Origin of the sequence: Pseudomonas sp. SC11 (assembly GCF_047039205.1) — a bacterium.
Taxonomy (GTDB): Bacteria; Pseudomonadota; Gammaproteobacteria; order Pseudomonadales; family Pseudomonadaceae; genus Aquipseudomonas; species Aquipseudomonas boreofloridensis.
Genome location: NZ_CP178183.1, coordinates 1811497 through 2042182 on the forward strand (window position 1 = coordinate 1811497; position 230686 = coordinate 2042182).

The 230686-nt window shown below is 63.1% G+C and carries 193 protein-coding genes and 5 tRNA genes (1 of these 198 cut by a window edge); 128 read left to right on the forward strand and 70 right to left on the reverse strand.

Annotated elements, in window-relative coordinates; genetic code table 11:
- Nucleotides 1-2: 2 nt before the first annotated feature.
- Together rluB and ACK2SD_RS08470 are read left to right on the forward strand one after the other, a co-directional pair.
- The gene (gene rluB, locus ACK2SD_RS08465; RefSeq protein WP_039579097.1) at nucleotides 3-1085 is read left to right on the forward strand and encodes a 23S rRNA pseudouridine(2605) synthase RluB; all 1083 of its coding nucleotides are present in this window, start codon (nucleotides 3-5) and stop codon (nucleotides 1083-1085) included.
- 652 nt (nucleotides 1086-1737) lie between these two features.
- Nucleotides 1738-3159, forward strand: a complete 1422-nt coding sequence (locus ACK2SD_RS08470; RefSeq protein WP_412461879.1) for an amino acid permease — start codon at nucleotides 1738-1740, stop codon at nucleotides 3157-3159.
- A 69-nt stretch (nucleotides 3160-3228) separates the two neighbouring features.
- Here the strand turns inward: ACK2SD_RS08470 and ACK2SD_RS08475 are convergent, their stop codons facing one another.
- A complete protein-coding gene (locus ACK2SD_RS08475) occupies nucleotides 3229-4113 on the reverse strand; it encodes a LysR substrate-binding domain-containing protein (protein WP_039579092.1) in 885 nt (294 codons plus the stop codon).
- A gap of 162 nt (nucleotides 4114-4275) precedes the next feature.
- On the opposite strand from ACK2SD_RS08475, the gene ACK2SD_RS08480 reads away from it, so the two are divergent.
- Complete coding sequence (locus ACK2SD_RS08480) at nucleotides 4276-7296, forward strand: FAD-binding and (Fe-S)-binding domain-containing protein (RefSeq protein ID WP_412461880.1); 3021 nt, start codon at nucleotides 4276-4278, stop codon at nucleotides 7294-7296.
- A gap of 34 nt (nucleotides 7297-7330) precedes the next feature.
- On the opposite strand, the gene ACK2SD_RS08485 is transcribed toward ACK2SD_RS08480, so the two are convergent.
- The 4 genes from ACK2SD_RS08485 to phhA all read right to left on the reverse strand — a co-directional run bounded on the left by ACK2SD_RS08485 (nucleotide 7331) and on the right by phhA (nucleotide 10205).
- Entirely contained in the window at nucleotides 7331-8518 is a 1188-nt protein-coding gene (locus ACK2SD_RS08485; protein WP_116888685.1) for an MFS transporter, read from the reverse strand.
- A 94-nt stretch (nucleotides 8519-8612) separates the two neighbouring features.
- A complete protein-coding gene (locus tag ACK2SD_RS08490; protein WP_275898054.1) occupies nucleotides 8613-8741 on the reverse strand; it encodes a hypothetical protein in 129 nt (42 codons plus the stop codon).
- 282 nt (nucleotides 8742-9023) lie between these two features.
- Nucleotides 9024-9380, reverse strand: a complete 357-nt coding sequence (locus tag ACK2SD_RS08495; RefSeq protein WP_304483275.1) for a 4a-hydroxytetrahydrobiopterin dehydratase — start codon at nucleotides 9378-9380, stop codon at nucleotides 9024-9026.
- Between the two features lie 39 nt (nucleotides 9381-9419).
- Nucleotides 9420-10205 carry a phenylalanine 4-monooxygenase gene (phhA, locus tag ACK2SD_RS08500; RefSeq protein WP_412461881.1) on the reverse strand — a complete coding sequence of 262 codons (786 nt, stop codon included), beginning with the start codon at nucleotides 10203-10205 and terminating at the stop codon, nucleotides 9420-9422.
- Nucleotides 10206-10457: 252 nt separating this feature from the next.
- Here phhA and ACK2SD_RS08505 point away from each other — a divergent pair, with 252 nt between their 5' ends.
- A complete protein-coding gene (locus ACK2SD_RS08505; protein ID WP_295482481.1) occupies nucleotides 10458-12020 on the forward strand; it encodes a sigma-54-dependent transcriptional regulator in 1563 nt (520 codons plus the stop codon).
- Between the two features lie 61 nt (nucleotides 12021-12081).
- On the opposite strand, the gene ACK2SD_RS08510 is transcribed toward ACK2SD_RS08505, so the two are convergent.
- Nucleotides 12082-12339: a DUF2790 domain-containing protein gene (locus tag ACK2SD_RS08510; RefSeq protein ID WP_029614282.1), complete on the reverse strand. Its 258-nt coding sequence runs from the start codon at nucleotides 12337-12339 to the stop codon at nucleotides 12082-12084.
- A 402-nt stretch (nucleotides 12340-12741) separates the two neighbouring features.
- On the opposite strand from ACK2SD_RS08510, the gene acs reads away from it, so the two are divergent.
- From acs to astE, 13 genes are all read left to right on the forward strand, one after another.
- On the forward strand, nucleotides 12742-14703 hold the full coding sequence (acs, locus tag ACK2SD_RS08515; protein WP_039579080.1) for an acetate--CoA ligase: 1962 nt from the start codon (nucleotides 12742-12744) through the stop codon (nucleotides 14701-14703).
- A 510-nt stretch (nucleotides 14704-15213) separates the two neighbouring features.
- On the forward strand, nucleotides 15214-15999 hold the full coding sequence (locus ACK2SD_RS08520) for an ABC transporter substrate-binding protein (RefSeq protein ID WP_412461882.1): 786 nt from the start codon (nucleotides 15214-15216) through the stop codon (nucleotides 15997-15999).
- Between the two features lie 91 nt (nucleotides 16000-16090).
- Complete coding sequence (locus ACK2SD_RS08525) at nucleotides 16091-16780, forward strand: ABC transporter permease (protein ID WP_029614280.1); 690 nt, start codon at nucleotides 16091-16093, stop codon at nucleotides 16778-16780.
- Nucleotides 16777-17475: an ABC transporter permease gene (locus tag ACK2SD_RS08530; protein ID WP_039579076.1), complete on the forward strand. Its 699-nt coding sequence runs from the start codon at nucleotides 16777-16779 to the stop codon at nucleotides 17473-17475. The genes ACK2SD_RS08525 and ACK2SD_RS08530 overlap by 4 nt, the downstream gene beginning before the upstream one ends.
- Nucleotides 17476-17497: 22 nt before the next feature.
- On the forward strand, nucleotides 17498-18262 hold the full coding sequence (locus ACK2SD_RS08535; RefSeq protein WP_039579073.1) for an ABC transporter ATP-binding protein: 765 nt from the start codon (nucleotides 17498-17500) through the stop codon (nucleotides 18260-18262).
- Between the two features lie 93 nt (nucleotides 18263-18355).
- A complete protein-coding gene (gene argR, locus ACK2SD_RS08540; RefSeq protein WP_412461883.1) occupies nucleotides 18356-19336 on the forward strand; it encodes a transcriptional regulator ArgR in 981 nt (326 codons plus the stop codon).
- Nucleotides 19337-19541: 205 nt separating this feature from the next.
- Nucleotides 19542-20762 carry an aspartate aminotransferase family protein gene (locus ACK2SD_RS08545; RefSeq protein ID WP_412461884.1) on the forward strand — a complete coding sequence of 407 codons (1221 nt, stop codon included), beginning with the start codon at nucleotides 19542-19544 and terminating at the stop codon, nucleotides 20760-20762.
- A gap of 140 nt (nucleotides 20763-20902) precedes the next feature.
- The gene (gene aruF, locus ACK2SD_RS08550) at nucleotides 20903-21922 is read left to right on the forward strand and encodes an arginine/ornithine succinyltransferase subunit alpha (RefSeq protein ID WP_116888677.1); all 1020 of its coding nucleotides are present in this window, start codon (nucleotides 20903-20905) and stop codon (nucleotides 21920-21922) included.
- A gap of 62 nt (nucleotides 21923-21984) precedes the next feature.
- Nucleotides 21985-23016: an arginine N-succinyltransferase gene (gene astA / locus ACK2SD_RS08555; RefSeq protein WP_295482459.1), complete on the forward strand. Its 1032-nt coding sequence runs from the start codon at nucleotides 21985-21987 to the stop codon at nucleotides 23014-23016.
- Complete coding sequence (gene astD / locus ACK2SD_RS08560; RefSeq protein ID WP_412461885.1) at nucleotides 23013-24476, forward strand: succinylglutamate-semialdehyde dehydrogenase; 1464 nt, start codon at nucleotides 23013-23015, stop codon at nucleotides 24474-24476. Before astA ends, astD begins: the two co-directional genes overlap by 4 nt.
- A 23-nt stretch (nucleotides 24477-24499) precedes the next feature.
- Nucleotides 24500-25849: an N-succinylarginine dihydrolase gene (astB, locus tag ACK2SD_RS08565; RefSeq protein ID WP_412461886.1), complete on the forward strand. Its 1350-nt coding sequence runs from the start codon at nucleotides 24500-24502 to the stop codon at nucleotides 25847-25849.
- Nucleotides 25850-25865: 16 nt separating this feature from the next.
- On the forward strand, nucleotides 25866-26156 hold the full coding sequence (locus tag ACK2SD_RS08570; RefSeq protein WP_412461887.1) for a topoisomerase II: 291 nt from the start codon (nucleotides 25866-25868) through the stop codon (nucleotides 26154-26156).
- Between the two features lie 11 nt (nucleotides 26157-26167).
- Nucleotides 26168-27175: a succinylglutamate desuccinylase gene (gene astE, locus ACK2SD_RS08575; protein ID WP_342651013.1), complete on the forward strand. Its 1008-nt coding sequence runs from the start codon at nucleotides 26168-26170 to the stop codon at nucleotides 27173-27175.
- A 4-nt stretch (nucleotides 27176-27179) separates the two neighbouring features.
- Here the strand turns inward: astE and ACK2SD_RS08580 are convergent, their stop codons facing one another.
- Nucleotides 27180-28370, reverse strand: coding sequence for a M91 family zinc metallopeptidase (locus ACK2SD_RS08580; RefSeq protein WP_412461888.1), 1191 nt, complete (start codon nucleotides 28368-28370; stop codon nucleotides 27180-27182).
- A gap of 358 nt (nucleotides 28371-28728) precedes the next feature.
- On the opposite strand from ACK2SD_RS08580, the gene alaS reads away from it, so the two are divergent.
- From alaS to mgtE, 8 genes are all read left to right on the forward strand, one after another.
- Nucleotides 28729-31353 carry an alanine--tRNA ligase gene (alaS, locus tag ACK2SD_RS08585; protein WP_412461889.1) on the forward strand — a complete coding sequence of 875 codons (2625 nt, stop codon included), beginning with the start codon at nucleotides 28729-28731 and terminating at the stop codon, nucleotides 31351-31353.
- Nucleotides 31354-31440: 87 nt separating this feature from the next.
- The gene (locus tag ACK2SD_RS08590; RefSeq protein ID WP_116888672.1) at nucleotides 31441-32676 is read left to right on the forward strand and encodes an aspartate kinase; all 1236 of its coding nucleotides are present in this window, start codon (nucleotides 31441-31443) and stop codon (nucleotides 32674-32676) included.
- 170 nt (nucleotides 32677-32846) lie between these two features.
- Complete coding sequence (gene csrA / locus ACK2SD_RS08595) at nucleotides 32847-33035, forward strand: carbon storage regulator CsrA (protein WP_003254503.1); 189 nt, start codon at nucleotides 32847-32849, stop codon at nucleotides 33033-33035.
- 72 nt (nucleotides 33036-33107) lie between these two features.
- A tRNA-Ser gene (locus tag ACK2SD_RS08600) sits at nucleotides 33108-33198 on the forward strand.
- Nucleotides 33199-33304: 106 nt separating this feature from the next.
- Nucleotides 33305-33381 (forward strand) — tRNA-Arg (locus tag ACK2SD_RS08605).
- A 72-nt stretch (nucleotides 33382-33453) separates the two neighbouring features.
- Nucleotides 33454-33530, forward strand: a tRNA-Arg gene (locus ACK2SD_RS08610).
- Nucleotides 33531-33618: 88 nt separating this feature from the next.
- A tRNA-Arg gene (locus ACK2SD_RS08615) sits at nucleotides 33619-33695 on the forward strand.
- A gap of 343 nt (nucleotides 33696-34038) precedes the next feature.
- Nucleotides 34039-35481 (forward strand): magnesium transporter, encoded by a 1443-nt coding sequence (gene mgtE, locus ACK2SD_RS08620; protein WP_039579015.1) that lies wholly within the window; start codon nucleotides 34039-34041, stop codon nucleotides 35479-35481.
- A 63-nt stretch (nucleotides 35482-35544) separates the two neighbouring features.
- On the opposite strand, the gene ACK2SD_RS08625 is transcribed toward mgtE, so the two are convergent.
- Nucleotides 35545-35871 carry an Arc family DNA-binding protein gene (locus tag ACK2SD_RS08625; RefSeq protein ID WP_029613963.1) on the reverse strand — a complete coding sequence of 109 codons (327 nt, stop codon included), beginning with the start codon at nucleotides 35869-35871 and terminating at the stop codon, nucleotides 35545-35547.
- Between the two features lie 622 nt (nucleotides 35872-36493).
- Between ACK2SD_RS08625 and ACK2SD_RS08630 the strand changes: the two genes are divergently transcribed.
- Nucleotides 36494-36565 (forward strand) — tRNA-Arg (locus ACK2SD_RS08630).
- 77 nt (nucleotides 36566-36642) lie between these two features.
- On the opposite strand, the gene lpdA is transcribed toward ACK2SD_RS08630, so the two are convergent.
- The 4 genes from lpdA to ACK2SD_RS08650 are packed head-to-tail and all read right to left on the reverse strand — an operon-like array spanning nucleotide 36643 to nucleotide 41595.
- The gene (lpdA, locus tag ACK2SD_RS08635) at nucleotides 36643-38022 is read right to left on the reverse strand and encodes a dihydrolipoyl dehydrogenase (RefSeq protein ID WP_412461890.1); all 1380 of its coding nucleotides are present in this window, start codon (nucleotides 38020-38022) and stop codon (nucleotides 36643-36645) included.
- A gap of 2 nt (nucleotides 38023-38024) precedes the next feature.
- Nucleotides 38025-39305: a dihydrolipoamide acetyltransferase family protein gene (locus ACK2SD_RS08640; protein WP_412461891.1), complete on the reverse strand. Its 1281-nt coding sequence runs from the start codon at nucleotides 39303-39305 to the stop codon at nucleotides 38025-38027.
- Entirely contained in the window at nucleotides 39306-40361 is a 1056-nt protein-coding gene (locus tag ACK2SD_RS08645; RefSeq protein ID WP_412461892.1) for an alpha-ketoacid dehydrogenase subunit beta, read from the reverse strand.
- A 1-nt stretch (nucleotide 40362) separates the two neighbouring features.
- Nucleotides 40363-41595: a 3-methyl-2-oxobutanoate dehydrogenase (2-methylpropanoyl-transferring) subunit alpha gene (locus ACK2SD_RS08650; RefSeq protein WP_039579006.1), complete on the reverse strand. Its 1233-nt coding sequence runs from the start codon at nucleotides 41593-41595 to the stop codon at nucleotides 40363-40365.
- Nucleotides 41596-41792: 197 nt separating this feature from the next.
- Between ACK2SD_RS08650 and bkdR the strand changes: the two genes are divergently transcribed.
- The 3 genes from bkdR (at nucleotide 41793) to ACK2SD_RS08665 (ending at nucleotide 45208) form a co-directional block, all read left to right on the forward strand.
- Nucleotides 41793-42278 carry a Bkd operon transcriptional regulator BkdR gene (bkdR, locus tag ACK2SD_RS08655; protein WP_039579003.1) on the forward strand — a complete coding sequence of 162 codons (486 nt, stop codon included), beginning with the start codon at nucleotides 41793-41795 and terminating at the stop codon, nucleotides 42276-42278.
- A 207-nt stretch (nucleotides 42279-42485) separates the two neighbouring features.
- Nucleotides 42486-43727 (forward strand): glutamine synthetase family protein, encoded by a 1242-nt coding sequence (locus ACK2SD_RS08660; protein ID WP_412462289.1) that lies wholly within the window; start codon nucleotides 42486-42488, stop codon nucleotides 43725-43727.
- A gap of 125 nt (nucleotides 43728-43852) precedes the next feature.
- Entirely contained in the window at nucleotides 43853-45208 is a 1356-nt protein-coding gene (locus ACK2SD_RS08665) for an MFS transporter (protein WP_412461893.1), read from the forward strand.
- 62 nt (nucleotides 45209-45270) lie between these two features.
- Here the strand turns inward: ACK2SD_RS08665 and ACK2SD_RS08670 are convergent, their stop codons facing one another.
- The 4 genes from ACK2SD_RS08670 to flgA all read right to left on the reverse strand — a co-directional run bounded on the left by ACK2SD_RS08670 (nucleotide 45271) and on the right by flgA (nucleotide 47835).
- Complete coding sequence (locus ACK2SD_RS08670; protein ID WP_342651019.1) at nucleotides 45271-46014, reverse strand: flagellar brake protein; 744 nt, start codon at nucleotides 46012-46014, stop codon at nucleotides 45271-45273.
- Nucleotides 46015-46094: 80 nt separating this feature from the next.
- Entirely contained in the window at nucleotides 46095-46562 is a 468-nt protein-coding gene (locus ACK2SD_RS08675) for a flagella synthesis protein FlgN (RefSeq protein ID WP_304483253.1), read from the reverse strand.
- A 46-nt stretch (nucleotides 46563-46608) separates the two neighbouring features.
- Nucleotides 46609-46923, reverse strand: a complete 315-nt coding sequence (gene flgM / locus ACK2SD_RS08680) for a flagellar biosynthesis anti-sigma factor FlgM (protein WP_039578995.1) — start codon at nucleotides 46921-46923, stop codon at nucleotides 46609-46611.
- A gap of 159 nt (nucleotides 46924-47082) precedes the next feature.
- Entirely contained in the window at nucleotides 47083-47835 is a 753-nt protein-coding gene (flgA, locus tag ACK2SD_RS08685; RefSeq protein ID WP_412461894.1) for a flagellar basal body P-ring formation chaperone FlgA, read from the reverse strand.
- A 67-nt stretch (nucleotides 47836-47902) separates the two neighbouring features.
- Between flgA and ACK2SD_RS08690 the strand changes: the two genes are divergently transcribed.
- The 16 genes from ACK2SD_RS08690 to ACK2SD_RS08765 all read left to right on the forward strand — a co-directional run bounded on the left by ACK2SD_RS08690 (nucleotide 47903) and on the right by ACK2SD_RS08765 (nucleotide 68108).
- Nucleotides 47903-48832, forward strand: a complete 930-nt coding sequence (locus ACK2SD_RS08690) for a chemotaxis protein CheV (protein WP_029612440.1) — start codon at nucleotides 47903-47905, stop codon at nucleotides 48830-48832.
- Between the two features lie 51 nt (nucleotides 48833-48883).
- Complete coding sequence (gene cheR, locus ACK2SD_RS08695; RefSeq protein WP_029612439.1) at nucleotides 48884-49711, forward strand: protein-glutamate O-methyltransferase CheR; 828 nt, start codon at nucleotides 48884-48886, stop codon at nucleotides 49709-49711.
- A gap of 253 nt (nucleotides 49712-49964) precedes the next feature.
- Nucleotides 49965-50372, forward strand: coding sequence for a flagellar basal body rod protein FlgB (gene flgB / locus ACK2SD_RS08700; protein WP_029612438.1), 408 nt, complete (start codon nucleotides 49965-49967; stop codon nucleotides 50370-50372).
- A 2-nt stretch (nucleotides 50373-50374) separates the two neighbouring features.
- Complete coding sequence (flgC, locus tag ACK2SD_RS08705) at nucleotides 50375-50818, forward strand: flagellar basal body rod protein FlgC (RefSeq protein WP_029612437.1); 444 nt, start codon at nucleotides 50375-50377, stop codon at nucleotides 50816-50818.
- Between the two features lie 16 nt (nucleotides 50819-50834).
- On the forward strand, nucleotides 50835-51527 hold the full coding sequence (flgD, locus tag ACK2SD_RS08710) for a flagellar hook assembly protein FlgD (protein WP_295482391.1): 693 nt from the start codon (nucleotides 50835-50837) through the stop codon (nucleotides 51525-51527).
- A gap of 30 nt (nucleotides 51528-51557) precedes the next feature.
- The gene (flgE, locus tag ACK2SD_RS08715; RefSeq protein ID WP_412461895.1) at nucleotides 51558-52916 is read left to right on the forward strand and encodes a flagellar hook protein FlgE; all 1359 of its coding nucleotides are present in this window, start codon (nucleotides 51558-51560) and stop codon (nucleotides 52914-52916) included.
- Nucleotides 52917-52988: 72 nt separating this feature from the next.
- Nucleotides 52989-53174, forward strand: a complete 186-nt coding sequence (locus tag ACK2SD_RS08720) for a hypothetical protein (protein ID WP_039578985.1) — start codon at nucleotides 52989-52991, stop codon at nucleotides 53172-53174.
- A gap of 213 nt (nucleotides 53175-53387) precedes the next feature.
- Complete coding sequence (locus tag ACK2SD_RS08725) at nucleotides 53388-54128, forward strand: flagellar basal body rod protein FlgF (protein WP_039578983.1); 741 nt, start codon at nucleotides 53388-53390, stop codon at nucleotides 54126-54128.
- 48 nt (nucleotides 54129-54176) lie between these two features.
- Nucleotides 54177-54962 (forward strand): flagellar basal-body rod protein FlgG, encoded by a 786-nt coding sequence (flgG, locus tag ACK2SD_RS08730; RefSeq protein ID WP_029612435.1) that lies wholly within the window; start codon nucleotides 54177-54179, stop codon nucleotides 54960-54962.
- A gap of 60 nt (nucleotides 54963-55022) precedes the next feature.
- Entirely contained in the window at nucleotides 55023-55718 is a 696-nt protein-coding gene (gene flgH, locus ACK2SD_RS08735) for a flagellar basal body L-ring protein FlgH (RefSeq protein ID WP_039578982.1), read from the forward strand.
- 12 nt (nucleotides 55719-55730) lie between these two features.
- A complete protein-coding gene (locus ACK2SD_RS08740) occupies nucleotides 55731-56840 on the forward strand; it encodes a flagellar basal body P-ring protein FlgI (protein ID WP_039583238.1) in 1110 nt (369 codons plus the stop codon).
- An 11-nt stretch (nucleotides 56841-56851) separates the two neighbouring features.
- A complete protein-coding gene (flgJ, locus tag ACK2SD_RS08745; protein WP_412461896.1) occupies nucleotides 56852-58048 on the forward strand; it encodes a flagellar assembly peptidoglycan hydrolase FlgJ in 1197 nt (398 codons plus the stop codon).
- A 12-nt stretch (nucleotides 58049-58060) separates the two neighbouring features.
- Complete coding sequence (gene flgK / locus ACK2SD_RS08750) at nucleotides 58061-60106, forward strand: flagellar hook-associated protein FlgK (RefSeq protein WP_412461897.1); 2046 nt, start codon at nucleotides 58061-58063, stop codon at nucleotides 60104-60106.
- A gap of 14 nt (nucleotides 60107-60120) precedes the next feature.
- Nucleotides 60121-61689 (forward strand): flagellar hook-associated protein 3, encoded by a 1569-nt coding sequence (locus ACK2SD_RS08755; protein WP_412461898.1) that lies wholly within the window; start codon nucleotides 60121-60123, stop codon nucleotides 61687-61689.
- A gap of 73 nt (nucleotides 61690-61762) precedes the next feature.
- On the forward strand, nucleotides 61763-65332 hold the full coding sequence (locus ACK2SD_RS08760; RefSeq protein ID WP_412461899.1) for a glycosyltransferase: 3570 nt from the start codon (nucleotides 61763-61765) through the stop codon (nucleotides 65330-65332).
- Between the two features lie 52 nt (nucleotides 65333-65384).
- Nucleotides 65385-68108 (forward strand): glycosyltransferase family 2 protein, encoded by a 2724-nt coding sequence (locus ACK2SD_RS08765; RefSeq protein WP_412461900.1) that lies wholly within the window; start codon nucleotides 65385-65387, stop codon nucleotides 68106-68108.
- Between the two features lie 53 nt (nucleotides 68109-68161).
- On the opposite strand, the gene ACK2SD_RS08770 is transcribed toward ACK2SD_RS08765, so the two are convergent.
- The 6 genes from ACK2SD_RS08770 to vioA all read right to left on the reverse strand — a co-directional run bounded on the left by ACK2SD_RS08770 (nucleotide 68162) and on the right by vioA (nucleotide 76561).
- Entirely contained in the window at nucleotides 68162-71551 is a 3390-nt protein-coding gene (locus tag ACK2SD_RS08770) for a glycosyltransferase (RefSeq protein WP_412461901.1), read from the reverse strand.
- A 146-nt stretch (nucleotides 71552-71697) separates the two neighbouring features.
- Nucleotides 71698-72681, reverse strand: a complete 984-nt coding sequence (locus ACK2SD_RS08775; protein WP_412461902.1) for a hypothetical protein — start codon at nucleotides 72679-72681, stop codon at nucleotides 71698-71700.
- Nucleotides 72674-73399 carry a WbqC family protein gene (locus ACK2SD_RS08780; RefSeq protein WP_205419286.1) on the reverse strand — a complete coding sequence of 242 codons (726 nt, stop codon included), beginning with the start codon at nucleotides 73397-73399 and terminating at the stop codon, nucleotides 72674-72676. Before ACK2SD_RS08780 ends, ACK2SD_RS08775 begins: the two co-directional genes overlap by 8 nt.
- A complete protein-coding gene (locus ACK2SD_RS08785) occupies nucleotides 73393-74097 on the reverse strand; it encodes a class I SAM-dependent methyltransferase (protein WP_295482362.1) in 705 nt (234 codons plus the stop codon). Before ACK2SD_RS08785 ends, ACK2SD_RS08780 begins: the two co-directional genes overlap by 7 nt.
- A 72-nt stretch (nucleotides 74098-74169) precedes the next feature.
- A complete protein-coding gene (locus ACK2SD_RS08790; RefSeq protein ID WP_412461903.1) occupies nucleotides 74170-75438 on the reverse strand; it encodes an ATP-grasp domain-containing protein in 1269 nt (422 codons plus the stop codon).
- Between the two features lie 4 nt (nucleotides 75439-75442).
- Nucleotides 75443-76561, reverse strand: a complete 1119-nt coding sequence (vioA, locus tag ACK2SD_RS08795; protein ID WP_412461904.1) for a dTDP-4-amino-4,6-dideoxy-D-glucose aminotransferase VioA — start codon at nucleotides 76559-76561, stop codon at nucleotides 75443-75445.
- A 302-nt stretch (nucleotides 76562-76863) separates the two neighbouring features.
- Here vioA and ACK2SD_RS08800 point away from each other — a divergent pair, with 302 nt between their 5' ends.
- From ACK2SD_RS08800 to ACK2SD_RS09005, 42 genes are all read left to right on the forward strand, one after another.
- Nucleotides 76864-77799, forward strand: a complete 936-nt coding sequence (locus ACK2SD_RS08800) for a ketoacyl-ACP synthase III (RefSeq protein WP_039578961.1) — start codon at nucleotides 76864-76866, stop codon at nucleotides 77797-77799.
- Nucleotides 77800-78205: 406 nt separating this feature from the next.
- Nucleotides 78206-78634 carry a hypothetical protein gene (locus ACK2SD_RS08805; protein ID WP_412461905.1) on the forward strand — a complete coding sequence of 143 codons (429 nt, stop codon included), beginning with the start codon at nucleotides 78206-78208 and terminating at the stop codon, nucleotides 78632-78634.
- 668 nt (nucleotides 78635-79302) lie between these two features.
- Nucleotides 79303-80151, forward strand: a complete 849-nt coding sequence (locus tag ACK2SD_RS08810; RefSeq protein WP_317872331.1) for a flagellin domain-containing protein — start codon at nucleotides 79303-79305, stop codon at nucleotides 80149-80151.
- Between the two features lie 71 nt (nucleotides 80152-80222).
- Nucleotides 80223-80582 (forward strand): flagellar protein FlaG, encoded by a 360-nt coding sequence (locus ACK2SD_RS08815; protein WP_029612424.1) that lies wholly within the window; start codon nucleotides 80223-80225, stop codon nucleotides 80580-80582.
- Nucleotides 80583-80665: 83 nt separating this feature from the next.
- Nucleotides 80666-82090 carry a flagellar filament capping protein FliD gene (fliD, locus tag ACK2SD_RS08820; protein WP_412461906.1) on the forward strand — a complete coding sequence of 475 codons (1425 nt, stop codon included), beginning with the start codon at nucleotides 80666-80668 and terminating at the stop codon, nucleotides 82088-82090.
- A 134-nt stretch (nucleotides 82091-82224) separates the two neighbouring features.
- Nucleotides 82225-82620, forward strand: coding sequence for a flagellar export chaperone FliS (gene fliS, locus ACK2SD_RS08825; RefSeq protein ID WP_029612422.1), 396 nt, complete (start codon nucleotides 82225-82227; stop codon nucleotides 82618-82620).
- A 15-nt stretch (nucleotides 82621-82635) separates the two neighbouring features.
- The gene (locus tag ACK2SD_RS08830) at nucleotides 82636-82932 is read left to right on the forward strand and encodes a flagellar protein FliT (RefSeq protein WP_029612421.1); all 297 of its coding nucleotides are present in this window, start codon (nucleotides 82636-82638) and stop codon (nucleotides 82930-82932) included.
- 167 nt (nucleotides 82933-83099) lie between these two features.
- Complete coding sequence (fleQ, locus tag ACK2SD_RS08835) at nucleotides 83100-84575, forward strand: transcriptional regulator FleQ (RefSeq protein ID WP_039578953.1); 1476 nt, start codon at nucleotides 83100-83102, stop codon at nucleotides 84573-84575.
- A 208-nt stretch (nucleotides 84576-84783) separates the two neighbouring features.
- Complete coding sequence (locus tag ACK2SD_RS08840; RefSeq protein ID WP_412461907.1) at nucleotides 84784-86004, forward strand: sensor histidine kinase; 1221 nt, start codon at nucleotides 84784-84786, stop codon at nucleotides 86002-86004.
- The gene (locus tag ACK2SD_RS08845) at nucleotides 86001-87371 is read left to right on the forward strand and encodes a sigma-54-dependent transcriptional regulator (protein ID WP_412461908.1); all 1371 of its coding nucleotides are present in this window, start codon (nucleotides 86001-86003) and stop codon (nucleotides 87369-87371) included. The genes ACK2SD_RS08840 and ACK2SD_RS08845 overlap by 4 nt, the downstream gene beginning before the upstream one ends.
- Before the next feature lie 106 nt (nucleotides 87372-87477).
- Entirely contained in the window at nucleotides 87478-87810 is a 333-nt protein-coding gene (gene fliE, locus ACK2SD_RS08850; RefSeq protein WP_029612419.1) for a flagellar hook-basal body complex protein FliE, read from the forward strand.
- Nucleotides 87811-87824: 14 nt separating this feature from the next.
- Nucleotides 87825-89615: a flagellar basal-body MS-ring/collar protein FliF gene (fliF, locus tag ACK2SD_RS08855; RefSeq protein WP_039578948.1), complete on the forward strand. Its 1791-nt coding sequence runs from the start codon at nucleotides 87825-87827 to the stop codon at nucleotides 89613-89615.
- A complete protein-coding gene (gene fliG / locus ACK2SD_RS08860) occupies nucleotides 89608-90627 on the forward strand; it encodes a flagellar motor switch protein FliG (protein ID WP_029612418.1) in 1020 nt (339 codons plus the stop codon). The genes fliF and fliG overlap by 8 nt, the downstream gene beginning before the upstream one ends.
- A gap of 78 nt (nucleotides 90628-90705) precedes the next feature.
- Entirely contained in the window at nucleotides 90706-91470 is a 765-nt protein-coding gene (gene fliH, locus ACK2SD_RS08865) for a flagellar assembly protein FliH (RefSeq protein WP_412461909.1), read from the forward strand.
- The gene (gene fliI, locus ACK2SD_RS08870) at nucleotides 91460-92818 is read left to right on the forward strand and encodes a flagellar protein export ATPase FliI (protein WP_039578946.1); all 1359 of its coding nucleotides are present in this window, start codon (nucleotides 91460-91462) and stop codon (nucleotides 92816-92818) included. The genes fliH and fliI overlap by 11 nt, the downstream gene beginning before the upstream one ends.
- 5 nt (nucleotides 92819-92823) lie before the next feature.
- Entirely contained in the window at nucleotides 92824-93276 is a 453-nt protein-coding gene (gene fliJ / locus ACK2SD_RS08875; RefSeq protein ID WP_039578945.1) for a flagellar export protein FliJ, read from the forward strand.
- Nucleotides 93277-93508: 232 nt separating this feature from the next.
- Nucleotides 93509-93808 carry an STAS domain-containing protein gene (locus ACK2SD_RS08880; protein WP_412461910.1) on the forward strand — a complete coding sequence of 100 codons (300 nt, stop codon included), beginning with the start codon at nucleotides 93509-93511 and terminating at the stop codon, nucleotides 93806-93808.
- An 8-nt stretch (nucleotides 93809-93816) separates the two neighbouring features.
- Nucleotides 93817-95508 carry a SpoIIE family protein phosphatase gene (locus ACK2SD_RS08885; RefSeq protein WP_412461911.1) on the forward strand — a complete coding sequence of 564 codons (1692 nt, stop codon included), beginning with the start codon at nucleotides 93817-93819 and terminating at the stop codon, nucleotides 95506-95508.
- Between the two features lie 50 nt (nucleotides 95509-95558).
- Nucleotides 95559-95906 carry an Hpt domain-containing protein gene (locus tag ACK2SD_RS08890; RefSeq protein ID WP_295482319.1) on the forward strand — a complete coding sequence of 116 codons (348 nt, stop codon included), beginning with the start codon at nucleotides 95559-95561 and terminating at the stop codon, nucleotides 95904-95906.
- Nucleotides 95907-95979: 73 nt separating this feature from the next.
- The gene (locus ACK2SD_RS08895) at nucleotides 95980-97383 is read left to right on the forward strand and encodes a flagellar hook-length control protein FliK (RefSeq protein ID WP_412461912.1); all 1404 of its coding nucleotides are present in this window, start codon (nucleotides 95980-95982) and stop codon (nucleotides 97381-97383) included.
- A gap of 116 nt (nucleotides 97384-97499) precedes the next feature.
- Nucleotides 97500-97997 (forward strand): flagellar basal body-associated protein FliL, encoded by a 498-nt coding sequence (gene fliL, locus ACK2SD_RS08900; RefSeq protein ID WP_029612409.1) that lies wholly within the window; start codon nucleotides 97500-97502, stop codon nucleotides 97995-97997.
- 10 nt (nucleotides 97998-98007) lie between these two features.
- Nucleotides 98008-98976 carry a flagellar motor switch protein FliM gene (gene fliM, locus ACK2SD_RS08905; protein ID WP_029612408.1) on the forward strand — a complete coding sequence of 323 codons (969 nt, stop codon included), beginning with the start codon at nucleotides 98008-98010 and terminating at the stop codon, nucleotides 98974-98976.
- A gap of 45 nt (nucleotides 98977-99021) precedes the next feature.
- Nucleotides 99022-99489, forward strand: a complete 468-nt coding sequence (fliN, locus tag ACK2SD_RS08910) for a flagellar motor switch protein FliN (RefSeq protein ID WP_039578932.1) — start codon at nucleotides 99022-99024, stop codon at nucleotides 99487-99489.
- Nucleotides 99490-99954 carry a flagellar biosynthetic protein FliO gene (gene fliO, locus ACK2SD_RS08915; RefSeq protein ID WP_412461913.1) on the forward strand — a complete coding sequence of 155 codons (465 nt, stop codon included), beginning with the start codon at nucleotides 99490-99492 and terminating at the stop codon, nucleotides 99952-99954.
- Nucleotides 99951-100706, forward strand: a complete 756-nt coding sequence (gene fliP, locus ACK2SD_RS08920; protein WP_039578927.1) for a flagellar type III secretion system pore protein FliP — start codon at nucleotides 99951-99953, stop codon at nucleotides 100704-100706. The genes fliO and fliP overlap by 4 nt, the downstream gene beginning before the upstream one ends.
- Before the next feature lie 21 nt (nucleotides 100707-100727).
- On the forward strand, nucleotides 100728-100997 hold the full coding sequence (fliQ, locus tag ACK2SD_RS08925; RefSeq protein ID WP_029612405.1) for a flagellar biosynthesis protein FliQ: 270 nt from the start codon (nucleotides 100728-100730) through the stop codon (nucleotides 100995-100997).
- 7 nt (nucleotides 100998-101004) lie between these two features.
- Nucleotides 101005-101781, forward strand: a complete 777-nt coding sequence (fliR, locus tag ACK2SD_RS08930; RefSeq protein WP_039578925.1) for a flagellar biosynthetic protein FliR — start codon at nucleotides 101005-101007, stop codon at nucleotides 101779-101781.
- 2 nt (nucleotides 101782-101783) lie between these two features.
- On the forward strand, nucleotides 101784-102926 hold the full coding sequence (gene flhB, locus ACK2SD_RS08935) for a flagellar biosynthesis protein FlhB (protein ID WP_039578922.1): 1143 nt from the start codon (nucleotides 101784-101786) through the stop codon (nucleotides 102924-102926).
- A 166-nt stretch (nucleotides 102927-103092) separates the two neighbouring features.
- A complete protein-coding gene (gene flhA, locus ACK2SD_RS08940; protein ID WP_039578921.1) occupies nucleotides 103093-105222 on the forward strand; it encodes a flagellar biosynthesis protein FlhA in 2130 nt (709 codons plus the stop codon).
- 11 nt (nucleotides 105223-105233) lie between these two features.
- Nucleotides 105234-106544, forward strand: a complete 1311-nt coding sequence (gene flhF / locus ACK2SD_RS08945; protein ID WP_039578918.1) for a flagellar biosynthesis protein FlhF — start codon at nucleotides 105234-105236, stop codon at nucleotides 106542-106544.
- A gap of 67 nt (nucleotides 106545-106611) precedes the next feature.
- Complete coding sequence (gene fleN / locus ACK2SD_RS08950; RefSeq protein WP_205419329.1) at nucleotides 106612-107454, forward strand: MinD/ParA family protein; 843 nt, start codon at nucleotides 106612-106614, stop codon at nucleotides 107452-107454.
- Nucleotides 107451-108191: an RNA polymerase sigma factor FliA gene (gene fliA / locus ACK2SD_RS08955; protein ID WP_029614958.1), complete on the forward strand. Its 741-nt coding sequence runs from the start codon at nucleotides 107451-107453 to the stop codon at nucleotides 108189-108191. Before fleN ends, fliA begins: the two co-directional genes overlap by 4 nt.
- Nucleotides 108192-108295: 104 nt before the next feature.
- Nucleotides 108296-108670 carry a chemotaxis response regulator CheY gene (locus ACK2SD_RS08960; RefSeq protein WP_162889548.1) on the forward strand — a complete coding sequence of 125 codons (375 nt, stop codon included), beginning with the start codon at nucleotides 108296-108298 and terminating at the stop codon, nucleotides 108668-108670.
- 18 nt (nucleotides 108671-108688) lie between these two features.
- The gene (locus tag ACK2SD_RS08965) at nucleotides 108689-109477 is read left to right on the forward strand and encodes a protein phosphatase CheZ (protein ID WP_029614960.1); all 789 of its coding nucleotides are present in this window, start codon (nucleotides 108689-108691) and stop codon (nucleotides 109475-109477) included.
- Between the two features lie 12 nt (nucleotides 109478-109489).
- Complete coding sequence (locus ACK2SD_RS08970) at nucleotides 109490-111718, forward strand: chemotaxis protein CheA (protein ID WP_317872344.1); 2229 nt, start codon at nucleotides 109490-109492, stop codon at nucleotides 111716-111718.
- 45 nt (nucleotides 111719-111763) lie between these two features.
- Nucleotides 111764-112891 (forward strand): protein-glutamate methylesterase/protein-glutamine glutaminase, encoded by a 1128-nt coding sequence (locus ACK2SD_RS08975; RefSeq protein WP_412461914.1) that lies wholly within the window; start codon nucleotides 111764-111766, stop codon nucleotides 112889-112891.
- Nucleotides 112891-113631, forward strand: coding sequence for a flagellar motor protein (locus ACK2SD_RS08980; RefSeq protein WP_039578908.1), 741 nt, complete (start codon nucleotides 112891-112893; stop codon nucleotides 113629-113631). Before ACK2SD_RS08975 ends, ACK2SD_RS08980 begins: the two co-directional genes overlap by 1 nt.
- A 3-nt stretch (nucleotides 113632-113634) precedes the next feature.
- A complete protein-coding gene (gene motD / locus ACK2SD_RS08985) occupies nucleotides 113635-114522 on the forward strand; it encodes a flagellar motor protein MotD (RefSeq protein ID WP_295482283.1) in 888 nt (295 codons plus the stop codon).
- Nucleotides 114523-114570: 48 nt separating this feature from the next.
- Complete coding sequence (locus ACK2SD_RS08990; protein WP_412461915.1) at nucleotides 114571-115359, forward strand: ParA family protein; 789 nt, start codon at nucleotides 114571-114573, stop codon at nucleotides 115357-115359.
- On the forward strand, nucleotides 115359-116240 hold the full coding sequence (locus ACK2SD_RS08995; protein ID WP_317872346.1) for a CheW domain-containing protein: 882 nt from the start codon (nucleotides 115359-115361) through the stop codon (nucleotides 116238-116240). Before ACK2SD_RS08990 ends, ACK2SD_RS08995 begins: the two co-directional genes overlap by 1 nt.
- Nucleotides 116241-116307: 67 nt before the next feature.
- On the forward strand, nucleotides 116308-116787 hold the full coding sequence (locus ACK2SD_RS09000; protein ID WP_029614967.1) for a chemotaxis protein CheW: 480 nt from the start codon (nucleotides 116308-116310) through the stop codon (nucleotides 116785-116787).
- A gap of 1 nt (nucleotide 116788) precedes the next feature.
- Nucleotides 116789-117181, forward strand: a complete 393-nt coding sequence (locus ACK2SD_RS09005; protein WP_039578900.1) for a DUF2802 domain-containing protein — start codon at nucleotides 116789-116791, stop codon at nucleotides 117179-117181.
- A gap of 63 nt (nucleotides 117182-117244) precedes the next feature.
- On the opposite strand, the gene ACK2SD_RS09010 is transcribed toward ACK2SD_RS09005, so the two are convergent.
- The 4 genes from ACK2SD_RS09010 to ACK2SD_RS09025 form a co-directional block, all read right to left on the reverse strand.
- Complete coding sequence (locus ACK2SD_RS09010) at nucleotides 117245-119983, reverse strand: dermonecrotic toxin domain-containing protein (RefSeq protein WP_412461916.1); 2739 nt, start codon at nucleotides 119981-119983, stop codon at nucleotides 117245-117247.
- A 50-nt stretch (nucleotides 119984-120033) separates the two neighbouring features.
- Nucleotides 120034-122754 (reverse strand): dermonecrotic toxin domain-containing protein, encoded by a 2721-nt coding sequence (locus tag ACK2SD_RS09015; protein WP_412461917.1) that lies wholly within the window; start codon nucleotides 122752-122754, stop codon nucleotides 120034-120036.
- Nucleotides 122755-122815: 61 nt separating this feature from the next.
- Nucleotides 122816-123160 (reverse strand): EscU/YscU/HrcU family type III secretion system export apparatus switch protein, encoded by a 345-nt coding sequence (locus ACK2SD_RS09020; RefSeq protein ID WP_412461918.1) that lies wholly within the window; start codon nucleotides 123158-123160, stop codon nucleotides 122816-122818.
- The gene (locus ACK2SD_RS09025) at nucleotides 123157-124713 is read right to left on the reverse strand and encodes a flagellar hook-length control protein FliK (protein WP_412461919.1); all 1557 of its coding nucleotides are present in this window, start codon (nucleotides 124711-124713) and stop codon (nucleotides 123157-123159) included. Before ACK2SD_RS09025 ends, ACK2SD_RS09020 begins: the two co-directional genes overlap by 4 nt.
- Nucleotides 124714-124932: 219 nt before the next feature.
- On the opposite strand from ACK2SD_RS09025, the gene ccmA reads away from it, so the two are divergent.
- The 17 genes from ccmA (at nucleotide 124933) to ACK2SD_RS09110 (ending at nucleotide 136634) form a co-directional block, all read left to right on the forward strand.
- Nucleotides 124933-125565, forward strand: coding sequence for a cytochrome c biogenesis heme-transporting ATPase CcmA (gene ccmA, locus ACK2SD_RS09030; RefSeq protein WP_412461920.1), 633 nt, complete (start codon nucleotides 124933-124935; stop codon nucleotides 125563-125565).
- On the forward strand, nucleotides 125562-126230 hold the full coding sequence (gene ccmB / locus ACK2SD_RS09035) for a heme exporter protein CcmB (RefSeq protein WP_412461921.1): 669 nt from the start codon (nucleotides 125562-125564) through the stop codon (nucleotides 126228-126230). The genes ccmA and ccmB overlap by 4 nt, the downstream gene beginning before the upstream one ends.
- Nucleotides 126231-126276: 46 nt before the next feature.
- Nucleotides 126277-127044, forward strand: a complete 768-nt coding sequence (locus ACK2SD_RS09040) for a heme ABC transporter permease (protein WP_039578886.1) — start codon at nucleotides 126277-126279, stop codon at nucleotides 127042-127044.
- Nucleotides 127041-127217 carry a heme exporter protein CcmD gene (gene ccmD, locus ACK2SD_RS09045; protein ID WP_412461922.1) on the forward strand — a complete coding sequence of 59 codons (177 nt, stop codon included), beginning with the start codon at nucleotides 127041-127043 and terminating at the stop codon, nucleotides 127215-127217. Before ACK2SD_RS09040 ends, ccmD begins: the two co-directional genes overlap by 4 nt.
- A complete protein-coding gene (ccmE, locus tag ACK2SD_RS09050; RefSeq protein WP_412461923.1) occupies nucleotides 127214-127669 on the forward strand; it encodes a cytochrome c maturation protein CcmE in 456 nt (151 codons plus the stop codon). Before ccmD ends, ccmE begins: the two co-directional genes overlap by 4 nt.
- A gap of 11 nt (nucleotides 127670-127680) precedes the next feature.
- Nucleotides 127681-129654: a heme lyase CcmF/NrfE family subunit gene (locus ACK2SD_RS09055; protein WP_412462290.1), complete on the forward strand. Its 1974-nt coding sequence runs from the start codon at nucleotides 127681-127683 to the stop codon at nucleotides 129652-129654.
- Nucleotides 129651-130187 carry a DsbE family thiol:disulfide interchange protein gene (locus ACK2SD_RS09060; protein ID WP_029614974.1) on the forward strand — a complete coding sequence of 179 codons (537 nt, stop codon included), beginning with the start codon at nucleotides 129651-129653 and terminating at the stop codon, nucleotides 130185-130187. The genes ACK2SD_RS09055 and ACK2SD_RS09060 overlap by 4 nt, the downstream gene beginning before the upstream one ends.
- Entirely contained in the window at nucleotides 130184-130660 is a 477-nt protein-coding gene (locus ACK2SD_RS09065) for a cytochrome c-type biogenesis protein (RefSeq protein ID WP_039578880.1), read from the forward strand. The genes ACK2SD_RS09060 and ACK2SD_RS09065 overlap by 4 nt, the downstream gene beginning before the upstream one ends.
- Nucleotides 130653-131840, forward strand: coding sequence for a c-type cytochrome biogenesis protein CcmI (gene ccmI, locus ACK2SD_RS09070; protein WP_412461924.1), 1188 nt, complete (start codon nucleotides 130653-130655; stop codon nucleotides 131838-131840). The genes ACK2SD_RS09065 and ccmI overlap by 8 nt, the downstream gene beginning before the upstream one ends.
- A gap of 11 nt (nucleotides 131841-131851) precedes the next feature.
- Nucleotides 131852-132268 carry a hypothetical protein gene (locus tag ACK2SD_RS09075; RefSeq protein WP_412461925.1) on the forward strand — a complete coding sequence of 139 codons (417 nt, stop codon included), beginning with the start codon at nucleotides 131852-131854 and terminating at the stop codon, nucleotides 132266-132268.
- A 98-nt stretch (nucleotides 132269-132366) separates the two neighbouring features.
- Nucleotides 132367-133305: a 2-hydroxyacid dehydrogenase gene (locus ACK2SD_RS09080; protein WP_039578872.1), complete on the forward strand. Its 939-nt coding sequence runs from the start codon at nucleotides 132367-132369 to the stop codon at nucleotides 133303-133305.
- A gap of 51 nt (nucleotides 133306-133356) precedes the next feature.
- Nucleotides 133357-134145, forward strand: a complete 789-nt coding sequence (locus ACK2SD_RS09085) for a PhzF family phenazine biosynthesis protein (RefSeq protein WP_412461926.1) — start codon at nucleotides 133357-133359, stop codon at nucleotides 134143-134145.
- Nucleotides 134146-134248: 103 nt separating this feature from the next.
- The gene (locus tag ACK2SD_RS09090) at nucleotides 134249-134656 is read left to right on the forward strand and encodes a GFA family protein (protein WP_412461927.1); all 408 of its coding nucleotides are present in this window, start codon (nucleotides 134249-134251) and stop codon (nucleotides 134654-134656) included.
- A 65-nt stretch (nucleotides 134657-134721) separates the two neighbouring features.
- The gene (locus tag ACK2SD_RS09095) at nucleotides 134722-135060 is read left to right on the forward strand and encodes an FKBP-type peptidyl-prolyl cis-trans isomerase (RefSeq protein WP_295482234.1); all 339 of its coding nucleotides are present in this window, start codon (nucleotides 134722-134724) and stop codon (nucleotides 135058-135060) included.
- Between the two features lie 171 nt (nucleotides 135061-135231).
- Nucleotides 135232-135891 carry a hypothetical protein gene (locus ACK2SD_RS09100; protein WP_039578861.1) on the forward strand — a complete coding sequence of 220 codons (660 nt, stop codon included), beginning with the start codon at nucleotides 135232-135234 and terminating at the stop codon, nucleotides 135889-135891.
- A 244-nt stretch (nucleotides 135892-136135) separates the two neighbouring features.
- Entirely contained in the window at nucleotides 136136-136405 is a 270-nt protein-coding gene (locus ACK2SD_RS09105; RefSeq protein WP_412461928.1) for a hypothetical protein, read from the forward strand.
- Nucleotides 136392-136634 (forward strand): hypothetical protein, encoded by a 243-nt coding sequence (locus ACK2SD_RS09110; RefSeq protein ID WP_039578855.1) that lies wholly within the window; start codon nucleotides 136392-136394, stop codon nucleotides 136632-136634. The genes ACK2SD_RS09105 and ACK2SD_RS09110 overlap by 14 nt, the downstream gene beginning before the upstream one ends.
- 63 nt (nucleotides 136635-136697) lie before the next feature.
- Here the strand turns inward: ACK2SD_RS09110 and ACK2SD_RS09115 are convergent, their stop codons facing one another.
- Together ACK2SD_RS09115 and ACK2SD_RS09120 are read right to left on the reverse strand one after the other, a co-directional pair.
- Nucleotides 136698-137426, reverse strand: a complete 729-nt coding sequence (locus ACK2SD_RS09115; protein ID WP_029614983.1) for an aspartate/glutamate racemase family protein — start codon at nucleotides 137424-137426, stop codon at nucleotides 136698-136700.
- A gap of 16 nt (nucleotides 137427-137442) precedes the next feature.
- Nucleotides 137443-138978 (reverse strand): NCS1 family nucleobase:cation symporter-1, encoded by a 1536-nt coding sequence (locus tag ACK2SD_RS09120; protein WP_412461929.1) that lies wholly within the window; start codon nucleotides 138976-138978, stop codon nucleotides 137443-137445.
- A gap of 533 nt (nucleotides 138979-139511) precedes the next feature.
- Here ACK2SD_RS09120 and ACK2SD_RS09125 point away from each other — a divergent pair.
- Nucleotides 139512-140441 carry a class I SAM-dependent methyltransferase gene (locus ACK2SD_RS09125; RefSeq protein WP_412461930.1) on the forward strand — a complete coding sequence of 310 codons (930 nt, stop codon included), beginning with the start codon at nucleotides 139512-139514 and terminating at the stop codon, nucleotides 140439-140441.
- Nucleotides 140442-140453: 12 nt separating this feature from the next.
- Here the strand turns inward: ACK2SD_RS09125 and ACK2SD_RS09130 are convergent, their stop codons facing one another.
- From ACK2SD_RS09130 to ccoN (ACK2SD_RS09220), 19 genes are all read right to left on the reverse strand, one after another.
- Nucleotides 140454-141002 (reverse strand): adenine phosphoribosyltransferase, encoded by a 549-nt coding sequence (locus ACK2SD_RS09130; protein WP_029614985.1) that lies wholly within the window; start codon nucleotides 141000-141002, stop codon nucleotides 140454-140456.
- Nucleotides 141003-141052: 50 nt separating this feature from the next.
- Nucleotides 141053-141787 carry a Crp/Fnr family transcriptional regulator FnrA gene (gene fnrA, locus ACK2SD_RS09135; protein WP_029614986.1) on the reverse strand — a complete coding sequence of 245 codons (735 nt, stop codon included), beginning with the start codon at nucleotides 141785-141787 and terminating at the stop codon, nucleotides 141053-141055.
- 198 nt (nucleotides 141788-141985) lie between these two features.
- Nucleotides 141986-143368, reverse strand: a complete 1383-nt coding sequence (hemN, locus tag ACK2SD_RS09140; protein WP_342651087.1) for an oxygen-independent coproporphyrinogen III oxidase — start codon at nucleotides 143366-143368, stop codon at nucleotides 141986-141988.
- A 152-nt stretch (nucleotides 143369-143520) separates the two neighbouring features.
- Nucleotides 143521-143958: a GNAT family N-acetyltransferase gene (locus ACK2SD_RS09145; protein ID WP_412461931.1), complete on the reverse strand. Its 438-nt coding sequence runs from the start codon at nucleotides 143956-143958 to the stop codon at nucleotides 143521-143523.
- A 133-nt stretch (nucleotides 143959-144091) separates the two neighbouring features.
- The gene (locus tag ACK2SD_RS09150; protein ID WP_412461932.1) at nucleotides 144092-144775 is read right to left on the reverse strand and encodes a sulfite exporter TauE/SafE family protein; all 684 of its coding nucleotides are present in this window, start codon (nucleotides 144773-144775) and stop codon (nucleotides 144092-144094) included.
- Nucleotides 144768-144986 carry a cbb3-type cytochrome oxidase assembly protein CcoS gene (gene ccoS / locus ACK2SD_RS09155; RefSeq protein WP_317872362.1) on the reverse strand — a complete coding sequence of 73 codons (219 nt, stop codon included), beginning with the start codon at nucleotides 144984-144986 and terminating at the stop codon, nucleotides 144768-144770. The genes ACK2SD_RS09150 and ccoS overlap by 8 nt, the downstream gene beginning before the upstream one ends.
- 33 nt (nucleotides 144987-145019) lie before the next feature.
- Nucleotides 145020-147476, reverse strand: a complete 2457-nt coding sequence (locus ACK2SD_RS09160; RefSeq protein ID WP_412461933.1) for a heavy metal translocating P-type ATPase — start codon at nucleotides 147474-147476, stop codon at nucleotides 145020-145022.
- Nucleotides 147477-147501: 25 nt separating this feature from the next.
- Nucleotides 147502-148029, reverse strand: coding sequence for a FixH family protein (locus tag ACK2SD_RS09165; protein WP_412461934.1), 528 nt, complete (start codon nucleotides 148027-148029; stop codon nucleotides 147502-147504).
- Nucleotides 148030-148046: 17 nt separating this feature from the next.
- Entirely contained in the window at nucleotides 148047-149459 is a 1413-nt protein-coding gene (ccoG, locus tag ACK2SD_RS09170) for a cytochrome c oxidase accessory protein CcoG (RefSeq protein WP_029615020.1), read from the reverse strand.
- 222 nt (nucleotides 149460-149681) lie between these two features.
- Complete coding sequence (gene ccoP, locus ACK2SD_RS09175; protein WP_039578839.1) at nucleotides 149682-150668, reverse strand: cytochrome-c oxidase, cbb3-type subunit III; 987 nt, start codon at nucleotides 150666-150668, stop codon at nucleotides 149682-149684.
- Nucleotides 150665-150862: a cbb3-type cytochrome oxidase subunit 3 gene (locus ACK2SD_RS09180; RefSeq protein ID WP_029615021.1), complete on the reverse strand. Its 198-nt coding sequence runs from the start codon at nucleotides 150860-150862 to the stop codon at nucleotides 150665-150667. Before ACK2SD_RS09180 ends, ccoP (ACK2SD_RS09175) begins: the two co-directional genes overlap by 4 nt.
- Before the next feature lie 5 nt (nucleotides 150863-150867).
- Nucleotides 150868-151476, reverse strand: coding sequence for a cytochrome-c oxidase, cbb3-type subunit II (gene ccoO, locus ACK2SD_RS09185; protein WP_039578836.1), 609 nt, complete (start codon nucleotides 151474-151476; stop codon nucleotides 150868-150870).
- Nucleotides 151476-152918, reverse strand: coding sequence for a cytochrome-c oxidase, cbb3-type subunit I (ccoN, locus tag ACK2SD_RS09190; protein WP_412461935.1), 1443 nt, complete (start codon nucleotides 152916-152918; stop codon nucleotides 151476-151478). Before ccoN (ACK2SD_RS09190) ends, ccoO (ACK2SD_RS09185) begins: the two co-directional genes overlap by 1 nt.
- A 429-nt stretch (nucleotides 152919-153347) precedes the next feature.
- A complete protein-coding gene (locus ACK2SD_RS09195; RefSeq protein WP_412461936.1) occupies nucleotides 153348-157799 on the reverse strand; it encodes an RHS repeat-associated core domain-containing protein in 4452 nt (1483 codons plus the stop codon).
- Nucleotides 157796-161251 carry a hypothetical protein gene (locus ACK2SD_RS09200; RefSeq protein WP_412461937.1) on the reverse strand — a complete coding sequence of 1152 codons (3456 nt, stop codon included), beginning with the start codon at nucleotides 161249-161251 and terminating at the stop codon, nucleotides 157796-157798. Before ACK2SD_RS09200 ends, ACK2SD_RS09195 begins: the two co-directional genes overlap by 4 nt.
- Before the next feature lie 415 nt (nucleotides 161252-161666).
- Nucleotides 161667-162602: a cytochrome-c oxidase, cbb3-type subunit III gene (ccoP, locus tag ACK2SD_RS09205; protein ID WP_412461938.1), complete on the reverse strand. Its 936-nt coding sequence runs from the start codon at nucleotides 162600-162602 to the stop codon at nucleotides 161667-161669.
- The gene (locus tag ACK2SD_RS09210; RefSeq protein WP_029614905.1) at nucleotides 162599-162817 is read right to left on the reverse strand and encodes a cbb3-type cytochrome oxidase subunit 3; all 219 of its coding nucleotides are present in this window, start codon (nucleotides 162815-162817) and stop codon (nucleotides 162599-162601) included. The genes ccoP (ACK2SD_RS09205) and ACK2SD_RS09210 overlap by 4 nt, the downstream gene beginning before the upstream one ends.
- 5 nt (nucleotides 162818-162822) lie before the next feature.
- Nucleotides 162823-163431, reverse strand: a complete 609-nt coding sequence (ccoO, locus tag ACK2SD_RS09215) for a cytochrome-c oxidase, cbb3-type subunit II (protein ID WP_039578822.1) — start codon at nucleotides 163429-163431, stop codon at nucleotides 162823-162825.
- Between the two features lie 13 nt (nucleotides 163432-163444).
- Nucleotides 163445-164869, reverse strand: coding sequence for a cytochrome-c oxidase, cbb3-type subunit I (gene ccoN, locus ACK2SD_RS09220; RefSeq protein WP_295482198.1), 1425 nt, complete (start codon nucleotides 164867-164869; stop codon nucleotides 163445-163447).
- Nucleotides 164870-164918: 49 nt separating this feature from the next.
- On the opposite strand from ccoN (ACK2SD_RS09220), the gene ACK2SD_RS09225 reads away from it, so the two are divergent.
- On the forward strand, nucleotides 164919-165638 hold the full coding sequence (locus ACK2SD_RS09225; RefSeq protein ID WP_412461939.1) for an alpha/beta family hydrolase: 720 nt from the start codon (nucleotides 164919-164921) through the stop codon (nucleotides 165636-165638).
- Between the two features lie 20 nt (nucleotides 165639-165658).
- On the opposite strand, the gene ACK2SD_RS09230 is transcribed toward ACK2SD_RS09225, so the two are convergent.
- Both ACK2SD_RS09230 and ACK2SD_RS09235 read right to left on the reverse strand, forming a co-directional pair.
- A complete protein-coding gene (locus ACK2SD_RS09230; protein ID WP_029615045.1) occupies nucleotides 165659-165943 on the reverse strand; it encodes a pyrimidine/purine nucleoside phosphorylase in 285 nt (94 codons plus the stop codon).
- A 72-nt stretch (nucleotides 165944-166015) separates the two neighbouring features.
- Nucleotides 166016-166567, reverse strand: coding sequence for an exonuclease domain-containing protein (locus tag ACK2SD_RS09235; protein ID WP_317872372.1), 552 nt, complete (start codon nucleotides 166565-166567; stop codon nucleotides 166016-166018).
- Between the two features lie 206 nt (nucleotides 166568-166773).
- On the opposite strand from ACK2SD_RS09235, the gene ACK2SD_RS09240 reads away from it, so the two are divergent.
- Nucleotides 166774-167574 (forward strand): substrate-binding periplasmic protein, encoded by an 801-nt coding sequence (locus ACK2SD_RS09240; RefSeq protein WP_295482188.1) that lies wholly within the window; start codon nucleotides 166774-166776, stop codon nucleotides 167572-167574.
- Between the two features lie 3 nt (nucleotides 167575-167577).
- Here ACK2SD_RS09240 and ACK2SD_RS09245 read toward each other — a convergent pair whose 3' ends face one another.
- Nucleotides 167578-168105 carry an RNA polymerase factor sigma-70 gene (locus tag ACK2SD_RS09245; protein WP_029615047.1) on the reverse strand — a complete coding sequence of 176 codons (528 nt, stop codon included), beginning with the start codon at nucleotides 168103-168105 and terminating at the stop codon, nucleotides 167578-167580.
- A gap of 317 nt (nucleotides 168106-168422) precedes the next feature.
- On the opposite strand from ACK2SD_RS09245, the gene ACK2SD_RS09250 reads away from it, so the two are divergent.
- Nucleotides 168423-181376 (forward strand): non-ribosomal peptide synthetase, encoded by a 12954-nt coding sequence (locus ACK2SD_RS09250; RefSeq protein ID WP_412461940.1) that lies wholly within the window; start codon nucleotides 168423-168425, stop codon nucleotides 181374-181376.
- A 56-nt stretch (nucleotides 181377-181432) separates the two neighbouring features.
- On the opposite strand, the gene ACK2SD_RS09255 is transcribed toward ACK2SD_RS09250, so the two are convergent.
- The 5 genes from ACK2SD_RS09255 to ACK2SD_RS09275 all read right to left on the reverse strand — a co-directional run bounded on the left by ACK2SD_RS09255 (nucleotide 181433) and on the right by ACK2SD_RS09275 (nucleotide 189747).
- A complete protein-coding gene (locus ACK2SD_RS09255; protein ID WP_412461941.1) occupies nucleotides 181433-184255 on the reverse strand; it encodes an RHS repeat-associated core domain-containing protein in 2823 nt (940 codons plus the stop codon).
- A 111-nt stretch (nucleotides 184256-184366) separates the two neighbouring features.
- Nucleotides 184367-185125, reverse strand: coding sequence for a thiol:disulfide interchange protein DsbG (dsbG, locus tag ACK2SD_RS09260; RefSeq protein ID WP_412461942.1), 759 nt, complete (start codon nucleotides 185123-185125; stop codon nucleotides 184367-184369).
- Between the two features lies 1 nt (nucleotide 185126).
- Nucleotides 185127-185966: a prolipoprotein diacylglyceryl transferase family protein gene (locus ACK2SD_RS09265; protein ID WP_412462291.1), complete on the reverse strand. Its 840-nt coding sequence runs from the start codon at nucleotides 185964-185966 to the stop codon at nucleotides 185127-185129.
- Complete coding sequence (gene dsbD / locus ACK2SD_RS09270) at nucleotides 185966-187696, reverse strand: protein-disulfide reductase DsbD (protein WP_412461943.1); 1731 nt, start codon at nucleotides 187694-187696, stop codon at nucleotides 185966-185968. The genes ACK2SD_RS09265 and dsbD overlap by 1 nt, the downstream gene beginning before the upstream one ends.
- A gap of 122 nt (nucleotides 187697-187818) precedes the next feature.
- Nucleotides 187819-189747 (reverse strand): transglycosylase SLT domain-containing protein, encoded by a 1929-nt coding sequence (locus ACK2SD_RS09275; RefSeq protein ID WP_039578800.1) that lies wholly within the window; start codon nucleotides 189745-189747, stop codon nucleotides 187819-187821.
- Nucleotides 189748-189982: 235 nt separating this feature from the next.
- Between ACK2SD_RS09275 and ACK2SD_RS09280 the strand changes: the two genes are divergently transcribed.
- The gene (locus ACK2SD_RS09280; protein WP_412461944.1) at nucleotides 189983-191914 is read left to right on the forward strand and encodes an ATP-binding cassette domain-containing protein; all 1932 of its coding nucleotides are present in this window, start codon (nucleotides 189983-189985) and stop codon (nucleotides 191912-191914) included.
- Between the two features lie 57 nt (nucleotides 191915-191971).
- On the opposite strand, the gene ACK2SD_RS09285 is transcribed toward ACK2SD_RS09280, so the two are convergent.
- Nucleotides 191972-192412 (reverse strand): universal stress protein, encoded by a 441-nt coding sequence (locus tag ACK2SD_RS09285; protein WP_029613037.1) that lies wholly within the window; start codon nucleotides 192410-192412, stop codon nucleotides 191972-191974.
- Between the two features lie 107 nt (nucleotides 192413-192519).
- Between ACK2SD_RS09285 and ACK2SD_RS09290 the strand changes: the two genes are divergently transcribed.
- From ACK2SD_RS09290 to ACK2SD_RS09320, 7 genes are all read left to right on the forward strand, one after another.
- The gene (locus ACK2SD_RS09290; protein ID WP_039578796.1) at nucleotides 192520-192957 is read left to right on the forward strand and encodes a hypothetical protein; all 438 of its coding nucleotides are present in this window, start codon (nucleotides 192520-192522) and stop codon (nucleotides 192955-192957) included.
- 466 nt (nucleotides 192958-193423) lie between these two features.
- The gene (fadB, locus tag ACK2SD_RS09295) at nucleotides 193424-195571 is read left to right on the forward strand and encodes a fatty acid oxidation complex subunit alpha FadB (protein WP_412461945.1); all 2148 of its coding nucleotides are present in this window, start codon (nucleotides 193424-193426) and stop codon (nucleotides 195569-195571) included.
- Between the two features lie 31 nt (nucleotides 195572-195602).
- Nucleotides 195603-196778, forward strand: coding sequence for an acetyl-CoA C-acyltransferase FadA (fadA, locus tag ACK2SD_RS09300; RefSeq protein ID WP_039578792.1), 1176 nt, complete (start codon nucleotides 195603-195605; stop codon nucleotides 196776-196778).
- 77 nt (nucleotides 196779-196855) lie between these two features.
- On the forward strand, nucleotides 196856-197107 hold the full coding sequence (locus ACK2SD_RS09305; protein WP_412461946.1) for a DUF1653 domain-containing protein: 252 nt from the start codon (nucleotides 196856-196858) through the stop codon (nucleotides 197105-197107).
- Nucleotides 197108-197207: 100 nt separating this feature from the next.
- Nucleotides 197208-199817 (forward strand): type I DNA topoisomerase, encoded by a 2610-nt coding sequence (gene topA, locus ACK2SD_RS09310; protein ID WP_412461947.1) that lies wholly within the window; start codon nucleotides 197208-197210, stop codon nucleotides 199815-199817.
- A gap of 121 nt (nucleotides 199818-199938) precedes the next feature.
- The gene (locus ACK2SD_RS09315; RefSeq protein WP_304482769.1) at nucleotides 199939-200460 is read left to right on the forward strand and encodes a DUF6586 family protein; all 522 of its coding nucleotides are present in this window, start codon (nucleotides 199939-199941) and stop codon (nucleotides 200458-200460) included.
- Between the two features lie 51 nt (nucleotides 200461-200511).
- Entirely contained in the window at nucleotides 200512-200745 is a 234-nt protein-coding gene (locus tag ACK2SD_RS09320) for a hypothetical protein (protein WP_029613032.1), read from the forward strand.
- Between the two features lie 48 nt (nucleotides 200746-200793).
- Here the strand turns inward: ACK2SD_RS09320 and sulA are convergent, their stop codons facing one another.
- Together sulA and lexA are read right to left on the reverse strand one after the other, a co-directional pair.
- Nucleotides 200794-201270: an SOS-induced cell division inhibitor SulA gene (sulA, locus tag ACK2SD_RS09325; RefSeq protein WP_412461948.1), complete on the reverse strand. Its 477-nt coding sequence runs from the start codon at nucleotides 201268-201270 to the stop codon at nucleotides 200794-200796.
- A 13-nt stretch (nucleotides 201271-201283) separates the two neighbouring features.
- Nucleotides 201284-201892, reverse strand: a complete 609-nt coding sequence (lexA, locus tag ACK2SD_RS09330; protein ID WP_039578783.1) for a transcriptional repressor LexA — start codon at nucleotides 201890-201892, stop codon at nucleotides 201284-201286.
- Nucleotides 201893-202133: 241 nt separating this feature from the next.
- Between lexA and ACK2SD_RS09335 the strand changes: the two genes are divergently transcribed.
- Together ACK2SD_RS09335 and nagZ are read left to right on the forward strand one after the other, a co-directional pair.
- Nucleotides 202134-202847, forward strand: coding sequence for a TetR/AcrR family transcriptional regulator (locus tag ACK2SD_RS09335; RefSeq protein WP_039578781.1), 714 nt, complete (start codon nucleotides 202134-202136; stop codon nucleotides 202845-202847).
- 185 nt (nucleotides 202848-203032) lie between these two features.
- Complete coding sequence (gene nagZ / locus ACK2SD_RS09340) at nucleotides 203033-204031, forward strand: beta-N-acetylhexosaminidase (protein ID WP_412462292.1); 999 nt, start codon at nucleotides 203033-203035, stop codon at nucleotides 204029-204031.
- A gap of 39 nt (nucleotides 204032-204070) precedes the next feature.
- Here nagZ and ACK2SD_RS09345 read toward each other — a convergent pair whose 3' ends face one another.
- Genes ACK2SD_RS09345 through mfd form a run of 3 tightly spaced genes read right to left on the reverse strand, consistent with a single transcriptional unit; the run spans nucleotide 204071 to nucleotide 211415 of the window.
- Nucleotides 204071-207376: an SNF2-related protein gene (locus tag ACK2SD_RS09345; RefSeq protein WP_412461949.1), complete on the reverse strand. Its 3306-nt coding sequence runs from the start codon at nucleotides 207374-207376 to the stop codon at nucleotides 204071-204073.
- Between the two features lie 4 nt (nucleotides 207377-207380).
- Nucleotides 207381-207956, reverse strand: a complete 576-nt coding sequence (locus ACK2SD_RS09350) for a CsiV family protein (RefSeq protein WP_029613026.1) — start codon at nucleotides 207954-207956, stop codon at nucleotides 207381-207383.
- A gap of 9 nt (nucleotides 207957-207965) precedes the next feature.
- On the reverse strand, nucleotides 207966-211415 hold the full coding sequence (gene mfd / locus ACK2SD_RS09355) for a transcription-repair coupling factor (RefSeq protein WP_412461950.1): 3450 nt from the start codon (nucleotides 211413-211415) through the stop codon (nucleotides 207966-207968).
- Nucleotides 211416-211581: 166 nt separating this feature from the next.
- Here mfd and ACK2SD_RS09360 point away from each other — a divergent pair, with 166 nt between their 5' ends.
- On the forward strand, nucleotides 211582-213045 hold the full coding sequence (locus ACK2SD_RS09360) for a glyceraldehyde-3-phosphate dehydrogenase (RefSeq protein WP_295482145.1): 1464 nt from the start codon (nucleotides 211582-211584) through the stop codon (nucleotides 213043-213045).
- A 252-nt stretch (nucleotides 213046-213297) separates the two neighbouring features.
- On the forward strand, nucleotides 213298-214692 hold the full coding sequence (gene sthA / locus ACK2SD_RS09365; RefSeq protein ID WP_029613024.1) for a Si-specific NAD(P)(+) transhydrogenase: 1395 nt from the start codon (nucleotides 213298-213300) through the stop codon (nucleotides 214690-214692).
- 48 nt (nucleotides 214693-214740) lie between these two features.
- On the opposite strand, the gene ACK2SD_RS09370 is transcribed toward sthA, so the two are convergent.
- The gene (locus ACK2SD_RS09370) at nucleotides 214741-215457 is read right to left on the reverse strand and encodes a glycerophosphodiester phosphodiesterase (RefSeq protein WP_317872392.1); all 717 of its coding nucleotides are present in this window, start codon (nucleotides 215455-215457) and stop codon (nucleotides 214741-214743) included.
- 32 nt (nucleotides 215458-215489) lie between these two features.
- Entirely contained in the window at nucleotides 215490-216074 is a 585-nt protein-coding gene (locus ACK2SD_RS09375; protein WP_412461951.1) for a PilZ domain-containing protein, read from the reverse strand.
- A gap of 93 nt (nucleotides 216075-216167) precedes the next feature.
- Here ACK2SD_RS09375 and ACK2SD_RS09380 point away from each other — a divergent pair, with 93 nt between their 5' ends.
- The 3 genes from ACK2SD_RS09380 to ACK2SD_RS09390 are packed head-to-tail and all read left to right on the forward strand — an operon-like array spanning nucleotide 216168 to nucleotide 219409.
- Nucleotides 216168-217418, forward strand: a complete 1251-nt coding sequence (locus ACK2SD_RS09380; RefSeq protein WP_039578767.1) for a lipoprotein-releasing ABC transporter permease subunit — start codon at nucleotides 216168-216170, stop codon at nucleotides 217416-217418.
- 7 nt (nucleotides 217419-217425) lie between these two features.
- Nucleotides 217426-218109, forward strand: coding sequence for a lipoprotein-releasing ABC transporter ATP-binding protein LolD (gene lolD / locus ACK2SD_RS09385; RefSeq protein ID WP_205419285.1), 684 nt, complete (start codon nucleotides 217426-217428; stop codon nucleotides 218107-218109).
- A 55-nt stretch (nucleotides 218110-218164) separates the two neighbouring features.
- Nucleotides 218165-219409, forward strand: coding sequence for a lipoprotein-releasing ABC transporter permease subunit (locus tag ACK2SD_RS09390; protein WP_412461952.1), 1245 nt, complete (start codon nucleotides 218165-218167; stop codon nucleotides 219407-219409).
- A 19-nt stretch (nucleotides 219410-219428) separates the two neighbouring features.
- Here the strand turns inward: ACK2SD_RS09390 and ACK2SD_RS09395 are convergent, their stop codons facing one another.
- Together ACK2SD_RS09395 and ACK2SD_RS09400 are read right to left on the reverse strand one after the other, a co-directional pair.
- Nucleotides 219429-220766, reverse strand: a complete 1338-nt coding sequence (locus ACK2SD_RS09395) for a heavy metal sensor histidine kinase (protein WP_412462293.1) — start codon at nucleotides 220764-220766, stop codon at nucleotides 219429-219431.
- A complete protein-coding gene (locus tag ACK2SD_RS09400) occupies nucleotides 220763-221443 on the reverse strand; it encodes a heavy metal response regulator transcription factor (RefSeq protein WP_029613018.1) in 681 nt (226 codons plus the stop codon). Before ACK2SD_RS09400 ends, ACK2SD_RS09395 begins: the two co-directional genes overlap by 4 nt.
- 192 nt (nucleotides 221444-221635) lie before the next feature.
- Between ACK2SD_RS09400 and ACK2SD_RS09405 the strand changes: the two genes are divergently transcribed.
- Nucleotides 221636-222106: a plastocyanin/azurin family copper-binding protein gene (locus ACK2SD_RS09405; RefSeq protein WP_412461953.1), complete on the forward strand. Its 471-nt coding sequence runs from the start codon at nucleotides 221636-221638 to the stop codon at nucleotides 222104-222106.
- Between the two features lie 68 nt (nucleotides 222107-222174).
- On the forward strand, nucleotides 222175-223005 hold the full coding sequence (gene queF / locus ACK2SD_RS09410; protein ID WP_412461954.1) for an NADPH-dependent 7-cyano-7-deazaguanine reductase QueF: 831 nt from the start codon (nucleotides 222175-222177) through the stop codon (nucleotides 223003-223005).
- Between the two features lie 40 nt (nucleotides 223006-223045).
- On the opposite strand, the gene ACK2SD_RS09415 is transcribed toward queF, so the two are convergent.
- On the reverse strand, nucleotides 223046-223309 hold the full coding sequence (locus ACK2SD_RS09415) for a DUF4404 family protein (protein WP_029613015.1): 264 nt from the start codon (nucleotides 223307-223309) through the stop codon (nucleotides 223046-223048).
- A 122-nt stretch (nucleotides 223310-223431) separates the two neighbouring features.
- Complete coding sequence (locus ACK2SD_RS09420; RefSeq protein ID WP_295482129.1) at nucleotides 223432-223995, reverse strand: phosphonoacetaldehyde phosphonohydrolase-related protein; 564 nt, start codon at nucleotides 223993-223995, stop codon at nucleotides 223432-223434.
- Between the two features lie 199 nt (nucleotides 223996-224194).
- On the opposite strand from ACK2SD_RS09420, the gene ACK2SD_RS09425 reads away from it, so the two are divergent.
- The 3 genes from ACK2SD_RS09425 (at nucleotide 224195) to rssC (ending at nucleotide 226914) form a co-directional block, all read left to right on the forward strand.
- Nucleotides 224195-224902, forward strand: coding sequence for a VacJ family lipoprotein (locus tag ACK2SD_RS09425; RefSeq protein ID WP_039578752.1), 708 nt, complete (start codon nucleotides 224195-224197; stop codon nucleotides 224900-224902).
- Between the two features lie 348 nt (nucleotides 224903-225250).
- Nucleotides 225251-226435 (forward strand): two-component system response regulator RssB, encoded by a 1185-nt coding sequence (rssB, locus tag ACK2SD_RS09430; protein ID WP_412461955.1) that lies wholly within the window; start codon nucleotides 225251-225253, stop codon nucleotides 226433-226435.
- Nucleotides 226432-226914 (forward strand): anti-sigma factor antagonist RssC, encoded by a 483-nt coding sequence (rssC, locus tag ACK2SD_RS09435; protein WP_029613011.1) that lies wholly within the window; start codon nucleotides 226432-226434, stop codon nucleotides 226912-226914. The genes rssB and rssC overlap by 4 nt, the downstream gene beginning before the upstream one ends.
- 10 nt (nucleotides 226915-226924) lie before the next feature.
- Here rssC and ACK2SD_RS09440 read toward each other — a convergent pair whose 3' ends face one another.
- The 3 genes from ACK2SD_RS09440 to dusA all read right to left on the reverse strand — a co-directional run.
- On the reverse strand, nucleotides 226925-228817 hold the full coding sequence (locus ACK2SD_RS09440; protein WP_412461956.1) for an alkaline phosphatase family protein: 1893 nt from the start codon (nucleotides 228815-228817) through the stop codon (nucleotides 226925-226927).
- 70 nt (nucleotides 228818-228887) lie between these two features.
- Entirely contained in the window at nucleotides 228888-229814 is a 927-nt protein-coding gene (tal, locus tag ACK2SD_RS09445) for a transaldolase (protein ID WP_029613010.1), read from the reverse strand.
- 138 nt (nucleotides 229815-229952) lie between these two features.
- Nucleotides 229953-230686, reverse strand: the 3' portion of a protein-coding gene (gene dusA / locus ACK2SD_RS09450) for a tRNA dihydrouridine(20/20a) synthase DusA (protein WP_412461957.1). Its footprint extends 271 nt past the window's final position; the window shows 734 of its 1005 coding nt (coding positions 272-1005); the start codon falls outside the window, past its right edge — the gene reads right to left on this strand; its stop codon occupies nucleotides 229953-229955.

A 230686-nucleotide genomic window follows, 5' to 3' on the forward strand; every position in this document is an offset into this window, starting at 1 on the left:
AGATGAGCGACAAAGACCTGCAAGAAACCCAACCCACCCCGCCGTCCGGCGAAAAGCTGCAAAAGGTGCTGGCGCGCATTGGCGTGGGTTCGCGCCGTGACGTCGAAGCCTGGATCAGCCAGGGCCGCATCAAGGTCAACGGCGTCGCTGCCACGCTTGGTCAGCGCGTCGACCTGCACGATGCCATCGCCGTCGATGGCAAGCTGATCAAGCGCGAGGAAGCCGCCGAGGCGACCCGCCGCGTCATCATGTACAACAAGCCCGACGGCGAGATCTGCACCCGTGACGACCCCGAAGGTCGCCCCACCGTGTTCGATCGCCTGCCGCGTCCCAAGGAAGGCCGTTGGATCAACATCGGTCGCCTGGACATCAACACCACCGGCTTGCTGCTGTTCACCACTGATGGCGAGTTGGCCAACCGCCTCATGCACCCCTCCTACGAGATGGACCGCGAATACGCGGTGCGCGTGCGGGGCGAGGTCGATGACGAGATGATCGACCGCCTCAAGGCCGGTGTGATGCTCGAAGACGGCCCGGCCAAATTCACCGACATCCAGAAGGCGCCCGGTGGCGAAGGTTTCAACCACTGGTATCACTGCGTGGTGATGGAAGGTCGCAACCGTGAAGTGCGCCGGTTGTGGGAATCCCAGGGCATGGTGGTCAGCCGCCTCAAGCGTGTGCGCTTCGGCCCGGTATTCCTCAACTCAGACCTGCCGATGGGCCGCTGGCGTGAAATGAGCCAGGGCGAAATCGATATCCTGGCAGCCGAAGTCGGGCTGCAGCCGGTGGCGCTGCCGACCCTCAACCTCAAGGCCAAGGACAAGCTCGAGCGTCTGCAGCGCAAGTCCACCCGTCCGCTGGGCCGTGGCGAGCGCGTGCGCAACCTGCGTCCTGCCCAGGAGGCGGGCGAGCGCCAGCCGCGCGAGGCGGCTGAGCGTCCGGCACGTCCAGTACGCGAAGAGGCCCCGCGCAAGGGCAATCGCGGCAGTGCCGTCGCCGAGCGTCCAAGCGAGATGCGTAAGCGTGCGACCAAGCCCGGCGCTGACAAGCCGGCCGGCCGTGGACGCGGCAAGCCACGCGGCTGATCGGTTTGCGCAGTGCATGAGCCAGCCCTCGGGCTGGCTTTTTTGCACCTGCGCAAAGAGCTGGAAGGCTATTACAAGTCCTTGAGCAAAAAGTCTTTTTCCAGCCTGTGGAAGATCTGGTTTCCACCTTGTAAAGAAAAGTGTACGAACGCTTCGCACAGGCCTTGAAGCAAACGCCGCAACGGCGCCACCTGTAAAGCCAGCGTTCCGTATCGGGGTGCGTTGGCACGTTTCTGTCTGCACCACGGGCCTTGTCGGACGCGTGCGTTCTCACCGATAGTCCAGCCATTGCCCCGTGCACCGCGCAGCCACGATGCTGCGCCCGACAACAATAAATGGAGGCGCCATGTACGCCGATCATCCCGCCCCAGTCGGCCTCTCCCTCAGGACCGCTGCGTTTTGCCCCGAGCAAACCACGCAACGCGTTGATGCCTGCGCGCTCGCAGGGGTATACAATGCGCCGCGTTTTACCTGTGACCCCCTCGCGTACCACGCATTCTCGCCGACACCCGGCTGATCTGCCCCAGGCCCAGCGCCCGGCGCGGCGCCAGGGTCCGAGAACCCAAGGTAACCACCTTGCTTCATTCCGCTGTGCCACGAGCGCTGCGGGTCCGATTCCGTCACAGATAAAAACAAGCAGGTGACTTCGTTCATGAGTGGACAACATTCGCAGCCGTCAGGCGAACTCAAGCGCGGCCTGAAGAACCGCCACATCCAGTTGATCGCCCTGGGCGGTGCCATCGGCACCGGGTTGTTCCTGGGCTCGGCCGGGGTGATGAAATCCGCCGGCCCGTCGATGATTCTCGGTTATGCCATCTGCGGCTTCATCGCCTTCATGATCATGCGCCAACTCGGCGAGATGATCGTCGAGGAGCCGGTGGCAGGCTCATTCAGCCATTTCGCCCACAAATACTGGGGCGGTTTCGCCGGCTTTCTGTCGGGCTGGAACTGCTGGGTGCTGTATATCCTGGTGGGTATGTCGGAACTGTCGGCGGTCGGCAAGTATGTCCACTACTGGTGGCCGGAGATCCCCACCTGGGTCACGGCGGCGGGTTTCTTCGTGCTGATCAACGCCATCAACCTGATGAACGTCAAGGTGTTCGGCGAGGCTGAGTTCTGGTTCGCGATCATCAAGGTGGTGGCCATCGTGGGCATGATCGCTTTGGGCGCCTACCTGCTCACCAGCGGCAGCGGCGGTCCGGAGGCTTCGGTGAGCAACCTGTGGAGCCACGGCGGTTTCTTCCCCAATGGCGTCAGCGGATTGGTGATGGCATTGGCGATCATCATGTTCTCCTTCGGCGGCCTGGAAATGCTCGGTTTCACCGCTGCCGAAGCCGACAAGCCGAAGACGGTGATTCCCAAGGCGATCAACCAGGTCATCTACCGCATCCTGATCTTCTACATCGGCGCGCTGGTGATCCTGCTGTCGCTGACACCGTGGAACAGCCTGGTGGCGAGCATCGACGCGTCCGGCGGCAGTTATGGCAGCAGTCCGTTCGTGCAGGTGTTCTCCCTGCTGGGCAGCGACGTGGCGGCGCACCTGCTCAACTTCGTGGTGCTCACTGCCGCATTGTCGGTCTACAACAGTGGCACCTACTGCAATGCGCGCATGCTCTACGGCATGGCCGAGCAGGGCGACGCGCCGGCGGCCCTGGCGAAAATCGACCGTCGTGGCGTTCCCGTCCGGGCGATCCTGGCTTCGGCGGCCTTTACCCTGATTGCCGTGCTGCTCAACTATTTCATGCCGCAACAGGCCCTGGAGTTGCTGATGTCGCTGGTCGTGGCGGCGCTGGTGATCAACTGGGCGATGATCAGCTACTCGCACCTCAAGTTCCGTCAGCACCTGGACCGCACGGGCCAGGAACCGCTGTTCAAGGCGCTGTGGTATCCGTATGGCAACTACCTGTGCCTGGCCTTCGTGGTGCTGATCCTGGGCATCATGCTGCAGATTCCGGGGATCCAGATTTCGGTCTACGCGATTCCGGTGTGGTTGCTGGTGATGTACGTTTTCCATGTGATCAAGAGCAAGCGCATGGCGCAGGCGGGCGAGGCTACGCGCAGCGTGGTCGAGTGAAGCGCGGTTGATGCCATCAAACCCGGTGCCAGGTAACGGGTACCGGGTTTTTCGTTGTCTGGGCGAAAGCTAGATCTGCTCCAGCAACCATCCGCGAAAGGCCCGCAACGACGGCAGCCCTTCATTGCGGGGTGGATAGATCAGGTAGTAGCTGCGCTGGCTGGCGAATGCCCCTGCGGGACTGAACAGCTCGCCCTTGGCCAATTCCTCGGCCACCAGGATCCTGGGCACCAGGCCGATGCCGATACCCGCACGGACCGCCTGGATCAAATGCGAGGTCAGCTCGAAGCTTGGCCCCAGGCGCATCGAGCGATGCGCCAGTCCATGGTGGGAGAACCATTCGCCCCAGGCGTGCGGATTGTTGGCGACGTTGAGCAGCAGCTCTTCGCTGATCCGCCGCGGCGTCCAGCCATCGGCTGCAAGTGCCGCTTGCGGCGGCAGGATCACCACCAACTCTTCGGCATGCAGCCGATGACAGATCAAGCCAGGTAGGTCGTGGCTGGCCACGCCGATGGCGGCATCGATTTCGCTGGTGTCGAAGTCGATGGCTTCGATACGTGAATGAATGTGTACCAGCATGCCTGGGTGCGCCTGATAGAACGCGTGCAAGCGGGGCAACAGCCATTTCGAGCCGAAAGTCGGCAAGGTCGCCAGGCGCAAGGTGCCGACCCCGGATTGGTAGGCCAGGGCCTGCAGGGTGGCGCTGCGAATTCGACCCAGGGCTTCGCTCAGTTCGCGCTGGTACAAGCGGCCCACATCGGTCAATTGCACCTGGCGCCCCTCGCGGCGGAACAGCGTCAGCCCCAATTGCTGCTCCAGCGCCTGGACCTGGCGACTGACCGCGCTCTGCGTTAGCGACAGCTCGACGGCAGCGCGGGTGTAGCTTTCATGGCGCGCAGCCGCCTCGAAGGCCAGCAGCAGCGACATCGAGGGCGTCAAGTGGCGGTAATTCATTCATGAAACTCATCGATAGCGGCAGGATTATCCGTTTGCCCTCGAGCGGAAACTACAGGAACATGGGCGCATCCGTCATCTGGCCTGTCGGCATTCATGCGTGCTGCGCAGGTGTCAGTAACGTCCACACCGTGATCAGACCTATCAAGAGGCCATCCTTCGATGATCGCCCAGTTGCCTGTCCGTGCGCCTGCCGCCGGTTACCCCGAATTCCTCGACGCTCTGCGTGCCAGCGGTTTCCGCGGCCAGATCAGCGCCGACTACGGCACCCGCACGGTGCTGGCCACCGATAACTCGATCTACCAGCGCTTGCCCCAGGCGGCGGTGTTCCCGCTGGACGCCGACGATGTGGTGCGGGTCGCCACGCTGATGGACGAGCCGCGCTTCACCCAGATCAAGCTGACCCCGCGCGGCGGCGGCACCGGCACCAACGGCCAGTCGCTCACCGATGGCATCGTCGTCGACCTGTCGCGGCACATGAATGCCATTCTCGAGATCGACGTCGAACAGCGCTGGGTGCGGGTGCAGGCCGGTGTGGTCAAGGACCAGCTCAATGCCGCGCTCAAGCCCCACGGGTTGTTCTTCGCCCCTGAGCTGTCCACCTCAAACCGCGCCACCCTTGGCGGCATGATCAACACCGATGCCAGCGGCCAGGGCAGTTGCACCTACGGCAAGACGCGCGATCACGTACTCGAATTGCACAGCGTGCTGCTCGGTGGTCAGCGCCTGCACAGCCTGCCGCTGGACGACGCAGCCCTGGAACAGGCCTGCGCCGCACCCGGACGGGTGGGCGAGGTGTATCGCACGGCGCGCGACATCCAGCAGACCCAGGCCGAACTGATCGAGGCGACCTTTCCCAAGCTCAACCGCTGCCTGACCGGCTACGACCTGGCGCACCTGCGCGACACGCAAGGTCGCTTCAACCTCAACAGCGTACTGTGCGGCGCCGAGGGCTCATTGGGCTATGTGGTCGAGGCCAAGCTCAATGTGCTGCCGATTCCCAAGTATGCGGTGCTGGTCAACGTGCGCTATGCCAGCTTCATGGACGCGCTGCGCGATGCCAATGCGCTGATGGCGCTCAAGCCGCTGTCGATCGAGACGGTCGACTCCAAGGTGCTGATGCTGGCGATGCAGGACATCGTCTGGCACAGCGTGGCCGAATACTTCCCCGCCGATACGCAGCGTCCAACCCTGGGCATCAACCTGGTCGAGTTCTGCGGCGATGAGCCGGAGGCGGTCAATGCGCGGGTGGCGGCGTTCGTCGAGCACCTGCGCAGCGATACCAGCGTCGAGCGCCTGGGCCATACCTTGGCCGAGGGCGCCGAGGCGGTGACGCGGGTGTACGCCATGCGCAAGCGGTCGGTGGGGCTGCTGGGCAACGTCGAGGGCGAGGTGCGGCCGCAGCCCTTCGTGGAGGACACCGCCGTGCCGCCGGAGCGCCTGGCCGACTACATCGCCGAGTTCCGCGCGCTGCTCGACGGCCACGGCCTGGCCTACGGCATGTTCGGTCATGTCGATGCCGGTGTGCTGCATGTTCGGCCGGCGCTGGACATGAAGGATCCGGCCCAGGCCGCGCTGGTCAAGCCGATCTCCGATGCGGTGGCGGCGCTGACCAAACGCTACGGTGGCCTGCTCTGGGGCGAGCATGGCAAAGGCCTGCGTTCGGAGTACGTACCCGAATATTTCGGCGAACTGTACCCGGCCCTGCAGCGCCTCAAAGGTGCCTTCGACCCGCGCAATCAACTCAACCCTGGCAAGATCTGCACCCCGTTGCACAGCGCCGAGGGCCTGACGGCGGTCGATGGCGTGACCCTGCGCGGCGACCTCGACCGTCACATCGACGAGCGCGTCTGGCAGAGTTTTGCCAGCGCGGTGCACTGCAATGGCAACGGCGCCTGCTACAACTACGACCCCAACGACGCCATGTGCCCGTCGTGGAAAGCCACCCGCGAGCGCCGCCACTCGCCCAAGGGCCGCGCCTCGCTGATCCGCGAGTGGCTGCGCCTGCAGGGCGAGGCCGATATCGACGTACTGGCCTCGGCGCAGCGCAAGGCACCGTGGTTCAAGGGCCTGCCCAAGCGCTTGGCCAACCGGCGCGCGCAGCGCCAGGGGCAGGCCGACTTCTCCCACGAAGTCTACGACGCCATGGCCGGTTGCCTGGCGTGCAAGTCCTGCGCCGGGCAGTGCCCGATCAAAGTCAACGTGCCGGACTTCCGTTCGCGTTTCCTCGAGCTCTATCACGGGCGCTACCAGCGCCCGTTGCGTGATTACCTGATCGGCTCGCTGGAATTCACCATTCCTTACCTGGCCCGCGCGCCGGGCCTGTACAACGCCGTGATGGGGTCGAAGTGGGTGAGCCGCCTGCTGGCCGATCAGGTGGGCATGGTCGACAGCCCGCTGATCAGCCGCTTCAACCTGCAGGCCACGCTGACCCGCTGCCGGGTGAAGATGGCCAGCGTACCCACCCTGCGCGAACTGACGCCGATGCAGCGCGAGCGTAGCCTGGTGCTGGTGCAGGATGCCTTCACCCGCTATTTCGAAACGCCGCTGCTGGCCGTGCTCATCGAGCTGGCGACCCGCCTTGGCTATCAGGTGTTTCTCGCCCCCTACAGTGCCAATGGCAAGCCGCTGCACGTACAAGGTTTCCTCGGTGCGTTCGCCAAGGCGGCGATTCGCAATGGTCGTCAACTCAAGGCCCTGGCCGACTGCGGGATACCCTTGGTCGGGCTGGATCCGGCGATGACCTTGGTTTATCGCCAGGAATACCAGAAAGTCGATGGGCTCGAAGGCTGCCCCAAGGTGCTGCTGCCTCAGGAGTGGTTGGTTGATGAGCTGCCACGCCAGGCTGCAGGGCAGGGCGGCAGCTACCGTCTGCTGGCCCACTGCACGGAGAAGACCAATGCGCCGGCCAGCACGCGTCAGTGGGAACAGGTGTTCGAGCGGTTGGGGCTCAAGCTGGTGACCGAAGCCACCGGTTGCTGCGGCATGTCTGGCACCTACGGCCATGAGGCGCGCAACCAGCAGGCGTCGAAGGCCATCTTCGAGCAGTCCTGGGCGGGCAAGCTGGACAAGGCAGGCGAGGCCTTGGCGACGGGTTATTCATGCCGTAGCCAGGTCAAGCGCATGACCGACAAGCCGTTGCGACATCCGTTGGAGGTCGTGCTGCAACATCTGCTGCGCTGATCCTGATGGTCACCCCGCGCCTTCACAGGCGCGGCTACCCGCGATCGTATCGGCGCGTCTGCCGGTACAGATACACACTCAACACCAGCCCGCACACCGCAGCCCCAGCGGCGAACAGGAAGATCGAGCGGAATCCGAACCCTGCGGCCACCGCGCCCACCAGTGGCCCGGTGATCCCCAGCGACAGGTCGATGAACAACGAGTACGCCCCCACCGCTGCGCCGCGGTTGGCGGCCGACACCTGATTGACCGCCTCCACGCCCAGTGCCGGGAAGACCAGGGAGAAACCGAATCCGCTCAAAGCCGCGCCGAGCAGCGCAAGCTCCGCGCTCGGTGCCAGCCACAGCATCAACAGCCCGAGGGTTTCCACCGACAGGCAGGCGATGGCCACGCGAAAGCCGCCCAGGCGGTTGATCAGGTTGCCGAACACCAGGCGCGCGCAGATGAAGCTGGCGCCGAACACGCTCAGCGTCAGTGCGGCGCTCGGCCAGCCGCGACTGGCGTAGTAGAGGGTGATGAAGGTCGCGATGGTGCCGAAGCCGATCGAGCCCAGAGCCAGTCCCGCGCCGTGGGGAAACACCTTGCCCAGCACTTGCAGAAATGGCAGGCGCTTGCCGGCCACGATCGGCGCCGCCGGCTTCGACCACGCCAGGGCCAGACCGATCAGGCCCAGCGCAATGATGCTGGCGCCCATGCTCCACAGCCCCAGGCGGTTGACCATCAGCACCCCGAGCGGAGCGCCGATGGCCAGGGCGCCGTAACTGGCGATGCCGTTCCAGGAAATGACTTTGGCCGTGTGTTCGGCGCCCACGCGACCAATGCCCCAGCCTATCGAACCCGAGCCCACCAGGCTTTCCGCGCTGCCTAGGACCAGGCGTCCCACCAGCAGGCAGGCCAGGCTCACCCACGGCAGGTGGCCGAGGAAGCTGCACGCCAGCATGAACACGCCGCTCAGGCCGCAGCCGGCCAAGCCCCACATCACCGCCTTCTTGCTGCCCAGATTGTCGATGATGCGGCTGGCGGTGGGGCGGCTGAGCAGGGTGGCCAGGTACTGCACGCTGATCACCAGGCCGGCGAGTACGGCGCTCAAGCCCAGGTCGTTATGCACGTAGCCGGGTAGCACGGCCAGCGGGATGCCGATGTTCAGGTAGCCGATGAAGGTGAACAGCACGATGGAGACGATTTGCAGCGTGATCGCCAGGCGGCGCGGTGATTCGGGCATTGGGGGATTCGCGGGAGAGGGTCTGGACAGTGTGAAAGCGCGCTGACGGGGCGAGCCCGCAGGTCAGCCGTTTTCACACGGTCGGGGTGCGCGATTAGTCCTGATCGGCGCTGGAGGGGTCGTCACCTTCGTGCCCAGCGGGTGCCGGCTCGGCGGCATGGGCGGTAACGGTCTGCTCTTCGGGGTTCAGGCTTGGGAAGGGAAGATTCGGGATTTCGTGCATCTCGTCGTTCCTCGCAAGTGTGAGTGAAAAGGCTGCGCCAGGCGCATTCTGAAGCGTTTGCAACGCCGAGGCAGGATACAGGAGTCTGGATGACAGTTTGAAAAAAATCCCGCGCGCACTTCGGATTTGTGGGCGGATAGCGGACGGTCAACGCGCTGGGCGAGCGCGAGAAACCTTGAGCAGTGGGAGGTGGCAGCGATCATGGGCGCTGCTCGCGCCAGGTGCAGAGGCGCGGGCATCGCGGGTGAATCGCAGCGGCAAACCGCTGCGAATGTGCAGCGCTTACTTACGCCCTTCAGCCGTTTGCGCCACTTGGTCGGTACGCGCGCACATGATGAAGTCGTTGCGGTGCAGGCCCTTGATGGAGTGGCTCCACCAGGTGACGGTGACCTTGCCCCATTCGGTCAGCAGGCCTGGGTGATGCCCTTCGGCCTCGGCGATTTCACCGACCGCGTTGGTGAAGGCCAGCGCATGCTTGAAGTTCTTGAACAGGAACACCCGCTCCAGTTCCATGTGACCGTCGCGCACTTCCACGCTCCAGTCGGGTATTTCGCGGATGAGCTCGGCCAGCTCTTGGTCGCTGACCTTCGGTGCATCGGCACGGCACGCTTCACAGTGGGCTTGGTTCAAGGCATTCATCGAGGGTTTCCACTATCAGTTTGTTGTCGACAAGGTGGCTCAGGCCGCCTTGGGTGGGAATTTCGGCGCATGCAAGCCCAACTGCGTGGCTCGCTGGACCATGCCCATGATGTCTTCGTGGGCCAGGTCGAACAGGCGCTTCATGTTCGGCAGCACGAAATACACCGGCTGCAGAATGTCGATGCGATACGGCGTGCGCATGGCTTCGATGGCGTCGAAGGCCTGGTGCTCGGGCTCGTTGGAAAGGCTATACAGGGTTTCCTTGGGCGAGGAGAGAATACCGCCACCGTAGATCTTGCGGCCGTGAGCAGTCTCCATCAGGCCGAACTCGATGGTCATCCAGTACAGTCGCGCCAGGTACACGCGCTGCTCCTTGGTCGCGGCCAGGCCGAGCTTGCCGTAGGTATGGGTGAACTCGGCGAACCAGGGATTGGTGAGCAAGGGGCAGTGACCGAAGATCTCGTGGAAGATGTCCGGTTCCTGCAGGTAGTCGAGTTCTTCCGCGCTGCGAATGAAGGTGGCGACAGGGAAGCGCTTGCTGGCCAGCAATTCGAAGAACGTCTGGAAGGGGATCAGCGCCGGGACCCGGGCGACTTGCCAGCCGGTGGTAGCGCCCAGCACCTTGTTGACTTCACCCAGTTGCGGGATGCGGTGGTGGGGCAGGGCGAGCTGCTCGATGCCGTCCAGGTATTCCTGGCAGGCGCGGCCCTCGATCACCTTCAACTGACGGGTGATCAAGGTGTTCCACACCGCATGCTCATGCTGCGGGTAGTCGATAAAACCTTGCGCGTCGGGCTCACGGGCCACGTACTGCGTTTGTTTCATGTCGCTCTCCTGCTGAGGGCTTTGTTGTTATGACCGCAATGGCATTAGAAATAGCCCTTGGTTTGGGCGATTGCATCCGGTGATCAGGTCAGGCGAGCAGTATCTGCAAAGGATTTCTGTAAGGTAAATTTTACAAAGAGCTTGTATTGACCGAAGATCCGCCTTCCTAAGGCCTTAAGGCTGATTGATTTGTCAGCTTATCTTTACGAATTTCTGCGCTGAACATGAAAAAGACGGCGTGACGGAGCTTCCATGCGCATCAAAGTCCATTGTCAAAACCGCATCGGCATCCTGCGCGACATTCTCAATCTTCTGGTGGAGTACGGCATCAACGTGCTGCGCGGGGAGGTCGGCGGCGATCAGGGCAATGCGATCTATCTGCACTGCCCCAACCTCATCAATCTGCAATTTCAGGCCCTGCGTCCCAAGTTCGAGGCCATCGCCGGCGTGTTTGGTGTCAAGCGCGTCGGCTTGATGCCCAGCGAGCGCCGACATATGGAACTCAACGCCCTGCTCGGTGCGTTGGAATTTCCCGTGCTGTCGGTGGACATGGGCGGCAGCATCGTCGCGGCCAACCGCGCGGCGGCGCAGTTGTTGGGCGTGCGCGTCGACGAAGTGCCTGGGCTACCGCTGGCGCGCTACGTCGAGGATTTCGACCTGCCGGAACTGGTGCGGGCCAATCAGTCGCGCATCAACGGCCTGCGGGTCAAGGTCAAAGGCGATGTATTCCTGGCCGACATCGCCCCGCTGCAGTCCGAGCACGATGACAGCGAAGCGCTCGCCGGCGCCGTGCTCACGCTGCACCGCGCCGACCGCATCGGCGAGCGCATCTACAACGTACGCAAACAGGAGTTGCGCGGTTTCGACAGCATCTTCCAGAGCTCTCGGGTCATGGCCGCAGTGGTGCGTGAGGCGCGGCGCATGGCGCCGTTGGATGCGCCGTTGTTGATCGAGGGCGAGACCGGCACCGGCAAGGAGCTGCTGGCCCGCGCCTGTCACCTGGCCAGTCCGCGCGGCCAGGCGCCGCTGATGGCGCTCAACTGCGCCGGGTTACCGGAATCGATGGCCGAGACCGAGCTGTTCGGTTACGGTCCTGGCGCCTTCGAAGGCGCCCGCGCCGAAGGCAAGCTCGGCCTGCTGGAACTGACGGCAGGCGGTACGCTGTTTCTCGATGGCGTGGCCGAGATGAGCCCGCGGCTGCAGGTCAAGTTGCTGCGCTTCCTGCAGGACGGTTGTTTTCGTCGTGTCGGCAGCGACGAGGAGGTGCATCTGGACGTGCGGGTGATCTGCGCGACCCAGGTGGACCTGTCGGAGTTGTGCGCACGCGGCGAATTTCGTCAGGATCTGTATCACCGCCTCAATGTGCTGTCATTGCATATTCCGCCACTGCGTGAATGCATGGACGGTCTCGAAGGATTGGTTCGTCATTTCCTCGACCAGGCCAGTCGACAGATTGGCTGCGCCTTGCCGACATTGGCACCGGCGGCATTCAACAAGTTGAGTCTTTATCAATGGCCGGGCAATGTGCGGCAACTGGAGAACGTGGTATTCCAAGCCGTCTCGTTATGCGAGGGCGGGGTGGTGAAAGTTGAACATATTCGCCTGCCGGATTACGGCGCGCGTCAACCGCTGGGTAACTTTTCGTTGGAAGGGGAACTGTCGGATATTATCGGTCGCTTTGAAAAAGCGGTGCTTGAAAGTTTGAAGGCAGACTTTCCAAGTAGTCGAGCGCTGGGGAAACGATTGGGCGTCTCGCACACGACGATTGCCAACAAGTTACGCGATTATTCCCTGGGCAAGATGACCGATCGATAGTGGGCCCGTGGGGTGTCCGTCGAGGCGGCGAAAGGGGCCCGCAGGGCCCCCGTGTCGCGACTCAACCGTTGGAGCAGCCATTGCCCATCACGCGGTACTCGAGGACGTGTCGGTGGCCTTGGGAGTCCTCGTAGGTCATGCGCGCCGGCACCACTGCGCAGACATCGGCGACCGGGCTCATGGACAGCACCTTGGCGATATCCAGGTGCTGGGAGTAATTGTAGTGTTCGACCGGAATCTGCTCGGCGGGCGGCGTCAGGTCATCGGCCATCGCCGCGCTGCAGACACTGCCCAGTAGCAATACCAGTAAAGCTTTCATGTTCGAGTTACCTGTCTAAGGTCGTGAAGGGACGCGCGGCACGCAGGGCGCCGCGAAAACGTACAACGTTGAAAGTTGAGTTCGGGAGAGGATCAACAAAGCCGCGTGGGGGCTGGACTGGAAGTTGATCGGTTTGCCGTTGTTGGCGAGGGCCATGTTAGGCCTGCGTGGCAAGTTGAAAAAGACACTGTTTTGATACAGTTTTTGCTGGATTCGGTAACAATCTTTTCCTGCGCCACCGCTTTTTTCTGGACATCAGCGATTACGCCGGTTGCAGCGCTGTCGTGAAAGCGCTGACGCGCCAGTCGGGTTTTGGTACTACCAACGTCGAATGGTCACGCGCGCTCTGGTACAGTTAAAACCTTCGTATACAAAAACAACTATTACACCGAGGTAAAACAGATGAGTGCGGCTCCCCTGTATCCCGTTCGTCCCGAGGTCGCGGCAAACACCCTGACCGACGAGGCCACCTACAAGGCCATGTACCAGCAATCGGTGATCAACCCGGACGGCTTCTGGCGCGAGCAGGCCCAGCGCCTGGACTGGATCAAGCCTTTCACCAAGGTCAAGCAGACCTCTTTCGATGACCACCACGTGGACATCAAATGGTTCGCCGACGGCACTCTGAACGTCTCCTACAACTGCCTGGATCGTCACCTCGAAGAGCGGGGCGATCAGTTGGCCATCATCTGGGAGGGTGACGACCCCTCCGAGCACCGCAACATCACCTACCGCGAGCTGCACGAACAGGTGTGCAAATTCGCCAACGCGCTGCGTGGGCAGGACGTGCACCGTGGCGATGTGGTGACCATCTACATGCCGATGATTCCCGAAGCGGTGGTGGCGATGCTCGCCTGTGCACGCATCGGCGCCATTCATTCGGTGGTGTTCGGCGGCTTCTCGCCTGAAGCGCTGGCCGGACGCATCATCGACTGCAAGTCCAAGGTGGTGATCACCGCCGACGAGGGCCTGCGCGGCGGCCGACGCACGCCGCTCAAGGCCAACGTCGACCTGGCCCTGACCAATCCTGAAACCAGCAGCGTGCAGAAGATCATCGTGTGCAAGCGCACCGGTGGCGATATTGCCTGGCACCAGCACCGCGACATCTGGTACGAGGACCTGATGAAGGTGGCCTCCAACCACTGCGCGCCCAAGGAAATGGGCGCCGAGGAAGCGCTGTTCATCCTCTATACCTCGGGTTCGACCGGCAAGCCCAAAGGCGTGCTGCACACCACCGGCGGTTACCTGGTGTACGCCGCGCTCACCCATGAGCGGGTCTTCGACTACCGTCCGGGCGAGGTCTACTGGTGCACCGCCGACGTAGGTTGGGTCACCGGGCACAGCTATATCGTCTATGGTCCGCTGGCCAACGGCGCCACCACGCTGCTGTTCGAAGGCGTGCCGAATTACCCCGACATCACCCGTGTGTCGAAGATCGTCGACAAGCACAAGGTCAACATCCTCTACACCGCCCCGACCGCCATCCGCGCGATGATGGCCGAAGGCGAGGCGGCAGTGGCCGGCGCCGACGGTTCGAGCCTGCGCCTGCTTGGCTCGGTCGGCGAGCCGATCAACCCGGAAGCCTGGAACTGGTACTACAAGACGGTCGGCAAGGAGCGTTGCCCGATCGTCGACACCTGGTGGCAGACCGAAACCGGCGGCATCCTCATCAGCCCGTTGCCAGGTGCCATCGGCCTCAAGCCAGGCTCGGCGACCCGGCCGTTCTTCGGCGTGGTGCCGGCACTGGTGGATAACCTGGGCAACCTGATCGAGGGCGCGGCCGAGGGCAACCTGGTGATCCTCGACTCCTGGCCGGGGCAGTCACGTTCGCTGTATGGCGACCACGACCGTTTCGTCGACACCTACTTCAAGACCTTCCGTGGCATGTACTTCACCGGTGACGGCGCGCGTCGCGACGAAGATGGCTACTTCTGGATCACCGGGCGGGTCGACGACGTGCTCAACGTCTCGGGCCACCGCATGGGCACCGCCGAGATCGAGAGCGCCATGGTGGCGCACGCCAAGGTCGCCGAAGCGGCGGTGGTGGGCGTGCCGCACGACATCAAGGGGCAGGGCATCTATGTCTACGTCACCCTCAACGCCGGCGAGGAGCCCAGCGAGCAGTTGCGCCAGGAGTTGAAGAACTGGGTGCGCAAGGAGATCGGCCCGATTGCCTCGCCGGATGTCATCCAGTGGGCACCAGGCCTGCCCAAGACCCGCTCGGGCAAGATCATGCGCCGTATCCTGCGCAAGATCGCCACGGCCGAGTACGATGCGCTGGGTGATATTTCCACCCTGGCCGATCCGGGTGTGGTGCAACACCTGATCGACACCCACAAGGCCATGAGCCGGGCGTCGGCGTAATTGCATGACAGGGGCTGCGATGCAGCCCCTTTTCATTCTCGCGGCAGCTGCCCCCTGACGGGATTGCTGCTCGATTTTGCCGAGTGTTACCCGATATTCATCGGTAACCCGTCGCGCTGATCCATTGCACCGAATCGGGGCCAGAGGAAACAGTCCTGCAGCCCTCCGGTGCATTTCCTATCCCATCGTCACCCCCACGCACCCCGCACTTGCCGGAATTCAAGGCTTTGCCAATAATAGGCGCGCTTATTGCTTCGTCTAAAGGTTGTATTCCTTTTGCGCTTGCATGTTTCGCAAGAGCTGTCAATATCGCCGCCCGCAGGTTTATGCGCTTCTATACGTAGTTGTCGCTTTGAAGAAATATCGACCACCGGGCTGCCGTTAGAATGCCACTCACTCGCTCGTGGTCTGCGACCCTGGTCGAACCCTGCGCGGCTCGCGTTGTACTCATTCGCCTCTCGGGCAGTCGTTTCCCTGCCTGCTAGTGCCCCGTACCGATGGAGTTACCTGATGAAGAAGCTCGCACTGCTTGGCGCCCTGGCGCTGTCCGTGTTTTCCCTGGTCTCGCAGGCCGACGAAAAGCCGTTGAAGATCGGTATCGAAGCGGCCTATCCACCCTTTGCCTTCAAGCAGCCCGATGGCAGCATTGCCGGCTTCGACTACGACATCGGTAACGCTCTGTGCGAAGAGATGAAAGCCAAGTGCGAGTGGGTCGAGCAAGAATTCGACGGCCTGATCCCGGCACTGAAAGTGAAAAAGATCGACGCCATCCTGTCCTCCATGTCGATCACCGATGATCGCAAGAAGTCGGTTGACTTCACCAACCGCTATTACCTGACTCCGGCGCGCCTGGTGATGAAGGACGGCACCACCGTGAGCGACAGCCTCGACGAGCTCAAGGGCAAGAAAATCGGCGTGCAGCGTGGTTCGATCCATGACCGCTTCGCCAAGGAAGTGCTGGCACCGAAGGGCGTCACCGTCGTGCCCTATGGCACGCAGAACGAAGTCTACCTGGACGTCGCGGCCGGTCGCCTGGACGGTACCGTGGCCGATGCCACCCTGCTCGAAGACGGCTTCCTCAAGACCGACGCTGGCAAAGGCTTCGCCTTCGTCGGGCCTGCGTTCACCGACGTGAAGTACTTTGGCGACGGTGTGGGTATCGCCGTGCGCAAGGGTGATGACGCCAACCGCGAGCGCATCAACAAGGCCATCGACGCCATCCGTGCCAACGGCACGTACAAGCAGATCGAGGCTAAGTACTTCAACTTTGATATCTACGGTCCAGACGCGAAATAAGCGTCCGGCAATCACCTGAGCAATGGTGCAAACAGCAGGAGCGCTGAGGTTTGCACCATTTTTCGTTCCCAAGTCCTGAGGAATTCGAAACATGTTGAAAGGCTACGGGGCAGTCATCCTCGAGGGGGCGTGGCTGACGTTGCAGCTCGCCCTGTCGTCGATGGCCCTGGCCATCGTTCTCGGCCTGATCGGCGTAGCCTTGCGGTTGTCGCCGGTGCGCTGGCTGGCCTGGCTGGGCGACCTCTATTCCACGGTCATCCGTGGCATCCCGGACCTGGTGCTGATCCTGCTGATCTTCTACGGCGGTCAGGACATCATCAACCGGGTCGCGCCGCTGGTCGGCTACGACGACTACATCGACGTGAATCCGCTGGTCGCTGGCATCTTCACCCTGGGCTTCATCTTCGGTGCCTATCTGTCGGAAACCTTCCGTGGCGCGTTTCTCGGGATTCCCCGTGGGCAGGCCGAAGCCGGGGCGGCTTATGGCATGAGCTCGCGGCAGGTGTTCTTCCGCATCATGGTGCCGCAGATGATCCGTCTGGCGATTCCGGGCTTTACCAACAACTGGTTGGTGTTGACCAAGGCCACTGCGCTGGTGTCGGTGGTGGGCCTGCAGGACATGATGTTCAAGGCCAAGCAGGCAGCCGACGCTACCCGCGAACCTTTTACCTTCTTCCTGGCGGTAGCCGCGTTGTACCTGGTGTTGACCAGCGTCTCGCTGCTGGCGCTCAAGTACCTGGAAAAACGCTACTCGGTCGGCGTGAGGGCCGCTGAACTATGATCTTCGACTACAACGTCGTCTGGGAAGCCATGCCGCTGTACCTCGGTGGCCTGCTCACCACGCTCAAGTTGCTGGCGCTGTCGCTGTTCTTCGGCTTGCTGGCGGCGATCCCGCTGGGTTTGATGCGCGTCTCGCGCCAACCGCTGGTGAACATGACCGCCTGGCTCTACACCTACGTGATTCGTGGCACGCCGATGCTGGTCCAGTTGTTCCTGATCTACTACGGCCTGGCCCAGTTCGAGACCGTGCGCGAGAGCTTCCTGTGGCCGTGGCTGTCCAGTGCGACCTTCTGCGCCTGCCTGGCCTTCGCCATCAACACCAGTGCCTACACCGCCGAAATCATCGCCGGCAGTCTCAAGGCCACGCCCCATGGCGAGATCGAAGCGGCCAAGGCCATGGGCATGTCGCGCCTGAAGATGTACCGCCGCATCCTGCTGCCTTCGGCGCTGCGCCGCGCGCTGCCGCAGTACAGCAACGAGGTGATCATGATGCTGCAGACCACCAGTCTGGCGTCGATCGTGACCCTGATCGACATCACCGGCGCCGCGCGCACGGTCAGTGCCCAGTACTACCTGCCTTTCGAGGCCTTCATTACCGCGGGCGTGTTCTACCTGTGCCTGACCTTCATCCTCGTGCGCCTGTTCAAGATGGCCGAACGCCGCTGGCTCAGCTACCTGGCGCCGCGCAAGCACTGACCGCTCTGTGAGAATCGACAGCATGTACAAACTCCAAGTCCAAGACCTGCACAAGCGCTACGGCAGCCATGAGGTCCTCAAGGGCGTGTCCCTGGAAGCCAAGGCGGGCGATGTCATCAGCATCATCGGCTCCAGCGGTTCCGGCAAGTCCACCTTCCTGCGCTGCATCAACCTGCTCGAGCAGCCCCACGCGGGCAGGATCGTGCTCAACAACGAAGCGCTCAAGCTGGTGGCCGACAAGGACGGGGCGCTGCGCGCCGCCGACAGCAAGCAACTGCAACGCCTGCGCTCGCGCCTGTCGATGGTGTTCCAGCACTTCAACCTGTGGTCGCACATGACTGCGCTTGAGAACGTCATCGAAGCGCCGGTGCACGTGCTGGGCGTCAATCGCAAGGAAGCGCTGGAAAAGGCCGAGCACTACCTGGCCAAAGTCGGTGTAGCGCACCGCAAGGACGCCTTCCCCGGACACATGTCCGGCGGCGAGCAGCAGCGTGTGGCGATCGCCCGTGCGCTGGCCATGGAACCTGAGGTCATGCTGTTCGACGAACCGACCTCGGCGCTTGATCCGGAGCTGGTGGGCGATGTGCTCAAGGTCATGCAGGCGCTGGCCCAGGAAGGTCGGACGATGGTGGTGGTCACCCACGAGATGGGCTTTGCCCGCGAGGTGTCCAACCAGTTGGTCTTCCTGCACAAGGGGCTGGTCGAGGAGCGCGGCAATCCACGCGAAGTGCTGGTCAATCCGCAGTCCGAGCGTCTGCGCCAGTTTCTCTCCGGCAGCCTCAAGTAAAGGCTGCACTCGCGCACCAGAATAGGGCATGCTGCGCTACGGGCGCGGCAGCGCCTGCCGCCTCATTCGACCCCAGGTTTCGGACCGTCACCTATGACCACCCAGCGAATCGGCTTTCTCATCTGGCCCGGCACTCGGCCGCTGACCCTGGCTCTGGCCGAGGAAGTGCTGCAGCTTGCCCAGCGGGTGCACCCGGAGGTGATCTACGACCTGAGCTACCTGCAGGCCGAGCCCGCCGAAGAGGGCGCCTGGCGTCTGCCGGGCGAGCCTTGGAATGGTCGTCTCGAAGGCCTGCACAAACTGCTGCTGTTGGCGGATGAACCCACCTTGGCCCTGGGTGCGCCGCTGACGACGGCGCTCAAGCAGGTGGCGCGCAGCGGCTGCATGGTCGGTGGCCTTTCTGCTGGCGTGTACCCGCTGGCCTTGCTGGGTTTGCTCGATGGCTACCGGGCCGCGGTGCACTGGCGCTGGCAGGACGACTTCGCCGAGCGCTTTCCCAAGGTTATCGCCACTAGCCATCTGTTCGACTGGGACCGTGACCGCCTGACCGCTTGCGGCGGCATGGCGGTCACCGACCTGCTACTGGCGGTATTGGCCCGTGACCATGGCGCTGAACTGGCGGGAGCGGTGTCCGAGGAACTGGTGGTCGAGCGCATTCGCGAGGGCGGCGAGCGCCAGCGCATTCCGTTGCAGAACCGCCTGGGCTCCAGCCATCCCAAGCTGACCCAGGCGGTGCTGTTGATGGAGGCCAATATCGAAGAGCCGTTGACCACCGACGAAATCGCCCAGCATGTCTGTGTGTCACGCCGGCAACTGGAGCGGATTTTCAAGCAGTACCTCAATCGCGTGCCCAGCCAGTACTACCTGGAACTGCGTCTGAACAAAGCCCGGCAGATGCTGATGCAGACCAGCAAGTCGATCATCCAGATCGGCCTGTCCTGCGGGTTTTCCTCCGGGCCGCATTTCTCCAGTGCCTACCGCAACTTCTTCGGCGCCACACCCCGTGAAGATCGCAACCAGCGGCGCAGCAGCAGTCCGTTCGAGCTGAGTTCGACGCCCGCGGAGAAAGGCTGAGGCGTGCAGCGTTCACCCAATGCCATGCTGCCGGTACACTGCGCGAATGCGACCGTGTTTGTCGCATTGCCGAAAGCCTTGGCAAAACCGGGTTTGACCCTGTAACAAGTTGTCGCCTGGCAGCAAGGACAGGCGTCGATCAGTCCTTACAATCCCCCCATCGCTGGTGACTCCACAGGCCAGCGTTCCTCTTCAGGAGACTCAGATGTCCGTTGAGCAAGCCCCAGTGCAACGTGCCGATTTCGACCAGGTCATGGTGCCCAACTATTCCCCGGCGGCCTTCATTCCCGTCCGAGGCGAGGGTTCCCGTGTGTGGGATCAATCGGGCCGCGAACTGATCGACTTTGCCGGCGGCATCGCGGTGAACGCCCTGGGCCATTGCCACCCGGCGCTGGTCAAGGCCCTGACCGAGCAAGCCAACACGCTCTGGCACGTGTCCAACGTGTTCACCAACGAACCGGCCCTGCGCCTGGCGCACAAGCTGGTGTCCGCGACCTTCGCCGACCGTGCGTTCTTCTGCAACTCCGGCGCCGAATCCAACGAGGCCGCTTTCAAGCTGGCCCGTCGCGTGGCTCATGACCGCTTCGGCCCGGACAAGCACGAAATCATCGCCACCGTGAACAGCTTCCACGGGCGCACCCTGTTCACCGTCAGTGTCGGTGGCCAGCCCAAGTATTCCGATGGCTTCGGCCCGAAGATCACCGGCATCAGCCATGTGCCCTACAACGACCTCGAGGCGTTGAGGGCGCAGATCTCGGACAAGACCTGCGCGGTGGTCATCGAGCCGATCCAGGGCGAAAGCGGCGTCGTGCCCGCCGATCAGGCTTACCTTGAGGGCGCGCGTGCATTGTGCGACGAGCACAACGCTCTGCTGATCTTCGACGAGGTGCAAACCGGCGTCGGCCGTACCGGTTCGCTCTACGCCTACCAGCACTACGGCGTCACCCCGGACATCCTCACCAGCGCCAAGAGCTTGGGCGGCGGCTTCCCGATCGGCGCCATGCTGACCACGGCCGAGCTGGCCAGCCACCTGGCCGTTGGCACCCACGGCACCACCTACGGCGGCAACCCGCTGGGGTGCGCCGTTGCGTGCGCGGTGATGGACGTGGTCAACACCCCCGAGACCCTGGCAGGCGTAAAGGCCAAGCACGCGCGGTTCAAGACGCGTCTGGAAGCCATCGGTCAGGCTGCCGGGCTGTTCAGCCAGGTGCGTGGTGTCGGCCTGCTGATCGGCTGCGTCCTCACCGAAGCCTGGAAAGGCAGGGCCAAGGACGTGCTCAACGCCGCCGAGAAAGAAGGGCTGATGGTGCTGCAGGCCGGTCCCGACGTAGTGCGTTTCGCCCCGAGCCTGGTGGTCGAGGATGCTGATATCGACGAGGGCCTGGCCCGCTTCGAGCGCGCCGTACGCACGCTGACCCAGGGCTGATCGGCCTGCGGTTCATCGCCGATGCGGGCTGCGCCGCGTCGGCGATCATCGAATTCCAGTGCGGGGGCTGCGCGTGCCAGCACGTACCCGCCGATTTTCCGTGCCGACCCGTTCGGCCCGTATTCCTGAGGAGTGACACCATGCTGGTGATGCGCCCCGCGCAAATGGCGGACCTGAACGAAGTGCAGCGCATGGCTGCCGACAGCCCCATTGGTGTCACTTCGCTGCCCGATGATGCCGGGCGCCTGGGCGACAAGATCGCCGCTTCGGAAACCTCCTTCGCCGCCGAAGTCAGTTTCAATGGCGAGGAAAGCTACTTCTTCGTGCTCCAGGACAGCGTCACCGGCAAGCTGGCCGGCTGCTCGGCCATCGTCGCCTCGGCGGGCTATTCCGAGCCGTTCTACAGCTTTCGCAACGAGACCTTCGTGCACGCGTCGCGCGAGCTGAAGATCCACAACAAGATCCACGTCCTGTCGCTGTGCCATGACCTCACCGGTAACAGCCTGCTGACCAGCTTCTATGTGCTGCCCGAACTGGTCGACAGCGGCTGGGCCGAGCTGAATTCGCGAGGGCGCCTGCTGTTCATGGCCTCGCATCCGGAGCGCTTTGCCGAGTCGGTGGTGACCGAGATCGTCGGCTACAGCGACGAGCAGGGCGAGTCGCCGTTCTGGGACTCGATCGGGCGCAACTTCTTCGACCTCAACTACGCCGACGCCGAACGCCTGTGCGGCCTGAAGAGCCGTACCTTCCTCGCCGAGCTGATGCCGCACTACCCGATCTACGTGCCATTGCTGCCCGACCGCGCCCAGGAAGCGATGGGCCAGGTCCACCCGCGGGCGCAGATCACCTTCGACATCCTGATGCGAGAGGGCTTCGAAACCGAGCACTACATCGACATCTTCGATGGCGGGCCGACCCTGCATGCGCGCACCTCGGCCATTCGTTCGATCGCCCAGAGCCGCGTGGTGCCGGTCAGGCTCGACGATACGCCGATCAAAGGTGGACGCCCGTACCTGGTGTGCAATGGTCAGTTGCAGGACTATCGCGCCGTGTTGCTGGAGCTGGACTGGGTGCCGGGCAAGCCGCTGGTGCTGAGCAATGAAGCGGCCGACGCCCTGGGCGTTGGCGAAGGTGGCAGTGTCCGTGTGGTTGCCGCCTGAGCCGAGCGCTCGCCGGCAGGCGCGATTCGCGGCAGGCACAGGCCGCCGCACAAGGAGATAGCATGATCGTTCGTCCCGTACGCAGCAGCGATTTACCCGCGCTGATCGAACTGGCCCGCAGCACCGGCAACACCGGACTGACCACGTTTCCGGCCAACGAAGAGCGCCTGGCCAGGCGGGTTGGCTGGGCCGAGAAGAGCTTCAGTGGCGAAGCCGCGCGCGGCGACACCGACTACCTGTTCGTGCTCGAGAACGACGAGGGCCTGGTGGTCGGCATCAGTGCCATCGCTGGCGCCGTCGGTCTGCGTGAGCCCTGGTACAACTACCGGGTCGGCTTGACCGTCAGCGCCTCCCGCGAGCTGGACATCTATCGCGAAATTCCCACCCTGTTCCTGGCCAACGACCTGACCGGCAACGCCGAACTGTGTTCGTTGTTCCTGCGCAGCGACTACCGCAACGGGCGCAACGGCCACCTGCTGTCCAAATCGCGGATGTTGTTCATCGCCGAGTACCCGCAACTGTTCGGCAAGAAGATCATGGCCGAGATGCGCGGCATGGCGGATGCGCATGGCCGTTCGCCATTCTGGGAAAGCCTGGGTCGGCATTTCTTCAAGATGGAGTTCAGTCAGGCCGACTACCTCACCGGGGTGGGCAACCGGGCCTTCATCGCCGAGCTGATGCCCAAGTTCCCGCTGTACACCTGCTTCCTGTCCGAGGCAGCGCGCAGCGTCATCGGCCGCGTGCACCCGGACACCGAACCTGCGCTGGCGATGCTCGAGCGCGAAGGGTTCGCCTATCAGGGTTATGTAGACATCTTCGACGCGGGTCCGGCGATCGAATGCGAAACCCAGCGTATCCGCGCCGTGCGCGACAGCGAAACCTTGGTGCTGGCCGTCGGCACGCCGGGCGAGGACGCTACGCCCTACATCATCCATAACCGCAAGCGCGAAGACTGCCGCATCACCGCCGCGCCGGCACGCCTGGCGGCAGGCACCCTGGTGGTCGATGCACTGACCGCCAAACGGCTGCGCCTGGGGGTTGGCGACAGTGTCCGCGCCGTGCCGCTGAGTGCGCCCCGGGAGGTTCAGGTATGACCACGCATTTCATCGCTGGCCAGTGGCAGCCCGGTCACGGCCAGGCGCTGCAGTCGCTCGATCCGGTGAGCCAGGCGCTGCTCTGGGAAGGTCAGGGCGCCACCGCCGATCAGGTCGACGCGGCCGTTAAGGCGGCGCGCTCTGCATTCCCCGGCTGGGCGCAGCGTAGCCTGGAGGCTCGCCTCGCAGTATTGGAGGCTTTCGCCGAACAGCTCAAGACGCGCGCCGACGAATTGGCTCGCTGCATCGGTCAGGAGACCGGCAAGCCGCTGTGGGAGTCGGCAACCGAAGTCACCAGCATGATCAATAAAGTGGCGATCTCGGTGCAGAGTTATCGTGAGCGCACCGGCGAGAAAAGCGGCCCCCTGGCCGATGCCACCGCCGTGCTGCGGCACAAGCCCCACGGCGTGGTCGCGGTGTTCGGGCCGTACAACTTTCCTGGCCATCTGCCCAATGGGCATATCGTGCCGGCGTTGCTGGCCGGTAACTGCGTGGTGTTCAAACCCAGTGAGCTGACGCCCAAGGTCGCCGAATTGACCGTGCAGTGCTGGATCGCCGCGGGTCTGCCCAACGGCGTGCTCAATCTGGTACAAGGCGCGCGCGACACGGGTGTTGCGCTGGCGGCCCACCCCGGCCTCGACGGGCTGTTCTTCACGGGCTCGAGCCGTACCGGCACCGTGCTGCATCAGCAATTCGCCGGGCGTCCGGACAAGATCCTGGCGCTGGAGATGGGCGGCAACAACCCGCTGCTGGTGGATGAGGTCAAGGACCTGGAGGCGGCGGTCTACACCATCATTCAGTCGGCCTTCATCTCTGCCGGCCAGCGCTGCACCTGCGCACGACGCCTGTTGGTACCGCAGGGGACGTGGGGTGATCGGCTGCTGGCGCGACTGGTCGAGGTGTGCGGCCAGTTGCGGGTCGGCGCTTTCGATGCTCAGCCGGCGCCCTTCATGGGCTCGGTGATTTCCCTGGACGCGGCGCGCGCGCTGTTGGCGGCGCAGGCTGACCTGCTGGCCAAGGGCGGCACGGCGCTGCTCTCGATGACCCAACCGCAGGATGGCGCGGCCTTGCTGACCCCAGGCATCGTCGATGTGACCGCCGTGGCCGAGCGCCCTGACGAGGAGTTTTTCGGTCCGCTGCTGCAGGTGATTCGCTACGACGATTTCGAGTCGGCGATCAATGAGGCCAACAACACGCAGTTCGGCCTGGCGGCCGGCCTGTTGTCCGATTCGCAGGCCCGTTACCAGCACTTCTGGCTGCGCAGCCGCGCCGGCATCGTCAACTGGAACAAACAGCTGACCGGCGCGGCCAGCAGCGCCCCCTTCGGTGGCGTGGGCGCCAGCGGCAACCATCGCGCCAGCGCCTACTACGCCGCCGACTATTGTGCCTATCCCGTGGCATCGCTGGAGGCCGCCAGCCTTGCTCTGCCGGCGACCCTGACGCCGGGTGTGACGCTATGACAACAGGTCTCGGAGCCGAGCCGATGAAAGCCCATGAAGTGAATTTCGATGGCCTGGTGGGGCCGACCCACAACTATGGTGGCCTGTCCTACGGCAACGTGGCCTCGCAGAGCAACAGCCAACAGCACTCCAACCCGCGAGAGGCTGCACGCCAGGGCCTGGCCAAGATGAAGGCGCTGATGGACATGGGCTTCAAGCAGGGCGTGCTCGCCCCGCAGGAGCGCCCGGACGTGGCCGCCTTGCGCCGCTTGGGGTTCGCTGGCAGCGACGCCGAGGTCATCCAACGCGCTGCGCGCGAGGCGATGCCATTGCTGGTCGCCAGTTGTTCGGCGTCGAGCATGTGGGTGGCCAATGCCGCCACGGTCAGCCCGAGCGCCGACACCGCCGATGGGCGTGTGCACTTCACCGCAGCCAACCTCAACTGCAAGTATCACCGCAGCATCGAGCACCCGACCACCAGCCGCGTTTTGGCGGCGATGTTCGCCGACGCGCAGCACTTCGTCCATCACCCGGCGCTGCCTGCGGTGGCGCAGTTCGGTGATGAAGGCGCGGCCAACCACACGCGGTTTTGCCGCGACTACGGCGAGCCGGGAGTGGAATTCTTCGTCTATGGCCGCAGCGCGTTCGACAGCCGTTATCCGTCTCCGCAGAAGTACCCGGCACGCCAGACTCTGGAAGCGTCCCAGGCGGTGGCGCGGCTGCACGGCCTCAGCGCCGATGGCGTGGTCTACGCTCAACAGAATCCGACGGTGATCGACCAGGGCGTGTTCCACAACGACGTGATCGCGGTGGGTAATGGCCAAGTGCTGTTCCACCACCAGGACGCCTTTCTCGACAGCGATGCGGTGCTCGGCCAGTTGCAGACCAAGCTGGCGGCCAGGGGTGGGCAGTTCCAGGCCATCGCGGTGCCGCGCTCGGCGGTGACGGTGGAAGATGCTGTGCGCTCTTACCTGTTCAACAGCCAACTGCTGTCACGCGACGACGGCTCCATGGTGCTGGTGGTGCCCGAGGAGTGCCGCAACAACGAGCGGGTGTGGCAGTACCTGCAGCAGCTCACTGCGCAGCAGGGCGTGATCCGTGAGGTCAAGGTGTTCGACCTCAAGCAGAGCATGCGCAACGGCGGCGGCCCGGCATGCCTGCGTTTGCGTGTGGCGCTCAAAGAGCATGAGTTGGCGGCGGTCAACCCAGGCGTGATACTCACCGCGCCGCTGTATGAACGTCTGCTGCAGTGGGTGGATACGCATTATCGCGATCGCCTGGCCGACGCCGACCTGGCCGACCCGCAACTGCTCGATGAATGCCGTACGGCACTGGACGAGCTGACCCGGATCCTGAACCTGGGTAGTGTCTACCCGTTTCAATACCAACCTTGATAGAGAGAATCTTGTGATGTCCGATGCCCTGCGCCTGATCCTGGAAGATGAAGACGGCACCCAACTGGAAACCTCCTGCACACGCTTCGCGGTGATGTGGCAAGGCAAGGAGGTGTGGATCCAGCAGGATGGTCGCGGCCAGTTGCTGATCGGCGTCGACGTGGAGGAGGGCGATGCCGAATACGCCAACCTGCTGCTGCGCCCGATGGCCACCAACCTGGTCAGCCTGCAACTGGAGATGGAACCCGCCGAGGTCGACGAAGAAGACGATCACGTGCACGGCCCCGACTGCGGCCACCAACACTAAGGAAGCGCCCTATGCTCGCCCTCGGCAAACTGCTTGAGTTGACCCTCACCGATCATGAACCGGCCGAGAAGACCCAGGTGACGTCCCGGGGCGTGCGTCTGCGTTGGCTGGGCGAGGGGGCGCTGGAAGTGCGTCCGCCCGAAGGCGAGGACTGCGGGCTTGATCTGCTGCTTTCGGCAGGTATTCACGGCAACGAGACTGCGCCGATCGAGCTGCTCGAGCGGTTACTGCACGGCGTTGCCAGTGGCACCCTGATACCCCGTGCGCGGGTGTTGTTTTTGTTTGGCAATCCGGCTGCGATCCGCAAGGGCGAGCGCTTCGTGGAGCAGGACATCAATCGCCTGTTCAACGGTCGCCATGCCCTGTCCAGCGGTTTCGAGGCATTGCGTGCGGCCGAGCTGGAGCAGTTTGCCCGCGTCTTCTTCGCTACACCTGGCCGCCAGCGCCTGCATTACGATCTGCACACCGCCATTCGCGGCTCGAAGATCGAGCAGTTCGCCTTGTATCCGTTCAAGGAAGGTCGGCTGCATTCACGTGAGCAACTCGCGCGGTTGGCAGCGGCCGGTATCGAGGCGGTGCTGTTGCAGAGCAAGTCGTCGATCACCTTCAGCGCCTTTACCTACGAACAGCTCGACGCCGAAGCCTTCACCCTGGAGCTGGGCAAGGCGCGCCCGTTCGGGCAGAACGCGCCGGTCAACCTCGACCGGCTCGAGCAGCGCCTGATTCAGCTCATCGAACACGCCGAACCAGAGGCTGCGCAGAGCCTTGAGAACCTCAAGCTGTTCCGAGTCGCCCGCGAGGTCATCAAGCACAGTGATAACTTCCGCCTTCACCTGCCTGCGGACATCGAGAACTTTTCGCCGCTGCCGCAAGGCTACCTGCTGGCTGACGATATCGCCCAGACCCGCTGGGTGGTCGACGAGCAGGATGCGCGGATCATCTTTCCCAACCCCAAGGTGCGTAATGGGCTGCGTGCCGGCCTTCTGGTGGTGCCGGATGCCGGGCAGCAGTTGGGTTAGGCCGTTACGGGTAGCTCAATCGCGGTGGCAGCCCCAGTTCGAAGCGTAGGGCATTTTCATTGAAAGGCGGCGGATTGGTGTCGGTGTCCGGGGTAGTGGGATCGTCGTCGTAATCGAACATGGACCCTGGGTTGTCGAGTCCGACCGCCAACCGCTCGACGTTGTCCGTCACGCTTCCGGTGGCGTAGTTCCAGGCATGGCACAGCTCGTGGTACAGCATGACCAACGACGGTGTATCCAGACGCTGCGCCAACGGGTTGTAGTGGACCTCGCAGTAGCGTAGGCGGTCGCCGCGAACCCCATCGCGCATACGTGGATCGCCCAGGTTCAAATCGTAACTCGCGAAGGCATTGTCCAGCGCCTCGCAGGGCTTGATCGTTATGGTCATCTGTTGCGCTACCAGTCGATCGAGCAACACCGAGGCGCTCGGGCTGGCTCTGAGCATTGTCAGTTGACGCGTGACCTGGTCGACGTAGTGTGCATCACCCTTGATCTTGAAGGCGGCCACGTATTCAGGCGGCAGTTGGGCGTCCTGGAGTGGGTACAGCAAGGGCGCGCTGAAGCCACTCTCGGCGATGATGCGCGCAGGGTCGCCGTAAATCCGATCATCCTGTTTGCCGGTGCTCACTCGGTTGCTGCCGTGCAGCGCTTCGAGTGTGCCCTTGCCAGCCTCGACCTCAAGGCAGTCCTCGCCAGGGCCTGCGTAGAGCAGGCTGTATGCGGCGCCGCTACGCAGTACATCGTTGCCGGCGCCACCGTCGATCTCTACCTGCCTGAGCCCTTGCACAACGACGCGGTCATCACCGCCTCCGGCGTCCACCATCACTGAGCCGGCATCCAGTGCTTGCGCGTCCGGCGCAGGGCCGTGCACCTGTATGTCGTCGTTACCGTCGCCGCTCTCGATCACCGTGTGCCGGTCCAGGCTGGACTCGACGATCACCTGATCGTCGCCATCGCCAGTGCGTACCCGCACGGTATCGTGCGCTGCCAGCGTCAGGGTGCAGGTGACGTCGCGCCAGAGCAACGCAAGTCCTTCGGGGCAGTGGCGCACAATCAGGTTGCAGCCTTGGTCGAGCACCTCGATCAGCAACTGTCGGCTTTGGCGAGTGATCGTCAGCGGCCCGCTGCGATAGGGCAGGTTCTGCACGACTGAGACGCCGGAGGGATCTTCGATTCTAATTTCGTCCGGTGACATGGAGCGCTTCCTATAAGAACGATGGAAGTCGCATCTTGGCGCCTGATCCGCCTTGGCCAAGGCTATGTTCTTACCACCCGGCGCTGCTGAGAGGTGGATGAACAGGATTTAATCCATGTGCCGTTTTCTTTTGCGCGCAGATGCGCGGTAATTGGCTTGTCAGTGGCCAAAGCGACGATTTAGCATCCGCCGATGCCGTTTTTACCGCCGCGAGCCCGAAAATACTCAGGATTACCGGTTTGCATCGCATAAACACACTGCACCTTGCCTGCAGGACCGATATAATGCGGCCCTTTGCCGTCGTTTCGTCGATCCGACGCGTTAGCCAAAAACGGCCGCCGTTTCCGTGGAAGAACCTATGAAAAGCGCAGAAATCCGTGAAGCCTTCCTTCGCTTCTTCGAAGAGCAGGGCCACACCCGAGTTGCCTCCAGCTCGCTGATCCCGGGCAACGACCCGACCCTGCTGTTCACCAACGCCGGCATGAACCAGTTCAAGGACTGCTTCCTCGGTCAGGAAAAGCGCGCCTACACCCGCGCAGTGAGCAGCCAGAAATGCGTGCGTGCCGGCGGCAAGCACAACGACCTGGAAAACGTCGGCTATACCGCGCGGCACCATACCTTCTTCGAAATGCTGGGCAACTTCAGCTTCGGTGACTACTTCAAGCGCGACGCCATCACCTTCGCCTGGACCTTCCTCACGTCCGAGCAGTGGCTGAACCTGCCCAAGGACAAGCTCTGGGTCACCGTCTACGCGAGCGACGACGAAGCCTACGACATCTGGACCAAAGAGGTCGGCGTGCCGGCAGAGCGCATGGTGCGCATCGGTGACAACAAAGGCGCCCCTTACGCTTCCGACAACTTCTGGACCATGGGCGATACCGGCCCATGCGGCCCGTGCACCGAGATCTTCTTCGACCACGGGCCGGACATCTGGGGTGGCCCGCCCGGCTCGCCAGAAGAAGACGGTGACCGCTACATCGAGATCTGGAACAACGTCTTCATGCAGTTCAACCGTACGGCCGACGGCGTGCTGCATCCGCTGCCAGCGCCTTCGGTAGACACCGGTATGGGCCTGGAGCGCATCAGTGCGGTCATGCAACACGTGCACTCGAACTACGAGATCGACCTGTTCCAGAACCTGCTCGCCGCGGCCGCCAAGGCCATCGGTTGCAGCAACGACGAGCAGCCGTCGCTCAAGGTCGTGGCCGACCATATCCGCTCCTGCGGCTTCCTCATCGCCGACGGCGTGCTGCCCTCCAACGAGGGGCGTGGCTATGTGCTGCGTCGCATCATTCGCCGCGCCTGCCGTCACGGCAACAAGCTCGGCGCCAAGGGCAGCTTCTTCCACCTGATCGTCGCGGCCCTGGTCGCCGAGATGGGCGAGGCCTTCCCCGAGCTCAAGGGCCAGCAGGCGCATATCGAGCGCGTGCTCAAGACCGAAGAAGAGCAGTTCGCCAAAACGCTCGAGCAGGGTCTGCGCATCTTGGAGCAGGATCTGGCGCAGTTGCAGGGCAAGGTCGTGCCGGGCGATGTGGTGTTCAAGCTCTATGACACCTACGGTTTCCCCATGGACCTGACCGCCGACATCGCCCGCGAGCGCGAGTTGACCATCGACGAAGCCGGCTTCGAGCGCGAGATGGACGCCCAGCGCGAGCGCGCCCGCTCGGCCAGCGCCTTCGGCATGGACTACAACAGCCTGGTCAAGGTCGACACCGCCACCGAGTTCCTCGGTTACGAAGCGACCTACGGCGAAGGCAAGGTCATTGCGCTGTACAAGGACGGTCAGTCGGTCGATCAGTTGGGTGAAGGCGAGGAGGGTGTGGTGGTGCTCGACCGCACGCCGTTCTACGCCGAATCCGGTGGCCAGATCGGTGATGCCGGCTATCTGCAGTCCGGCGCCGTGCGCTTCGATGTGCGCGATACCACCAAGACCGGCGGGGCTTTCCTGCACCATGGCGTTGTCGCCAGCGGTGCGCTGCTGATCGGCGCGCCTGTCCAGGCCCATGTCGATGCCGACGTGCAGCACGCCACCTCGCTTAACCACTCTGCCACTCACTTGCTGCACGAAGCGTTGCGCCGGGTGCTGGGCGATCACGTGCAGCAAAAGGGCTCGCTGGTCGACAGTCAGCGCCTGCGGTTCGACTTCAGCCACTTCGAGGCGGTCAGGCCGGAACAGATCAAGGTGCTGGAAGACATCGTCAATGCCGAGATCCGTCGCAACACCGAAGTCACCACTGAACTGACCGATATCGACACCGCCAAGCGCAAGGGCGCCATGGCCTTGTTCGGTGAAAAGTACGGCGATACGGTGCGTGTGCTGACCATGGGCGGCGACTTCTCGGTGGAACTGTGCGGCGGTATCCACGCCAAGCGTACCGGCGACATCAGCCTGTTCAAGATCGTCAGCGAAGGTGGGGTGGCCTCCGGCGTGCGCCGTATCGAGGCGATCACCGGCGCAGCGGCGCTGGCCTGGCTGAACGCGGCCGAAGAGCAGGTCAAGGAAGCTGCGCAACTGGTCAAGGGCAACCGCGACAACCTGATCGACAAGCTGTCGGCTGTGCTGGAGCGCAACCGTCAGTTGGAGAAGCAACTCGAGCAGTTGCAGGCCAAGGCCGCCAGCGCCGCAGGGGACGATCTCTCCAATGCGGCCGTTGAGGTCAAGGGTGCCAAGGTGCTTGCCGCCCGTCTTGATGGGCAGGATGGCAAGGCGCTGCTGGCGCTCGTCGATCAGTTGAAGAACAAGCTCGGCCACGCAGTGATCCTGCTGGGCAGCGAGCATGAGGGCAAGGTCGTGCTGGTGGCCGGCGTGACCAAGGACCTCTCCAGCCAACTCAAGGCTGGCGACCTGATGAAACAGGCCGCTGCGGCGGTCGGCGGCAAGGGTGGTGGCCGTCCGGACATGGCTCAGGGTGGTGGCGTCGACGTCGCCGCGCTGGATCAGGCCCTGGCACTGGCCGTGCCGTTCGCCGAGCAGGGGCTTTGAGAGGAAGCGGCCGCGGGCATGACTGCCAGCGGCCGCTTCGGCAAGGATTGATTACTGGGTGCCCTTCGTGGGCTGAGGCACTTTGAAATGGCGTTGATCGTACAGAAATTTGGCGGCACCTCCGTCGGCTCAATCGAGCGGATCGAGCAGGTGGCCGACAAGGTCAAGAAACACCGCGAAGCCGGCGACGACCTGGTGGTTGTGCTGTCGGCCATGAGTGGGGAAACCAACCGTCTGATCGACCTGGCCAAGCAAGTCAGCGACCAATTGGTGCCCCGCGAACTGGACGTGATCGTTTCGACCGGCGAGCAGGTGACTATCGCATTGCTGGCCATGGCCTTGATCAAGCGCGGCGTGCCGGCGGTGTCCTATACCGGCAACCAGGTGCGCATCCTCACCGACAGTTCGCACAACAAAGCGCGCATCCTGCAGATCGACGATCAGAAGATTCGCGCCGACCTCAAGGAAGGCAAGGTGGTAGTTGTCGCCGGTTTCCAAGGTGTCGACGAGCAAGGCAACATCACGACCCTCGGTCGTGGCGGCTCCGATACCACTGGCGTTGCCCTGGCCGCGGCGTTGGGTGCGCAGGAGTGCCAGATCTACACCGACGTCGACGGTGTCTACACCACCGACCCGCGTGTGGTGCCGCAGGCGCGCCGCCTGGAGAAGATCACCTTCGAAGAGATGCTGGAAATGGCCAGCCTCGGCTCCAAGGTGTTGCAGATCCGCTCGGTGGAGTTCGCCGGCAAATACAACGTTCCGCTGCGCGTGCTGCACAGCTTCAAGGAGGGTCCGGGTACCCTCATTACCATCGATGAAGAGGAATCCATGGAACAGCCGATCATTTCCGGTATCGCCTTCAACCGTGATGAGGCCAAGCTGACCATTCGTGGTGTGCCGGATACCCCGGGTGTCGCCTTCAAGATCCTCGGCCCGATCAGCGCGGCGAACATCGAAGTCGACATGATCGTGCAGAACGTTTCCCACGATAACACCACCGACTTCACCTTCACCGTGCACCGTAACGAGTACGAGAAGGCGCTCAGCGTCCTGGAAAACACTGCGCGCGAGATCGGTGCCCGGGAAGTGATCGGCGACACCAAGATCGCCAAGGTGTCGATCGTCGGTGTGGGCATGCGCTCCCACGCCGGTGTGGCCAGTCGCATGTTCGAGGCGCTGGCCAAGGAAAGCATCAACATCCAGATGATCTCCACGTCCGAGATCAAGGTCTCGGTGGTGATCGAGGAGAAGTACCTGGAGTTGGCCGTGCGTGCGCTGCACACCGCGTTCGAGCTCGACGCGCCTGCCCGACAGAGCGAGTGACGCATTGCCCGCAGGGGCGCGGCCGATGCCGCGCCCTTCGTGTTTCTGGCTGGCGGGCGGGTTACTGTCCTTTTCCTGCCTGACAGCCGACAAGGGCGCCGGATCGTCCCGTCCGGCGCCCTGATTCCAACAGACTGTTGTCCCTGAATGAATTGCGTGAGGAGAAAGCTATGTTGATTCTGACTCGTCGGTGCGCCGAGAGCCTGATCATTGGAGACGGTGAGATCACCGTGACCGTCCTGGGTGTGAAAGGCAACCAGGTGCGTATCGGTGTGAGCGCCCCTAAAGAAGTGGCTGTTCACCGCGAGGAAATCTACCTGCGGATCAAGAAAGAGAAGGACGAAGAACCAAGCCTTTAATTTTTATCGGTTTTTTTTCAAAAAAAGGTTTGCAAACGGGGAAGGGTCTGGTTAATATACGCCCCGTGTTGCGGTGAGGTGGCCGAGTGGCCGAAGGCGCTCCCCTGCTAAGGGAGTATACCTCATAAGGGTATCGGGGGTTCGAATCCCCCCTTCACCGCCATTTTTCGTGTAGGGCGCTGTAGCAGGTCAAGTTGCTAAGTCGTTGAAATTAAACGAAATAGTACTTGGCAAAATGATTCAGCGAACTATAATGCGCGGCAAGACACGGACTCATAGCTCAGCTGGATAGAGTACTCGGCTACGAACCGAGCGGTCGGAGGTTCGAATCCTCCTGAGTCCGCCATACAATGAGGCGGCTTTCCTAGGAAAGCGCATCATTCAACCAGTGGTAATCTGGTCTAAAACTACCAACTGTGGACTCATAGCTCAGCTGGATAGAGTACTCGGCTACGAACCGAGCGGTCGGAGGTTCGAATCCTCCTGAGTCCGCCACTTTATGAAGTGGTTTTGCTTGCCGAAAGGCTGCTCAGTGAAGCCAAGTCAAAAACCAGTGGTAACCTGGTCTAAAATTACCAACCACGGACTCATAGCTCAGCTGGATAGAGTACTCGGCTACGAACCGAGCGGTCGGAGGTTCGAATCCTCCTGAGTCCGCCACACCCAAAAAGCCCGCTCACTGTAGCGGGCTTTTTCATGTCTGTCGTTCGGTGCTGCAGCCTGCAGGGCGTCTGTGCCCGCGATGTGATTTTTCACAGCGCGACGCCGTCGCACTGTAGGCTTCGAGCGTTGTCAGAGCTTTAACGCGCAAACGATTGGTACAACCAAAAATTTAAGCGATCACCTGGCTCGACCCGTGTATGATTGCGCCCGTCAGCCCCGCCGGGGCTTGTGGAATACCACCATGGACTTACCCAGTAGTTACTCCTTACTGATTCTTGCCAAGCCAGATCTGACCGATTGATTCTCCCGGCGTGCCCACTGCTGGGAGTGGAGTTCGCCTATGACCGAAGTCGAAGTAAAGAAAGTTCAAGAAAGCCTGCAGGATCGTCTGGCTCAGGTGATCGAGCTGCTGCAGCGCCAACGTCTGGTCGAAGACCTGACCCACCGCCAGGAAGGTCAGCACAACGACCTGGTGGAAAACCTCGTCCACCGGCAGAACCTGGTCGAGCTGCAACGCAAGCTCGATGATCTGCACCCCGCCGATATCGCCTACATCCTTGAAGCCTTGCCCCTGGAAGACCGTCTGACGGTCTGGCAGTTGGTGCGCTCGGATCGCGATGGCGACATTCTCCTGGAAGTCTCCGACGCTGTGCGCCAGACGCTGATCGCCGACATGGACGATCACGAGCTGCTCGCTGCCGCCAAGGAGATGGATGCTGACGAACTGGCTGACCTTGCGCCAGAGCTGCCTCGCGACGTTGTTCATGAGCTGATGGAGAGCCTCGATGCCCAGCAGCGCGAGCGCGTGCGCTCGGCGTTGAGCTACGACGAGGAGCAGGTCGGTGCGCTGATGGACTTCGAGATGGTCACCATCCGCGAAGACGTCAGCCTTGAAGTGGTGCTGCGTTACCTGCGCCGGCTCAAAGAGCTGCCTGGCCACACCGACAAACTGTTCGTGGTCGATCAGGGCGGCATCCTCAAAGGCGTGTTGCCCATCAAGCGCTTGCTGGTCAATGACCCGGACAAGAAGGTGGCGGAGGTCATGGCGACCGATCCGGTCAGCTTCACACCCGAAGAAGATGCTTATGATGCGGCGCAGGCCTTCGAGCGTTATGACTTGGTATCCGCTCCGGTGGTGGACAAAGGCGGGCGTCTCATTGGTCGTCTGACCATCGATGAAATGGTCGACCTGATTCGTGAGGAAAGTGAGAGCGAAGTGCTCAACATGGCCGGTCTGCGCGAGGAGGAAGATATCTTCGCTTCGGTTTGGCGTTCGTTGCGCAACCGTTGGGCATGGCTTGCGATCAACCTGATCACTGCTTTCGTCGCTTCGCGGGTGATCGGTCTGTTCGAAGGTTCGATCGAGAAGCTAGTGGCCCTGGCTGCGTTGATGCCTATCGTCGCCGGCATCGGTGGCAACTCGGGCAACCAGACCATCACCATGATCGTGCGTGCCATGGCGCTGGATCAGGTATCGCCTGGTAACACGCGCCGCTTGATGCGCAAGGAGCTGGCGGTGTCGCTGCTCAATGGCCTGATCTGGGGTGGGGTGATCGGTGCGGTGGCGTTCCTGCTCTACGGCAGTTGGTCGTTGGGTGTGGTGATGACCGCAGCCATGACCCTCAACCTGTTGCTGGCGGCCTTCATGGGCGTCCTGATTCCCATGACCCTGACGCGTTTGGGGCGAGACCCTGCGATGGGCTCGAGCGTGATGATCACGGCGGTGACCGACAGCGGCGGCTTCTTCATCTTCCTGGGTCTGGCGACGCTGTTCCTGCTCTGAGGCTTTGCAGCCACCACGAAAAAAGCCAGCTTGCGCTGGCTTTTTTCGTGGGCGTTGGAAACCTCAGGAGGCGTCTGCGGCCATTTCCACATCGTGGGCGATGAGGGCGACCAGGGCATTCTGCTGGCGGTGGGTAAGCTGGCGGAAGCGTTGCAGCAGCTCGCGCTCGTGCAGCGACAACTCAGGGCTGTCCAGACGCATGCTCAGTTCATCGCCCAGGGCGCCTTCCTGGATAAGGCTTTGCTCCAGGCGGGCGATGATCTCGGAGTTCATGCTGCGGTGATGGTTGCGCGCTACCTCGGCAATGCGCTCACGCATCCCGTCAGGCAGGCGGACGACAAACTTGTCAGCGGTGCGGCTGGAGTAGATAGCCTGTTTCATTGGGCGCATATTAATTGACCGGTTAGTTCGGGTTCAGGGAAGCGGTTCTCAAATTGGCCGCACGGTTGTGGCTACGACCGTGGCGAGAGCAAAATGTTCAACCGTTGTGATTTTGGATGCTCATCTTGCCTCAAGGTCGCCGTTTCTTTGGCGTCAATTCTGTGACAAATAGTGATCCGAATAAAGGCTTTTTGCCAGCACCAATTATCAGAAATGCGTACTGGTTTGAAAAGTTTTACACGCGATCAGTTTGCACTTAAGTCCGCATCCGGCTCAAAAGAGCGGGTAAAACCGGCAAAAGCCTAGGGAAATGACTAAAGGCCCTAAGGATCTTGCGCTGCCAGCAGACTGCCTCGACGACCTGTCACAAGCACTCCCCATCAGGCCTTCAATGCCCGACGTTGACGTTTGGACCGCGGTCACGGGAAAAATTCCCTGTCGATGCCACTAATATGCAATTAATCCCGTAGGCGTGCTGGGGAGGGGAACGGAGGAAGAGGACGACACGCCAGGCGCTATCTTGGTCATGACAAATAGCGATGGGATGGTTAACATGCGGGCCTTGTGCGTCGCACTCGAGCCTGGTTAGCTTCTCCAAGCTACTGAATCTGCGTAGAATGCTCGCCGCGATGTCCCCTTAGTTCAACGGATAGAACAAGCCCCTCCTAAGGGTTAGATGCTGGTTCGATTCCAGCAGGGGACACATCTCTTTCTCTGGCCAGTGCGCGCCAGACCGCCAGGGCCGCCAATGCTGCAACCCCGGCCCGCCTGTCTATGTCATCAAATATGCAACGCGTGTCCCAGCGCCCGTAGTGCAGCTTCCTGTACCGCCTCGCCGAGCGTTGGATGAGCATGGATGGTGCCGGCTACATCCTCCAGGCGCGCGCCCATCTCCAGCGATTGGGCAAAGGCTGTAGACAATTCCGACACCGCCGCCCCGACCGCCTGCCAGCCCACGATCAGATGATTGTCGCGGCGCGCCACTACCCGCACGAAGCCGCGCTTGGCCTCCAGGCTCATGGCTCGGCCATTGGCGGCGAAGGGGAACTGCGCGACGATGCAGTCCAAGCCTAGCGCCTGGGCTTGTTCCGGCGTCTTGCCGGCCACCACCACTTCCGGATCGGTGAAGCACACCGCAGCAATGGCGGCGGGTTCGAATCGCCGCGCCTTGCCGGCGACCAGCTCGGCCACCATTTCGCCCTGGGCCATGGCTCGGTGTGCGAGCATCGGCTCGCCTGCCACATCGCCGATGGCCCAGACGTTACGCATGCTGGTCTGGCAGCGTTCGTCGATGGCGATAGCCGCCCCGTTCATGGTCAAGGCCAGGCCTTCAAGGCCAAAGCCGTGAGTGCGCGGCCGACGCCCAACGGCCACCAGCACCTGGTCGGCCTCCAGGCGCAGCCGTTCGTCAGCCTTGGAGCGTGCCCGCAGACTGCCATCCTCATACCCCTCGACGCTGTATCCCAAGTGCAGAGCAATGCCGAGCGCCTTCAGCGATTCAGACACCGGTGCCGTGAGCTCGGCATCGTAGCTCGGCAGAATACGCTCGCGCGCCTCCACCACGCTGACTCGCGCGCCGAGCTTGCGATAGGCAATGCCCAGTTCCAGGCCAATGTAGCCACCCCCGACGACCACCAGGTGTTCTGGCAGACGCTCAGGTGCCAGGGCCTCGGTGGAGGAAATCACCGGCCCGCCGAGGGGGAGCATCGGCAGTTCGACGCTGCTGGAGCCGGTTGCCAGCAGCAGGTGCTCGCACTGGATACGCTGGCCTTCGACCTCCACGTGCTTGCCGTCGAGGATCTTCGCCCAGCCATGGATGACCTGCACACCATGCTTTTTCAGCAGGGCGGCGACGCCGCTGGTGAGGCGGTCGACGATACCGTCCTTCCATTGCACGCTACGACTGATATCCAGCTGTGGCCCCGTCACGCGGATACCCAGCGGCGAGTCGCCGCTCAGCCGGGTGGCCTGGTGGAACTGCTCAGCGACATGAATCAAGGCCTTGGACGGAATGCAGCCAACGTTCAGGCAGGTGCCGCCCAGTGCCTGGCCCTCGACCAGCACGGTCGGAATGCCCAGTTGTCCGGCGCGGATGGCCGCCACGTAGCCGCCGGGCCCGCCGCCGATGATCAGCAGGGTCGTCTCGATGATCGGTTGCATACTCACTCCACGAACAGGCAGGCGGGTTGTTCCAGCAGGCCGCGCACGGCCTGGATGAACAGCGCGGCATCCATGCCGTCGACCACACGGTGATCGAACGAGCTGGACAGGTTCATCATCTTGCGCACGACGATCTGCCCGCCGACGACCACCGGCCGCTCGACGATGCGGTTGACCCCGACGATCGCCACTTCCGGGGTATTGACCACCGGCGTGCTGACGATGCCGCCCAGGGCGCCCAGGCTGGTCAGGGTGATGGTCGAACCGGACAGCTCTTCGCGACTGGCCTTGTTGCCGCGTGCGGCCTGCGCCACGCGGGCGATCTCACTGGCGTTGTCCCACAGGCTGCCTGCCTCGGCGTGGCGCAACACCGGCACCATCAAACCGCTGTCGCTTTGGGTGGCAATACCGACGTGAACAGCGCCGTGGCGGGTGATGAGCTGGGCTTCGTCGTCATAAGTGGCGTTGATCTGTGGGAAGTCACGCAGGGCGACCACCAACGCGCGCACCAGCAATGGCAGCAGGGTGAGTTTGCCGCGACGCTCGCCGTACTGCGCGTTGAGCTGCTGGCGCAAGGCTTCGAGCTGGGTCACGTCGACTTCTTCGACGTAACTGAAATGTGCCACTCGGCGTTTGGCGTCCTGCATGCGCTGGGCGATCTTGCGCCGCAGACCGATCACCGGCACCTGTTGGCTGTCGGTGCGTTTGCCGCAGGCGGGCGACCGCTGACCCGCAGCGCCCTGTGGTGCGCTGATGAAGGCATCCAGGTCTTCGTGGAGAATCCGCCCGGCCGGCCCGCTGCCGTGCACGTAGCGCAACTCGATGCCGGCATCCAGCGCGCGCTTGCGCACGGCGGGGGAGGCCAGCGGTTTTTCCTGGGCTTCGCGTGGGACGATGGGCGAGGCGAACGGACCGGCTTCAGGCGTGGAAGTGCGCTCGATGGGCGGCTGTGGCGCTGCCTGGACTTCGACCTGTGCCGGCGCGACGGCGGCCGCGGACTGTTGCACCTGGCTCGGCGCGGCATCGACATGATTGCCGCTGCCTTCGACCTCGATCCGGATCAGTTCGCTGCCAACGGCCATGACCTCTCCGGGTTGCCCGCCCAAGGCCAGCACCTTGCCGCTGACCGGCGAGGGAATCTCCACCGTGGCCTTGTCGGTCATGACATCGGCCACTACCTGATCCTCGGCGATCAGGTCGCCGACCTTGACGAACCACTCCACCAGCTCGACCTGGGCGATGCCTTCGCCGATGTCCGGCATCTTGATGACGTGCGTGCCCATTCAGACCTCCATGACCCGTTTCAATGCCGCACCGACCCGCGCAGGCCCTGGGAAGTAGGCCCATTCCTGTGCGTGAGGGTAGGGTGTGTCCCAGCCGGTGACGCGTTCGATCGGTGCTTCGAGGTGATGGAAGCAGTGCTCCTGCACCAGCGACACCAGTTCGGCGCCAAAGCCGCAGGTGCGCGTGGCCTCGTGCACCACCACGCAGCGTCCGGTCTTTTTCACTGAGGCCACGATTGTGTCCAGGTCCAGCGGCCACAGGCTGCGCAAGTCGATCACCTCGGCATCGACGCCGCTCTCTTCGGCGGCCACCTGGGCCACGTAGACCGTGGTGCCATAGGTGATCACTGTGACATCGTTGCCGGGGCGAGTGATGGCGGCCTTGTCCAGCGGCACGCGGTAGTAACCGTCGGGCACTGCGCTGTGCGGGTGCTTGGACCAAGGCGTCACCGGGCGATCGTGGTGGCCGTCGAAGGGGCCGTTGTACAGGCGCTTGGGCTCGAGGAAGATCACCGGGTCGTCGCATTCGATGGAGGCGATCAGCAGGCCCTTGGCATCGTAGGGGTTGGACGGCATCACCGTGCGCAGGCCGCAGACCTGGGTGAACATCGCTTCCGGGCTTTGGCTATGGGTCTGGCCGCCGTAGATACCGCCGCCGCAGGGCATGCGCAGGGTCAGTGGGGAGATGAATTCGCCCGCCGAGCGATAGCGCAGGCGCGCCATCTCTGAGACGATCTGGTCGGAGGCAGGATAGAAGTAGTCGGCGAACTGGATTTCCACCAGCGGGCGCAAGCCATAGGCGCCCATGCCTACCGCCGTGCCGACGATGCCGCTCTCGGAGATCGGCGCGTCGAACACCCGCGACTTGCCGTACTTGGCCTGCAGGCCCTCGGTGCAGCGGAACACGCCGCCGAAGTAACCGACGTCCTGGCCATAGACGACCACGTCCTCGTCGCGTTCGAGCATGACATCCATGGCCGAGCGCAGGGCCTGGATCATGGTCAGGGTGCTGGTGGTCATGGCGTTTTCCGGGTTGATGCTGGTGTGATCGTTCATCTCAAACCCCCAGGTCCTGGCGTTGACGACGCAGGTGATCGGGCATGTCCTTGTACACGTCCTCGAACATCGAGGCGGCGCTGGGAATGTGGCCATTGGCAAGGGTGCCGAACTGCTCGGCCTCTTTCTGTGCCTTGACCACTTCGGCTTCCAGTTCGGCGCTGACGGCTTGGTGCTCGTCATCGGACCAGTGCCCCGCCTTGATCAGGTGCTGCTTGAGGCGGGCGATCGGGTCGCCCAGCGGGAAGTGGCTCCAGTCGTCGGCAGGACGGTACTTGGAGGGATCGTCGGAGGTGGAATGGGGGCCGGCGCGGTAGGTGACCCACTCGATCAGGGTCGGGCCCAGGCCCCGGCGAGCACGTTCGGCGGCCCAGCGCGAAGCGGCGTAGACGGCGATGAAATCGTTGCCGTCGACCCGCAGCGAGGCGATGCCGCAGCCCACGCCGCGGCCGGCGAAGGTGGTCGATTCGCCGCCGGCGATGGCCTGGAAGGTGGAGATCGCCCACTGATTGTTGACCACGTTGAGGATCACCGGCGCGCGGTAGACGTGGGCGAAGGTGAGGGCGGTGTGAAAATCGGATTCAGCCGTGGCGCCGTCGCCGATCCAGGCCGAAGCGATCTTGGTATCGCCCTTGATCGCCGAGGCCATGGCCCAGCCAACAGCCTGCACGAACTGCGTGGCCAGGTTGCCGCTGATGGTGAAGAACCCGGCCTCGCGCACCGAGTACATGATCGGCAATTGGCGGCCTTTGAGCGGATCGCGCTCGTTGGACAGCAACTGGCAGATCATGTCCACCAGCGACACGTCGCGGGCCATCAGGATGCTTTGCTGGCGGTAGGTGGGGAAGCACATGTCGCTGCGGTTCAGCGCCAGGGCCTGACCGCTGCCGATGGCTTCCTCGCCCAGGCTCTGCATGTAGAAGGACATCTTCTTCTGACGCTGGGCGACCACCATGCGGCTATCGAAGATGCGCGTCTTGAGCATGGTGCGCAGGCCCTGGCGCAGCACCTGCGGGTCGATGCCTTCGGCCCAGGGACCGACGGCGTCGCCCTGTTCGTCGAGCACGCGCACCAGGCTGCCGGACAAATCGGCGGTCTCGGCGGGTTCGACGTCAATGGGCGGTTTGCGAACTTGACCGGCGTCATTCAGGCGCAGGTAGGAAAAATCGGTCTGGCAGCCTGGCCGGCCTGTAGGCTCGGGCACATGCAGACGCAGGGGGGCGTACTCGTTCATGCTGTTTACGCTCGCTCGAATATTGTTTTTGTGAGCTTTGCAACGATCGCCGCTGAGTGCCGGCTCGTGACTGGCAGGTCAGCGTTCCCTACATCTTAGAGGCTGGCTCGGAGAATATTTCTCTCAAGTTGATTGCCTTTGCCGCAGGGCGCAGATAAACATTCCGCACAACCACAAGAATCAGGTGAATTTGTCTCATGCGAAAACTCGATCGCACGGATATCGGCATTCTCAACAGCCTCCAGGAGAATGCACGGATCACCAACGCTGAACTGGCGCGCTCGGTGAACCTGTCGCCCACCCCTTGCTTCAACCGCGTCAAGGCCATGGAGGAGCAGGGTGTGATCCGTCAGCAGGTGACGTTGCTGTCGCCAGAGGTGCTGGGACTGGACGTCAATGTGTTCATCCATGTGAGCCTGGAGAAACAGGTGGAGCAATCGCTGCACCGTTTCGAGGAGGAAATCGCCGAGCGCCCGGAGGTGATGGAGTGCTACCTGATGACCGGCGATCCGGATTATCTGTTGCGTGTGCTGCTGCCCAGTATCCAGGCGCTGGAGCGCTTTCTCGACTACCTGACGCGCTTGCCGGGGGTGGCCAACATCCGTTCCAGCTTCGCCCTCAAACAGGTGCGTTACAAGACCGCCTTGCCGCTGCCGGCCAACGGCATGACCCTGCGGGAATAGGGCATAGCCGTCACCCTGTGCGGGGTGCTTGATATTTTAAACACCCCCGGCCTATGTTGTGCCTGTCGCCGCTCGCGGCCAGCCAAAACAACAAGGATCTCTGTGATGACGACCCAAGGCCTGCGCTCTGCTGCCGAGCGCCTGACCGGCATCGACGAAATCGAATGCGTCACGCCCGACCTGAACGGCGTACCTCGAGGCAAGGTGATGACCGCCGAGGGTTTCCTCGAAGGGCGACGCTTGCAGATGGCGCGTGGCGTATTGCTGCAGTGCATCATGGGCGGCTACCCCCCGGCGAAGTTCTACGGCAGTGACGACGGTGATCTGGCACTGGTCGCTGACCCAAAACAGACCCACGTGCTGCCCTGGAGTGACCGCCCACGGGCGCTGGCGATTTGTGATGCGGTGGAGCTTGATGGCACACCCTCGCCGTTGTCCACGCGCGGCCAGCTCAAGGCGGTCATCGCACGCTATGCCGCCCTCGGCCTGGCGCCGGTGGTGGCCACCGAGCTGGAGTTCTTCGTCTTCGCCGCCAATCCGGATCCGCACCAGCCGTTCGTGCCGCCCCTGGGCCTGGATGGGCGTCGCGAACTGGGCCACTCGGCCTTCAGCGTCAGCTCCAACAATGGCCTGCGGCCGTTCTTCGACGAGGTGTACCGTTGCATGGCGGCGCTGGGGCTGCCGCGCGATACTTTCATGCACGAGATGGGTGTCAGCCAGTTCGAGATCAATCTGCTGCACGGTGATGCCTTGTTGTTGGCCGACCAGACCTTCCTGTTCAAGCACCTGCTCAAGGAAGTAGCGCTCAGGCACGGGCTGACCGTGGTGTGCATGGCCAAGCCGCTGGCGCGCACGCCGGGCAACTCGATGCACATCCACCAGAGCCTGGTCGAAATCGCCACAGGTCGAAATGTCTTCAGTGACGAGCAGGGGCGGGCGACCGAGCGCTTCGATCACTTCATCGGCGGACTGCAGGCTTGCATGGCCGACTTCACCGCGCTGTTCGCACCCAACGTCAATTCCTACCAGCGGCTGTGTCACCCGTACGCCTCACCGAACAACGCCTGCTGGTCGCAGGACAACCGCGCCGCCGGCCTGCGCATCCCAGCCAGCGCGCCCGTGGCCCGGCGCGTGGAAAACCGCCTGCCGGGGGCCGACTGCAACCCCTACCTGGCGCTCGCTGCCAGCTTGGCGGCTGGCCTTCACGGCCTGGAGCGCAGGCTGCAACCTGCACCGGCCGTGCAAGGTGAGTTCACCGTGCCTGAGCACCTGAGCCTGCCGTGCACCTTGCATGCCGCTCTCGAACGCCTGCGTCGCAGCGCACTGGCGCGGGAACTGTTCGGCGAGGTGTTCATCGAAGGATACGTCGCTACCAAGCTGCTGGAACTGAGCGATTTTCTCGACGAGATCACCCCCTGGGAGCGGCGGGTGCTGGCCGCGCAGGCCTGATCGAGACACGCCGTTCTGCGCCTGCGTCGCCGCTGGTTTTTTTTCCGGCCAGCGGCCCATGAACGGTTCACAGACCTTATGCTGTCCAGCAGCACCATACCTGCCCAAGGAGCCCGCGGGGTCGCATGCGCCAGATCTGGAAGTCCTTTCGTTCGTTGTATTTCGCTGCGTTGATGATGCTGATCGGTTCCGGTCTGCTCAGTACCTACCTGGCCCTGCGCCTGGCCGCCGATCAGGTCGACAGCCTGTGGGTGGGTGCGCTGATGGCCGCCAACTATTTCGGCCTGGCATTGGGCGGCAAGGTCGGCCATCGGCTGATCGGCCGGGTCGGGCATATCCGGGCCTATGCCACCTGCGCCGGTATCGTCGGCGCGGCGGTGCTGGGACACGGCATGACCAACTACGTACCGGCCTGGATCGGCCTGCGGGTGATCGTTGGCCTGGGCATGATGTGCCAGTACATGGTCATCGAGAGCTGGCTCAACGAGCAGGCCGATGCCAAGCAGCGGGGTGCGGTGTTCAGCGGCTACATGATCGCTTCCTACCTGGGCCTGGTGCTGGGTCAGTTGATCCTGGTGGTACACCCGGCACTGGGTCCTGAGCTGCTGATGCTGGTGGCCATGTGCTTTGCCCTGTGCCTGGTGCCGGTGGCCATGACCCGTCGAATTCACCCTGCACCGTTGCGGCCTGCACCCATGGAGCCGAAGTTCTTCATCAAGCGGGTGCCGCAGTCGTTGAGCACGGTACTGGGCGCAGGATTGATCGTCGGTGCGTTCTACGGTCTGGCCCCGCTGTATGCAGCGCGCCAGGGGCTCAGTACCGAGCAGGTCGGTCTGTTCATGGGCTGCTGCATCTTCGCCGGTCTCGTGGTGCAGTGGCCGCTGGGCTGGTTGTCGGACCGCTATGACCGTGCGCTGCTGATTCGCAGCATCTCCATAGGACTGGCCGTGGCGTCGCTGCCGCTGGCGATTCTGCCCAGCGTGCCCTTGGAGGTGTTGTTCGCGATGGGCTTCATCGTGTCGCTGCTGCAGTTCTGCCTGTACCCGCTGGCCGTGGCGTTTTCCAACGACCACGTGGAAAGCGAGCGGCGGGTGTCGTTGACGGCGATGTTGCTGGTGACCTACGGCGTCGGCGCGAGCATTGGGCCGCTGGTGGCGGGCGTGCTGATGAAGGTACTTGGCGCGCAGATGCTGTACGCCTTCTTCGTGTTCTTCGCCTTGGTACTGGTCTGGCGCATACGGCCCAAAGCGGTTACCGGTCTGCACCAGGTGCAGGATGCGCCGCTGGGTCACGTGGCGATGCCGGCGGCGGGCTCGCCTTTGTCGGCGGCGCTCGACCCGCGGGTGGATGAGCAGACGGTTCAGGATGTGATGCAGACGCCGGTGGCGGCCGAAGACACCGAGGCCACCGAAGGCGAGATCGAGCATCCGGCTTCGGTCGATCCCGCTGTTTCCCAGGCGCCCCTGGACAAGTCAGGTTGAAGCGCATGGAACGCAAAAGGGCCGCTTGAGCGGCCCTGGCAATCCCGGCTATCGGCGCGGAATCAATAATCGTCTTTGTCGAATCGCCGCGCTTCACGCTGCAACTGATAAACGAAGCTCTCGACCTTGCGCTGGCCCTGGCCGCTGAGGTTGTGAAAGCGCAAGCCGGCAAAGGTGGTGTTGATGCGCTCTTCGAAGTGCAGGTGCCGTAGCTCCACCATCACATCGCTCAGGCCAAGCGGATTGGCAGCCTTGAAGCGTTCATAGACCTGACCCAGCTGCAGACGCTCCTCGACGTTGCCGTCGAAACGCAGCTTGCAACCGGTGGCGGATACGTCCAGCAGCTTGCCACGCATGGCGCCGTTGCCTTTGAGGTGCGTGCCATCGAGGGTGATGTCGACCAGTTGCGACAGCTTCAGCGCAGCGCGGAAGGCGTTACGACGCTGGTGGTAGGTCATTTCCTGCGGAAGCGCGCCACGGTAGCAGCGGTGCCCATCGACTTCACCGAGGGTCAGCGAGGTATTGCATTCCCAAGCGATGCGTACCCCATCATGAAAGCCCTCGACGCGGAAAGGCTCGCCGTTTTCGATGAATCGCTCGCCATCACGGGGAATGAGCTCGTCCAGGGCCAGCACGTCGGCATCCCGGTCCACGTGAACCACGTAGCTCTGGAAACGCTGGCTGCGCTCGGGGAAGCTGATGATCAGCGGGTCGTGGCTGTCCATCAGTTGGCGCAGGTTGGCCGCAATTTCCAGCGCGGTGGTGAGCACCTTCGGTGGCTGAGGTGCATCGGTTTCAGTGAACACGGATTATCGATCTCCAGGCAAAAACGGCACACGCAAGTTACGGCATTTTGCCAGTATGATCCGTGCCTTGAACAGGACTATTAAACCTGGCTGATCGCCCGAGGCTTGTCCATGGGGGAGGTGGTGCCACGGCTGTCATACAGTGACGGAGAGTCGCCACCCATGAGGATTCTGATCTGATTGGCCGTGGCGTGCTGCTGCACCTGGATGACCCGACCGTTGGTCTCGTTGACCTTCTGGCAAGCGTCCATCAGGCCGGTCAGCACATCGAGCTGCTGGAGGATGAGCTCACCATTGACCGACTGCGCGGCAACGGCCTGCACGCCTGCCCGGTCGGCACTCAGGCCCAGCCCGTTGAGCAGGTGATTACGGCGCATGCCCTGCTGCTCGAGCAAGACGATCAGCGACTGCTTGCGGGCCAGGATGGTCTCCAGTACCTGCATGTCACGACCATGCAGGGCCACCGTCTCCTTTTGCAGGAGGTCGAGCAGTTCCTGGGTCGGCGCGATGTCGTCTTCGATCAGTTGCAGCAGTGTGGTGTCGTGCATGGCTGGCTCTGGGCTCTGGCGTCCTGTGAGTCAGCGCACCCGGGGGTTAGCGCTGAGCTTCGAAATCAAGCAGTTTGGAGGCGACACGGCCGGCATCGACCTTGTAGCTGCCATCGGCGATCGCTTGCTTCAACTGCGCCACACGGGCGTTGTCGACTGCGGGCTGATCGCGCAGCTTGTCGCTGATCTGTTGCAACTTCTGGGCCTCTTGGCTCAGGTGTACCGCTTCTCCGCTGACGCTGGCCGGCTTGCTGGTATCGCTGCTGGCCGCGGCTTTTTCGCTGTTGCCGCTTGCGCTGGTGCTGCGCACGCCGCCCGCTACGGACGGGGAGTTATTCAAACGACTGAAGTCGATGACCATGATCAGAAACCTCTGGGTAAATAGGACGCTTGCCTTTGTTTCGGCTAACCCGGAGCAAACTTTAGGCATAAAAGTTTTGCCGTCCGTCAGTACAGGCGCGCATCCCGATTTCTGACCCAGTTTAGGAAAGGCGGTTCCTTGCCGCCAGTCCCCCACCCGTTACATAGGCACCTCGACCTGGCCCGGTCCGATCACCGTGGCCTTGACCACCCGCTTGGAATTGAGGTTGCGCACGCGGATCTGCTCGGTCAGGCCGCCTTTGGCCAGCGCCTCCCCCGGCATTCTCACGCTCAGGCCGCCGCTGCGGGCGGTGATCACCACCTGGTCGCCCTTGCGAATCACTTCGGCCTGCTCCAACTGCTGCAAGGTGAGCACCTGGTCCATCACGGTGGGGCGCAACAGCTTCATGCCCACGGCTTGATCGAGGTCGCTGATGAACCCTTGGCCCAGGCTGCTGACGTCGCGCTCGCGCAGGGTCACGTCGCCTTCGCCGATCACGCTTTCGCGCTTGAGCGGGCGGGTCATGACCACCACGTCGCGCAGCAGCTTGACCTGCGCCGGCACGAACACGGTCCACGGCGCTTCGCCGTCACAGCGTACCCGCACCGTCACTCGCCCCAGTGGCTGTGCCGGACTTTCCAGCGAGGCGTCCAGCGACTGGCTGCACAGCGGCATGCGCAGGCGCGGGTCGAGGCTGTTGACCTGGATGTCATAACGCCCAGGGGTCTGCGTGCGGCTCAGATAATCTTCGACGGTGAACTCAAGAAACCCTTGGGTGACACCGATAAGTTGTTCAGGCAAGGTAAACGAATCCGCCAGCGTGCGAGCGCCGGACGCGAACAGGCAAGCGGTGGCCAGAAAAAGGGCCACGAGGCGTGTCGGTCGTCGGAAAAATGTCGTTTTCGTGTACATGGGCTCAAAAAAGCAAAGCCCGTGCCGACTTGTTGTCTAGCAAGCAGAAAAACATAAGGAGTCTGGCATGGCTGGCGTTATGGATTCGGTCAACCAGCGCACACAGCTGGTTGGACAGAATCGCCTGGAGCTGCTGTTGTTCCGTCTCAATGGCGATCAACTCTACGGCATCAACGTGTTCAAGGTGCGGGAGGTGCTGCAGTGCCCGGACCTGACCCTGTTGCCCAAGTCACATGCGGTGGTGCGTGGCGTGGCGAACATTCGCGGGGCGACCATTCCCATTCTCGACCTGTCGATGGCCACCGGTCTGCCGGGCCTGAAGGAAGAGACGCGCAACAGTTTCGTGATCATCACCGAATACAACACCAAGACCCAGGGCTTCCTGGTGCACTCGGTCGAGCGCATCGTCAACATGAACTGGGAAGAAATCCATCCGCCACCCAAGGGCACCGGCCGCGATCACTACCTCACGGCGGTCACCCGTGTGGACAATCGCATGGTCGAGATCATCGACGTGGAGAAGGTGCTGGCCGAAGTGGCGCCGTCGTCGGAGTCGGTCTCGGCCGGCGTGGTGGATGCCGACGTGCAGGACAAGGCCGTGTTGCTGCGGGTGCTGACGGTCGATGACTCGTCGGTGGCACGCAAGCAGGTCAGCCGTTGTCTGCAGACCGTGGGCGTGGAAGTGGTGGCACTCAACGATGGCCGTCAGGCGCTCGACTACCTGCGCAAGCTGGTCGATGAGGGCAAGCGTCCGGAAGAAGAATTCCTGATGATGATTTCCGACATTGAAATGCCGGAGATGGACGGCTATACCCTCACTGCCGAGATTCGCAGCGATCCACGCATGCAAAAGCTGCACATCCTCCTGCATACTTCGCTGTCGGGCGTGTTCAACCAGGCGATGGTCAAGAAAGTCGGTGCTGATGACTTCCTGGCCAAGTTCAGGCCGGATGACCTGGCCCACCGCGTGGTCGACCGGATCAAGGCGACGCACTGAAACTGTCGGGGGTTCGCCCCCGGCGCAAGCGATTGAAAAGAGGCGGCAGCATTGTCTACGGGTAATTTGGATTTCGAACAGTTCAGGGTCTTCCTGGAGAAAGCCTGTGGCATCCTGCTGGGCGAAAATAAGCAGTATCTGGTGTCCAGCCGTCTCAACAAGTTGATGGAGCAGCAGGGCATCAAGAGCCTCGGCGAGCTGGTGCAGCGCATTCAGACCCAGCCACGCAGCGGTCTGCGCGAGCAGGTCGTCGATGCCATGACCACCAACGAAACCCTGTGGTTTCGCGACACCTATCCGTTCGAGGTGCTCAAGAGCCGGGTCATCCCGGAGTTCATCCGTGCCAACCCGGGGCAGCGCCTGCGCATCTGGTCGGCGGCGTGTTCGTCGGGTCAGGAGCCGTATTCGCTGTCGATGGCCATCGACGAATTCGAGCGCAGCAATCTTGGCCAGTTGAAGATGGGGGCGCAGATCGTTGCCACCGACCTCTCCGGCGCCATGCTGAACAACTGCAAAACCGGCGAGTACGACAGCCTGGCCATCGCCCGTGGCCTGTCCCAGGAACGCCTGCAGCGCTACTTCGACCCGAAAGGCCCGGGCCGCTGGGCGGTCAAGCCGCCGATTCGCAGTCGCGTCGAGTTCCGCTCGTTCAACCTGCTCGACAGCTACGCGTCGCTGGGCAAGTTCGACATCGTGTTCTGCCGCAACGTGTTGATCTACTTCTCCGCCCAGGTGAAGAAAGACATCCTCATGCGCATTCATGCCACCCTCAAACCGGGTGGCTATCTGTTCCTCGGCGCCTCCGAAGCGCTGAACGGCTTGCCGGATCATTACCAGATGGTCCAGTGCAGTCCGGGGATCATCTACCAGGCCAAGTGATGAAAAAGCCGGTGTCGAAAGACGCCGGTTTTTTCGTTCTGCGCGATCACGTCAATTTTTTGGATTGCCGCCGTTGCCGCTGCGCTTTTGCCGCTTCGCCGCCATGAAGCGGAAACCCCTTGCCGCTTTTCTGGCAGGCCAAACCCCTCGCTAAAGGTTCAATGCCCGGCATTGCTGGGCTGTAGCGTGTTGGCACAGCCCTTGCTATATCTTGGCCAACGCAACGCTGGTCAACCTTCGAAGGTTCCCCGACATGAGCATCAGCTTCGACAACGCCCTCGGCATCCACGAAAAGGCATTGGGTCTGCGCGCCCAGCGCGCCGAGGTGCTGGCCAACAACATCGCCAACGCCGACACCCCCGGCTACAAGGCTCGCGACCTGGACTTCGCCTCGGTACTGGCCGGTGAGTCCGGCAAGCGCACCGAAGAGCGGGTGTCGTTGCAGCGCACCAACAGCCGACACATCGAGGCCGAAGGCATGGCGCTGGCCGACGACACGCTCAAGTACCGCACGCCGATGCAGCCGTCGATCGACCAGAACACCGTCGATGCCCATATGGAACAGTCGAACTACACGCAGAACGCCATCGACTTCCAGGCCAGCTTCACCTTGCTCAACAGTAAATTCAAAGGGCTGGTATCGGCCCTGCGCGGAGAGTGACCATGTCCCTTGCCAGTGTCTTCAATATCGCCGGTAGCGGCATGAGTGCGCAGAACACGCGCCTGAACACCGTCGCTTCCAACATCGCCAACGCCGAGACCGTGTCCTCGAGCATCGACCAGACCTACCGTGCCCGCCACCCGGTGTTCGCCACCACCTTCGAGCAGGCGCAGAACGGCGGCAGCCAGTCGCTGTTCGAGGATCAGGGGCAGGCCGGCCAGGGCGTGCAGGTCAAGGGCATCATCGAGGACCAGAGCAATCTGGAGGCTCGCTACGAGCCCAACCACCCGGCGGCGAACAAGGACGGCTACGTCTACTACCCCAACGTCAACGTGGTCGAGGAGATGGCTGACATGATCTCCGCCAGCCGTGCGTTCCAGACCAACGCCGAGCTGATGAACACCGCCAAGACCATGATGCAGAAGGTCCTGACCCTGGGTCAGTGATCACGGAGTGTAAGACATGGCCACGAACCTCAATGAAGTCCTCGCCAATTCGGGCGTGAGCACCACTGCCAACACCAAGAAGAACACCACCGAGTCGACCGACAAGAACGCGCTCGGCAAAGATGCCTTCCTGCAGTTGCTGGTCACCCAGATGCAGCACCAGAACCCCCTCGACCCGCAGGACAACAGCGAGTTCGTCTCGCAGTTGGCGCAGTTCAGCAGCCTGGAGGGCATCCAGACCCTCAACCAGTCGGTCAATGGCATTACCAGTGCAATGGGTTCCTCTCAGGCCCTGCAGGCGTCCTCGCTGGTCGGTCGCTCGGTGATCGTGCAGAACGACAAGGCCATGATCGACCCTAGCAAGAGCCTCAATGGCCAGGTGGTGGTGCCGCAGAACATCGACAACGGCAAGATCACCATCAAGGACAAGGACGGCAACGTGGTCAAGACCATCGACCTCGGCGCGCAGAACAAGGGCAATGCCGACTTCATCTGGGACGGCACCAACGACAAAGGCGAGAAGGTCGCTGCCGGCAACTACAGCTTCAGCGCCACCACCACCGTCGATGGCAAGGCCCAGCAGATGTACACCCTGCTGCCGGCCACGGTCACCAGCGTCACTGTCGCCGGTGCGGGCGGCGAGATGATGCTCAACCTCGCCGGCATCGGCAAGGTCGGCATCTCCAAAGTACAAACCATCGGAATCTAAGGCCGGTCTGTTCGGCAGAAGGAGCACTACATGTCTTTCAATATCGGCCTTAGCGGTCTCTACGCAGCCAACAAGCAACTGGACGTCACCGGCAACAACATCGCCAACGTCAACACTACCGGCTTCAAGTCGTCGCGCGCCGAGTTCGCCGACGTCTATGCCGGCGCCAACCGTCTGGGCGTGGGCAAGAACCAGATCGGCAATGGCGTGCGCCTGGCCGCCGTCTCGCAGCAGTTCACCCAGGGTGACGTGAACAATACCGGCAACGTGCTGGACATGGGCATCCAGGGCCAGGGCTACTTCGTGCTCTCGGACAACGGCTCGCTTAGCTATACCCGTGCCGGTGCGTTCCGCACCGACAAGAACAGCAACGTGGTCACCTCCGACGGTTTGAACCTGCAAGGCTACGCCGCCGACAGCACCGGCAAGATCCAGAAGGGCATCCTCACCAATCTGAAGATCGACACCTCGGCACTGGCGCCCAAGGCGACCACCCTGATCGATCAGGGCATCAACCTGAACTCCTCCGCCGACACCATTCCCCTGGAAGTGTCCAACGGCGCTACGCCGCCGGTGATGGTGCCGAACAAGCCGTTCGACCCGGCCGACCAGACCACCTACACCAAATCGTTCCCGACCAAGGTCTACGATAACCAGGGCAACGAACACACGATGGAGCAGTTCTATCGCAAGACTGGCACCAACGAGTGGACCATGTATACCTTGGTTGATGGTCGCAACCCGCTCGATCCGACCAGTGCCGCGCCGCTGACCGGTACCATGGAATTCAATGCCGACGGCAGCATCAAGGCCATGGCCACCGACAACACCAGCGTGCCTGCCGCGAACTGGAGCGTGACCAACAACACCTTCAGCCTCAAGGGCTGGATCCCGGCGTCCAAGGACGCCTCCGGTAACTGGGCGAGCAACGGTTCGAGCGGCAACACCGACGGCATGCGCCTGTCGATGAACAGCACCACCTCGTACAACACCGAGACCGCGCGCATGTCGCAGAGCCAGGACGGTTACGCCACCGGCATCCTGTCGAGCCTGTCGATCGACTCCTCGGGGGTGATGTTCGCCAGCTTCAGCAACCAGCAGTCGCGTGCAATCGGCCAAGTGGCCATCGCCAGCTTCGCCAACGACCAGGGGCTGCAGCAGATCGGCGGTACCCGCTGGAAGGAAACTTTCGCTTCCGGCATTCCGGGTGTCGATGCGCCGAAGACCGGCACCCTGGGTTCGGTGGAGTCCAACTCCCTGGAAGCCTCGAACGTCAACCTGACGCAGGAACTGGTCGAGCTGGTCAAGGCGCAGAGCAACTACCAGGCCAACGCCAAGACCATCTCCACCGAAAGCACCATCATGCAGACCATCATCCAGATGACCTGATGGTCTTCGATCGAGCGTAGTGATCCGAGCCCCTTTGCCTTGAAGGGGCTCGTCGTTTGTGCAGGAGTGATCATGAGGAAAGTCGCAGTCGCGCTGCTTGCCGGGCTGTGCCTGCTGCAGGCCCAGGCCGGCACCGCGCCCTGGTGGCGCTGGGAGAGTCAGGTAGACGGACGTCTGGTGTGCTCGCAGTGGTCGCCAGGGGAGGGCTGGAAGCGCTTCGCCGGGCCCTATGACAATGGCGGATGCCGTGACCGCTGAGGGCGGCTTCGCGGCTCTCGAACTTTTGGCACCCCCTTGCCACCGGCGGCAAAGCCGCGCCGGATAACCGACATCCAACCACTGCTCCGATCCCTCGAAAGCCCGTGTCCACGGGCTTTTTAGCGAATTCTGGAAAGTTGGTTCGGAACTTGCTTTACAGCCTGCACAGCAACGGTGAGCGGCAATCGATCGCCAGTGCAGCGGAGGATGACTGTGGACAAGATGCTTTACGTCGCCATGACCGGCGCCGCCCAGAACGCGGTGGCGCAGAAGGCGCATGCCAACAACCTGGCGAACGTTTCCACCAACGGCTTTCAGCGCGACCTGGAACAGGCGCGTTCGATGCCCGTGTTCGGCGACAGCTTTCCGGCGCGTGCCTTCGCCATGAGCGAGCGGCCCGCCACCGACTTCAGTGCAGGCCCGTTGATCGAAACCGGTCGTGACCTGGACGTGGCGGTCAGCGGCAACGGTTTCATGGCCGTGCAGGCGCCGGACGGCAGCGAAGCTTACGTGCGCACCGGCAGCCTGAACATCGACGCGCTCGGCGTGCTGCGTGCCGGCAATGGCATGGCGGTGATGGGCAACGGCGGACCGATCGCCATTCCGCCTGAGCAGAAAGTCGAAGTGGGTGACGACGGCACCATCAGCATTCGCGCCATGGGTGAAGATCCGCGGGTCATGGCCGAAGTGGACCGCATCAAGCTGGTGAACCCGGACATCAAGGCCATGCATAAAGGCCTGGATGGATTGATCCACACCAACAGCGGCCAGCCGGCCGATGCCGATGCCAACGTGCGCGTGGTCTCGGGTTTCCTTCAGGGCAGCAACGTCAATGCCGTGGAAGAAATGACCTCGGTGCTGGCGCTGTCCCGTCAGTTCGAACTGCACGTCAAGATGATGAAGGCCGCCGAAGAAGGCGACCAAGCCATGGCTCGGGTCTTGCAACTCGGCTAATTACCTTTGAACGGGTGCCGTAAAACAGGCGCACGAGGAGAACACTGAATGCTTCCGGCTCTTTGGGTCGCTAAAACCGGCCTCTCCGCACAGGACACCAACCTGTCGGTCATCTCCAACAACCTGGCCAACGTCTCGACCACTGGCTTCAAGCGCGACCGTGCCGAGTTCCAGGACCTGCTGTACCAGACCAAGCGTCAGCCTGGCGCCCAGTCGACCCAGGACAGCGAGCTGCCGTCGGGTCTGCAGGTCGGTACCGGTGTGCGCGTCGTCGGCACCCAGAAGAACTTCCAGACCGGCAGCTTGCAGACCACCGAGAACCCGCTGGACCTGGCCGTCAACGGCCGGGGGTTCTTCCAGGTCCTGCAGCCTGATGGCACCGTTTCCTATACCCGTGACGGCACCTTCCACCTCAATTCGGACGGCCAGATCGTCACCGCCAACGGTTTCGCCCTGGAGCCCGCCATCGTCGTGCCGCCGGAGGCGCAGACCTTCACCGTCGGCCAGGACGGCACCGTGTCGATCACTGTGCCCGGCAACCCGGCCGCGCAGATCATCGGCAACATCCAGACCGCCGACTTCATCAACCCGGCCGGCCTGCAGGCGATCGGCAGCAACCTGTTCTTCGAGACCGCCGCCAGCGGCGCGCCGCAGGTGGGCACCCCGGGCCTGAACGGGCTGGGTACCACGCTGCAGCAGACCTTGGAGAACTCCAACGTCAGCACCGTGGAAGAACTGGTGAACATGATCACCACCCAGCGTGCCTACGAGATGAACTCCAAGGTCATCTCCACCGCCGACCAGATGCTGTCGTTCGTCACCCAGAAACTCTGAGCCCTGGCTCTAGCGACCCGGCTGCCGTGGCAGCGCCCGTTACACCGTGAGGTAAGCGTCATGAATCGTCTGTTGTCCGTCGTCGCCCTGGGTGGTGCCGTGTTGCTGGCCGGCTGCGTCGCACCGTCGGCCAAGCCCAACGACCCGTACTATGCGCCCGTGCTGCCACGCACCCCGCTGCCGTCGGCGGCCAACAACGGTTCGATCTACCAGGCCGGGTTCGAACAGAACATGTATGGCGACCGCAAGGCGTTCCGGGTCGGTGACATCATCACCATCACCCTCAACGAGCGCACCTCGGCGAGCAAGAATGCCGGTTCGCAGTTGCAGAAGAACAGCAAGGCCAACCTCGGTCTGACCTCGTTGTTCGGCACCACCCCGAACACCAACAACCCGTTCGGCGGTGGCGACCTGTCGCTCAATGCCGGCTACAACGGCGATCGCACCACCAAGGGCGCCAGCCAGGCCAGCCAGGGCAACACCCTGACCGGCTCGGTCACCGTGACCGTGGCCGAGGTGCTGCCCAACGGCATCATCGCCGTGCGCGGCGAGAAGTGGATGACCCTGAACACCGGCGAAGAGCTGGTGCGCATTGCCGGGCTGGTGCGTGCCGACGACATCGCCACCGACAACACCGTGCCGTCCACCCGTGTGGCCGACGCGCGCATCACCTATTCGGGCACCGGCTCCTTCGCCGACGCCAGCCAGCCCGGGTGGCTGGACCGCTTCTTCATGAGCCCGCTTTGGCCCTTCTGAGTACGGATGACCATGTTCAACGCCAGGCAGTTGATTGCCGCGACCTTGCTCCTGACCTTCGCCGTCGCCGCCCAGGCCGAACGGCTGAAGGACATCGCCAGCATTTCCGGCGTGCGCGCCAACCAGCTGATCGGCTACGGGCTGGTGGTGGGGCTCAACGGCACCGGTGACCAGACCACCCAGACGCCGTTCACCCTGCAGACCTTCAACAACATGCTCTCGCAGTTCGGCATCAAGGTGCCGCCGGGATCGGGCAACGTGCAGCTCAAGAACGTCGCGGCGGTGTCGGTGCATGCCGACCTGCCGGCGTTCGCCAAGCCGGGGCAGGTGATCGACATCACCGTGTCCTCGATCGGTAACTCCAAGAGCCTGCGCGGCGGCAGCCTGCTGATGACGCCACTCAAGGGTATCGACGGCAACGTCTATGCCATCGCCCAGGGCAACCTGGTGGTCGGTGGCTTCGACGCCGAAGGTCGCGACGGCTCCAAGATCACCGTCAACGTGCCGTCGGCCGGACGCATTCCCGGCGGCGCCTCGGTCGAGCGCGCGGTGCCGAGCGGCTTCAACCAAGGCAATACCCTGACCCTGAACCTCAACCGCCCTGACTTCACCACGGCCAAGCGCATCGTCGACAAGGTCAACGAGCTGCTCGGCCCGGGCGTGGCCCAGGCATTGGACGGCGGATCGGTACGCGTCAGCGCGCCGATGGACCCCAGCCAGCGCGTGGACTACCTGTCGATCCTGGAGAACCTGGAGATCGATCCCGGCCAGGCCGTGGCCAAGGTCATCATCAACTCGCGTACCGGCACCATCGTGATCGGCCAGAACGTGAAAGTCTCGCCCGCCGCCGTCACCCACGGCAGCCTGACCGTGACCATCACCGAAGACCCGATCGTCAGCCAGCCGGGGCCGCTGTCCAACGGCCAGACCGCCGTGGTGCCGCGCTCGCGGGTCAATGCGCAGCAGGAAGCCAAGCCGATGTTCAAGTTCGGCCCGGGCACCACGCTGGACGAGATCGTCCGTGCGGTGAACCAGGTCGGCGCGGCGCCGGGTGATCTGATGGCGATCCTCGAAGCCCTGAAACAGGCCGGTGCCTTGCAAGCCGACCTGATCGTGATCTGAGGAGCCTGGCGATGACCCCCAAGAGCCTGGTCTCCGGCAGCGCCGACAGCGGCGCCTACACCGACCTCAATCGCCTGAGTTCGCTCAAGCACGGCGACCGCGACAGCGAGGGCAACATCCGCAAGGTGGCCCAGGAGTTCGAATCGCTGTTCATCGGCGAGATGCTCAAGGCCTCGCGCAAGGCGGGCGATGTCATGGCGGCCGACGACCCGATGAACACCGAGACGGTGAAGCAGTACCGCGACATGTACGACCAGCAGTTGTCCGTGAGCATGTCCCGCGAGGGCGGCGGTATCGGTCTGCAGGACGTGCTGGTGCGCCAGCTGTCGAAGAACAAGGCCGCGCGCCCCAACACCAGTCCGTTCCCGCGCGTGGACGGTAATGCGCCGGCGCTGTGGGGCACCAAGGTGGTCGCCGCGCCGCAGGCGATGGAGTCCACGGCGACCCGCAACGACGTGGCGGCGCTCAATGCGCGGCGCCTGTCGCTGCCCGGCAAACTCACCGATCGCCTGTTGGCCGGCATCGTGCCGTCGGCGAGCGCGCCTGCGGCGGCTGGCAACGCAGCGGCACTGCCGCAACGTGGCGACATTCCCCCCGGCGGCGTGGCCACTGGCGACTGGGAACCGGCGCAAGCGTTCGCCGCGCCCGGGCGTGACCTGCAGATCCTCGGCCGCGCCGTGGCCCAGCCACCGCTGGCGCCGAAGAAAGCGTTCGCCGACAGCGACGCTTTCATCGCCACCATGCTGCCGATGGCCGAGCAGGCCGCCAAGCGCATCGGCATCGATCCGCGCTATCTGGTGGCCCAGGCGGCCCTGGAAACCGGCTGGGGCAAGTCGGTCATGCGCAACCCCGACGGCAGCAGCAGTCACAACCTGTTCGGCATCAAGGCCACCGGCAACTGGCAGGGCGGCGAGGCGCGGGCGATCACCAGCGAGTTTCGTGACGGCCAGTTCGTCAAGGAGACGGCGGCGTTCCGCTCCTACGCGTCGTACCAGGACAGCTTCCACGACCTGGTCAGCCTGTTACAGAACAATTCGCGCTATCAAGCTGCGGTGAACGCAGCCGATAAACCGGAACAGTTCGTGCGAGAGCTGCAGAAGGCGGGGTATGCCACCGACCCCAACTACGCCAGCAAGATCTCGCAGATCGCACGACAAATGAAGTCGGACACGAGCTACGCAATGCTCGGGACCACCACGCAACTTTAAGGGCAGCGAAACATGGCGAGCTTGATCAACATTGGCATGTCCGGGCTGGGCGCCGCGCAATCGGGGTTGCATACCCTGGGTAACAACATCGCCAACGCCGATGTGGACAGCTACTCTCGCCAGCAGATCGTGCAGAAGACCAAGGGCTCGCAGCAGACCGGCACGGTCTTCATGGGCAGCGGCACGACCCTGGCCGACGTGCGCCGGGTGTACAACGCCTTCCTCGAGAACCAGCTGCGCACCACCACCTCGTTGTCCAGCGACACCACCTCGTACCTCAAGCAGATCGCTCCGCTCGATACGGCGCTGTCGAGTGCCGACACCGGCATCACCGCAGCGCTGAAGGGCTTCTTCAACGCCATGCAGGACGCGGCGGCCAAGCCCAACGAGGACGCCTCGCGGCAATTGCTGCTGACCGGCGCGCAGACCTTGGCCAAGCGCTTCAACAGCCTGTCCTCGCAGCTCAATCAACAGAACACCAACCTCAACGCCAACATGGCGTCGATGGCCGACCAGGTGAACAAGCTCACCACCACCATCGCCCAGTTCAACGAGCAGATTTCCCGTGTCTCGGCGATCCAGGGCCAGCCCAACGACCTGCTCGATCAGCGCGACGGTGCGGTGCGCGAACTGAACAAGCTGGTCGGCACCCAGGTGGTCGAGCGCGAAGGCAACTACGACATCTACTTGCCCAACGGCCAGGCGCTGGTGCTCGGCAAGACCACCCAGGCCCTGGAAGTGGCGCCGGGGCGCGACGATCCCACGCGCATGAGCCTGGTCATCAACCGTGGCAGCACCAAGATGGACATCACCGCGTCCACCACCGGCGGTGAGCTCGGCGGCCTGCTGCGTTACCGCAAGGAAACCCTGGACCCGGCGCTCAACGAGCTGGGCCGCGTGGCGCTGGTGATCTCCGACGCGATCAACAGCCAACTGGGGCAGGGCATCGACAAGAACGGCGAGTTCGGCGCGCTGCTGTTCGGCGACATCAACAGCGCCAAGGCCGTCAGCGAGCGCAGCATCGCCCGACAAGGCAACAGCGCCGGTTCCGGCAACCTCGATGTGACCATCAAGGACAGCGGCAAGCTCGGCACCAGCGATTACCAGGTGACCTTCACCAGCGCCACCGGCTACAACGTGCGCAAGCTGCCCGATGGCACCGACATGGGCAATTTCGACCTCACCGATAACCCGCCCAAGGTGATCGAAGGTTTCAGCCTGTCGCTCAACGGCGGCGCGGTGTCCGCGGGTGACAGTTTCAAGATCACCCCGACGCGCAATGCCGCTGCCGGTATGCAGGCGGTGCTCACCGACCCCAAGCGCCTGGCCATGTCCTCGCCACTGAGCGTGGTCAACGGCGCGGGCAACCAGGGCACCGGGCTGGTCAACCAGCCGACCCTGACCTCCAAGCTGGACATCTACAATGCCACCGACCGCGCGCAGTTGCAGACGGGCCTGAAGTACTCCACGCCGGTCAAACTGGTGTTCGGCGACGACTCCGCCTCGCCCCAGGGCTACACCCTGTACGACGCCAAGGGCAATTCGATCGGCACCGGCACCATCATTCCCGGCCAGAGCAACAAGCTGCAGCTCTCGGTGCCGATGGTCGACGGCTCCGGCAACCCGATCATGGACGGCGCCACCCAGCGTAATTTCACTTTCGAGATGGACGTGTCGGGTGCGCCGAAGAGCGGTGACAACTTCACGGTGTCGCTGACCGCCGGCGGTTCCTCCGACAACCGCAACGCCCAGTCGATTCTCGATCTGCAAACCAAGGCCACGGTGGACGTCGGCGCTGACGGCCGTGGTATCAGCATGACCGACGCCTACGCCAAGCTGGTGTCCAACGTCGGCGGCAAGGCCAGCCAGGCGAGCATGGACATGGATGCCACCGACGCGTTGCAGAAGTCGGCACTGGAAGGGCGCGACAGCGTCTCGGGCGTGTCGATCGATGAAGAGACCGGCAACCTGGTCAAGTTCCAGCAGTACTACACCGCGTCCTCGCAGATCATCAAGGCGGCCCAGGCCACCTTCGCCACCTTGATCAACAGTCTTTGAAGGAGACGTAGACCGTGCGCATTTCCACTTCGCAGTTCTACAACACCAGCAGCACCAACAACCAGCGCAGCTTCGGCAACCTGGTCAAGACCCAGCAGGAAGCCACCGATCTGGTCCGCGTGCGTACCGCCGCCGACGATCCGGTGGGCGCCTCGCGGCTGCTGCAACTCGATCAGCAGAAGAACATGCTGGACCAGTACAAGACCAACACCACCAACGTGCGCAACGCGCTGGGCACGGCAGAGAGCACGCTCAACGGCATCAGCAACATCCTGCAGCGTGTCAACGAACTGGCGGTCAGTTCCGGCAACGCCGGCTTCACCGACGACGACCGCAAGGCCAATGCCGCCGAGCTGAAATCGCTGGAGGAGCAATTGTTCTCCCTGATGAACAGCCGTGACGAGAACGGCAAGTACCTGTTCTCCGGCTCCAAGGGCGACACCCCACCGTATGCCCGCAACGCTGACGGCACCTACAGCTATCAGGGCGACCAGAGCCAGCTCAAGCTGCAGGTCGGTGACATGCTCAGCCTGGCGACCAACGAGACGGGTTACGACGCCTTCGAACAGGCGCTCAATACCAGCCGCAGCCAGACCCGCCTGACCTCGCCGGCGGTGGACGACGGACGCGTGAGCCTGTCTGATGGCCAAGTGTCCGGCAGCGCCACCTACAACGACCGCTTCCGCGGCGGCGAGCCCTACAACATCGAGTTTCTCAGCAGCACCCAGTACCGCATCCTCGACGCCGGTGGCAACGATGTCACGCTAGAAGCCTCTCAGGGCGGCAAGTTCGACCCCAAGAGCGACAACCCTTCGATCTCTTTCCGCGGAGTGGACCTGCGTCTGGGCATCAGCCTCAAGCCGGGCGACCAGGCCAACCCGGATGCAGCCATCGCAGGGCACACCTTCAGCCTGAGCTCCAAGGCCGACTCCATCGCCGGCACGCGCAGCCCCGGCAACAGCTCTTCGGCGCAGGTGACCGGCGCTACCATCAGCAACCAGGGCCAGTACAACGCCTCGTTCCCGGGCGGCGGTGCGGTCTTGAAGTTCACCAGCGCCACCGACTTCGAGCTGTACGCCGCACCCATGAGCGACAATAGCCGCCCGATTTCCAGCGGAACGCTGTCAGGTTCAACGGCGACCGCCTCGGGGGTGAGCTTCCAACTATCGGGCACCCCCAGTGCCGGTGACGCGTTCGGCATCAAGGTCGATACCCATCAGACCCAGAACGTACTCGACACCATCGGCCAGTTGCGCGCGGCCCTGAGCTCTCCTGTAGACAGTGATCCGACGGCCAAGCGCAACTTCCAGGCCGCCTTGGATTCGGCGATCGGCAATATCCGCAGCGCGTCCGATCAGGTCGCCTCGTCCATCAGCAGCATCGGTGGCCGCGGTGCGGCGCTGGACGTGCAGTCCGAGACCAACGAGGCACTGACCACCGAGAACGCCAAGACCCAGAGCTCGATCCGCGACAGCGACCCGGCATCGGTGATGATGCGCCTGCAGATGCAGACCAACATGTATCAGGCTTCGCTGCAGTCCTACGCCAAGATCGCCAGTTTGTCGTTGGTCAATTACATCTGATCCCTCCTGCGTCGTCGTCCGTGCGCTCGCGCTCGTGAGCGCGGCGCGCGGGCCTTTCACAAGGTTCCGCGCTGTGACCCCATCCGCCCTCGTCAGCATCGTTATCCCTGCCTACCGCGCAGACTTCTTCCGCGCCACGTTGCTCAGTGCTATCGAGCAGGACTACCCGAACCTGGAGGTGCTGGTATGCGATGACAGCACGGACGGCGCCATCGAGCATATCGTCGAGCAGGTGGTGGCGCAGTCGGGTGTAGCGGTGCGCTACACGCGAAACGCTGGCACCCTAGGCTTCGGTCGCAATCTGCTGGCATGCCTGAGCGAAGCGCGTGGTGAGCTGATCAAGTTCCTGTGCGACGATGATCGTCTGTTTCCCGATTGCATAAGCCAACAGGCTGCATTGATGCAGGCGCATGCCGGCGTGAGCATGACCATTTGCCAGCGCATGCTGTGCGATGCCGACGACGCCTTGCTGCCCTCACGCATGCTCAATGCGGTTCTCTGCCCGGACGACGCGCTGATCAATGGCGGGGATCTGCTGGAGGCCCTGGAAACCTACGCGCCGAACCTGTTCGGTGGGCTCAGCCATGCCCTGATGCGTACAACCCTGGTGCAGGCGTACTTGCCAGCACTGGTGGAGGAGGGTGGCTTCGTCGCGAGGTTGGATCTGGCGCTTTACATCTGTCTGATGCGCCGAGGCGACCTGGGTCATCTCAAGCGGTATTTAAGCCTTGAGCGTCTGCATCCTGGACGCTTGAGTCACCAGACCCGGTTGGTCATGGCCTTCGACGGCGAAACCGATTGGATCAAAGCCATGCTGGCGGCACGTACCAGCGAACCTGCACCTGCCACTGGTTGGGTGCGCTATTTGCCACTGGACGAGTACAGCGCGTCGCCGGACGCGACGTGGCGCGAGTACGAGCTGAATCGGCTGTATGGCGCGCAGCAGGCGCGTCAGCAGCAGCAGGTGGGCACTGACTGCCTGTCCTTCGATGAGGTCTATGAGCAGTGGCTGGAATGTCGGGCGCTGTCCACTGCGCAGATAGCCGCATTGCCCAAGCGCTTCGAGCAATGGCCCATACGCCCGCGCATCGTATCGGTCATCTGGGCTCAGAACGGTGAAGAGCACGCTGTTCGAACGACGCTGACGAGTCTCAAGGCGCAGTCGTATGAATCGGCTGGTTGCTGGGTGCTGGCACCTGAGACCCTGGCATTGCCCGAGGACGGCTCGATCGAGCGGGTGCGCAATGACGGCGACGGCTTCGCGGCGTTGCAGGCTCGGCTGGATGCCACCGACGAATTCGACTGGGTACTGTTGCTGAGAGCCGGCGATCGCCTTGTGCCCCATGCATTGGCCATCATGGCCGAGCGGATGGCACTGGGCGGGCGTCTGTGTCTGTATCCCGACGAGGGTGGGCACGATACCTTGCGTGCGCACACGCCTATCCTCAAACCCGATTTCAACCTAGATCTGATGCGCAGTCTGCCCTACGTGGGCCGCGTGCTAGCGTTCGATTGTCAGGCATTGCGTACAGCAGGCGGTTTCGATACCACCTTCGGCCCCCTGGCGGCTCATGACCTGATCTGGCGTTTGGCCGAGCAACAGGGCCTGCAGGTGGTCGAGCATATCGATCAGTTGCTGGTGCACTGCCAGTGGGATATCGACCGCTGGTTGCGCGATCCGGACTGCGTCGCGCAGGCGCCGAAGGTCGTGGCTGCCCATCTGGCGCGATTGGGCGTGGACGCCCAGGTCATCGGGCATCAGGAACTGGCCTTGTGTCGTGTGGACTATCGTCATCACTCGCCAGCGCTGGTTTCGATTCTGGTCGATGTGGGACAGGATCTGGCAGCGGCGATGCGCTGTGTCGAATCCGTGTTCGAGCACACGCTCTACACCTCCTTCGAAGTGTTGCTGGTGGCGCCAGATGACCTCCCAGACGAGCTGCACCAGTGGTGTAGGGCGATGGCCGCATTGGGCAGCATTCAGTTGCGGGTGGTGGACGTCGGAGCCGGCGAGCGTGTGCAGCGTTTCAATCAGGCCAGTCATGCAGCTTCAGGCCAATACCTGCTGATGCTCGACAGTGCTTGCGTGGCCTTCGACGCTCATTGGTTGAGCGAGATGATGGCTCAGGCACAACGTCCTGAGGTCGGCGTGGTGGGTCCCAAGTTGTGCACCCGCGAAGGCAACGTTTTCGGGGCAGGCCTGGTATTGGGGTTGCACGGTGGTGTGAGTAGCCCGTTCGTCGGTGTGTCCGCACAGAGCAGCGGTTATCTGCATCGGCTGCAGGCGGCTCAGAACTGGAGCGCGCTGCCGCTCGATGGCATGCTGATACGCCGAGAGCTGTTCGAGACGCTCGAGGGTTTCGATCACCAGGCATTGCACGCTGGCTTGCACGACGCCGACCTCTGTTTGCGCGCTCGCGAGCGCGGCTACCTGTGCGTCTGGACCCCCTATGCGCTATTGGTGCGCCTGGGCAGCGCACACGATGTGCCGCCTGACAGTCGACGCAAGGCGCTGGATCTGGACACATTCCACAGCCGCTGGTTAGCCACGGTGGCTCGTGATCCGGCCTACAATCGCAATCTCAGCCTGAAGATGGCCAGTTTCAACCTCGATCCCGGACAGCGACGCGGTTGGGACCCCTTCATCGCTCGCGTGCTGCCGTCGGTGTTGGGGCTGCCAATCAACACCTCTGCAGTAGGTCACTACCGTGTCGCTCAACCTTTCCATGAATTGGAAAAGGCCGGATGGATCCAAGGTCGCCTGGACTACAGCACGCCGGAAATGATCGAAATCGAGCGTGAACAGCCCGATGTCATCATCCTGCAATGCCGCTACACCACCACGTCGCTCGACGAAATGAAGCGCATCAAGCGTTTGTCGAATGCGCGGCGAATCTATGAGATCGATGACTACATCATCGATGTACCGAAGAAGAACGCCCATGCGCGCAACATGCCCAGCAATATGCGCGAGTTGGTTAGCGAAGGCATTGGCCTATGCGATCGGCTGGTGGTTTCTACCCAACCTTTGGCCGACGCTCTCTCGGGCATGCACCACGACATCCGCGTAGTGCCGAACATGCTTGCCGCTCACCTGTGGGCCGACAGGCACAGCGAACGCCAGACCACTCTGCGCCCACGCGTGGGATGGGCTGGCGGCACCAGCCATCGGGGCGACCTTGAGCTGCTGCTCGACGTCATTCGCACCCTGGCCGAAGAGGTCGACTGGGTGTTCTTCGGCATGTGTCCAGATGTGCTGCGGCCTTATGTCAAAGAGTTTCACAAAGGTGTGCCGTTGGCGGTGTATCCGCAGAAACTTGCCAGTCTCAACCTCGATCTGGCCTTGGCCCCGCTTGAGCAGAACCTGTTCAACGACTGCAAGAGCAATCTAAGGCTGCTCGAGTACGGCGCTTGCGGTTTCCCGGTGATCTGCACACAGACCAAAGCCTACGATGGCTACCTGCCTTGTACGCGAGTGAGGGACAACACGTCAGCGCAGTGGCTGGAAGCTATCCGCATGCACCTCGCCGATCCGCAAGCGAGCTACCGACAGGGCGATGCCTTGCGTGAAGCAGTACTGCGAGACTACCTGCTCAGGCCTCACCATCTGCAGCAGTGGGCCAACGCCTGGCTGGCAGACTGAATGTCCGGCGCCGGTTCATCCGGTGCCTCCACACACTACTCATAGGTGCCCTATGGCTGAAAATGCAACCGCCTCACGCGATCAGGTGACAGTCATCCTGCTCGGGCACGAGCAGCCCGCTCACCGCGCTCGCGCCCTGCATTACTACCAACGCGCTGGAGTCGCCTGCGTGGCACTGGAGTACCTGCATGGCCAGAACACGCCAGCGGTGCTGAGTGAGCGACTGATCCAGGCGTTGAGCCAGCTCGAAAGTCCTTACGTCATGCTTGCGCTTGACGCTGATTTCGTGCGCCCCCAGGCACTGGACCGCGCAGTCCAGGTCTTGGCCCAGACCCCCCAATTCTTGGGCGCCCAGGGTTACGCTCTGGCGTATCGGCTGGGTAATGCCAAAGCCTTCTATCACAAGGTGGGTGCTGTAGTGCACCCACCGCAAGGCGAGGGCGGCCGCGGGCGGTTGCACCAGTATGCGCTAGCTGGTCAGTCGGCCTGGCGGGCGGTGTTGCGGATCGACGCACTCACCCGGGTATTGGCGGACTTGCCTGCAGAGCTGGATTTCGCCGGTTGGCAGGTGGCATTGTCCTATGCCCTGCTGACTCAGGGTTTCATTGCGTCGGTGCAGCAAACCGATGTGATCTGCGAACTGGCCACCTGTGGGTTGACGCCGGTGGCACGGGATCAGCAATTGGCACATACCGTGCGCGTGCTGCGTCAGTGGGATAGCGCAGGCCCCGCACTGTGCATTGATGAAGCCGGCTTCAAGGTGCTCAATCACTTGGTGCGAAGTACCTACGATCACGCCGATGCGCCGCTGTTGTTCACGTCGCCGTGGGTATCGGTAATCGGCGAACCACAGCGGGTTTTCGAGCCTCGCCAGTACGTGGAACTGCCCTACTACGACCCAATTCTGTTCGCGGATTTGACGGAGGTGGAGTTTCTCTGCCACGCCTGGCCGACAGGTCAGGCCCACCGCGAAGCACTCGAGGGTACCTGGGTGCGCCAGCGCGAGTTGCTGATCGAACATCCGAACGACACTCGCGAAAGCTTGCAGCAACGCTACTGGAAAGCGCTGGCGCTCGGTCTGTTCAATCTACAGGTCTGCCGTCATCTGGTTCCCACCTTGACCGGCGTAGAAGATGAGCAGCGGGCGCTGGAACTGGGTGAATGGCTCGAGCGCCTGCAGCAGATACCGGGCTTGCAGGCGCTGGACTGGCTCGCAGACACCCGCTCCGGGCAGGTGATCGGCGCGTTGGCCGAATCGCTTCCGGAGGAGAGTGTGCGCCGGCGCGCACTGGCTGAAATCGCCAAGCGTCCCGGCGTGCTGCTGACCTTCGTCGTCCTCGATCTGCACAACGACGATCTGGCGCTGCAAGCCAGCTTCGACAGCCTTCTTGCAAGTGGCCTGCGGCAGTTCAAGCTGGTGGTGCTCAAGAATGGCAAGCCACCGGCGATCACAACGTCACGTGACACCCTGCATTTCGTCCAGGTGAACGATGACAACTGGATCAATCACCTCAATCAGCTGTTGCGCCAGCTTGCCAGCGAGTGGCTGATGCTTCTGGATGCCGGTGACGAGTTGGTGGTCGGCGGTCTGTTACGTCTTCATCAGGAGTTAGCGCAGGCGCCTGGGTGTCTGGCGGTGTGTGCCAACGAGGTACAGCGCGACGACCAAGGGCGCCTGCACCCGGTCGTGCGTCCAGGCAGCGACCTGACTGTCTTGCGCAGTCAGCCCGGTTTGATGTCGCGACACTGGTGCGTTCGTCGTCAGGCGGTATTGGATGCGGGAGGGTACAGTGAAAGCCTGAGTGCAGCGTTCGAGTTCGACCTGCTGCTGCGTCTGGTCGAGCAACACGGTCAAGGTTGCCTGGCTCATATGGATCAGTACTTGGTCGTGGGGTCGGTTTCTAGGCCGAGCCTTCAGGCCGAGGCCGCCACACGTCTCAAACGCCATCTCACCGACTTGGGCTATCGGGGCGAGGTGCATGATCGGGGCGAAGCGGGCCTGACTTTGGACTACCGGCATTCAGCCACGCCACTGGTGAGCATACTGGTCGCGGCGCAGGGCGATCCGCAACAGTTGATGGGCTGCTTGAACAGCATCTTGCAACGGACCCGCTACCCCCGTTACGAGGTATTGGTGGCCTCGTCCTCCGCGCATGCCGATGCGCTGTCCGCCGGCCTGGCATCGCTGGGCAGTCGTGTGCGTCTGGTGACCACCCAGGCCAGTGAGCTTTCCGAGTTGTTGAATAGTGCAGCCGAACACGCCCAAGGTGAGCACTTGCTGCTGCTGGCAGAGTACTGCGAGGTGATTTCACCCGCGTGGATCGAAGCGTTGCTCAATGAAGGGCTGCGCCCGGAGGTCGGGGTCGTTGGCGCCTGTCTGCTGTCGCGCGAGCTGAATCTGGTGCACGCCGGCTTCGACCTATTGCAAGGGCCGCAGGTGCATGCGCCGTGGTCGGGGCTGGCACTCGCCGACTGCGCCGAGGCACGCTGGCCAGACACGGTACGAGGCTGTGCAGCGGTCTCTGCCGACTGCATGCTGATACGCCGCGATTTGTTCGATCATTGCGGTGGTTTGAAGGCCGCAGGGGGCTTCGACGTAGCGCTGTGCCTGGAGGCTGCGCAACATGGGTTGCTGGTGGTCTGGACACCGGTCGCCCAACTGTTCGATGACGCGCCGTTGATGCCCGACGAGGGCGCTTGCGCAGCGCTTCAGGCGGGCTACCCCCAGGCATTCGTTGGCAGTTGGCCCAGTGACGCGCTGAAGCCGATTCTCTGACAGCCCGGCGACCCTTGGTAGCGCTCGTCTACCAAGGGTCGCATCCAGGGCTGCTAGGATTGCATCCAACTGCGCAGGCAGACCTCACGGTGAACAGCGTCGAAGAAGCCTGTCCCTTCGACCACCTGACGTAGCCGTAGCCCTGCTGCCCTGGCGTTCTGCGGTGCTTGCAGGTAGGCGTCCACGGCCTCGATCCAATGCTCACTGCGGTTGACGACGAAGGTCATCGGCCAATCACGGACTTGCGCTTGATCGTCATTGCTGATGATCGCCACGCCACTGGCAGCTAGGCGCAGGGCCAGCTCCGGGGGGGGTGATACGCCAGGCGGCATGGGAATGAGTGCGAGGTCGAGCGCCAGGCTGTGCAGCAGTTCGGGCTGGGAGGTTATGTCTTGAGGATGGACTTCCTCGACCAGTGGCGCCAAGTGCGCGGGTACGTCTCCCCAGAGCACCCAGTGCGCGCGCCCTGCGCAGGCACGTAGTATCGGCTCGACCATTGCCAACGTTTCCAACTGCACCGGACAGCCGATTCGCAGTTTTTCTGGCGAGGGTCGCGCGATCAAAGGCTTCTGCCACGGCGGCATCAGACGCGTGGCTCGTACCCGAACATCCGCGTGCATGTGCGCCAGATCGTGCGCCAGTTGCTCAGTCGCCACCACAACGCGATCAACCACTGCGAGGGCATCATGCAGGAGTTGCCAGGCGCGCTCGTCCTGGGGCAGTTCCTCAACTTCCAAGACTTTGAACGCCGAATGCCGAGCGTAATCAGTGCCAACGGTCGCAATGCGCGCCGAATCGGCGACGTGCGCGAACACCACGACATCCGGGTTCAAGCGTCCCAGTTCCGGGCCAGAGAGCAATACGGGTATCGAGCAGCCGTCGACTTGGCCATGCTCAAGCAACTGCTCGAATGTGTCGATGCATCGCTGTGGACGTTCGCTGTCAGGATGCACCAGGACGACGGGTAGTGGACGCCAGCTCAGTGGACGCCAAGTCAGTGCGTGTAGGGCGGGAAGTTCGTGGCCTGCGCCTCGCAGCGACAAATTTTTGTTGTAAGCAGGGTCGCGTATCAATGAGTCATGCCAGCGAGCATGCAAGTTGTCTTCGTCCTGTCGCAGACGTACACGCAGATCCGGTTTGCGTAGCTCACCGGTCCAGCCGTCCACACGCTCGCAGGCCACCAGGGCGCGGGCGTTCCAGACGTTCAGCAGGCCCTGAGCACTGGCACGCAGGCACAGGTCGAGGTCATTGAAACGCAGTGCGAAGGCAGACTCGTCCATGCCGCCAAGGGACTCGAAGAGTTCGCGCCTGATCATCAGGCACGCGCCGCTGACTGCGCTGACATCGCGGTCCACCAGCAGGTACTGCAAATAGCCTGCTTCGCTGTTCTCCAAGCCGACTCCGGGACTGGCAGCGCTGCCGTTCAATCCCAATACATAACCTGCATGGGCGAGCTTGCCTTCGATGTCCAGCAACTTCGGCGCGACCACGCCGACTTCCGGGCGCATTGCGTGGTTGAGCAGATGTTCCAGCCATTGCTCGTCGAACGCCACGCAGTCATTGTTCAGCAACAGCAGGAAGTCGCCCTGTGCGTGGCGGGTGCCGAGATTGTATAGCGCGCTGAAATTGAGTGCGGCCTCGTCGCGAATGACCTTGATCAAACCCTGCCCGGCTACCACGAGCTGTTCGAGCCACTCCTGCAGCGCAGGACTCTGACTGGCGCTATCGAGCAGTATCAGTTCGAAAGCGCTGTAGCGCGTCTTCGACAGTAGGCTGTCGACGCAACGCCGTACCAGGTCCAACTGATCGCGTACCGCAATCAGGATCGAAACCGTAGGTTGCCCAGAATGGCTGTAGTCGATGTGATAGTGGCGCGGCGGGGTTTCCAGAACTTGTGCCTGAGGGTAATCACGCGCGACGAGATGACGACGGATCTGGGCGACCTCATCAGGGTTCGCTGACATGTCAGCGGCATCGCAGATGACCAGCGGCTCATCCAGGTGACCGATGCCGTCGAGGCCGTGAGCCTCGATCAGGCGCAGAATGACGCCGAGTTCAAGGGCGTTGGGAAGCTGCCTGTCGAAACCACCGACCTGTAGCAGCAGGTCCCGGCGAATGATCCAGTGCCGGGCCATTATTGCCGGTATCGACAGCAGGTAATCCAGATTCATGTCTGGGCGCAGGACCGGGCTAGCTCCACCCTGAGTGCGATAGATTTCATCGGCGTAGAGCATGCGGCAGCCCTGCGCACCGGGCAATTCGAGATCCAGCATGACGCAGCCACTGGGCAGTAACTCCTCGCCCGATTCCATCAGCAGCAACCATTGGCCGTCATCGTGCTCGGCAATCTGGTTGAGCAATCCGACCTCGGGTTCGCCGTCGATCCACTGAACATTACTGGCGAGCAAGGAGGGTAGCGGCTGTCGACTGACGACATAGACGCGCAATTGCAGTGGGCTGCTGGTACTCCACAGCGCCAGGCTTTCCAGTGTGTCACTCAGCGCCCGGTATTCGCCGCTGTTGTCGCTGATGACCACGCTCAGGCGTGTCTGGCCAGTAAGTGCGTTACGCTGCACGTCGACGAGTGCTCGCTGTACTGGAGTAAGCTGGCGATGAAGCAACCAATCACGGACGCTGGGCGTTTGGCTGGTTGCCGAATGCTCCGCTGCCACCCGCTGGGTATGGCCGATGAAGGCTTTGAGTTGAGGCCAGAATTCATCCTCCATGCGCAGAAGTCGCTGGCGGGCTAGACCCACCGAATGACGTGCGCGCTCGATTCCTCCAGGTTCATCGAGCATGGCCGCGCCAGCGTCGCCAATATGTTCGGTGAACGGCAGTTCATGCACGTGGCCGCCGCGCAGATAAATCACCGGGCAGCCGCACATCAACGCCATGGTGCAGGTGGCCGAAATTTCGTAGGTGTACAGGGTTTGTGCGCTCTGGAACAGCACGGCGAGCTCTGGGAGGGTGCGCGGATTGCTCAGGCTGAGCACTTGTACATCTGCTGGCAGCAAGCTGTAGTCCACCTGTTGTGCATCGAACCGATGCAGGTACAGGTAGTGGCCGCGTCGGGCAATCGGCTGCACGGGTGGCGCGAACAGCGTCGAGTCGATGGTCGGCAGGGTGAGCATGTCGTGCAGGAGCTTGCCGTCGGCAAAGTCGTGGGCGTAGTAGTAATAGAGGTCGCTTTTTTGACCGCCCACCTCCAGGCCGTTGAGGAAGCCGTCACGGTTGAGCATGTAGCGTACTACCACGGGACTGCCCAGAGGATTTCCGCTGATGACCTCGGGGTAAACGGCGATGGGCGACACCCCTCGGACCTTGTGCACGTGCCGTACCACGTCCGTCAAGGCAGGTGTGCGCAGGTTGGGATTGACCACCGTGCAGCCCACCACATAGGCCTCCTGCCCGCTGATGTTCAGCGCATGACAGAGAAAGTGCATGACGCATACACCCGAGGACGTATCGCGGTAGTCGGGGGCGTAGATATAGTAAGGATTACCCTGTGTCCGGTGAAGCGCTTGCGGAATCATTAAATGTCCTGTTGCTAGGCTGGTCCACAGGGCCATGCCGTTATCGAAAGAGGCGCTCAGCATGTGGCCATGTGCCAATGCACGCGGTCGATAAGCCTCTGCATGTGCTCTTGGTGGTATCGCTGGTCGACAGGCAGAGGCAATACACAGCCTGCCAATAGCCTTTCCACGTTCGGGCTTTGCGCAGCATTCGCCACTTCCGGCCAATAGCAGGGGATGAATATGCGCTCTTCCCGCAGCGCTTGGCGTACGTACTGCGCCTGTGCCGGAGAGCCGAGCAGCAGTGGATAGCTCAGCGCGGCTACGTGGGGTGCAGTAACGCCGGGCTTGAAGAGGTTGTCGCGGTCGAACGCTTCGCACAGGTGGATGAAGTTGTCTCTCCGGCGGTCGGCGATGATGGCGTAGTCCAAGCTGTCGAGCAGGCGCCGAGTACTTTGCGACATGGCCGAAACAGGAGCTTGCGCCAAGGCTTTTTCAGCTTCGGTAAAAGCGAGATAGTGCTCTTCGGGAGCGGACTCCAAGCGTCCCAGCAGCGCGCCGAAGCGGTCTCTGGATTGGCTCTGTGGCAATTCCTTCAACCGGTCTGGAGGGTTGGCCAGCCATCCACCGTCGGCGACGCCGACGAATTTTCGTGGAGAGTAGAGCGTGGAGATACCTGGCAAGGGCGTGCTGAACAGCGCCTGCGAGTTATCTACAATCAGGCGATCGCCATAACGGGGGGCCAGCACTTCTCGGACATAAGTGTCCTTCAGGCCGAAATAGTTGACGTAAAGCAAGCGCTCGTCCGCCTTCAGTGCCGGCAGTTGCAGTAATTCGAAATCCATGTCGATCGCGTAGGGCTTAGGTCGGCTGCCTGCGACTTGAGCGGCCTCCACTACCGCTTGACAAATGTAGTAGGGCAGATACAGGCAAGGGGCGGCACTCGCCTCCAGCAACGCCGTCAGTGCGGAACGGGCGCAGTTGAAGCCAACGGCGTCTGGATACGGCGTCAGGCCTGTTCGCAGTTCCAGTTCGAAATAGCCGCCGATAGCCTCAAGCATTTTTGACGATCCCTTGTCTGGCCCATTCACCAACGGTGTGCGCCGGGTTGAACATCAAGGCGTCGAGAATGGACAGTCCTGGCAGGAACTCATGGCTGCCTTGCTGATAGCTCGGTAGCCGTGCCTGGAGCAGTTGCAACTGCATGCCCGCCGCGCTGAAGGTGTCGGAGTCGTACAGAAAGGCGCCTGCTGAGGGATTCAAGTAATGGCTGGCGCCCACGGCTGTCATCAGCTCCAGCACCCGCGCCTGACCGCTCAGGCCTACTCCGTCTCCCAACTCACTGGCGCTGATGATTGGCGTGGTCACGCCGATCAAGTCGCAGCTGGCTTTGAGCATGCGAACGTTGAGCTCGGCGATACTCGAGGCGGGCTCTTCGAGCAACGGTTGCAACCACGAGAGCACGAATGGCGCGTTGGGCGCCTTGCGATAGGCATTGGCGAGTTTGTTAAGGATGCCGCGCACATCGAATACCTTGCTGATTCGTTTGCGCAGAATTGGCGCGGTATGGCTGCTTTTCTCAAGCGCAACGCTGAACCAGCGCGGTTCACCGTCCAGCAGGTAGCGGTTGCGCTCGATCCAGCCATTCTTGATGAATTGCGCAGTGTCATAGCTGACGAAAAGGTCCGCTGCGCCCAGAAGTTGGTAATAACCCAAGTAGGGAAGCAGGTAGGGCTGCATCAACACCACACGCTTGCGAGGGCTGCCAACATTCAGCATCGCTGATACACCCCTAGCCATGAAGAGGTGACGCCCACATGCCCGTTAGAGGCCCGCCATGCTAGATCCAGCCCTCGATTGATCCATCGGGTAAACGGATGCAGCACGCTTTTCTCGACATAGAAGGATCGCCACAAGCGTGTTCTGTACGGGTCTCGGAAAAAGTAGATGTCGCTCAACACGATGCGCTCGCTTGCGCCGAACGAGAGTGGTGCGTTGGATTGCCCAAAGGCGTGACGGATGCTCTGCGGATAGTAAGGCCGCACGTGAGAGAAGTCGTGAAAGAACCGCTCTCCCAGAACCGGGCTAATGAGTACCAGACGCCCGCCTGGTGCAAGCAGGTCGATCAAACGCTTGAGCAGCGTCAACAGTTGTGTCGGATCTAGATGTTCAACCAAGTGACTCAGAAAAATAACATCGAAGCTTTGCTGCAGCGGGGCGAGCTCGGACTCGTGATAGGCCTCGAAGCCTTCTTCGATGGCTTGGTTGATGTAGTCCGGATTGATGTCCACTCCTACTGGCTGCAGGCCCCACTCTCGAAACAGGCGTAGATATTTCCCGCGTCCCAGGCCGTAGTCCAGCACGCTGAGCGATTGACGCCTGTTTGCCGACCACTCGCCCAACAATCTTTTCACGCGCTGGGTTTCCAGCGTTTGGTAGTGTGCCGGATAACGCTTGCTGTCCAACAGCTCAAACATGAGGAGCCTCTCGACGGAGGAAAAGTTTTTTTTTGAATGAAGTAGACGCTAGACGCATAGCCTTGAAGGCAATCATGAAATGAACTCCAAAGCATCGACATCGAACACTGGAATACCGCAGTGGGTGGCCACATCCACGCGTTCAGGGAAATGGTTATCGATGAAAATAGCCTTGCCGACGATGAATGAGGATTTGGCGCGGCCGTCGGTAATATGAATGATGTCGTCAAACAGTTCGGCGGCGATGCGTGCTTTGCGCAAGGCAATCAGAGGATCGCCAGCGTGGCGGGTAAGCAGCACCAACCGCTTGCCTCTAGCTAGCATGCGGTAGAGAAAGTGCAGTGTTGAGGCAATGGCCAGGCCGTCGCGAATTACGGTTTCGTCGAAATCGATGTAGATCGTATCGAAGGGCTGAGTTATTTGCGCCAGGGTGAGAATACGTCGTTCGACCAGGTCGACAGCGTATTGAGGTAAGGGTCTGACTTTACGGCCCATGTAATCATGCACCGCCATCAGTGGCAGGTTCACCCCGCGTGCGCGCTGAGCCACCATGGATCCTGCCACCCGGCAACTGATCTCCAGCAGCTTCCACTGGCCCGAGTGGTCGCGTTTGAGTTGGAAGAACCAGGGGCCACGCAGTCGTAGGCGTTGGTTGATCACTTCTGCGATCTGCGTGATCTGCGGGTCTGCTGCCGGGAACGTGCTGCGCATGGAAATGCCGGCTCTCACGCGCTCGCGAGTGCGTGGGCCGACCCAGCGCAGCGCGTGTTCGAAATCGGTGAAGCAGTCCACGGTGGCTTCTTCGCCAGGCAGGTACTCAATCAGCAAGGGCAGCGTTGTGGCTGCCATTGTCGCCAGGGCTGCCTGGGGATCGGTTACGAGCGCGAAACCTTGTCCCCCCTGGCCGAGGTCTGGCTTGACCACAGCGGGCCAGTGCACCACCTGCGCCGCGTTGGCATAGACATGAGGTACCCACGGTTGGTCAGCGAACTCAGCATAGGTCAGCGACTTGCGTCGAGCGATGGCGCATGTCCGCGCGTCATCATTGATCAGCCCGACGTTGAAACGCTCCCTGGATTGACTCAGATACGCCTGGACGGTGTCATGGGTAGCGAACACCAGATCAATCTGCCAGTGCCGGAGCAACGCGACGAACGCGTCGTCGAATTCAAGGGCATCGATGCGAGGCAGATCACCCTGGTAACGTTCGTACAATTGGCGCCCATGATCGTCGACGCTTGAGGCACCGTGGAGCCGCACATGGACCGAATGGATCAGGGCTTGATGAATTTCCGCGGCGTTTTCCGAACCGCAGGGGAAGACCAGTACGTTGAGTGGCATGTATTCAGCTCTGCCGCGCAGCATGGATCACTGAGATGATGCGCTCTTGGCTAACGATGTCGAGGTCCGGATAAATCGGCAGGCACAGCACTCGTCGAGAGGTGCGCGTGGCAATCGGCAGACGGTCGGGGCGGGCACTATCAAGATTGCGATACATGGGAAACTCGCTGATCAACGGGTAGAAGTAGCGCCTCACCAAGATATCCTGCTCCCGGAAACGATCGTACAAGGCATCGCGGTCGATGCCGAAGGTCTCGCTATCGACCATGATCGGGCAGTAGGCATAGTTCCAGTCCAAGTCATGCGCTGGGGCGATCAGATCGATGCCGGGCACGTCTTGCAGAGCGGATCGATAGCGCTCGAATATCTGTCGACGGATCACCAGCGCCTGATCGATGTAGCGCAATTGCAGAAGGCCGAAAGCGGCCTGTAACTCGTTCATCTTGCCGTTGATGCCAGGCGCCACCACCGTGATCTCATCGGCAAACCCGAAGTTCTTCAAGTAGTCGATACGTCGTTTGGTTTTCTCATCCTGACAAACGATCGCACCACCTTCGAACGTATTGAATACCTTGGTGGCATGGAAGCTGAGCACCGAGACGTCGCCATGGTTAAGAATGCTTTCTCCATGCCATCTCACGCCGAAAGCGTGAGCGGCATCGTAGATCACTTTCAGGCCGTAGGTATCGGCGATCGCTTGGATTTCTTCGAGGTCGCACGGAATGCCGTAGCAGTGAACCGGCAAGATGGCGGTGGTATTGGGCGTTATCGCCTCGACGATGCGTTGCGGGTCTAGGTTGTTAGTATGCGGGTCGATATCGACGAACACCGGTTTGAGGTTGTTCCACAGAACGGAGTGAGCTGTGGCAACGAACGAATAGGGCGTGGTGATGACTTCGCCCGTAATTCGCAGGGCCTGTAACGCAGTGACAAGCGCCAGAGTACCGTTGGAAAACAGTGAAATGTAGCGGACCCCCAGATGGTTGGCCAACTCCTGTTCAAGCTGCTGGTGGAAACGACCGCAGTTGGTCAGGAACCGGCTTTCCCAGATCTGCTCCAGGTAAGGCACATAGCTCTCCAGCGGAGGCAGCAGCGGGCTTGTAACGGGGATGGGTTTCACCATGGACATGGCTCGCATTGACTACAGCTAAAGAGATTGCCGCATCGAGCGGTAATGCGCGTGCAGACAGGTGCCTGGGCGTCATTTAAACGACGATTCAGGCGCTATCGATGGGCTCAAGCAAGAATTTGGCCAACCTCAGGCGTCCAGATAAATGGCAAATGACCGTGCAACCGTGACTTGGCAGTCTAAACGGGCATCTCTACTCTATTGAGTCTGCGGGAAGGACCGTCACCACGGCAGCTCAGTCCATTTTGCGTGGACTGGACCCCGCGAAATTTCGCCATGTCTATCGGGAAGCCATAATGATTGGCATCAAAAGCATCGCCAGTTACGTACCTGTCGAAGGCGTCGACAACTACGCCCAAGGTGCGAAGTTCGGCAAAGATCAAGATTTCATTTTCGGCAAGATCGGTTCGACTTTTTTGCCGCGCAAGCATGTCGGCCAGGAAACCTCCGATCTATGCGTGGAGGCTGCCCAAGCGCTTTTCGCCGCCAATCCGTCGCTGGATCCTGCCAGCATCGATGCTGTCATCGTCGTGACCCAGAATGGTGACGCCGAAGGCCTGCCGCACACTGCGGCTATCGTTCAGCACAAGCTTGGCCTGTCAACCCACGTTGCCGCTTTCGATGTGTCTCTGGGTTGTTCAGGCTATGTTTATGGCCTCTACGCCATGAAAGGTTTTATGGAAGCCGCGGGCTTAAAGAATGGCCTGCTCATCACTGCCGACCCGTACTCGAAGATCGTCGATGACGAGGATCGCAACACCTCCATGTTGTTCGGTGATGCAGCCACGGCCACCTGGATGACCCAGGGCGCTCACTGGCAGTTGGGCAAGTCCCTGTTCGGCAGCGACGGTGCGGGTGCCGAGCACTTGCGCACTACCGACGGCAAGTTTTTCATGAATGGCCGCCAGGTCTACAACTTCGCGTTGTCCAAGGTGCCGGCTCATTTGACCGCGCTGCTCGAAGCAAGCCAGGTGGACGCCGCGGATGTCGATATGTTCTGTCTTCATCAGGGCAGTGCCGCGATCGTTGATGCAGTGTCTCAGCGCTTCGAGGACGGTGAGTACAAGGCGCGTTTCGTAAAGGACATGCTTGAAACTGGTAATACCGTGTCGTCGAGCATTCCGTTGCTGCTCGAGAAACATGTGCTCGACTCGTCCCACAAGCGAGTTGTGATCTGTGGCTTTGGAGTCGGGTTGTCCTGGGGGTCGGCGGTCTTGGAGCGAACGGACTGAGTTCGTTGCCAGGCGTTGAAAGCGCTGGTCGTCAATGCGATTGGCGTTTTTAGGTGGTTCCCGATAATGACGTGCATTGTCGGGATGTGTGCTCTGCTCATGAATCTTTCCCAGGAGTATCTTTTGGCAAATCAGGCGCGCTGTTGATGTGAACCTGTCGGCCCGCTCCGGCAGAGGGTGTGTGTCGCTACCGCTTGAAGAACCAGTCGGTAAGGGTTTGGCCGCCATATTGATCATGATCAGCGCACTTCGATGCTAGTGGGCGTATCGTTGCGGTGCTTGATGCTGCCTTCTGTATGGCGGCTGTTCTGTTGATGTCTGCTGCGGACCGTCAGCGGTCTGGGTGGTCCGAGACTCATCTCAACTGGACTTTTGGAGTTGAAAACTGAGCAATCAAGGAAGACTTATGTTCAAGCTCGCGTGCGGAATTGTGGTGGCGATATCGATGGCTCCAGCACTTGCAACGGCAAGTGAAGCATCTCCCGTAGGGTCGTGGCAGTTCGCTTATTACCACGTGCCGAGCGGCGCTTTTTATGCCAACCAGACCATTTGCTTCAAGCAAGACAAAACATGGTATTCAAGCACGCAGGCCAACTGGAAGGGTGCATGGTTCCAGAGTGGCGATGACCTCCAGTGGTACGGTAGTGTGCCTATGAATGGAGTGGGGAGTGCCAATAATATCGCCACCATTTCGATCGGTAGGTTTACTGATGCAGGTGCCATGGATGGCATTTACACGGAGTGGGCGGCGCCCAGCGCGCTACCTCTGGGGTGGGACAAGCACTACACCTACAAAATGACGTTCAAGGGCGCTGCGTGCGGTGCGCCCAAGTAGTCATGTGATCCCTGTTGACCTGAAGGCTTATTGCCTTGCGTGATAATCCATTCAGGTCGACGATTTTCGCCTCTGGCTCTGTCCGGAACTGGGTTGCAGTCCGTTCGTGCTCGCTTGCACGGGTGGAGGCGCTTAAGCGTACTTCGGTAATCGAGCTAAGTAGGGTGGTGAAGGGTTAGGCCCAGTCATGGGGCGGGTGACCTGATGGCTCCTTCATTGGGATCTTGTTGGTGGTGTCGAGTGATCAGGATCATCAGGTGGGGCTGCGGGGTGGCTGCGCTTGAGGTACGTGGGTGTGCCTCTAGTTGTTGAAAATCGCTCCCGATGCCGTATTTGCATTGTTGCGTCGAGCGGGCGAGAAGCAGGCGTTTAGGTGTGGTCCGTCCCCCATTACCCGCGCAGTGGAGCCATTATCCTCTTTCGCAGGGCGGAGAAGTGATTCAGGGCTGTCTGCCTATCACCTCATTTCTGTCCCCTGAGTGGGCGGTGTTTTTCTGGCGTCAAACCCTTGATTTCACTGGGGTAGCATCAGGCCAGTAAAAAAATTCTGAAAATCCCTAAAGCAAACCGCGCGGACGACGATAACCATTACGAAGGTTCTCTAGGCCACACACCCGGCAGTTGCCAGGGCCGGAAGCCGCAGTACCCAATCCAACGAGGAATTCGTCATGGCTTTGACCGTAAACACCAACACCACCTCTCTGGGCGTTCAGAAAAACCTGAACCGTGCTTCCGACGCAGTAAGCACCTCGATGACCCGTCTGTCTTCCGGCCTGAAAATCAACAGCGCCAAAGACGACGCCGCTGGCCTGCAGATCGCTACCCGCATGACCTCGCAGATCCGTGGTCAGACCATGGCGATCAAAAACGCCAACGACGGTATCTCGATCGCTCAGACCGCTGAAGGCGCGATGCAGGAACAAACCAACATCCTGCAGCGTATGCGTGAACTGGCCGTTCAGTCGCGAAACGACTCGAACAGCGCGAACGACCGTCAAGCCCTGGACAAAGAGTTCCAGTCCATGGCTTCGGAACTGACCCGTATCGCCAACAGCACCCAGCTCAACGGCAAGAACCTGCTGGACGGCTCGGCTTCGGTCATGACCTTCCAGGTTGGCTCGAACACCGGTGCTTCCAACCAGATCACCATCGACCTGAGCGCCAAGTTCACCGCTTCGGACCTGGGTGTCACCAGCTCGATCAACATCCAGGGTTCGGACAGCACCACCGCCGAGTCGAACTTCAGCGCCGCTGTTTCGGCCATCGACAACGCTCTGCAGACCATCAACAGCAACCGTGCTGACCTGGGTGCCGCGCAGAACCGTCTGACCAGCACCATCAACAACCTGCAGAACATCAACGAAAACGCCGAAGCCGCTCGTGGTCGTGTACAAGACACCGACTTCGCTGCTGAAACTGCCCAGCTGACCAAGCAGCAGACTCTGCAGCAAGCGTCGACCTCGGTTCTGGCCCAGGCCAACCAGCTGCCTTCGGCAGTCCTGAAGCTGCTGGGCTAATCTCTAGCTAGCGGTAAGCGGGGAAGCGCTGTCCAGGCGCTTTCCCGCTGTCTATTTACGAGGTGGTGGACATGGACATGAGCGTCAAGCTGAACCTGTCTTACCCGGCCCCGCGCGCGGCCGAACAGGTGCCCGAAAAGCAAGCGCCGCTGCCCAGTCAGCAGCGTGACGATCGCGACGACAAGAAAGATGCTCAGGTGCCGCACGGTGCCGACAACGTCAAGCACGCCGTCTCGCAAATCGAAGAATTCATGAAGCAGACCCGACGCAATTTGCAGTTTTCCACCGACGAGGAATCCGGCAAGATCGTGGTCAAGGTCATCGCCAGCGAAACCGGCGAGCTGATCCGTCAGATTCCTTCCGAGGAAGCGCTGCGGATCGCTCATAGTCTGAGCGATGTAAAAAGTGTGCTGTTCGACGCTAAAGCCTGAAGGCGTTAGTGCGATAACCCGTTTTTTCCAATGCCTGTCCCGCCGCCCTCGGGCAGAGCATCATCACCAAGAGGGACTTCTGCATGGCTAGCCCGATCATTCCTTCCTCAGGTCTAGGCTCTGGTCTGGATATCGGCAGTATCGTCAAGGTGCTCGTATCTGGCGACACCTCTGCCAAGCAGGCGCAGATCAAGCGTCAGACCAGCAATAACAGTGCGATGATTTCTGGCATTGGCTCGCTGCGCAGCGCTCTGACGGCGTTCCAAGACGCCATGAAGAAGCTCAACGACAAGAATGCCCCTTCTTTCAACGCCTTCGCTGCCTCCTCGGGCAATGAGTCCGTGGTGAAGGTCAAGTCCAATAACACAGCGGTGTCTGGTAACTACGACATCGTGGTCAACAAGCTTGCCACCAGCTCCAAGGTCGCCAGCCAGCAGTTCTCCAATGGCGCCAACAGCGCGATCAATGCCGGCGACATGACCATCACTCAAGGTGGCAGCAGCTACAAAGTGACCATTGGCAGTGGCGCGACGCTGCAGACCGTGCGTGACCAGATCAACAAGGAAATGGCATCCAACGGCATTTCCGCGAACATCATCAATGAATCTGGCGGCTCGCGTTTGGTGCTGACCTCCACCAAGACGGGTGCGGGGAACGACATTTCAGTGGGGGGTATCCCAGACCTCACCATTGACGGCACTAAGCAGATGTCCGGCACTGGCGGAGGATTCATCAATGCCTTGGCGCAGGATGCGGATCTGACTGTCGATGGTCTGAAGATCACCAGTGCTTCCAACACCATCGACAAGGCGATCAGTGGTATGAGCCTGGAGTTGACGGGCGTCAGCGCCAAGGCTGCCGATGGCACGGGCACATCGACTCGTCTGACCGTGGCCCAGGACAATGATGGATTGAAAAAATCCATTCAGGGCTTCGTTGATGCCTACAACACCTTGCAAAAAGCCGTCACCTCCCTGACCGCCACCAGCAAGCAGACGCAGGATGGCAAGGAAGTAACCGTACTCGGCCCCCTGACCAACGACCCTACCACCCGCTCGTTGCTATCGGACATGCGCGGTGTGCTGAGTCAGGCGGTTTCTGGGGGGCAACTGAATAGCCTGAGCCAGTTGGGTATCAACACGTCGAAGGACGGGACCCTTGAGTTCAATAGCATCAAGTTCACCGCCGCGATGGATGACAAGAAGCTCGGTGGCGAGGTGCAGAACCTTTTCACCAGTGACAACGGCATCTTCGCACTGATGAACAAGGCTATCGATCCGTATAACGCCACCGATGGCAGCTTGGCGACACGCAAGTCCAATCTGGACAAGGTCGCCAAGAACCTCAGCGACCAGCAGGCCGCTCTTGATCGTCGTACCGATTCGCTCACCGAGTCACTGACGCGCAAGTTCGTGGCACTCGACACTGCGCTGGGCAAGATGAAGGCCCAGGCCAACCAGATCACCTCGATCTTCGACGCGCTCAACGCACAGAAGAAGAACAGCTGATTCTGACGGTTGTGACAAAGGCCTGGCCGCGTCATATTGACGCGCCAGGCCTTTTGCATTGTCGCTAAAGTTTTTTCACATCGCGGCGATACAGCAGGTATCCGTCATCTTTTTCGCTGCAACGAGGTAGATCCATGAACCCGATGTTGGCCCTTCGGCAATACCAGAAAGTCAACGGTGTTGCACAGACCTCCGAAGCCAGTCCGCACCGTTTGGTGCAGATGCTGATGCAAGGCGGTCTCGACCGTCTGGCGCAGGCCAAGGGCGCGATCGCGCGAAGGGATGTGGCGCAGAAGGGTATTCTGATCGGCAAGGCCATCGACATCATCGGCGGCCTGCGCGAGGGTCTGGATCTGGAGAATCATGCCGACAGCCTGACCGACCTGGACAACCTCTACCAATACATGAGCCGCCGTCTGATTGAAGCCAACGTGAACAGCGATCCGGCGATCATCGACGAAGTGGCGCGGCTGCTGATCACCGTCAAGGAAGGCTGGGACGCCATTGGCGATCAAGCCGCTGCCGAGTAATACCAGGAGACGCACATGAGCGAAGTGATTGCACGTATCGAGCAAACCCGTGATGCCTTGCTGGCTGCGTTCGCCGAACGCGACTGGGAGGCGGTGGGGGAGCTCGACCTGGAATGCCGCGTGTGCGTCGATGAGATCCTGGCCGAGGCCCACGAACACGATGCTCAGGTCAGGAACAGCCTGGATGAATTGCTGGGGGTTTACCGGCAATTGATTGAGGTTGCAAGTGGTGAACGTCAATCCCTCGTCGATGAGATGTCGCAGATCCGCCAGGCAAAAAACGCGACAAAGGTATACCATCTGTTCAGCTGATCGCTGGGCAATGCAAGAAGCTGCGCGCCATTAATTTGACTGTGTGCTGTTTTTTGACTTAACTAGTGGCTGTTTTCGAGTTTCAGACGTCTGATCCTCACGACGGGTGTCTGAATGAAGTCGATAACGCCTGCGGGCGCCGAGATGACTAGGGAAGTTGGTATTGAATGTGGCGTGAAACCAAGATCCTTCTGATCGATGACGACAGCGAACGCCGCCGCGATCTGGCGGTGGTCCTGAATTTTCTCGGCGAAGACAACCTCTCCTGCTCCAGCCTGGACTGGCAGCAGACGGTGGAGGCATTGTCTTCGAGCAGGGAAGTTCTCTGCGTGCTCATTGGCGCGGTAAGCGGGCCGGCCGGGGTGCTGGGCTTGCTTAAGACCGTCACTGCGTGGGATGAGTTCCTTCCAGTGTTGCTTTTGGGCGAAATTTCTTCCGCTGAGTTTCCTGAAGACCTGCGCCGACGCGTGCTTTCCAATCTGGAAATGCCGCCTAGCTACAGCCAGTTGCTCGATTCGCTGCACCGTGCCCAGGTCTATCGCGAGATGTATGACCAGGCGCGTGAGCGTGGTCGTCAGCGCGAACCCAACCTGTTCCGCAGCCTTGTCGGTACCAGCCGGGCCATTCAGCATGTGCGCCAGATGATGCAGCAGGTGGCTGACACCGACGCCAGTGTGCTGATCCTCGGCGAGTCCGGCACGGGCAAGGAAGTGGTCGCCCGTAACCTGCATTACCACTCAAAGCGCCGCGAAGCGCCGTTCGTGCCGGTCAACTGCGGGGCGATCCCGGCCGAGTTGCTGGAGAGCGAGTTGTTCGGTCATGAGAAGGGCGCCTTTACCGGCGCCATCACCAGTCGTGCCGGGCGCTTCGAGTTGGCCAATGGCGGTACGCTGTTCCTCGACGAGATTGGCGACATGCCGCTGCCCATGCAGGTCAAGCTGCTGCGGGTGCTGCAGGAGCGCACCTTCGAGCGGGTTGGCAGCAACAAGACCCAGAGCATCGACGTGCGTATCATCGCCGCGACTCACAAAAATCTCGAGAACATGATCGAGGAAGGCACCTTCCGCGAAGATTTGTACTACCGCCTCAATGTCTTCCCCATCGAGATGGCGCCGCTGCGCGAGCGGGTCGAGGACATTCCGCTGCTGATGAACGAGCTGATCTCGCGCATGGAGCACGAGAAGCGCGGCTCGATCCGCTTCAACTCGGCCTCGATCATGTCGCTGTGCCGCCATGGCTGGCCGGGTAACGTGCGCGAACTGGCCAACCTGGTCGAACGCATGGCGATCATGCATCCCTATGGGGTGATCGGCGTCGCCGAGTTGCCGAAGAAATTCCGCTACGTCGATGACGAAGATGAGCAGTTGGTGGACAGCCTGCGCAGCGACCTGGAAGAGCGGGTGGCGATCAACGGCAACACGCCGAACTTCTCCAGCCACGCCATGCTGCCGCCTGAGGGGCTGGACTTGAAGGACTACCTGGGCAGCCTTGAGCAAGGACTGATCCAGCAGGCGCTGGATGATGCCAACGGCATCGTCGCCCGTGCCGCCGAACGCCTGCGCATCCGCCGCACCACGCTGGTGGAGAAGATGCGCAAGTACGGCATGAGCCGTCAGGGCGGCGAGGAACAGGCCGAGGACTGAGTTTCCGGTACCGGATGCAACTCCTTTGGGGCTGCCTTGCAGTCCATCGCGACACAAGGCCGCTTAGATTTTCTGGCAGCGGCCTTGTGTCGTGATCGGGTCGCGAAGCGGTCCCACGATTGCAAGCAAACCCCATCCCCGGCACGGCTATTGCTACACCGCAGGCGAAGTACCGTTTTTATGACGGTCAGCCATGCGAGAGAGCACGATGCCCCAGGCCGCCCCTATTTCCCGACTCCATGATGCGTCAGGGCGAGTTCCGGTCGAGCAGGACAGCCGACCCGGACTCGACCACGCCGTCGCCCTGTTCGATCAGGTTTCCACTCAGCTCAGCGAGTCCTACACCTTGCTCGAGGCGCGGGTCACCGAACTCAAGGGTGAGCTGGCAGTGGTCAGCGCCCAGCGCATGGCGGAACTGGATGAAAAGGAGCGTCTGGCCAACCGTCTGCAGCACCTGCTCGACCTGCTGCCCGGTGGTGTGATCGTGATTGATGGTCATGGCCAGGTGCGCGAGGCCAACCCGGCCGCCTGCGACTTGCTCGGTGAGCCGCTGGTCGGCGAGCTGTGGCGCCAGGTGATTGCGCGCAGCTTCGCCCCTCGCGAAGACGATGGCCATGAAGTGTCACTGCGCGACGGCCGGCGCCTGTCCATCGCGACGCGTTCGCTGGATGCCGAGCCTGGCCAGTTGGTGCTGATCAACGACCTTAGCGAAACCCGTCGGCTACAAGAGCAGTTGGCGCGCCACCAACGTCTGTCATCGCTGGGGCGCATGGTTGCTTCGCTGGCCCATCAGATCCGCACGCCGCTGTCGGCGGCCATGCTCTATGCCAGCCACCTGGCGGACGACCAGGGCGCCCTGGCGTTGGACACCCGCCAGCGTTTTGCCGGCAACCTCAAGGAGCGCCTGCACGAACTGGAGCACCAGGTGCGCGACATGCTGGTCTTCGCGCGCGGCGAACTGCCGCTGAACGATCGCGTCACGCCCAAGGCGCTGTTCCAGGCCCTGCAGCACGCTGCCCAGCCCCACGTTCAGGGGCATGCGGTGCGCTGGCAGTGCGATACCCACCTGGGCGAGTTGCTGTGCAATCGCGACACGCTGGTCGGCGCGCTGCTCAATCTCCTGGAAAACGCCGTGCAGGCCAGCACCGCACCGGCCCGGCTCAAAGTGCATCTGTTCCGCCGTGAGCAGAACCTGCACCTGAGTGTCAGCGATGCCGGCAGTGGCATCGAGCCGCAGGTGCTACAGCGCCTGGGCGAGCCTTTTGTCACCACTAAGTCCACCGGCACCGGATTGGGCCTGGCTGTGGTCAAGGCCGTGGTCAAGGCACATCAGGGCAGTCTGGCACTGCGTTCTAAAGTGGGTCGCGGCACGTGCGTGCACGTCGTGCTGCCGCTGATTGCCGCCCCTGCCGCGCAGGTACTGGCATGACCAAGGTATTGCTGGTCGAGGATGACCGGGCCCTGCGCCAGGCCTTGAGCGACACGTTGTTGATCGGTGGATTCGCCCATCGCGCGGTGGGCAGTGCCGAAGAGGCGCTGGCGGCGGTGAGCGAAGAGGCTTTCGGCCTGGTGATCAGCGACGTGAACATGCCGGGTATGGATGGTCACCAGTTGCTGGCCCAGCTCCGGCGCCAGCAGCCGCAGTTGCCGGTCTTGCTGATGACGGCCCACGCGGCGGTCGAGCGTGCGGTCGATGCGATGCGTCAGGGCGCGGTCGATTACTTGGTCAAACCGTTCGAGCCCAAGGCGCTGCTGAGCCTGGTCGAGCGGCATGCCGCCGGCCATCTGGAGGCGGGAGAGGAAGGGCCGGTGGCCTGCGAAGCGGCGAGTCGGCAACTGCTCGAGCTGGCGGCCCGGGTGGCGCGCAGTGACTCGACGGTATTGATTTCCGGCGAGTCCGGCACCGGCAAGGAGGTGCTGGCGCGCTACATCCACCAACAATCGTCGCGGGCCGCGCAGCCGTTCGTGGCCATCAACTGTGCGGCGATCCCCGACAACATGCTCGAAGCCACGCTGTTCGGGCACGAGAAAGGCGCCTTCACCGGCGCCATCGCGGCCCAGGCCGGCAAGTTCGAGCAGGCCGAGGGCGGTACGCTGCTGCTCGACGAGATTTCCGAAATGCCGTTGGGCCTGCAAGCCAAACTGCTGCGGGTGCTGCAGGAGCGGGAAGTGGAGCGGGTCGGTGGACGCAAGCCGATCGCCCTGGACATTCGCGTGCTGGCCACCACCAACCGCGACTTGGCGGGCGAGGTGGCCGCCGGACGGTTCCGCGAAGACCTCTATTACCGGCTTTCGGTGTTTCCCCTGGCCTGGCAGCCGCTGCGCGAGCGCCGCGCCGACATCCTGCCGCTGGCCGAGCGCCTGCTGGCCAAGCATGTGCTGAAGATGAAGCACGCCCCGGTGCGCCTGTCCGCTGACGCGCGTCATTGTCTCCAGGCGTATGCCTGGCCGGGGAACGTGCGCGAGCTGGACAATGCGCTGCAGCGCGCCTTGATCCTGCAGCAGGGCGGGGTGATCGAGGCGGCGGATTTCTGTCTGGCGGGTGCCATTCCCTTGTCGCCAGTCAGGGGTGCCACTATTGGGCCATCATGCGCCGAATCCAGTGCCGAGTCCAGTGGCCTGGGCGATGACCTGCGCCGTCACGAATTTCAGATGATCATCGACACCCTGCGCGCCGAGCGCGGTCGTCGCAAGGAGGCCGCCGAGAAGCTGGGTATCAGCCCCCGCACCTTGCGCTACAAGCTGGCGCAGATGCGCGATGCCGGCCTGGATGTGGAAGGTGGCCTGTACGGTTGAATGCTGGGTAAAGGGACACTCCGCCAAGGCTGGCACCTTTGTTGCTTTAACCGTCTTACCCGCTGCATCAGTGTCAAAAAAATGCGGCCGCCGGAGAGAGAAGTTCATGAGCCAAGGTGTTGAATTCAATCGTCTGATGCTGGACATGCGCGCGATGCAGGCCGATGCCATGTCGCTGCCCAAGGTCGCGGCTGCGCCCGAGCTCGCGCCAGGCCAGAGCAGCTTCGCCGACATGCTCGGCCAGGCCATCAACAAAGTCAGCGATACCCAGCAGGCGTCCAACCAGCTGGCCAACGCCTTCGAGATCGGCAAGAGCGGTGTCGACCTCACCGATGTGATGATCGCCTCGCAGAAGGCCAGTGTCTCTTTCCAGGCGCTGACCCAGGTACGTAACAAGCTGGTGCAGGCGTACCAGGACATCATGCAGATGCCGGTTTGAGGGCGCGTTGAGTCATGGCCGAAGCAGTCGTCGATAACGCCCCCGCCAAGAGCGGCCCGCCCGCGGCCAAGCCGCCGCTGTTCGGCATGGCGTTCCTGGAAAACATTTCGCGTATGCCCATGCTGCGTCAGGTCGGCCTGCTGGTCGGTCTAGCGGCCAGCGTGGCCATTGGCTTTGCCGTGGTGCTGTGGTCGCAGCAGCCCGACTACCGTCCGCTGTATGGCAGCCTGGCCGGCATGGACACCAAGCAGGTCATGGAAACCCTGGCCGCTGCCGACATCCCCTATACCGTCGAGCCCAACTCCGGGGCGTTGCTGGTCAAGTCCGACGATCTGTCCCGGGCGCGCATGAAGCTGGCGGCTGCCGGCGTTGCACCGAGCGACGGCAACCTGGGCTTCGAGATTCTCGACAAGGAACAAGGGCTGGGCACCAGCCAGTTCATGGAGGCGGCCCGTTATCGCCGTGGCCTGGAAGGCGAACTGGCGCGCACCATCTCCAGCCTCAACAACATCAAGGCCGCCCGCGTGCACCTGGCGATCCCGAAGAGCTCGGTGTTCGTGCGCGACGAGCGCAAGCCCAGCGCCTCGGTGCTGGTGGAAATGTACCCTGGGCGCAGCCTTGAGGCCGGTCAGGTGATGGCGATCGTCAACCTGGTCGCCACCAGCGTGCCGGAACTGGACAAGTCTCAGGTCACCGTGGTCGACCAGAAGGGCAACCTGCTCTCCGACCAGTTGCAGGACACCGCGTTGACCATGGCCGGCAAGCAGTTCGACTACACCCGGCGCATGGAAGGCCTGCTCACCCAGCGTGTGCACAACATCTTGCAGCCAGTGCTGGGCAACGACCGCTACAAGGCTGAGGTGTCGGCCGACGTCGACTTCAACGCCGTCGAGTCCACCTCCGAGCAGTTCAATCCCGACCAACCGGCGTTGCGCAGCGAGCAGTCGGTGAACGAGCAGCGCGCCAGCGGCCAGGGGCCGCAGGGCGTGCCGGGTGCGCTGAGCAACCAGCCGCCGGCCGGCGCTGCGGCGCCTGAGAACGCCAGGGCCGGTGCAGCCCCAGCCGGTGCCATCGCGCCCGGCCAGCCGCTGGTCGATGCCAACGGCCAGCAGATCATGGATCCGGCCACTGGCCAGCCGATGCTGGCACCGTACCCGGCCGACAAGCGTCAGCAGAGCACCAAGAACTTCGAGCTGGACCGTTCCATCAGCCATACCCGTCAACAGCAGGGGCGTTTGACCCGCCTGTCGGTGGCGGTGGTGGTGGACGACCAAGTCAAGGTCGGCGCCAATGGCGAGAGTACCCGCGCCCCATGGGGCGCCGAAGACCTGTCGCGCTTCACCCGCCTGGTGCAGGACGCAGTGGGCTTCGATGCCAGCCGCGGTGACAGCGTGACGGTGATGAACGTGCCGTTCTCCGCCGACCGTGGCGAAGTGCTGGCCGATATCCCGTTCTACTCGCAGCCCTGGTTCTGGGACATCGTCAAGCAGGTGCTGGGCGTGGTGTTCATCCTGGTGCTGGTGTTCGGGGTACTGCGCCCGGTGCTCACCAGCATCACCGGTGGCGGCAAGAACGTGGCCGGCGACCCCGACATGCAACTCGGCGGTATGGGCGGCATGGGCATGATCGGTATGGACGGCGAGGTCGGCGACGACCGCGTCAGCCTGGGCGGACCGAGCAGCATCCTGCTGCCGAGCCCAAGCGAAGGCTATGAGGCGCAACTGAACGCAATCAAGGGCCTGGTGGCCGAAGACCCGGGTCGTGTGGCCCAGGTCGTCAAAGAGTGGATCAACGCCGATGAGTGACAACCGAGCCATTACCGCCAAGCTGAGCCGCGTCGACAAAGCGGCCATCCTGCTGCTGTCGCTGGGCGAGACCGACGCCGCCCAGGTCCTGCGTCACATGGGGCCCAAAGAAGTGCAACGGGTCGGTGTGGCCATGGCGCAGATGGGCAACGTCCACCGCGAGCAGGTCGAGCAGGTGATGAGCGAGTTCGTCGAGATCGTCGGCGACCAGACCAGCCTGGGCGTCGGCTCCGACGGCTACATTCGCAAGATGCTCAACCAGGCCCTGGGCGAAGACAAGGCCAACGGCCTGATCGACCGCATCCTGCTCGGGGGCAACACCAGCGGCCTGGACAGCCTCAAGTGGATGGAGCCGCGCGCCGTGGCCGATGTGATCCGCTTCGAGCACCCACAGATTCAGGCCATCGTGGTCGCCTACCTCGACCCCGACCAGGCCGGTGAGGTGCTGAGCAACTTCGACCACAAGGTGCGCCTGGACATCGTTCTGCGCGTGTCGTCGCTCAACACCGTGCAACCGGCGGCGCTCAAAGAGCTGAACCAGATCCTGGAAAAGCAGTTCTCCGGCAACTCCAATGCCGCGCGCACCACCTTGGGCGGCATCAAGCGCGCCGCCGACATCATGAACTTCCTCGACAGTTCGGTCGAAGGCCAGTTGATGGACGCAATCCGCGACATCGACAGCGACCTGTCCGAGCAGATCGAAGACCTGATGTTCGTCTTCAACAACCTGGCCGACGTGGACGACCGCGGCATCCAGGCCCTGCTGCGCGAAGTGTCGTCCGACGTGCTGGTGGTCTCGCTCAAAGGCGCCGACGAGAAGGTCAAGGACAAGGTCTTCAAGAACATGTCCAAACGGGCCTCGGAGCTGCTGCGCGACGACCTCGAGGCCAAAGGGCCGGTGCGGGTCAGCGACGTGGAAACCGCGCAGAAGGAAATCCTCACCATCGCCCGGCGCATGGCCGAGGCCGGCGAGATCGTGCTCGGCGGCAAGGGCGCCGAGGAAATGATCTAAGGCCGCTTGCCTGGCTGGCGAACCGCCGCGCCTGCACGGCGCGGCGTCGGTCGAACACGGTTTTGAGTGCCTGAGAACATGACCACCAAAGAACACCCCAGCGACCTGATCCGCGCCCGCGACCTCGAGGGCGTCGATGTGTGGGCGCTGCCCAGTTTCGACCCTGCGCCCGCGCCGGAACCCGAGCCGGAGCCCGAACCGCAGCTGGTCGAGGAAATCGAAGAAGTACCGCTGGAGGAAGTCCAGCCGCTGACCCTCGAAGAGCTCGAAGCGATTCGTCAGGAGGCCTACAACGAAGGCTTCGCCACGGGCGAGCGCGAGGGCTTTCACAGCACCCAGATCAAGGTTCGCCAGGAAGCCGAGCAGGCCCTCGATGCCAAGCTGCAAAGCCTGGAGCAATTGATGACCCATCTGCTCGAGCCAATTGCCGAGCAGGACGCGCAGATCGAAAAATCCCTGGTGCACCTGGTGGCCCATGTCGCCCGCGAGGTGATTGGTCGCGAACTGCGCAGCGATTCCAAGCAGATCGCCCAGGTACTGCGCCAGGCGCTCAAGCTGCTGCCGATGGGCGCCGAGAACATTCGCATCCACCTCAACCCGCAGGACTTCGAGCAGGTCAAGACCTTGCGCGAGCGTCACGAGGAGCGTTGGAAGCTGCTCGAAGACGAGTCGCTGCTGCCTGGCGGCTGCCGTATCGAGACGGCCCATAGCCGCATCGATGCGAGCATGGAGACGCGCATGGAAAAAGCCGTGGCGCAACTGTTCGAGCAAGGCCACGAGCAGACCCTGCATCCTGCGTCGCCCGATGTGTCCGTCGAGCTGGATGTGCCTGATGCGCCTTGAACGCACCAGCTTCGGCCGCCGCCTGAGCGGTTATGCCGACGCGGTGAAGCTGCCCGAGCAGCCAGTGGTCGAAGGCCGCCTGCTGCGCATGGTCGGCCTCACCCTCGAAGCCGAGGGGCTGCGCGGGGCGGTGGGCAGTCGCTGCAAGGTGATCAACGACGACAGCTACCACCCGGTCGAAGTCGAGGCCGAGGTGATGGGCTTCGCCGGCAGCAAGGTGTTCCTCATGCCGGTCGGTAGCATCGCTGGTATCGCGCCGGGCGCGCGGGTGGTGCCGCTGGATGACAGCGGCCGCCTGCCGATGGGCATGAGCATGCTCGGGCGGGTGCTCGATGGTGCCGGTCGCGCCCTCGACGGCAAGGGCGGGATGAAGGCCGAGGACTGGGTGCCGCTGGACGGGCCGGTGATCAACCCGCTCAATCGCGATCCCATCAGCCAGCCGCTGGATGTCGGTATCCGCAGCATCAACGGCCTGCTGACCGTCGGGCGCGGCCAGCGCCTGGGCCTGTTCGCCGGTACCGGCGTGGGCAAGTCGGTGCTGCTGGGCATGATGACCCGCTTCACCAAGGCCGACATCATCGTGGTCGGGCTGATCGGCGAGCGCGGGCGCGAGGTCAAGGAATTCATCGAGCACATCCTCGGCGAGGAAGGGCTCAAGCGCTCCGTGGTGGTGGCGTCGCCCGCTGACGATGCGCCGCTGATGCGGCTGCGCGCGGCCATGTACTGCACCCGCATCGCCGAATATTTTCGCGACAAGGGCAAGAACGTCCTGCTGCTGATGGACTCGCTGACTCGATTCGCCCAGGCCCAGCGCGAAATCGCCCTGGCCATCGGCGAACCGCCCGCCACTCGGGGTTATCCGCCGTCGGTGTTCGCCAAGCTGCCCAAGCTGGTGGAGCGGGCGGGCAATGGCGAGGCCGGTGGCGGCTCGATTACCGCGTTCTACACCGTGCTGTCCGAGGGCGATGACCAGCAGGACCCCATCGCCGACTCGGCGCGCGGTGTGCTCGATGGGCACTTCGTGCTGTCGCGCCGCTTGGCCGAGGAAGGTCATTACCCGGCCATCGATATCGAAGCCTCGATCAGCCGGGTGATGCCGCAGGTGGTGGATCACGATCATCTGCGCCAGGCGCAGAAGTTCAAGCAACTGTGGTCGCGCCTGTCGCAGAGTCGCGACCTGATCAGCGTCGGTGCCTATGTGGCTGGCGGCGATCCGGAGACCGACCTTGCCATCGCCTTGCAGTCCAAGCTGGTGGGCTTTCTGCGCCAGGGGCTCGACGAGAGTACCGGCATGGCCGAAAGCCGTGAACAGCTGGGCAGCATCTTCGCACCGCCTTCAGGTAGCTGACCGGCATGGCCCTGCCCAGTCGTGCCGCGCGTCTTGCGCCTGTGGTGCAAATGGCCGAGGAGGCCGAGCGCAAGGCCGTGCAGCGCATGGGCCAGTTCCAGCAGCAGGTGGCCCAGGCCCAGGCCAAGCTCGCCGAGCTGGAGCGCTTTCGCGAAGACTACCAACAGCAGTGGATCAACCGCGGCAGCCAGGGTGTGGACGGCAACTGGCTGGTGAACTACCAGCGCTTCCTAGGCCAGTTGGAAACCGCCATGACCCAGCAGCGCCAGAGCCTGACCTGGCATCAGAACAACCTGCGCAACGCCCGCGATGCCTGGCAACAGGCCTATGCGCGGGTCGAGGGCCTGCGCAAACTGGTGCAGCGCTACCTCGACGAAGCACGCCGCGCCGAAGACAAGCGCGAGCAGAAGCTGCTCGACGAGTTGTCGCAGCGCTTGCCCCGGCAGAGCCCTTTCTAGGCTTTGTTTGAAAAGTCTTGAGACGAAGGTCAGGCAAGGCGAAAACCGCCGAGGAAGCGGAGTTTACAGGTTGTAAATGAGCATTCCGACCGGGCTGGCGATCCAGGCGGTTTTCAACGCAGCATCACCGAGTATCAAGGCTTTTCAGACAAAGCCTAGGACTTGCGCTTGCGGCGCAACTAGCGGCCTGCTACACCTTCCTCATTCCCCGCCATCAACGAAGGAATCGCGCATGGCAGTCGAATCTGTTTATTCAGCGGACGAAGAACAGCTGACGATCACGATCAAGGGCCGTTTCGATTTCGGCCAGCACCAGGCCTTCCGTGAAGCCTACGAGCGCCAACCGGCCAAGCGCGTGGTCATCGACCTCAAGGACGCCACCTATCTGGACAGCTCGGCCCTGGGCATGCTGCTGTTGCTGCGTGACCATGTTGGTGGCGACCACGCGCGCATCAGGCTGATCAACACCAGCCCTGACGTGCGCAAGATCTTCGCCATTTCCAATTTCACCAGCCTGTTCGAGATTCACTGAGGCCGGTCATGTCGGTGTCCCCGCGCTTGCGCGTGCTGATCGCCGAGGACGGTGCCACCGATCGTCTGTTGCTGGCGCAGATCGTGCGCCGTCAGGGCCATGAGGTCATCACCGCCGAGCATGGCGAGCAGGCGCTTGCCCTGTTCATCGAGCAGCGCCCGGACCTGGTGTTGCTCGACGCCTTGATGCCGGTGATGGATGGCTTCGAGGCGGCGCGCCGGATCAAGGCCCAGGCGGGCGAGCACTTCGTGCCGATCATCTTCCTCACCTCGCTCAACGAAGAGCAGGCGCTGGTGCGCTGCCTGCAGGCCGGTGGCGACGATTTCATGGCCAAGCCCTACAGCGCGGTGATCCTGGCGGCCAAGATCAATGCCCTGGACCGTCAGCGGCGCCTGCAGGCGACGGTGCTGCAGCAGCGCGACGAATTGGCCAGGCACCACCATCACCTGCTCAACGAACAGCGCGTGGCCAAGGCGCTGTTCGACAAGGTCGCCCATGCCGGCTGCCTGCATAGCGACACTATCCGTTACCTGCAATCGCCCTACGCGCTGTTCAACGGCGATCTGCTGATGGCGGCGCGCACACCTTCGGGTGACCTGTACGTACTGCTCGGCGACTTCACCGGCCACGGTCTACCGGCAGCCGTGGGTGCGATGCCGCTGGCCGAGATTTTCCATGGCATGACTGCCAAGGGCTACGGCCTGGCGCAGATGCTGCGCGAGATGAACGCCAAGCTCAAACGCATCTTGCCGGTGGACATGTTCTGCTGTGCCTTGCTGGTGGGGCTTGGCCTGGAGCACGGCACGCTGGAGGTCTGGAACGGTGGCATGCCCGATGCCTATCACCTGACGGCGGGTGGGCAGGTCCTGGCGACATTGCCGTCCCGGCATCTGCCGCTTGGCATCCTCGCGCCTGAACAGTTCGATGACACCACTGTGGTCATGCCCATGGCCTTGGGTGAGCGTTTGCTGTTGCTCTCCGACGGGGTGATCGAGACGGGCGATGCCCAGGACCGGCTGTTCGGCGTCGAGCGCTTGAGCGAGGTGCTGAAGGCCAACCGTGAGCCGCGGCACTTGTTCGACGAGGTGATGCAGGCGTTGGCGCGTTTCGGTGGGCGGCCGCGTGACGACATCAGCCTGTGCGACATCGCGATGCTACCGCGCGACGAACGCCTGCCGCTCGAGCCGCCAACCCTCGACAACCACCGCAGCAGTCCGCTGGACTGGTCCTTGTCGCTGGTGCTGCACGCCGACAGCCTCAAGCGCTTCGACCCGCTGCCCTATCTGCTGCAATTGCTGCAGGAGATCGACGGCCTGCGCGCCAGCAGCGGGGTGCTGCACAGCGTGTTGGGCGAGCTGTATACCAATGCCCTGGAGCATGGCGTGCTCGGCCTCGATTCGCGCCAGAAAACCGATGCGCAAGGCTTTGCCGAGTACTACCGCGAACGTGATCGGCGTTTGGCCAGTTTGCGCGAAGGGTTCGTGCGCATCGAGTTGAAGGTTGAACCCATCGCCGACGGTGGGCGTCTGACGCTTGAGGTCAGTGACAGTGGCACGGGTTTTGATATCGACGACGTGCTGGCCCATTCTGCGGCGCATCAAAGCCTCAGCGGTCGCGGGCTGCATCTGGTCAGACGCTTGGGCGTACGTGCACAGTGGCTCGACGACGGACGGCGGGCACGGGTCGAATTCGGTTGGTAAAGTGACGGGTTGAATCCGGGCGCAGGCAGGCTTGATCAAGGAGCGAGCAAGTGACACACGAACATATCGACTACAAGGTGCTGAGCGACCTGCGGGAGGTCATGGAAGATGGCTACCTGCAACTGCTCGAGACCTTTCTGGAAGACTCCGAACGGCGCCTGAGTCAATTGCATCTGGCCAAGGACGCGCAGACGCTGGGCATGGCGGCACATAGCTTCAAGGGCAGCAGCAGCAACATGGGTGCGGTGGGTCTGGCCCAGCTCTGCCAGCAGCTCGAAGAGCGCGTGAGGCAGCAACCCTTGTATGGCATCGAGGACCTGATCAACCGCATCGATCTCGAATTCGTCGAGGTCCAGCGGTTCTATCGGGGCGAGCGCGAGCGTATTGCCGCTGGTTGAAGGCGAGGTTGGCGCGAGTTTTGCTTAGCCATGACCAGTCACCCCTTTCGCTGCCCTGGCGTGGAGAGTTTCAATGCCTGTCGCATCCAACCCCTTGCTGCAACCCGGCCACGCCAGCCCTGCCTCGCGGCCAAGCACGGCAGTGCCGGAAAAACCTGTGCAGGCGCCGGGTTTACAGGGCGGCGGCTTCGACCAACTGATGGCCCGTCAGCAGCGCAATCAGCCCGCGATGCGCGCCGACAAGCCGGTCCAAGCGGCACCGAAGGACAAAGCCGATTTTGCACCCAGCGGCAAAAGCGGCAATGACAAGCCCGCAGCCCTTGCCGTCAATGGCAAGCCTTTGCCAGCGGCTCGCGACCAGGTCCCTGCGCGCACCGAGCAAAAGGCCCACGACCGCGACGGCCCGTCAGCGCCTGCCGAAGACGATGTGCAGACTTCGACCGGCAACGCTGAAGAACACCCCGTCGAACCTGGATCGGTCGACGCCAATTTGGTGGCGGGGCAGGTCACCGACGCCCAGACCGGGGCGCAGTTGATCCAGGCCCAGGCCGAGGCGGTCGCGCCAGTGCTTCAGGCGGCGGTCCAGCCTCCTGTGGCCACCACCCAGGCAGCGGCGGCGGCGCCTGGCACAGAGGAAAAACCGGGAGATGGCGACTTCGATCCCGAAGCCGACCCCTTGGCGAACATGCCGACCTTGCGCTTGGCCCTCGAACAGAGTGCCCAGGCCAAAGGCACGACCTCTACGCATGCCTCGTCCCAGAACGAAAAGACGCCAGGACAGGACGCCAGTGCATCGGGCACTGTCAATACCTTGGCGAATCTGCTGGTGGAAGCGGAGGGTGAGTCGCCGCGCGGTCAAACCCAGCATGGCGAGAAGGGCTTCTCGGAACTGCTTTCGACGGGTCTGAAGGACGTCAAGAAAGCCGACAGCGACACCCGTGTCGATGACTTCGCCAACCGTCTGGCCAACCTGACCCAGGCCGTCACGCCAAAGACTGCCAACGCGGTGGCCCCGAGCAATCCGCTGCAGCAGCCCCTGGTCATGAATCAGGGGGCCTGGAGCGAGGGGCTGGTCAACCGGGTCATGTACTTGTCGAGTCAGAACCTCAAGTCGGCCGATATCCAGCTTGAGCCGGCCGAGCTCGGTCGCCTGGACATCCGCGTCAACGTGGCGGCGGACCAAGCCACCCAGATCACCTTCATCAGTGGCCACGCCGGGGTGCGCGATACCCTCGACAGCCAATTGCACCGCCTGCGCGAGCTATTTGCCCAGCAGGGCCTGGCCCAACCTGACGTCAACGTTGCCGATCAGTCACGCCAGCAGCAACAGCAGGCGCAGCAGGGGAGTTCGAACTTCTCCGGTGTCGCGGCGCGGCGGGCCGGGGAGGGCGGCGACAACGCCGAGCCGGGCGACACCGCTCGGCCTGCCGAGCAGCAGGTGGTGATCGGCGACAGTGCGGTCGACTATTACGCCTGACGTTCCTGCAGGCGCGGCCTGAGCCGCGTCTGCAGACAGTCCGACAGATCTGGCATAACACTTGCTCAAGCCTCGTCATCCTTTCTTGAAACCACGATGGACGACGGATTATTGGCATGGCGAAGAGCGACGCAGTCAAAGACCCCGCCACTAAAGGCAAACTCAAGCTGATCCTGTTGGTGGTACTGGCCTTGCTGCTGGCCGTTGGCCTGTCGGTGGGCGCCACCTGGTTCGTCATGCACAAGAGCGAACCCGCACCGGCGGCGGATCCTGCGCAGGCCAACGTCAAGCCCCCTGCAATCTACGAACCTCTGGCACCGGCCTTCGTGGTCAATTTCAACCAGAACGGCCGGCAGCGCTACATGCAGGTCAGCATCACCATGCAGGGCCGCAACCAGGCCGACCTCGATGCCCTCAAGGTGCACATGCCGGTGATTCGCAACAACCTGGTGATGATGTTCTCCGGTCAGGGCTTCGACAGCCTGGCCAGCAGCGCCGTGGGCGAGGAAATGTTGCGCCAGAAGGCCACTGCGGTGGTCCAGGAAGTGGCGCAGAAGGAAGTCGGCAAGCCGGTCATCGACCAGCTGCTGTTCACCAATTTCGTATTGCAGTAGGAGCCGACCGATGGCCGTGCAGGACCTGCTGTCCCAGGATGAGATCGATGCCCTGTTGCATGGCGTCGACGATGGGCTGGTACAGACCGAGAGCGCAGCCGAGCCTGGCAGCGTCAAGAGCTACGACCTGACCAGCCAGGATCGGATCGTTCGCGGTCGCATGCCGACCCTGGAAATGATCAACGAGCGCTTTGCCCGCTACACCCGCATCAGCATGTTCAACCTGCTGCGCCGCTCGGCCGACGTGGCCGTGGGTGGCGTGCAGGTGATGAAGTTCGGTGAGTACGTGCATTCGCTGTACGTGCCCACCAGCCTCAACCTGGTCAAGATCAAGCCGCTGCGTGGCACGGCGCTGTTCATCCTCGACGCCAAGCTGGTGTTCAAGCTGGTGGACAACTTCTTCGGCGGCGACGGCCGCCACGCCAAGATCGAAGGCCGTGAATTCACCCCCACCGAACTGCGCGTGGTGCGCATGGTGCTGGACCAGTGCTTCGTCGACCTCAAGGAAGCCTGGCAGGCCATCATGCCGGTGAACTTCGAGTACATGAACTCCGAGGTCAACCCCGCCATGGCCAACATCGTCGGGCCCAGCGAGGCGGTGGTGGTGTCGACGTTCCATATCGAGCTCGATGGCGGTGGCGGCGACCTGCACGTGACCATGCCCTATTCGATGATCGAACCGGTGCGCGAGATGCTCGACGCGGGCTTCCAGTCCGACCTTGACGACCAGGACGAGCGCTGGGTCAAGGCCCTGCGCGAAGACGTGCTGGACGTCAGCGTGCCGCTCTCGGCCACCGTCGCCCGTCGCCAGCTCAAGCTGCGCGACATCCTGCACATGCAGCCCGGCGACGTGATCCCGGTGGAGCTGCCTGAAAACCTGGTGCTGCGTGCCAATGGTGTGCCGTCGTTCAAGGCCCGGCTGGGCTCGCACAAGGGCACCCTGTCGCTGCAGATCATCGATCCGATCGAGCGCCGCTGACGGCGGCGCGATCGTACAACGCATTGAAAGCTTGTCGAGGACTTTATGGCTAACGAAAACGAGATCACCTCCCCGGAGGAACAGGCCCTGGCCGATGAGTGGGCCGCGGCCCTGGAAGAGACCGGCGATGCCGGCCAGGCTGACATCGACGCGCTGCTGGCCGCCGATGCCGGACGCGCCTCCGGCCCCGGTCGCTTGCCGATGGAAGAGTTCGCCAGCTCGCCACGGCCGAACGAGAACGTCAGCCTCGAAGGCCCGAACCTGGATGTGATCCTGGACATTCCGGTGAGCATCTCGATGGAAGTGGGCGCCACGGAAATCAGCATCCGCAACCTGTTGCAACTGAACCAGGGCTCGGTGATCGAGCTCGACCGCCTGGCCGGTGAGCCGCTCGACGTACTGGTCAACGGTACCCTGATCGCGCACGGCGAGGTGGTGGTGGTCAACGAGAAGTTCGGCATCCGCCTGACCGACGTGATCAGCCCAAGCGAACGCATCAAGAAGCTGCGCTGAGTGAAGGCCATGATTCGCGCCCTGGGCGCCTGCGCGGCCCTGCTCGCCAGCGAGGCGGTGCTGGCCAGCGCTGCCGTCGCGCCGGCGCCCGCCGCAGCCCCCGCGCCTGACAGCCTGAGCGGACAACTGGCGCAGATGGTCCTGGGCCTGCTGTTGGTGGTCGGGGTGATCTTCCTGCTGGCCTGGTTGCTGCGGCGCATGCAACTGGCGCAACCGCGTGGCGGCCAGGTCATCGAGATCCTCGGCAGCCGAGCCCTGGGGCCGCGGGATCGGCTGGTGCTGGTGCAGGTGGGCAAGGAGCAGATTCTCATCGGTCACAGCCCTGGCAGCATCGAAGCCCTGCATGTGCTGGCCGAACCCGTGCCGGTGCCGGACAGCGCGCGCCAGGCCGCGCCGGAATTTGCCCAGCGCCTGCTCGAATTGATGGGCAAGGATGGCAAGCACGACAAGGACAACCGCCGATGAACCGCGCGTTGCGCACGATCCTGACCCTGGCGCTGCTGCTGGCCGCGCCGCTGGCCTTGGCCGCCGATCCGTTGTCGATCCCGGCCATCACCTTGAGCAACGGGCCGAACGGCCAACAGGAATATTCGGTCAGCCTGCAGATCCTGCTGATCATGACGGCGCTGAGCTTCATTCCAGCGTTCGTCATTCTGATGACCAGCTTCACCCGCATCATCATCGTCTTCTCCATCCTGCGTCAGGCCCTGGGCCTGCAGCAGACGCCCTCGAACCAGTTGCTGACCGGCATGGCGCTGTTCCTGACGATGTTCATCATGGCGCCGGTGTTCGACCGGGTGAACCGCGATGCCCTGCAGCCCTATTTGAACGAGCAGATGACCGCCCAGCAGGCGATCGACAAGGCCCAAGGCCCGCTGAAGGACTTCATGCTGGCGCAGACCCGGCAGAGTGACCTGGACCTGTTCATGCGCCTGTCCAAGCGCACCGACATCGCCAGCCCCGACCAGGCGCCGCTGACCATTCTGGTCCCGGCGTTCGTCACCTCGGAGCTCAAGACTGCGTTCCAGATCGGCTTCATGATCTTCATCCCGTTTCTGATCATCGACATGGTGGTCGCCAGTGTGCTGATGGCGATGGGCATGATGATGCTTTCGCCGCTGATCATTTCGCTGCCGTTCAAGATCATGCTGTTCGTCCTGGTCGATGGCTGGGCGTTGATCATGGGTACGCTGGCCGGCAGTTTCGGCGGTGTCTGAGCCCGCTCCAGGAGGTGTCGCATGACCCCGGAAATCGCAGTCGACCTGTTTCGCGAGGCGCTCTGGCTGACCGCCATGATGGTGGCCGTGCTGGTGGTGCCCAGCTTGCTGGTCGGTCTGGTGGTGGCGATCTTCCAGGCCGCCACGCAGATCAACGAACAGACCCTGAGCTTCCTGCCGCGCCTGCTGGTGATGCTGGTCACCCTGATCGTGGTCGGGCCGTGGCTGGTGCAGAAATTCATGGAATACATGACCGGCCTGTACAGCGGCATTCCGCAGTTGATCGGGTGAGCGGCGCATGCTCGAGCTGACCGCTGCGCAGATCGGCACCTGGGTCGCCACCTTCATCCTGCCGCTGTTTCGGGTCACCGCGGTGCTGATGACCATGCCCGTGTTCGGTACCCGCATGCTGCCTGCGCGCATTCGCCTGTACGCGGCGCTGGCGATCACCGTGGTGATCGTGCCCGGCCTGCCGCCGATGCCCGAATTCGAGCCCCTGAGCCTGCGCGGCGTGTTGCTGTGCGCCGAGCAGATCATCGTCGGTGCACTGTTCGGCTTTTCGTTGCAGATGCTGTTCCAGGCCTTCGTCATCGCCGGCCAGATCGTGGCAATTCAGATGGGCATGGCCATGGCCTCGATGATCGACCCCGCCAACGGCGTCAACGTGGCGGTGGTCGGCCAGTTCCTGACCATGCTGGTGAGCGTGTTGTTCCTGTTGATGAACGGCCACCTGGTGGTCATCGAGGTGCTCACCGAGAGCTTCACCACCTTGCCGATCGGCAACGCGCTGGTGGTCGAGCACTTCTGGGATATCGCCGGTCGCCTGGGCTGGGTGCTGGGTGCGGGGGTGGTGTTGATCCTGCCGGTGATCACCGCGCTGCTGGTGGTCAACATCGCCTTCGGCGTGATGACCCGCGCGGCGCCGCAACTCAATATCTTCTCCATCGGTTTTCCGCTGACCCTGGTGCTGGGGCTCGGCGTGTTCTGGGTCGGGCTGGCCGATATCCTTTCCCACTATCAGCAGCTGGCCAGCGAGGCCTTGCAGTGGCTGCGTGAGCTGGCACGGGTGCGCTGAGCATGGCCGAGAGCGAGAGCGGTCAGGACAAGACCGAGGAACCCACCGACAAACGCAAGCGCGACTCCCGCGAAAAAGGCGAGATCGCGCGTTCCAAGGAGCTCAACACCTTCGCCATCACCCTTGGCGGCGCCGGTGCCTTGCTGGCCTTCGGCGGCTATCTGGCCGAGACGCTGATGACCCTGATGCGCATGAACTTCACCCTGTCGCGCGAAGTGCTGGTGGACGAGCGCTCGATGGGCGCGTTCCTCATGGCCTCGGGCAAGATGGCCATCTGGGCCACTCAGCCGGTGCTGGTGCTGCTGTTCGTGCTGTCGCTGGTGATGCCCGTCGTGCTGGGGGGCTTCATCTTTTCCGGTTCGCTGTTGCAGCCCAAGTTCAGCCGAATGAACCCGTTGTCGGGGATCAAGCGCATGTTCTCGCTCAATTCGCTGACCGAACTGTTCAAGGCGCTGGCCAAGTTCTGCCTGGTGTTGGTGGTCGCGCTGGTGGTGTTGACCAACGACCGCGAGGCATTGCTGGCGATCGCCAAGGAGCCGCTGGAGCAGGCGATCATTCACAGCGTCCAGGTGGTCGGGTGGAGCGCGTTGTGGATGGCGTCGGGGTTGCTGCTGATCGCCCTGGCGGATGTGCCGTTCCAGCTTTGGCAGACTCACAAGAAGTTGAAGATGACCAAGCAGGAGGTGCGCGATGAGTACAAGGACATGGAGGGCAAGCCCGAGGTCAAGCAGCGTATTCGTCAGTTGCAGCGCGAGGCTTCTCAGCGGCGCATGATGGCGGCGGTGCCGGAAGCCGACGTCATCATCACCAACCCGACCCACTACGCCGTGGCCCTGAAGTACGACCCGGAAAAGGGCGGTTCGGCGCCGCTGCTGCTGGCCAAAGGCACGGATTTCCTGGCCTTGAAGATTCGCGAGATCGGCCAGGAGCACAAGGTGCAGATCCTCGAGTCGCCCGAGCTGGCGCGGGCGATCTACTACTCCACCGAGCTGGAAAACGAGATTCCGGCGGGCCTGTACCTGGCCGTGGCGCAGGTGTTGGCCTACGTCTTCCAGATTCGCCAGTACCGCTCGGGACGCGGCAAGGCCCCGGATCCGCTGAACAAGGACCTGCCGATTCCGCCAGATCTTCGCCGCGACAGTTGAGCGTGTCGCAGAGCGTCCTGCTCGGTCACCGCTAGGGCGCTGCGGCGAACCGCCGCCCCCACCGGGACCACGCCCTATCGCACCCCAGGCAAAGTTGGAAAGCTTCTTGCAGAGCACCGCCCAGGCGCTGTCCAGGCGTCAAGTTTCTGCTCGAAGAGGATACCCGGTGGATCGCGCTCAGTTACTCAGCAACGCCCGCAACAACCTGGCCGGTCTCGGCCGGGGGAACCTGGGTGTGCCGCTGTTGCTGCTGGTGATGCTGGCAATGATGATGTTGCCCATCCCGCCGTTCCTGCTCGACGTGTTCTTCACCTTCAACATCGCCCTGTCCATCGTGGTGTTGCTGGTCTGCGTGTACGCCCTGCGCCCGCTGGACTTCGCCGCCTTCCCGACCATCCTGCTGGTGGCCACGCTGCTGCGTCTGGCGCTGAACGTGGCCTCCACCCGCGTGGTGATGCTCCACGGCCAGGAAGGGCATGGCGCGGCGGGCAAGGTGATCCAGGCGTTCGGCGAAGTGGTGATCGGCGGCAACTACGTGGTCGGTGCGGTGGTGTTCGCCATCCTCATGATCATCAACTTCGTGGTGGTGACCAAAGGTGCCGGGCGTATCTCGGAAGTGAGCGCGCGTTTCACCCTGGACGCCATGCCCGGCAAACAGATGGCCATCGACGCTGACCTCAACGCCGGCCTGATCGACCAGGCCCAGGCCAAGGCGCGTCGTGCCGAAGTGGCCCAGGAGGCCGAGTTCTACGGCTCGATGGACGGTGCCAGCAAATTCGTCCGGGGCGACGCCGTCGCTGGCCTGCTGATCCTGTTCATCAACCTCATCGGCGGCATGCTCATCGGCATGCTCCAGCACGGCATGAGCTTCAGCGATGCCGGCAAGGTCTACGCGCTGCTCACCATCGGTGACGGTTTGGTGGCGCAGTTGCCGTCGCTGCTGCTGTCCACCGCCGCCGCGATCATGGTCACCCGCGCCTCGGGCTCCGAGGACATGGGCAAGCTGATCAACCGGCAGATGTTCGACTCGCCCAAGGCGCTGGCCGTCTCCGGCGGCTTGATGGTGGTCATGGGCCTGGTGCCGGGCATGCCGCACATCGCCTTCCTCAGCCTCGGCCTGCTGGCCGGCGGCGGCGCCTACCTGGTGTGGAAGAAGCAGCAGAAGGCCAAGCAGACGGCCCTGCAGGAAGCGCAGCGCCAGCAGGATCTGCTGCCTTCGCCGCAGCGTGCGATGGAAACCAAGGAGTTGGGCTGGGACGACGTCACACCGATCGACATGATCGGCCTGGAGGTCGGCTATCGGCTGATTCCCCTGGTCGACCGCAACCAGGGCGGGCAGCTGCTGGCGCGGATCAAGGGCGTGCGCAAGAAGCTGTCCCAGGACCTGGGCTTCCTCATGCCCACCGTGCACATTCGCGACAACCTCGACCTGCAGCCCAGCGCCTACCGTCTCACGCTGATGGGCGTGATCCTGGCCGAGGCCGAGATCTATCCGGACCGCGAGCTGGCCATCAACCCCGGTCAGGTGTTCGGCAGCCTCAACGGCATCGCCGCGCGCGACCCGGCCTTCGGCTTGGAGGCGGTGTGGATCGATGTCGCCCAGCGCGCCCAGGCGCAGTCGCTGGGCTATACGGTGGTCGATGCCAGTACCGTGGTTGCCACGCACCTGAACCAGATTCTGCAGAAGCACTGCCACGAGTTGATCGGCCACGAAGAGGTCCAGCAGTTGCTGCAAGTGCTGGCCAAAGCCTCGCCCAAACTTGCAGAGGAACTGGTGCCAGGCGTCATTTCCTTGTCGGGGCTGCTCAAGGTCTTGCAGGCGCTGCTCTCCGAGCAGGTGCCGGTGCGTGACATCCGCAGCATTGCCGAAGCCATCGCCAACAATGCGGCCAAGAGTCAAGATACCGCCGCGCTGGTGGCCTCGGTGCGGGTCGGCTTGTCCCGCGCCATCGTGCAAAGCATTGTAGGCACTGAGTCCGAGCTGCCTGTGATCACCTTGGAGCCCAGGTTGGAACAGATCTTGCTCAATAGTCTGCAACGGGCCGGGCAAGGTCAGGAAGACGGTGTTCTCCTGGAGCCGAGCATGGCCGAGAAGCTGCAGCGTTCGCTCATCGAAGCGGCGCAGCGCCAGGAGATGCAGGGCCAGCCGGCCATTCTCCTGGTGGCCGGTCCCATCCGCGCCATGCTGTCGAGATTCGGTCGTCTGGCCGTGCCCAATCTGCACGTGCTGGCCTACCAGGAAATACCGGACAACAAGCAAGTCACCATCGTTGCCACCGTGGGCCCTAACGGCTGAGGTAGTGGGTTATGCAAGTTAAGCGTTTTTTCGCCGCCGACATGCGTCAGGCCATGAAACTGGTCCGCGATGAGCTTGGTGCCGATGCCGCGATCATCGGCAACCGGCGCATTGCCGGTGGTGTCGAGCTCACGGCCGCGCTGGACTACACACTGTCCGCCCTGGCCCCGCGCGTGCCCAACCTGGAGCTGGAAGACGAGCTGCGCAAGACCCAATCGCGTATCGCTACCGCCCAGGCCGAACTGGACGGGCGGGGCGACGTCGAGGCGGGCAACCGTCAACTGTTCGCCGGCCTTTCGCTGACCGCTTCCGAACCGCTGGTCGAGCCGCATGTCGAGGCGCCCGCTGCCGCGCCGGCTGCGGCCGTGTCGGGCGTCGATCGCCGCGTGTTCGACGCCATGCGCTCCGAGCTCTCGGGTCTGCGCGAATTGCTCGAAGTGCAGCTCGGCTCGCTCGCCTGGGGCCAACTGCAGGGCAACAAGCCCCAGCAGGCCAATCTCTGGCGGCGCTTGCAGCGCCTGGGCCTGTCCGGTCCGATCGCCCGCGAGCTGCTGCAACTGGCCGGCGAGATCGACGAGCCGCGCCAGGCCTGGCGCATGGTCCTGGCGCATCTGGCGCGCTTGATCCAGGTGCCGGAGGTCGAGCCGCTGGAAGAGGGTGGGGTGATCGCCATGGTTGGTCCCGCCGGCATGGGCAAGACCACCACCTTGGCCAAGCTGGCGGCGCGCTACGTGCTCAAGTACGGCGCGCACAACCTGGCGCTGGTGAGCATGGACAGCTACCGCATCGGTGCGCAGGAGCAGCTCAAGACCCTGGGCCGCATCCTCAACGTGCCGGTGACCTACGTCGACCCGGGCCAATCGCTGGCCCAAGCCCTGGAACCGCTGCTGCGCAAGCGCGTGGTGCTGATCGATACCGCCGGCCTGCAGGCCAGCGACCCGGCCCTGCGCATGCAGCTCGAGTCGCTGGCCGGGCGCGGCATCGCCGCGCGCAACTACCTGGTACTGGCCACCACCAGCCAGAAGCAGGTGCTCACCGCCGCCTACCACAGCTACAAGCGCTGTGGACTGGCCGGGTGCATTCTGACCAAGCTCGACGAAACCGGCAGCCTCGGCGAAGTGCTGAGTCTGGCCATCAGTCATGAACTGCCCGTGGCCTATCTCACCGATGGTCCGCGCATTCCCGACGATCTACAGCTGCCGCGCCGGCACCAATTGGTCAGTCGCGCTGTCAGTGTGCAGTTGCAGGAAGATCCCAGCGAGGAGGCCATGGCCGACATGTTCGCTGATCTCTACCACAATCCCGACAAGCGCGTAGGTTGACGATGCACGGCGCCCGGGAGTCGACAGCGACCCTTCAAGTGGGCAAGTCCCACGCGAGACAAGGTAAATAACAGACATGGGTAGCATGCATCCCGTACAGGTGATCGCCGTCACCGGTGGCAAAGGTGGCGTCGGCAAGACCAACGTTTCAGTGAACCTGTCCCTGGCACTGGCCGAGCTCGGCCGCCGGGTCATGTTGCTGGACGCCGACCTGGGTCTGGCCAACGTCGATGTGCTGCTGGGGCTCACGCCCAAACGCACCCTGGCCGACGTCATCGAGGGGCGCTGCGAGCTGCGCGATGTGCTCCTGCAGGGGCCGGGCGGTGTGCGCATCGTGCCAGCGGCCTCCGGCACCCAGAGCATGGTGCACCTGGCGCCGGCACAGCATGCCGGGCTGATTCAGGCGTTCAGCGAAATCGGCGACAACCTCGATGTGCTGGTGATCGACACCGCTGCGGGCATCGGTGACTCGGTGGTCAGCTTCGTGCGCGCCGCCCAGGAAGTGCTGCTGGTGGTGTGCGACGAACCCACCTCGATCACCGACGCCTACGCCTTGATCAAGCTGCTCAACCGCGATTACGGCATGAACCGCTTCCGCGTCCTGGCCAACATGGCGCAGAGCCCGCAGGAAGGGCGCAACCTGTTCGCCAAGTTGACCAAGGTCACCGACCGTTTCCTCGACGTTGCCTTGCAGTACGTCGGCGCCGTGCCCTATGACGAATGCGTGCGCAAGGCGGTCCAGAAGCAGCGCGCGGTCTACGAGGCGTTTCCGCGCTCCAAGTGCGCCCTGGCGTTCAAGGCCATCGCGCAGAAGGTCGACAGCTGGCCGTTGCCGGCCAACCCGCGCGGCCACCTGGAGTTCTTCGTCGAGCGCCTGGTGCAACCTACCAGCGCGGGACCAGTGCTATGAACGCGAGCGGTTTCAAGATGTACAGCAAAGCCTCCAAGGACGCCCAATACGAGCTGGTCGAGCGCTATGCGCCGCTGGTCAAGCGTATCGCCTACCATCTGCTGGCGCGCCTGCCGGCCAACGTGCAGGTCGAAGACCTGATCCAGGCCGGCATGATCGGTTTGCTGGAGGTGGCTAACAAATACGACGCCAGCAAGGGCGCGAGCTTCGAGACCTACGCCGGTATTCGCATCCGCGGTGCGATGCTCGATGAGGTGCGCAAGGGCGACTGGGCGCCGCGTTCGGTGCACCGCAACACGCGTATGGTCAGCGACGCGATTCGCTGCGTCGAAGCAAGAACCGGTCGTGACGCTAAAGATCACGAGGTTGCTGCCGAACTCCAATTGGGTCTCGACGATTATTACGGGATCCTGAACGATACCTTGGGCAGCCGTCTGTTCAGTTTCGACGACCTGTTGCAGGACGGCGAACACGAGGGGCTGCACGAGGATGGGGTCAGTGGTCAGGTCGAGCCGTCGCGCGATCTGGAAGACGAGCGCTTCCAGGCCGCGCTGACCGATGCGATCGCCAACCTGCCGGAGCGCGAGCGTCTGGTCCTGGCCCTGTACTACGACGAGGAACTGAACCTCAAGGAGATCGGGGAAGTGCTGGGGGTCAGTGAATCGCGCGTGAGCCAGTTGCACAGCCAGTGCGCGGCGCGTCTGCGCAGCCGCCTGGGAGAATGGCGGGCACGCTGAGCCCCGATTCGCTGCAGTCGTTGTACGTGGTGCCGAATTGATTGAGCGCGCGCTTGTGAGACGAGCGCGTTTAAGACTGCTTGGAGGTCTAATTGAACAAAGACATGAAAATCCTCATCGTTGACGACTTCTCGACGATGCGGCGGATCATCAAGAACCTGTTGCGTGATCTGGGCTTCACCAACACCGAAGAGGCCGACGACGGCGTCACGGCGTTGCCGATGCTCGAAAGTGGCCACTACGACTTCCTGGTGACCGACTGGAACATGCCCGGCATGTCCGGCATCGATCTGCTGCGCAAGGTGCGCGCCCACGACCGGCTCAAGGGGATTCCCGTGCTGATGGTGACGGCCGAGGCCAAGCGCGAGCAGATCATCGAAGCGGCTCAGGCCGGGGTCAACGGCTATGTAGTCAAGCCATTCACCGCGCAGGTGCTCAAAGAAAAGATCGAGAAGATCTTCGAACGCGTCAACGGCTGAAGCATGTCTGGGGGCGCTATGGAATCAAAAAAAGATTCTTTGGGGGAGTTCGAGTCGACCCTGAAGAAGCATGCCGAACAACTGGTGCAGAGCCTTGAGCGCGGCCAGTTCGGCGAGGCGGTGCAGCTGATCCATCAGCTCAACCAGACCCGAGACCGTGGCTTGTATCAAGAGGTCGGCAAGCTGACCCGTGAGCTGCACAGCGCCATCGTCAGCTTCCAGATCGACCCGCGCATGCCGCAGGCCGAGGAAGTGTCGCAGATCACCGACGCCACCGAACGGCTGTCCTACGTGGTCCGCCTGACCGAGAACGCGGCCAACCGCACCATGGACCTGGTCGAGGAGAGCACGCCCGTGCTCAACGACCTGTCGGCCGAGGCGCAGACGTTGTCGGCCGATTGGCAGCGCTTCATGCGTCGCGAAGTGCCGGCCACCGAGTTTCGCGAGTTGGTCAAGCGCGTCGACGGTTTCCTGACGCACAGCGCCGAAGGCAACCGCAAGGTGGCCGGTCACCTCAACGACATTCTGCTCGCCCAGGACTACCAAGACCTGACCGGGCAGGTGATCAAGCGGGTCACCGCGTTGGTCGCCGAGGTCGAAAGCAATCTGCTCAAACTCGTGTTGATGGCCAGTCAAGTCGACCGCTTTGCCGGTATCGAACATGACCACGATCAATTGCGTGCTGAAAAAGATGAAGAAAAACATCCAGCCCGGGGTGAAGGTCCGCAGATTCATGCCGATAAGCGTGAAGACGTCGTGTCCGGTCAGGACGATGTCGACGATCTGCTATCCAGCCTGGGTTTTTAGGGAGCACGTTTAATGAGCTTCGGCGCCGATGAAGAAATCCTTCAGGATTTCCTGGTAGAAGCCGGCGAAATCCTCGAGCAACTGTCCGAGCAACTGGTCGAGCTGGAAAGCCGGCCCGATGATGCGGACCTGCTCAACGCCATATTTCGCGGTTTTCACACTGTAAAAGGGGGCGCCGGCTTCCTCCAGCTCAACGAGCTGGTGGAGTGCTGCCACATTGCCGAGAACGTCTTCGACATCCTGCGCAAGGGTGAGCGTCGGGTCGACGCCGAGTTGATGGATGTGGTGCTCGAAGCACTGGACACGGTCAACAGCATGTTCGGCCAGGTCCGCGAGCGCAGCGAGATCACCCCCGCCACGCCGGAACTGCTGGCAGCGCTGGCACGCCTGGCCGAACCTGCCGGTGAGGACGTCGCCGCGCCCGCCGTGGTCGAAGCGCCGGCGGCGGTCGAGCCGCCAGCGGCCAGCGAAGACATCACCGATACCGAGTTCGAGCAGTTGCTTGACTCCCTGGATGCGGTCAAGGCCCAGGCCGAAGCGGCCGAGCAGGCGCCGGTCGAGGCTGCCTCCGGCAATGCCGACGAAATCACCGACGCCGAATTCGAGTCGCTGCTCGATCAGTTGCATGGCAAGGGCCAGTTCTCGCCGGACGTGGCCGAGAGCGAAACGCCTGCGGCAGTATCGCCGGCCAGCGACGAAATCACCGACAGCGAATTCGAGGCCCTGCTCGACCAATTGCACGGCAAGGGTACCTTCGCCGCCGATGGGCTGCCCAAGGCTGAAGCCGCCGCCGGCGCTCCCGCCGCCGAGCCTGCCGGCGAGCACATCACCGACCACGAATTCGAAGCGCTGCTGGACCAGTTGCACGGCAAAGGCAAGTTCAGCGGTGATGCCGTAGCTGCCGAGGCACCTGCTGCTGCTACTGCTGTGGCACCAACGCCTGCGGCCAAGGCTGAAAGCAAACCGGTGGCCAAGCCTGCACCCGCCGCTGCCGCCAAGCCCGCCGCAGCGGCCGGCGCCGCCCCGGCACGCGCTGCGGCGCCGGCCGCCGACAAGCATGGCGCCAGCGAAGCGGAAACCACGGTGCGCGTCGACACGGCACGCCTGGACGAGATCATGAACATGGTCGGCGAACTGGTGCTGGTGCGTAACCGCCTGGTGCGCCTGGGCCTGAACAGCGGCGACGAGGCCATGTCCAAGGCTGTGTCGAACCTCGACGTGGTCACCGCCGACCTGCAGACCGCGGTCATGAAGACGCGCATGCAGCCGATCAAGAAAGTCTTCGGCCGCTTCCCGCGCCTGGTTCGCGACCTCGCCCGCCAGCTCAAGAAAGAGATCAACCTGGAGCTGGTCGGCGAAGAGACCGACCTGGACAAGAACCTGGTCGAGGCCCTCGCCGACCCGTTGGTGCACTTGGTGCGCAACGCCGTCGACCACGGCGTCGAGACCCCCGAGGAGCGCGAGGCGTCCGGCAAGGCGCGCACCGGTCGGGTGGTGCTGTCGGCCGAGCAGGAGGGTGACCATATCCTCTTGTCGATCTCCGACGACGGCAAGGGCATGGACCCCAACGTGCTGCGCGCCAAGGCCGTGGAAAAGGGCCTGATGGACAAGGACGCGGCCGACCGCCTGAGCGAGTCGGACTGCTACAACCTGATCTTCGCCCCAGGCTTCTCGACCAAGACCGAGATCTCCGACGTGTCTGGCCGCGGGGTCGGCATGGACGTGGTCAAGACCAAGATTTCCCAGCTCAACGGCTCGATCAACATCTTCTCGGCCAAGGGCCAGGGCTCGAAGATCGTGATCAAGGTGCCGCTGACCCTGGCGATCATGCCGACGCTGATGGTGATGCTGGCCAACCAGGCCTTCGCCTTCCCGCTGGTCAACGTCAACGAGATCTTCCACCTGGACCTGTCGCGCACCAACGTGGTCGATGGCCAGGAAGTGGTGATCGTGCGCGACAAGGCGCTGCCGTTGTTCTACCTCAAGCGTTGGCTGGTCCAGGACCAGCAACATGAGGAGCAACTCGAAGGGCACGTGGTGATCCTGTCGGTCGGCACCCAGCGCATCGGCTTCGTGGTCGACCAGTTGGTGGGCCAGGAGGAGGTGGTGATCAAGCCATTGGGCAAGATGCTCCAGGGCACTCCGGGCATGTCCGGCGCCACCATCACCGGCGACGGTCGTATCGCGCTGATCCTCGACGTTCCGAGCATGCTCAAGCGTTACGCCGCCCGGCGTATTTGATTTCGGCGGCGCGACCTGGCGGTTGCGCCGTCTAATGGAGTGTTTATGGCAGTCAAGGTCCTGGTGGTGGATGATTCCGGTTTCTTCCGCCGCCGTGTCTCTGAAATCCTCTCGGCGGACCCGACCATCCAGGTCGTGGGTACCGCGACCAACGGCAAGGAAGCGATCGACCAGGCGCTGGCACTCAAGCCCGATGTGATCACCATGGACTACGAGATGCCGATGATGGATGGCATCACGGCCGTGCGTCATATCATGCAGCGCTGTCCGACCCCGGTCCTGATGTTCTCTTCGCTGACCCACGAAGGCGCGCGCGTGACCCTCGATGCGCTGGACGCTGGCGCCGTGGACTACCTGCCAAAGAACTTCGAGGACATCTCGCGCAACCCCGACAAGGTCAAGCAGATGCTGTGCGAGAAGGTGCATACCATTTCGCGCAGCAACCGCCGTTTCAGCAGCTTCTCCAGCCCGACGCCCAGCCCGGTGACCAGCGCGCCGAGCAGCAGCGCAGCGCCGAGCAGCGTCGCCAGCAGCCCTGCGCCCGTTCGCAGTGCCGCCCCGACACGCCCGAGTGCGCCGGCAGCCAGCCACTCGCCGGCGCCCAAGCGCAAACCCTACAAGCTGGTCGCCATCGGCACCTCCACCGGCGGCCCGGTGGCCCTGCAACGGGTGCTGACGCAACTGCCGGCCAGCTTCCCGGCACCGATCGTGCTGATCCAGCACATGCCTGCTGCCTTCACCAAGGCCTTCGCCGAGCGTCTCGACAAGCTGTGCAAGATCAGCGTCAAGGAAGCCGAGGATGGTGACGTGCTGCGTCCGGGCCTGGCGCTGCTGGCGCCCGGTGGCAAGCAGATGATGGTCGATGGCCGTGGCACGGTGAAGATCCTGCCTGGCGACGAGCGCCTGAACTACAAGCCGTGTGTGGACATCACCTTCGGTTCGGCAGCCAAGACTTACGGCGACAAGGTGCTCTCGGTGGTGCTCACCGGTATGGGCGCCGATGGCCGCGAAGGGGCGCGCCTGCTCAAGCAGGGCGGCAGCACCGTATGGGCCCAGGACGAGGCCAGTTGCGTGATCTATGGCATGCCCATGGCCATCGTCAAGGCCAACCTGGCCGATGCGGTGTACAGCCTGGACGACATCGGGCGCCACCTGGTCGAGGCCTGCGTCTGATGGACGTGCTCAGCCTCATCGGCCTGATCCTGGCGTTCGTCGCCATCGTCGGCGGCAATTTCCTTGAAGGTGGCCATGTCGGTGCCTTGCTCAACGGACCTGCCGGGCTGATCGTGCTGGGCGGTACTCTGGCCGCAGCGCTGCTGCAGTCGCCGCTGTCGGCGTTCAAGCGTGCGCTGCAGATTCTGCGCTGGATCCTGTTTCCACCGCGCGTGGACCTGGCCGGTGGCATCGACCGGGTGGTCAACTGGAGCCTGACCGCGCGCAAGGAAGGCCTGCTGGGCCTGGAAGGCGTGGCCGATGCCGAACCTGACCCCTATGCCCGCAAAGGCTTGCAGTTGCTGGTCGATGGCGCCGAGCCGGAATCGATCCGCAGCATTCTGGAGGTGGATTTTCTGACCCAGGAAAGCCGCGATATCCAGGCCGCCAAGGTCTTCGAAAGCATGGGCGGCTATGCGCCGACCATCGGCATCATCGGTGCGGTCATGGGCCTGATCCACGTGATGGGCAACCTGGCCGATCCGTCGCAACTGGGCAATGGCATCGCCGTGGCCTTCGTCGCCACCATCTACGGCGTGGCCAGCGCCAACCTGGTGCTGCTGCCGGTGGCCAACAAGCTCAAGGCCATCGTCCTGCGCCAGTCGCGCTACCGCGAGATGCTGCTGGAGGGGCTGCTGTCGATCGCCGAAGGCGAGAACCCGCGTTCCATCGAGCTCAAGCTGCAAGGCTTCATGGAGTAGACCATGCGCCGTCGCCGTCATACCGAGGAGCACGAGAACCATGAGCGTTGGCTGGTCTCGTACGCCGACTTCATCACCTTGCTGTTCGCCTTCTTCGTGGTGATGTACTCGATTTCCTCGATCAACGAAGGCAAGTACAAGGTGATTTCCCAGGCACTGGTCGGGGTCTTCAACGACCCCGAGCGCAGCCTGCGGCCGATTCCCATCGGCGACGAGCGTCCACTGACGGTCAAGCCTGCCGAGCCGTTGATCAAGGACAGCGACCAGGTCGATGCCGGCCTCGGCCAGAGCAGCGCCGATGCGTTGAAAACCATCAGTGACGAGGTCGGCGCTGCCTTCGGCGACCTGATCGGTTCCAACCAGATGACCGTGCGCGGCAACGAGCTGTGGATCGAGATCGAGCTCAACTCGGCGTTGCTGTTCGGCAGCGGCGATGCCATGCCCAGCGATACCGCCTTCGAGATCATCGACAAGGTGGCCAAGATCCTCAAACCGTTCGCCAACCCGGTGCATGTCGAAGGCTTCACCGACAACCTGCCGATCCGTACCGCGCAGTACCCGACCAACTGGGAACTGTCCTCGGCGCGCGCGGCGAGCATCGTACGCCTGCTGGCGATGGACGGGGTGGACCCGGCGCGCATGGCCTCGGTGGGCTATGGCGAATACCAGCCGGTGGCCAGCAATGACAGCGCCGATGGCCGGGCGCGCAATCGCCGGGTGGTGCTGGTGATCTCGCGCAACCTGGAAGTGCGCCGCAGCCTGACCGGTTCGGGTACGGCCAATGCCACGCCGGACGCGGCATTGCGCCGTGCTGGCACACAAAGTGCACCAGCTTCGCCAGCCACGACGGCCGGGCGCGATCCCGTCAAATCTCCGTCACCGAATTTATAGACCGTTCCCGCAGGGACCCGCGCCCATGTCGGGAGGAAGCAACGCACGATGAGAGTCTGGGCAGTAGCCAATCAAAAAGGTGGTGTCGGCAAGACCACCACTACCATCGCTCTGGCCGGTCTGCTGGCCGAGGCGGGCAAGCGCGTGGTCGTCGTCGACCTCGACCCGCACGGTTCGATGACCAGCTATTTCGGGCACAATCCCGACGCACTCGAGCACAGCTGCTATGACCTGTTCCTGCACAAGGGCGGCGTGCCCGAGGGCCTGCCGGGGCAGTTGCTGCTGCCCACCAGCCACGAGCGGATCTCGCTGCTGCCCTCGAGCACGGCGCTGGCCGTGCTCGAGCGTCAGTCGCCCGGGCAGAACGGCCTGGGCCTGGTGATCGCCAAGAGTCTGGCGCAGCTGTGGCAGGATTTCGACTTTGCCCTGATCGACAGCCCGCCGCTGCTCGGCGTACTGATGGTCAACGCGCTGGCGGCCAGCCAGCAGTTGGTGATTCCGGTGCAAACCGAGTTTCTTGCGGTCAAGGGCCTGGAGCGCATGGTCGGCACCCTGGCCATGATCAACCGTTCGCGCAAGCAAGCGCTGCCTTATCAGATCGTGCCGACGCTGTTCGACCGCCGCACGCAAGCCTCGCTCGGCACCTTGAAGCTGCTGCGCGACACCTATGGCGAGCAGGTCTGGCAGGGCTATATTCCGGTCGACACGCGCATGCGCGATGCTAGTCGCAATGGCGTCACGCCCTCGCAGTTCGACGGCAAGAGCCGTGGCGTCACCGCATACCGGGCGCTGCTCAAGCACCTGCTCTCTTACCGCAACGCCCTGCAGGTGGCCTGATGAATCACGCTCCACAGATCACCAGCAAGCCGCAACTGGCGTTGCAATCCTACCTCGATGGCCTGCTGCAGGACGCCACCGAGTTCGAAGAAGTGCCCGAAGCGAGTGCGCCAGCGCTGGAACAAGCCCCCAGCGACGAATTCGCTGCTGCCGTGCGTGAAGAGCAGGCCCGCGATGCGCGCCGTCCCGTCGAGACCCGGCCCTACGCCGAGCCCGCGCCGCGCGTTCTGCCTACGGTGCTGCCGCCTGAAACCGACGTCAGCGTGGACGACGCGTCGCCGGTTCAGGCCAGTGAATTGGCGGCGGACACCACGCGCCAAGCGCAGCTCGTCGAGCCCGTCGCGCCGCTGGTCGATGTGCACTTGCCGGCGCCTGGCGCGCCGGTGCCCCCGGCCACCGTCGACGGTCGTCCGGCCTGGGCGGCGGAGCCGTTCGAGTGCCTGCTGTTCGACGTCGCCGGGCTGACCCTGGCGGTGCCGCTGGTGTGCCTGGGCTCGATCTACAGCCTGGAAGGGCAGGAGCTGACGCCGCTGTTCGGCCAGCCCGACTGGTTCCTCGGCATCCTCACGTGCCAGGCCGGTAACCTCAAGGTGTTGGACACCGCGCGTTGGGTGATGCCCGACCGCTACCGCGACGACTTCCGCCAAGGCCTGCACTACGTGATTTCGGTGCAGGGCTACGAGTGGGGCCTGGCCGTGCATCAGGTCAGCCGCTCGCTGCGCCTGGACCCTCAGGAAATCAAATGGCGCAGCCAGCGCGGTCAGCGCCCCTGGCTGGCGGGCACGGTCATCGAACACATGTGCGCCTTGCTCGACGTTGCCGAGCTGGCCGAGCTGATCGCCAGTGGCGCGGTCAAGCAGATGAACATCACACACAACTGAATCGGCGCCGCAGCTGCTGCGACCATAACGAGCACACCGCCACCGGCGGACTGAGAGGGCTAGGGTAATGAAGAAGTCGTCTGCACAAGGTTCCGAAGATCCGATCCTGCAATGGGTCACCTTCCGTCTGGACAACGAGTCCTACGGCATCAACGTGATGCAGGTGCAGGAAGTCCTGCGCTACACCGAGATCGCCCCGGTTCCGGGCGCGCCAAGCTACGTGCTGGGCATCATCAACCTGCGCGGTAACGTGGTCACCGTGATCGACACCCGTCAGCGCTTCGGCCTGATGCCGTCGGACATCACCGACAACACCCGCATCGTCATCATCGAGGCGGACAAGCAGGTGGTCGGCATCCTGGTCGACAGCGTGGCCGAAGTGGTCTACCTGCGTCAGTCGGAGATCGAGACCGCGCCGAACGTCGGCAACGAAGAGTCGGCCAAGTTCATCCAGGGCGTGTGCAACAAGAACGGCGAACTGCTGATTTTGGTCGAGCTGGACAAGATGATGAGCGAGGAAGAGTGGTCGGAGCTGGAGAACATCTGAGGTGATCTTCGAGGCTGCCGTCATCTTGCTCGCGTTGTTGTGGGCGCTGAGCCTGTGGTTCTTTCTCAACTACAGCAAGCGCCAGCGCGAGCTGGCCGCCCAGCAGGCCCAAGGCGATGCGCTGCGTGACCAGCGCATCAAGGACCTGGCCAAGCGGCTGGACGACTACCAGAACGTGACCGTGCGCATGGGCGAAGCGATTCATGAATTGCGCGCGGTGGTGGCGCCGTTGCCGGAGAAGCTGCTGCAACTGGAGCAGCGCGATCCCAACAGCGTCACCTTCTCCCAGGCCGCCAAGCTGGTGGGCATGGGCGCCAGCGTCGAGGAACTGACGCAGAGCTGTGGCCTGACCCAGGCCGAGGCCGAGCTGATGAGCCGCCTGCACCGCGGCTGAGTGGCCCACAGGCGCCCTGACGCGCGCGTGGGCCGCTTGGCATTGGGCTGAAACACGCCGGGATCAGCCTTTGGCCCAGGAGTGCAGGCTGCCGACCTTGGCCAGGCGGTTGAGTGGCAGGAGACGGCGCACCAGTTCGGTGTAGCGGTCCAGATCGACGAACAGGCCTAGATTGACGATCTTCATGCAGCCCAGGTTCGCCACTTGGCGCAGTTGGGTGAGGGCGGCAAGCCGGCGGTCGATCACGTCCGTGACCACGCGCGGTCCGGTCAGCGCACTGAGGCGTCGGGCGTAGCGATAGAAGGCGGCTGGATCCTCGGCGAATGTCGGCCGCCAAGTATGGAAGTCCGGCGTTTGCGACAGCCTGGTATGGATTTCTTCGGAAATGGCCTCCAGCGTAGGATTGCCCGCGTGGCTGCCGATGAAGCTGGTGTTGAACAGGCAGTTCATGCCCAGGGTTTCGTTGCTGATCGGCGGCTGCAACAGCAGCCCATCGGGGCTTGTCGCCAGCTCCACCGCGTCCAGCGCCTCTCCCGGCGTACCGACGCCGACCCCATTCTCGAACTGTCGATAGCCTCCTGCGCCAAGCAGCGTGTCGTCCACATCCATGTACAGTCCGCCGTCGTGGTACAGCATGCGGTAACGCAGGATGTCCGAGGCTGCGGCGAATGCACCGCCGTCAATGGCAGCCTGATAGTGCGTGTGGTACTTGCTGTTGCGCAGGGCGACGAAGAATGCCTGGTCCTCCAGTGGCAGCACGTGCAGGCTGGGGGCCTCACGGACCAACTGCGCGAGGTTCTGCTCGAACGCCGAAGGGGTCGCCCGCGACAGCAGCAGGCGCAGGGTGTAACTGCTGTCCTGCACCAGTTGCGCATTGTGCGCGAGGTTGGCGATCAAGGCCTCGGAGAGCACCTTGTCGCCGACCCACAGGCACGTCAGCGTTCGTGCAATGGGCTGCAGGGCTTGCGTCGCCGGCTCGGGCAACACGACAGGCAGTTGCAGATCGACACCCAATGCGCGAAGGCTGGCGCTGCGCATGGCGTCGTCGACCGGACGCTGGCGCACGTCGACCCGGGCCAGGTCACGCCGGCCGGGGCGGGCAGTGAAGTAGCGCGGATTCACCTCATTGATATCCTCTTCGCACATGAACGCATCCTGTTCCAGGTCGTACACCACCTCGGCGTTGTAGCCATGCAGGGAGGCCTCCAGGCGATCCGGCGTGCCGTCGTACAGGCAGTTGCGCACCACCGCTGCCGACACCGCAGGATCGGCACCGGCCACTGGCGCAATGGGGTCTGACACGTGGAAGTAAGGGGCCATGTCCAGATCGGGCAGGTGCGGCGGTGACACTGGGCTCAGCGGGTATCCCCAGCGTTCGTTGACCCGGGAGGGGAAGACGAAGTTGTCGCTTCTCACACGCAACAGGGTCGAGATCCTGGCCGCGCTCTCCAGTGCCAGTGGCGCCGCGTTGAACAGGCCGAACACCATCGCCTCCAGGCCTTCGCTGGCTTGAGACTGCGTGCGCGCTTGCAGGGCCTGGTCCAGGCCCAGGCCGAACTGGGCGATACCGCCGACGGCAAACAGCGGCCAGAGCTCGGGCACGGCCAGCGCCAGGGGAGCCAGGTAGGTCATGGCCGAGGACAGGTAGCCACGCCAGCGGGCTTTGCTGACTTCGCTGTCGGCGTGGATGAGGAAGTCGGCGTCTTGATAGCTGCGCTGGCGGTATCGCGTAGCCAGGGCGTGGAACAGATCGCCGCTCAACGTCGGGCTGTAGCTGGACGACTTGTAGTTGACGTAGTCGCGCGGTGCCCAGACCCCAGCGGCGGTGAAGCCAGGCCGCTGGCTGTCCAGATGGTAGAGATGGGGGTAGACCCCCAGGCCGCCCAAGGCCGTCTCCAGCCCGCTGAAGCTCAGGCCGTCCGGGGTATCGGCCGGGTTGAAACGCGCTTGCAGTGCCTCGCGCGTGGGCGCACTCCGGCATTGCTGGCCGAACCAATCCTGCAACTCGCCCTGATTGGCGAAGCTCAGCAGCGGCGAGGCATTGCCTGGCACGTACAGCACGATCAGGTCGCTTCCTTGGGCCTGCACACACACCAGGTCGGTGCTGGCGTAACCGTAGACATTGAGCATGCGTACATCGATCGGGAGCGGCGAATGCATCACCCCGGCAGCCCTGAAGGCCAATCGCCGTCCTTCATCGCTCAGGCTGCCTTCGCTGATCTGCTTGTTGCATGCCGCGATGAAGTTCAGTTTCAGCGAGTCGCGGTAGCTGTCGAAATGCTCGGACCAGTATGCGTCGAGCTCAGCCTTGTAGGCCCGGTTGAAATCCAGGTCCCAGACGAACGACTGAAATGCCGACACCGACAGCGGCAGCATGCTGTGCTGGTCATAGACCTGGGGCTCGCTGCGCCGGAACAGGCCGCTGAGTACGTAGTAGTTCTGCGCTCCGGTCTGGTGCGGCGGCTGCAGGGCGGAGACGATGCGGATGTGCCGCGCGCTGCCTGGCGGCTGCTGCGGCCGTAGCAGGTGCGGTACGGCCTCCAGATCCGGCGGCGCTTGCCAGTTGCTCAGCAGCGCCTGCGCCAGGCTCTGTCGCTGGACGACGACGCCGTTCCAGCCGTCGCTGCCGGCTTGGTAATGCAGGGTGGCGGCAACGATCTGCTCGGCAGGTACGTCGATGCCTTGGCTGGGCAGCCACTGGTCGAGTGCCGCGATGGCCTGACGGTCTGGGCGAGGGAAGGCCGCCAGGTGCTGGCGGGCGAAATCGATACCTTTGGCGTTGAGATAGGGGATGGGGATCATGGCAGATACCTGGGTCGAGGATTGAGGATCGCGGTGTCGTACGGTGCCGATCAGTGGTTCAACCAGGAATGGGCGCGGCCGATGTCGGCCACATCGCCCAGGGGCGCGAAACTGGCCAGGGCGTCCATCAGCGCACGGCTGTTGACCACGCTGAACACGTCGTGGACCGGCGAGGCCAGCAGGGTGCAGGTCTCCCGCAACTGGCGCAGCCACGGCAGATGCTGGTCGATCACATCGTTGAGCACGCCGGGACCGGTCAGCAGGTTCAGTCGGCGGGCATAGTGGTGCAGACCCACCGGATCCTGGTCCGGGTCCGGATGGTGGTCGTAGAAGGTGGGCTCCAAGCGATAGCGTCGCAGGATCTCGTCGGAAATGGCGTCCAGGGTCGGATTGCCCGCATGGCTGCCGATCAGGCTGCTGTTGAACTTGATGTACATGCCTAGCCGGTCGTTGGACACCGGTTGCGCCAGCAGCAGCCCGTCGGCGCTGCAACGCAGGTCCTGCTGCTCCAGGGGCAGGGCGACGCTACCGTCCTTGGGCAGCAACAGGCTGTCGTCGGTGTCCATGTACAAGCCGCCGAAGTGCTTGAGAACGCGATAGCGCAGGATGTCGCAGGCCGAACTGAAATGCGTGGCGCCCAGGCCGTCGCCGCGCAGCGCCGCTTGGTACTGCGGGTAATAGGCAGAGCGCTCGAATTCGAGAAAGAACGGCTGTTCTTCGAGGGTGCGGATTCGCAGCCGCGGCGCCACCGCATTGAGCTGGCTGACGTTGTGGTCGAAGTTCGCCACGTTCTGGCGTGACAGCAGCAACTGATATTCGTAGCGACTACCGTGCAGCGCCCGGGCGTTGTGAGCGATGGCGTCGATGAACGGCTCGCCCAGACGACGATCGCCCAGCCAGACACTGGTGATCAAAGGCTCCAGCGGCGTGCGCGACATGTTTTGGTAGGGGGTGTAGTCCAGCGGTAGATCGACGTGGATACCCAAGGCGCGCAGCGTGGCCATGCGCTGCAGGTCGCTGACGGTTCTGCTGTCGGTCATGGGTACCAGGGCGTTGGCGTGCTCGGCACTGACGATCCAGCGCGGCGGGCTTTCCTGGCGGATCTGCGACAGCCGAATGAAGCTGTCGGTGTTCAGCTCATAGCAGACCCAGTCGTTCTCCAGCCCAGCCTCTGTTTGCAGCCAGGCTGCGAAGCGATGGCGCAGGCTTTCGTCGATACGGGTAACCACGGCAGCGGTTTGCGTGGACGCTTGTACGGCGGGCTCGCGAAACGCCGCCTCGGCCGGTTGCAGGGCCAATGCCTCGGCGCTGTCGCTGCCTTGCAGCAACTGCCTGAAGCTGACGAAGCCGGGGCGGCACCAGCGATACAGCGCGCTCGATCGGGCCGCCGCCGTGCCGACCAGAGGGAGCGCGTTGAACAGGCCGAATACCTGGTCCTGGACGCCAGCGACCTTGTCCTCCAGCGAGCGGCCGTTGAGCACACGGTCCAGGCCCAGGCTGAACTGCGCCAGGCCGCCTGCGGCCAGTAGCGGCGCCAGGGCAGGGATCACCATCGCGACCGGTGCCAGCATCACCAGCGCGATGTTCAGATAGCGGGTCGCGCGAAGCTTTTCGATCTGTTGATTGCTGACGACCTGACTGTCGAGCGTGGCATAGGCGCGCTGTTGCTGGTGGCGCGCCAGGTAGCCGAACAGCTCTTCGGTAATGGGCGGGTTGTAGTGGTCGGCGCGGTAGTCGACCATCAACTCGGGCGTCCATAGCCCACTGGTGGCGAAGCCCGAATGGGAGGACAGGAAACGGTGTGGCTGCGGATAGCGACCCAGGCCCGCCAGTGCGGTTTGCAGGCCGCTGAAATCCAGGCCATCGGGCCAGTCGAGCGGGCTGAAGAGCGTCAGAAGCACCGCGCGGCGGTCGGCCGACTGGCACTGACGGGCGAACCAGTGCTTCATCGCCAAGGGGGTGTCGAAGCTCAGGAACGGACTGCTGTTGCCTGGGATGTACAACAAGGTCAGTGCACTGTCCTCGGTACGCAAGCACAGCAGCGAGGTGGCAACGTAGCCGTAGACGTTGAGCAGCGAGACCTTGAGCGTGAACCTGTCCTGACGTGAGATGCCCGCGGCCTGCCAGATCATCTGCCGCGCCTCTTCGCTGAGGCTGCCTTCGGCGACTTGCCGATTGCAGGCGGCGATGAAGTTGATTTTCAGGGCTCGCTGGTAGTCGTTCAGATGAGCCGACCAGTAGCCATCCAACTGCGCCTTGTACAGGGTGTTCAGGTGCAGTCCCCAGATGAGCGCCTGGAAGTCTTCGGCGCGCACCGGCAGGCGCGTAGCGGGGCCATAGAGCGCCGGTGTCTGGCGTCGATAGAGGCCGTTGAACACCCGATAAGGCGAGAACCCTGGCGAGGTGCCCTCGGTGTTCAGACGTTCGACCAGGTGCAGCACGCCACTGGGTGCGATCCCAGCCCAATCACCGAAGTGAAAGCCCCCATAGCCCTCGGCGCTCTCGCCTTGCCAATTGCTCAGCAGGGCTTGGACTGCACTCATTTTCTGGGTGATCACCGCGTTTTCACGAAAATGCTGGCGGCCTTCGCCGAGCGGTTCGAGCTGGTAGTGCAAGGTGACGACGTCGATTTCCTGCGCAGGCGTGTCGATGCCTCGCGCTTTCAGCCACGGGCGCAGCAGGGTTTCGGCCAGAGCATCCGGTCGCGGGAAATCGACCAGTGCCGCGTGCACCAGGTGCAGGTTTTCGGCGGGGAGAGGGGACATGGCCATGCGGGCCTCCGTGCAGAGCAGTGGAGGACCGAGCTTGGCGCCATGGGGGGCGGGGCAGGCGTTAGATAGTGCTGTCGTCGGGCGCAGGCAAGGCCCGCGACGGGGTGATGTCGCGTGGCTCGGGCGGCGTGTCGTCGAAGCCTGGTGGCAGCTTGCCGCGCAGTTGCCAGGCGAAGGCGATGATCTCGGCGATGGTCAGGTACAGCGCCTCGGGAATCTGCTCGCCCAGCTCCAGACGCGCCAGCAAGCCGACCAGCTCGGCGTTTTCGTAGATCGGGACTTCGTGCTCGCGGGCCAGGGCGAGTATGGCCTCGGCCACGGCGTCCTCGCCTTTGGCACTCAGGGTCGGCGCTTGCTCGCCGTCATAGCTCAGGGCGATGGCCTGGCGTGGTGTGCGCTCAGTCATGCGGTTTCATCCACCCAACGTTGTTCCAGGCGGGTACGCGGGCCCTGGGGCGGCGCGCCGGGATGGCAGGCCAGGTCGCCGACGTCCAGACCGCGGGCCAGCAGACGCTCGCGCAGGCTGCCGAGCTGACTGTCGATCAAGCGGGCGGTCTGTGGACGTTCGGCCCATAACTGGCCGCTGAGACGACCCTGACTCAGTTGCGCCTGCACCTGCAGCGGACCGAGCGGCGGCAGGTCGAAGGCCAGCTCGATACGCCACAGCGATTCGAGCGGGTCACGCTGCGCGCGGTGCGGGTCGGCGTGCTGTTCCGGGGTTTCTTCGCGTTGCAGCTTGGCTTGTACCGGGAGGAACTCCTGGCCGTGGCGCAGGGGAATCTCGCTTTGCCAGGTGGTCTGCTGGTTGCCGGTCTCGGTGGTGCCGGTCTGTTGCAGGCTGGCCAATTGGTGACTCTGTACCCGGGAAATGGCCGCCGCTGCCAGACGCAGCAACTGCTGCAGGTCGCCGGTGTCCTCCAGGTTCTGCAATAGCCGCGACGGCAGCGGGAACATGCCGGGCTGCGGGCGGTTGCCGACCTGGTCGAGCAGACCGCGCGCACCACGGGCCAAGGCCGGCAGCGCCTGGGCCAGGGTGGCGGCGGCCAGGGCTTGATTGCCCGGCACACTGGGCAGGATCTGCGCCACCAGACGCACCAGTTGCGCCTTGAGGTCTGGCGCAACGCCCGGTCCCAGGCCTGCGAGCAGCTTGCCTTCAAGGAAGGCGCCGCTGTTGTTCAGGGCCTGGGCGACGGCTTTGGCGTCGCCCAGTTGAGCGGGGTCGGGCAGGCTGGCCAGCAACCGTGAGGCGCTGGCCGAGAGTGCAGGGTCGGCGCTGGGCGCGCTGGTCAGTTGTTGAAGCGCGCCAAGCAGGGCGGGCAGCGAGGCCTGACGGCCTTGCTGGGTGAGCAGTTGCTGGGCGATGGCCAACTGGTCCTGGCGACCGCTCAGGGGCACGAAGCGCAGTGACTGGTCACCTTGCACCAGGGCGCTGAGCAGACTGCCGACGGGCAACGGGCGCGGGCTGTCAATGGCCAGAGTGGCGCCGGCCTGGCTGCTGTTGAGGAGGCTGACCAGTGCGCGGAAGGCCGGTGCCTGTCCCGCTTCGGCCGGCAGTGGCTGGTTGGTCAGGACCTTGCCTTGTAACAGCGTGCCGATCGGGATCTGGCGGGTGTCGAGCTGGGTCAGGGTGGCGATGTTGCTGGCGCTGGCCTGCTGCACGGCCACGGCCAGGCGGCTGCTGTCGAGTTGCCCGACGGTGACCTGGCTGCCGGGTGGCAGCGGTTGGGTGGCGTTGGCCTGAAGCTGCACGGGCCTGCCATCGGGCAGCATCAGGCGCAGGGTCAGGGTGAAGTCTGCGCCGTTCTGCCGCAGGTTCACCACCTCGGCCTGGGCGGTCTCGCCGTTGGGGATCAGGCCAGGTTGCGATTGTGTCAGGCGCAGCAGTTCGCCGGTCAGGCTGGCCTTGGCTACCTGGGCGGCGAAGGCGCTCTGCGCGCTGAGACTATTGATTTCGGTCATGATTGTATACAACCTGTCGAGCCAGCTCTCTTGACAGCCTGGGCGTCCATGTATAATCCGGGCGCCTCGCCACGGGTAGTTTAACGGCCGCGCGCGGGGCGACTTGAGACACCGGCGTGTTCGGCGTCGTTTGTTGCGCGGCTGAGCCCGCTCCTGCAGAGGGGCTGGGTGAACCTGCAAGCAGCGGGTGCCGGACCCTGAACAGCATAAGGCGAAACCGTGACCTTCCACCTCCAAGCCGCGAACCTTGCCTGCGAGCGCGACTGGCGTCTGCTCTTCGAACACCTGGATTTTGAACTGTGCCCCGGCGACATGTTGCAGGTCAGTGGTCCCAACGGCAGCGGCAAGACCAGCTTGCTGCGCCTGTTGGCCGGGCTGATGCAGCCGACGGCCGGGCAGATCCTGCTCAACGGCCGTGCCCTGGGCGAGCAGCGCCAGGCCCTGGCCAGCGTGTTGCTGTGGATCGGCCATGCTGCGGGCATCAAGGAGCTGCTCAGCGCCGAGGAGAACCTGGCCTGGCTCTGCGCCCTGCATCGACCCGCCAGCCGCGCGTCCATCTGGCAGGCGTTGGCCCAGGTCGGCCTGCGCGGCTTCGAAGATGTGCCGTGCCACACGCTGTCGGCCGGCCAGCAGCGACGCGTGGCCCTGGCCCGCTTGTACCTGGACGGGCCTGGGCTGTGGATTCTCGATGAACCTTTCACCGCCCTCGACAAGCAGGGTGTGGCCCAGCTCGAGGCGCACCTGGCCAGCCATTGCGAGCAGGGCGGGACGGTGGTGCTGACCACGCACCACAGCTTGCAACACAAGCCGGGCGGCTATCGCGAACTGAATCTGGGGCAGTGGGCAGCATGAAGGTCTTTGCGTTGTTGTTGCGCCGCGAGGCGCGTCTGCTGTTCCGGCGTCCGGCAGAGTTGGCCAACCCGTTGGTGTTCTTCGCCATCGTCGTGGCGCTGTTCCCGCTGGCGGTCGGTCCCGAGAGCCAATTGTTGCAAACCTTGTCGCCGGGACTGGTCTGGGTCGCCGCCTTGCTGGCGGTGCTGCTGTCGCTGGACGGCCTGTTTCGCAGCGATTTCGAGGACGGTTCGCTGGAGCAGTGGGTGCTGTCGCCGCAGCCTTTGCCGCTGCTGGTGCTGGCCAAGGTGCTGGCGCATTGGACCTTTTCCGGCCTGGCGCTGGTATTGTTGGCGCCGGTGCTGGCGCTGATGCTCGGATTGCCCAGCGCCTGCCTGCCGGTGCTGCTCGGCTCGCTGCTGCTCGGCACGCCGGTGTTGAGCCTGCTGGGGGCGGTGGGCGCAGCGCTGACCGTGGGTCTCAAGCGCGGTGGATTGCTGTTGGCGCTGCTGATTCTGCCGCTGTACATCCCGGTATTGATCCTGGGCAGTGGTGCGTTGCAGTCGGCGTTGCAGAATATGCCCGCCACCGGGTACCTGCTCTGGTTGGCCAGCCTCACGGCCCTTGCGGTAACACTGACACCCTTTGCGATAGCGGCCGGCCTGAGGATCAGCGTCGGCGAATAACGAGTCCCGGGCAGCGAAGCCCGGCAAAGACCCTGGATGTACCCTGATGAAAATGAGCTGGACATGGTTCCACAAGCTGGGCTCGCCAAAATGGTTCTACAGCCTCAGTGGCCGCCTGCTGCCCTGGCTGAGCGTCGCGGCGGTGCTGCTGTTGCTGGCAGGCATCGCCTGGGGCCTGGCCTTCGCCCCGGCGGACTACCAGCAGGGCAACAGCTTCCGCATCATCTATATCCACGTGCCGGCGGCCATGCTGGCGCAGTCCTGCTACGTGCTGCTGGCAGTGGCAGGCGTGGTGGGGCTGGTGTGGAAGATGAAACTGGCCGACGTCGCCCTGCAGTGCGCGGCGCCCATCGGCGCCTGGATGACCGCCTTGGCCCTGGTCACCGGCGCCATCTGGGGCAAGCCGACCTGGGGCAGTTGGTGGGTGTGGGACGCCCGCCTGACCTCGATGCTGATCCTGCTGTTCCTGTATTTCGGCATCATCGCCCTGGGCCAGGCCATCGGTAACCGCGACAGCGCCGCCAAAGCCTGCGCCGTGCTGGCCATCGTCGGTGTGGTCAACATTCCGATCATCAAGTACTCGGTCGAGTGGTGGAACACCCTGCACCAGGGCGCCACCTTCACCCTCACCGAACGACCGGCCATGCCCGCCGAGATGTGGCTGCCGCTGCTGCTGACAGTGCTGGGCTTCTATTGCTTCTTCGGTGCCGTGCTGCTACTGCGCATGCGTCTTGAAGTGCTGCGCCGCGAAGCGCGCACCCAGTGGGTCCGCGAGCAGGTGCTCGGCAGCCTGGGTCGGGAGGCCGCACGATGAATTTCGCCTCCTTCGCCGATTTCCTCGCCATGGGCCATCATGGGCTCTACGTCTGGTCGGCCTATGGCCTCTGCCTGGTCGTGCTGGCCATCAACGTCGCCGTGCCGGTGCTGGCGCGCCGCCGCTATCTGCAAGAAGAGGCGCGTCGTCTGCGCCGGGAGAACCACCAGTGAATCCGCAGCGCAAGAAACGCCTGTTGCTCATCCTCGCCCTGCTGGCCGGCGTGGCCGTCGCCCTGGGTCTGGCCCTCAGTGCGTTGCAGCAGAACATCAACCTGTTCTACACCCCGACCCAGATCGCCAATGGCGAGGCGCCGCTGGACACACGCATTCGCGCTGGCGGCATGGTCGAGCAGGGCTCGGTGAAGCGCTCGGCCGATTCGCTGGACGTGCGCTTCGTGGTCACCGACTTCAACAAGTCGGTCCCCATCAGCTACCGGGGCATTCTCCCGGACCTGTTCCGCGAAGGGCAGGGCATCGTCGCCCTGGGCAAGCTCAACGCCGACGGCGTGGTGGTGGCCGACGAAGTGCTGGCCAAGCACGATGAGAAGTACATGCCGCCGGAAGTCACCAAAGCCCTCAAGGACAGCGGCAAGACTGCCGCCAGCGGCGAGGCCCGGCCATGAACGCGGCGCTGGTGATTCCGGAACTGGGGCAGTTGGCGATGATCCTGGCCATCTGCCTGGCGGCGGTGCAGGCCAGCGTGCCGCTGCTCGGCGCCTGGCGTGGCGACCGGCTGTGGATGAGCCTGGCGCGTCCGGCCGCCTGGGGTCAGTTCGCCTTCCTGGTGTTCGCCTTCGCCTGCCTGACCCATGCCTTCATGACCGACAACTTCTCGGTCGCCTATGTGGCCCACAACTCCAACACGGCGCTGCCGTGGTACTACAAGTTCAGCGCCATGTGGGGCGCCCACGAAGGCTCGTTGCTGTTGTGGGCGCTGATCCTCGGCGCCTGGACCTTCGCGGTGTCGGTGTTCTCGCGCCAGTTGCCGCAGGTGATGCTGGCCCGGGTGCTGGCGGTGATGGGCATGATCAGTGTGGGCTTTCTGTCGTTCCTGATCATCACCTCCAATCCCTTCGCCCGCCTGCTGCCGCAGGTGCCGACCAACGGCCGCGACCTCAACCCGCTGCTGCAGGACTTTGGCCTGATCGTCCATCCGCCGATGCTGTACATGGGTTATGTCGGCTTCTCGGTGGCCTTCGCCTTCGCCATCGCCGCCTTGCTCGGCGGCCGCCTGGACGCGGCCTGGGCGCGCTGGTCGCGGCCCTGGACCCTGGTGGCCTGGGCCTTCCTCGGCATCGGCATCGCCCTGGGTTCATGGTGGGCCTACTACGAACTGGGCTGGGGCGGCTGGTGGTTCTGGGATCCGGTGGAGAACGCTTCGTTCATGCCCTGGCTGGTGGGCACGGCGCTGATCCACTCGCTGGCGGTGACGGAAAAACGCGGCGTGTTCAAGAGCTGGACGGTGCTGCTGGCCATCGCCGCGTTTTCGCTGAGCCTGCTGGGCACCTTCCTGGTCCGCTCCGGGGTGCTGACCTCGGTGCACGCCTTCGCCGCCGACCCGGCGCGCGGCGTGTTCATCCTGATCTTCCTGCTGTTCGTGGTCGGCGGTTCACTGACGCTGTTCGCCTTGCGCGCGCCGGTGGTCAAGAGCCAGGTGGGCTTCGGTCTGTGGTCGCGCGAGACGCTGCTGCTGGCCAACAACCTGGTGCTGGTGGTGGCCGCCTCGATGATTCTGCTCGGCACTTTGTATCCGCTGGTCCTCGATGCTCTGACCGGCGCCAAGCTGTCGGTCGGCCCGCCGTACTTCGATGCGCTGTTCGTGCCGCTCATGGCGCTGTTGCTGGGGCTGCTGACGGTGGGTGTGCTGGTGCGCTGGAAAGACACGCCCGGACGTTGGCTGGCCAGCCTGCTGACGCCGGTGCTGATCGGCAGCGCCATCCTGGCGCCAGTGGCCGGGCTGATCGTCGACGACTTCGACTGGCCGGCGCTGAGCGTCTTCGCCCTGGCTGCGTGGGTGGTGCTCGGGGGCGTGCGCGACATCCTCGACAAGACCCGCCACAAGGGCCTGGCCAACGGCGTGCGGGCGCTGCCGCGCAGCTATTGGGCCATGCACCTGGCGCACCTGGGGCTGGTGGTGTGCGCCCTGGGCGTGGTGCTGTCGAGCAACAACAGCGCCGAACGCGACCTGCGCATGGCGCCGGGCGAGAGCGTCGAACTGGGCGGCTATCACTTCCTCTTCGAAGGCGCCAAGCACTTCGAGGGGCCGAACTTCATTTCCGACAAGGGCACCCTGCGCGTGTCGCGCCAGGGCCGTGAGGTGAGTGTGCTGCACCCGGAGAAACGCCTGTACACCGTGCAGCAGTCGATGATGACCGAGGCCGGTATCGACGCCGGCTTCACCCGCGACCTCTACGTCGCCCTCGGTGAACCGTTGGAAAACGGCGCCTGGGCGGTGCGGCTGCACATCAAACCCTATGTGCGCTGGATCTGGCTGGGCGGGTTGCTGACCGCGCTGGGCGGGTTGCTGGCGGCGTGCGATCGGCGTTATCGGGTCAAGGTCGTGGCGCGGGTGCGCGACACACTGGGCCTGTCTGGAGCGACGGCATGAAGCGTTGGATCATGGTAGTGCCCTTGGCAGTCTTCCTGCTGCTGGCGGTCTTTCTGTACAAGGGGCTGTTTCTCAAGCCCGACGAGTTGCCTTCGGCGATGATCGGCAAGCCGTTCCCGGCCTTCTCGCTGCAAAGCGTGCAGGACGGGCGGACCTTGACCCAGGCCGACCTGCTTGGCCGTCCGGCCCTGGTCAACGTCTGGGGCACCTGGTGCCCATCATGCAAGGTCGAGCACCCGTATCTGAATCAGTTGGCCGGGCAGGGCGTGGTGATCCACGGCATCAACTACAAGGACGACAACGCGGCAGCGCTCAAATGGTTGGCCGAGTTCCACAACCCTTACCAGCTCGATATCCGTGACGAACAGGGCACGTTGGGCCTGGACCTGGGCGTGTATGGCGCACCGGAAACCTTCTTGATCGATGCCGAAGGCATCATCCGCTACAAGCACGTGGGTGTGGTCGATGCCCAGGTCTGGCGCGAGCAACTGGCGCCGCTGTACCAGGCGCTGGTCGACGAGGCCCAGCCATGAAGCGCTGGTTCGCCGCTGTGGTGTTGGGCCTGAGCCTGGCTGGCATGGCCAGGGCCGCCATCGACACCTACCAGTTCCGCGACGAGGTCGAGCGCGAGCGTTATCAGCAGTTGACCAAGGAACTGCGCTGCCCCAAGTGCCAGAACCAGGACATCGCCGACTCCAACGCGCCCATCGCGGCCGATCTGCGTCGCGAGATCTTCCGCATGCTGGGCGAGGGCCAGAGCAATCGGCAGATCATCGACTTCATGGTTGATCGCTATGGCGATTTCGTGCGCTACAAGCCAGCGCTGACGGCGCGCACCTGGCTGCTGTGGTTCGGCCCGGGCCTGTTGCTGACTGGCGGCCTGGTGGTGATCGCGGTGATCGTGCGCCGCCGGCGCAGTCCGGCAACGGCGGCAGGCACCGAGCTCTCCGTGGACGAACGACACCGTCTTGCCCAATTGCTGAATAAAGAACACACCCATGACTGAATTCTGGCTGAGTGCGGGCCTGCTGCTGCTCGCGGCCCTGGCGTTCCTGCTGATCCCAATCCTGCGTGGCCGGCGCCAGCAGCAGGCCGAACAAGACCGTACCGCGCTCAATGTCGCCCTGTACCAGGAACGCATCGCCGAGCTGACCACCCAGCAGCAGGCCGGTGTGCTCGACGCCGAGCAACTGGCGCGCGGACGCGATGAGGCGGCCCGCGAACTGCTGGCCGATACCGAGGGCGCCGAAGCGCCGCGCCAGGGCCATCTGGGGCGCACCGTGCCGCTGCTGGCGGCGGTGCTGGTACCGGTGCTGGCCCTGGGGCTGTACCTGCATTTCGGCGCCGCCGACAAAGTCCAGCTGACCCGTGAATTCGCCCAGGCGCCGCAGTCGGTGCAGGAGATGACCACGCGCCTGGAGCGGGCCGTGCAGGCCCAGCCGGATTCGGCCGAAGGCCTGTACTTCCTGGGCCGTGCCTACATGGCCGAGCAGCGTCCCGCTGACGCTGCGCGCGCTTTCGAGCGCGCCGTAGCCTTGGCCGGGCGCCAGCCGGAGTTGCTCGGGCAGTGGGCCCAGGCCCAGTATTTCGCCGCCGACAAGCACTGGAGCGCGCCCCTGCAGCAACTCACCGACGAGGCGCTCAAGGCCGACCCGAACGAGGTCACCAGCCTGGGCTTGCGCGGTATCGCCGCATTCGAGGGCGAGCGTTATCAGGAGGCGATCGATTACTGGCAGCGCCTGCTGGCGCAACTGCCCGAAGGCGACGCCTCGCGTGCGGCGCTGCAAGGCGGTATCGACCGCGCGGCGGACAAACTGAAGGACAGCGGTGTCAAGCCGCAGCCGGCGGCAGGCCTGAGCGTGCGGGTGGCGCTGGCGGCGGCGCTCAAGGACAAGGTGCGGCCGGACGACACGGTGTTCATCTTCGCCCGTGCTCGCACAGGTCCACCCATGCCGTTGGCGGCCAAGCGGGTAACGGTGGCGCAGTTGCCCATCGAAGTGCGTTTGACCGATGCCGACGCGATGATGCCGCAGATGAAACTGTCGGATTTCAAGGAAGTCGAACTGGTTGCGCGCGTGTCGCGTAGCGGCCAGCCGACCCAGGGAGAGTGGATCGGCCTGAGCGCGCCGCTGGCCAACCAAGGTCAGCCCCTGCAGCACGTGACCATCGACCGACCTGACCGATAAGAGAGCCCGCCATGAACCGCTGCGTACGCTTGACCCTGATTACCCTGGCGCTGGGACTGTCCGCCTGTACCGGGCATCGGCCGGCCGAGCGTGAGCCGTTGCCGCCGCTGGAGACGCCACCTCAGGGGCCTGTGGTCAAGCCGCTGCCTGGCGGCAAGCCTGCTGCACCGGCGGCCGCGCCCAGCGGCATTCCCAAGCCGCTGCCACGCACTTCCGCCAGTTTCGCGCCGCCGCCCGGTGGCGCCAGCCATTGGGATCCCAAGCTGGGGGTGTACGTGCTCGACAAGCAGCCCAACACCTTCTACCGCCAGCGCACTTACTATCGCTACGACCAAGGCTGGAGCTGGTCGCTGAGCCCCAACGGGCCGTGGCAAAGCACCGATGCCAGCGGCGTGCCGGGCGGGTTGGGGCGCGCGTTCGGGCAGTGATGCACCTCAGGCCGGGGCGCCGCAGCCCCGGCATCGGCAGGTGAACAGCCTGCGCGCAAGCTGGCATAATCGCCCTCCAAACCGAAGCGGAGGGTGGCATGAGCAAGACTGTTCTGGTGCTGGTGGAAACCGTCGATGACTATCTGCCGTTGCTCGAAAACGCCGGCTATCGGCTAATCCACGCCAAGACGCCGCAGTCGCGCGCCGAGGCCATCGCGCGGCATGCCGCCGACATCGATGCCGTCCTCACGCGCGGTCCGCTGGGCCTGACCGCCGCTGAAATCCACACCCTGACCCACCTGCAGATCATCTGTGTGATCGGCGCCGGCTACGAGCAGGTGGACCTGGCCGCTGCCAAAGCCCGCGGCATTACCGTCACCAACGGCGCAGGCGCCAATGCCGGGCCCGTGGCCGATCATGCCATGGCCTTGCTGCTGGCCCTGCTGCGCGGCATTCCCCAGGCCGACGCCAGCACCCGGCGTGGCGAATGGAACCGGGTGATCAGCCCCTCGGTGAGCGGCAAGCGCCTGGGCATCATCGGTCTTGGCGCCATTGGTCAAGCCATCGCTCAACGCGCTGAGCAGGGTTTCGCCATGAGCGTGAGCTATCACAGCCGCACGCCGCGTCGTGAGCAGCCCTACACCTGGTACGACAGTCCGCAGCGGCTGGCCGAGGCGGTCGACATCCTGGTGATCGCCACGCCCGGTGGCCCGGGCACCCGGCATCTGGTCGATGCGTCGGTGCTCGCGGCGTTGGGCAGCCAGGGCTATCTGGTGAATATCGCCCGTGCCAGCGTGGTCGACACCGAGGCGTTGGTGCAGGCGTTGCGCGCGGGCAGCATCGCCGGGGCGGCGCTGGATGTGTTCGACGACGAGCCCGCCGTGCCGGAGGCCCTCAAGGCCCTCTCCAACACCGTGTTGACCCCGCATGTGGCCGGCCAGTCGCCTGAAGCGGCGCGCGATACCGTCGCGCTGGTGCTGCGCAACTTGCAGGCGTTCTTCGCCGGCGAGCCGGTGCTGACGCCGGTGACCCTGTAAGCCTATCGTTCGATCCCGCCCGCGCACTGTGGGCCGACAAGGAGTGTGTGCATGCAACTCGAGATTTTTCAGGTCGATGCCTTTTCGGCCGAACCCTTCGGTGGTAACCCGGCGGCCGTGATCCCGCTCGACGCTTGGCTCGCGGACGACCTGTTGCAACGTATCGCCGAGGAAAACAACCTCTCGGAAACCGCCTATTTCGTGCGCAATGGCGAAGCCTTCGACCTGCGCTGGTTCACCCCCGCCGTGGAGGTCGATCTGTGCGGCCATGCCACGCTGGCTACGGCCTGGGTGCTGTTCGAGCAACTGGGCGAGCAGGCCGAGGTGCTGCGCTTCAACACCCGCAGTGGCGAACTGCGCGTCAGTCGCGGCGCCGATGGCCTGCTGGCCATGGATTTTCCGGCCAAGCAGCCGCAGCCGGTGGACATTCCCGACGGCCTGTTGTCCGCTTTGGGGCTGCCCGGCGCCCGCGCGCTGTACCGCTCGGACGATTTCGTGGTGGTGATCGACGACGCTGCGCGGCTCGATGCGTTGCAGCCTGATTTCGCCGCGTTGTCGGCCTTCGAGGTGCGCGGTATCGCGGTCACGGCACCGGGCCGAGACCGGGATTTCGTCACGCGCTGGTTCGGGCCGCGGGTGGGCGTCAATGAAGATCCGGTGACCGGTTCCGCGCATACCAGCCTGGCGCCCTATTGGTCCGAGCGCCTGGGCAAGCGCGTGCTCGACTGCGAGCAGGGCGGGGCGCGCAAGGGGCAGTTGCAGTGCGAGGTGCCGGGCAACGGGCGCGTGATCATCAGCGGTCGCGCCGCGTTGTATCTGCGCGGGACGGTATTCATCTGAAACGCACGGCGGTGATCGCTGCGGCTGCTTGATCTGGGTCGACCAAGCAGCGAGACGATCACCGCTATACTTCGCGTTCCCCTCGACACGGAGCATCGCTTTCATGTCTTTCTCCCGGCAAGGCGCCTGCTTGTGCGGCGCGATCCACTTCACCGCCACCCTCGACAACGCTGACGTCAGTGCCTGCCACTGCAGCATGTGCCGCACCTGGGGCGGTGGCCCCATGCTCGTGGCCCATGGCAGCCAGGCGCCGGTCTTCGAAGGCGCGGCACCTGCGGTCTATCGGTCGTCGGAATGGGCCGAGCGTGGGTTCTGTGGCCAGTGTGGCACCCACCTGTTCTACCGGCTGACTGGCAAGGACGAGTACTTCTTCCCGGTGGGCATGCTGCAAGGGGCGCAAGATTGGCAATTCAGCCTGCAGGTCTATGCCGATGAGCGTCCGTCCTGGTACTGCTTCTCCAATCAGACCCAGCAACTGACCGGCGAGCAGATCCAGGCGATGTACAGCTGAGCTTGTCAAAACCCTGCTTTCCTGCGAAAAGGTCGGCCTTCGAATTTGGCATAGAGGGCCAGCCTGTGACTCAGGAACTGCACATCACCGATCTTCACCCAGGCGACGGCAAGGCCGTGGTCAAGGGCGCGCTGATCACCACCCAGTACACCGGTTGGCTGGCCGACGGCAGCGAGTTCGATTCCTCCTGGTCGCGCGGCAAGCCCTTCCAGTGCGTGATCGGCACCGGCCGGGTGATCAAGGGCTGGGACCAGGGCCTGATGGGCATGCGCGTGGGCGGCAAGCGCCGCTTGCAGGTGCCGGCGGCGCTGGCTTATGGCGAGCGCAGCGTCGGCCGCATCCCGCCGCACGCGGACTTGACCTTCGACATCGAGTTGCTCGAGGTGCTGACCCGCGACGAATGATGTCTTGTTGTTACCTGGATGACGTAATTCGGCAACATCCTGGGTCCAACATGGCTGCTGCCACGGAGGGCCGGCATGTTAACCCCATCGGGCGGCCGTTGCTCGGCACCGCCGCCGGGCATGAGGGTGCTGGCAGGGAGGCCTCTTGTCCTTAGCCGAATGAGTCCTGCCATGAAGTGGAAGCACTACCTGAAACGCCGTCACCTGTTGCTCGGCCTGACCCTCGCTGCGGTGTTGATACCCCTCACGTTCGAGGCCGTGCGCAGCGACGACAGGCGCGGTGACGGCACGCAGACCCTGGTCTTCCTGCGCCATGCCGAAAAACCTGGCGAGGGGCTTGGGCAATTGAACTGCCAGGGCCTGAACCGCGCCATCGACCTGGCAACGGTGCTGCCGGAGCGCTTCGGCAATGCCGATTACGTGTTCGCCGCCAATCCGACCCGCCATGTCGAGGAAGGCAGCGAGGATCGACGCTTCAGCTACATCCGCCCGCTCATGACCATCAGCCCGAGCGCCATTCGCCTGGGGCTGCCGGTCAATATCGACTTCGACGCCAACGATTACGACGACCTCGCCGATGAACTGCTGCGCCCCAAGTACCGCAATGCCACGGTGTACACCGCTTGGTCGCACGGCTACCTGCCCGACTTGATCAATGCCGTGGCCGGCAAGGCCTTGGGCGAGAAGCGCGTCATCACCGAGGACTGGGACGGCGGCGATTTCGACACCCTCTACGTGCTCACCCTCACGTGGCACGACGGCAAGGCCACGCTGCTCAGCCGTAACGTACGCCAAGAGCTCGATGGCGGATCCACGGTCTGCCCGACCTGAGGCACCAGGGCGCCTTCGCCAGGTTTTTCGGAGCTTTCTGACGCAGCTTGTCGATTCAGGCTCGCTGGTTTTCCCGCGACGGTCAGGCACCTTCCACCAGTCCCCGGACGACCGCTTCCGGGGCTGGAGCGAGAGGGTGTATGGAAATCGACCGAGCCTACCGGTATAGGGGGCACCGCGGGATCACTTATGACGTCATTGAGTTCACCGTCAGGGCTGACGGTTTCTTCCTGAGCGATGGATCATGAATGTCTACCAGGATCCGTTTCAGATAGGGCTGATGATCGTCACCACGCTGGTCCTGGATCGCTTGATCGCCGAACCAGCGTGGCGAACAACAATTGGGTCGATTCTCTTTGCCTCCAGTCTTTTCACGCTGTTGTTTCACCAAGCGTGGTTCTATCACGGCATCGATCTGTACATGTGGAAGTCCTGGGGCGTGATGATGGGTATCTGCCTGATGCTTCGTCGTCACCGACGATTGACTGAGGAGGCTAGCCGTGACCTACGATAGCCCCTTGCAGATCGCCTTGATGGTTCTGGTGGGCTGCGCTTTCGACCGGTTTTTGGCTCCGCCATGGCGTCGGTGGACGGGTTTCGTTCTTTTCGCCAGCGGTGTGTACAGCCTGTTTCTCGACGTCTGGACAGTGTTTGGCGTGGAAATAGCGTTGTGGAAATCGACGGCCATTGCGCTTGGCTGTTTGCTGATGATGCGCAGCAATCGATACCTGTCGAAAGATTGAGCCGTTGTCGCGTGTGGAGACGCCGGTGAACGGCACCGGCGTCCATCGTCCGTAGACCAGATTTCAGCGCCCCAGGCGCAAAGGCCAGCCCACAACCTTCTTGGTCCGCGGCGTGGCATAGGTGCGCACCTTCGACGTACTCAAGCCCAGCCGCACCAGCGACTCAGCGATGGTCACCGCTGCGCTGACGCCATCGACCACCGGTACGCCGGTCCGCTGACGGATCTGCTCATCCAGCCCGGCCATGCCGCCGCAGCCCAGGCAGATCACCTCGGCCTTGTCCTCACGCACGGCGCGCTCGGCCTGCTCGACGATGGCCTGCACCGCGCGCTGCGGGTCGGCCTCCAGCTCCAGTACCGCCATGCCGCTGGCCCGCACCGAGGCGCAGCGATCGTACAGGCCGGACAACTTCAGGCGATCCTCGATCAGCGGCACGGTGCGGTCCAGGGTGGTGACCACCGAATAGGCATGGCCCAGGTACATCGCCGTGCTGGCCGCTGCATCGGTGATGTCCACCACCGGCACGTTCAGCAACTCCTGCAGGCCTTCGCGGCCGTGCTCGCCATAGCCAGCTTGAATGACTGCGTCATAGGGCTGGTCATAGGCCAGCACCCGGTCCATGACGGCGATGGCGGCCAGGTAGCTTTCGAAATTGCCTTCCACCGATTCGGCGCCGAACCAGGGCGTCAGGCCGACGATTTCGGTCCCCGGCGCGGCCACGCTGCGCGCCTGTTCGGCGATGGCCTCGGTGATGGCTTCGGTGGTGTTGACGTTGGCGATCAAAATACGCATGAACGACTTTCCTTGATCAGTGACTGCTGTGGTCGACGGCGATGGCTTCGCCGCTGACGTCGAAGTATTGGCGATTGCGCGGCGCGATCAACAGGTACAGGGTCGCGGCGGTGGCGGCGCCGATCAGCCAGGAGAACGGCGCCACGCTGTGGAAGTGCGGTACCAGGGCCAGCACGATCGCCAGCAGCGCTGCTGGGATGAACGCCGCGAGCGCCCGCAGGTTGATACCGCGCGAGTAATGGTAGGCGCCGCTCGGGTGTTCGCTGTACAACTCCGGCACGTTGACCCGGCCTTTTCGCAGCAGCCAGTAGTCGGACATGATCACGCCATACAGCGGGCCGAGTAGGGCGCCCAGGCCGGACAGGAAGTACACGATCACCAGCGGGCTGTTGTACAGGTTCCACGGCAGGATCAGCACGGCCACGGTGGCGCTGATCAACCCGGCACGGCGGAAATTCAGGTGGCGTGGCGCCAGGTTGCTGAGCACGAAGGCGGGGGCGACGAAGTTGGCCATGATGTTCACCGCCACGGTGACGATCAGGAAGGCCAGGCAGCCCATTACCAGGAAGGGGGTGCTGGGAATGGTCGCGACGATCTGCGTCGGGCTGTCGATCACCTGGCCGTTGATCTGGAACTGCGCACCGCACAGCACCACGGTGATCATCGCGAACACCAGAATGTTCACCGGCAGGCCCCAGAAGTTGCCGACGCGGATGGTCTTGCGGCAGGGCGAGGAGCGCGCGAAGTCACAGAAGTTGAGCACCAGGGTGCCGTAGATCGCCAGCCACAGCGCGCCGCCGGCGAAGATGTTGCGCCACATCTCGTAGCCGGTCAGCGGATCGCTCACCGACCAGGCGATGCGCGCATCGTTCTTGAAGAACATCCACGCGGCCAGGCTGGCCACGGTGAGCAGGATCACCGGACCTGCGAAGCCTTCGTAGCGGCGCACCATCTCCATGCCGTAGGCGAGGATCACCAGTTGCACCAGCCAGATCGCCACGAAGCAGAGCCAGCCCAGGCTCGACAGGCCCAGGAGGCTGTCGCGGTCGTAGGCGGCGAGCTGCGGCCAGACGGCAGTCAGCAGCACGCGCAGCACCACCGAGGCGAGGTAGGTCTGGATGCCGAACCAGGCGATGGCGATGACGGCACGAATCAAGGCGGGAATTTGTGCGCCATGGATGCCGAAGGCGATGCGGCTCATCACTGGAAAGGGAACCCCGGTCTTCTGGCCCATGTAGCCGGAAAGGTTCATGAAGAAGTACACCAGCGCTGCGCCGATGGCCAGCGACACGAGAATCTGCCAGCCACCCAGGCCGAGCGCGAACAGGCCCATGGCGAAGGAGTAGTTGGCGATGTTGTGCACGTCGTTGGTCCACAACGCGAAGATGCTGTAGCCGCCCCAGCGACGGCCCTCGAGGCGAGTGGGCGCCAGGTCGCGATTGTGCAGGCGTGGGCTGAGTTCGCACGGGCTGGCGGGGGTGTCGAGCGAGGTGGCGGTGGGCTGGCTGCTGGCTACGGAAAGTTCAGGGGCAAGGTCGAGGCTGCTACTCATTCCGGAGGCTCCTGATGCGCGAGGGGCTGCGAGGCGGCGAAAGCTCGCCAGTGTGTCGGTGCAGCCGTGGCATCACTGGGTTCTGGGCGCAAACGGCTTGCTGGGCAAGCGCTGCGGTTCTTGTGTGTTTATGTCTTGCTTAAGTTGTATACAAAACATATGACCACTCAAGCCAGTTCCATGCCAGTGAGGACCGGTTTTCTAGAAGACGCAGGCAGGTAAGTTATCGATATATTTTTAATCTATTGATTTTATTGGATTAAATTCAAATTCTCGGTGGTGTGTTCAAGTCCGCTAGCGCCATAACCTGATCTATGAGTCAGATTTATCTATCGAAAGATGTCACCTGATAGTGCAGTGAAGTAACGAGTGCACACAAAAATGGCACTTGAGGTGACAGAGTTGTGCACAATAAATGCGATCAGTTTTCATATTTTCTCGATTAACTGTCTACAGTGTGATCGCTGCACAATGCTGACGGAGTCCAGTCAGGAAAACCGTTAGAATGCCGGTTTTGCCTACCACGACGCCTCATGACCTCTCCAATCCATACGCTGGAGCAGCATCTGCTCACTTCCCTCGACGCTGCGCCTAGCGAAACTCGCAGGCTGTTCCACGGCCGTGGTCGCTGCTGGCCAGGCCTTGAGCAGATCACCGTTGACTGGTTGCAGGGTGTGCTGTTGGTCGCCCTGTTCCGCGAGCTACCAGACGGCCAGTTGACCGAACTCGAATCGATGTTGCGTCGCTTGGCCGAACGCCCGCAGTGGACCGGCCAGGCCATGCTGCTGCAGCACCGCTACCTGCCCAACAGTCCCGGGCAGTGGCTATTGGGCGAGCCTTGCCAGCAACGCGAAGTGGTCGAAGACGGGCTGAGCTACCTGCTCGATCTGGGTGTGCGGCAGAACAATGGCTTGTTTCTCGATATGCGCTACGGCCGCCGCTGGGTACGTGAGCAGGCGGCAGGCAAGCGGGTGCTCAACCTGTTCGCCTACACCTGCGGCTTTTCGGTGGCGGCCATTGCCGGGGGCGCGCAGCAGGTGGTCAACCTGGACATGGCCAAGGCCGCCTTGTCGCGCGGGCGGGAGAATCATCGGCTCAACGGCCACGACGCCTCGCGGGTGGCGTATCTGGGGCACGAACTGTTCAAGTCGTGGGGCAAGGTGCGCAAGTACGGGCCGTACGACCTGATCATCATCGATCCGCCGACGTTCCAGCGCGGCAGCTTCGTGCTGACCCAGGATTACGCCAAGATCCTGCGCCGTCTCCCGGAATTGCTGGAGGAGGGCGGCTGCGTGCTGGCGTGCGTCAACGATCCGGCCATTGGGCCGGAGTTTCTCATCGAGGGCATGGCCGAACAGGCGCCCGAGCTGAGGTTCGTCGAGCGCCTGGAGAACCCGCCGGAGTTTCCCGACGCCGACCCGCAGGGCGGGCTCAAGGCGCTGGTATTCCGCCGACAGGCTTGAGCCCTGCGCGGCTCAGTATTCGGAGAGGGAGAACTCGGTCAAGCAGAAGGTCGGCACGCCGGCCGCCTGCAGGCGCCGCGAGCCTTCCAGCTCCGGCAGGTCAATGATCGCCGCCGCCTCGAACACCTTGGCGCCGGTGCGCCGCACCAGGTTGACCGCCGCCAGCAGGGTGCCGCCGGTGGCGATCAAGTCATCGAAGATCAGCACCGAGTCGCCATCGCACAGGCTGTCGGCATGCACTTCGAGGAAAGCTTCGCCGTACTCGGTCTGGTAGCCCTCGGAGAGCACATCGGCAGGCAACTTGCCTTGCTTGCGGAACAGGATCAGCGGCTTGTTCAATTGGTGGGCGATGATCGAGCCGATCAGGAAGCCACGTGCGTCCATCGCGCCGATGTGGCTGAAGTCAGCTTCGACGTAGCGCTCGATGAACTGGTCGGCAACGTAGCGCAGCCCGCGTGGCGACTGGAACAGCGGAGTGATGTCACGGAAGATCACGCCCGGTTTCGGGAAGTCCACTACCGGGCGGATCAGGGCTTTGAGGTCGAAGGTGTCGCTAGGCATGGGGCGGGTATCCTGGAAAAACGTGGCGCCAGTATACCCTGGCGCCGCGCTCAGGCGTCCATCGCACCACCGGCCAGGGCGCACAGCTGGATCGGGTCGAGGATGTGCACCTCTTTACCCTCGGCCTTGAGCAGGCCGTTCTGCTGGAAGCGGGTGAACACCCGCGACACGGTTTCCACGGCCAGGCCCAGGTAGTTGCCGATCTCGTTGCGCGACATGCTCAGGCGGAACTGATTGGCCGAATAGCCACGGGCGCGGAAGCGCGCGGACAAATTGACCAGGAAGGTGGCGATGCGCTCGTCGGCAGTTTTCTTCGACAGCAGCAGCATCATCTGTTGGTCGTCGCGGATTTCACGGCTCATGACGCGCATGAGCTGGCGACGCAACTGCGGCAACTGCACCGACAGCTCGTCCAGGCGCTCGAAAGGGATTTCGCAGACCGAGGTCGTCTCCTGCGCTTGCGCTGACACCGGGTAGGCTTCGGTGTCCATGCCGGACAACCCGACCAGTTCGCTGGGCAGGTGGAAACCGGTGATCTGCTCTTCGCCGGCATCGCTCAAGCTGAAGGTTTTCAGGGCGCCGGAGCGTACCGCATAGACCGAGCCGAAATTGTCACCCTGGCGGAACAGGAACTCGCCCTTTTTCAGAGGACGGCCGCGCTTGACGATCTCGTCCAGTGCGTCCATGTCTTCAAGATTGAGTGACAGGGGCAGGCACAGGGGGGCCAGGCTGCAATCCTTGCAATGGGCCTGACCGTGGGGGCGCAGTTTGACTGGCTCGGACATTTCTTTCGATCCTTGTGGAAAAGCACACATAAGCCGTAAGGGTAACCTACGGGTGGTCTGGAGGCCAGCCTGCACTTCTTTGGTGCGGCTGCTGGATGGCGCACGCGGATAGGCGTGCGCACCCTCTACCGTCCATGGTGTGCCTCACAAGTTGGGCTGTCCATGCGGCCCATCGTCTCGCTGAGGCGTGTGAAACTCCTAAATTACGCGGGAAAAACGCTGACGATTCTGTAGGGCCAAGTAAGCATCGAAGACCATGCACACCGATCGCACCAGCAGGCGTCCGGCCGGCAGTACGCGGATACCGCGGGCATCGAGGGTGATCAGACCGTCGCGCTGCATCGCCTGCAACTGCGGCCAGAGCGCTTTGAAATAGCCACGGAAGTCGATGGTGAAAGCCTGCTCGATCGGCTCGAAGTCCAGCTCGAAGTGGCAGATCAGTTGTTGGATCACGGCTCGGCGCAGACGGTCGTCCTGGTTGCACAGCAGTCCGCGTTGGGTCGCCAACTGCGCGCTGGACAGGGCGTCCTGGTAGGTGTTCAGGTCGCTGCTGTTCTGGCAGTACAGGTCGCCGATCTGGCTGATGGCCGATACGCCCAGGCCGACCAGGTCGCAATGTCCGTGGGTGGTATAGCCCTGGAAGTTGCGCTGCAGCGTGCCTTCTTCCTGGGCGATGGCCAGTTCGTCGTCGGGCAGGGCGAAGTGGTCCATGCCGATGTAGCGGTAGCCGGCGGCGGTCAACTGCTCGATGGTGTTGTGCAGCATCTCCAGCTTGACCGCGGCGGCTGGCAGTTCATTGGCGTCGATGCGCCGTTGCGGCATGAAGCGCTCGGGCAGGTGGGCATAGTTGAACACCGAGAGGCGATCTGGCTGCAGGCGGATGACTTCCTCGACGGTGCGGGCGAAACCTTCTGGTGTTTGCTTCGGCAGGCCGTAGATCAGGTCCAGGTTCACTGAGCGGAATTGTAGGGTGCGTGCGGCTTCAACCAGGGTGCGGGTCTGCTCCAGGCTCTGCAGGCGGTTGATGGCACGCTGCACGGCCGGGTCCAGGTCCTGCACGCCCAGGCTGACGCGGTTGAAGCCCAGTTCGCGGAGCAGACCCATGGTTGACCAGTCGGCTTCGCGGGGGTCGAGTTCGATGCCGTAGTCGCCCGAATCGTCGTCCAGCAGGTTGAAGTGCTGGCGCAAGGTGGCCATCAACTGGCGCAGCTCTACATGGCTGAGGAAGGTCGGCGTACCGCCTCCGAAGTGCAACTGTTCCACGCGCTGACGCGGATCCAGGTGGCAGGCGATCAGTTGGATCTCCTGCTCCAGGCGTTGCAGGTAGGGCGCCGCGCGGGCGCGGTCCTTGGTGATGACCTTGTTGCAGGCGCAGTAATAGCAAATGTTGGCGCAGAACGGCACGTGCAGGTACAGCGACAGCGGACGCACGGCCCGGCGGCTTTCGCGCAGGGCATGCAGCAGGTCGAACGAGCCCACTTCGGCGTGCAATTGCACGGCAGTCGGGTAGGAGGTATAGCGCGGCCCGGCCAGATCGTAACGACGGATCAGGTCGGGGTCCCAGTGGAGTTCGTCGAGCATGTGGGCAGTCCCCGAATAGAGCGGCAGTGTCCGGAGTCTAGAATTGTCTGTAGGAATCAGCCTTGACCTGCATCAAGCGCGGTGCCAGGCGCGAACGCCCTTTCATGTTGCCGTCGGGGGGGCACGCCTGCCTCATGCCCCGCGCAGTAGGCTCACGTCAGACGCTTTTCGAAGCGAACATCCCCCTCAGGTAACTGTTCCATGGCTTGCCAGCCCAGATGTCGATAGAAGCCGCTAGCGCGGCTGGCTTCAGCAGTTTCAAGCCAGATCGTCTGATGGTGTTGAAACAGATGAGCCTCGGCCTGGTTCATCAGGCTGCGCCCCACTCCAAGTCCCTCGAATGCCGGAAGAACGAACGCCGCGAACACGCAACCCTCCTCGGCATCCACCATGCAGAACCCCGCCGCAACGCCATCGACCTCAGCGATCCAAGCGCACGGCGCGTCTTCGATGGATTGTCGTATGGCATCGGGGGTGATACCCATCTCTACCAGTTGGTCATAGGACAGATGGTTTTCCCGAACCCGGGTCCGTATATCAAAAATCGCCTCGATATCGTCCGGATCAGCAAGTCTGATTGTTTTTCTCATAAAGCACTCCTTGGCAAAACCCGCCCACAACTTCTGCAGCTATCGACAGTGATCACGCCACCTCAGTGCAGTGCACGCAATCCGCTCTTCCTTGCCGCTTGCCGCTTGCCGCTCAAAGCTTGCCGCTCGCTCTTCAATGCCCCATCAACCAATGCTGATGCGGCCCCGGTAAGGTCCAAAGGCCGAACAGCATCACCAGCATACCGCCCGCCATGCGCACGTGGCGTCGGCGCAGCACGGCGGTGACACGCTCGGCTGCCAGGCCTGTGACCAGCAAGACCGGCCAGGTGCCGACACCGAAGGCGAGCATCAGCAGTGCGCTGTGCACCGCGTTACCTTGACTCGCTGCCCACAGCAGGGTGCTGTAGACCAGCCCGCACGGCAGCCAGCCCCAGAGCGCGCCGAGCAGTAACGCGCGGGGCAGGCTGGACACCGGCAGCAGGCGCGAAGCGATGGGCTGCAGGTGTCGCCACAGCCCGCGCCCGAGCGCCTCGATGCGTGTCAATCCGCTCCACCAGCCCGCCAGGTACAGGCCCATGGCGATCAGCAACAGGGCTGCCACAACCCGCAGCATCTGCACCGCCGGGCTGCCGGCCAAGGCCCAACCGGCCAGGCCCAGCAACAGCCCGGCGACTGCGTAGCTGAGCACGCGTCCCAGGTTGTAGGCGAGCAACAGACGCAGGCGACGTGCGCGTTGTTCGGGCGGGATGGCCAGGGTCAGCGCGCCCATCAGGCCGCCGCACATGCCCAGGCAATGGCCGCCGCCGAGCAGGCCCAGTACCAGTGCCGAAACGAGCGCAGGCAGCAGTTCAGGCACGGGGGGAGGTGTCCTGGTCGGTGGCGTCGGGGGCGCCGGCGTCGTGCTTGATCGCTGCCTGGTGGCGCGGGTCTTGATCGTCGAACAGGATGCTGTGGGCAGGCCCTTCGAGGTCGTCGTACTGGCCGCTGTCCACGGCCCAGAAGAACACGTACAGCGCCACGCCGACCAGGAGTAGCGCGGCAGGGATCATGATGTACAGGGCAGGCATGCAAAAGTCCTCAGGGTACGCAGGTGCACACGGTCAGGCCTCGGCGCAGGCGGTGACGGGATCGGGCCGGCCTCGACCTTCGCTCGGCGCCGGCAGCCGGGTCAGGCGCAACGCATTGAGCACCACGATCAACGAACTCAATGACATACCGACTGCCGCCCAGACCGGGGTGATCCAGCCGAGCGCCGCGAAGGGCAGCATCAGGCCATTGTAAAGCGTCGCCCACAGCAGGTTCTCGAGGATGTTGCGCCGCGTGCGTCGGGCCAGGTCGAAGGCTTGCGCCAGGGCTTGCAGACGGTTGGACAGCAGCACCGCATCGGCGCTGGTCTTGGCCAGGTCGGTGGCCGAGCCCATGGCGATACTGATATCGGCCGCCGCCAGCACCGGCACGTCGTTGACGCCGTCGCCGAGCATCAGCACCTTGCGCCCCTGCGCCTGCAGCGCCTTGACCCGCGCCAGCTTGTCGTCCGGGCGCAGGCCACCGATGGCCTGGTCGATCCCCAGTTGCGTCGCCACTTCATCGACCATCGGCGACGTGTCGCCAGACAGCAGCAGCGTGTGCCAACCCCGCGCCTTGCACGCCGCGAGCAAGGTCTCGGCATCGTCGCGCAGGCGATCGTCGAGGCCGAACCAGGCCAGTGGCCCCTGCCGGTCACCGAGCAGCAGCCATTGCCCGCGAAGCTCCGGCACCGGCGGCACCTCGGCGCCGCTCAGGGCACAGACGAACGTCGCCTGACCGATGCGCAGGCGTTGCTGGCCGACCTGGCCCTCCAGGCCCAGCCCCGGCATCGCCTGCACCTGCTCGGCCGGCTCGGCGCTGACCCCGAAGGCGCGGGCAATGGGGTGTTCGGAGCGGTTTTCCAGGGCCGCGGCCAGGGCCAGGCAGCGCTGCGCCGTCAATTGGCCCAACGGGCGGATGCTGCGCAGCGTCAGTCGCCCCTCGGTCAAGGTACCGGTCTTGTCGAACACCACCGTGTCGATCTGGTTCAGGCCTTCGAGCACATGCCCGCGGGTGACCAGCAGGCCAAGCGTGTGCAGGGTGCCGGTGGCTGTGGTGAGCGCTGTCGGGGTGGCCAGCGAGAGGGCGCAGGGGCAGGTGGCGACCAGCATCGCCAGGACGATCCAGAACGCTCGGTCGGCGTCCAGGTGCCACCACCACAGGCCGATGCCCAGCGCCGCCAGCAGGCTGAACAGCAGGAACCACTGCGAGGCGCGGTCGGCGATCTGTGCCAGGCGCGGCTTTTCCGACTGGGCGCGTTCGAGCAGGCGCACGATGGCCGACAGCCGTGAAGCCTGGCCAAGGGCTTCGACCTCCACCACCAGCGTGCTTTCCACGTTCAGGGTGCCGCCGGTGACGCGTTCGCCGGCCTGCCGCGCCTGTGGCAGGTACTCGCCGGTGAGCAGCGATTCGTCGACGCTGGAGCGCCCGTCCACGATGCGGCCGTCAGCCGGAATCACCGCGCCGGGCAGCACCTGCACGCGCTCGCCACAGGCCAGTTCGGACAGCAGCACGCGCTGCGCCTGGCCCTGAGGGTCCAGACGCAGGCACGAGGCTGGCAACAGGTTGACCAACTGTGCGGTGGCCGCTGCCGTGCGTTCACGGGCGCGCCGTTCGAGGTAGCGCCCGCTGAGCAGGAACAGGGCGAACATGCCGACCGTGTCGAAGTACAACTCGCCCCGGCCGGTGATTGCGGTCCAGATCCCGGCGCCGTAGGCCAAGGCGATGGCCAGCGATACCGACAGGTCCATGGTCAGATGCCCGGTGCGCAGGTCGCGGGCAGCGCCTTTGAAGAAGGGCGCGCAGCTGTAGAACACGATGGGCGTGGTCAGGAACAGCGCGACCCAGCGCAGGATGGTGTGCAGCTCCGGCGACAGGTCGATGTTGAATTCCGGCCAGGTGGCCATGGTCGCCATCATCGCCTGGAACCACAACAGCCCCGCCACGCCCAGTCGCCGCAGTGCCGTGCGGTTTTCCTGGGCCAGGCGCTCGGCGGCCTGGTCGGGTTGGTAGGGATGGGCGGCGTAGCCGATGCCACGCAGTTCGCCGAGCAGCCGCGACAGCGGCAGTCGCTGGTCATCCCAACTGACGTGCAGGCGATGGTTGGACAGGTTCAGGCGCGCCTCGCCCACGCCCTCGAGGTTGCGCAGGTGCTTCTCGATCAACCAGCCGCAGGCTGCGCAACTGATGCCTTCGATCATCAGGGTGGCTTCGGCCAGCGCGCCCTGACGATGGACGAAGCCCTGCTGCACGTCGGCGCGGTCGTACAGCGCCAGTTCGTCCTGCAATTGCCTGGGCAGGGTCTGCGGGTTGGCGCTGCTGTCGCTGCGGTGCTGGTAGTAATGCTCCAGGCCGCCAGCGACGATGGCCTCGGCCACCGCTTGGCAACCGGGGCAGCAGAACGGCCGGGCCTCGCCCAACACCACGGCGCTGAAGCGGCTGCCGGCGGGGACGGGCAGCGCGCAGTGGTAGCAGGGGATGGGTTGGCTCATCGGGCGAAGTTCTTGTGGCCTGGGATCATGGCTGGTGCTCGGCCCCTTGCAGCGCTTCGTCGCCCAGTAGCAAGGCGACCCCGTGCTCGACCTTCTCCTCCTCGAACAAACGCCACACCTGATCTTGCTCGCTGCCGAGCAGCTCGACGAAGCGCCGGCCTTCGACCTTGTCGTCGAGCTGGCCGACATAGCGCCCGCCCTCCACGCGCAGCAGCTTGACCTTGCGGTCCCTGTCCGGCTGGGTCGGCGAGATCAGGTTCAGCTCCAGACTCTGCGGTGCGCTGTCGCCGCTCAGGTGCAGTTCCACCTCGCCGGTCAGCTCGTCCAGGTGCACGCTGGCACGCAGGTTCAGGGCCTGGGCCAGCATTTCGCGATCCAGCGACCGGTTGATGCCCTTGCCGGCCTCGTAGTAGTTGTCGTTCACCAGGTTGTCCGGATTGCGCACGGCAATGCTGACCATGGTCAGGCTCAGGCACACCGAGGTGGTCAGGATACCGATGATGATCCAGGGCCAGAGGTGCTTGTACCAGGGGCTGATGGCGGTGGCGGTCATGGCGCAGGGTCTCTCTTTCAGCGGATCTGGGGGCCGATGAATCGGCTCTTGGCTTCAACCTGGGTGCCGCTGTCATCGGCATCCTTGAGGATGAAGGTGATGTCGTTGGTGGTCGACGGCAATTGCTCGGGCGCGATGGACAGTTGCACCGGCAAGCTGACGATATCGCCGGCGGCCACCCGCAGTTCCCGCTGGCCGGACAGCTGCAGGCCTGGCAGGCCGCTGGCGTCGAGCACGTAGACGTGGTCGTGCTGGTCCTTGTTCATCACCTTCAGGCTGTACACGTTCTCGATCTGCCCCTGGGCGTTTTCGCGGTACAGCACCCGGTCCTTGCTCACGTCGAAGCCGACCAGCGAACGGGTGGCGAAGGCGGTGGCCAGGGCGCCGATCATCACCAGCAGCACCACGGCGTAGCCGATCAGGCGCGGGCGTATCAGGTGGGTCTTCTGCCCTGAGAGGTTGTGCTCGGTGGTGTAGCTGACCAGTCCGCGCGGGTAGTTCATCTTGTCCATCACGCCATCGCAGGCATCGATGCAGGCCGCGCAGCCGATGCATTCGATCTGCAGGCCGTCACGGATGTCGATGCCGGTCGGGCAGACCTGCACGCACAGGGTGCAGTCGATGCAGTCGCCCAGGCCTTTGGCCTGGTAGTCCGCGCCTTTCTTGCGCGGGCCTCGGGTTTCGCCGCGGCGCGGGTCGTAGGAGACGATCAGGGTGTCCTTGTCGAACATCACGCTCTGGAACCGCGCATAGGGGCACATGTACACGCACACCTGCTCGCGCAGCCAGCCGGCATTGCCGTAGGTGGCCAGTGTGAAGAAGCCTACCCAGAAGTAGGCCCAGCCATCGGCCTGGCCGCTGAAGAAGTCCACCACCAGTTCGCGGATCGGCGCGAAGTAGCCGACGAAGGTCAGGCCGGTGACGAAGCCGATCAGCAGCCACAGGCTGTGCTTGGCCAGCTTGCGCAGGAACTTGTTGCCGCTCATCGGCGCCTTGTCCAGCTTCATGCGCTGGTTGCGATCACCCTCGGTGACCTTCTCGCACCACATGAAGATCCAGGTCCACACGCTTTGCGGGCAGGTGTAGCCGCACCAGACCCGGCCAGCGTACACGGTGATGAAGAACAGGCCGAACGCGGCCACGATCAGGATGCCCGACAGCAGAATGAAGTCTTGCGGCCAGATAGTGGCGCCGAAGATGTAGAACTTGCGCTCGGGCAGGTTCCACCAGACGGCCTGGTGGCCGCCCCAGTTCAGCCAGACGGTGCCGAAGTACAACAGGAACAGCACGGCACCACCGACCATCCGCAAGCGGCGGAACAGTCCGGTGAAGGCGCGGGTGTAGATCTTTTCTCGGGAGGCATACAGGTCGACGGAATCCTTTCCGGTTGCAGGCGGGGTGACATCGTGTACGGGAATCTGCTTGCTCATCATCAAGTCCCACGGCAGTGGAGAAATGCCAGGGCCAGTGCGTGCCGGCCGTGGTCGCGCGCCCGGTGCTGGCGCTCTGCGGGCCATGATACGCCTGTGATGGCAAGGTCGGGCCTGGCTGCGACCTTTAGTCGCATTGGGTTGTGCTCGGTAATCGTGATATGGGAAGTGTCAATTGATTCAGGTCAGTGGCCGGTGGAATTAACCGCCGGCCACCGCACCTCATTTCGGCTGATCGTCCTGGGTCGCAGGCTTTTCCTGAGACAGGCTGTACACGTAGGCCGCCAGCAGATGCACGCGGTCGTTGCCCTGGATCTCGGCCTGGGCCGGCATCTGGCCCTGGCGGCCGTAGCGGATGGTCTGCTGCAACTGGGCGAAGCTCGAACCATAGATGAACGCCTGCGGATGAGTCAGGTCAGGCGCGCCCATCGCCGGGGTGCCTTTGCCTTGCGGTCCGTGGCAAGCCACGCAGGTGCTGGCGAAAATCTGCTGACCCTTGACCGGGTCGGCCTTGGCGTCCTCGGGCAGCTTGCGCCCATCCAGCTGACTCAGCACGAAGGCCGCCACGTCGGCCACGCCCTGTTCGCCGATCACCTCGCCCCAGCCGGGCATGACGCCGTGGCGACCGTTCATGATCGAGGCCTTGATGGTTTCCGGCTCACCCCCCCAACGCCAGTCGCTGTCGGTGAGGTTCGGGAAGCCGTAGGCACCCTTGGCGTCCGAGCCATGGCACACGGCGCAGTTGGAGGCGAACAGGCGCGCGCCCATCTTCAGCGCCTGCGGGTCCTTGGCCACCGCTTGCAATGGCATGGCCGCGAACTTGGCGAAGATCGGGCCGAAGCGGGCGTCGGCCTTGGCCATTTCCTTCTCCCATTCGTGCACGCCGCTCCAGCCCGTCTGGCCGTCGCCAAACTCGCGGCGCGAGTCGCTGTCCAGGTAGGCGTAGCCGGGTAACAGCCCGCGCCAATTGCCCAGGCCCGGATACAGCACCAGGTAGCCCAAGGCGAAGACGAGGGTGCCCACGAACAACCAGAACCACCAGCGCGGCAGGGGGTTGTCGTACTCCTCGATGCCATCGAAGGCATGCCCGACAGTCTGGTCGGTGAGGTCTTCACGCTGGCCCTTGCGGGTCGACAGCAGCAGCCAGGTCAAGGCGAAGATCGTGCCCAGGGTCAGCACGCTGATGTACAGACTCCAGAAACTGCTCATGGTCGCTCGCTCCCCGATGTGTCTCGTGCATTGCGCTCGATCCGGCGCTGGGCCTCGGGATCGTCGGCGAACGGCAGTTGCGTGGCTTCGTCGAAGTCGCGCTTGCGGCGTGGGCTGAATACCCACAACGCCAGGCCCACGAAGGCCACCAGCACCACGAGGGTGCCCAGGCCTCGAATCGTTCCGATTTCCATGCGCGTCACCGTTTGCTCTTGATCAGGGTGCCAAGGCCTTGCAGGTAGGCCACCAATGCGTCCATCTCGCTCTTGCCCTTGACCGCCTCGCGGGCGCCGGCGATGTCGGCGTCGCTGTAGGGCACGCCGAGCGTGCGCAGTACTTGCAGCTTCTTCGCCGTGTCCTGGCCGTCGAGGTGATTTTCCACCAGCCAGGGATAGGCTGGCATCTTCGACTCCGGTACCACGTTGCGCGGGTTGTACAGGTGCGCGCGGTGCCAGTCGTCCGAGTAGCGTCCACCCACGCGGGCCAGGTCCGGCCCGGTGCGCTTGGAACCCCACAGGAACGGGTGGTCCCAGACGCTTTCGCCAGCCACCGAATAGTGGCCATAGCGTTCGGTCTCGGCCCGGAACGGCCGGATCATCTGCGAGTGGCAGCCCACGCAGCCCTCGCGGATATAGATGTCGCGCCCCTCGACTTCCAGCGCGGTGCGCGGCTTCATGCCCTCCACCGGCTGGTTGGTGACGTCTTGGAAAAACAGCGGCACGATCTGGGTCAGCCCACCGATGCTCACCGCCACCACCATGAAGAAGGCCAACAGGCCGATGTTCTTCTCGACGACTTCATGTTTCATCAGTGCGCTCCCACGACGACGATCTTGGCGGCTTCGTCGGCCTGCGCCGGGTGGGCGCCACGCACCGTGCGCACCACGTTGTAGGCCATCAGCAGCATGCCCGAGGCGAAGAACGCCCCGCCCACCGCCCGCACGATGTAGCCCGGATGGCTGGCCTGCAGCGCTTCGACGAAGGAGTAAGTGAGCGTGCCGTCGTCATTGATCGCTCGCCACATCAAGCCTTGGGTGATGCCATTGACCCACATCGAAGCGATGTACAGCACGGTGCCGATGGTGGCCAGCCAGAAGTGCGCGTTGATCAGCCCGACGCTGTGCATCTGCGCGCGCCCATAGAGCTTGGGAATCATGTGGTACAGCGCACCGATGGTGATCATCGCCACCCAACCCAGGGCGCCGGCGTGAACGTGGCCGATGGTCCAGTCGGTGTAGTGGGAGAGGGCGTTGACGGTCTTGATCGCCATCATCGGGCCTTCGAAAGTGGACATGCCGTAGAATGCCAGCGACACCACCAGGAAGCGCAGGATCGGGTCGGTGCGCAATTTATGCCAGGCCCCGGAGAGGGTCATCATGCCGTTGATCATGCCGCCCCAGCTTGGCGCCAGGAGGATGATCGACATCACCATGCCCAGCGACTGCGCCCAGTCGGGCAGGGCGGTGTAGTGCAAGTGGTGCGGGCCGGCCCAGATGTACAGGGTGATCAGCGCCCAGAAGTGGACGATCGACAGGCGATAGGAATAGATCGGCCGCTCGGCCTGCTTGGGCACGAAGTAATACATCATCCCGAGAAAACCGGTGGTCAGGAAAAAGCCGACGGCGTTGTGGCCGTACCACCACTGGATCATCGCGTCAGTGGCACCGGCGTAGGCCGAGTACGACTTGAACAGACTGACCGGCAGGGCTGCATGGTTGACGATGTGCAGCATGGCGGTGACCAGGATGAAGGCGCCGTAGAACCAGTTGCCGACATAGATGTGCTTGGTCTTGCGCCTGACCAGGGTGCCGAAGAACACCACGGCATAAGCCACCCAGACGATGGCCAGCAGAATCGCGATCGGCCATTCCAGCTCGGCGTATTCCTTGGTGGTGGTGTAGCCCAGGGGCAGTGTGACCAGCGCCCCGACGATCACCGCCTGCCAGCCCCAGAAGGTGAAGGCGGCCAGGCCATCGCAGATGAGCCGGGTCTGGCAGGTGCGTTGCACCACGTAATAGCTGGTGGCGAACAGCGCGCAGCCGCCGAAAGCGAAGATCACCAGGTTGGTGTGCAGCGGGCGCAGGCGGCCGAAGCTGGTCCAAGGCAGGTCGAAGTTGAGGCTGGGCCAAACGAGCTGCGAGGCGATGAACACGCCCAGGCCCATGCCGAGGATGCCCCAGACCACGGTCATGAGGGCGAACTGGCGGACGACTTTGTAGTTATACGCAGGCGGACTGATGGCTGTGTTCATGCTGGGGTTCCACGCTTTGACTGTTCTTGTGGGTGGAAAAAACGGTGTCGGGGCACGCATAGCCCTGCACTGCTTCCTGTCTGTGACTGCGGGGCAGTCGACGATGGATCAGACAGGCCGAGTGAGTGTACACAAACAAATCACTGTTATGTGTACCGTTTCTCGAATTTTTCTGATCGATCGGTCAGGGTTTTTTCCAAGCCGTTTTCGCGTCGGGCATCGGGCCATAGGCGAACGGTCGCCAGCTTAGAGGTCGTGGGCAGGGGAGGAAAGGCTCAGAACGGCACGCCCCCTGTGATGGTGCAGATGCGGGAATGTCTCGTATCTGCACCTCCGACAGGGGGCGCGGTGGGTGGTATTCGGCGGTGATCGGCTCGTCGTTACACCGGCCTTGACTATCGAGATCTCCAATGAAGATTGGCTTTAAGGCTACAACCGTGCATCCAGTGCCGTCAGGTAACCCCCATAGATACGCCTGTAAAACAAAGGATTGCTATACAACTTGTTTCCACGGCAGTGGAGACAATCGACAGCGGTGTAGCTGCGTCCTTCTGCTGCGAGCGACTCAAGAACTTCATTCAGCGCCACAGGTTTGTTGACGAGCACAACATCGACCGCCTTTTCCTCGGCTAGCCGCTTAACCATCATTCGGAACGGGGCTCGCTCGTACTCTTTGATGATCTCGGTCGATGCTTTGCCCGGTACCAGCTCTCTAAGCTCATAGTTACCAATCTTGCTACCTGACCGATAGGTTTGAACAACCGGTCGTTTGCCACTAATGAAAGAGCTCAGGGATTTCACATCTGACGGGTCAGTCCTGACGACAGCCCTGAATCCGTTTTGGGTAAAGAAGTTTGTTTCTGCTTCCCAGGGGGAAACAAACGATGGGGGGGTGTCGAAGCCAGAGGTCATAGGGCCGGCCACTCGCTTGCCATGGGAAATCACCTTGAGCCTCCCACTGCTAGAGCCGCCAGGATAGAGCGTGTAAGCGCTACCTGCGCCCGTGGTGTTAGCCGACGAACCCCCGTTTAATGAATACTCGGCAGGTTTCACTGATAGGCGTGAACGTATTCCCCGCAGCCGCTGCAACGATTTACCTGCGCTTTTCACCAGGGACGGAAGCGCAGTCAAAGCCGCAACCGCCTGGGATGCCATCGATGCCCACCCCAGTTTCTCTGCCAGTTCCGGGTTGTCCTGTTCCACGGCCATTTTCGTGACATCCAGCGCTACCGACACCATCGTACTGACTACCAGCGCTGCAGCCACCATAACCGATAAGCCGCCAGCCATCCCCGGAAGACTCGCCAACGCCATCACGACGTGTCCCGCCCCTTCCAGGCGCGAGGACAAACGCGGGTTGCTCTGGCGCTGGGCCATGCCCGCGGCGGTGACGGCCGCGCCCACCATGATTGCCGTACAAAGCGCCATGCCGATCCCGGCCATTACCGGCCCCGCGGCCCCAAACGTGAGGATGGTCGCCGCGATAGCGACAACCACGAAAACCGCCAACGCAACCCATTGCCACCAGGGAACCGCCTCGTGCACCGGCGGCTGGGTTGCACTGATTGCCGAGTCAAGCCGAGCCAGGCTTTGAGCTTGATCGCGCCGGCTGAGCATGATGTGCCCGCTGGGGTCATGCCAATTCACAGGGTCCCCGCCGGCGCAATACGCCCGATCATTGAGCCCGCCAGCGCCGAACGGGCTCCAGCTGTCACGTTGATAGAACGCCCGGTGACGGGGGTCATAGACACGATAGCCATTGCCCAGATGAGCGCACCCGGTCGCAGGGTCCAACCGTTGCCCGTCACGGCCCAGGCCACTGAGCATCGCTTGAATGCTGGCCAAAGGTGCTTCTCCCCAGGGCGTGAACGCCAACGACCGATGTTGCCAGGCACCCTTGGCATCTACCCAGTACTCATCGCCACCGACCTGTTGCGGGTCGCCCAGAACGAAGAGCTGTGTCTCTGCAGTTCCCTGACCGTTCTTGATGACCACCCCCGCGTGTTCGTCCAGCGTCAGGGAACGGACGACCTTGCCTTCTTTGTCTAGCCAGGTTTCACCGCAGAGCACATCACCCGTGTAAGCAAGAACCCGACGCTGGTTGTCCGCTGCGATCCATTGGCTGATCAAACAGTCATTTTCGTCGTACTCGTAATAAGTCGAAGGCGTTGGCTGACCTTTTTCGGTGACCGAGCGCAACCTGCCGGTATCCGAATACGCGAGGGCCTGATCGCGTTCGTTGAGCGTCAGGCGACCCCCGTCATCGTACGTGTAGGTCAACAATCGAGCTGTACCGGGTTGGCCGCCCTTTGGCGTCAGTTGAGTACTTTGCTGGGTGCGGCGGGTGGGGTGATCGCTGTCATAGGCATAGGTCAGTTGTTCCACATCACCATTCACGCGTGTGGTGCTGCACTCGGTAAGGTTGCCCAGCGCATCGTACTTGTAGCGCTGTTCCTTAATGGTGTGCCCTTGAGTGTCCTTGACCTCATTGCCTGAGGTCGCCTCGACCGTCCATTTCTGCAGTTCATCACGCGTCCCGCTGACGCTGGTGTAATAGATGAATGTCTCGGTACGAGCCGGCGTGGATTGGCCATCGCGGAACAAGACTTTGCTGGTCAACTGTCCGATGGACGACCAGGTCTGCACGTAGCGCGTCTTGGTCTGGTCATCGAGCCGATACAGCCTTTCAACTTCATTACCCAGCTTGTCGTACGTATAGGACACGACCATGGTTCGGCCTGTGTTCAGGTCACGCACGGTCATGCGCTGGCATTGGCCCAAGGCGGTGTATTCATACCAGTACTCCAGCGAGCCACGGACAACACGGTCACATTGTCCCTGCGGGCCACTCCAGGCTTGGCTGCTCACGCCATTGGCATGTTTCGCCCGCTGAACCTGGCCACGCAAGGACACCAACGCTTCCTGCCGCTGTTGCTGGGCATGCACGGTGCGGTTGAAATGCCAGGCTCCAAGCAGCAGCGGGGTCAGGTCCTCACTGGTGACCTTGCTCTGCTGAGTACCCTGCGCCGGGCGCTCCGCCTTGAGGGACTGGGTCAGCTTATTGAAGTTGAACGCGGCGAGCAGGGTACCCTTACTATCATCCTTACCCTGTGCATACCACTCGACACGGTTGTCGGTTTCTTTGGTATAGAACTTCTTACCGTCTGGCTCAGTGACTTTTCCGGCTTGCTCGCTATAAGCCAAACCGTTTTTGGCCCCAATCACCTGGCCAGTGACAACGTCACCCTGGTTGCCGCTACCCTTCAGCGTCTGGTTGCCGAGGAGCTGGCTTGGCTTGCCCTTGGCCTTGATGCTGACGCTGGTCGGTACCGAACTGACTCCCTGATAACTCCAGGTGATTACCGACTGGTCGGGTTGAGTGCGTGATAGGGGTCGATCCAAATCATCCCAGGTCGTGGTCCATTCACGCGTTTTAACCGTTTGGTCCTTCATGGGCACATGCTGCTTGAGGGCCACGTTGCGCCCACGGGCATCGATGACTCCCTCGGTTCTCAGTGCCTGGGTCTCATCACTGCTGTCTTGCCCGCTCCAGAGTGCAGACGAAACCGTCACGGACCCTGCAGCATGGTTCACCTGCTGCTGCCGGCGGGTGAACTGGATGCCGCCCTGCAAGAGCGCTAGCGCCGAGTGGTGGGTCAGTGTCGGTTCACTCTTGGCGTTCTGTTCGACGACAGGATCGGCAGACAACTCCCAGAAATGCAGGTGCGGTTGCGCGGGAGCCTGGAGTGGCTTGTCATCGTGGGTGCAAAGGCCGCCTGGCAGAAAATCGTAGGCCTTGACCCTTTCAGGCGCCTCGCCTCGACCCCAGGTGCTTTCCTCGAGCAGTACGAATTCGCTCGTGTCGCTCGCTTCACGTTGCATTTCGCGTCTGACTGCGCGCTGCAAGCCGTCGTATAGCGTGCGCTGCTGGCGGCCGTCCGCGTTGAGGGTTATCAACCAGGTGCCCGAACCCGTTTCCGTGTGGGTGATGCGCTGTTGTTCGATCGGCTTGAGCGCTTTGACCTCTCCAGAATCGAACGCCTTGGCATCGTACGAGTACGTCACACTGTGGGCCCCTCGGCCCCGTGTGTCGTAATCATGGCAGGAGAAACGCACAGGCTTGCCGTCACCATCCTGATGCGACTCGCGTAGCAGCCGACCACTCAACGCCGACTGGATCTGCTGGCTGAGGATGGCATCGCCGCCCGCGATCATGGGGGCCGTGGTGACGAGCTTCCACGTGTTGGGCTGTTTTCCTGGGTAAGTGGTTTCCGTGATCGTCTGCGTGCTGCGAGCGGTGTTGTCCTTGTACCAGGTCGTGGCTGTCCGGGTGATGCTGCGCAATGCGCCGCTCACTTTATTGGCTTGGCTCTGGATCAACGTAACTTTGATGCCACTCCAGGACGTGGCAAGTGATACCGTCCAGTCCTTTGCCTCTGATTGGACACTGGCGACCGTGACACCTTCGAGTACCAGCACGGTGTCAGGCATCAGCCGGCCCTGTGCATCCTGGGTCGACTTCGAATAACCACAAAGCGTCAGGGTGGCCGCCGAAGTGGCCGTGCCGTCGAACGCCAGGTATTCCAGGCGAGCCATCAAGGGTGGTTGGTGGGGATCGACGATCTTCGGGCAGACCAACGCGGCGGCATCTGCCAGCAAGGTTTCATCAGCAAGTTTGAGCCCGCTGATCAATTCACTGATCGCGGGTAACTGATCGCCACGAGTGCCCTTATCGGTGTCCGCTGCTGAGTAGTAGCGCAAGCAGGTCGTCTGCCCATCACTGGTAACCGTCGAACTCGGTTGACCTTGTTGGGTATAAGCAGCCAGTGTGCTTTCGACTTGCGAGGCGTTCGGAGAAGGTGCGTTGGTCGTGTCGTTCATGGCAGCTGCTCCACGGTTGAAGCGGTGGTCAGAGACTCGGTGGTCACTTCGATTTTGACAGGGCGTGATAATGTCAAATGCTTGTAATTGTTTGCCGGGGCGGTGGCGGGATAGGTGAAGCGTGTTGTACGCCGGGAGTCGCCAGGTTGTTCTTCAATAATCGAATCAACCACTCGCACTCCGCCATTGAAGGTCCATATGGTGATGACAAAAGGCCCAGTGGTTCCTTCGACACTACCCAGCTGCCGTTTATGTAGTTGTTCTATGACGTATTCGCCTGTCCATTTATAGTAATGGGCAATACACGACTGTCCGGCACCTGGGACCAGCGTATGCATTTCGACGCGTGGGGCCACGTTGATTGATTCCCCTGGTGAATTGTAATGTACGACTTCCAGCGAACCATCTTCTTCTGCAATGCCGGTTAGCACACGATCCAACACGGGATCGAAGTCATAATTGAAAAAAACATGGCGCTCTGGTGTTTGTATCTGCCCGATACGATGCCGCTTGATCGATTCCAGCAGGCAGTTTCGGATGTCCAGTGTGACCTCATAGCCTTCAGGTGTATCAGGCCATACCGTGAATGTGCTCTGCGACGAGCCTTGCGCAACGATCGAGCCATGATTGGCCCGGAGCAGTACAGTGCTTGCATCTTTGATAGTGTCAAGCCGAATATGCCCATTAATACCCTGCCAAGCCAGCTTAAGCTCCCCGCCTTGTGGAGCGCGAATAGTCGTTGTCACCAGTACCAGGCTCTCGCGCTTAATATCCGCTAACTCTGCTTTCCAAGTGTCACGATGTTTCTTCAGGTCTGCAATTTGATCGCTCGTGATCTTTTCCTTGTCGATCCACTGGGTCAGGTTAGCGATGATTTTTTCCAACTTCTCTTTCAGCGCTTTTTTGAACTTTATACCAGCTTCTTTTCCATCATGGGTGGCGGGTAACTTGAGTACCTCTTGGCGTGCCTCGACGCCTGGTGGTATCTGGATGGTCAGGGAGGTCAACGCATTTTCATTGCCCTCGACAGAGGTTATACGGTAGCCATCCTGATCAAGAAATTGTTTCTTGTCGGCACTCAGTGACTTCATTTGTGCCTTGGTCAAGGTCAATGTTTGGCCGCTGCTCAAGGTCAATAAGCGACGCCGATTATCGAAGTAGGAGAAGCGAAACGCCCAGCCGTCACCCAAGCCTCCTTCGTTGGCACGTACCGCAGAATAATGGAGTGTCAGGTCCAACTCAGGACCTTGACCTGAAAGCCCTTTCAATGCGGCGACTGGGTAATGGGCATGGAATAAACCGGTGTTCTCGTCCACACCGTTGTCTCGAGCCCCCCCCGTATCGTAGACATGCGCTCCCAAGGTCATACAACGATCAACACACATCGTACTATCCGGGCTAAATGAAGCGATGTGGTCGTCTGGCTTATTTATCTCTAATTTGAAAGGATTGGCCCAGGGGCTTTGAGATGTAAAGTAGGCTCCGATTACGCCTGCGGACGCTAAGGATGGTGAATAGAATGGCGGCGACAAACATAATGTATTTATAATGAACATCCCATCTTTAGTAGTGGGCAGTGAAATTCTAAGAAAGAGTGAGCTATTCAATGAGCCATCCCTAGTTTTTCCGGGGGTTGGAACAGCAACAGGTGCTACGCTCAAAAAGCGGACCCCAGCCCTTAGCGTTTGGGGTTCAAGCTTCAACTGGATCATCTGGTCAGGCATTATCGCAGTGTCACCGAATACAAAGCCCTGAGGAGATGTTGGTGTGTAGGGTATATTAGGATTTGAATGAGATGGCGGGTTGCGCAAAATTTGGTTTTTCAGGCGGTGCCTCGCTAGATTTTCTATACCGGCTGAATTTTGGCGTCTTCCAGAGTTAACAGATATATGGGGGATTACTGTACGTGTCATTTCGAGGCGCAGTTGATCATCGGTAGTAGAATGTTTTGTGGGTCGCTGTATACGCAAAGTGGCTGTCATGCCGAGCCTTTTAGGAAGCCACACGGCCGGCTTGTCTTCGGAAGTCTGAGTATCATTACTTGCTGAAGGTTGGCTCCTAGAGACTACATCAGGCATGCCGCTGCGTCGCATAACCTTCATCACCTTTTTGATAAATGATTCAGCTGATTCGCTGCGTGTGCCGGGGCCCGTCGAGTACTCAGTGTTCAAGCGATAACAAACGTAACCTGTGCGAATGTCCTGCAGTGTCAATTCCAGCGGATAGATCTTGGCTCTTTCAGCGCCGCTCTCATCGAACCCTCCGAAGAAAAACTCGTATCCAGCCTTTTCAGCTTCAGCCCTAGCGCTCACCAGAGAATTTGCTATCTGAAGTAACTGCTCGCTCATTGGAATGGGCTGACCGGGTTGACTGCTGTCAGGTAACAGCGGCACCCACTCATCGTTTTCCTCCAAAGGCGCGCTCATCACGATGCGCAATGGAACCCCCGCGCACTTCCATTGCCCGGAGGTGCCCTTCGCGTTGTCGAGTTCCAGGGCAAGATAATCATCCACCGGTGAGGCTTGCAGCTTTTTAGCCAAAGCTGCCGGCCATTTACCCTGCTCTAACTCATCAGCACTTGCTTTGAAGACGACCGGCGACCCCTTCAATGGCATGCCTGTAACATCATCGTGTACGTGGACCCGCAACTCTTCATCCGCCGTCAATGCTCGCGGCGCGGTGAAGTTTCCGTGAGATACCCACGGCGCGGCATCCACGGTGACCGACAGCTCCGAGAACTGGGGTATCCACAGGGCGTTACCCTGATCGCTCGGGCTGATACTGATACCGTCATCCGCCAGCACGCCGGCCCGCAGCACCTCGCTGTGCTTTATCACCGCCTCACACAGCGCCTTTGCCCGAGCAGAGGAATCGGTACTGGCTTCGAAGGTCACTACAATCGACTCCAGCAAGCCTTGACTGACACGGTCACGCACCTGAACGCACACACGTTGTGCCGCCTGGAAATCGACGTTCGCCAAATTGTGGGCCATTACCTGATTGGCCGCGAACGGTGCATTGGTGAACAGCCGCGCATAGGTGGAATACACCCAAAGACGGTTGTAATCCTCATGGGAGGACGCGGCGATGCAGTCTGCCGTGGAGTAACTTATTTCGCCGGGCTCGAAAGTTTCTCCTTTGATAACGCCGGCATGAAGCATCTTGGCGTCGTACACCAATGTGTCATTGTCACGAATCGCCTTGATCAGTGCCGCCGGCCATTTAGCCTGAGTGCGATTATCCGCTGTGGCTTTTAACGCAACGACCTTCAACACACGCCCATCCCGTCGGTCAACCGCCCATACGCGGATGACCTCGTCCAACGCAAGATCCCTGTCAGCCAACAAGTAACAAGGCGAAGTCCATTCACATTTCGGAATACCGATGCGCTCTTCGGTGAAACCAATCATGCTCGGTAGGGCGTCGTGGAAAGGCGTGGAGACAACGTTCATGGGAACTCCTTGCTGGTGTTTGCCATTTCGTGGACTCAAATCGCGAACGCACTGCGCGGCCGGCGTATGTGACCTCGCTCTATGCCGCCAATGGGCGTTGCTTGGGGGGTTGATATCGAAATCGGTAGCCTGCGGTGCGAATCTGCACTCACCTTGTTCCCCTGATGGGCGTTCGGCAACTCACAAAAATGACAGTGGGTATGTATACAGTGGCGTGTTCGAGAAGGTGGTGCACCGAAACGGTGGCGGGGGATACGTGACGCAAGAGAGACCTAGGCAAGTCGGGGCTGGATGTGTTGGCCGAGGTCTTGGTGGGAGATGCAGAAAGGGTATGGCGTATGCCTGACGGGTGTCAGGCCTACGGGAGAGGCGGACTGCTCCAGCGAAGAAGGCGCTTGAGCAGCCCGCCTGGGTGTTACTCGTGAGTAGCGTTTACAGGAGCCTGCGACAGGCTATACACATAGGCAGCCAACAGGTGGACCTTGTCGTTGCCCTGGATATCGGCCTGGGCCGGCATCTGGCCCTGGCGGCCGTAGCGGATGGTCTGCTGCAACTGGGCGAAGCTCGAACCGTAGATGAACGCTTGGGGGTGAGTCAGGTCCGGGGCGCCCATGGCCGGAGTGCCTTTGCCTTCAGGGCCGTGGCAGGCCACGCAGCTGCTGGCAAAGATGTCCTTGCCCTTGGCCGCGTCGGCTTTCACGCCTTCCGGCAGGCTGCGTCCGTCCAGGTTGGTCAGCACGAAGGCTGCCACATCCGCCACGCCTTGCTCGCCGATCACTTCGGCCCAGGCGGGCATCACGCCATGGCGACCATTCATGATCGACGCCTTGATGGTCTCCGGCTCGCCGCCCCAGCGCCAGTCCTTGTCGGTGAGGTTAGGGAAACCGTAGGCGCCCTTGGCGTCGGAGCCGTGGCACACGGCGCAGTTGGAGGCGAACAGGCGTGCGCCCATTTTCAGCGCCTTTGGATCCTTGGCCACGTCCTCGACCGGCATGGCGGCGAACTTGGCGAAGATCGGACCGAACTTGGCGTCGGCCTTGTCCATCTCCTTCTGCCATTCGCCGACTTGGGTCCAGCCGTCCTCGTAGCCGGGCAGGATGCCTTTCCAGTTGCCCAGGCCCGGATAGAGGATCAGGTAGCCGACCGAGAACACCAAGGTGCCGACGAACAGCCAGAACCACCACTTGGGCAGCGGGTTGTCATATTCCTCGATGCCATCGAAGCTGTGGCCCATGGTCTGGTCGGTGGTATTGCTGCTCTCGCCCTTGCGGGTGCCCAGCAGCAACCAGGTCAGGCCGATCAGGCTGCCGAGGGTCAGTACGCTGATGTAGGTACTCCAGAAGGTGGTCATTGCCCGTTACTCCTCACCACTGCAGTCACGGCTGCGCTCGCAGCCGCGGGTTCCTGCCCGGCAGGGGGCAGGCGGTCGTCGTCGAAGGGCAGCAGGCGCGCTTCGGCGAAATCACGGTCGCGGCGCCGGTTGAACACCCACAGCGACAGGCCGATGAAGGCCACCAGCACCACCAGGGTGCCCAGGCCGCGGATCATGCCGATGTCGAATTCCATCGTGCTTACCTCTTGTTCTTGATCGAGGTGCCCAGCACCTGCAGGTAGGCCACCAGCGCGTCCATCTCGGTCTTGCCCTTGACCGCGTCGCGGGCACCGGCGATGTCCTCGTCGGTATAGGGCACGCCGAGCGAGCGCATCACGCGCAGCTTGGTGTCGGTATGGCTGCTGTCCACCGGCTGGGCTACCAGCCAGGGATAGGCCGGCATCTTCGACTCAGGCACCACGTTGCGCGGGTTGTACAGGTGCGCGCGGTGCCAGTCGTCCGAGTAGCGCGCGCCCACGCGGGCCAGGTCTGGACCTGTGCGCTTGGAACCCCACAGGAACGGGTGGTCCCAGACGCTTTCACCGGCTACCGAGTAGTGGCCGTAGCGCTCGGTTTCGGCGCGGAACGGACGGATCATCTGCGAGTGGCAGCCCACGCAGCCTTCGCGGATGTAGATGTCGCGGCCTTCGAGTTGCAGCGCGGTGTAGGGCTTCATGCCTTCGACCGGCTTGTTGGTGACGTCCTGGAAGAACAGCGGGACGATTTGCGTGAGGCCGCCGATGCTGACGGCGAACACCATCAGCAAGGCCAGCAGGCCGACGTTTTTCTCGATGACTTCATGTTTCATCTGGTGTCTCTCCTCAAGCCAGCTGGGCGTTCGCAGGGGCGACGTCAAGGGCTGGCGAACGCACGGTGCGCCAGGTGTTCCAGGCCATCAGGAACATGCCGCTGAGGAAGATCGCACCGCCGACGAAGCGCACGATGAAGCCGGGATGGCTGGCGACCAGGGTCTCGACGAACGAGTAGGTCAGCGTGCCGTCGCTGTTCACTGCGCGCCACATCAGGCCCTGGGCGATGCCGTTGACCCACATCGAGGCGATGTACAGCACGGTGCCGATGGTAGCCAGCCAGAAGTGCGCGTTGATCAGGCCCAGGCTGTACATCTGCTGCTTGCCGAACACCTTGGGGATGGTGTGGTACAGCGCGCCGATGGAGATCATCGCCACCCAGCCCAGGGCACCAGCGTGAACGTGACCGATGGTCCAGTCGGTGTAGTGGGAGAGGGCGTTGACAGTCTTGATCGCCATCATCGGGCCTTCGAAGGTGGACATGCCGTAGAACGCCAGCGACACCACCAGGAAGCGCAGGATCGGGTCGCTGCGCAGTTTGTGCCAGGCCCCGGAGAGGGTCATCATGCCGTTGATCATGCCGCCCCAGCTCGGTGCCAGCAGTACCAGGGACATGATCATGCCCAGCGACTGGGCCCAGTCGGGCAGGGCGGTGTAGTGCAGGTGGTGCGGGCCGGCCCAGATGTACAGGGTGATCAGCGCCCAGAAGTGGACGATCGACAGGCGATAGGAATACACCGGACGCTCGGCCTGCTTGGGCACGTAGTAGTACATCATCCCCAGGAAGCCGGCAGTGAGGAAGAAGCCGACGGCGTTGTGGCCGTACCACCACTGGACCATGGCGTCGGTGGCACCGGCGTAGACCGAGTAGGACTTGGTCAGGCTGACGGGCACTTCCAGGTTGTTGACGATGTGCAGGATCGCCACGGTGAGGATGAAGGCGCCGAAGAACCAGTTGCCCACGTAGATGTGCTTGGTGGTGCGCTTCATCAGCGTGCCGAAGAACACGATGGCGTAGCAGACCCAGACGATGGTGATCAGCACGTCGATCGGCCATTCCAGTTCGGCGTATTCCTTGGAACTGGTGTAGCCCAGTGGCAGGCTGATCGCCGCCAGCAGGATCACCAGTTGCCAGCCCCAGAAGGTGAAGGCCGCCAGCTTGGGCGCGAACAGCAGGGTCTGGCAGGTGCGTTGCACCGAGTAGTAGGAGGTGGCGAACAGCGCACAACCACCGAAGGCGAAGATCACCGCGTTGGTGTGCAAGGGTCGCAGGCGGCCGAAACTGGTCCACGGCAGGTCGAAGTTGAGGCTTGGCCAAACGAGTTGCGCGGCGATGAAGACGCCGAGCCCCATCCCGACGATGCCCCACACCACCGTCATGATGGCGAATTGGCGGACCACCTTGTAGTTATAGGCGGTACTGCTGGTTGTGTTCATGTATGGGTTCCCATCCACGGTTATAGGCAGGCTAAACAGCGAGGCAAGCATGAAAGATGGGCAATTTGCCTGTATTGATTCGGATCAATGGGCCCAAGTGGGAAATATCCCAGGCTTGCGCGTCGATCCCCCGCAAATTCGGGGGGATCAGACGTGTTCGTGGGGCTTGATCCTGGCCCATGGCGCCGGCGCGCCCATGGACAGCGCGTTCATGGAGTCGATGGCGCAAAGGCTGGCGAGGCTTGGCGTAGGCGTCATTCGCTTTGAATTTTCCTACATGGCCGAGCGGCGGATAAACGGCGGCAAGCGCCCACCCAATCCGCAGCCGGTGCTGCTCGAGGGTTGGCGTGAGGTGTACAGGCAGGTGCGACCATTGGTCACAGGACCGCTGGCGATTGGCGGCAAGTCCATGGGCGGGCGCATGGCCAGTCTGCTGGCCGACGAATTGGCTGCCGATGCGCTGGTCTGCCTGGGTTATCCGTTCTACGCCGTGGGCAAGCCGCAGAAACCCAGGGTCGAGCACCTGGCGGCGTTGCGCACGCCGACGCTGATCGTTCAGGGCGAGCGCGATGCGTTGGGCAATCGTGAGGCGGTGGCGGGCTACGCGCTGTCAGCGGCGATCGAGCTGAGCTGGCTGGTGGCGGGTGACCATGACCTCAAGCCGCTGAAAGCGTCCGGGTTCAGTCATGAGCAGCATCTGCAGACGGCTGCCGAGCGGGTGGCGCAGTTCCTGGACGAACGGCACCGGCCGCCGACGCTGCACCGGTAGGTGCAGCGGTTGCACTGCGATCAGTCGCGGTACTCGCACAGGTAGGCGGTGTCGACCTTGACCTGCAACTGGAACTTGCTGTCGGCGGGCACGTTGAACTGGGTGCCGGCGGCGAAGGTTTCCCAGGTGTCGCTGCCGGGCAGCTTGACGGTCAGCGCACCGGACACCACGTGCATGATCTCGCGCTTGGCGGTGCCGAACTCGTATTCGCCCGGGGCCATCACGCCCACGGTGGCCGGACCTTCTTCGCCGCTGAAGGCGATCGACTTGACGGTGCCGTTGAAGTATTCGTTGACCTGGAACATGGGCCACTCCTGAACAGGGGCTGGAAAAAGGCTGGCCAGTATGCCCAAGCCCCGCGTGCCCGTCATCTGCTTTCAGGCACCGCTGGCCGGCAGGCTCAAGGGCAGCAAACGTGCGGTGTTGCGTGCATCCTCCAGGGCCCGGTGCTGCTGCCCGGTGAACTGCAGTCCGGCCAGTTGCAGGGCGCTGTTCAGACCGGTGGGTCGCTGCAAGTGACGGGCTTTGGCAAAGCGCTGCTTGAGGTTGATGTGCGGCACTTGGGCGAGCAGGCTGTCGAGTTGATGGTGCTGCCATTCCTGGAGCAATTGCAGACGGTCGTAGTCGCCCCAGCTAACCCAGGCCTGCAACTGCTGACGGTGATGGCCCAGCCAGCGCTCGAACTGCGCCCAGACCTCGGCGAACGACGCGGCTGCATCGACGCTGGCCTGGTTGATATGCGTGAGCTGCCGGCAGAAGGGCGTCAGTTGTGGGCGTCGACGCGGTTTGACGAAGCGCTGGAAGTGATCCACCTCGCGCCCTTCGCGGGTGACCAGGCTCGCGCCGATCTCGATGATTTCCATGTCGGTGACCGGCCAGCCACCGTCGTCGGTGGTGGCTTCAAGATCGATGACCAGCCAGTGGCCCATACCTGGTTTCCTTGCTCAGCGCCTAGGGATCGCGACGTCTGCAGGGCGCTCCAGCGTCGCGGCCCCTAGAGCGTAGCCAATCCTCGACCCTTACGGCATCCCCTGGCAGATTGCCGCTACTTTGGCGCAAGCAGCGGTTGTGCCCTGATGGGAAAACGCCTAGCTTAGGCGTTTCCAAGTCAACACCCTGTGATCGAGCGTCTCCCGTGATTCCTCTGCCCGGCCTCAAGGCCCTGCCATCGTTGCTGATGCTCGCTGCACTGTGCGTGGGCGGGGCAGTCCACGCTGCCGAGGTGATCGAAGTGCGCATCGGCGCAGCGCATTTCCCGCCCTACACGGTGCGCCCGGAGCAGGGCGCCGACACCGGGCTGCTCCCGCAACTGGCCGAGGCGCTCAACCAACTACAGGCCGGTTACCGCTTCGTCCTGGTGCCGACTTCGATCCCACGGCGCTTCGGCGACTTCCAGCAGGGCCGCACCGACATGGCGATCTTCGAAAACCCGCAGTGGGGTTGGCAGCAGATCCCGCACAGCGCCGTGGACATGGGGCTGGAGGATGCCGAGGTGTTCGTTGCCCGTCGCCAGCCGGGACGCGACCAGCCGTACTTCGACGAACTGGCGGGCAAGCGCCTGGCGCTGTTCAGCGGCTATCACTATGCGTTCGCCGACTTCAATGCCGACCCGGATTACCTGAAGAAGGCTTATCAGGCCAATCTCACCTACTCCCACGACAGTAACCTGTCGATGGTCCAGCACGGTCGCGTCGACATTGCGCTGGTGACGCGCTCCTACCTGAGCGACTACCTCAAGCGCAATCCGGCCAAGGCCACCGAGTTGCTGGCTTCGCAACGTGTCGATCAGGTCTACCATCACTACGCGCTGCTGCGCCCCGGTGCGCCGATCAGTGCCGAGGCGTTCGCGCAACTGATGCAACGCCTGCGCGAGCGCGGCACCTTGGCTGCACTGTTCGATCCCTACCGCATCACCGTGCAGGCGCCGCGGCCTTGACGCTCAGCCCTGGCGGCTGTTCTTGCGGCAATGGATCAGGGCATCGCGGATCATGAAGTTGACCAGCGTCGGCGAGACCCCGAGCTCCTTGGCGATGTCCTTCTGCGGCACGCCGTGCAGGCGGTACATCTCGAAGGCGTAGCGGGTGCGCTTGGGCAGTTCGTTGAGCGACTCGGCGATGTGCTCCAGGGTGGCCAGGTTGATGTGGGTGGCCTCTGGCGAAGCATTCTGGATCACCACGTTCAGACCCTCTTCCTCGCTGCCCGAGTACCTGAGCTCCATGGCCTGCTTGCGATAGTGGTCGATGGCCAGGTTGCGCACGATCTGGAACAGATAGCTGAGCTGGGCCTTGAACGACGACGTGATCTGCGGCGCGGAACCGAGCCGGAAGAAGGCGTCCTGCACCACATCCTCGGCGCGCGAGCGGCACCCGGTGATGCGGGCGGCGATCTTCACGAGGATGCTGCGGTTGTCGACGAAGGCCTGGAGCAGTGGTGAATCGCACTTACTTGTGGATAGTTGTTCCGCCATGGAAATCACCTTGTCTCTAAAGGAAAAGGGTGCACAACGTGAAAGCGTGCTCCCTGCAACGTGCGACAAACTATTCGTAATGATAATGATTGTCAAATACAGAAGTGAGTGAGTCTCTATTCGCTCTCGATCTAAGCTGAATTGCGCGCGTGACCGCTCTGTGAAGGTGGCTTGAACACCTTGCGACGTTTCTAATTATTTCCACTGCCCATCCGTTCCCCTGTGTACATCCAGCCGCCGCCTGCCGCCGCCCGTCGTGCCCCCAGCACCGGGCCCGGCCCCGGCTCGCCCCACCCAGACACTGGCAGGAACATTCCATGACGGACGCCTTCGAACTCCCGCTCACGCTGGTCCAGGCCCTGGCGCAACGCGCTGCGGCCACCCCGGACCGGATCGCCCTGCGCTTTCTCGCCGACGATCCGAGCGACCAGGCGGTGCTCAGCTACCGTGAGCTGGACCTGCGGGCACGCACCATCGCGGCGGCGCTGCAGGCCCGCGCGAGCCTGGGCGACCGGGCGATCCTGCTGTTTCCCAGCGGCCCGGACTACGTCGCGGCGTTCTTCGGATGCCTGTACGCCGGGGTGATCGCCGTGCCGGCCTATCCGCCGGAGTCCTCGCGCCAGCATCATCAGCAGCGCCTGCTGTCGATCATCGACGACGCCCAGCCGCGCCTGTTGCTGACCGTGCAGAGCCTGCACGACAGCCTGCGCGGGCTCGAGGCATTGTCCGCGCAGGATGCCCCGGCGCTGCTGGCGGTCGACACGCTCGCGGCGGACCTCGCCGCCACCTGGCAGGCACCGACGTTGTCCAGCGACGATATCGCCTTCCTCCAGTACACCTCCGGCTCCACCGCGTTGCCCAAGGGCGTGCAGGTCAGCCATGGCAATCTGGTTGCCAACGAACAACTGATCCGCCACGGCTTCGGCATCGACCTCAACCCCGATGACGTGATCGTCAGTTGGTTGCCGCTGTACCACGACATGGGCCTGATCGGCGGTCTGCTGCAGCCGATCTTCAGTGGTGTGCCCTGTGTGCTGATGTCGCCCGGCTACTTCCTGGCCCGGCCGCTGCGCTGGTTGCAGGCGATCAGCGACTACGGCGGCACCATCAGCGGCGGCCCCGACTTCGCCTATCGCCTGTGCTGCGAGCGGGTCAGCGAAGCCGCCTTGGCCGGGCTCGACCTCAGTCGCTGGCGCGTGGCTTACTCCGGTTCCGAGCCGATTCGCCAGGACAGCCTCGAAACCTTCGCCGACAAATTCGCCGCCTGCGGTTTCCAGCCGAGCAGTTTCTTCGCCAGCTACGGGCTGGCCGAGGCGACCCTGTTCGTCAGTGGCAGCCGACGCGGTCAGGGCATTGCGGCATTGGCGCTGGATGCCGACGCCTTCGCCGCCCACCGCGCCGAACCGGGCACAGGCAGCGTGCTGATGAGTTGCGGTTACCCGCAGCCAGGTCATGCCGTGCGTATCGTCGAACCGCAGCAAATGGCCCTCCTGGACGACGGCCAGGTGGGCGAAATCTGGGCGACAGGCCCGAGCATCGCCCGGGGCTACTGGCGCAACCCCGAGGCCAGCGCGCGCACCTTCGTCGAGCAGGATGGCCAGACCTGGCTGCGCACTGGCGACCTGGGTTTCATGCGCGCCGGCGAGCTGTTCGTCAGCGGACGCCTGAAGGACATGCTGATCGTGCGCGGTCAGAACCTGTATCCGCAGGACCTGGAGAAAACCCTCGAAACAGCCGTCGAGGGTCTGCGCAAAGGCCGGGTGGCGGTGTTCGCGGTGGACGACAACGGCGAGGAAGCCATTGGCGTAGCGGTAGAGATCAGTCGCAACGTGCAGAAGGCCGTGGCGCCTGAGGTACTGATAAAGACCCTGCGCCAGGTGGTCGCCGACGCCTGCCGCCAGGCACCGGCCGTGGTATTGCTGCTCAACCCGGGCGCGCTGCCCAAGACCTCCAGCGGCAAGTTGCAGCGTTCGGCGTGCCGTCAGCGCCTGCACGACGGCAGCCTGGATTGCTACGCCCGCTTCCCGGACACGCCGACTGCGAGCACACCAGCAGCGACCCTCGACACCCTGCACGCCCGCATCGCTGAGGTGTGGCGCGAACAGCTGGGCGTCGAGTCGGTCGCGGCGGATGATCATTTCCTGCTGTTGGGCGGCAACTCCATCGCGGCCACCCAGGTCACGGCGCGGCTGTCCGAGGAACTGGGCGTGACGCTGAGTCTGCGGACCCTGTTCGAAGCCCCGGTGCTGGCCGACTACAGCGCAGCGGTGGCGGCACTGCTGGCGTCCGGCGAGCAGGGCAGCGGCGCCATTGCCGCCCTCGACCGCGCCCAGCCCCTGCCACAGTCGCTGGCGCAGAACCGCTTGTGGTTGCTGTGGCAACTGGCGCCCGAGTCGGCGGCCTACAACATCCCGGCCGGGCTGCGTCTGCGTGGCGAGCTGGATCCGGCTGCCGTGCAGGCGAGCTTCCAGGCGCTGGTCGATCGTCACGAAGCACTGCGCACGCGCTTCAGCGAAGTCGATGGTCAGGCATTGCAACAGGTGCAGCCGCAGGTCGAGTTCAGCCTGCAGCACCTGGACTGTGAAGGGCTGCCGGCCAGTGAAGTGGCCAGCCGCCGTGAGCACGAGGCCGTTCAGCCCTTCGACCTGGGTCGAGGACCGCTGTTGCGGGTGACCCTGGTGCGCCTGGCCGATGACGAGCATCAGCTCTGGATGACCTTGCACCACATCGTCGCCGATGGCTGGTCGTTGAATATCCTGCTCGACGAGTTCGCCCGCCTGTACGCGGGTCACTGCCAGGGTCAACCCGTGCACCTGGCGCCCTTGCCACTGGGGTATGCCGACTACGGCACCTGGCAGCGCCAGTGGCTGGCGCAAGGCGAGGGCGCACGTCAGTTGCAGTTCTGGACCGAGCAGTTGGGCGAGCAGCCGCCGGTGCTCGACCTGTGCACCGACCATCCCCGCTCGGCGCAACGTGAACAGCATGCCGCGCGCTTGACCGTGAAGGTGCCCAATGCGCTGGCCCAGGCGCTCGAAGGCCTGGGGCGCGATCATCAGGCGAGCCTGTTCATGGTGCTGCTGGCCGGCTGGCAGGCGCTGCTGCAGCGCTACACCGGCCAAACCGACATCCGCGTCGGGGTGCCCAATGCCAACCGTCCGCGCCTGGACACCCAGGGCCTGGTCGGCTTCTTCATCAACACCCAGGTGCTGCGCGCCGAGCTCGATGGGCGCACCGCATTCGACCAGTTGCTGGCGCAGGTCCGCACCCGCACCCTCGATGCCCAGGCCAATCAGGATCTGCCGTTCGAGCAACTGCTCGAAGCATTGCCTCAGGCCCGCGAGCAGGGCCTGTTCCAAGTCATGTTCAATCACCAGCAGCGCGATCTGTCGGCCCTGCGTCGTCTGCCTGGCCTGCTGGCCGATGAGTTGCCCTGGCACAGCCGCGAGGCCAAGTTCGACCTGCAGTTGCACAGCGAACAGGACCACCAAGGCCGCCTGTCGCTGGCCTTCGACTACGCTGCCGAGCTGTTCGACGCGAGTACCGTCGAGCGTCTGGCGCAGCACCTGCTGGCGCTGCTGGAACAGGTGTGTGCCCAGCCGAGCCTGCCCATCGGCGAGGTGCGCCTGCTCGATGAGGCCGACAACGCCCAACTGCTCGCCTGGGGGCAGGCGCCGTGCCAAGCGCCGGCAGCTCTGTTGGTCGAACGACTCAACGAACAGGCCCGCCTGACCCCCGAGCGCATTGCCCTGGTCTGGGAGGGCGGTGAACTGGACTACGCCAGCCTGCACCAGCAGGCCAACCGCCTGGCCCATTACCTGCGCGACAAAGGCGTCGGCCCCGACACCTGCGTGGCCATCGCTGTGGAACGCTCGCCGCAGTTGCTGATCGGCCTGCTGGCGATCCTCAAGGCCGGTGGTGCCTACGTGCCGCTTGACGTCGATTACCCGGCCGAACGCCTGGCCTACATGCTGGCCGATTGCGGCGCGAGTCTGCTGCTGAGCCAGAGTCATCTGCGCGAACGCCTGCCGCAGGTGGATGGCGTCAGCACCATCGCCCTGGACCAGTTGCACTTGGACAACTGGCCGAACCAGGCGCCGGGTCTGCACCTGGAAGGCGAGCATCTGGCCTACGTCATCTATACCTCCGGTTCCACCGGTCGCCCCAAGGGTGTGGGCAATACCCATGCAGCGCTGGCCGAACGGCTGGGCTGGATGCAGGCCACCTACGCCCTCGATGCCAGCGATGTGCTGATGCAGAAGGCGCCGATCAGTTTCGACGTGTCGGTGTGGGAATGCTTCTGGCCGCTGGTCACGGGCTGCCGTCTGGTGCTGGCCGGCCCCGGCGAGCACCGCGACCCGCGCCGTATCGCCGAGCTGGTGCAGCAGCATGGGGTGACCACGCTGCACTTCGTGCCGCCGCTGTTGCAGGTGTTCGTTCAGGAACCTCTGGCGGCCGGCTGCACCTCTCTGCGCCGGTTGTTCTCCGGGGGCGAGGCATTGCCCGCCAGCCTGCGTGACCGTGCCCTGGCGCTGTTGCCACGGGTGCAGGTGCATAACCGCTATGGGCCGACCGAGACTGCGATCAACGTCACCCACTGGCACAGCCGGCGCGAAGACGGCGAGCGCTCGCCCATCGGTCGGCCGCTGGGCAATGTGCTGTGCCGGGTGCTGGACGATCAGTTCGAGCCGACCGCCCTCGGCGTGCCCGGCGAGCTGTGCCTGGGCGGTGCGGGCCTGGCCCGCGGCTACCTGGGCCGTCCAGGGCTGACCGCCGAGCGCTTCGTGCCCCAGCCCGATGGCGATGGCCAGCGCCTGTACCGCAGCGGCGACCGCGCCCGCTGGCGGCTGGACAGTGGCGCGCTGGACTACCTCGGACGCCTCGACCAGCAGGTGAAGGTACGCGGGTTCCGCGTCGAGCCTGAGGAAGTGCAGGCACGGTTGCTGGCCCAGCCCGGCGTGGATCAGGCGCTGGTGTTGATTCACCAGGATGCCGTCGGCGCGCAACTGATCGGTTACTACAGTGGTGTCGAATGCAGTGACGCGCTGCTGGCCCACCTGAGTCAGCACCTGCCGGCGTACATGGTGCCCGCCCAATTGATCCACCTGGCGCAGATGCCGCTGGGGCCGAGCGGCAAGATCGACCGGCGGGCCCTGCCGGCGCCGGTCTGGCAGCAGCACGCGCACGTCGAGCCGCACAGCGCACTGCAACGGCAAGTGGCGGCGGTCTGGCGCGAGGTGCTGAACCTGCCGCAGGTCGGTCTGCAGGACGACTTTTTCGCCCTCGGCGGCCATTCGCTGCTGGCCACCCAGATCGTCTCGCGCTGCCGCCAGGCCTGCGATGTCGAGCTGCCGCTCAAGAGCCTGTTCGAGGCCAGCGAGCTGGGTGCATTCTGCGCCGAGATCGCGCGCATCCAGGCGGCAGGCGGACGCAACCTGCAGGGGCCGATCGCCCGTGTCGATCGCCGCCAGGCCGTGCCACTGTCGTACTCCCAGCAGCGCATGTGGTTCCTCTGGCAGATGGAGCCGGACAGCCCCGCGTACAACGTCGGCGGCATGGCGCGCTTGCGCGGAGCCTTGCACGTGGACGCCTTCGAGCGGGCCTTGCAGGCGCTGGTCGCGCGTCACGAAACCCTGCGCACCACCTTCCCCAGCATCGACGGCAAGCCTTACCAGTGCGTGGCCGATGACGCCGGCCTGCGCCTGCAATGGCAGGACTTCAGCGCGCTGCCGGCGGCCAGCCGTCAACCGCGCTTGCAGCGACTGGCCGACGAGCAGGCGCACCAGCCCTTCGATCTGGAGCGTGGCCCGCTGCTGCGAGCGTGCCTGGTCAAGACCGAGGCGCGCGAGCATTACTTCGTCCTGACCCTGCACCATATCGTCACCGAGGGCTGGGCGATGGACATCTTCGCCCGCGAACTGGGTGAGCTCTACGAAGCCTTCGTCGACGAGCGCGAATCGCCCCTGGCGCCGCTACCGGTGCAGTACCTGGACTACAGCCTGTGGCAGCGTCAGTGGCTGGACGCCGGTGAGGGCGCGCGTCAGTTGGCCTATTGGAAAGACCGTCTGGGCGACGAGCACCCCGTGCTGGCGCTGCCCGCCGATCGTCCGCGGCCGGCGGTGCAAAGTCATCGCGGCGGGCTGTACCGCTTCGACCTCGACCCGGCACTGGTCGAGCGGGTGCATGCCTTCAACAGCCAGCGCGGGTTGACGATGTTCATGACCATGACGGCGACCCTGGCCGTGTTGCTGCACCGCTACAGCGGTCAGCGCGACCTGCGCATCGGCGCGCCGGTGGCCAACCGTATCCGCCCGGAAAGCGAAGGGCTGATCGGCGCCTTCCTCAACACCCAGGTGCTGCGTTGCGAGCTGGACGGGCAGATGAGCGCTGCCGAACTGCTCGACCAGGTGCGCCAGACCGTCATCGACGGCCAGTCGCACCAGGACTTGCCATTCGACCAGTTGGTCGAAGCCCTGCAGCCGCCGCGCAGCAGCGCCTACAACCCGCTGTTCCAGGTGATGTGCAACGTCCAGCGCTGGGCCTTCCAGCAAAGCCGCAGCCTGGCCGGCATGCAAGTGGACTATCTGGTCAACGATGCCAGCGCCACCAAGTTCGACCTGTACCTGGAAGTCACCGACCTGGACGGTCGTCTGGGCTGCTGCTTCACCTACAGCCATGACCTGTTCGACCAACCGCGCATCGCGCGCATGGCCGAGCACTTGCAGCACTTGTTGAGCGGGCTGCTCGACGATGACCGGCAGCGCCTGTGTCAGTTGCCGATGCTGACGGACGCCGAGCAGCAGGTGCTGATCGGTCAGTTGCAAGGCGAGCAGGACTTCGACCTCGACCAAACGCTGCATGGCTTGTTCGCCGCCCAGGTCGCGCGTGCGCCCCAGGCGTTGGCGCTGACCTTCGCCGGTCGGCACCTGAGCTATGCCGAGCTCGACCAGCAGGCCAACCGCCTGGCGCGGGCCTTGCGTGAGCGTGGGGTGGGACCGCAGGTGCGCGTCGGCCTGGCGCTGGAGCGCTCGCTGGAGATGGTGGTGGGGCTGCTGGCGATTCTCAAGGCCGGTGGCGCCTATGTGCCGCTGGACCCGGAATACCCCCTCGAGCGCTTGCACTACATGATCCAGGACAGTCGCCTGGGCCTGCTGATCGCCTCGCGCGACTTGCTCTTTACCCTCGGCGAGCTGCCCGAAGGCGTGGCCACCTGGAGCCTGGAAGACGATGCGGCGTCGCTGTCCGCCCACAGCGACGCTGCGCTGGACAACCTCAACCTGGCGCAGCACTCGGCCTACCTGATCTACACCTCGGGCTCCACCGGCCAGCCCAAGGGCGTGGTGGTCAGCCACGGCGAGATCGCCATGCACTGCCAGGCGGTGATCGCTGACTTCGGCATGCGCAGCGACGACTGCGAGTTGCACTTCTATTCGATCAACTTCGACGCGGCCACCGAGCGCCTGCTGACGCCGCTGTTGTGCGGCGCCCGGGTGGTGCTGCGTGCGCAAGGGCAGTGGGGCGCCGAGGAGATCTGCGAACTGGCGCGCGAGCAGCGGGTGAGCATTCTGGGCTTCACCCCGAGCTATGGCAGCCAACTGGCGCAGTTCCTCGCCAGCCGTGGCGAGGCGCTACCGGTGCGGCTGGTGATCACCGGCGGCGAGGCGCTGACCGGCGAGCACCTGCAGCGTATCCGCCAGGCCTTCGTGCCGCAGCAGGTGTTCAATGCCTATGGCCCCACCGAGACGGTCGTCATGCCGCTGGCCTGTCTGGCGCCGCAGACAGTGCCCAGCGATGCCGGCAGCGTGCCGATCGGTCGTGTGGTCGGTGCGCGCACCGGGTATATCCTCGACGAAGACCTGGCGCTGTTGCCCCAAGGTGGTATCGGCGAGTTGTACATCGGCGGCGCCGGGCTTGCCCAGGGCTACCACGACCGTGCGGGGCTCACGGCCGAGCGTTTCGTGGCCGACCCGTTCAGCCATCACGGTGGACGCCTGTATCGCACCGGCGATCTGGTGCGCCTGGGCGCGGACGGCCTGGTGGAATACATCGGTCGCGCCGACCAGCAGGTGAAGATCCGCGGTTTCCGCATCGAGTTGGGCGAGATCGAAAGCTGCCTGCAAAGCCATCCCGACGTCGAGCAGGCGGTTGTCCTGGCCCTCGACCTGCCCGGTGGCAAGCAGTTGGTCGGCTACCTGGTCTGCCCGCAGGCCACGGCGGGCAGTGAAGCCCAGGCGCACCTGCGCGAAACCGTGAAGGTGCAGGCTCGCCAGCACCTGCCGGACTACATGGTGCCCGCGCACCTGGTGCTGCTGGAATGCCTGCCGCTGATGGGCAACGGCAAGCTCGACCGTCGCGCGCTGCCGGCGCCTGACCTCGAACAGGCCGGGCAGCACTACCTGGCGCCGACCACCGCGCGGCAAGTGCAATTGGCGCAGGTCTGGCGCGAGGTGTTGAACGTTTCCCGCGTCGGTGTGCAGGACAACTTCTTCGAGCTGGGCGGCGATTCGATCCTGTCGATCCAGGTGGTCAGCCGCGCCCGCCAGTTGGGCTTGCAGTTCACCCCGCGCGACCTGTTCCAGCACCAGACCATCCTGGCCCTGGCCGAGGTCGTGACCGAGGGCGCGGCGCCGACCCAGGTGGAGCAGGGCGCTCGCCAGGGCCGTATTGGCCTGACCCCGATCCAGCACTGGTTCTTCGACAGCGACGTGCCGCAACCGCAGCACTGGAACCAGGCGCTGCTGCTCGAAGTGCGCCAGCCGTTGCAGGCCGAGCGTCTCGAAGCGGCGCTGGCCGCGCTGGTGCAGCACCACGACAGCCTGCGCCTGCGCTTCACCCAGGCGCATGGGCAATGGCAGGGCGAGTACGCCGCTGCCAGCACTGAGCCGCTGCTGTGGACGGCAACGGTAGCCGATTTCGCCGATTGCCAGGCGCTGTACGACGACGCCCAGCGCAGCCTGGACCTGACCGCAGGGCCGCTGCTGCGCGGTCTGCTGCTCACCGATGACGCCGGACAGCAACGTCTGCTGCTGGCGATCCATCACCTGGTGGTCGATGGTGTGTCCTGGCGTGTGCTGCTCGAAGACCTGCAGACGCTGTACCGGGGTCACCGTGTGCCGGCCAAGACCCATTCGCCGGGCGACTGGGCTGCCCGACTGAGCCATTACGCCGGCAGCGATTCGCTGCGTGACGAGCTGGACTGGTGGGACGCCCAGTTGAGCGGCGTGGTGCGCGAACTGCCGTGCGATCACCCGCAGGGCGGCAACCTGCACCGACATGCCCGTACCCTGGCGATCGCCCTGGACCGCGAGCAGACCCGCCAACTGCTGCAACAGGCGCCTGCGGCCTACCGTACGCAGGTCAATGACCTGCTGCTCACCGCGCTGGCGCGCACCCTGTGCCGCTGGAGCGGCGAAGCGCACGCGCTGGTGCAGCTCGAAGGCCATGGCCGCGAGGGACTGTTCGAAGACATCGACCTGACCCGCAGTGTCGGCTGGTTCACCAATGCCTATCCGCTGAGCCTGAGCCCGGTGTTCGGCGATGACGACAGCGCTCGCGCTGCCTCGATCAAGGCGATCAAGGAGCAACTGCGCCAGGTGCCGCACAAGGGGCTGGGCTTCGGCGTGCTGCGCTACCTGGCCGATGCGCCGCTGCGCGAACGCATGGCTGCACTGCCGCAGGCGCGCATCACCTTCAACTACCTGGGGCAGTTCGACCAGCAGTTCGATGACGCCGCACTGTTCCAGCCGCTGGACGCGCCGGCCGGCTTGGCCCATGACCTGGAGGCACCACTGCCGAACTGGCTGAGTGTCGATGGCCAGGTCTATGGCGGCGCCTTGCAGTTGCGCTGGACCTTCAGCCGCGAACGCTACGACGAGGCCAGCATCGCCGCGCTGGCCGAGGCCTACCGTGAGGAACTGCTGGCGCTGGTCGAGCATTGCCTGGTCGAAGGCCATGGCAGCTTCACGCCGTCGGACTTCCCATTGGCTCGCCTGACCCAGGAACAGATCGACGCGCTGCCGGTGCCTGCCGCGGACATCGAGGATGTCTATCCGCTGACGCCCATGCAGGAGGGGCTGCTGTTGCACACCTTGCTCGAACCGGGCACTGGCATTTACTACATGCAGGATCGCTACCGCATCAACAGCGAGCTGGACCCGGCGCGTTTCGCCCAGGCCTGGCAGGCCGTGGTCGCACGGCACGAGGCGCTGCGCGCGTCGTTCAGCTGGAACGCCGGTGAAGCGATGCTGCAGATCATCCACAAACCCGGCAACACGCCGCTGGACTACCAAGACTGGCGCGACCTGGACGACGCCGCCCAGGAAGCGCGCCTGCAAGCCCTGCACCAGCAGGAACGCGAAGCGGGTTTCGAGTTGCTGCGCGAGGCGCCGTTCCATCTGCGCCTGGTGCGGGTCGCCGACGCGCGCTATTGGTTCATGATGAGCAACCACCACATCCTCATCGATGCCTGGTGCCGCTCGCTGCTGATGAACGACTTCTTCGAGCTCTACCAGGCGCTCGGTGAAGGCCGCACGGCGCAGTTGCCGGTGCCGCCGCGTTACCGCGACTACATCGGCTGGCTGCAGCGTCAGGACCTGGACGAGGCGCGTCACTGGTGGCAGGCCAACCTGGCCGGTTTCGAGCGGGCCACGGCCATTCCCAGCGACCGTCCGCTGCGCCATGACCACGCCGGTGACGGCATGCTCGTCGGTGATTGCTACACCCGCCTGCAGGCCAGTGAAGGGACGCGTCTGCGCGAACTGGCCCAGGCCCACCAGTTGACCGTCAACACCTTCGCTCAGGCCGCCTGGGCGCTGGTGCTGGCGCGCTACAGCGGTGAGCGCGACGTGCTGTTCGGGGTGACCGTGGCCGGTCGTCCGGTGAGCTTGCCGCAGATGCAGCGCACGGTCGGGCTGTTCATCAACAGCATCGCCTTGCGCGTGCAGTTGCCCGCTGCCGGCGAGCGCCTGAGCGTGCGCCAGTGGCTGCAAGGGCTGCTCGAACGCAACATGCAACTGCGCGAATACGAGTACTTGCCGTTGGTTGCCATCCAGGAGTGCAGTGCGCTGCCCAAGGGCCAGCCGCTGTTCGACAGCCTGTTCGTGTTCGAGAACGCGCCGGTCGAGACCGCCGTACTCGATCATGCCCAGCACTTCAATGCCAGTTCCGATTCCGGTCGCACCCACACCAACTTCCCGCTGACGGCGGTGTGCTATCCGGGCGACGACCTGGGGCTGCACCTGTCGTTCGACCAGCGTTACTTCGATCACGCCACCGTCGAGCGCCTGCTGGCCGAGTTCAAGCGGCTGCTGCTGGCGCTGGTCGAGGGCTTCGATGGTCAGATGGAGGCCTTGCCGCTGCTCGGCGTCGAAGAACAGCGCTTCCTGCTCGAGGACTGCAACCGTACCGAGCATGCCTACACGCTGGAGCAGAGTTATGTGGCGCTGTTCGAGGCGCGGGTGGCGGCGCATCCGCAGCGCACGGTCGCGCGCTGCCTGGAAGCGTCCTACGACTATGCTGGGCTGAATCTGGCAGCCAACCGCCTGGGGCACGCGCTTCAGGCGCTTGGCGTGGGCATCGATCAGCCGGTCGCGCTGCTGGCCGAACGCGGCTTGCCGCTGCTGGGGATGATCGTTGGCAGCTTCAAGGCCGGGGCCGGTTACCTGCCGCTGGATCCGGGCCTGCCGTCGGTCCGTTTGCAGCGCATCGTCGAACTGAGCCGCACGCCGGTGCTGGTGTGCAGCGCCGCCTGCGCCGAGCAGGCGCGCCAGTTGCTCGATGAGCTGGGCAGCGTGACGCGACCACAACTGCTGGTGTGGGAAGAGGTCCAGGCCGGTCAGGTGGCCAGTCACGATCCAGGTCTCTACAGTGCCCCGGACAACCTCGCCTACGTCATCTACACCTCCGGCTCCACCGGCTTGCCCAAGGGGGTGATGGTCGAGCAGCGCGGCATGCTCAACAACCAACTGAGCAAGGTGCCTTACCTGGCCCTGGACGAGCACGACGTGATCGCGCAGACCGCGTCGCAGAGCTTCGACATCTCGGTGTGGCAGTTCCTCGCCGCGCCGCTGTTCGGCGCCTGCGTCGAGATCGTGCCCAATGCCATCGCCCACGACCCGCAAGGTTTGCTGGCGCACGTGCAGTCACGCGGCATCACCGTGCTGGAAAGTGTGCCGTCGCTGATCCAGGGCATGCTGGCCAACGATCATCAAGCGCTGGATGGCCTGCGCTGGATGCTGCCTACAGGCGAAGCGATGCCGCCGGAGCTGGCAGCGCAGTGGCTGGCGCGGTATTCAGGGATCGGTCTGGTCAACGCTTACGGTCCGGCAGAGTGCTCGGACGATGTGGCGTTCTTCCGCGTCGATGTCGAATCGACGCGCGGCAGCTACCTGCCCATCGGCACGCCGACCGACAACAACCGCCTGTACCTCTATGGCGAGGAGCAGACCCTGGTGCCGTTGGGCGCGGTGGGCGAGCTGTGCGTGGCTGGCACGGGTGTTGGTCGCGGCTATGTCGGCGATCCGGCCCGCACGGCCTTGGCATTCATCCCGCACCCACACGGCGCGCCGGGCGAACGCCTGTATCGCACGGGCGATCTGGCACGGCGGCGCGCCGATGGCGTGCTCGAATATGTCGGACGCATCGATCATCAAGTGAAGATTCGCGGCTACCGCATCGAACTGGGTGAGATCGAAGCGCGTCTGCACGAGCAACCTGAACTGCGCGACGTCGCGGTCGGCGTGCAGGAGGGTGCCAACGGCAAGCATCTGGTGGGCTACCTGGTGGCGCATCAGGGCGTGTCGGCCGATGCCGCGCTGCTCGATCAGCTCAAGCAGCGACTGCGCGCCGAACTGCCCGAGTACATGGTGCCGCTGCACTGGGGCTGGTTCGACAGCCTGCCGCACAACGCCAACGGCAAGCTCGACCGCAAGGCGCTGCCGGCCATCGAGATCGGTGCTCAGCACCAGCAAGACTATCTGGCGCCGCGCAATGAGCTGGAGCGGACCTTGGCCGACATCTGGGCCGAAGTGCTCAGGGTCGAGCGGGTCGGGGTACACGACAATTTCTTCGAGCTGGGCGGGCACTCGCTGCTGGCCACGCAGATCGCCTCGCGGGTGCAGAAGCGTCTGCAACTCAACGTGCCGCTGCGGGCGATGTTCGAGTGCAGCACGGTGGAGGCATTGGCGCAATACGTCGAAGGGGTGCGCGACAGTGCGCTGGATGAGGCCAAGGTGGATCGGTTGAGTGATTTGATGGCGATGTTGGAGGGGGCATGAGGTTGCCCCGACGCCCGTGTCGTACGCGAGGGATCATGTGACTGATGAGCGATCCCTCAAAATGATGCGCGTCTCCTGGGCGGATCGCGAGGCGCGATGTTCTTGCGTCGGTGAAATTGCTGGGGCGTGCTATGCGCTGAGCGGTCGGATACCAGGCTGGCGTTCGGCGCAGTGCCCTCTGGGTCTGTGATGTTTATAACGGTCTGCCTGCCGATGTTCTGAGTTCCGGTAATCACGTTCACGGTGCCGATACTCACCGGGCTGGTGCTGTTGATGTTGACTGTCACGGTCTGCGCTTCAGGCATGCCTTCCAGAGTCGTGCTTACTGATGCGAAATCTTGATCACGTGCTGGTGTAGGCACGCGTGAGCCGAGGTGAATCCAAGCTTCACCTGCCGCCGGGTCGTCCTCTGGAATCTCGATTTTGGGAAACAGGTCTTGAATAGTGGGGAACTCGTTGTGGCGCATGTCATTCAGGAGCCCGAGAATGGAAAAAATCTGCTCGCTCACACTGAGTCCGACGGTGGTATTCCCGATGGCGTTCGCCGTGGCGTGACTCACCCCCGCCGCAGAAGCGGCCACTAACGTCGTCGCTGATACCGTGCTTGCCAGCCCGGTGATGAACGCAGCGGAGTCCAGGTTGAATGAGAGCGAGCGCATGCTGTATTTCAAGCCGCGGAAGATTTGCTCAGTGGTATGTCGAAACCCTTGACCGCCTCGGTAAACGCCAATGATCGTGATGAGTTTCTTTAGCAAGCTCAGCGCTGTCGTTGCGACTGCAATACGCGTAACTATCTGTTGCCACGACGGGCCTGGCGCCCACAAGTCAGACGATTCGGTGCTTGTCGGGGCGGCCTCTTGACCCGTCGTGTCCTCTGGAATCCGGCCATCGTTATCGGCGTAGCGCAGGGGGTTGCTGGTATTCGCAGTGTAAAGGTTCACTCCGTCCACCAGCCCGCTCGGATCGGCACTCAACCACCGGCATGACCCCGCCTGGTAATAGCGCCAGCCGTAGTAATAAAGCCCACTGGCGTCGAGCTCCTTGCCCGCATACCGCTGGGTTCGCCGTCTCAGCCCATCGACTTCCGCGGCGTGTTCGTCCAGGCCGGTACTCTCGCCATAGGGCGCGAACTCTTCGCGCGATACGACGTTGCCCGCTTCATCCGTTTCACCCACGCCGCTACCCAGATGATCGGTGAAGGCGTAGCGCAGGTAGGTCTTGCCGTGCACCCGATCCTGTATCCAGCGCACCCCCTCCGCTTCACTGATCAGCACATGGCGTTGCGCCGCGGGCTGGCCGTCGCGTGTTCTGATGCGCAACTCGCAGTCTTCGAGGTAAGTGGTCACAGTGGTCTGCGCGGCTCCGGCCACTTGCACGGTGTTGATCTTGCGCCGTCGGGTGCCCCCATCGGCGTAGCGATACTGTTCGCGGTCATCCATCGCTTCGCGGGCGCGGGTCACCAGCGTGACCTCGGCCAACTGGTTATCGGTGCGCCAGGTCAGCGCCCGGCCATCGACCGTCTGCTTCTGCAAGCCGCCTGCGAAGAAGCCGGTGTCTGGGGTGAGCCCGTGCCCTTCGGGCAGCGCCCGGTTGCTGTGCGTCGAGACACGCAACTGGCGGGAGCGCTGGCCGCTGCCGCCGTTGTGAACGAGGGTGGTCAGGTTGTCGCCGTCGTCGTAGACGTAGTGCTCCCGGTAGGGTGTCCAGACGCGGCCACCTTGACGGTCGGCGGCGCCGAAGGCCGGTGACCCGTAACCCGCCACGGGGGTGCGCTCGCGGCCGCTGGCGTCGATCAGGCGGTACAGGGTGTCGTAGGCATACTCGCGCAGACCGTCTGTGCGCTGATTGCCATGCCATTGCGGATCAGCGCCCTGATCGTCCAGCTCGAGCAGATTACCGACCGGGTCGTAGCGGTAATGCAAGTCGCTGATCAGCAGATAGCCAAGCGGGTGGTCGGCCGGGCGCGCGGTACGGTGTTGGATCAGGCGGTGGTCCAACGGCGAGTAACGATAGTGATCGACCACTCCGTTGCCTGACTCGTACCTTAAGACCTTGCCGTCCGCACTGCGCGTGGCGTCGGCCAGCGCCAGGGCTTCCTGATCGCCTTGCCGTAGGCAGGTGCGACAGACGGCGCCACTGATATCGCGTTCGATAGAGCGTGTCAGGCCGACGGCGTCGGTACGGTTGAGCAGTTCGCCGGTGGCATCGTAATCGCAGAGGGCGGTATGCACATCGGTCTCGAGATCGTCTTCAGGGCCCTCGGTCCAGTCAGGCTGATCCACTTGCACCTGCAACAGGCACTGCCGCTGCGCCAGCGGCTGTCCGGTGAGCGCCAGCGCGACAGTACGGGTCAGTCCGGCATCGTCGAAATGCTCCATGACGGCGCCGGCCCTGTTGCGTGCGCGTTGAGCGTCGGTCACCGGTGCATAAATCAAGCGTTCGCGCATGCGCGGCAAGCCCGCCGCCGCTTGCTCGAACAGCGCGTGGCGTCGCGCGCCTTGTTCGGGGCGCTCGTAATCGTGCCAGTGACGTGTGCCCTGGGCATTGCAGGTCCACAACGGGCGCCCGGCACCATCGACGAGCGCTAGCGACGTATCGCCATCGACACTGTGCAGGGCCAACGGTCGGCCGCCCAGACCCAGGTAGACGGCGGCGTCGGCCAGCGTGGGCGCTCCCTCCGAGGTGCGCAAGGGCCGTGGTCCGAACTCACGGACCGTGCGGCTGATTTCATCGGTGTGCGTGCGATGGCGCAGGATCCTGGGCGTGTCAGCGTGCGACTGGCGCAACAAGCGCAGACTCGCCACCCGTGTACCGGTCGCAGAGCTGACGCTGACCTGTGGCGTATCGGCATGCAGGCGCACTGTTTCGCGATCCAACATTAGCTTTTCCTATCTTTACGCCTTAAGGCACAGCGGTCGCTCGGCCACGATCCTGCACTGCAGCGAGTCTAGGAAAATGCCTGTTGCCGCGCACCTGACAGATCTACCAGGTCAACGCTTGCCGAGGATCTTGCCGAGCATTTCCGGGCGCGGAGCACCTTGTTGACTCTGCAATTGCCCTTGCTCGTCGCGGTAGAAGATCGCGGGTGTTGCGCCCAGCCCCAGGTCCTCCATCAGCGCCTGATTGGCGGTAAGCTGCGCTTGAACCGACTCAGGAATGCTTTCCAGCGGCTTCAGCGTGCTCGCCTTACCGGCGCTCTCATGCGCCTGCAGGGCCTTGGCCGGGTCCTTGGCGGCCAGCAGTGCGGCGGATTTGCCTGGGCTGTCCGGCCGAATGATGCCGACCATGATATGGCGCAGTTGCACCTTGCCCGAGGCGATCCATGGCCGAGCCTGTTCCCAGAACATGTTGCAGTAGGGGCAGTTCGGGTCGCTGAACAGGTAGACGGTGCGTGGTGCGTCGGCCTTTCCATCGGCGATCCAGGCGGCGTTCTCCAGCTTCGCCCAGATAGCCTTGCTCATCGGGGCGTAGACCAGCTTATCCAGCGGTTCGGCGCTCAGGTCCTGGCCCTGCTCGTCGAACAGGCTACCGACCAGCACGTGCTTGCCATCGGGCGTCAGGTACAAGGCAATCCCGTTGTTGTGATACTCGGCGGCATAGCCACGCAGGCCGTCGGGCGCATCGAAGCTGCCTTTGATCACGGCACCCTTGGCCTCCATCTGGCGGATGGGCTCGGGCCAGGATTCTGCCTGGGTCAACGGGGCGGCAAGCAGGCTCACCATCAAAGTCAGCAAAGCGGTCATTCGCATGTCATTGTCCTCGTGCAGGGGGAGCGTCGGGTTTGGCGGGCCGTTCGAGTGTGGTAAGGCCATTGAGCAGGCTGGCGCGCGACAATTCGCCCAGATGGCTGCCAGCCAGGCGACCGTGAGCGTCGTAGAACAGGGTAGTGGGCAGGGCCATCGAGCCGACCTGTTGGGCCAGTTGTCCGGCGCCATCGAACAGCACATGTTGCAGGCTCAGCCCGGTAGTGGCGAGAAAAGTGCTGACACTCTCGACCGTCTCGCCCTGGTTGACGAACAGGAAAGTCACCTCGGGATGGTCGCTCTGTGCCTGTTGCAGCACCGGCATTTCTCTCCGGCAAGGCGGGCACCACGTGGCCCAGAGGTTGATCACCAGAGGCTTGCCGCGATAGCTGTGCAGCGCCACCGCCTCGCCGCTGGCGTTACGCAGGGCCAGATCCGGCAACTCGGTGCCTTTGCTGTACAGATGGCTGCCCAGACTCGCCAACCCCCAGAACAGCGCGCCGCTGAACAGTGCCCAGCTGAGTGGGCGGCGGAGGGCAGGGCGGCGCAGACCTTGCCAGAGCGTGGCGGCGACGATTCCGAAAAGCCCGCCCCAGAGCTGAAAGCCGCCATCACGAATGTCGATGATCTGCAGCGGATCGTCGCGGTACATGGCCCAGTACTGGAGGACGAAGCCAAGGCGGGCGCACAGCACGCCGATCAGGAACACATTGAACAGCGCCGATTCCGGATTTTCCCCGCCCCGGCGCGCCACCGCCCAGCCGACCAGGCAGGCGACACCCAACGCCATGAGCAGCAGCAGGTGATTCAAGGCCATGGTCAGCGGCCCCAGGGTTATCGTCAGCATCATCCTTCACTCCTGATCCTGGCCCAGTGTTGCAGGAACGTGGTGGCATCGACTTCGCCGGTGATACGCCGGTGGCGCCGTTCCTCGCCCTCCGGGCCGATCCACACCAGCGTGGGTGGTCCCGGGACCTGGTAGCGCTGCAACAATGCGCGGCTGGCCGGGGTGTCGGCGGTGACATCCAGGCGCAGGATGCGTACATCGTCCAGGCTGGCCTGGACGTCGCTGCGAGCGAACACTTGCTTGTCCATCACTTTGCAGGAAGCGCACCAGTCGGCGTAGTAATCGATCAACACCCATTGCTGATTGGCCTTGGCGGCGTCGAGTTCACGCTGCAGCGCTTGAGGGTTGTCCAGCGTGAGGGCTTGCTCCTGATGCGTGTTGGCCGTGGTGCCTGCTGGGGTGCCGACGAAGGGCTGCAAGGGCTGCCACAGGTCGCCACCGCCCGCCGCAGCGCCGACCAGCAGCAACCCTCCCCACAGTCCACCCAGTAATGGCAAGGCGCGCAGTGCAGGCAGGCGTTGCAAGCCAGGCCAGGCCGCCCAGGCCAGGGCGATCAACCAGCCCCCGGCCAGCGCCAGCAGCAGCGGGCTGGGGAGCAAGGTGCGTACGGTATACAGGGCCATGGCCAGGAACACGAAGCCGAATACCCCTTTGACCCGATCCATCCAGGCGCCAGGGCGAGGCAGGTAGCGGTTGCCCACCGTCACCAGCAACAGCAGCGGCACGCCCATGCCCAGCCCCAGGCTGAACAGCACCAGTGCGCCGTGCACGACATCGCCGCTCTGCGCGATGTACAGCAGCGCACCGGCCAGCGGAGCCGTCATGCAGGGCCCCAGCAGTAGCCCCGACAGCGCACCGAGCAGCGCCGCTCCATACAGGTTACCGCCCCGCGCCCCGCGCCCGGCGCGGTCGAGACGGTCGCGCAGGGCGGTCGGCAACTGCAACTCGAAGGCACCGAACATCGGCAGGGCGAGGATCACGAACAACGCGGCCAGGCCACCCAGCAGCCAGGGTTGTTGCAGCCAGGCCTGCACACTCGCCCCCAGCAGGGCGGCGATCACGCCCAGCGCGGCGTACACCAGTGCCATGCTCAGTACGTAGACCGCAGCCAACATTGCCCCGCGCCGTGCGCTGGCGCCGTTGCCCATGACCAGTCCCGCCAGGATCGGCAGCATCGGCAGCGAGCAGGGCGTAAAGGCCAGCAGCAAGCCCAGGCCGAAGAAGGCCAGCAGGCTCCAGGCCAGGCTGGCGTCCTGCAGGCTGCTGGCCAGCGACTGGTCGCTGGCTTGGTCGTCGAGGGCGGTGGTCGGTGGCGACGCGGCCGCCTGGCCCCCGAGGTCGATCACCGTGGTCTGGGGTGGGTAGCACAACCCCGCATCGGCGCAGCCTTGCCAACCCAGGCGCAGCGAGCCACTGGCACCGGCAGGCAGCAGCAGTTCCAGCTCGGTGCGATACACCGCGCTGTCACCGAAGAACTCGTCGTGATGATTGAGTGCCTGTGGCAATTGCGGCTGTTGCTCGGGCGCAATGCCGTCGAACTTCAGGCGCTTCTGGTAGAGGTAATAGCCGTCCTTGATCTGGAAATACAGGCGCGTCTGACCGGAGGGTAGACGGTCGTGGGTGAGCACGAAGGCCTGGTCCACCGGCAGGAAGTCCGACTTGGGGGCAAAGGGGTTGGCCTGAAGTGGGCCGGCGAGCAGAAATGTCAGAAGCAGCAGGAGAACACGCATGTCGACGCCTTGGCAGTGCAGTGATTGCACCATGCTGGAGCGAGCTGATTAACCGTGGGTTAACCCAGTCCGACATGAGGCCCTTTCAAAGCCGTGGGAAAGCTCCGAAAGGGCTGCGAGGCTTACATGTCGTCGAAGTAGCGCTCGTGCCAGTCCACCAACGGTTGCGGTACGTTGAGTTTCTGGCCGTAGATGACCGAGTACGACAGGACGTTCTGCACGTACTGACGGGTTTCATCGAATGGAATCGACTCGACCCAGACATCGAAACTCAAGTGCTTGGCGCCTTTGAGCCACTGCCGCACGCGGCCCGGGCCGGCGTTGTAGGCAGCCGATGCCAGCACCCGGTTGCCGTTGAACTGCCCATGTACCTGGCTGAGGTAGGCGGCGCCCAGCTGGATGTTCTTGTCCGGGTCCAGTACCTGCGCTGGCGAGGCCAGCGGAATGCTGAACTTGCGCGCGGTCTCCTTGGCAGTGCCTGGCATCAATTGCATCAGGCCGCTGGCGCCCACGGGCGAGCGGGCGTCGTCCATGAACGCGCTTTCCTGGCGGGTAATGGCGAACACCCAGCTCGAATGCAGGCCGCGGACCTTGGCTTCGCGCACCAGGGTGTCGCGGTGGGCCATGGGGAAGCGAATGTCCAGATCGTCCCAGTACTGGGCCTGGCTGATGGTGCGGATGGCCGGGAAGTACCAGCGCAGATCGTAAGCCAGGCGCGCCTGGGCGACCATCTCGTCGCGGTTGAAGTGACGGCTGACGTGGTACCACTCGCGCCGCCCCTCGACGATCTGCCCGCGCGCATGGAATTCCAGGGCGCGGCGCACGCCGGGCGTGTTGCGCACTTTGTTCAGCAGGGCCTGGCTCAGCACCAGCGGTTTGTTGTTGAGCTGGTAAGGCGTCTGCGCCCGATCGGCAGCCAGGAAGCCATAGAAGTCGCGCTCACGCGACACGTTCTTGTACAGCAGCGGGATCTGCGGGTTGTTCGGTTGTGCCAGTTCCAGGCTGCGCGCCTGCCAGTAGCGCCAGCGGCTGCTGCCGGCCAGGTCCTGGGGCAGGCGTCGGCTCAGTTCGTAGGCGTCCTCCCAGCGGCCCAGGCGCAGCAGCAGGCGCATGCGCCATTCGCTGACGGTGTTGTCGCGCAGCTCCGGGTCGTAGCGTGTCATCAGGTCGAGTGCGCGGGGGTCGTAGCGGCGGGCGAGGGTGAGACCGATTTCGCGGGCGATGGCGACTTTTTCATCGCGTGAGAAGTGCATGCGCTGGGCGTAGTCGTCGAGCAGCGCCATGGCCTGGTCCGGATCCTGGCGTGCCAGGCGACGCAGGCCCAGGCTGACGACATCGGACATGGCGTCACTGGCCGGCTGGAAGCGGGAAGGCTGCTTGAGCAGTTCCGGTTTCTGCGCCACGTCGATCAGCAACTTTCCCTGTGTGCCGAGCGTGGGCAGGGTCTGTACCAGGTTATTGGCCAGACTGTAGTTGCGTGCTTCGGCCGCCAATTTGGCCCGTTGCCAGCGCCGCGCCTCGGTGAGCTGGCCCTCGGCGGCCCACAGACCGAACAAGGTATCGCAGGTCGCTGGTTGCGACTTGCCGACATTCCACAGCTTCTCGGCCGTGGCGAAACCTTCGGCGCGCTGGCCGCTGGCCAGTTGATACTGGCCATTGAGGCAGTCCAGTTCGGTGAAATTGAGTTTGGCGTCGTAATAACGGGCGAAGGTTTTCCAGTCGCCGCGTTCGGCCAGCCAGCGCAGCCAGCGCAATTTCATCCAGTTGGCCTGGGGAAGGTCGCCGTGCTTTGCGAGAAAACCCTCGATTTCCTCGTTGCTGGCGGTCTTCAGCCGTGCGGTGAGTTCGTCGTAGGCCAGGTAAGGGGTCAGCGGGTAGTCGCTCAGGGCTTGGGCGTAGCGCAGGTAAGGCCCCTTGTCGCCTTTGGCGAGTGCGCGTTTGGCCTCGTCGTAGTACTGGCGCTGCTGGGTGATGTCGGTGGCGTGGGCAGCGCTCGCGGTGGCGGCGCTGAGCACCAGGCAGGAAACGAAGTGGAACAGGCGGCTGCGCATGAGACGTCCGGGCAGTTGAACCATGAGAAAGTGACGGCGAAGCCAACACTGGTGAGGTCGTTTGGTTCCTAGCTTAGCCGGTTGCCGGTCGTGGATGAAAGCACTGTGCTTGTATCGAATCGTGAACCTCGACCACGCGTCGCAAAGCCTGCGCTGCGCCAGCACACCGCTGCATGCACCGGCCAAGGCAGGGCAAAAGTCAGGTAGAATGCGCGCCCGGTTTTTGGAGATGATCATGACCCTGCTCAAATTCAGCGATGTGTCCCTCGCGTTCGGTGCCATGCCGCTGCTGGACAAAGTGTCCTGGCAGATCGCCCGTGGCGAGCGGGTGTGCATCATCGGTCGCAATGGCACTGGCAAGTCCAGCATGCTGCGCCTGGTCAAGGGTGAGCAAAAACCCGACGAAGGTGACATCTGGCGTGCCCCCGGGCTGAAAATTGGCGAGCTGCCGCAGGAACTGCCGGTGGCCGACGACCGCAGCGTGTTTGACGTGGTGGCCGAGGGTCTGGATGGCGTTGGCGCCTTGCTCGCCGAATACCATCACCTGAGCCAGAACATCCAGGGCGACGACGACCTGGACAAGCTGATGCACGTCCAGCACGAGATCGAGGCCCGCGATGGCTGGCGTCTGCAACAGGTCGTGGAAAGCACCCTGAGTCGCCTGCAACTGCCGGCGGACAAGACCCTCGCCGAGTTATCCGGCGGCTGGCGTCGACGTGTCCTGCTGGCTCAGGCCTTGGTGTCCGAGCCCGATCTGCTGCTGCTCGACGAGCCGACCAACCACCTGGACATCGGCGCCATCGCCTGGCTGGAAGAGGCCCTGAATGGCTTCAACGGCGCCGTGCTGTTCATCACCCACGACCGTTCCTTCCTGCAGAACCTGGCCACCCGCATCCTCGAACTGGACCGTGGCGGACTGATCGACTGGAACGGCGACTACGCCAGTTTCCTGGTGCACAAAGAAGCGGCGCTGGCCGCAGAAGAGACCGCCAACGCGCTGTTCGACAAGCGTCTGGCCCAGGAGGAGGTCTGGATCCGCCAGGGTATCAAGGCCCGGCGTACCCGCAACGAAGGGCGGGTGCGCGCCCTCAAGGCGCTGCGCGTGGAGCGCGGTGAGCGTCGTGAGCGCCAGGGTCGGGCGAACATCCAGATCGAGGTCGCGGACAAGTCTGGCAAGCAGGTGATGCTGCTGGACAACGTCAGCTTCGCCCATCCCGAAGGCCCCAAGCTGGTCAAGGATTTCTCGATGGTGCTGCAGCGTCAGGACCGCATTGGCCTGCTCGGCGCCAACGGCACTGGCAAGACCACCTTGCTCAAGCTCATGCTCGGCGACCTGGAGCCCACCCGTGGCAAGGTCGAGCGCGGCACCAAGCTGGAGGTCGCCTACTTCGATCAGATGCGTCACCAACTCGATCTCGAGAAGACGGTGATCGATAACCTGGCCGAGGGCCGCGACTTCATCGAAATCGATGGTCAGAACCGGCATGTGCTGAGCTACCTCGGCGACTTCCTGTTCAGCCCGCAGCGTGCGCGCACGCCGGTCAAGGCCTTGTCTGGCGGCGAACGCGCACGGCTGCTGCTGGCCAAGCTGTTCAGCAAACCGGCGAACTTGCTGGTGCTGGACGAGCCGACCAACGACCTGGACGTGGAAACCCTGGAGTTGCTCGAAGAGGTGTTGGCCAACTTCAAGGGCACCGTGCTCATGGTCAGCCACGACCGGGCCTTCCTCGACAATGTGGTGACCAGCACCCTGGTGTTCGAAGGGCAGGGCAAAGTGCGGGAGTATGTCGGGGGCTACGAGGACTGGATTCGTCAGGGCGGCTCGCCCAAGTTGCTGGGGGTGGCCGAGAGCAAGGGCGGCAAGTCCGCGCTCAATAGCGCTGTGGTGGAGAAGGTCGAGGTGACTGACGTGCCCGAACCTGCTGTCGCCCAAACCGCCGACAGCGGCAAGAAAAAACTCAGCTACAAGCTGCAGCGCGAACTGGAGATGCTGCCTGGGCAGATCGATGCACTGGAGCAGAAGATGGCTGTGCTGCAGGCGCAGGTGGGGGCTTCGGACTTCTATCAGCGGCCGATTGCTGAAACCTCGCAGGTGCTGGCCAAGCTCGAACAGTTGCAGGCTGAGCTTGATGCGCTGGTCGAGCGCTGGGCTGAACTGGAGGGCTGAGCGGACCCTGGCACTGCATTCGCGACCTGAGTCACGAGGGCAGTGCCAGCACGGGCATCAGTCCTTTTTCAGCAGTCGCACGGCCAGCACATCGCACGGTGCGCCGTGCAGGACGTCATTGGCCGTGGAGCCCAGCAGCAGCGCCAGGCCATGACGGCCATGGCTGCCGACCACGATCAGGTCGCAGGCTTCATCGGTGGCCAACTGGTGGATCTCCTGGCGAGGCTGGCCATATTTCAGGTGCGAATCGCCGCGATTGATGCCGGGATACTTGGCGTACAACCGGTCCATGCGCTCCTTGGCCTGGTCGAACTGCTGCTGTTGCAGTTGCGAAAGGTCCATCGGCACGTCGCCACCGAATGCCATGGCCATGGGCTCTACGATATGCACCAGCGACACCTTGGCGCCGGTCGGTTCGGCGAGCTTCATGGCGCGCTTGATCACCGGGTCGCATTCCTCGGTCAGGTCGACGGCGACCAGAAGATGTTCGTAGGACATGAGCGGGACTCCTGAAAATCGCGATAGTAAAAGTATGGTCGCTTTCTGGCCCGGCGAGATGAAATGACCAAGCCGCGCCTGTGCAACGCATTATGGGGGATACAGATATGACGGTATGGCTGGTGGTGTCAATCCTTGCGCTGATTCTCAGCCCGCTGGCCTGGCTGCGTCCCTCGCGCAAGCAGAGCGAGCAAATGAACCTGCGGCTGGAGGGCCGGCGCATGGGTCTGGCCATGCAGCTCAGCCCGCAGAAATGGCCGCATTGGCTGGAAAACGAGCCGCCCAGTCCATGCCCCCAATACCACCGTGCGCGGCGCAGAGGGCATGAGGATACTTGGTGCTACTGGCAGGTGAGCCCCGGCGTGTGGCTGAACACCTGGCGTGAGCCCTGCGAGGAACCGCGCTTGGCACAATGCTTCGCGCGCTTGCCTGCCACCGTCTATAAGGTGGAGGCTGATAGCCGCATGATCGCGCTGTGCTGGAGTGAGCGTGGCGACACGGCTGTTCTTCAGGACATCGCGCATACCCTGGAAACACTCGCCTGAACCTTTTCCCAGCCCTGGCAGCCACGTCGATCCCGCTGATCCTCAGGGCAAAAAGGCCAGGCTTGCGCCCCGTCAACAGCGAAAGCGCCTGCAACTTCATCGGCGCGTTCATGCTTTCGTCTGAGCTGACTTCTTTTCCTACGCCATTTTCACCGCATCACGCCTGAATTGCTGTGATGAATGGTGAGCAATCAGGCTCATCCTGTTTTTTCAAATCTGTAACAAAATGACTGGAAAGTCGCTTTTTTCGGGGACTTGTGGGTATTTGACAACTTCGGCCTTTTCGGAGAATGTGTGCGGACCCAAATCAAACGGGCGTATGAATTGAGCGTTTGTATGTTCACATCGCTCGTCCAGAATCCCGACCAGCGCGCTGACGGGTGTGCCTGGCAGAAGGTCTTGCAAACGACCCGGCTGCCAGCGTTCGGCGTGTACAGTTCAGCTTCCATATCGTGGAGATCAGTTGATGATTTACGAAGGTAAAGCCATCACGGTTAAGGCTCTTGAAAGCGGCATCGTCGAACTGCGCTTCGACCTCAAGGGTGAGTCCGTCAACAAATTCAATCGCCTGACCCTGAACGAGCTGCGCCAGGCAGTCGATACGATCAAAGCCGATGCGTCCATCAAGGGCGTCATCGTCAGCAGCGGCAAGGACGTGTTCATCGTCGGTGCCGACATCACCGAATTCGTCGATAACTTCAAGCTGCCCGAGGCCGAACTGGTCGCCGGTAATCTGGAAGCCAACCGCATCTTCAGCGACTTCGAAGACCTGCAGGTCCCGACCGTGGCCGCGATCAACGGCATCGCCCTGGGCGGCGGTCTGGAGATGTGCCTGGCCGCCGACTACCGCGTGATGGCCAGCAGCGCAAAGATCGGCCTGCCGGAAGTCAAGCTGGGCATCTACCCAGGCTTTGGCGGCACCGTGCGTCTGCCACGACTGATCGGCTCGGACAACGCCATCGAGTGGATCGCCTCGGGTAAGGAAAACCGCGCCGAAGACGCCCTGAAAGTGGGCGCCGTCGATGCCGTGGTCGCGCCTGAACTGTTGCAGGCCGGTGCCCTGGACCTGATCAAGCGCGCCATCAGTGGCGAGCTGGACCACAAGGCCAAGCGCCAGCCAAAGCTTGAGAAGCTCAAGCTCAACGCCATCGAGCAGATGATGGCCTTCGAGACGGCCAAAGGCTTCGTCGCTGGCCAGGCTGGGCCGAACTATCCAGCGCCGGTCGAGGCCATCAAGAGCATTCAGAAAGCTGCCAACTTCGGCCGTGACAAGGCCCTGGAGGTTGAAGCCGCCGGTTTTGCCAAGTTGGCCAAGACCTCGGTGGCCGAGAGTCTGATCGGGCTGTTCCTCAACGATCAGGAACTCAAGCGCAAGGCCAAGGCCCACGACGAGATCGCCCACGATGTGAAGCAGGCGGCCGTGCTCGGCGCCGGCATCATGGGTGGCGGCATCGCCTATCAGTCGGCGGTCAAAGGCACGCCGATCCTGATGAAGGATATCCGCGAGGAAGCGATCCAGTTGGGCTTGAACGAAGCCTCCAAGCTACTCGGCAACCGTGTTGAAAAAGGTCGTCTGACCTCGGCGAAGATGGCCGAGGCGCTCAACGCCATCCGCCCGACCCTGTCCTACGGCGACTTCGCCAACGTCGACATCGTCGTCGAGGCCGTGGTCGAAAACCCGAAGGTCAAGCAGGCGGTACTGGCCGAGGTGGAAGGGCAGGTCAAAGAAGATGCCATTCTGGCCTCCAATACCTCGACCATTTCCATCAACCTGCTGGCCAAGGCGCTCAAACGCCCGGAAAACTTCGTCGGCATGCACTTCTTCAACCCGGTGCACATGATGCCGCTGGTCGAAGTCATCCGCGGCGAAAAGTCCAGTGACGTGGCGGTCGCCACCACCGTGGCCTACGCCAAGAAGATGGGCAAGAACCCGATCGTGGTCAACGACTGCCCGGGCTTCTTGGTCAACCGCGTGTTGTTCCCTTACTTCGGCGGCTTCGCCAAGCTGGTCAGCGCAGGCGTGGACTTCGTGCGCATCGACAAGGTCATGGAGAAGTTCGGCTGGCCCATGGGCCCGGCCTACTTGATGGATGTGGTCGGCATCGACACCGGCCACCACGGCCGCGATGTGATGGCCGAGGGCTTCCCCGACCGCATGAAAGACGAGCGTCGCTCCGCCGTCGATGCCCTGTACGAGGCCAATCGTCTGGGCCAGAAGAACGGCAAGGGCTTCTACGCCTACGAAACCGACAAGCGCGGCAAACCGAAGAAAGTCGCCGATGCGTCGGTCCTGGAAGTGCTCAAGCCCGTGATCTACGAGCAGCGTGAAGTCAGCGACGAAGACATCATCAACTGGATGATGGTGCCGCTGTGCCTGGAGACCGTGCGCTGCCTGGAAGACGGCATCGTCGAGACGGCCGCCGAAGCGGACATGGGCCTGGTCTACGGCATTGGCTTCCCTCCCTTCCGTGGCGGCGCGCTGCGCTACATCGACTCGATCGGTGTGGCCGAGTTCGTTGCCTTGGCCGACCAGTATGCCGATCTGGGTCCGCTGTACCACCCGACTGCGAAGCTGCGTGAAATGGCCAAGAACGGTCAGCGTTTCTTCAACTGAACGGCCACTGAGCTAGAGCGAGAATATTGATATGAGCCTCAATCCAAGAGACGTGGTGATTGTCGACTTCGGTCGCACGCCCATGGGTCGTTCCAAGGGTGGCATGCACCGCAACACTCGCGCCGAAGACATGTCGGCGCACTTGATCAGCAAGCTGCTGGAGCGCAACGACAAGGTCGATCCGAAGGAAGTCGAGGATGTGATCTGGGGATGCGTCAACCAGACCCTGGAGCAAGGCTGGAACATCGCGCGCATGGCCTCGCTGATGACCCCGATTCCGCATACCAGCGCTGCGCAGACCGTCAGCCGACTGTGCGGTTCGTCGATGAGCGCGTTGCACACTGCCGCCCAGGCGATCATGACCGGGAACGGTGATGTATTCGTGGTCGGCGGTGTCGAGCACATGGGGCACGTCAGCATGATGCACGGGGTCGATCCTAACCCGCATCTGTCACTGCATGCGGCCAAAGCCTCCGGCATGATGGGCCTGACTGCCGAAATGCTCGGCAAGATGCACGGCATTACTCGCGAGCAGCAAGACCTGTTTGCGCTGCGCTCGCATCAGTTGGCTCACAAGGCTACGGTCGAGGGCAAGTTCAAGGACGAAATCATCCCGATGCAGGGGTACGACGAGAACGGTTTCCTCAAAGTCTTCGATTACGACGAGACCATTCGTCCGGAAACCACCCTCGAAGGTCTGGCGGCGCTCAAGCCTGCGTTCAACCCCAAAGGCGGTACGGTCACCGCTGGCACGTCGTCGCAGATCACCGATGGTGCTTCGTGCATGATCGTCATGTCCGGCCAGCGCGCCATGGACCTTGGCATCCAGCCGTTGGCGGTCATCCGCTCGATGGCCGTGGCCGGTGTCGACCCTGCGATCATGGGTTACGGTCCGGTGCCATCGACCCAGAAAGCCCTCAAGCGCGCGGGCCTGAGCATCGGCGACATCGACTTCTTCGAGCTCAATGAAGCCTTCGCCGCACAGGCACTGCCAGTGCTCAAGGATCTGAAAGTGCTCGACAAGATGGATGAGAAGGTTAACCTGCACGGCGGCGCCATTGCCTTGGGCCATCCGTTCGGTTGCTCCGGTGCGCGGATTTCCGGCACCCTGCTCAACGTCATGAAGCAGAATGGCGGCACGCTGGGCGTGGCCACCATGTGCGTCGGCCTGGGCCAGGGCATCACCACTGTCTTCGAACGCGTCTGATCGCGTCGCAGGACAGCAGCCGGGGCCCTGTGCCCCGGTTTTGTTTTTTACAGGGTTTGTGTGTGAGAGGACGTGACATGCAGATACAGCCAGGTGTGTACCGGCATTACAAAGGGCCTGAGTACCGTGTCTTCAGTGCCGCGCGGCATTCCGAGAGCGAAGAGTGGATGGTCTTCTACCAATGCCTGTATGGTGATTACAGCTTTTGGGTGCGGCCTCTCTCGATGTTTCAGGAGTCGGTCGAGGTTGACGGCGAGCAGGTGCCGCGCTTTGCTCTGCTCAGGGCTGAAGACGGGCTCTCGGCACGGGGCGCGAAGGCCGTCGAGTGATCGACCGCGCTTGACCTCACTCCTACGCCACTATATATAGCGGTGCCGCGTGCGGCACCTGACGCGTTTTTCATCTTCAGATTCAGGAATACTCCGATCCATGGGCAAATCGCTGGTCATTGTGGAATCCCCGGCCAAGGCCAAGACCATCAACAAGTACCTGGGCAACCAGTACGTGGTGAAGTCGAGTATCGGCCATATCCGAGACCTTCCCACCAGCGGTTCGGCCAGTACGGCCAAGGAGCCGGCTGCCAAGCGCGGCAAGACCGCTGCTCAGGCGTCGACCCTGACGCCGAAGGAGAAGGCTCGCCGGCAACTGGTGGCGCGCATGGGTGTCGATCCGGAGGCGGGCTGGAAAGCTCAGTACGAGATCCTTCCCGGCAAGGAAAAGGTGATCGACGAACTGCGCCGTCTGGCCAAGGATGCCGACACCATCTATCTCGCAACCGACTTGGACCGCGAAGGGGAAGCCATTGCCTGGCACCTGCGCGAAGCCATCGGTGGTGATGACAGCCGCTACAAGCGCGTGGTGTTCAACGAGATCACCAAGAAGGCCATCCAGGAAGCGTTCTCGCAACCGGGCGACCTCGACATCGACCGTGTCAATGCCCAGCAGGCGCGTCGCTTCCTCGATCGCGTGGTCGGCTACATGGTGTCGCCGCTGCTGTGGTCGAAAATCGCCCGCGGCTTGTCTGCCGGTCGTGTGCAGTCGGTGGCCGTGAAGCTGGTGGTCGAGCGTGAACGCGAGATTCGTGCCTTCAATCCCGAGGAGTACTGGGAAATCCACGCCCATCTCGGTACCGCGAAGAACGCCAAGGTGCGCTTCGAGGTCGCCCGTGAACGCGGCGAGGCCTTCAAGCCGCTGAATCAAGCCCAGGCCATGGCCGCGCTGGAGAAGCTCAAGGCTTCCAGCTACAGCGTGATCAAGCGTGAAGACCGTCCGACCAGCAGCAAGCCCTCGGCGCCGTTCATCACCTCCACGCTGCAGCAGGCTGCCAGCAACCGCCTCGGTTTCGGGGTGAAGAAGACCATGATGATGGCCCAGCGTCTTTACGAAGCGGGCTACATCACTTACATGCGAACCGACTCCACCAACCTCTCCACCGATGCGGTGGAGATGGCGCGCAGCTACATCGAGAGCGAGTTCGGCAAGCAGTACCTGCCAGCGGCGCCGATCGTGTACGGCAGCAAGGAAGGTGCCCAGGAGGCGCACGAAGCCATCCGGCCTTCCGACGTCACGACCCATCCCACCAAGCTCAGTGGCATGGAGCGCGATGCCGAGCGCCTGTACGAGCTGATCTGGCGCCAGTTCCTCGCTTGCCAGATGCCGCCTGCGCAGTACCTGTCCACCAGCGTTACCGTGGCTGCCGGTGAGTTCGAGCTGCGCGCCAAGGGTCGCATCCTCAAGCTCGATGGTTACACCCGTGTGCAGCCCCAGCAGACCAAGCCGGGCGAAGACGATGTGTTGCCGGACATGGCCCAGGGCGAGTCGCTGGCGTTGCTTCAGCTCGATCCCAGCCAGCATTTCACCAAGCCGCCTGCGCGCTTCACCGAAGCGAGCCTGGTCAAGGAAATGGAGAAACGCGGTATCGGTCGCCCTTCGACCTATGCAGCCATCATTTCCACCATTCAGGATCGCGGCTACGTCACGTTGCATAACCGCCGCTTCTACTCCGAGAAGATGGGCGACATCGTCACCGAGCGCCTGTCCGAGAGCTTCTCCAATCTGATGGACTATGGCTTCACCGCCGGCATGGAGGAGAACCTCGATGACGTCGCCCACGGCGAGCGTGACTGGAAGAACGTGCTTGATGAGTTCTATGGCGACTTCAGCACGAAACTGCTGACGGCCGAATCCAGCGAGAATGGCATGCGGGCCAATCAGCCGACCCTCACCAACATTCCGTGCAAGGAATGCGGGCGACCGATGATGATTCGCACCGCTTCCACTGGCGTGTTCCTGGGCTGCTCGGGCTACAGCCTGCCGCCGAAAGAGCGCTGCAAGGCGACCGTCAACCTGGTTCCAGGTGATGAGATTGCCGCAGACGACGAGGGTGAATCCGAATCCTTGGTGCTGCGCGGCAAGCATCGCTGCCCGATCTGTTCGACGGCGATGGATGCTTACTTGCTGGACGAGAAGCACAAACTGCACATTTGCGGCAACAACCCAGACTGCCCGGGCTACGAAATCGAAGAGGGCAGCTACCGGATCAAGGGCTACGAAGGCCCAAGCCTGGAATGCGACAAGTGCGGCAGCGAGATGCAGCTCAAGACCGGCCGCTTCGGCAAGTTCTTCGGCTGCACCAATCCGGCCTGCAAGAACACCCGTAAGCTGCTCAAGAATGGCGAGGCCGCGCCACCGAAGATGGACAAGGTGGACATGCCTGAGTTGCGCTGCGAGAAGGTCGACGATACCTATGTGTTGCGCGACGGCGCCTCCGGGTTGTTCCTGGCTGCCAGCCAGTTCCCGAAGAACCGCGAAACCCGCGCGCCCTTGGTCCTGGAAATCGTGCCGCACAAGCATGAGATCGACCCCAAGTACCATTTCTTGTGCGAAGCGCCGCAGAAAGACCCGGACGGCCGCCCGGCAGTGATCCGCTACAGCCGCAAGACCAAGGAGCAGTACGTTCAATCCGAAGTCGACGGCAAGCCGACCGGTTGGAAAGCGTTCTATGACGGCAAGGCGTGGAAGGTCGAAGACAAGCGCTGATGCTTCGATGACATGGAGGGGCCGCTTGTGTGCCTGTCACGGATGACGTGATGAGCGCGCTCGCGGCCCCGATCATTTATGATGCAAGCCCATTGCCTTGCAGTCAGGGAGGTCATTGAACATGGCCCAGGAACTCTACACTCGCACCAATCAGAAGCTGTTCTTCGCTGGGCTTGCCTTGGAATCCATGGCTAAGGCTGAGCAGAGCGGCGCTATGAACGCGCAAGGGCTGATCCAGGCCGAGCGTGAGTCTGCGCTCTTTCATTTGTATGGCGCGCTTTTAGGGCTGTGCCACGAAATCGCCGGATTCTACCGCCTGCCTCAGGCCGCAGCACCGCGTGCCGAACTGTTGCTGACCGATGAAACGCTGAGCGCTGTGGCCATTCCGGAAATGGCCGAGATGCTGGAACTGGCACGCCAGCCGCAGACTTGGTTAGCCCAATTACTTAGCGCTTATGCCGATTTGTTCCAACCACCGGTCGAGAGGAAAATCGCCAAGACCGATGTGACTCAGCCTTTGATTCAGGCGGTCAATCTCGACGATTGCGAGGAAGTCGCGGTTTCGCGCGTTGAGTTGGAACGATGGCGTCAGGCGTTGAAAGGGCTTGCAAGACGTTTCCGCGACGCGTTGAGTGAGTGCTGACAGACTGCGTGGCTGGTACACTACTCGCCTTTCGTGAACAGCAGGCCCCTTATGTCAACGTCCTTTCTAGAAATTGTCGAATTGCCTGATGGTCGCATCGAGCTGCGTCGTGCCGAGGACGAAGGTTCGTTGGTCACTCTGGATTTTTCCGAGGATGCCAAGGTGTTCTTGCAGGGGCAGCACGTTGAAGTGGCCAAGGCGATGCTCAGCGTGGGCGTGCAGATGGCTGGTAAATTGATTGAGGGTGAGTTCGAACGCGATGAAGGGCCGCGCGTTCTCCACTGAACCTTGACTCAGCCGTCATCAAAATCTCACACAGTCAAAGCCTGAACATTAGCCGAGGCGGATGTTCAGGCTTTGTGCGTTTCCACAGGTGGCTGCGTGAATGAGCTGCTGGCGGTTGCCGGCATTGATGTTGCCAAGCCAACTGACCACCGTATGGCTGTGACCCAGGCGCAAGGCCTCACAGGCTAATTGCAGTGCGCTTTGGCTGTTGCCAGGTTGCAGCAGCAGGATCCGCTCCCGGTTTAGCCCAGCATGGCGTAGCCAGGCCTGAGTCAAGCTGGAGGGCGGCGCGATCAGGGTGAGCCAACGCGCATCATCCACATCGCTCAGTTCGCGAAGGATAGGGGCCAGCAGGCTGTGACAATGCCCTGGGGCGCCGCGCAGTGACAGTTCGCTGAACAGCTCGGGCCGGTTCGCCATGTTCGGCAGTTCGCGGCTCTTCAGGCCAGGCAGCACGGGCTGTGCGAGGAAGGCTTCGAACAAGGGCAATTGTGCGGGCTGCGTTGAGTGGGCGGACTGCTGCATGACGCCTCCAGGATCAGCGGCGTATGACGCCGACGCTCAAGCCCTCGATCACCAGTTCCTGATCGTTCAGGTTCACTTCGATCGGGGCGAATTCAGGGTTTTCGGCGATGAGCCAGACCTTGCTGCCTTCGCGCTTGAAGCGCTTCACGGTGACTTCGTCTCCGATGCGGGCAACGACAATCTGGCCGTTGCGTGCTTCGCGGCAGGTATGCACCGCGAGCAGGTCACCGTCGATGATGCCGATGTCCTTCATGCTCATGCCGTGGACGCGCAGCAGGTAGTCGGCGCGGGGATGGAAAAAGGCCGGGTTGATGTTGCAAGATTCTTCGATGTGCTGCTCAGCGAGGATCGGTGCGCCGGCGGCGACGCGGCCGATGATCGGCAAGGCACTGTCTTGCGGCTTGCTTTCAACGCCTGGGATGCGAATGCCGCGGGAAGCCCCCGGGGTCATTTCGATTGCACCTTTGCGCGCCAGCGCCTTGAGGTGTTCCTCGGCGGCATTGGGGGACTTGAAACCCAGTTCCTGAGCGATTTCCGCGCGGGTGGGGGGGAATCCGTTGTCTTCGAGGCAACGTTTGATGAAAGCCAGGATCTCGGCTTGGCGTGGCGTGAGTTTCAGCATGGCGAGTGGCTCTGTCTTTTTATACAGTGACTGGGATTATATACAGTAGATGGCAAGCTGCAAGCTGCAAGCGCCAAGAAAAATCCAGGCGCGCCTGTGATGTCATGGCAACCCCTCGTGTTCCGTGGCTTGCAGCTCTTTCTCGGGTAGTGGAAATTACTCGACCGATGGGTCACTGAATCTTGACAGCGTCACGCCTGAAACGTATGTTTCAAACAACTGTTTGTCAGGCGGATAAGTCATGGCCCAATCGGAAACCGTTGAACGCATTCTCGATGCTGCCGAGCAGCTGTTCGCCGAGCGAGGTTTCGCGGAGACCTCGCTGCGTCTGATCACCAGCAAAGCAGGTGTCAACCTGGCGGCGGTAAACTATCACTTCGGTTCCAAGAAAGCGCTGATCCAAGCGGTGTTCTCGCGTTTCCTCGGGCCGTTTTGCGCCAGCCTGGAGCGTGAGCTCGAGCGGCGCCAGGCGCAGCCAGAAGCCAAGCCAAGCCTGGAAGAACTGCTCGAGATGCTCGTGGAGCAAGCTTTGGTCGTGCAGCCGCGCAGCAACAATGACCTGTCGATCTTCATGCGTCTGTTGGGCCTGGCCTTCAGTCAGAGTCAGGGGCACCTGCGGCGCTATCTGGAAGATATGTATGGGAAAGTGTTTCGACGCTACATGCTGCTGGTCAACGAGGCCGCCCCGCGCATCCCGCCTCTGGAGCTGTTCTGGCGCGTGCACTTCATGCTGGGTGCTGCCGCGTTCAGCATGTCCGGTATCAAGGCGTTGCGGGCTATCGCTGAAACCGACTTCGGCATCAACACGTCGATCGAGCAAGTCATGCGTCTGATGGTCCCCTTTCTGGCAGCCGGTATGCGCGCCGACACCGGCGTGACCGATCAGGCCATGGCGGCCGCGCAACTGCGTCCGCGCAGCAAAAGCCCGGCCACTGGCACACCGGCCAAGGCGTGAAGACTGGGCGGGGCAGGGCGCATCCGCTAAGCTAGCGCCCATGCCGTTACCCACTGCTTGCCCGCCCCCCCCCCCACCCATTCGTTTATCAGCCGTTCCAGAGCCGGGGATGGCGAGCGCCTGCGCTGCCGTCCTGTATCACTTCGGTCTGAATCTTCAATGAAGGACTCCGTATGACTGCCAGCCTGCAAGGCTCCCTGATGGTGGATATCGCCGGTCACTGGCTGACCGCCGAGGACCGCCAGCTTCTGCGTCAACCTGAAGTGGCGGGCCTGATCATTTTCGCCCGCAACATCGACAGCCCTCGGCAGGTGCGCGAGCTCTGCGCGTCGATTCGCGCCATCCGACCTGACCTGATCCTGGCGGTCGATCAGGAAGGGGGGCGGGTCCAGCGTCTGCGTCAGGGGTTCGTGCGCCTGCCGGCGATGCGCGCGCTGGCCGATAACGCCAATGCCGAGTATTTGGCCGAGCAATGCGGCTGGCTGATGGCGACCGAGGTGTTGGCCGTCGGCTTGGACCTGAGCTTCGCGCCGGTGCTGGATTTGGATCATCAACGCAGTGCAGTGGTGGGCAGCCGGGCCTTTGAAGGCGATCCGCAGCGTGCCACGCGACTGGCCGGTGCTTTCATCCGTGGCATGAATGCCGCAGGCATGGCCGCCTGTGGCAAGCATTTTCCGGGTCACGGTTGGGCAGAGGCCGACTCGCACGTGGCCATTCCGACCGATGAGCGCAGCCTTGAGCAGTTGCGTCAGGCCGATCTGGTGCCCTTCACGCGTCTGAGCGGTCAGCTGGCAGCGGTCATGCCCGCCCATGTGATCTACCCACAGATCGACAACCAGCCCGCCGGATTCTCGCGGCGCTGGCTGCAGGACATCCTGCGCGGTGAGCTGGGCTTTGAGGGCGTGATCTTCAGCGATGACTTGTCCATGGCCGGCGCGCATGTGGTCGGCGATGCGGCCAATCGCATCGAGGCAGCATTGAGCGCCGGTTGTGACATGGGGCTGGTGTGCAACGATAGGGCTGCGGCGGAGCTGGCGCTGACAGCGGCGCAGCGCTTGAAGGTGAGACCATCGCCGCGCATCGTTGGCATGCGCGGGAAGGGTTTCGCGTCCACCGACTACAAACAGCAACCGCGGTGGCTGGAGGCGCTGGCCGCTTTGAAGGAGGCGCAATTGATCGAGTAAGCCGATTGCGGTTTTACCCGCAATACGGCCTGGGTCCGCTCAACGTCCGCGCTTGCCCGGCAGCGGCGCGAACAGCGCCTCGATTTCTTCGTCACCCAGGCGCCACTGTCCGGCTTGACCGCCATCGAGCAGCCCGGCCGCCAGCGTCGCTTTTTGCTGTTGCAGTTGCTGGATCTTCTCTTCCACCGTGCCGCGGGTGATCAGCTTGTAGACGAACACCGGCTTGTCCTGACCGATCCGATAGGCCCGGTCCGTAGCCTGGTTCTCGCTGGCCGGGTTCCACCACGGATCGTAGTGGATCACCGTATCGGCTGCAGTCAGGTTGAGGCCGGTGCCGCCTGCCTTGAGGCTGATCAGGAAGACGTCGCTGTCCCCGTTCTGGAATTGCTGGACCGGTGCCCGCCGATCGCGCGTTTCCCCTGTCAGCAGGCTGTAGCGGATGGCACGCTTGTCCAGTTCGGCCTGAACCAGTGCGAGCATCGAGGTGAACTGCGAGAACAGCAGTATCCGGCGGCCTTCGCTGATCAGTTCTTCGAGCATCTGCAGCAGGCTGCCCAGCTTGCCTTTGTCCGCCTGGTTGCCCTGGACGTTCACGCCTTTGACCAGGCGCAAGTCACAGCAGACCTGGCGCAGCTTGAGCAGGGCGTCGAGGATTACGATCTGGCTGCGAGAAGCGCCGTTGAGGGCGATTTCGTCGCGAACCTTCTTGTCCAGTGCCACCCGCACGGTCTCGTAGGTGTCGCGCTGGGCATCGCTGAGGTCGACCCAGTGCACCATCTCGGTCTTGGGCGGCAACTCGCGCGCCACCTGTTCCTTGGTGCGGCGCAGCAGGAAGGGCCGCACCCGAGTGGCGAGGTGGTTCAGGCGCTCGGTGTCACCCTGGCGCTCGATGGGCGTGCGGTAGTCTTGGTTGAAGCGCTTCTGGTCGCCCAGCCAGCCGGGCATCAGGAAATGGAAGATCGACCATAACTCGCCCAGATTGTTTTCCACTGGCGTACCGGTCAGGCACAGGCGTTGGTCGGCGTGCAATTCGCGAGCAGCCTGGGCGGCCTTGCTGGTACTGCTCTTGATGTTCTGCGCTTCGTCCAGCACCAGCAAGTGCCAGTTTTGTGCTTGCAGATGCTGAAGGTCACGTGGCAACAGGGCGTAGGTGGTCAGCACCAGGTCGTAGTCGCCAAGCGTGGCGAACGCGCGTGATCGGCTGGGGCCATGCAGGGCGAGAACCCGCAGGTCCGGGGCGAAACGCTGGGCTTCGTCGAGCCAGTTGGGGATCAGGCTGGTGGGCATGACCGCCAGTGCAGGCTGGTCCAGACGCCCGGACTCTTTCTCCAGCAGCAGGTGGGCAAGGGTCTGCAGGGTCTTGCCCAAGCCCATGTCATCGCCCAGGATGCCGCCGGTGCCCATTTCGCGCAGCGCCTGGAGCCAGTTCAGGCCTTGCTGTTGATAAGGTCGCAGCGCAGCTTTCAAGCCCTTGGGCGGCAACACGTCGAGGTCGCGTGCATCGCGCAGGCGCCGGCCAAGGTCGCGCAAGTGCTCGCCACCTTCCCAATGCAGGGGCAGGTGCTCGATATCGTTCAGGCGCGCGACATCGGCGCGCTCCAGGCGCAGGGCGGAACCCACAGGGCCTTCGTGCAAGTAGAGCTCACCCAGCGTGCCCATCACCGCTTTGATTCGGCCGTAGGGCAGGGCGACGCGCATAGCCGGGCCGTCCAGGCCACCACGGTTGAGATCCAGTAGCAGGTGTTCCTCGTCGCTGCGCCGCGCCAGCTCGCTGGGGCGCAACAGTTCCGGGTTACTGCGCAGCAATTGCAGGATGATGGGCAGCAGGCTGTGGCGCTGACCGTCGACGACGATGCCCAACTCCAGCTCGAACCACTCGTGGGCGGGCGCTTCCTCGACCGTGGCGTACCAGTCCTGCACCTCGTTGAGGTTGAAGGCGAAGTCGCGGTGCATGTCCACTGTCCAGCCGGCTTCGCGCAGCGCTGGCAGGTCCTCACGGGCGAAGTGCAGCCAGGCTTCGTCGTCGGGTAACTGAAGCATGTCGCCCGCGCTGTCGGGCAGCGCTTTGCTTTGTCGGGTGGCGGCCTTGAAACCCAGCTTGCGCAGGGTTTCGCGCAGGTGCTTTTCCTGCTTGGGCTGCCGGGCGATGCGCTGACTGACGCTGCCGACCAGGCGGCTGAGGGGTTTATCGTCGTTGCCCGTCGCACGGATGCCATCGTAGTCGAACGAAAGGGCGGCGCGATGCTGCATCTGACGCTGCATACGGCCAGTCTTGGGCGTGTAGGCACTGAATTCGACGCTGCCGAGGGTCAGATGCGCAGTGGGCTGTATGTCGTCCACCCGCTCCTGCTTGACGGTGCTCGGTGTCGGCAGTTGGTGGTTCAGGGCCTTGAGTTTATGGCTCAGGGGCACGATCAGGTGCTCCGGTACGTCGGGAGCGATGGAGAGTTGTTGAGCGGTGTGCGGGTCCAGCGTGTGTCGAAGGGTGCCGACTTGGGCGGTGGCGGTGTCCACGTAGAACAGGGGGATCAGTGGCAGTACATGCAAGGGGGCGTCCGCGCTGTGCCACCGCCCTCGATATTCGCCATTGTCCAGGCGAACCCAGCGGAACTCGGCCTCACGTTCCTCGCCCAGGTTCAGCAGTGGACCGCCTTCGGTGTACAGCAGTCGTCCGGTCTGGGCGATCTGTTGCAGCAGCTCGCCGCCTTCTCTGCCTTTGAGCGGAAAACCGCGCTCTTGGCCGTACGGCATGTTCTGCGCGCCCAGCTGGCGCAATATGCGCAAGTCCTCATCCTTGACGTACGTTGGGGTGTCATAAAGCAGTTCACTCAATGAGTGGAGCCGGCTGTAGCGAATGACCTCGCCCTCCCGCGTGCCTTTTCGCACGCGCACTGCACAGCCTTGATCGTCACGGTCGAGGATTTCGTAGCACACCATTCTGCCGCGTCGATCTTCGCTCTGGCGTGCAGCCGCCGGCGGCTGCCCCAGGACCTGTAACCAATGCTCGAGGTGCAGCGGGAGGGTGTCGTTCTTGGCGACGTCCTCGGCGTAACGTTGGGCGAGTGTGAAGAGTAGCGCTGCGCAGTGCTTGCAATTCAGCGCCACAGGACAGCTGCAGCGACCGTCGATCAGCACCTGGCGGTTAGGCGCGACGGAGAAATCGACGCGTTGTTTGTAGCGGCTGGTACCACTGCCAATACACACGCCTTCGATGCGCAACTGTTCATGGGAGAGGATCTCGGCACGCCCCTGCTCGGCATAGCGCTTGCCGCGTTGCAGCGTGTTTTCGCTGAAGTTGCGGTGCCAGCTCAGGTTCTGTGCGAACAGATGCTCCAGTTCTTTCACGGCCTCACTGCTCCATCATTTCCGGGTCGGGCATCGGTGGTTTGCGCATGCCCACCGGTGCGACCTTGATCAGCAATGCCAGGTGACCGCCGTCGAGGAAGGTGAGTTGGCCATTCTTCACGTTGCTGTTGCTCTGCTTGAACTGCTCGCTGCGCAGCACGCTGCCGTTACCGTCCAGTTCGTTGACCCAGAAATTGGCGTCGATCCGGGTGAAACGACCTTCGGCAATGCTGAGATTGCCTTCGATGGGAAAGTGGCCGAACTGCTCTTCGCCTGTGCCAAGCGCGATACGGCTCGGCTCGCTGCCGACCTGCTGTTGCCAGGCCTTGTGCACCAGCACGGTGTAGTCGGCAGTCGCCTCCAGGCGCGTGGCTTCATCGGCCAGTGCCAGCGGGCGTTCGGCATCCGGGGTCAGGCGCGCAGCGCCCGCGCTCCAATTCTCGGGCGCGAAGGGGCTGGTGACGGCTGCAACCGTATTTTGCCGCAACAGCAGCATTTCCACCTGATACGGGCCTTCGGCGAAGGCCGCCGCCGGCGCGGTCAGCGTCAGCAGCAGGGTCAGGTAACCAATGGCGCGCATGGAGCTTCCTTAATTCGATTGTGGGGCCAGGCGCTCGAACAGCGCCTCCAAAGTATTGAAACGTTCTTCCGGACGCTCCATCGGCACCAGGAAGCGGAACTGCGTCGCGCCCTCGAACTTGTAGCGCTTGGGCTGGCTCTGGATCAGCTTGATCAGGGTCAGCGGATCGACCGGCGTTTCGGCCTCGAACTCCAGCTTGCCGCCGTTGGGACCGGCGTCGACCTTCTTGATGCCGAGCTTTTCAGCCTGCAGCTTGAGCAGTGTCAGGCGCATCAGGTGCTTGGTCGGCTCGGGTAGCAGGCCGAAGCGGTCGATCATTTCCACTTGCAGATCCTTCAAGCCTTCTTCGTCGGTGGCCGAGGCGATGCGTTTGTACAGGATCAGCCGCGCGTGCACGTCGGGCAGATAGTCTTCGGGGATCAGCGCGGGCAGGCGCAGGTTGATCTCCGGGCCTCCGCCCAGGGGTTGTTCAAGGTTGGGCTGGGTGCCCTTGCGAATCGCCTTGACCGCCCGTTCGAGCATCTCCATGTAAAGCGTGAAGCCCACGGCCTGGATCTGGCCGCTCTGACCTTCGCCCAGCAGCTCGCCGGCGCCGCGGATCTCCAGGTCGTTGGTGGCCAGGACGAAGCCTGCGCCCAGGTCCTGGGTGTTGGCGATCGCCTCCAGGCGCTTTTCGGCGTCGGTGCTGATCTGCTGACGCGGCGGGGTCAGCAAGTAGGCGTAGGCCTGGTGGTGGCTGCGCCCGACGCGGCCGCGCAATTGGTGCAACTGCGCCAGGCCGAACTTGTCGGCGCGTTCGATGACGATGGTGTTGGCACTGGGCACGTCGATGCCGGTTTCAATGATGGTCGAGGCGATCAACACGTTGAAACGCTTGTGGTAGAAATCGCTCATCACCTGTTCGAGTTCGCGCTCGCGCATTTGCCCATGGCCGATGCCGATACGCGCCTCGGGCACCAGCTCGGCGAGGTCGGCCGCGCATTTCTCGATGGTCTTGACGTCGTTGTGCAGGTAGTAAACCTGGCCGCCACGCAGCAGTTCGCGCAGCAACGCCTCCTTGACCGTGCTTTTGTTCTGCTCCATGACGAACGTGCGCACCGACAGGCGTCGCGCCGGCGGCGTGGCGATGATGGACAGGTCGCGCATGCCGGCCACGGCCATGTTCAGGGTGCGCGGGATCGGCGTGGCGGTCAGGGTGAGGATGTCCACCTCGCTGCGCAGCGCCTTGAGCTGCTCTTTCTGGCGCACGCCGAAGCGGTGCTCTTCGTCGATGATCGCCAGGCCCAGGTCCTTGAAGCGCACATCGTCCTGCAGCAGCTTGTGGGTGCCGATGAGAATGTCGATCTTGCCTTCGGCGAGGTCGGCTGCAGCGCTGGCGACTTCCTTGGCCGACTTGAAACGGCTCATCACTTCGACCTTTACCGGCCAGTCGGCGAAGCGGTCGCGGAAGCTGTTGTAGTGCTGCTGGGCGAGCAGGGTCGTGGGCACCAGCACTGCCACCTGGCGGCCGCTGTGCACCGCAATGAAAGCGGCGCGCATGGCCACTTCGGTCTTGCCGAAGCCGACATCGCCACACACCAGACGGTCCATGGGCTTGGCAGCGAGCATGTCCTGGCGCACCGCTTCGATCGCCGCTTGCTGGTCCGGCGTTTCCTCGAACGGGAAGCCGGCGCTGAACGTGGCATAGTCGGCGCACGGGTCGGCGAAGGCATAGCCTTTGCGCGCGGCGCGGCGGGCATAAATGTCGAGCAGCTCGGCGGCCACGTCGCGCACTTGCTCTGCGGCTTTGCGCTTGGCTTTCTGCCAGGCTTCGGAGCCAAGCCGGTGCAGCGGCGCCAAGGCGTCGTCGCTGCCGGTGTAGCGTGCGATCAGGTGCAGGTTGGCCACCGGGACGTAGAGCTTGGCGCCCTCGGCGTACTCCAGGGTGAGGAATTCGGCAGCCTGGCCGTCGATCTCCAAGGTGGCCAGACCCAGGTAGCGGCCTACACCGTGGTCGATGTGCACCACCGGCGCGCCTTCGCGCAGTTCGGTGAGGTTCTTGATGACCGCGTCGTTGGCCGCTTCGCCGCGCTTGTCGCGGCGCCGGCGCTGCATCACCCGCTGGCCGAACAACGGGCTCTCGGCGATCAGGGCGATGGCAGGATCGTCCAGCAGCAAGCCTTCGTCCAGCGGGGCGATGGTGATCGCCAGGCGCTCACTGCCGGTGATGAAATCGGTCCAGCCTTCGACGGTGTGCGGACGCAGCTTCAGGCGTTCGAGCAGTTCCAGCAGCACCTCGCGACGCCCGGCCGATTCAGCCGTGAACAGCACGCGACCCGGGAATTGGTCGAGGAAATTCGCCAGCTCGGCCAGTGGCTGGCTGGCCTTGGCCTCGATGGCCAGGTTGGGCAGGGTGCGTGCGGGGAAACGTGCGCGGCCAGCGCCGGCCTCCAGTTCGTCGCGGCTGACCACCACCCGCGGCCACTGCTTGAGTCGGGCGAAGCAGTCCTCGACCGGCATGAACAGCTCGGCCGGTGGCAGCAGCGGGCGGCTCAGATCGCCACGGCGCTCCTCGTAGCGGGCGCGCACGTCGTTCCAGAATACCTCGGCGGCCTGTTCCACGCCGGGTAGGGAAAATACCTGGGTGTCGCTCGGCAGATAATCGAACAGGGTGGCGGTTTCTTCGAAGAACAACGGCAGGTAGTACTCGATGCCCGCGGGGATGATGCCGCTGGTCAGGTCCTGGAAGATCGCGCTGCGGCGGAAGTCCACGTCGAAGCGTTCACGAAAGCGCGCCTTGAAGCGCGTCACTTCGTCTTTCTGCATGGGAAATTCGCGGGCCGGTAGCAGCCGAACTGAGTCGACCTTGTCGATCGAACGTTGGGTTTCCGGATCGAAGGTGCGCAGCGTCTCGATTTCGTCGTCGAACAGGTCGATGCGGTAGGGGGCCTTGCTGCCCATGGGGAAGAGGTCGATCAGCGCGCCGCGCACGGCGAATTCACCGTGCTCGTAGACCGTGTCGACGCAGCGGTAGCCGCTGGCTTCAAGGCGCGTGCGCATCTGCTCGACGTCGATCTTCTGCCCCACGTCCAGGACCAGGCTGCCCCCGAGCAGGAAGCGGGTGGGGGCCAGGCGGTGCAGGGCAGTGCTGATCGGCACCACCAGAATGCCGTGGTCCAGTTCCGGCAGGCGGTACAGGCTGGCAATGCGCTGGGAGATGATGTCCTGGTGCGGGGAGAACAGATCGTAGGGCAGCGTTTCCCAATCGGGGAACGGCAGCACCGGCAGCTGCGGTGCGAAGAAGCGCAGCTCCTGTTCGAGGCGGTCGGCGGCCTGGCTGTCGGCGGTCAGCAGCAGGGTGAAGCGGCCAGCGCTGCTGGCGGCTTCGGCGATGGCCAGGCTGAGGGCGGCTCCGGGCAGGTTGCCCCAGGTTTGTTTGCCGGCCGTGGCCGACAGTGGCGGTAGGCGCAGAACTGACACGGAAGATCCGACTCCAAGCGTGCGGCAAAGGGATTGATTGTACTGACGCCGCCGTCTGCTGTCAGGTTCCAAAGGCCGCGAAGGCGCCTGTGTGTGGCGCCGACAGGCACTCATTGCCGGTTACGCGACGGGGCGGCATAATGTAGCCCCTTTTTTCTGTCCCTACATGTGGAAGGTTCCCGTGACTCAGAAGCCCGACCAGTGTCTTGGTGAGTGGATCGATCGTGAAGCCCTGGCTGAAGCGATGATCCCGCTTATCGGTCAGCTCTACCGCAATAACAATGTGGTGAGCTCGATCTATGGCCGTAGCCTGATCAACCGTTCGGTTATCTCGATCCTCAAGGCCCACCGCTTTGCGCGTCACCGTCAGACCGACGAGACCGAACTGTCCGTACACGAGACATTCCCGTTGCTCAAGGCTATGAGCGAGCTGAAACTGGGCGCCGCTTCGGTCGACCTGGGCAAGCTGGCCAACAAGTTCAAACAGCAGGGCAACGGCCGCAGCGCCGAGCAGTTCGTGCGCGACGAACTGGCCGATGTGGTCGGTCAGCAAAATGTTTCGGCACGCAAGGGCACCGACGTCGTGCTCTATGGCTTCGGTCGCATTGGCCGCCTGCTGGCGCGCATCCTCATCGAGAAGACCGGTGGCGGCGACGGCCTGCGCCTGCGCGCCATCGTCGTGCGCAAGGGGGCCGAGAACGACTTGGTCAAACGCGCCAGCCTGCTGCGTCGCGACTCGGTGCACGGCCCGTTCGATGGCACCATCACCATCGATGAAGCCAACAACACCATCACCGCCAACGGCAACCTGATTCAGGTGATCTACGCCAAGAATCCGAGCGAAGTCGACTACACCCAGTACGGCATCGATAACGCACTGATCGTCGACAACACCGGCGTTTGGCGTGACGCCGACGGCCTGGGCCAACACCTGGCCTGCCCGGGCGCCGGTCGCGTGATCCTCACCGCACCGGGCAAGGGCGCGCTGAAGAACATCGTGCACGGCATCAACCACGGTGAGATCACCGCCGACGACAAGATCATCTCGGCCGCTTCCTGCACCACCAACGCCATCGTGCCGGTGCTCAAGGCGATCAACGATGAGTACGGCATCGTCAACGGTCACGTCGAAACCGTTCACTCGTTCACCAACGACCAGAACCTGATCGACAACTTCCACAAGGGCAGCCGTCGTGGTCGCGCTGCGCCGCTGAACATGGTCATCACCGAAACCGGTGCCGCCACCGCCGCCGCCAAGGCGCTGCCGGTGCTCAAAGGCAAGCTGACCGGTAACGCCATTCGCGTACCGACGCCAAACGTGTCCATGGCCATTCTCAACCTGAACCTCGAGAAAGCCACCAGCCGTGAAGCGTTGAACGAGTACCTGCGCCAGACCGCCATGCACTCGGAACTGCACAAGCAGATCGACTACGTCAGCTCCCAGGAAGTGGTCTCCACCGACTTCGTCGGCTCGCGCCATGCCGGTGTGGTGGATGCCGAAGCCACCATCTGCAACGACAACCGCGTTGTCCTGTACGTCTGGTACGACAACGAGTTCGGCTACAGCTGCCAGGTGGTCCGCGTGATGGAAGACATGGCTGGCGTCAACCCGCCAGCGTTCCCACGCTGATACGCGTGTGAAGTCTTGAACGAACGGGAACCTGCGGGTTCCCGTTTTTCGTGCGGTGCCGGTTGCGCGCTCGGCTGAGTGGCAGGTGCTGTACATGTAGTGCAGGCAGTGTTGGCCTACGACGCGACCAAGGGTTAATGTGCGCAGCGTTCAGGCTTGATTAGACTGCACCCGAATTTTTTTCATGGCGCTGCGGCGTCATGGCGAGCCCCGTGGCCAACCGGCTGACGGGCCAGTTCTGAAGGAGTACGCATGGCTGTCTACAACTACGACGTGGTGGTGCTGGGTTCCGGCCCAGCCGGTGAAGGCGCGGCAATGAATGCCGCCAAGGCAGGTCGCAAGGTGGCGATGGTCGACAGTCGTCGCCAGGTCGGCGGCAACTGCACCCACCTGGGTACCATTCCGTCCAAGGCACTGCGTCATTCGGTGCGGCAGATCATGCAGTTCAATACCAACCCGATGTTCCGGGCCATCGGCGAACCGCGCTGGTTCTCTTTCCCGGACGTGCTCAAGAGTGCCGAAAAGGTGATCGCCAAGCAGGTCGCTTCGCGCACCGGCTACTACGCGCGCAACCGTGTCGATGTGTTCGTCGGCACCGGCAGCTTCGCCGACGAGCAGACGGTCGAAGTGGTCTGCCCCAATGGCGTGGTGGAAAAGCTCAACGCTAAGCACATCATCATCGCGACCGGTTCGCGTCCGTATCGTCCGGCCGACATCGACTTCCATCACCCACGGGTGTACGACAGCGACACCATCCTCAGCCTCAGCCACACCCCGCGCAAGCTCATCATCTACGGCGCTGGGGTGATCGGTTGCGAATACGCCTCGATCTTCAGCGGTCTGGGCGTACTGGTCGAACTGGTGGACAACCGTGGCCAGCTGTTGAACTTCCTGGACTCGGAAATCTCCCAGGCGCTGAGCTACCACTTCAGCAACAACAACATCACCGTGCGTCACAACGAAGACTACGAGCGGGTCGAAGGGCTGGACAACGGCGTGATCCTGCACCTGAAGTCGGGCAAGAAGATCAAGGCCGATGCCTTGCTCTGGTGCAACGGTCGCACCGGCAACACCGACAAGCTGGGCCTGGAAAACATCGGCATCAAGGTCAATAGCCGCGGGCAGATCGAGGTGGACGAAAACTACCGCACCGGCGTGACGAACATCTACGGTGCCGGCGACGTGATCGGCTGGCCGAGCCTGGCCAGTGCCGCCCATGACCAGGGCCGTTCGGCAGCCGGCAGCATCGTCGACAACGGCAGCTGGCGCTTCGTCAACGACGTGCCGACCGGCATTTACACCATTCCTGAGATCAGTTCGATCGGCAAGAACGAACAGGAACTGACTCAGGCCAAGGTGCCATACGAAGTGGGCAAGGCCTTCTTCAAGAGCATGGCCCGTGCGCAGATCGCGGGCGAGCCGCAGGGCATGCTGAAGATTCTGTTCCACCGCGAGACCCTGGAAATTCTCGGCGTGCACTGCTTCGGTTACCAGGCTTCGGAAATTGTGCACATCGGTCAGGCGATCATGAGCCAGCCGGGCGAGCTGAACAATCTGAAGTACTTCGTCAACACCACCTTCAACTACCCGACCATGGCCGAGGCCTATCGGGTAGCGGCATACGACGGGCTGAACCGGCTTTTTTGAGCGGCTCCGGCCGGTGGCCTGAGCCGGTCGGGGAGACCGATTTCAGCCCTACCCGAGGGTGGTCTTGGCCAAACCGGGAAAGTCTGTGATCAGGCTGTCCACGCCAAAGTCGGCGAGTCGGCGCATCAGTGCCGGCTCGTTGACCGTCCATACCGACACGTGCAGACCCTGGCGCTGGGCCTTGATCAGGCGCTCGGGTGTGCACAACGTCCAGTTCAGCGCCAGCAGGTTGCATCCGTAGTTCTGCGCGACCTTCAATGGGTCGAGCCAGGCGTATTCGGCGACCAGTCCGCGCGCGATGTCCGGCACCAGCTCTTGGGCCGCGCCCAACACTTCCCGTGAACTCGAGGTGATGGTCACCTTGTCGAGCAGATCGTACTGCTGGGCCAGTTCGCGAATGGCCAGCACCGTGGTAGCGGCGCGCGTACGAGATGCACTTTTGACTTCAAGCTGCCAGTGCTCGAAGGCGCACTTTTCGAACAGTTCTTCCAAGCGCGGAATAGGGCAGGGTTGCACATGGCCCGGACCGCCTTGGCGGGCGTCGTAGGTGGCAAGGTTGGCGGCGCTGTGTTCGACCACCTTGCCGCGGCGGCCCGTGGTGCGCTTGAGGGTCGGGTCGTGGATCACCATCAACTGGTTGTCGGCCGACAGGTGCAGGTCCAGTTCGCAGCGGTGCACGCCGTGCGACAGGCACTGGCGGAAGCTGGTCAGGGTGTTCTCGGGTGCTTCGCCCTTGGCGCCGCGATGGCCGTAGATCAGGGTCACGTTCATTCCTTCAAGTCGGGAGAGGGAAAAGTTCAGGGTTGCGGGTCTTGCCGTTCCAGCTGCTGGCGGCGCTGCTGTTGCTGGCGCTGCAGGATGTAGCGGGCCAGCAACTGGCGTTCGGCATCGCTCATGTCGGTGAATTCGGTGCCGACCTCGAATTGGCCGTCAGCCTGTGGATCGCAGTGGGTGATGCGTCCGCGCAAGAGCAGGCCATGGGCGCGTGGCATGAGCACCATCTTCACTTTCACCCGGGTGCCCGGGGCAATCCTCTGCGCCTGAACGCACTCGATTCCGCCCTCGGAGATGATCACCCGTTGCGGCTCGCCGATTTCGCCGAGCAGGGTCTGCGCCACCACTGCGCTGAGCAGATCGAGGCGCTTGTTCTGCGCGCGCAGAAAGGCGGTCAGGGTGCGGTCCTTGTCGCTGAGCTGGCGTAACAGGTGCTGGGCTTCAAAGTCGGACAAGTGCAGTTCGCTGAGCAGGTTGAACAGCGGCGAATCATCCAGCAACAGTTCTGTATCAAGGGCTTGCGCCGCGCTCAACGGGCTGATTTGCAGTGCGATCCGATCTTCGATGCGGTAGTATTCGCGCCGATCTTCTTCGTCTAGTGTCGTCATGGCGAACCCATGGTTGCGGCAGTGGTCCGAGTGTAAAGCCGCCACAGGCGCCTCGCCACAAGGACGTTCCCTTTCCTGCGAACAAGCCCCGACATGTTCAGACCTCTCTTCGTATTCATCGGCACCCGCTACACCCGTGCCAAGCGCCGCAACCATTTCGTCTCGTTCATTTCCCTGACCTCGATGATCGGCCTCGCCCTGGGCGTGGTGGTCATGATCGTGGTGCTGTCGGTGATGAACGGCTTCGACCACGAGATGCGCACCCGCGTGCTGGGCATGGTTCCGCACGCCACCGTGGAAGGCGATCAGCCCATCGCCGATTGGCAGGCCCTCGCTCAACAAGTAAAGCAGAATCCGCATGTCCAGGCGGTCGCGCCTTTCACCCAGATGCAGGGTCTGTTGACCCATGACGGCAAGGTGCAGAAGATGCTGCTCAACGGCATCCTGCCCGAGCGTGAACGTGAGGTGTCGATCATCGACAACTTCATCAAGCAGGGCAGTCTCGACCGCCTGGCGCCGGGTGAGTGGGGCATCCTGATTGGTGACAAGGCGGCCGACAAACTGGGCGTCAAGGTCGGCGACAAAGTCACGTTCGTCGCGCCGGAGGTGAGCATCACCCCGGCCGGCATGTTCCCGCGCATGAAGCGCTTTACCGTGGTCGGCACCTTCCACGTGGGTGCTGGCGAAATCGACGGGTACCTGGGGCTGACCAACTTGTCCGACCTGTCGCGCCTGCACCGCTGGAAAGCCGATCAGGTGCAAGGGCTGCGGCTTAAATTCGACGACCTGTTCCAGGCGCCTCGCGAGGCCTGGAACATCGTCAAGCAGTTGGGCGAGCAGCAGTACTATGCCCGCGACTGGACCCGCACCCAGGGCAACCTGTACCAGGCGATCCGCATGGAAAAGTCGATCATCGGCCTGTTGCTGCTGCTGATCGTCGCGGTGGCGGCGTTCAACATCATTTCCACCCTGGTGATGGTGGTCAACGACAAGCGCGGCGACATCGCCATTTTGCGTACCCTCGGTGCCACGCCACGACAGATCATGGCGATCTTCATGGTCCAGGGCACGGTCATCGGCGTGGTCGGCACCTTGATCGGCGCCGTGGTCGGCATCCTCGCCGCGCTCAACGTCAGCGCCGCCATTGCCGGCATCGAGACGCTGATCGGGCACAAATTCCTCAACGCCGACGTGTATTTCATCGATTACCTGCCGTCGCAGATCATCGCCCAGGATGTGTGGATGGTCTGTGGTGCGGCGCTGGCCCTGAGTTTCCTCGCCACCCTGTATCCGGCCTGGCGTGCTGCGCGCACCCAGCCTGCAGAGGCGCTACGTTATGAGTGAGTCGCGCATGAGTGATAAAGCCGTACTGAGTTGCCGCAACCTGGGCAAGTCCTATGACGAGGGCCCGGAGTCGGTGCAGGTGCTGTCCGGGTTGAGCCTGGAGCTGCATCCGGGCGAGCGGGTGGCCATTGTCGGCAGTTCCGGCTCGGGCAAGAGCACGCTGCTCAACCTGCTCGGCGGGCTCGACACACCTTCCCAGGGCAGCGTTTGGCTGGCCGGCGAAGAGCTGTCGGCGTTGGGCGAGCGCGATCGCGGCCTGCTGCGCAACCGCGCGTTGGGCTTCGTGTACCAGTTTCATCACCTTCTGGCCGAATTCACCGCCCTGGAAAACGTCTGCATGCCGCTGCTGATCGGCCGCACGCCGATTCCCGAGGCCCGCCAGCGCGCCACCGCATTGCTCGAGCGCGTGGGCCTGGGGCATCGCCTGAATCACAAGCCTGCCGAGCTGTCCGGTGGCGAGCGCCAGCGTGTGGCGATTGCCCGTGCGCTGGTCAACCAGCCGGGTCTGGTGATGCTCGACGAGCCCACCGGCAACCTCGATCACCACACGGCCATGGGCATTCAGGAACTGATGCAAGAGCTGTCGACAGCGTCGCGCACAGCGTTCCTGGTGGTGACCCACGACCTCAGCCTGGCACGCAAGATGGACCGTGTGCTGAGCCTGGAAGACGGTCGCCTGGTCTCGATCTGACTGCACGGGGCTGCCTGCGCGGCCCCATCCTCTGTTCAACTGGATGTTCGCGTACATGTTCAGACCCTTGCCCTTGTTCATCGGTGCCCGCTACACCCGTGCCAAGCGCCGCAACCACTTCATCTCGTTCATTTCCATGACTTCGATGATCGGCCTGTCACTGGGTGTGCTGGCGATGATCGTGGTGCTGTCGGTCATGAACGGCTTCCAGCGGGAGATGAGTTCGCGCGTGTTGGGCCTGGTGCCGCACGCCAGCATTCTGGGCATTCAGCCGCTGGATGACTGGCGCAGCGTGGCCGCGGCCGCGCTGAAGAATCCAGCCGTGGTCGCCGCCGCGCCCTTGACCGAAATGGAGGGCATGCTTTCCTACAAGGGCGCCATGCAGCCGATCCAGGTCAGTGGCATCGACCCGGCCGAGGAGGGCCAGGTGTCCATCGTCGGCGAGCATATCGTCCAGGGCTCGCTGCAGGCGTTGCAGCCGGGCGATTATGGGGTAGTGCTCGGTGAGCTTACGGCGCGTCGCTTTCGCTTGAACACCGGCGACAAGGTCACGCTGATCGTTCCGGAGGTGAGCAGTGCGCCGGGCGGCATCACCCCGCGCATGCAGCGCCTGACCGTGGTCGGCATCTTCAAGGTCGGAGCTGAGCTGGACGGCTCGCAGGCCTATATCCACATTGCCGATGCCGGTCAGATGCAACGCTGGGCGCCCGACCAAGTGCAGGGCGTACGCCTGAAATTGCATGACTTGTACGCGGCGCCGCAGGTGTCCAAGGCGATCGCCACCCGCCTCGGCACGGCCTATCGTGCCGACGACTGGTCGCACACCCAGGGCAGCCTGTTCAGTGCGATGAAGATGGAGAAGACCATGATCGGCCTGTTGCTGCTGATGATCATCGCGGTGGCAGCCTTCAACATCATCGCCACGCTGGTGATGGTGGTGAACGACAAAGGCGCGGACATCGCCATCCTGCGCACCCTAGGCGCTACGCCGGCGCAGATCATGGGCACCTTCATGGTTCAGGGCAGCCTGATCGGCATCGTCGGCACCTTGATCGGCGGTGTGCTGGGCGTGATCGGCGCGCTCAACGTCAGCGCTATCGTCGGCTGGCTGGAACGTACCAGCGGGCAGCACATCTTCACCTCCGACCTGTACTTCATCAGCAGCCTGCCGTCGCAACTGCAGTGGGGCGATGTGGCGATCATCTGTAGCGCCGGGCTGGTGATGAGCTTCCTCGCCACCCTGTACCCCGCGTACCGGGCGTCGCAGATCGAGCCGGCGATGGCCCTGCGTTACGAGTGAGGCCTGCCCTGGGGCTACCTCAGCATGGCTGGGGCAGTTCGATCACGAAATGTGTCCAGCCTTGGCGGCAGTGCGCGCTTATCGAGCCGCCATGGGCCTGGACGATCGAGCGGGTGATCGCCAGTCCCAGTCCCGCGTGCTCGGTGCTGCCTTCATGGCGTGCCGGATCCTCTCGATAAAAGCGGTCGAACACGCGCGCCAGGGCGTGCTCGGCGATGGCCGGTCCGGTGTTGGCCACGTCCACGCGCAGGCCGGGTGACACGCTCACCTCGACCGTTCCGCCTGGCGGCGTGAAGCGCAGGGCATTTTCCAGCAGGTTCGACAGCGCCCGACGCAGCATGTGGCGATCGCCCTGCAGGTGCGCCTGGCCTTGGCGGCGCAGGGTGATGGCGGCGTCCTCGGCCAGTGCGGCGTAGTAGTCGAGCAGGGCATCGACCTCCGCTGCCAGGTCCAGCCGCTCTCGGTTAGGCATGAGCAAGCCATGGTCGGCCTTGGCCAGATACAGCATGTCGTTGACCATTTGCGCCATGTGCTGCAGCTCTTCGAGATTGTCGTGCAAGGCCTCACGGTACTCGTCCAGGCTGCGCGGTCGGGTGAGCGTGACCTGGGTGTGCGTGAGCAGATTCGACAGCGGCGTGCGCAGCTCATGGGCAATGTCGGCGGAGAAGGCCGAGAGGCGCACGAAGGCATCTTCCAGGCGTTGCAGCATAGCGTTGACGGTCTGGCCAAGCTCGGCCAGTTCCTCCGGCAGTTGCGCCACCGGCAGGCGAGTGGTCAGCGAGCGGGCGTTGACACTGGCCGCCACCGCTCCCATCTGGCGCAAGGGGCGTAGTCCCCGCCTGACCGCCCAGGCGCCGAGCAGGGCGGTGACCAGCGCGGACAGGCCCACTGTCAGCCAGATCAATTGCTGCATGCGCTCCAGAAAGTGCTGGTGATGGGTGATGTCCAGAAACAGCGTGACCTGCCCGCCTGTTACGCGCTCGGAAAGGCTGCGGTAGGCGATGCTGCCCCTGTGCAGGGTGGCCAAGCCCGGCTGGCGAGGCTCCTCGGGCAAGCCGGTGCGACTGTCGAACCACAGCGTGTCATCGTTGCCGCGGATGCGCAGGGCCAGGTCTGCCTGGTGGCTCAGTTCGCTGCGCAGCACTGGCACTTTGGCCTCCAGTGCGCGTGGGGAGTCGACATGGGCAAGGGCGGTACGCAGTTGCGAAAGGCGGGCGCTGAGCAGCTGCTGATCGAGCTCGACGAAGTGCCGTTCGCTGGCCTGGCTGAACAGCAGTCCAGCGGTCAGCGAAACGGCTGCAGTGCAGGCGGCGAACAGCAGGGCCAGGCGTCCTCCCAGTGACAGGCGCGGCATCAGTCGGCACGCTCTTCGAGCACGTAGCCCATGCCGCGTACGGTATGGATGAGCTTGCCGGGATGGCCTTCGTCGATTTTCAGGCGCAGACGCCGGATCGCGACTTCGATGACATTGGTGTCGCTGTCGAAATTCATATCCCACACCTGCGAGGCGATCAGCGATTTGGGCAGCACCTCGCCCTGGCGGCGTAGCAGCAGTTCGAGCAGGGCGAACTCCTTGGCGGTAAGGTCGATACGGCTACCGGCACGCTCGGCGCGGCGGCGCAGCAGGTCCAGGCGCAGGTCGGCGAGGATCAGGACATTGTCCTGGCTCGGGCTTGAGCCGCGTCGCAGCAGGCTGCGAACCCGAGCGAGCAGTTCGGAGAAGGCGAAGGGTTTGACCAGGTAGTCGTCGGCCCCCAATTCCAAGCCATGGACACGGTCGGCCACGGCATCGCGCGCGGTGAGGAACAGCACTGGCGTGTCCAGTCCGGCCTGGCGCACGGCCTGGAGGATCTGCCAGCCGTCGCGGCCGGGCAGCATCACGTCGAGGATCAGCAGGTCGTGATCGCCGGTGAGGGCAAGAAATTCTCCGGTTTCGCCATCGTCGGCCAATTCCGTGGCAAAGCCCGCTTCGCTCAGGCCCTGGCGCAGGTATTGGCCGGTGCGGGCCTGGTCTTCGACGATCAACAGTTTCATGGGGTGTCCACACACAAGAGCGTTGGCCTGCTCGCGCCGTGGGCGCGTTCGGCTGCCAAGGGAATTGACGACGATGATACGTGAGCCAACGTCAGCGTGCCCAAGCTGACAGCGTTGTAATCTGCCGGTCAGCCCGCCGCCAGCACGCTGACCGTAGAGTGGCGCCACTGTCCACCTACGCAAGGAGTCACCATGAAATCTCTGATCCTCAGTGCTGCCTTCGCCTTTGTCAGCCTGCCGGCGCTTGCGGACGGCGCCAAGTCGTTCGCCTTCGGCGAGCCTGCTCCAGCCAGCACAGCCACCCGTACCGTGCAGGTAGTGCTCAAGGATATCGCCTTTGAACCAGGCAAGTTGCAGGTCAAGGCGGGGGAGACGGTGCGCTTCGTGTTGATCAACGAAGGCAAGCTGGTTCACGAGTTCAACCTGGGCGATGCGGCCATGCACGCCGAGCATCAGAAGGAAATGGCCGCCATGGCCGGTATGGATCATGGACAGATGGGCCACGGTGCGCACGGCCATGACGCGGCCAATACCGTGCTGGTCCAGCCAGGGCAGCGTGCCGAGCTGACCTGGACCTTCCGCCAGTCGGCGCCCATCGAGTTTGCCTGCAACGTGCCAGGCCATTACCAGGCGGGCATGGTCGGTCAGTTGACCATCGAGTGACAGCGGCGCCCAAGGCGGGCGGCAAAACCGGTAGAATGGGCGCATTTCCGCGTTTTCAGGTCAGAGACATGCATCCCGCCGCCGAACACTCCCCGCTGGGCAAGTCCAGCGAATACATCGCCATCTACACGCCCTCGCTGCTGTTCCCGATCCCCCGAGCGGCCAAGTGGGCCGAACTGGGCGTCACTGCGCAAACGCTGCCGTGGCAGGGCGTGGACTACTGGAACTGCTTTGAGCTGTCCTGGCTGCTGCCTTCAGGCAAGCCAGTGGTGGCCATCGGCGAGTTCGCCATCCCGGCCGACTCGCCCAACATCATCGAATCCAAGTCGTTCAAGCTCTACCTCAACTCGTTGAACCAGACGGTGTTCGCCTCTCCCGAAGAACTGGTGGCGTGTCTTGAGCAAGACCTCTCTGCCGCCGCCGGTAAACCGGTGCGTGTGCGGGTGCGGAGCTTGGACGACGTGCAAAACGAGGGGGTCATGGCCCTGCCAGGGCAGTGCATCGATGCGCGGGATGTGACCATCAGCCACTATGGCGAACCACAGCCCGAGCTGCTGCGCTGTGATCCTGACCGCGTGGTCGAAGAAACCTTGCACAGTCATCTGCTCAAATCCAATTGTCCCGTGACGGGTCAGCCGGACTGGGGGAGCGTGGTGGTTGAGTACAAGGGCAGGGCGCTGGATCCTGCCAGCCTGCTGACCTACCTGGTGAGCTTCCGCCAGCATGCCGATTTCCACGAGCAGTGCGTGGAACGGATCTATCTGGATCTGCTGCGCCTGCTGCAGCCAGAGCACTTGACGGTGTATGCACGCTACGTGCGCCGGGGCGGGCTTGATATCAATCCTTATCGCAGCACCGCGCCGATCAGCCCGCGCAACGGCAGGCTGGTGCGCCAGTAAATTCATCTTCGGGGCCGCACCCGCAGCCCCAAGCGGCGTATCAGATACCCATGCTGTGCAGGCGAGTGATGATGTCGCGCAGCGTGGCAGTGAGATCGGGGTGATCGACTTCGAAGCGCTCTACGGCGAGATTCACGCCATCAACCAGATTGTTGTCTGGCGAGACTTCTTCGAGCTTGATCTGCGCTTCGATCTGTCGTGCTTCCTCGCGCAGGCCGGTGAGTTCCTCTTCCGACAGCGGTACGTTTCGATCCAGTTGCTCGCGCAGGCTGTTCAGGCGTTCTTGCAATTCGCGGGCGGGCATTGGCTGTTCTCCATCAATGACTTGGCAAGCCATGGACCTCGGCGCAGGCGCAAAGGTTCTGACCTGACTGCAAGCGTAATCCACTTGCTGACGCTTTGCATGATCGGCATCAAGCCGCGCTGTCAGGGTTTTTCACCCTTGCGTCGACGGTGGGCAATGTCTGCCAGGCAGGTGTCGAGCGCTTCGAGATGGTCGATCACCGAGTGCACGCCCAATCCGAACAGTTCAAGAGTGGACTTGCCGCGCGCCAGTTCCTGCTCCTGCACGCTCATGGCCTGCCACCGGTTCGAGGTGTGATCACACGATGGGCTGCAGGTGGCCAGGCCCACGGTCCATAGTCCTGCATTCAGGCCTGCCTGCAGCAGGCGCGGTTCGCCGCTCACCAGGACGCATCCGTCCAGGCGGGCACTGCTCAGTGACATCAACGCTTGCCAGCAGGCGTTCGGGGAAGGCCAAGGCGAGCCACTGGCGGCGTGACCGGGTAACCAACTCGGCAGCACAGCGGTCAGCGCAGTGCTGTGCTCGCTGTCCAGTTCATCGAGCCAGATGCAGGGCACCTGTTGCGCGTGCAGCGACGCCAGGGTGTCGAGAGCGCCGGGGGCGGGCAGGGGGCTACCCTTCGCAGCCTGGACCAGGCAGCCGCGCAGGCCGAACAGCACGGCAGTGGGGGCGGGGGCTTCGTGCATGGCAACATCCCTGAAATATCGCCCACGCTAGAGTCTCTATGTGACGGTGGTGTGACAGTCACATGAAGAGCGAGATGAACACTACGCGATCAAGCAAGATATGCCATGCTCGCCGCCAGCCAGATTGCCCGTATACTGGCGCCCTATCGCGCAGCGCCATCCGGTGCTTGCCGCCGTGAAACCCGATGGAGAAACAGCTATGCAGAGGATCGGTGCCGGTGTGATCGAGCGAATCACCCAGGCCTGTGTCTGTGCCAGCCTGCTGCTGGCGCCGATGGCCGCCACCCAGGCGGCCACCGAGGACGACCCATGGGAAGCGGTCAACCGACCGATCTTCCGCTTCAACGACGTGATCGATACTTACGCGCTGAGACCTTTGGCCAAAGGCTACGAGGCCGTGACCCCGCAGTTTCTCGAAGACGGCATTCACAACGTCTTCCGCAACCTGGGCGATGTCGGCAACCTGGTCAACAATGTGTTCCAGCTCAAGCCTCATGCTGCGGGTGTCGACACGGCGCGGCTGATCGTCAACACCACCTTCGGCCTGGGCGGTTTCTTCGATGTCGGCACCCGCATGGGTCTGCAGCGCAGCGATGAAGACTTCGGACAGACCCTCGGCTACTGGGGCGTGCCCAGCGGGCCCTATGTCGTCATCCCGCTGCTGGGGCCGAGCACCGTGCGCGATGGCTTGTCCAAGTACCCGGATTCCTTCACCGAACCCTACCGCTACATCGACCATGTGCCGACGCGCAACTCGATCTTCGCGCTCGATGTGGTCGATACCCGCGCCAGCCTGCTCCCGGCAGAGAAGCTGATACAAGGCGACAAGTACATCTTCATCCGCAACGCTTACCTGCAGAACAGGGAGTTCAAGGTCAAGGATGGCGAGGTCGAAGACGACTTCTGAGCCGTCCACAGAAAAGGCGATCTTCGGATCGCCTTTTTCGTCGGCGAATGTGGGCACGGCGCGCACTTCACAAGGTGACAACGCGGCATTCAAACGGCTTGGCTATATCCATTAGTGAGCCAAAACCTGGTCTCCAATAACCTCAGGTGATTAGGCCTGCGCACTCCATCCTCGCATGCTTGAAACGCCCAGCGGATGGGAGTACCGTCTGCGCCTTACAGGCACCTTTGCGCGTCGCCGGATAGCACTGCTGTCCACCTCGCGCGCAGCGGTCATCAGTATTCCAAGTAGTCGACCGTCGTCCTTGCCGATGTCCGCTACGCCAACCAATCGGCGCCGTTCGCCCACATGCAGAAAACCCGTGCAACGCTGCTGATAATCGATGACGACGACGTGGTCCGTGCAAGCCTCGCCGCGTATCTGGAAGACAGTGGCTTCAGCGTCCTTCAGGCCATCAATGGCCAACAGGGGCTTCAGGTCTTCGAAGAACACCAGCCTGAACTCGTTATCTGCGATCTGCGCATGCCTCAGATGGGCGGGCTCGAGTTGATCCGTCGCATCACCGAGCAGGCTCCGCAAGTGCCGGTGATCGTGGTGTCCGGTGCCGGGGTGATGAGCGATGCAGTCGAAGCCCTGCGCCTGGGCGCGGCCGACTATCTGATCAAGCCGCTGGAAGACCTCGCCGTACTCGAGCACTCGGTGCGCCGCGCGCTGGACCGCTCGCGGTTGATGCTGGAAAACGAGCGCTACCGCGAGAAGCTCGAAGCGGCCAATCGTGAGTTGGAAGCCAGTCTGCATCTGTTGCAGGAAGACCAGACCGCCGGGCGTCAGGTGCAGATGAACATGCTGCCGGAAAAGCCTTGGACGGCGGGCGACCTGTCGTTCGATCACCAGATCATTCCCTCGTTGTACCTGTCGGGCGATTTCACCGACTACTTCCGTGTCGATGAGCGTCGAGTAGCGTTCTACCTGGCGGACGTGTCCGGCCATGGCGCTTCGTCAGCGTTCGTCACCGTGCTGCTCAAGTTCATGACCACCCGTTTGCTGTTCGAATTCAAACGCAACGGCAAGATGCGCGACTTCAAGCCGTCCGAGGTGCTGGCGCACATCAACCGTGGGCTGATCAACTGCAAGCTGGGCAAGCATGTGACCATGGTCGGCGGAGTGATCGACGAGGACACCGGACTGATGACCTACAGCGTAGGCGGCCATCTGCCGTTGCCCGTGTTGTATACCCCAGGCCAGGCGCGCTACCTCGAGGGGCGTGGCTTGCCGGTAGGGCTGTTCGACGAAGCCACCTATCAGGACCAGGTGCTGGAATTGCCGCCGCGCTTCAGCCTTACGCTGATGTCCGATGGCATCCTGGACCTTTTGCCTGGGGCCACACTCAAAGACAAAGAGGCAAACTTGCCGGAGATTGTCAAAGACGCGCAGGGCAGTCTGGACGGACTGCGCAGTCGATTCGGATTAGCTACGCTTGGGGAGATGCCGGATGATATCGCCCTATTGGTGTTGAGCAGGAACCTTCCATGAGTACCGGTAGAATCCAGTTCGCCGAGCAGAACGGTACCTTCGTACTGAAATTCGTCGGTGAAGTGCGCCTGACCTTGTGTTCAGCCCTGGATGCGACGATCGAAAAGATCTTCACAGCGCTGAATTTCTCGGCCATCGTCATCGACCTGACCGAGACCGAGAGCATCGACAGCACCACCTTGGGTCTGTTGGCCAAGCTGTCGATTCTTTCGCGTCAGAAGGTCGGCCTGCTGCCCACCGTGGTCACCACTAACCCGGATATTTCCCGGCTGCTGCAGTCGATGGGCTTCGATCAGGTGTTCAATATCGTCGATCGGCCCCTGCCGTGCCCAGACTGCCTGAGCGATCTACCTTCCCAGGACGAGAACGAGGAAGTCGTGCGTGCCAAGGTCCTGGAGGCGCACAAGATCCTGATGGGCTTGAACGACTCCAACCGCGAAGCGTTTCGTGATTTGGTGAGTGCGCTGGAGCGGTCCTGACCTGACCGCGTCAGTGCTCGTGCCTGTGCGTTCTGATGAACTCGGTCGCCTCGCTTGCATCGGCGTTCAATTGAAGCACCCGTACCGGGCGGCCTTCATCATCGAAGAACACCTGTCCTAACCCCGAACCGTTCCACAAGCGCTCTCCCGCCTTGCTGCGGCTTGGTAGACGTGGCACCACTTCCATCGCGCGGCGCTGGGTGAAACCGTTGAGCGGTGAGCGCGGGGCATACAGCCAGCGATTGAGCCGATCCAGCACGTCCAGAAGCCTGCGTGGAAAGGTGTTCTTGATGCCGCTGCTGGTCACTTGCCAGAGGTGCGGGCTGCGCTGGCGATGTCGGATCAGTACTTCGTACACGAAGGAATAATGCACATCGCCGGAGAGAATCACGTAATGGCCGGGTGTGCGCGAGTGCCTGAAGATGTTCAGGATCACCTGCGCGGCACCGCGGTGCGCCATCCAGTTCTCGGCGTCGACCAGCAGCGGATAGCCCAGCGTGCTGAATACCCGCTGTACCGTCTCGATCAGCTTGACGCCGAAGATCGGCGCGGGTGACACGATGATTGCCGACGGATGATCGAGCAGGGTTTGCTGCAATTCGCACAGGGCTTCCCAATCGAGCAGGCCCGAGGGCTTCTTCAGGTCGCGCTCGCTGCGCCAGCGTCGGGTACGGGTGTCCAGAACGCGCAGAGGTGGGTCGCAGGGCAAGTCGTAATGCCAGGACTGAAAGCGCAGCAGAGCGTCTATCAAAGTGTCTTGCAGCGAGGCGATGAGCTGTCGCTGCCCAGTGTCCTCGGTCAATCGCTGCAAAGTCTGGATCAGAGGTGAGCAGGCCGTTGGATCGTTTCCCCAGCCTTGGCACACAAGGTATCCGATGAGGGCATTGCCGATGATCCGCCGGGAAAAAGGATGACCATAGGCGGTCTGCTCCCATTGCGCCGACAGGTTCCAGTCATCGGTGATGTCATGGTCATCGAAGATCATCAGGCACGGCAGATGCGCCATCACCCGTGCCACGTGGTCAAGTCCGTCGCGGAAGTCTTCGATCAGGGGTTGTTCAGCTTGATAGCGCTGCCGATCTTCAGCCGACAGGCCTTCTGGCATCACGAGCGAGATCAGCGTCCAAGGCGTCGGCGACCACACCAAGAGATACATGGCCATGACTTCGGCCCACGTCACCAGGTGGTTGTCGGCATTGCTCGAGGAAAAGATCGGCTTGCGCTTGCCGCGGAAGAAGCGGCGCCGCAGCGGCTCGTTGCCCTCGTGTGACGGCAGCAGGTCGGCGCGGTGGTAGTAGCCTGCCGGGTGGCGATACAGAGCCTCGCCGCTGTTGACCAGCGCGCCGTCGAGGGCTTCGTCGAACAGGCCTAAGCACTCGACCAGCCCGTGGATGGCCTTGAGGGTAGGGCCGGCTACGTCGTCGGCATAGACTTGATCGCCCGTCATCAGCAGCAGGGCAGGGCGCTGCTGCGGTGCCAGGCTCTCCAATAGCAAGCGATCGGCGCACAGCAGGCCGTCGGGCGCAGAATGATGGGGCTTGCGACAGGAGCCGTGGAGCACGTTGTCCACGCGTCTGCGCAGCACGAAATTGGGCAGATGCCTGCCAGGATAAAGCAGGTGAGGCGCCCAATCGGCGATACCCAGGCCGTTGTCCAGACGCAGGTCGTACTCCAGTTCGACGTCTTCGGGCAGTGGCGCGTCGAATTGCACCTCAAGCAGGTGAACGAACGCATGGCGCCCCATCGCGACCCGTTGGCACTGCTGTAGGGGGTCGATTGGTAGGCCTGGCAGTACGAATTGCGGATTCAGTGGGCGCGAGCCGACCAACCAGATAGCCAGGCGTTGCGACTCCAAGCGTCGAAGCACAGGGCCAGCGAGGACAGCGGGCAGTGAAGAATTCATCGAGACCATCAAATCAAAACGGGCGGAAAATACTGAGTATTTCCCGCCCGTTGCACAATCACCAGATGTATCAGGCTTTTTCCGCCATGACCTTCTCGAGCTTTTCCTGATCGCGTGCGAACTGACGGATGCCTTCGGCCAGTTTTTCGGTAGCCATGGCATCTTCGTTCATCGCCCAGCGGAACTGGCCTTCGTCCAGTACCTGCTTGGCTTCGCCGGCAGACCCCGGCTTGAGGATGCGCGGCAGTTCGCCCTGGTCGTCGCTCAGTTGCTGCAGCAGTTCCGGACTGATGGTGAGTCGGTCGCAACCAGCCAGTTGCTCGATCTGCCCAACGTTGCGGAAGCTGGCGCCCATGACCACGGTATCGTAACCGTTGGTCTTGTAGTAGTCGTAGATGCGCGTGACCGATTGCACGCCTGGGTCCTCGGCACCGGTGTATTCCTTGCCGGTGCTCTTCTTGTACCAGTCGTAGATGCGGCCCACGAACGGCGAGATCAGGAACACTCCGGCATCGGCGCAGGCCTGGGCCTGGGCGAAGGAGAACAGCAGGGTGAGGTTGGTCTGGATGCCTTCTTTTTCCAGCTTCTCGGCAGCGCGGATGCCTTCCCAGGTAGACGCCAGCTTGATCAGCACGCGATCGCGCTTGATGCCAGCCGCTTCGTACAACGCGATCAGTTGACGCGCCTTATTCAGCAGCGCCGGCTCGTCGAACGACAGGCGCGCGTCGACCTCGGTGGAAATGCGACCCGGAATGACCTTGAGAATGCCTGCACCGACCGCGACCGAAAACTTGTCGCACGCCAGTTGCACATCACCCTTGGCATCGCTGCGCACCTGCTTGAGCAGGTCGGCATAACCTTCGATGGCGGCGGCCTTGAGCAGCAGCGACGGGTTGGTGGTGGCATCAACCGGCTTGAGGCGAGTGATGGCCTCCAGGTCTCCGGTGTCGGCGACGACGGTGGTGAACTGCTTGAGTTGTTCCAGCTTGGAAGTCATGGGCGTGCTCTGTCCTGTGAGTGTCTCGACATTACCCCAGCCCTGACAGCCGCTCAAGGCCGAACACGAGGGTTGTCCGAGGCGCGAGGGGCGCAGGGCGAATCCCTGTTCGAGTGCGCTCCGTGCCCAGGGTTCCCCTTACCGGCCCTGCAGCAACTGAGCCGCCTGTTCCACGACTTGCAAGGGCGCTGCGGCCTTGTGGATGTCCGCCGACAACAACTGACGGAAGCGCCGCGCCCCTGGGAAGCCTTGGCCGAGGCCAAGGATGTGTCGAGTGATGTGATGGACGGCCCCGCCGGACTCGACATGCGCTATCAGATACGGCATCAATCGCTCCATCACCTCGCTGCGGCTCACCACAGGTTCCTGGCTGCTGAACAACTGCTGATCCACCTCGGCCAGCAGATAAGGATTGTGATACGCCTCGCGTCCTAGCATCACGCCATCGAAGGTCTGAAGGTGCTCGTGGCATTCCTCCAGGGTTTTGATTCCGCCGTTGAGTATCAGCTCAAGGTCGGGAAAGTCCCGCTTGAGCTGCGCGGCCACATCGTAGCGCAGCGGTGGAACCTCACGGTTCTCCTTGGGCGATAGGCCCTCGAGGATGGCGATGCGTGCATGCACGGTAAAACTCTTGCAACCGGCATCGCGGACCTGGCCGACGAAGTCGCACAGCTCGGCGTAGCTGTCGCGGCCATTGATGCCGATGCGGTGCTTGACCGTCACCGGAATCTGCACCGTGTCGATCATCGCTTTCACGCACTCGGCTACCAGCGCGGGGTGGCCCATCAAGCACGCGCCGATCATGTTGTTCTGCACCCGATCACTGGGGCAGCCGACGTTGAGGTTGACCTCGTCGTAGCCGGCCTCTTGCG

What these genes read in the sequence shown, in the direction of transcription:
- ACK2SD_RS09090 (WP_412461927.1), top strand. Translation starts at nt 134,249, where the DNA reads ATGTCTTTCTCCCGGCAAGGCGCCTGCTTGTGCGGCGCGATCCACTTC.
- ACK2SD_RS09235 (WP_317872372.1), bottom strand. Translation starts at nt 166,567, where the DNA reads ATGGGCCACTGGCTGGTCATCGATCTTGAAGCCACCACCGACGACGGT.
- ACK2SD_RS09420 (WP_295482129.1), bottom strand. Translation starts at nt 223,995, where the DNA reads ATGCACGAAGCCCCCGCCCCCACTGCCGTGCTGTTCGGCCTGCGCGGC.
- acs (WP_039579080.1), top strand. Translation starts at nt 12,742, where the DNA reads ATGAGTGCGGCTCCCCTGTATCCCGTTCGTCCCGAGGTCGCGGCAAAC.
- ACK2SD_RS08770 (WP_412461901.1), bottom strand. Translation starts at nt 71,551, where the DNA reads ATGCACTTTCTCTGTCATGCGCTGAACATCAGCGGGCAGGAGGCCTAT.
- ACK2SD_RS08545 (WP_412461884.1), top strand. Translation starts at nt 19,542, where the DNA reads ATGTCCGTTGAGCAAGCCCCAGTGCAACGTGCCGATTTCGACCAGGTC.
- ACK2SD_RS09225 (WP_412461939.1), top strand. Translation starts at nt 164,919, where the DNA reads ATGAAAGATGGGCAATTTGCCTGTATTGATTCGGATCAATGGGCCCAA.
- ccmB (WP_412461921.1), top strand. Translation starts at nt 125,562, where the DNA reads ATGAAGGTCTTTGCGTTGTTGTTGCGCCGCGAGGCGCGTCTGCTGTTC.
- ccoN (WP_295482198.1), bottom strand. Translation starts at nt 164,869, where the DNA reads ATGAACACAACCAGCAGTACCGCCTATAACTACAAGGTGGTCCGCCAA.
- ACK2SD_RS08525 (WP_029614280.1), top strand. Translation starts at nt 16,091, where the DNA reads ATGTTGAAAGGCTACGGGGCAGTCATCCTCGAGGGGGCGTGGCTGACG.
- ccoO (WP_039578822.1), bottom strand. Translation starts at nt 163,431, where the DNA reads ATGAAACATGAAGTCATCGAGAAAAACGTCGGCCTGCTGGCCTTGCTG.
- ACK2SD_RS09275 (WP_039578800.1), bottom strand. Translation starts at nt 189,747, where the DNA reads ATGCGCAGCCGCCTGTTCCACTTCGTTTCCTGCCTGGTGCTCAGCGCC.
- ACK2SD_RS09115 (WP_029614983.1), bottom strand. Translation starts at nt 137,426, where the DNA reads ATGCGTATTTTGATCGCCAACGTCAACACCACCGAAGCCATCACCGAG.
- ACK2SD_RS08780 (WP_205419286.1), bottom strand. Translation starts at nt 73,399, where the DNA reads ATGCTGAATGTTGGCAGCCCTCGCAAGCGTGTGGTGTTGATGCAGCCC.
- ACK2SD_RS08895 (WP_412461912.1), top strand. Translation starts at nt 95,980, where the DNA reads ATGCCTGTCGCATCCAACCCCTTGCTGCAACCCGGCCACGCCAGCCCT.
- ACK2SD_RS08810 (WP_317872331.1), top strand. Translation starts at nt 79,303, where the DNA reads ATGGCTTTGACCGTAAACACCAACACCACCTCTCTGGGCGTTCAGAAA.
- fadA (WP_039578792.1), top strand. Translation starts at nt 195,603, where the DNA reads ATGAGCCTCAATCCAAGAGACGTGGTGATTGTCGACTTCGGTCGCACG.
- astE (WP_342651013.1), top strand. Translation starts at nt 26,168, where the DNA reads ATGCTCGCCCTCGGCAAACTGCTTGAGTTGACCCTCACCGATCATGAA.
- dsbG (WP_412461942.1), bottom strand. Translation starts at nt 185,125, where the DNA reads ATGCGAATGACCGCTTTGCTGACTTTGATGGTGAGCCTGCTTGCCGCC.
- ACK2SD_RS09160 (WP_412461933.1), bottom strand. Translation starts at nt 147,476, where the DNA reads ATGAGCCAACCCATCCCCTGCTACCACTGCGCGCTGCCCGTCCCCGCC.
- ACK2SD_RS08480 (WP_412461880.1), top strand. Translation starts at nt 4,276, where the DNA reads ATGATCGCCCAGTTGCCTGTCCGTGCGCCTGCCGCCGGTTACCCCGAA.
- ccmD (WP_412461922.1), top strand. Translation starts at nt 127,041, where the DNA reads ATGAATTTCGCCTCCTTCGCCGATTTCCTCGCCATGGGCCATCATGGG.
- ccoS (WP_317872362.1), bottom strand. Translation starts at nt 144,986, where the DNA reads ATGCCTGCCCTGTACATCATGATCCCTGCCGCGCTACTCCTGGTCGGC.
- ACK2SD_RS08625 (WP_029613963.1), bottom strand. Translation starts at nt 35,871, where the DNA reads ATGCGCCCAATGAAACAGGCTATCTACTCCAGCCGCACCGCTGACAAG.
- ACK2SD_RS08675 (WP_304483253.1), bottom strand. Translation starts at nt 46,562, where the DNA reads ATGCACGACACCACACTGCTGCAACTGATCGAAGACGACATCGCGCCG.
- ACK2SD_RS09280 (WP_412461944.1), top strand. Translation starts at nt 189,983, where the DNA reads ATGACCCTGCTCAAATTCAGCGATGTGTCCCTCGCGTTCGGTGCCATG.
- flgH (WP_039578982.1), top strand. Translation starts at nt 55,023, where the DNA reads ATGAATCGTCTGTTGTCCGTCGTCGCCCTGGGTGGTGCCGTGTTGCTG.
- ACK2SD_RS09250 (WP_412461940.1), top strand. Translation starts at nt 168,423, where the DNA reads ATGACGGACGCCTTCGAACTCCCGCTCACGCTGGTCCAGGCCCTGGCG.
- ACK2SD_RS09125 (WP_412461930.1), top strand. Translation starts at nt 139,512, where the DNA reads ATGACCTCTCCAATCCATACGCTGGAGCAGCATCTGCTCACTTCCCTC.
- flgC (WP_029612437.1), top strand. Translation starts at nt 50,375, where the DNA reads ATGTCCCTTGCCAGTGTCTTCAATATCGCCGGTAGCGGCATGAGTGCG.
- ACK2SD_RS08965 (WP_029614960.1), top strand. Translation starts at nt 108,689, where the DNA reads ATGGAATCAAAAAAAGATTCTTTGGGGGAGTTCGAGTCGACCCTGAAG.
- ACK2SD_RS08520 (WP_412461882.1), top strand. Translation starts at nt 15,214, where the DNA reads ATGAAGAAGCTCGCACTGCTTGGCGCCCTGGCGCTGTCCGTGTTTTCC.
- ACK2SD_RS09415 (WP_029613015.1), bottom strand. Translation starts at nt 223,309, where the DNA reads ATGCCCGCCCGCGAATTGCAAGAACGCCTGAACAGCCTGCGCGAGCAA.
- ACK2SD_RS08495 (WP_304483275.1), bottom strand. Translation starts at nt 9,380, where the DNA reads ATGAATGCCTTGAACCAAGCCCACTGTGAAGCGTGCCGTGCCGATGCA.
- ACK2SD_RS08740 (WP_039583238.1), top strand. Translation starts at nt 55,731, where the DNA reads ATGTTCAACGCCAGGCAGTTGATTGCCGCGACCTTGCTCCTGACCTTC.
- ACK2SD_RS08505 (WP_295482481.1), top strand. Translation starts at nt 10,458, where the DNA reads ATGCGCATCAAAGTCCATTGTCAAAACCGCATCGGCATCCTGCGCGAC.
- ACK2SD_RS08845 (WP_412461908.1), top strand. Translation starts at nt 86,001, where the DNA reads ATGACCAAGGTATTGCTGGTCGAGGATGACCGGGCCCTGCGCCAGGCC.
- ACK2SD_RS09105 (WP_412461928.1), top strand. Translation starts at nt 136,136, where the DNA reads ATGAATGTCTACCAGGATCCGTTTCAGATAGGGCTGATGATCGTCACC.
- sulA (WP_412461948.1), bottom strand. Translation starts at nt 201,270, where the DNA reads ATGCAGCAGTCCGCCCACTCAACGCAGCCCGCACAATTGCCCTTGTTC.
- ACK2SD_RS08665 (WP_412461893.1), top strand. Translation starts at nt 43,853, where the DNA reads ATGCGCCAGATCTGGAAGTCCTTTCGTTCGTTGTATTTCGCTGCGTTG.
- ACK2SD_RS08970 (WP_317872344.1), top strand. Translation starts at nt 109,490, where the DNA reads ATGAGCTTCGGCGCCGATGAAGAAATCCTTCAGGATTTCCTGGTAGAA.
- ACK2SD_RS08590 (WP_116888672.1), top strand. Translation starts at nt 31,441, where the DNA reads ATGGCGTTGATCGTACAGAAATTTGGCGGCACCTCCGTCGGCTCAATC.
- ACK2SD_RS08470 (WP_412461879.1), top strand. Translation starts at nt 1,738, where the DNA reads ATGAGTGGACAACATTCGCAGCCGTCAGGCGAACTCAAGCGCGGCCTG.
- fliH (WP_412461909.1), top strand. Translation starts at nt 90,706, where the DNA reads ATGACCACCAAAGAACACCCCAGCGACCTGATCCGCGCCCGCGACCTC.
- ACK2SD_RS08785 (WP_295482362.1), bottom strand. Translation starts at nt 74,097, where the DNA reads ATGTTTGAGCTGTTGGACAGCAAGCGTTATCCGGCACACTACCAAACG.
- ACK2SD_RS09400 (WP_029613018.1), bottom strand. Translation starts at nt 221,443, where the DNA reads ATGAAACTGTTGATCGTCGAAGACCAGGCCCGCACCGGCCAATACCTG.
- ACK2SD_RS09080 (WP_039578872.1), top strand. Translation starts at nt 132,367, where the DNA reads ATGAGCAAGACTGTTCTGGTGCTGGTGGAAACCGTCGATGACTATCTG.
- ACK2SD_RS08885 (WP_412461911.1), top strand. Translation starts at nt 93,817, where the DNA reads ATGTCGGTGTCCCCGCGCTTGCGCGTGCTGATCGCCGAGGACGGTGCC.
- ACK2SD_RS09010 (WP_412461916.1), bottom strand. Translation starts at nt 119,983, where the DNA reads ATGATCCCCATCCCCTATCTCAACGCCAAAGGTATCGATTTCGCCCGC.
- hemN (WP_342651087.1), bottom strand. Translation starts at nt 143,368, where the DNA reads ATGCTCGACGAACTCCACTGGGACCCCGACCTGATCCGTCGTTACGAT.
- fliL (WP_029612409.1), top strand. Translation starts at nt 97,500, where the DNA reads ATGGCGAAGAGCGACGCAGTCAAAGACCCCGCCACTAAAGGCAAACTC.
- fliQ (WP_029612405.1), top strand. Translation starts at nt 100,728, where the DNA reads ATGACCCCGGAAATCGCAGTCGACCTGTTTCGCGAGGCGCTCTGGCTG.
- ccmI (WP_412461924.1), top strand. Translation starts at nt 130,653, where the DNA reads ATGACTGAATTCTGGCTGAGTGCGGGCCTGCTGCTGCTCGCGGCCCTG.
- flgG (WP_029612435.1), top strand. Translation starts at nt 54,177, where the DNA reads ATGCTTCCGGCTCTTTGGGTCGCTAAAACCGGCCTCTCCGCACAGGAC.
- ACK2SD_RS09120 (WP_412461929.1), bottom strand. Translation starts at nt 138,978, where the DNA reads ATGAGTAGCAGCCTCGACCTTGCCCCTGAACTTTCCGTAGCCAGCAGC.
- ACK2SD_RS09145 (WP_412461931.1), bottom strand. Translation starts at nt 143,958, where the DNA reads ATGAGAAAAACAATCAGACTTGCTGATCCGGACGATATCGAGGCGATT.
- fliP (WP_039578927.1), top strand. Translation starts at nt 99,951, where the DNA reads ATGAACCGCGCGTTGCGCACGATCCTGACCCTGGCGCTGCTGCTGGCC.
- flhB (WP_039578922.1), top strand. Translation starts at nt 101,784, where the DNA reads ATGGCCGAGAGCGAGAGCGGTCAGGACAAGACCGAGGAACCCACCGAC.
- ACK2SD_RS08830 (WP_029612421.1), top strand. Translation starts at nt 82,636, where the DNA reads ATGAGCGAAGTGATTGCACGTATCGAGCAAACCCGTGATGCCTTGCTG.
- ACK2SD_RS09440 (WP_412461956.1), bottom strand. Translation starts at nt 228,817, where the DNA reads ATGAATTCTTCACTGCCCGCTGTCCTCGCTGGCCCTGTGCTTCGACGC.
- ACK2SD_RS09380 (WP_039578767.1), top strand. Translation starts at nt 216,168, where the DNA reads ATGTTCAGACCTCTCTTCGTATTCATCGGCACCCGCTACACCCGTGCC.
- ACK2SD_RS09255 (WP_412461941.1), bottom strand. Translation starts at nt 184,255, where the DNA reads ATGTTGGATCGCGAAACAGTGCGCCTGCATGCCGATACGCCACAGGTC.
- ACK2SD_RS08690 (WP_029612440.1), top strand. Translation starts at nt 47,903, where the DNA reads ATGGCTGGCGTTATGGATTCGGTCAACCAGCGCACACAGCTGGTTGGA.
- ACK2SD_RS09245 (WP_029615047.1), bottom strand. Translation starts at nt 168,105, where the DNA reads ATGGCGGAACAACTATCCACAAGTAAGTGCGATTCACCACTGCTCCAG.
- ACK2SD_RS08640 (WP_412461891.1), bottom strand. Translation starts at nt 39,305, where the DNA reads ATGGGCACGCACGTCATCAAGATGCCGGACATCGGCGAAGGCATCGCC.
- ACK2SD_RS09025 (WP_412461919.1), bottom strand. Translation starts at nt 124,713, where the DNA reads ATGACCGAAATCAATAGTCTCAGCGCGCAGAGCGCCTTCGCCGCCCAG.
- ACK2SD_RS09195 (WP_412461936.1), bottom strand. Translation starts at nt 157,799, where the DNA reads ATGAACGACACGACCAACGCACCTTCTCCGAACGCCTCGCAAGTCGAA.
- flgB (WP_029612438.1), top strand. Translation starts at nt 49,965, where the DNA reads ATGAGCATCAGCTTCGACAACGCCCTCGGCATCCACGAAAAGGCATTG.
- ACK2SD_RS08660 (WP_412462289.1), top strand. Translation starts at nt 42,486, where the DNA reads ATGACCGCCGAGGGTTTCCTCGAAGGGCGACGCTTGCAGATGGCGCGT.
- ACK2SD_RS09075 (WP_412461925.1), top strand. Translation starts at nt 131,852, where the DNA reads ATGAACCGCTGCGTACGCTTGACCCTGATTACCCTGGCGCTGGGACTG.
- lolD (WP_205419285.1), top strand. Translation starts at nt 217,426, where the DNA reads ATGAGTGATAAAGCCGTACTGAGTTGCCGCAACCTGGGCAAGTCCTAT.
- mgtE (WP_039579015.1), top strand. Translation starts at nt 34,039, where the DNA reads ATGACCGAAGTCGAAGTAAAGAAAGTTCAAGAAAGCCTGCAGGATCGT.
- phhA (WP_412461881.1), bottom strand. Translation starts at nt 10,205, where the DNA reads ATGAAACAAACGCAGTACGTGGCCCGTGAGCCCGACGCGCAAGGTTTT.
- flhF (WP_039578918.1), top strand. Translation starts at nt 105,234, where the DNA reads ATGCAAGTTAAGCGTTTTTTCGCCGCCGACATGCGTCAGGCCATGAAA.
- ccoG (WP_029615020.1), bottom strand. Translation starts at nt 149,459, where the DNA reads ATGAGCAAGCAGATTCCCGTACACGATGTCACCCCGCCTGCAACCGGA.
- ACK2SD_RS09405 (WP_412461953.1), top strand. Translation starts at nt 221,636, where the DNA reads ATGAAATCTCTGATCCTCAGTGCTGCCTTCGCCTTTGTCAGCCTGCCG.
- ACK2SD_RS09350 (WP_029613026.1), bottom strand. Translation starts at nt 207,956, where the DNA reads ATGCGCGCCATTGGTTACCTGACCCTGCTGCTGACGCTGACCGCGCCG.
- ACK2SD_RS09040 (WP_039578886.1), top strand. Translation starts at nt 126,277, where the DNA reads ATGAAAATGAGCTGGACATGGTTCCACAAGCTGGGCTCGCCAAAATGG.
- ACK2SD_RS08800 (WP_039578961.1), top strand. Translation starts at nt 76,864, where the DNA reads ATGATTGGCATCAAAAGCATCGCCAGTTACGTACCTGTCGAAGGCGTC.
- ccoN (WP_412461935.1), bottom strand. Translation starts at nt 152,918, where the DNA reads ATGAACACAGCCATCAGTCCGCCTGCGTATAACTACAAAGTCGTCCGC.
- rluB (WP_039579097.1), top strand. Translation starts at nt 3, where the DNA reads ATGAGCGACAAAGACCTGCAAGAAACCCAACCCACCCCGCCGTCCGGC.
- ACK2SD_RS09200 (WP_412461937.1), bottom strand. Translation starts at nt 161,251, where the DNA reads ATGAACGTTGTCTCCACGCCTTTCCACGACGCCCTACCGAGCATGATT.
- fliE (WP_029612419.1), top strand. Translation starts at nt 87,478, where the DNA reads ATGAGCCAAGGTGTTGAATTCAATCGTCTGATGCTGGACATGCGCGCG.
- flgK (WP_412461897.1), top strand. Translation starts at nt 58,061, where the DNA reads ATGGCGAGCTTGATCAACATTGGCATGTCCGGGCTGGGCGCCGCGCAA.
- ACK2SD_RS08765 (WP_412461900.1), top strand. Translation starts at nt 65,385, where the DNA reads ATGGCTGAAAATGCAACCGCCTCACGCGATCAGGTGACAGTCATCCTG.
- sthA (WP_029613024.1), top strand. Translation starts at nt 213,298, where the DNA reads ATGGCTGTCTACAACTACGACGTGGTGGTGCTGGGTTCCGGCCCAGCC.
- ACK2SD_RS08570 (WP_412461887.1), top strand. Translation starts at nt 25,866, where the DNA reads ATGTCCGATGCCCTGCGCCTGATCCTGGAAGATGAAGACGGCACCCAA.
- ACK2SD_RS08490 (WP_275898054.1), bottom strand. Translation starts at nt 8,741, where the DNA reads ATGCACGAAATCCCGAATCTTCCCTTCCCAAGCCTGAACCCCGAAGAG.
- ccoP (WP_039578839.1), bottom strand. Translation starts at nt 150,668, where the DNA reads ATGAGCAGTTTCTGGAGTCTGTACATCAGCGTGCTGACCCTGGGCACG.
- ACK2SD_RS09425 (WP_039578752.1), top strand. Translation starts at nt 224,195, where the DNA reads ATGCAGAGGATCGGTGCCGGTGTGATCGAGCGAATCACCCAGGCCTGT.
- ACK2SD_RS08580 (WP_412461888.1), bottom strand. Translation starts at nt 28,370, where the DNA reads ATGTCACCGGACGAAATTAGAATCGAAGATCCCTCCGGCGTCTCAGTC.
- astB (WP_412461886.1), top strand. Translation starts at nt 24,500, where the DNA reads ATGAAAGCCCATGAAGTGAATTTCGATGGCCTGGTGGGGCCGACCCAC.
- astA (WP_295482459.1), top strand. Translation starts at nt 21,985, where the DNA reads ATGATCGTTCGTCCCGTACGCAGCAGCGATTTACCCGCGCTGATCGAA.
- ACK2SD_RS08815 (WP_029612424.1), top strand. Translation starts at nt 80,223, where the DNA reads ATGGACATGAGCGTCAAGCTGAACCTGTCTTACCCGGCCCCGCGCGCG.
- ACK2SD_RS09015 (WP_412461917.1), bottom strand. Translation starts at nt 122,754, where the DNA reads ATGGCCATGTCCCCTCTCCCCGCCGAAAACCTGCACCTGGTGCACGCG.
- tal (WP_029613010.1), bottom strand. Translation starts at nt 229,814, where the DNA reads ATGACTTCCAAGCTGGAACAACTCAAGCAGTTCACCACCGTCGTCGCC.
- fliA (WP_029614958.1), top strand. Translation starts at nt 107,451, where the DNA reads ATGAACGCGAGCGGTTTCAAGATGTACAGCAAAGCCTCCAAGGACGCC.
- ACK2SD_RS09165 (WP_412461934.1), bottom strand. Translation starts at nt 148,029, where the DNA reads ATGACCGCCACCGCCATCAGCCCCTGGTACAAGCACCTCTGGCCCTGG.
- ACK2SD_RS09060 (WP_029614974.1), top strand. Translation starts at nt 129,651, where the DNA reads ATGAAGCGTTGGATCATGGTAGTGCCCTTGGCAGTCTTCCTGCTGCTG.
- ACK2SD_RS09305 (WP_412461946.1), top strand. Translation starts at nt 196,856, where the DNA reads ATGCAGATACAGCCAGGTGTGTACCGGCATTACAAAGGGCCTGAGTAC.
- ACK2SD_RS08840 (WP_412461907.1), top strand. Translation starts at nt 84,784, where the DNA reads ATGCCCCAGGCCGCCCCTATTTCCCGACTCCATGATGCGTCAGGGCGA.
- flgA (WP_412461894.1), bottom strand. Translation starts at nt 47,835, where the DNA reads ATGTACACGAAAACGACATTTTTCCGACGACCGACACGCCTCGTGGCC.
- ACK2SD_RS08980 (WP_039578908.1), top strand. Translation starts at nt 112,891, where the DNA reads ATGGACGTGCTCAGCCTCATCGGCCTGATCCTGGCGTTCGTCGCCATC.
- ccoO (WP_039578836.1), bottom strand. Translation starts at nt 151,476, where the DNA reads ATGAAACATGAAGTCGTCGAGAAGAACATCGGCCTGTTGGCCTTCTTC.
- topA (WP_412461947.1), top strand. Translation starts at nt 197,208, where the DNA reads ATGGGCAAATCGCTGGTCATTGTGGAATCCCCGGCCAAGGCCAAGACC.
- ACK2SD_RS09335 (WP_039578781.1), top strand. Translation starts at nt 202,134, where the DNA reads ATGGCCCAATCGGAAACCGTTGAACGCATTCTCGATGCTGCCGAGCAG.
- ACK2SD_RS08645 (WP_412461892.1), bottom strand. Translation starts at nt 40,361, where the DNA reads ATGAACGATCACACCAGCATCAACCCGGAAAACGCCATGACCACCAGC.
- ACK2SD_RS08510 (WP_029614282.1), bottom strand. Translation starts at nt 12,339, where the DNA reads ATGAAAGCTTTACTGGTATTGCTACTGGGCAGTGTCTGCAGCGCGGCG.
- vioA (WP_412461904.1), bottom strand. Translation starts at nt 76,561, where the DNA reads ATGGTGAAACCCATCCCCGTTACAAGCCCGCTGCTGCCTCCGCTGGAG.
- fadB (WP_412461945.1), top strand. Translation starts at nt 193,424, where the DNA reads ATGATTTACGAAGGTAAAGCCATCACGGTTAAGGCTCTTGAAAGCGGC.
- ACK2SD_RS08720 (WP_039578985.1), top strand. Translation starts at nt 52,989, where the DNA reads ATGAGGAAAGTCGCAGTCGCGCTGCTTGCCGGGCTGTGCCTGCTGCAG.
- ACK2SD_RS09065 (WP_039578880.1), top strand. Translation starts at nt 130,184, where the DNA reads ATGAAGCGCTGGTTCGCCGCTGTGGTGTTGGGCCTGAGCCTGGCTGGC.
- ACK2SD_RS09375 (WP_412461951.1), bottom strand. Translation starts at nt 216,074, where the DNA reads ATGACGACACTAGACGAAGAAGATCGGCGCGAATACTACCGCATCGAA.
- ACK2SD_RS09100 (WP_039578861.1), top strand. Translation starts at nt 135,232, where the DNA reads ATGAAGTGGAAGCACTACCTGAAACGCCGTCACCTGTTGCTCGGCCTG.
- ACK2SD_RS08995 (WP_317872346.1), top strand. Translation starts at nt 115,359, where the DNA reads ATGAATCACGCTCCACAGATCACCAGCAAGCCGCAACTGGCGTTGCAA.
- ACK2SD_RS09265 (WP_412462291.1), bottom strand. Translation starts at nt 185,966, where the DNA reads ATGCTGACGATAACCCTGGGGCCGCTGACCATGGCCTTGAATCACCTG.
- alaS (WP_412461889.1), top strand. Translation starts at nt 28,729, where the DNA reads ATGAAAAGCGCAGAAATCCGTGAAGCCTTCCTTCGCTTCTTCGAAGAG.
- ACK2SD_RS09390 (WP_412461952.1), top strand. Translation starts at nt 218,165, where the DNA reads ATGTTCAGACCCTTGCCCTTGTTCATCGGTGCCCGCTACACCCGTGCC.
- lexA (WP_039578783.1), bottom strand. Translation starts at nt 201,892, where the DNA reads ATGCTGAAACTCACGCCACGCCAAGCCGAGATCCTGGCTTTCATCAAA.
- ccoP (WP_412461938.1), bottom strand. Translation starts at nt 162,602, where the DNA reads ATGACCACCTTCTGGAGTACCTACATCAGCGTACTGACCCTCGGCAGC.
- ACK2SD_RS08790 (WP_412461903.1), bottom strand. Translation starts at nt 75,438, where the DNA reads ATGCCACTCAACGTACTGGTCTTCCCCTGCGGTTCGGAAAACGCCGCG.
- flgM (WP_039578995.1), bottom strand. Translation starts at nt 46,923, where the DNA reads ATGGTCATCGACTTCAGTCGTTTGAATAACTCCCCGTCCGTAGCGGGC.
- flgD (WP_295482391.1), top strand. Translation starts at nt 50,835, where the DNA reads ATGGCCACGAACCTCAATGAAGTCCTCGCCAATTCGGGCGTGAGCACC.
- argR (WP_412461883.1), top strand. Translation starts at nt 18,356, where the DNA reads ATGACCACCCAGCGAATCGGCTTTCTCATCTGGCCCGGCACTCGGCCG.
- ACK2SD_RS08880 (WP_412461910.1), top strand. Translation starts at nt 93,509, where the DNA reads ATGGCAGTCGAATCTGTTTATTCAGCGGACGAAGAACAGCTGACGATC.
- ACK2SD_RS09290 (WP_039578796.1), top strand. Translation starts at nt 192,520, where the DNA reads ATGACGGTATGGCTGGTGGTGTCAATCCTTGCGCTGATTCTCAGCCCG.
- dsbD (WP_412461943.1), bottom strand. Translation starts at nt 187,696, where the DNA reads ATGCGTGTTCTCCTGCTGCTTCTGACATTTCTGCTCGCCGGCCCACTT.
- fnrA (WP_029614986.1), bottom strand. Translation starts at nt 141,787, where the DNA reads ATGTCCGAGCCAGTCAAACTGCGCCCCCACGGTCAGGCCCATTGCAAG.
- ACK2SD_RS09130 (WP_029614985.1), bottom strand. Translation starts at nt 141,002, where the DNA reads ATGCCTAGCGACACCTTCGACCTCAAAGCCCTGATCCGCCCGGTAGTG.
- ACK2SD_RS09315 (WP_304482769.1), top strand. Translation starts at nt 199,939, where the DNA reads ATGGCCCAGGAACTCTACACTCGCACCAATCAGAAGCTGTTCTTCGCT.
- ACK2SD_RS09085 (WP_412461926.1), top strand. Translation starts at nt 133,357, where the DNA reads ATGCAACTCGAGATTTTTCAGGTCGATGCCTTTTCGGCCGAACCCTTC.
- aruF (WP_116888677.1), top strand. Translation starts at nt 20,903, where the DNA reads ATGCTGGTGATGCGCCCCGCGCAAATGGCGGACCTGAACGAAGTGCAG.
- ACK2SD_RS09000 (WP_029614967.1), top strand. Translation starts at nt 116,308, where the DNA reads ATGAAGAAGTCGTCTGCACAAGGTTCCGAAGATCCGATCCTGCAATGG.
- rssC (WP_029613011.1), top strand. Translation starts at nt 226,432, where the DNA reads ATGAGTACCGGTAGAATCCAGTTCGCCGAGCAGAACGGTACCTTCGTA.
- flgE (WP_412461895.1), top strand. Translation starts at nt 51,558, where the DNA reads ATGTCTTTCAATATCGGCCTTAGCGGTCTCTACGCAGCCAACAAGCAA.
- flgJ (WP_412461896.1), top strand. Translation starts at nt 56,852, where the DNA reads ATGACCCCCAAGAGCCTGGTCTCCGGCAGCGCCGACAGCGGCGCCTAC.
- ACK2SD_RS08775 (WP_412461902.1), bottom strand. Translation starts at nt 72,681, where the DNA reads ATGCTTGAGGCTATCGGCGGCTATTTCGAACTGGAACTGCGAACAGGC.
- ACK2SD_RS09210 (WP_029614905.1), bottom strand. Translation starts at nt 162,817, where the DNA reads ATGGAATTCGACATCGGCATGATCCGCGGCCTGGGCACCCTGGTGGTG.
- fliG (WP_029612418.1), top strand. Translation starts at nt 89,608, where the DNA reads ATGAGTGACAACCGAGCCATTACCGCCAAGCTGAGCCGCGTCGACAAA.
- fliN (WP_039578932.1), top strand. Translation starts at nt 99,022, where the DNA reads ATGGCTAACGAAAACGAGATCACCTCCCCGGAGGAACAGGCCCTGGCC.
- fliD (WP_412461906.1), top strand. Translation starts at nt 80,666, where the DNA reads ATGGCTAGCCCGATCATTCCTTCCTCAGGTCTAGGCTCTGGTCTGGAT.
- ACK2SD_RS09180 (WP_029615021.1), bottom strand. Translation starts at nt 150,862, where the DNA reads ATGGAAATCGGAACGATTCGAGGCCTGGGCACCCTCGTGGTGCTGGTG.
- bkdR (WP_039579003.1), top strand. Translation starts at nt 41,793, where the DNA reads ATGCGAAAACTCGATCGCACGGATATCGGCATTCTCAACAGCCTCCAG.
- fliF (WP_039578948.1), top strand. Translation starts at nt 87,825, where the DNA reads ATGGCCGAAGCAGTCGTCGATAACGCCCCCGCCAAGAGCGGCCCGCCC.
- rssB (WP_412461955.1), top strand. Translation starts at nt 225,251, where the DNA reads ATGCAGAAAACCCGTGCAACGCTGCTGATAATCGATGACGACGACGTG.
- fliS (WP_029612422.1), top strand. Translation starts at nt 82,225, where the DNA reads ATGAACCCGATGTTGGCCCTTCGGCAATACCAGAAAGTCAACGGTGTT.
- fliR (WP_039578925.1), top strand. Translation starts at nt 101,005, where the DNA reads ATGCTCGAGCTGACCGCTGCGCAGATCGGCACCTGGGTCGCCACCTTC.
- ACK2SD_RS09320 (WP_029613032.1), top strand. Translation starts at nt 200,512, where the DNA reads ATGTCAACGTCCTTTCTAGAAATTGTCGAATTGCCTGATGGTCGCATC.
- ACK2SD_RS08650 (WP_039579006.1), bottom strand. Translation starts at nt 41,595, where the DNA reads ATGAACGAGTACGCCCCCCTGCGTCTGCATGTGCCCGAGCCTACAGGC.
- ACK2SD_RS08805 (WP_412461905.1), top strand. Translation starts at nt 78,206, where the DNA reads ATGTTCAAGCTCGCGTGCGGAATTGTGGTGGCGATATCGATGGCTCCA.
- ACK2SD_RS09285 (WP_029613037.1), bottom strand. Translation starts at nt 192,412, where the DNA reads ATGTCCTACGAACATCTTCTGGTCGCCGTCGACCTGACCGAGGAATGC.
- fleQ (WP_039578953.1), top strand. Translation starts at nt 83,100, where the DNA reads ATGTGGCGTGAAACCAAGATCCTTCTGATCGATGACGACAGCGAACGC.
- fliI (WP_039578946.1), top strand. Translation starts at nt 91,460, where the DNA reads ATGCGCCTTGAACGCACCAGCTTCGGCCGCCGCCTGAGCGGTTATGCC.
- ACK2SD_RS08975 (WP_412461914.1), top strand. Translation starts at nt 111,764, where the DNA reads ATGGCAGTCAAGGTCCTGGTGGTGGATGATTCCGGTTTCTTCCGCCGC.
- ACK2SD_RS09230 (WP_029615045.1), bottom strand. Translation starts at nt 165,943, where the DNA reads ATGTTCCAGGTCAACGAATACTTCAACGGCACCGTCAAGTCGATCGCC.
- ACK2SD_RS08535 (WP_039579073.1), top strand. Translation starts at nt 17,498, where the DNA reads ATGTACAAACTCCAAGTCCAAGACCTGCACAAGCGCTACGGCAGCCAT.
- fliJ (WP_039578945.1), top strand. Translation starts at nt 92,824, where the DNA reads ATGGCCCTGCCCAGTCGTGCCGCGCGTCTTGCGCCTGTGGTGCAAATG.
- lpdA (WP_412461890.1), bottom strand. Translation starts at nt 38,022, where the DNA reads ATGCAACCGATCATCGAGACGACCCTGCTGATCATCGGCGGCGGGCCC.
- ACK2SD_RS08960 (WP_162889548.1), top strand. Translation starts at nt 108,296, where the DNA reads ATGAAAATCCTCATCGTTGACGACTTCTCGACGATGCGGCGGATCATC.
- ACK2SD_RS08485 (WP_116888685.1), bottom strand. Translation starts at nt 8,518, where the DNA reads ATGCCCGAATCACCGCGCCGCCTGGCGATCACGCTGCAAATCGTCTCC.
- ACK2SD_RS09020 (WP_412461918.1), bottom strand. Translation starts at nt 123,160, where the DNA reads ATGACTGAGCGCACACCACGCCAGGCCATCGCCCTGAGCTATGACGGC.
- ACK2SD_RS08990 (WP_412461915.1), top strand. Translation starts at nt 114,571, where the DNA reads ATGAGAGTCTGGGCAGTAGCCAATCAAAAAGGTGGTGTCGGCAAGACC.
- ACK2SD_RS08530 (WP_039579076.1), top strand. Translation starts at nt 16,777, where the DNA reads ATGATCTTCGACTACAACGTCGTCTGGGAAGCCATGCCGCTGTACCTC.
- csrA (WP_003254503.1), top strand. Translation starts at nt 32,847, where the DNA reads ATGTTGATTCTGACTCGTCGGTGCGCCGAGAGCCTGATCATTGGAGAC.
- astD (WP_412461885.1), top strand. Translation starts at nt 23,013, where the DNA reads ATGACCACGCATTTCATCGCTGGCCAGTGGCAGCCCGGTCACGGCCAG.
- motD (WP_295482283.1), top strand. Translation starts at nt 113,635, where the DNA reads ATGCGCCGTCGCCGTCATACCGAGGAGCACGAGAACCATGAGCGTTGG.
- ACK2SD_RS09360 (WP_295482145.1), top strand. Translation starts at nt 211,582, where the DNA reads ATGTGGAAGGTTCCCGTGACTCAGAAGCCCGACCAGTGTCTTGGTGAG.
- fliM (WP_029612408.1), top strand. Translation starts at nt 98,008, where the DNA reads ATGGCCGTGCAGGACCTGCTGTCCCAGGATGAGATCGATGCCCTGTTG.
- ACK2SD_RS08475 (WP_039579092.1), bottom strand. Translation starts at nt 4,113, where the DNA reads ATGAATTACCGCCACTTGACGCCCTCGATGTCGCTGCTGCTGGCCTTC.
- queF (WP_412461954.1), top strand. Translation starts at nt 222,175, where the DNA reads ATGCATCCCGCCGCCGAACACTCCCCGCTGGGCAAGTCCAGCGAATAC.